The sequence below is a fragment of the Pseudoalteromonas galatheae genome, assembly GCF_005886105.2.
GTDB lineage: Bacteria > Pseudomonadota > Gammaproteobacteria > Enterobacterales > Alteromonadaceae > Pseudoalteromonas > Pseudoalteromonas galatheae.
On record NZ_PNCO02000001.1, the window covers coordinates 1 to 230,686 of the forward strand.

Consider the following 230,686-nt stretch of genomic DNA (forward strand, 5'->3'; position numbering starts at 1 on the left):
GAAGTAGACAGAAGAATTTAATAAGCTTTTTCCAGATTTAAGAATTAAACAAGGTGACCAACCTCAGCGATATCGCGAAATCGGTTCACCTTGCGCAAATGGAATGCTCGTGCGAGGCACGATGTCATTAGACATTTGCACCCAGATTTCCTGATGATCATAGCGTTTTGGAACCACCTGACCCCATGCCGAACTCAGAAGTGAAACAAAACAGCGTCGATGATAGTGTGGGCTTCCCATGTGAAAGTAGAACATCGTCAGGGCCTTATTAGAGAAACCCGTGCAGCAATGCGACGGGTTTTTTGCTGTTCGGGGCATAGAGATTTGAGATATAAAACCTCGCGAGGTGAACTCGCTCCTACCACCACATCAGCACTGAGCAGCGTGGTCGGAGGTGGTTTACCCGCCGAGCTGTTGGGCTTCTCAAGCAAAAAGAATAAAACATCCTAGTTCGTAGCGAGCTAGGGCCTTATTAAAGGTCGATTAACAGCATTCATCCATGGATCTAATATCGACATTAGTACATCCATGTACGTCAAACCCGTTGCAGCAACGTTTGCTATGTGGGATTTGAAAAGAACATATCACAAGCAATCAACACATCGCGAGGTAAACTTGCTCCCACTACATCAGCACTGAGCAGTATGGTCGGAGGTGGTGTATCCATCGATTAGGATAAGCGAAGCGCTATTCGACAGCTCTGTTATCCAAAAACTTAGCCATTCGATATATCGAATGGCTAAGTTTGTTGTAACTTTGAGAGGGTAAAGTGGTTAAATAACGCGAGAGAAGCGGGTGTTTTTTACTTGGTTTTGTAGGTAGGCATCAAAACACATACAAATAATGCGAATAAATAAATTACCGCTACTGGTGACTTTTATGGTGTGTTCATTCAGTTCTACCAGTCCATCAGCAGCTAGCGGCTCTAGTGCGTTAAGTGCCTGAGCAAAATACTCGTCAAAATTTATATCATAGCGTTGCTCGAACACCTTTTTATCTAATTCAAAGTGACAAATAAGCTGTTTGATCACAGCCGCGCGTATTTCATCATCACCATTTAAGGTTATCCCTTTAGTGATCGCACATCTTTTATCACTTAAAGCCTGATAATAAAGTTTTAACTCTTTTTCATTTTGTAAGATCATATGACCTATTTGGGAAATGGATGACACACCAAGGCCCAATAGGTCGCACTCGCCATGAGTGGTATAGCCCTGAAAATTACGGTGTAGATGCCCTTCATTTTGCGCCATAGCCAGTTCATCGTCTTTTTTGGCGAAGTGATCCATGCCGATGAATTGATACCCAGCGGAGGTCATCTGTTCCAGTGTTTGCTTAAAGATCTCAAGTTTTTCTCCCGCACTTGGCATATCGGCTTCTTTTAGCTTTCGCTGTGCTGCAAATCTATCCGGAAGATGGGCATAGTTAAATACAGAGACTCTATCGGGAGAAAGCGCGATAAGTTGCTCAATCGTTTGCTTGTAGCTCTCTACCGTTTGGAATGGTAGCCCATAGATCATATCCATATTAATAGATTTAAAACCGAGCGTTCTCGCTTCAGTTAAGATGGCCAGCACTTCGTCTAGATGCTGTGGGCGGTTTACCGCGGCTTGCACTTCATCATTAAAATCTTGTACGCCAAAAGACACACGATTAAATCCAAGCTCATATAGATGGCGCATCATATTTGGCGCAAGTGATCTTGGGTCTATTTCAATACCACGTTGTGCACTTTGAGAGAAGTTAAATGCACTATTCAGCATTTCGATTAGACGTGTCATTTGCTCTGTAGTTAAGAAAGTTGGTGTCCCACCGCCTAAATGAAGTTGTTCAACACAATACTCAGAAAATAGCGGTGCTTTTGCTGCGATTTCTTGTGCTAAGTAATCGAGGTAAACGTCAGCTTTGGATTGATGACGAGTAATGATTTTATTACAGCCACAGTAGTAGCATAGTTGATGACAAAAAGGGATATGAATATACAGCGAGAGTGAGCGAGATTTAGAGCCTGTAATAGCAGCTTGTAATTCGTTTTGGCTGTAACCAGACTCAAGCGACAGGGCCGTTGGATATGAGGTATATCTAGGACCAGATATATTGTACTTGTTGATAAGGGAATCATTCCAAATAGGTAAATTAATCACGATACGCACTCTCGAGTTTTATTAGAGTATCAGTGTACTTTTTACCGTCTGGGTTAGATTTGCCTCAGATCAAAACACGCCGCGATTGCGACGTGTTTTAGTGTTTGATTAAAGCTTAAATTGGTTGACCGTTGAGTTCAGTGCCTTGGCTAAGTCGTTCAAGTCGCGGGCTTCATCTGCCAGTACATTGGCGTGGTTGGCAGTGCTATTAACGAGTTCATTTATTTGGTTAAGACTATTGTTAATATCTTCTGCAACAACGGTTTGCTGCTCTGTTGATGTCGCAATTTGATGACTCTGGTCTTGTACTGTTGTGACCGACTCTGTGATTTCTTTCAAGGCATCCAGCACGGCCTGAGTTTCCTCCACGGTCCCCTCTGCACGGTCTTGACCTTGCTGCATCATCACTGAAGCTTGTTGGGCAATTTGCTGTAAACGAGAGATCATATTGCGGATGTCATCGGTAGACTCTTGCGTGCGGCTTGCAAGCGATCTGACTTCATCAGCAACCACCGCAAAGCCTCGACCTTGCTCGCCCGCTCTGGCGGCTTCTATGGCAGCATTGAGTGCCAGTAAGTTCGTTTGTTCAGCAATACCGTTAATCACATCGATAACGGCACCTATGTTACTGGTTTCTTGTTCAAGTCCGGCAACCACTTTTGCAGCCTCACCAATATGAAGTGCAAGTTCAGTCATGACTTCTTGAGCTTGTGATGAACGTCCCGCACCTTCATTGGTAATACGTTGCACGACATCAGCGGCTTGGTTGGTCTCTTGTGCATTACGTGAGATTTCAGTCACTGTAGCTGCCATCTCGGTCACTGCCGCGCTTACGCTATCTACCTGTTCCTTTTCGCGCTGAATCTCACAGTTAGTATTGTTTGATACTTCACGCAATTGGGCGGAAGCATTACTTAATTGCTCAGCTTGTGCTGCGGTATCGAGCATCATTGCTCTAAGTTTATCGATGAAGGTATTCATATGCAGCGCGAGTTGACCAACTTCATCTTTACTGGTGATATCGATACGTTTAGTCAGGTCGCCTTCACCTGATGCGATGTCTCGCATGGTTTCGGTAAGCGCTACAATCGGCTTAGTGATCATTTGCGTGGCGAGTAAGATCATTGCCACGATAATGGCTAAGATAATAATCAAGGCTGTGATTGTGCTCATTACGGCGTCATTCACCGGCGCTTCGATCAGCGACACCGGAATGAGTAGGCCAACGTGCCAATTTAATAGGGGGTTGTCTAATTTTACATTGTCATAAACAACATAATACGCTTCCCCTTTGAACGTGACCGTACTATTGCCAACGGGGTTACGTTTGATAGCGGCATTCAGATCGTCAAAGCCTGATGTATTGGCAAACTGAGATTCAAGGCCATCTAAACCTTCTTTGCCTTTCTCGCCTTCATCAGTGGTAGAGAGTGAATGACCAGTACGCTTGGATAAATGCACAACATTTAAATCACCATCGAGCAAAAAGCCAAAACCTTTATCTTGAAATTTGATACGTTCAACCATATCGTTCAATTTATTGATCTGTAAGTCGACGCCACCCATAGCGACGAGTTTACCGCTGTTATTGTAGATAGGTTGACGGATCACTGCAGACACCGCACCGGTATTGATATCGGTTGCAATTGGACCGACATACAATTTACCTACATCAAGCGTATCTTGCCACCATGGGCGTTTATAAGCATAGTAAGGTCTGCCATCTGAATATGCTGAGGTACGATCATTTTCTTTAAAATATTCACCGGTGTTTGCTGAGGCAATAAAGGCTGAGAGAATATTGTCATCACCCTTGGCGATTCTAACTAAGTCTTCATTGACCTCTTGATAGTCTTTATCTTTAGTCAGATCGGCGCCACGAGTATTGTAATTTTCAAACCAATGAATGTTGTGAGGCGTAGAAACAAAGGTTTCAACTACTTTGCCGTATTGGCCAAAAAATGCTTCCATCGCTAATTTTTCGGCTTGAATATAGCTTTGCGTTTCTCGCTCAATACCATCTCGAGAGAGCGTTGCAATATGGCTGACGAAAAAGCTTGATGCGATAATTAATAATACGGAAATGGTGCCGCCAATTAGCAGCAATATTTTCTTTCTAAGGGATAAATTCTCAAGCATGACAGTTCTTATTTTTAGCTTATGCAAGCGGTAATCAAACCATAGATAAAAAGAGAACGCCACCGTTTGCGTTAACTTCTTTTACATAGATAATACAAGGTAACTTCCTGGTTAAGGCAATATCCATATGAAAGTATTAAATCATAGTTTAGTCGTACTGGGCGCGGGTTGGCTCGGTGCAGCGTTGTGTCGCGAAGCCGAGTTTCGAGGGTGGCAAGTCGAAGGCACCAGAACCCAAGCAAACAAGATGCATAGCTGGTCAAGGCAGCTGGTCTTAACTGAAAATGGGACTTTAGCGCACTCTATTTCTTTACACGACGCGTATTGGGTATGTGCGATCCCACCAAGAGCTAGGCATGTTGATAGTAACTATTTAGAAACGCTAGAGCAGGTATTGTTACTTGCAAAGAAGATGTCAGCAGCAGGCTTCTTATTGTGTTCGACCACTGGGGTTTATAGCACCGAAAATGGTGAGTATGATGAACAAGGTAAGTTAGCGGATAAAGCCAACAGGCGTGTTGATATACTTAGAACTGCTGAAGAGATGGTGCTTAACGCAGGCGGCAAGGTTGTACGCTTAGCAGGTCTTCAAGGTCCGGATAGGGAGCCTGGGCGATTTGTAGTAGGAAAGACTTTGTCTAGCTCAGCGAATGGTAGAGTGAATATGGTTCACCGGGGCGATGTTGTTACTGCAATCAATACCGTGATCGCGCAGTGGCAGGATGCTGCAGACATTTATAATGTTTGCTATCCAGCACACCCCACGAGACAGGCGTTTTATCAATATCACTGTGAAAAGTTAGGGAATGAGATGCCAAGTTTCGCTTCGTCAAAAGAGGAATCGCGTATTATTAAAGCCGAGCGTATTACCGAACTCGGCTTTGCCTACCATCATCCCATTGTTAATGAATCTGAGTTAGGCTGAAGGTAAGAGTTGTGCTGGTAGCAAGTGCGCCAGTGCAGCTTGACCCAGTAACGCATTAGCACTTTCAATATCCGGTGCAAAATACCTATCTTTGTCATAAAAGCTCACAACTGCACGTAATATTTGCTGAGCTGTAGCCACTTTATCGGACGGCTTAAGTGGCGCTCTAAAATCTAACCCTTGCGCTGCAGCAAGATATTCAACAGCGAGTACACCTTGGGTGTTGTCAGCCATTTCCTGTAAGCGCCTTGCCGCAAAGGTTGCCATAGAAACATGGTCTTCTTGGTTTGCCGAGGTTGGGAGGCTGTCAACACTGCCTGGATGTGCGAGTGTTTTGTTTTCAGAGGCCAGTGCTGCAGCGGTGACTTGCGCAATCATAAAGCCCGAGTTTACACCGCCATTGTTAACCAAGAAGGGAGGCAGTTTTGATAAGCTCGAATCAATAAGCAGCGCGATACGACGTTCAGCCAATGCACCAATTTCAGCAATGGCAAGCGCTAGGTTATCAGCCGCCATCGCGATAGGCTCAGCATGGAAGTTGCCGCCAGAAATAATATCCCCAGCATCAGCAAATACCAGCGGGTTATCTGTTACCCCATTGGATTCTACGAGGATCACCTCAGCGGCTTGGCGGATCTGGGTTAAACAGGCGCCAAGCACCTGTGGTTGACAACGCAAGCAATAAGGATCTTGTACTTTTTCACAATCAACATGAGCATCACTTATTTCTGAGCGAGTCTGTAAGATATCTCTAAACGCCATTGCGGTGTCGATTTGACCTTGCTGACCACGGACTTCGTGAATACGCGCATCAAATGGCGAACGGCTGCCCATAGCCGCTTCAATGCTCATCGAACCTACGACACAGCTTTGCGCATAAAGATCTTCAGCTCTGAATAGGCCTTGCAGTGCAAAAGCAGTAGATGCTTGTGTACCGTTAAGTAGTGCGAGGCCTTCTTTTGCAGCTAAAGTAAGTGGTTCAAGTCCAGCTATTTTTAGCCCATCGATGGCATCGATAAGCTCGCCACGATAGCGAACCTGGCCTTCGCCAAGGATTGGTAAACACATGTGCGATAGTGGGGCGAGATCGCCAGATGCTCCAACGGAGCCCTTCTTGGGCACACAAGGATAGACTTCTGCATTAACCAAGGCCGCTAAGAACTCAATTACATCCAAGCGGATCCCAGAGAAACCACGAGATAGCGAGTTGATTTTTAGCACCATCATTAGTCGAACGGTGTTATCGTCCATTAACTCGCCAATACCGGCTGCGTGCGACAGTACAATAGAGCGTTGGAGCAACTCTAATTCGTCTTTTGCAATTTTGGTGTTGGCCAGTAAGCCAAAACCCGTATTAATGCCGTAAACGGTGCGTCCTTCTTGGATAACTTGCTGAACGGTGTCTGCACTGTTAGCAATAGCGGTTTTCGCTGACTCGTCTAAGCTGAGATGAACAGGCTGTTGATTGACTTGTCGTAACGTGCTTAGAGTCAGTTGGCCTGGGATTAAATTCAGTGAGTACATACTTACTTTCCTTCCAGCATAGGTAAATCTAGTTTTTGTTCTTTCGCACAGTCTTTGGCTATGTCATAGCCGGCATCGGCATGACGCATTACACCGGTACCTGGGTCATTCCATAGTACGCGAGATAAGCGAGCATCTGCTTCGTCTGTACCATCTGCGACAATAACGACCCCCGAATGTTGACTGAAGCCCATACCGACGCCACCGCCGTGATGCAGCGAGACCCAAGTTGCACCGCCAGCCGTATTTAACAAGGCATTAAGTAACGGCCAGTCCGATACTGCATCTGAGCCATCCATCATTGATTCCGTTTCACGGTTTGGACTGGCTACAGAGCCTGAATCTAAGTGATCCCGACCAATCACAATCGGTGCTTTGAGCTCTCCATTTTTGACCATTTCGTTGAATGCTCTTGCTAAACGGGCTCTGTCCTTCAGTCCAACCCAGCAAATACGAGCTGGCAGGCCTTGGAATTGAATGCGCTCGCGCGCCATGTCTAACCAATTGTGAAGGTGTGGGTCGTCTGGGATAAGCTCTTTAACTTTCGCATCTGTTTTATAAATATCTTCAGGATCGCCAGACAGTGCAACCCAACGGAATGGACCTATACCTTGGCAAAATAGTGGACGAATATAGGCAGGAACAAAACCCGGGAAATCAAAGGCGTTATCAACCCCTTCTTCTAAGGCCATTTGGCGAATGTTATTCCCGTAGTCAGTTGTTGCAGCCCCGCGCGATTGCAGCGTTAGCATGGCTTGTACTTGCACCGCCATAGATTGTTTTGCGGCTTTTACAACCGCTTGTGGATCGCTTTCGCGAAGCGCGGCTGCTTGAGCCATAGTCCACGTTTGCGGTAAGTAGCCGTTTAATGGGTCGTGTGCAGAAGTTTGGTCGGTCACTACGTCAGGCGTGATATTGCGCTCAACCAATTCAGCATAAACATCCGCTGCATTGCCCAGCAGGCCAACCGATACAGGTTGTCCTGCAGCCTTCGCTTCATCAATGATAGCTAACGCATCATCAAGTGTGGTTGCCTTTCGGTCGACATAGCGTGTGTTAAGACGAAAATCGATTCGTGACTCATCACACTCAACAACGAGGGCGCTAAAGCCTGCCATAGTTGCTGCGAGTGGTTGTGCGCCGCCCATGCCGCCAAGGCCACCCGTTAAGATCCACTTGCCTTTTGCCTCACCATTAAAGTGTTGCTTTGCCATAGCTACAAAGGTCTCGTATGTGCCTTGTACTATGCCTTGTGAGCCAATATAGATCCATGAACCAGCGGTCATCTGGCCGTACATCATCAGGCCTTTTTTATCGAGTTCGTTGAAGTGATCCCAGTTAGCCCAATGTGGTACTAAATTTGAGTTAGCAATTAAGACGCGAGGAGCGTTGCTATGAGTTTTGAATACGCCAACAGGTTTACCTGATTGCACCAGTAAGGTTTCGTCTTCTTCTAAGCGGTCTAACGTTTCGACGATTTTATCGAAGCATGCCCAGTCGCGAGCGGCGCGGCCAATACCGCCATAAACTACTAGTGCATTTGGGTGCTCAGCAACTTCAGGGTCAAGGTTATTCATCAACATTCGCTTTGCCGCTTCAGTCAGCCAGTTCTTTGCGGTAATGTCTGCACCTCGTGGCGCGCGGATCTCGCGGTTAGGGTCTAATCTTGGGTTATCACTCATTCTGCTCTCTCCTGTTGTATATACAACCTAAGTGAAACGTCTACTAGTTGTTGCGATTGCTTAGTTTCGCTAGGTTGTTAGTCTATTTGTATTACATGGCAATCTAGGCCGCCATGTCGTTTTGATTTACCTGTCGCGATGTTTGGCGACACTTTATGTGTTACGACCTTTGCTTAAAGGTGAGATGACCACCTAAGCGATATTTACTGCCTGGCGAAATTAATCTCGCGAAACTAACAATGCCTTTTGCAGACCAAGTTCGGCGGATCATTTGTAAGCATGGTTCTTCATTATAAAGCCCAAGCCACTGGCAAACCTCTGGTGATGGCATCACTGCTTCAACGGTGTGTCTAGCCTCTGTGAGTGGTGCGACTTGAGATAAATATTCATGAGGGGTAGTCAGTTCAAAGTTTTGGTCTAAATACTCTGGTGCCAACTGCGGATTGACGAAGCGTTCTTCGACTTGCAGTGGTTGTTCATTTTCATTATGTACAATTACGCTTCTATAGACTGGTGCGTCCGCTTCTACACCCAGTGCAATGGCGATAGGCGCTACTGCCGCAATAAGCTCAAGCGTTAGTACGGTGCAAGAGTATTTGCCATTGCGTGCGTTGACCTCGTCGGCAATGTTGCGGATCTCAAGCAACGAAGACTGAGATTTAAAACTGGCAACAAAAGTACCTAGACCTTGGCTACGAGTTAAAATTCCGGCTTCGGTTAGCTCGCTCAATGCTCGTCTTGCGGTCATTCGGCTAACATTAAACTGGTCAGCTAACTCATTCTCCGACGGAACGCGCTCGTTCTCAAGCCAGCGCGCGGCGCGAATATTATCGATAATATGTTGTTTTATCAGCGCAAATTTAGGGAGCTCAGGCACAGTTGTTGTCTCGAGTTCATATTTATGTAAATAAAGATGGCACACTTCTCTTGTATATACAAGTATCCCTGATAGACTCAATGAATAAACCTCGCAGTGAGCGAGTTTCTTTTAATGTGTTGGCATATGGATTTGATTTAGATTAGGACAAGTATGATGTTAGAAGCCGATTTGCTTATTATCGATGTCAATATTGCAACTATGGATCCCAATTTGGATACTCCTTATGGTGCGATAGAAAACGCAGCGATTGCCATTAAAGATGGCAAAATTAATTGGTTAGGCCCTCGTAGTGAACTACCTGAGGTTGACGCCATTGCAACCCCTATTCATAAAGCCAATGGCCAATGGTTGACCCCAGGGTTAATCGACTGTCACACGCATATTTTATTTGCAGGTTCTCGGGCCAACGAATTTGAGCAACGATTACTGGGGGCGTCATATCAACAGATTGCCGCGCAAGGTGGTGGTATCGCAAGTACCGTTAAGGAGACACGATTAGCAGACAGAGAAACGCTGTATGTTAACGCTAAGAACCGCTTGAATAGTTTACTCAAAGAAGGGGTTACCACGGTTGAAAGTAAATCGGGTTACGGCCTTGATGTTGAAAATGAGCTAAAACTGCTAGAAATTAATCAGCTCCTTAATGAGCATCACCCGATTGATGTGCATAGCACGTTCTTGGGCGCGCATGCATTACCCCCAGAATACAAAGACAATAGCCAAGCCTACATTGATTTAGTCTGTGATGAGATGCTGCCACAAGTTGCTTCACGCCAATTAGCAACGGCTGTTGATGTATTTTGTGAGAACGTCGGATTTACCTATCAGCAAACCGAGCAAGTATTTATTCGAGCACAACAGTTGGGGTTACAGGTTAAATGTCATGCTGAGCAGCTATCTAATCAACATGGCAGCGAGCTGGTGGCAAAGTTTAAAGGGCTTTCAGCGGATCATATAGAATATCTCGATGAAGCTGGTGTGGAAGCAATGGCGAACGGGGATGTTACTGCGGTACTTTTACCCGGCGCCTTTTATTTCCTACGAGAAACGCAATTGCCACCAATTGACTTGCTCAGAAAGCACAAAGTAGCAATGGCACTTGCTAGCGATTTCAATCCAGGTACTGCGCCTTTGTGCTCACTGCGATTAATGCTGAATATGGCATGTACATTATTTCGAATGACACCGGAAGAAGCGCTTAGCGGTGTTACAGTTAATGCTGCGAAAGCCTTGGGGTTGAGCGACCGTGGAGTATTGAAAGTTGGAACGCGGGCGGACTTAGCGTTATGGGACATTACCCATCCTGCACAGTTAAGTTATCAATTTGGTGTAGCGGACCTGTCAAATTTGTGGATCTTGGGTAAACTTAATCAGTAATGATCCTTTTATAAGCAACAAATTATGCTTTCATTTTCAACAGCTAGTGGCGGAGCCACGGAATTATTGCTGTCTGAAGGAATTGCGATACTAATTACACCGATGATGGCAGGTATGACCGGAGCCATTTTAATGGGGGTGTTAGCATTAATGCTACAGCGCCCCTCTGGTATGCTCAAGTTGGCCCACTTTAGCAGTGCAACACTTGCAATACTGCTCGCCTTTACGGGCAATATCACTACATTACATTTACTTACTTTGACGCTACTTCTGTATTTGTTCCATGGTCTGCAGGAGCATAAAAGTGGTTTGTTATTAATAAGTGCGGCGGCAATAATCACTTTGGTAATGTGGACTGTATCTGAATATCTGTGGGCGCTTCCTGCACAACATGGTGCAATTGTTATCGTATTTATGTATGTTCTTTTTCTTGCCTATCAAGCGTATAGCAGCGCAAGTGAATTTGAATTGAAAGAACACGATGATTCTCACACCGAGCATGAAAGTTTGGGGTTACCTGGACGGCAAAGCTTTAAACGTGCTTTTAATGAATATCGCCAAACGGAAGGGAGCCCTTGTATGCTCGTGCTTGTTCGTCTCATGGGCTTCGAGCAGGTGAATTTTCATTTAGGGCGTGAGTTTGGTGACTTGCTGTTGGCTCAGTCGGCTAATCGTATTGCGCAATGTTTGCAATCAGGTGATGTTATGGCCATCACTCATGGCAATGAAACTGCGAAAATGGCGCATCTAGGTGGTCTTAACTTTGCGTTTGTATGTTCGCTAAAGCATGGTAAGCACTTTCATGAGCAGCTGATAGAGGAAATATCAAACAGCACTTTAAAGCCATTCAATGTTGGTAGCTGCACGTTAGAGATCATGATGCGTGCGAGTTACGTGAATTGCGATGAAGAGATGGGGCAGCTTGAGAATCTGATTTCTTGTGTATTTTTAGCGCTGGATACACAATCAGAAGCACAACAGTATGGTCAGCAACAAGTTGTTCCCTACCAACAACGTATGCAAATTCATCGCTTGGAGCAACAGGTGAGGTTGTCGGAGTTAGCTAAAATCAACTTTAGATCTGAATTTGAGCTCTATTTCCATCCTGTCGTTCGTCATGAAGATAACAGCATTGAGTTTGTGGAATTACTGTTGCGCTGGCAGCATCCAAAGCAAGGGATTTTAAGTGCCAATGAGTTTATTGATGATATTCGTTTAGTTGGACTTGCCATTCCCGTTGCTGAATATGTACTAGAGCGTGCTTGCGAAATCGCATTGGCACTGAAAATGGAAGGGATCAGCGTTCCCATCAGCATTAATGTTTTTGGTGCTGAGCTCTTGAGCGAAAGCTTTATCGAGTTTATTGACTACACCATGCTCAACCATCAGTTAAGCCCTGGCGCTATCATTATCGAATGTCCAGCTTGTATGCTTGCAGAACTAGATGAGCAAGAAATTGCGATGATCAGTCGTTTGAAGAATTTGGGTGTAAAAATGTGCGTCGATAGTTTTGGTGATGCGCCGCTGGTGCTAGCTAAATTACCCGCACTGCGTTTTGAGTACGTGAAACTGTCGCGCAATATGACGCAAGAACCTGAGTATATGGGGCATACCAAATCCTTGGTAAAAGGCATTGTAGAGATGCATCAAGAAAAGCACTGTCGCGTGATTGGCGAAGGTATTGAATCTCTCGGGCAACTCGAGTTTGTAAAAAGCATTGGTACGGTGGCAGCGCAAGGGTTTTACTTTTCTCGGCCACAGAACAGCAATATTTTGATCAGCTGGCTGAAACAAAGGCTGCCTCAATAACTAGGAGCGACTTACCTTTACATAGGTTTTGGCTGCGACAGTGTTTAGCGCCTCTGTTGACGGGTACTTAAATAAGCGTTCGCAAGGTTCGTTAGTATTTGGCCGCAATGTTCAATACCCGCCTGCTCACCAAGTGGGTGTCTAGCCGGGGCTGCTTCACATAAGTGCAAATATTTAGCATTTCGAGCCTGAGCCATACGGTAAACAAAATATTCGGCGTCGCTACTTGTGAAGCCTTGATAGGTCAGGGCACTTGCAGGCATACCGACGATGGCATCAACGTCTAACTCTACGCCTAATGGAATGTCGCTTGGCATTGTTGCCAACGCTTTGTCGAGTGATGCAGATAAACTCTGAGTTTGTCTGGTTTTTATCGTTTGATAACTTGAAAACCCGAATCCAGCGCTTTGCAATTGAGTAAGGATTGTCTGGTTATTTTTGTGCTCATGCAAGCCAATGACATGATAATGAGACAAGCTACCAGCTTGATGCGCGTAACTGAAGCCATTGCCGCTATGTCTTCCCTCACAAGCTCTAAAGTCAGCGTGAGGATCAAAGTTGATGGCACCTGCGGCACGTTTACTGGCCTCAAAATGTGCCTGCAAAATACCAAAAGCATTATTGTGACCGCCACCGATGATGATTGGCTCTAAGCCTGCAGCAAAGATAGGTACTAGGGTTGCAATCACTTGGTTGTCTAGGTCGGCACAGAGGGTGCGTAACTGCGCTAGTTGTTCGCTATTGGTGTTATCGAGCGATAGTGCGCGCGTTTGAATAGCATGGGTATCCACTTCGCCTAGCAGTAAAATCTTATCTCCCGACAAAAACTGGTTATCGGGCTGGTTTAAAAAACGTTTTAAGAAGGCTTGCCAACCAAGCTCGGCACCACCTTGCCCGCAATTGGCGCGCGGACCTATATCCTCGGGGATCCCCAACAAGACATAGCGGATCCCAAACTGGGCCGCGTCTCTAAGCGAAGCTGCGTAGTCATGATCACATTGTAAAAAGCTTATGCTTTGCCAAATTCTGGTTTCACCGGCTCTGGCGCTAACAAAAGTGGCAATATCGCTTTCATCATATATACGGACTGCTGTACTCATGACTGTTACTTCTAGTGCTTAATTATCTTCGTTATCATCTTCTAAAATTAACTCTTCCGCAGAGATGATAATGCCCGTGGAGTCGGCGTAAACAAAATCATCTTCGTAAAAAGAGACACCTGCGAAATTAACGGGAATGCCAACTTCACCGCTGCCACTGCTATCTGCTGCCACTGGGATAGAAGCGATTGCTTGAATGCCAATATCGCTTTCTTCTAGTTCATCAACATGGCGTACCGCGCCGTAAACGATGATGCCTTGCCAGTTGTTCTCGACCGCCAGCTCAGCTAAATCAATATCAACCAGTGCACGACGAGTTGAACCACCACCATCAACGAGCAGCACACGACCGGTACCGTCTTGTTGTAGTACATCTTGGATCTGCTCATTGTTTTCAAAACATTTGACGGTAGTGATACGACCACTAAATGACGTCTGGCCGCCAAAATTGATGAACATAGGCTCTAGCACATCAACCACATCAGCAAAGTGGTCGCAAAGATCAGAAGTGCTGTATTCCATATTGAATCCTCGAATATTGATTGTCGATAACCAGTATACTCTCATACTTGTGCTTAGCAATGCTTTGATTCAACTTACATATTTGTGTCTTAAAAGTGTCACCCATTTGTTATTTTGCTCTTCTATGCTGATATTGTGAGCAATTAGGCGTGACTCGAATGATGAAAGCAAAACTAGCCGAGCTGGACGCTGCATTATACTTTGTAGTGTTTTGCCCTAAACCAAGAAACTGGTTTAGATTGATAGCATTAGGTCTATCCAAAAGTGGCAACGGTGGACTTTATGTGTTGGTCGCAATTGCGTGCGCTTTGTTTTTGGAGCAGCTAGGTCAGCAATTTGCACTCACCGTGATTTTGGCCTTTGCAATTGAAAGGCCGCTTTACTTCTATCTCAAAAATCGTTTTGCACGATTACGGCCATGTGACTGTTACGCAGTGAAAGCCTTGTTGACGCCGAGTGATAAATTTAGTCTGCCTTCGGGGCATAGTGCTGGTGCTTGGCTATATGCAACTTGCCTGATGGAGCAAATTCCACTGGCTGCATTTCCGTTGATGGTTTGGGCTTCAGGGGTGTCATTGTCACGCGTAATTGTAGGGGTACATTATCCACTTGATGTGGTGCTTGGTGCGGCAATGGGTGTTGCTTGTGCAAGTTTAGCGATAGTGATATTAGGAAGCGTATGAAAATACTATATGGTGTTCAAGGAACGGGAAATGGCCATACTACTCGAGCTCGGGTAATGGCAAATTGCTTTCGCAACATGGGAATTTCTGTTGACTACTTTTTTTCAGGACGCCCTTCGGAAAATTATTTTGATATGCATGACTTTGGTGATTATCGTAGTTGCCGAGGGTTGTCATTTGTTACTGAGCGTGGCCAATTAAATCGTTTAAAAACTTTCCAATCGCTCAAGTTTGGTGAGTTTATCCGCGATGTAAAAAAGTTAGATGTATCAGGTTATGATCTGATCTTTAACGACTTTGAACCTGTCAGTGCATGGGCTGGAAAGCTGGCAAAGGTTCCGGTGATAGCTATGAGTCATCAAGCGTCATATTTATATGATGCAGTTCCACAATTTGCCGTACAGCCTTGGCATAGAGCTTTGATCCGTTATTTTGCACCAGCAGATATTCATCTGGGTGTGCATTGGCAACCATTTGATAAGCATATTATTCCGCCTTTTATTCCTTATGAGGCAGAGCAAGAGCAGTGTGCATCTATAATTAATAAAGTCCTGGTTTATCTGCCGTTTGAAGCTTTGGATAGCATTATTGAATTGTTAAAGGATTTCCCTGATAAGGAATTTTACTGCTATCACCCAGATGCCGACAACGCTTCGTTGCAACATATTCATCTGAGAAAACCAAGTCGCTCTGGGTTTATTCAAGACCTTAGAAATACCAGTGGCGTAATTGCAAATGCCGGATTTGAGCTTTCTAGTGAAGCATTAAAACTTGGTAAGAAACTGCTACTTAAGCCATTAGATGGTCAATTCGAACAGCAAAATAATGCACAGACGCTAGCCGAGCTTGGTCATGCCCAAGTAATGAATTACCTCAATGCTGGTGCGTTGGAAGAATGGCTGCGAGCGGACGCGAAAGCATCGTTTTATTTTCCATCCGATCCCAGCTTGCTAGTGGACTGGTTATTAGGACGTCAATGGCACAATGTTGATTTATTGCACAGTCAACTTTGGTGTGGTGTTAATAACTTGTATGTAAAAGCGGCGTAAATATATTATTTTGTAATATGAACCCAGAATAATTACCTATTATGAGGCAAGGGCGGAAGGCTTCAGCTATACTTTAGCCAGTCTATTAACATTGTAGGTAAGCCGATGGCGGTATTAGAAAATCTGACTATCAGACGTCGTTTGCAAGTGAATGCATTAGTGGTAGGGATTGCCTTGGTTGTTATGTTAATTATGATTATGTATGAAGCTCGTACTATGCTGAAATTGAATGAAACCATTCAATATGCAGAAGAGCTCGACATTCATGAATTAGCAATGCGCAAACACGAGAAAAACTTCCTTTTTTACAAGCAGGTAGATTCACTCGATGAGTTTGAAAACGAGTATCGTGAGCTACAAACAAAGCTCGCTTTGTTGCAAGGTACTTTTTCTGATTTTGATGTCGATTTAGGTCGGATCAACGAATTTGAACGTTTAGCAAAAAGTTATTACGATGACTTTCAAAAAGTGGTGCAGTTACAAAAAACAATCGGCTTGCATCCAAAAGATGCGCTTTACGGTGAGCTTCGTGGCGCGGTACATGAGGTAGAAACACTGTTAAAAGAGCAGCAGAACTATCAACTCCTTTCAACTATGCTACAGCTTCGTCGAGCTGAAAAAGACTTTATGCTACGTTTTGATATCAAATACTTGAAACGGTTTGACGAGCTAGTTGCACAGTTTTCTCAGGAAATTCGTAGTGCTGGGTTTAACGCTCAATATCAATCTAAGTTGCTTAGCTTATTGAACACCTATCAATCCAAATTTGCGAGTTTAGTTAAAGCTCAGGAGACACTCGGCTTAGATTTGACGAGCGGTGCGCTAGGCAAGATGAAGGTAAGTGTTGAAAAAAGTGATGCGGTGGTCTCTGAAGTAGTGGAACAGGCAAAAGCAGAGATTAAAGAGAACGTAGATCAAACTCAGATGCTCGCCATTGGTGTATTTATTGTTGCAAGTATTATCGTGATGACGCTTGTGCTATCGACCAGTCGCTCAATTATTCAACCTGTAGAGCGTGTTTATCAAACTATTGAACGCATTCGCCGTGAAAATAATTTAAGTCTGCAAATTGAGCAAAGAGGCAATGACGAAATCACTATTATGACCCGTGATTTTAATAGCTTGATTTCTGACTTTAGAGATCTTATTGCGGATGTGAATGGGGCGTTGGCAACGATTAATGAAGCCACGGATCATTTAACAGAGACAACTGCTCAAACGAGCGCTGGTATGGCTGAGCAGTTGCACGAAGCGGATATGGTCGCAACGGCTGCGACTGAGATGCAAGCGACGATCCAAGACATTTCTCACAATACGGGTGAAGCGGCGCATAAAGCCGAGACAACGAATGAAAATGCGCAACAAGGTCGCCGTGAGGTCACTGCAACAATTGAGCACATCATGCAGTTATCGGAATCGTTGGGTGGTGCCTCAAACGTTGTTGCTCAGCTAGAGCGGGATGGTGAAACCATAGGCTCGGTATTGGATGTGATCCGTGGTATTGCAGAGCAAACAAATTTACTTGCGCTAAACGCTGCTATTGAAGCTGCGCGGGCAGGTGAGCAAGGTCGCGGTTTTGCTGTTGTAGCGGATGAAGTTAGGTCACTTGCGCAGCGTACTCAAGACTCCACACAAGAAATCGAAAGCATCATTTCTACACTGCAACAGCGTACACGAGAAGTAGTGAATATCATGGATCAATGCCGTGAGCAGGGTAATGAAAGTGTGTCGCAAGCTGAAAAAGCAGGGGAATTGCTCAGCATGATCACCCAAGATGTACAAACTATTATGGAAATGAGTACACATATTGCGACGGCAATTGATGAGCAGAACCAAGTTGCTTCTGAAGTGAACAAGAATGTAGTAAAAATCAGAGATATTGCACAGAGCGCTTCTGAGCATGCACACTCTAACGCACAAAGTAGTGAAGAAGTCGCAGAGCAAGCGCGCGTATTACACGAAGCCGTGGCTAAGTATCAGGTATAAACACCAATTCAATCTGAGGTTCTTTATATAAAAGCCCCACTTATTTATAGTGGGACTTTTATTTAGACGCAAGAATGGCATCGCTTAAATGAATGCCAACATAGCAGTGGTAAGTTACAATTCGGATTGGCCGCACCAGTTCAACAAAGAGAAACAGGCGATACTCGCTCATCTACCCAAGGCAAATGTAGCTGCTTTACACCATATAGGCAGTACAGCGGTTCCAGGGCTATGTGCTAAACCAATAATTGATATGCTACTGGAAGTAAATGACTTAGATAAATTAGACATAGAGTCAGAAAAGCTGCGTGATTTAGGTTATGAGATAATGGGAGAGTTTGGTATTGCTAGGCGTCGTTATTTTCGTAAAGGCATAGTGTCTAGAACTCATCATCTGCATGCATTTTTAGCCGGTTCTGATGGAGTTAAACGTCATCTTGCCTTTCGTGACTATTTAATTACTTTTCCAGATATAGCGAGGCAATACGCTAAGGTTAAGCAAGAAGCTGTAAACGCCTGTAACCAAGATATGGAGAAGTACATTGCATTTAAGAATGGCTTTATTCAGTACCACGAGCAGCATGCATTGTTATGGAGGTTTGGTTAAGGCACAAACTTGATAGGTACGCTGTCCTTTTGGATTTGATACTTTTCTACCGCGTTTACGTATTCCTGCCACAGCGCATCGTGCTGTGTAGCTATGGAATATAAGTATTGCCAGCTGTAGAGCCCTGAGTCGTGACCATCATCAAAAACAAAGCGTGCAGCATAGTGTCCAACGGGGTCAATTGTCTTGATAGCGACATTCTGTTTGTTTAACACGAGTTGCTTTTGCGCTGGACTATGGCCCTGTACTTCGGCTGATGGTGAGTGAGTTCGCAAGAACTCGGCACTTAGTGTAAAGCGGCGGCCGTCCTCAAAATAAACATCGAGCACTTTACTGAGCGTATGATAATGAAGTTTGGTGACTTGATACATAATTGGTATAACTCAAAAAGCGGAGCTTTGCTCCGCTTTTTATTTTCATTTAGAGAATGAAGCGGCTTAAATCTTCATCCTGAACAAGCATGTCTAAATGCTGTTCAACGTAGGCGGCATCAATCGTCAAGGTATCACCGGCCTTTTCACTAGCATCGAATGAAATCTCTTCCATCAGCTTTTCCATCACAGTGTGAAGGCGACGCGCACCGATGTTTTCAGTTTTCTCGTTGACCTGATATGCAGCTTCAGCCAGTTTGGTGATAGCGTCATCGGTAAAGTCGATAGTAACGTCTTCTGTTTTAAGTAGCGCTTGTTGCTGCTCTGTAAGAGATGCGTTTGGCTCAGTTAGAATACGTTTGAAATCACCCGCAGTTAGTGCTTCTAGTTCAACGCGAATAGGTAAACGACCTTGCAGTTCAGGGATTAAATCCGACGGCTTGGCCATTTGGAACGCACCTGACGCGATAAATAGAATGTGGTCGGTTTTTACCATACCGTGTTTAGTGTTAACGGTTGAACCTTCGATAAGTGGTAGTAAGTCGCGTTGTACACCTTCACGGCTAACATCTGGGCCAGAAGATTCTCCGCGCTTACAAATTTTATCGATTTCATCAATAAACACGATACCGTTTTGCTCAACTGACTCAATAGCTTGCTCTTTAAGCTCTTCTGGATTAACAAGCTTTGCAGCTTCTTCTTCAATCAATAGCTTAAGTGCTTCTTTAATTTTCAGCTTACGGTTCTTTTTCTTGTCACCCGACATGTTTTGGAACATGCTCTGTAGCTGGCTGGTCATTTCTTCCATACCAGGAGGAGACATGATCTCAACATGAGGCGCCGTTTCTGCGATGTCGATCTCAATTTCTTTGTCGTCTAACTGACCTTCACGTAGTTTCTTACGAAATACTTGACGTGTTGACGAATTTTCATTTGGCTGAGACTCACCCCAAGCGTCTTTTGCTGGTGGCAAAAGTGCATCTAAAATGCGCTCTTCGGCGGCTTCTTCAGCGCGGAACTTGAACTTTTTGGTTTGTTGTTCACGGGTCAGTTTAAAAGACACTTCGACTAGGTCACGGATGATGGTTTCGACTTCTTTACCAACATAACCCACTTCGGTGAACTTAGTCGCTTCTACTTTGATAAATGGTGCGTTAGCAAGTTTTGCTAGACGGCGGGCAATTTCAGTTTTACCCACACCCGTTGGACCGATCATCAAAATATTCTTTGGTGTAACTTCTGCACGCAGCTCTTCATCAAGCTGCATACGACGCCAACGGTTGCGAAGTGCAATCGCGACGGCTTTTTTGGCTTTGTCCTGACCGATAATGTGTTGATCAAGCTCGTGCACAATCTCTCTTGGAGTCATAGCTGTCATGACGAGTCCTATTACAATTCTTCGATAGTTTGGAAATTATTGGTAAATACGCAGATATCGCCAGCGATCTTCAGGCTCTTTTCCACGATTTCTTTCGCACTTAAGTCGGTATTTTCAAGTAGTGCGGTTGCAGCTGCCTGTGCGAAGTTACCACCACTGCCGATAGCAATAAGGTCATGCTCTGGCTGCACCACATCGCCGTTACCTGTGATGATAAGTGAGGCGGTTTCATCGGCTACCGCAAGTAGGGCTTCAAGCCTTCTTAATGCTCTGTCGGTACGCCAGTCTTTTGCCATTTCTACGGCTGCTTTAGTGAGATGGCCTTGGTGCATCTCAAGCTTTGCTTCAAAGCGTTCAAATAATGTAAATGCATCAGCTGTACCGCCAGCAAAACCTGCCAGTACTTTACCATTGTATAGACGACGTACTTTACGTGCGTTGCCTTTCATAACTGTGTTACCAAGCGAAACTTGGCCATCACCGCCGATAACCACTTTGTCATCGCGACGAACACTAACGATGGTAGTCATAGTAATCCTTATTTGGGCCTGTGCCCGTGTAGCTCTAGATTAGTAGGAAATATGGGTAGACTTATAAAAATCAAGTCCAGCCCCAAATCCCGCAGCCAAATATCCCAACACGCTGCAACTTGTTTTTATCGCTCTCGGCTAAACGTTTGGTATCGTAGGGACCAAGACGGACACGATACCAGACACCGTTACTCCCTTCGGTACGGCGGATCTCCGCGATTAATCCAGCAAACGCAACTTTGGCTTTCATAGCTTCGGCTTGGCTATGGGTTCTAAATGAACCACACTGCATTTGATAGGGACCTTTGCTCTCGATCTCTTTAACTTCGACCTTGATTTCATGATTTTTAATTTCTTCAATAAACTCAGGTGGGCGAGGCTTTGGTTTAATAACCTTTTGCTCGGCAACTGGGTGCGGATTTTTGGCTTGCTCTACTTCTTTAGGATCGGCATTGGTTTTTATAAACCAAAGACCGTAGGCAAACCCACCGATCAGTAGAAATGCAAAAATAGCAGCAATAACAGGAAATTTCGCCGACTTTTCTGCCTTGTCTTTCCCCTTGCCTTTAGGTTTCTTATTGATGTAATCGTGCTGTGCCATAGGTTATTTGATTTTAATAGCTATCCATTGGATCAACATCTATGCTCCAGCGTACTCGATTGGCAGACTCATGCGTAGCGATATAGCGCGCGAGTTGCGAAAGGTAGTCCCGCAGCACAGTGCGTTGTTGTGCGTGTATATGTAATTGATATCTGAACTTTCCAGCTATTCGTTCAAGTGGTGCTGGAATTGGACCCAGCAATTGTATACCAGGATAGGGGGTAGCTGGAACCAAATCCGACAAAAAGCGCAATACTGTATTTATATTTGTTGCTTCGGCGCGGATGATAGCTAAGTGTGCGAAGGGGGGAAGCATAGCTTCTTCACGCTCTTGTAAGGCATATCGCGCGAAGTCGCCATAACCATTATTGATTAAATCTTGCAATAATGGATGTTCTGGAAAATGCGTTTGCAATAACACGGTTCCCGCTTCACCGGCGCGTCCGGCTCTTCCAGCAACTTGCGTAATAAGCTGCGCCATTTGCTCGGTTGCTCTAAAGTCGCAAGAGTAAAGTCCTGAGTCCACATCTAAGATAATAACAAGACTGACATCGGCAAAGTGGTGGCCCTTGGCAAGCATTTGAGTGCCGACCAGAATTCGCGCGCCACCTTGATTAATTTCTTCAAGGGCGCTTTCAAGGCTGCCCTTACGGCGCGTAGAATCTCGGTCAATGCGAGTAACGGGAATATCATCGAAGCGTTCGCTTAAAAAGCCTTCGAGTTGTTCTGTACCAAGCCCTGTGGGCATGATTTGGGTGCTGCCGCAATCTGGACACTGTCGCGGTACAAAGTCCTGCTCACCACAATGATGGCATACCAAGCGGTTCATGTTTTTATGGTATGTGGCGCTGGTTGAGCAATGTTTACAGGTATTAAGCCATCCGCATTCGTGACACATCAATGTGGGTGCAAACCCCCGACGATTTAGAAACACCATAACCTGCTTACCGCGAGCGAGTGTTTTTTCCATCCAATGTAAACTCATTGGTGAAAACCCGCCTTGTTCTGGCTGACCTTTCATGTCTACAAGGTGAAATTGGTTATCGTGCTGGGTCTGCGCTCGTTTACTCAATGTGACGAGTTGATATTTGTTGGTAATGGCTTTGTGTAATGTTTCTAATGCCGGTGTTGCTGTTCCCAAAAGCAAGGGGCAGTGTGCCTGATGCGCTCGAAATGCAGCGAGATCTCTGGCGTGATAGCGCAGGCCTTCTTGCTGTTTGAACGAGTTGTCGTGCTCTTCGTCAACGATGATCATGCCGAGATTTTGAAATGGCAAAAAAATGGCCGAGCGAGTACCGATGACCAAAGCGCTCAGACCCTTTTCGGCGCGACGCCAAGTATGTAGGCGTTCGTTATCGGTTAGGTTTGAATGCCATAAATCAATGGGCAGGTTATTAAAGCGTTTTTTGAAGCGGTTGACCGTTTGTGGTGTGAGCCCAATTTCAGGCACCAAGATCAGTGCTTGTTTACCCGCTTTTATTATGTTTTCAAGGCTCTGTAAGTAGACTTCGGTTTTACCACTTCCTGTTACACCTTCGATTAAAAAGGTACGGTAACCGACTTGTGCATTAACGGCGCTACAAATAGTCGCTTGCTGGTCGTTTAGGCGTGGCTTTTCGCCTAGCTGTAATTCGTTTTGCGACCAATCACTATCATGCTCAATAGATTGTGAGATAAGCGCTTTTTCTTCCAATGCTTTAATTGTTTGGCTAGCAAATCCGAGCGCTTTGAGTTCACTTAACTTTATTGCACCACCTTCATATAATTGAGAAAGCAGTGCTTGTTGCTTTTTGGCTCGCAGTGTTGGTAGTTTCTGCCCTTTTTCCGTTAATCTGACGATAGGGATCTGAGTTTTGTCTGGGCTTCCACCATCTCTGAGTACTGCCGGTAGTGCTGTGAATAAGGTATCGCCAATTGGATGACAGTAATACTGGGAGACAAAGTGTAAAAAGCTAAGTTGTGCTTGATTAAAGACAGGGTGCTCGTCCAACACCTCAATAATTTGCTTGAGTTTTTCTTTTGGTACATCAGTGTCGTCTTTTTTTACAAGCGCAATTGCAGTGCAGCGACGGTTGGCGAAATTGACGGTGACTCTCATTCCTGCTTCAACTTGCATGGTTGGTGCTAGCAAATAGTCGAATGTTCGGTGCAGTGGCAGCTTTAAAGCTACTTCAAGAATGAGCATGTATTACAATTCCATAAAGTGAGCGCAGTGACGAAGTATATACCTAAGGTGGTACGAATTGAAAACGTACTCAGAGGCGGTGATAAAAAACTCTGAAATATTGCTTGTAGATTGTTCAGTTAGGCACTAAAATACGCGTCCACATTTTTGTATAACTACGTATGGTGCCAGACTTCGGGTTTGGAGAGCGATACGGCCTTAACTAGAGGTTGCTATGAAAGAAGGTATTCACCCTAATTACGAGACGATCACTGCATCGTGCTCTTGCGGTAACAAGTTCGAAACTCGTTCAACGCTATGTAAAGATATTCACCTAGACGTATGTTCTGCATGTCACCCGTTCTACACTGGTAAGCAGAAGATCCTTGACACAGGTGGCCGAGTAGATCGCTTTAACAAGCGTTTCGGTGCACTTAGCAGCAAGAAGTAATCTTGTTGGTCTAGTCGAAAGAAGCACCTTAGGGTGCTTTTTTTGTGCCTGTTTGAAAATACTTTCCCGATTTATACATCCTATTCTGCGTCAACAGACAGATTGTCAGTCTTCCCGTCTCATTGTGCCTTTTATTCTTCTAAAATAAAAAACTTGCCAGTTTGGCAGCAAAACTTTACTGATCTCTTGAGTAGAGTAAAAACTCTATTTAGTAGATAAATACTGAACATTTACGAACTTAAGTTGTGAAAATAATCAAAGCTCATATAGTAAATAGTATCAGGTATGAGCACCCCATATAAAATAAAGTCACTATATTGCGATTAAAAGTAGGTATCTTGACGTTAAAATTAATTAAGTTGTTATTTTCTTATAGTTTTTATAATTGGTGTACATTTGTGCTAATTTTCTACATTTCGAGTTCGTTTTAGGGTTTTATTTTTTAAGTTTTAGCCATTTTATTTGTGAAATATTTCTTAAAATTGAGCTTATCTTCTCGGAAAAGTATAGAAAATACCGTGCTAGTGGATAGACCTGATTTTACTTGAATAATGAGCAAAACTCGGTATTGTGTGAATACGGTCGATTAACTATATGTCCTATTGACATACCACGACAGCAAAGCACATAGGCTTGTTGAGTGGTTGAATGTCGTCGCTCATATAGTTAATCGCACTGTGTGTTGCTCTAACCTGCCTGATAGGTTGCCAACATTCAGAATGCGAACGTTTACCACACTCTCACATTAACTTCGTAGGAAAATATCGCGCCATGACAGATTTTCGTCAACAAGCTCTAGATTATCACGAGAAGCCCGTTCCAGGTAAAATCAGTGTTGAACTTACTAAACCTGCCGAGACCGTAAAAGACTTAGCACTTGCATACAGCCCTGGTGTTGCAGAGCCAGTACGTGAAATCGCGGCTGATCCGGCGAATGCATACCGTTACACGGGTAAAGGAAATATGGTTGCGGTGATCAGTAATGGTACGGCGATTCTTGGCTTGGGTAACTTAGGTCCTTTGGCGTCAAAGCCTGTCATGGAAGGTAAGGCGCTATTATTTAAGCGTTTTGCGGGCCTTGATTCAATCGATATTGAAGTTAAGCACAATACCACCGAAGACTTCATCAATACGGTGGCAAATATCGCAGACACGTTTGGCGGTATTAACCTTGAAGATATTAAAGCGCCAGAGTGCTTTGAGATTGAGCGCGCGCTAATCGAGCGTTGTGACGTTCCTGTATTCCATGATGATCAGCACGGGACTGCAATTGTAACCGCTGCGGGTATGCTGAATGCGTTGGAAATCCAAGGTAAAGATATTCACGATGCGATTATTGTGTGTCTTGGCGCGGGTGCAGCCGCTATTGCTTGTATGGAATTATTGATCAAGTGCGGCGCTCAACGTGAGCACATCTATATGCTGGACAGAAAAGGCGTGATCCATACTCGCCGTGATGACCTAAATGAATACAAAGAGTTGTTTGCAAACAACACGGATAAGCGTACCTTACAAGACGTGATTGCAGATGCGGACGTATTTGTTGGTGTTTCTGGCCCAGATTTACTTTCTGCTGAAGATCTAAAGTTAATGGCTGACAAGCCTGTGGTATTTGCTTGTTCTAACCCAGATCCAGAGATCAGCCCTGAAGTTGCACACGGTGCACGTAATGATTTGATCATGGCGACTGGTCGCTCGGACTATCCAAACCAAGTAAATAACGTGCTGTGTTTCCCGTTTATCTTCCGTGGTGCGCTTGATGTACGTGCAACTGCTATCAATGACGAGATGAAGATTGCAGCGGTTGAAGCAATTAGAACGATTGCTAAAGAGCCTGTGCCTGCTGAAGTGTTAAAAGCGGCTGACGTGGATAGCCTTGAGTTTGGTTCTGAGTATATTATTCCAAAACCAATGGACCCGCGTTTGTTACCTCGTATTGCAAAAGCGGTAGCGGCAGCTGCAATTGAATCAGGCGTAGCACAAATCGACATGCCAGCTGGATATATGGAATAATACCAATGGTATTATCCAAATGAAAAAAGCCTCGGTCGAGGCTTTTTTTGTGTCTGTATCCCAGCGCGAGAGAGTTTTTATCACTCTTCGTTTATTTCTGGGATCTCCAAGCCACGTTCTTCCATTATTTGTCTTACCTCTAACGGAATACGCTCTGGATTATCTTTTCTCAAGTCTTCATCGCTCGGCAGTGGCTGACCTGTGAAGGCATGTAGAAACGCCTCACATAAAAGCTCACTGTTCGTGGCATGACGTAAGTTATTCACTTGGCGACGTGTACGCTCATCAGTTAGCACTTTGAGTACATTCAGAGGTATGCTCACCGTGATCTTTTTTACTTGCTCTGCTTTCTTACCGTGTTCTGCATATGGGTGAATATACTCACCGTTCCATTTTGCCATAATTGTGTACTTGCCTCAGTTACATCAATGCCAATATGACTGGGTTCTGGTCTACATTATTCACCAACCGCATGAATATAGGAATAACCTTACAAACGAAAGATAAATCCCAAACTCAAATAGATGAATAAACTAATCCGCCATAGCGAGATAGAAGAATCTCTGCCATAGTTTTCAATAACTCAGTCGTATTAGCAACGCCTAGAGTGGCGAAATTTTATCGGTTTAAAAAAGATAGTCAAATACTAGTTATTTAGCCATTTAGCGGTATAAATGTTTTGACTTCTAGTTTCTGTTGCTCTAACCTTTTAGACGTCTAAACATCCAACTATCTAGGTGACCTTATGAGTCAAGTTAACAAATCGACGGTTGCAGTGCGTCACGGTATAGAAGCTGATAAAGCACATGGGGCAGTAGTGCCACCGCTTTACCTTTCTACCACCTATTCTTTTGCCGATTTTGATACCAAACGCGACTACGATTATGGCCGCAGTGGTAACTTTAATCGTGATGTGCTGGCACAGGCACTTACCGAACTTGAAGGCGGTGCTCGTGGCATTATTACCGCGACTGGCATGGCTGCCGTTCACCTAGTAACGCAACTGCTTAACCATGACGATACGCTGGTTATTCCACATGACTGTTATGGTGGTAGCTATCGCTTGTTTACATCGCTTGCAAAGCGTGGATTGCTCAAATTAGCCGTCTTGGATCTTACGCAATCAGAAAGTCTTGCACAGCTGCAGCAGATCAAACCTAAATTAGTTTGGATTGAAACACCAAGTAACCCAATATTAAGGCTCACGGATATAGAAGCTGTCGTAAACGCAGCGCGTTCCGTAGGGGCTTTGGTTGCCGCTGACAACACCTTCTTGTCTCCTGCACTACAAAACCCTATTGCTTTTGGCGTGGATGTTGTCGTGCATTCAACCACTAAATATATCAATGGTCATTCTGATGTCGTGGGGGGCGCGGTGATCGCGCGTACACAGGAGTTGGGTGATGAGTTAGCTTGGTGGGCGAATAATATCGGTATTACCGGCGCGCCTTTTGATAGTTACCTTACCCTACGTGGACTGCGCACTTTAAACGTGCGTTTACGCCAGCATCAAGAAAATGCTCAGCTTATTGCGGAGTATTTAGAAAAGTCGCCGTATGTTAGCCAAGTTTATTACCCTGGCCTTGAGTCGCATCCTCAACACGAACTTGCGAAAAAACAACAGCTCGGCTTTGGTGGCATGGTGAGCTTTGATATCAAAGGCGATCTGCAAACATCAGCGAAGTTTTTAACGTCTCTAACGCACTTTTCATTGGCAGAATCTTTAGGTGGGGTTGAGAGTCTTATTTGCCATCCAGCGACGATGACACACGCAGGTATGGATCCGCAAGCACGTTTAGAAGCGGGAGTGGGAGACACGTTAATTCGTATTTCTGTGGGCATTGAAGATGCACAGGATCTCATTGCAGATCTGGAATCAGGATTTGCATGTATTGATGAAAGTCAGGCGAGTGATGATGCTAAGTCATTCAAATTAACGCCTGCGCATACAGTAGCGTTGTGGTGAGTAAATGGCAAAAGTAGTACATAAGTTTGGTGGTTCGAGTTTAAGCTCGCCAGAGCGTTATCAGGCGGTTGCCAAGATAGTGTTAGAGCAATGTCAGCTAGGTGACAGTGTTGTGGTTTCTGCTGCAGGAAAAACAACGAATACCCTAGTGAAATTATGGCAAAGCTTTGAGCAGCAAGATGTTCGTGCATTCAACGATGTTTTATTACAAGTTGAAAATCATCAACGTGAATTAATTGATGCCTTGTTTGTAGGTGAACAACACAGTGTGTTACTCAAACAGCTTGTCAATGAGCTGCAAGCAATCGCTTTAGGGCGAGAAGAACAACAGCTTCACTACGCCAGCTTGCTTGCACATGGAGAGCTATGGTCGGCTCGTATATTAGCAAACTACCTAAGCTCTCAAGGTGTTGAAGCCAAAGCTATCGACGCTCGTACGTTATTTGTACAACAAGAGGGAGTGTTACTCCACGCCCACAACAAAGAAGCGTGCTATCGCGCTATTGATGACCAAGCTATCTATATCGTTACCGGCTTTATTGCCGTAAATGCACAAGGTGAAACGGTGACTTTAGGCCGAAATGGCAGTGACTATAGCGCGACTTTGTTGGCAAGTTACCTTGATGCCGCTCAAGTATCAATTTGGACGGATACAACTGGTGTGTTCAGCACAGATCCACGTAAAGTCGCTAATGCCATAAAATACACTAAAGTATGTCGTGGCCAAGCTGAATTACTCGCTCGATTAGGCAATCCGGTACTGCATGCAAAAACGCTGTCTCCACTCAAAGATACCGATATAAAACTACAAGTTCGCAGCAGCTTTGATGCTGATGCGCTTGGCACTGAGATAGTAAAGGCAGGCTATAGCAAAGAGAAGCGCTTTATTACCACTTTTGGACAACTTGACCTGTTACGCGTTGAGCAGCTAAAAAGTGGTGAAGTAAAACAGCTAAGCCAGCTTATCCAGCATAGCATTCATCATTTTGTTAAAGGTGGAGAGGCACACTTACTGGTGCCATCTGAGTTTAGCCATGTTGTGATCAAAGCGCTGGATTCGCGGGCCAATATTATTGAATCACAAGTACAAGGCTTTGCTATTGTTGCCCCAAGTCAGGATGTCGCTGGCTTACATCAGCAGGCACTGGAGCTATTGGATGAACATGCAATTGTCACCCGCTTTGTACTGCAAGAGCGTCATTACAGCTTAGTGTTAACCGATCAAGCAATTGATAGCGATCTACTTGCTATATTGCACGAGCGTTTGGTGAATAAAGGCCGGGAGCTTGCAGTGATTGTGGCGGGTGTTGGCAATGTGGGTGAAGTGTTTATCGAACAATGCAAAAACCAAGTCGCTAAGCTGAGTGAGCACTTTGATCTTAAGTTGGTTGGCCTACTGCGTTCTAAGCAAATGTTGTTCTGTCCAAGCGGGTTGAATTTAGCATCGTGGCAACAGCAGTGGCAAAATGAGGCTATTGAATACAATGAAGCAGAGCTATTCACTCGTATTAAAGAGCTAGATTACGAGCATAAAGTGGTGGTCGATATTACTGCGAGCGAGCGCTTCAGCGAGTTGTATCCACAGCTTGTTGAACATGACTGCCATTTGATCAGCGCCAATAAATATGCCGGCACGGCACAACAAGGTTGGTACTCAAAGCTGCGTCAGCAGTTACAAGAGCGTAACCTGTTATGGCGTTACAACACCAGTGTTGGCGCAGGTCTTCCCATTAACTTTGCATTGGCTGATCTGCAAAATAGTGGTGATGAAGTAGTGAGAATTGAAGGCGTCTTTTCCGGCACTTTATCATGGCTTTGTAGTCGCTATGATGGTTCTGAAGCATTTTCTGAGCTAGTGCTTGGAGCGCAAGAACTTGGTTTTACCGAGCCCGATCCGCGAGAAGACTTATCTGGCCGTGATATGCAGCGTAAGCTTTTGATCTTAGCACGAGAGTTAGGTATTGAACTCGAGCTTGACGATATTGAACTAGAGGCGTTAATGCCTGCGTCCTTGAGTGTGGGTTCATGGCAAACGTTTTTAGAAAATCGCCAGCAACTCGATGACTTTTATGCGACACACTATGCAAAGGCCACTGCGAATGACGCTGCGCTTCGATATACAGGTGCGCTTGAAATTGCAAGCAATGGCAAAGTGTCTGCAAAAGTAGGCATTGCACAGGTACCAAACGGCTCGGCAATCGCGAACTTAACACCGGGTGATAATATTTTTGTGATCCACACTAAATGGTATGAACAAAATCCACTGGTGATCCAAGGCCCAGGAGCAGGTAAAGAAGTGACAGCGGCGGGAATACATTCCGATTTATTCTGGCTAACGCAAAATCTAAAATAGCTCTATTAAGAAAATAAATATAATACAACTGGTATAAGAAAAAAATGCCGATACATCTGTATCGGCATTTCTATTTTAGAATAACTCTTCGTGAGTCGGTAGCGGCGCGGTATCGTCAAACGGTGTGCTGCTATCCGTATCTAATACGTATTTGGTCGGGGCTGTACCTTGCTCGAAATACTCAAACCGAGATGTGTAGTCGTTCTTACGAGACAAAAGTCCTGTCTTTAAGTCAATCCGAGTTGAAATAAGCCCTGGAGGCGGCTCTATCGGGGCCAAAGGCTGATCTTTAAGTGCCTCACGCATAAAGTCTATCCAAGCAGGTTGTGCTGAAATTGCCCCGGCTTCTGCGCCAACAAGTTGATTATCACCAAGGTTAGCGTTGTAGGCCGCACGACCCAAGGATTTACTCGCATCGTCAAAGCCAACCCAAACTGTGGTGAGGACGTTGCGGTTAAAGCCCGTAAACCAAGTATCTACAGAGTCGTTGGTGGTACCCGTTTTTCCAGCAAGGTCACGACGTTTTAACCATTGACCACGCCAGCCTGTGCCGCTCCAGCCCGTGTCGTGTTTCCAGCTACCGCCACCCCAGATAGCACTGTGAAGTGCATCGGCAATCAGAAATGCGTTTTGCTCCGAAATCACTTGCGGTGCACAGCGCTCAGGTTGTTCTTCCAGCTGCTGCTCGTCGCAGACTAATAACGGCTCTGCCGAACCCAGCTCGGTACCAAATGAGTCGGTAATTCTATCGATAAAGTACGGCTCAATGAGGTGACCGCCATTGGCAAAAGTGGCCATGCCGCGTGCCATTTCAAGAGGAGTTAATGCGGCACTACCGAGTGCTAATGATTCACTACGGTTAATATCTGCGTCTTGGAAACCAAATTTAAGCAAATGATCAGCGGCCTTATTTATGCCAACGCCTTTGATCAAACGAACCGATACCACGTTTTTCGATTGTGCGAGCGCTCGGCGAATACGGATTGGGCCGTTATACACTTCAGGGCTATTCTTCGGACGCCAAGCCACGCCAACGCTTCTGTCCCAATGATTAATCGGGGCATCATTAAGAATGGTGGCTAGGGTATAGCCATTTTCTAATGCGGATGAATAAATAAAGGGTTTGATGTTTGAACCCACCTGACGCTTAGCTTGGGTAGCACGATTGTATTGACTAAGCTCAAAACTGTAGCCACCCACAATCGCCTTTACACGCCCATCCTGCGGGTCAAGTGAGACGAGGGCACTGGATGCCTGCGGCAACTGACTTAACATCCAACCGTCGTCTTGTTTACGGACAAACACTTGCATACCTGGCGCGAGGATATCTGCGGTTGTTTTTGGTGGTAAGCTTTGACGCGTCTCACTGATGTATTGTCTGGCCCAACTTAAGCCTGACCATTCCAATGTAATTTGTTCACCGGTTTTTAAAAGTAGGTCAGCGGTTTTTTCTGTAATGCTTAGCACGACAGCGGCTTTTAACGGTCCAATTTCATTGACCTTTTTAAGGCGAGTAATAATGCCTTCATGGCTTAGCGGCGATTCCGTTTCAGCATGCCAATAGGTTTCTTCTGCGCCTCTAAAGCCGTGACGCATATCGTAGGCATGTAAATTATCAACTAATGCATGCTGAGCAGCCTGTTGCATGTCAGATTCCACACTAGTGTAAACTTTCATGCCTGAGTTATAAGCTTTATCAGTACCGTAGCGTTCGACCATATAGGCACGAACCATTTCGGAAATATAAGGTGCATACAGCTCGATTTCGGCACCATGGAATTTAGCTGTGATGGGAGCTTGAGTTGCCTCATCATATTCTGCGCGGGTAATATACTTTTCTGCAAGCATTCGTCCGAGCACAACATTACGGCGCAGCTGTGCGCGCTCAGGATTACGAATTGGGTTCAGCGCAGAGGGCGCTTTTGGCAGACCTGCAATCATTGCCATTTCTGCTAAAGTTAATTCTGACAGTGAGCGACCGTAGTAGACTTGTGCTGCGGCACCGATACCAAAGGCGCGATTACCCAGTTCAATTTTGTTTAAGTAAAGTTCAAAGATTTCATCTTTCGTTAATAGCTGCTCTATGTGCAGTGCAATAAAGATTTCTTTTACTTTACGAATATAGGCTTTCTCTCTTGTTAAGAAAAAGTTTCTGGCAAGTTGCATGGTGAGCGTACTCGCTCCCTGCTTTTTTTGCCCTGTAGTGATGAGCACTAAAGCGGAGCGGACGATACCTATCGGGTCTACACCGAAATGATCATAAAAACGGTTATCTTCTGTTGCTAAGAATGCCTTTCGCATGGGAAGTGGAACATCCTGCAAACGTACAGGGATCCTGCGCTTTTCACCAAACTGGTTGATGAGTTTCCCGTCTCGTGTAAAGACTTGCATGGGTGTTTGTAGCTGAACATCTTTCAAAACCTCTACACTTGGTATGTCAGATTTGACATAATAATAAAGACTGATAAGTGTCAACACGCCTAAGAGGGTACAAACAAAAACGAATTGTAAAAATCTTTTCAATAATTTCACGGAATTATCCCTAGTTAGACTCCCAATTACAGGTAGACACTGCTAGTATATCTTGATTAAAAAACGATTAATATTTTTGTGTGCTAAATTTTTATGGTACACAGTCTTAAAAGGAAACGGGCGCTTCACATGCTGAGCCAACTACTAAAAAAACAAGCACCTCTGATGATAGGGATCGATATCGGTTCTCATTGTGTCAAAGCGGTGCTGCTGTCGAAGACAAGTTCCAGCTACCGTGTAGAAGCCGTTGCGATTGAGCCTATTCCGAAAGGAGCTGTAAATGAAAGGGCCATTCAAGACATTGAAGCGATCGGCAACGCGATAACTAAAATGAAGCGGCGCATTCCAAAGCTCACGCAATATGCAGCAGTTGCCGTATCCGGTCAGACCGTGATTACAAAAGTGATCTTTATGGATGTGTCATTAACTGATGCTGAACTCGAGTCTCAGATAGCTATTGAAGCAGATAGCCTGATCCCTTACCCATTAGATGAAGTTAGCCTAGATTTTGAAAAAATTGGAGTAAATGAAGCTGATCCATCAAAAATGAATGTACTGCTCTCAGCGGCTCGCACCGAGAGTGTGCAGGCTCGAGTAGGTGCATTGGAAGAAGCTGGCTTCAAAGCGAAAGTTGTCGATGTAGAGAACTATGCACTGAGTAGAGCCATGGACGTTATTTATCCTGAGCTACCCAACGATGCCTTCGATAAAATCGTAGCAATGATAGATATTGGTGCAGTGCTTACGCTGATAAGCGTTATTCAATCTGGGAAAGCGATTTACACCCGTGATCAAGTCTTTGGTGGTGAGCAATATACCAATAGTATCGTTGCTTATTACAACAAAACTTACGACGAAGCGGAACTGGCTAAAACGACGGGTGATTTGCCGCCAAACTATACCTTTGAAGTCTTGGCTCCTTTCCAAACTTCTATGCTGCAGCAAATTCGCCGAGCGGTGCAAATGTTTATGACGACCAGTGGTAAAGATCATATTGACTACATTGTGTTGACGGGTGGAACAGCTTTAGTTGATGGCTTAGATAAACTGCTCATTGATGAGCTTGGGATCCATACAATAGTGGCCGATCCGTTTGCTGACATGGAGATTGCACCAAAGGTGGATAGGCATGTGCTGCAAAAACATAAAGCGCAGTTCGCCTTAGCTACAGGCTTGGCATTAAGGAGCTTCTCATCATGCCACATATAAATTTGCTTCCTTGGCGCGAGCAGCAAAGGCAAGCGTCGCAACAAATCTTTTTGACTATCATTGCGGTTATCATCGCGGCCTGCCTATTGATAATGTATATACTTGGTAGTTTTTATGACGGCTTAAAAACCGGACAAGAAATTAAAAATCGCTATCTCGAAAGTGAGATCTCTCAACTAGATTCCCGGATAATCGCGATTAACGACCTTAATAAGCAAAAAGAAAATTTACAACGTCGGATCCGGCTCATAGAAGAATTACAACTAAATCGTAGCCTCGGTACACAAATTATCGATGAAATAGCGCGAGTGGTTCCGGCTGGAGTTTACCTCACTAGTCTTGAACGAAAAGACAATATGATCAAAGTCATTGGCCGAAGTGAATCAAACAACCGCTTATCGCAGATGTTACGACAAGTTGAATCTTCTTACTTATTAGAGCGACCAGTGATCCAAGGCATAGTTGCCGGTGAGCAAAGCTCAAAATTACTGAGTGATTTTACGATGCATTTTTATGTTAAGTCTCATGAAGACATCCACTTAGCCGATAAAGCGAAATAGGGCGGAGGCATAGTGCATGAATTTTGACTTAAACAGTTTAAAAGAAATAGATTGGAATGAGCTGGAACTTGACAACATCGGCCAATGGCCATTTCCAGTAAAAGTTTTATGTTCCGTTCTCGTTGTTTTGTTGATGATGATACTGGGTTATAACCTGATGGTTTCAAGTTCCATTGAGCGCTACGATCAAGCGGTTAAAAAAGAGCAGGAATTAAGAACGAGTTACCGAATCAAGTATTCAAGAGCAAACAATCTTGAGCTATACAAACAGCAAATGATTAATATGGAAGCGCAATTCACTGAGCTATTGAGACGATTACCAAGCTCCAATGAAACGCCTGGTCTACTTGATGATTTGACGTACGTTGGTACTTCAAGTGGATTAACCTTCCTAAAAATTGGCTGGATGCCAGAGGTGCGAAAAGAGTTTTATACCGAATTGCCGATTAAATTAGAGGTAATTGGCAAATATCATGAATTTGGTCAGTTTGTAAGTAAAGTATCTGAGTTACCTCGAATAGTCAGCCTACATGATTTTAGAATCGAAAATGCAGGAAACGGTGAGCTGGTATTTAGTGTTGTGGCAAAAACTTATCGCTATGAGCAAGGAGGTCAGAAATGATCCGACTAATGCTCTGCGTGACCACATTGATGTTCATCTCAGGTTGTAATGATAGCACGGCAGAACAAAAAGAATTTATTGATCAGGTAAAGGCGAGCTCAACGCCTAAAATCGAGCCTATCCCTGAGATGCAAAATTATGAGCCGTTTAAATATAGCGCTTCGGAGTTACGTAGTCCTTTCGTTGCGCCGCAGCCTGAAGTGATTGAAAATAAATTAGTTCAAATTAAAAACTGCTTACACCCAGATCCAGACAGAGATCGTTACCCATTAGAGAAGTTTCCGTTGGATAACCTACGTATGAAAGGCATTATTGCCAAGTCGGACGGCCGTTGGGCACTAATCGAAGCGGCGACGCAGGGACTATATCGTGTAAAACGTGGCGAATATATGGGCTTGTATCACGGCAAAGTTCTGAGTGTACAAGCTGATCATTTAGAATTATTAGAATTGATCCCAGATGGAACGGGATGTTGGAAAGAAAGGCTAACAAAATTGGAAATGTTAGAAGCGGAACAAGGTGGCACGAGTGAATACTAATAATAACGTTCTAAAATCAACCATTAAAAGCACTCGAACAATTTGGCGTTCCGTGCTCGGTGTTGCTTTAGTTGGCCTCTCGTCAATTGCGCATGCCATTCCTATGTTGTATGACATTCGCTATAACCCAGTGCCGACAGGGGAGACTCAGTTGCAGCTGGTGTTTGATGAAAAACTCAATACAGAGCCGAAAGTTCGTGTGGTTGGCGAAAGTGCCAGTATTGAATTGTTTTTCCAGCAGGCCGAATTTGAAGAAAGCTTAAAAGCATTGAGCATTAACAAAGCGGGTATTCAAGGCATTACCAGTGAACTCAGAGATGGTGGCTTTGCCGTTTCCATAAATATGGATGAGCTCAAGCTATATAAAACTGAGGTTAAGAATAACCTTGTGATAGTGGATGTGTCTAACAAGCCGATTGTCTCTGAACAAGATCAAAGTCAAAAAGTCACAGCATTTATCAATCAAATCCAAGCCATTGATTTTCGTCGCGGAGAGAGGGGCGAGGCTAAGGTCCTTGCATTCCTAGAGCACAACCAAGCGGCTATCGATGTTCAAGAACGCGGTGGCAAAATCATTGCAGATTTCCACCATATTGATATTGCAGAAGACCTGCTATACGAACTTGATGTGTTAGACTTTGGTACTGTGGTATCTCGTATTGAGACCTTTAAAGAAGAAAATAAAAGCCGCATCGTGATTGAGCCAAATGCGGCGTTCAAGTTTACCTATCAGCAGCTTGATAACATCTTTACGCTGGCTATCGAAAAGGATGAAGGCAATAAAACCTTTGGCGATAAAAAGGAGTATAAAGGCCAGCCAATCACGTTGAACTTTCAAGATATTCCAATTCGTTCCGTATTACAGATCATCGCCGATACAAACAACTTTAACCTAGTAACGAGTGACACGGTGTCTGGCAATATTACTCTGCGTTTAGACGGTGTACCTTGGGATCAGGCTCTTGATGTTGTTTTACGTGTGAAAGGCCTAGATAAGCGTATGGACGGTTCTATTTTGATGGTTGCACCATCAGAAGAACTGGCAGCGCGAGAAGCCAAAGAGTTACAAGCGCGCCAGCAAGTGGAAGAGCTGGAGCCATTATATAGCGAGTATATTCAACTTAATTACGCAAAAGCGGAAGAGTTTGCTGACTTACTCAAAACCGATATTAATTCTATTATTAGCCATCGCGGTAGTGTTTCCGTTGATAAACGTACCAATACATTACTAATTAAAGACACCTCGCGCAGTATTGAAAGTGTGCGCCGGATGGTTGAAACCTTAGATGTGCCAGTAAAACAGGTGCGTATTGAGTCGCGCATGGTTACTGTGGATGATACCGTGCAAGAAGACTTAGGTGTCCGCTGGGGCTTTAACGACCAGCAAGGTAGTGATGCTATATCTGGTACGCTGGAAGGCGCAGATGCTTTGTCCAATGGCAATATCCCGTCTTTGGAAAACCGCTTAAACGTTAATCTAGGCGTGAAAGGGGTTCCTGCTGGTAGTATTGGTATGCACATTGCCAAATTGGCGGATGGTACGTTGATCGATCTTGAGCTGTCAGCACTGGAGCAAGAGAACAAGGGTGAGATAATCGCGACGCCAAGCATTACTACGGCTAACCAGAAAAAAGCGCGTATAGAGCAAGGTACAGAGATTCCATACGTAGAAGCTTCGTCGAGTGGTGCCACGACAGTAAGCTTCAAAAAAGCGGTGTTAAGTTTGGAGGTGACGCCGCAAATCACGCCTGATAATAAAATAATTCTCGACTTAGTGATTACACAAGACACTAAAGGTGATACCGTGCAAACGCCGAATGGCCCGGCGACGGCGATCAACACCCAACAGATCCAAACACAAGTACTGGTCGAAAATGGTCAAACTATCGTACTGGGTGGTATCTATCAGCAAGAAGTGAAAACAGCAGTAAGTAAGATCCCAATTTTGGGCGATATCCCATATTTAGGTCTATTGTTTAAGAACTCTCGTGATATTAACGAAAAGCGAGAATTGCTGATATTTGTGACCCCCAAGATCATTCAAGACAGTTTATAGGCCCGTTGACAGTAAAAGTATTACGCTTTTTGCGTGGTTTGACTTGAAATTGTTCACGGATTACTGAGATAATCCCCTCCTTAATTTTGGGGCCAGGTCGTTAGGCGGGGTTTTATTTCAAATTTTAGAGTTCGTTTGTACTAAAAAGATATGGCTGAGAAACGTAATATATTTCTAGTAGGCCCGATGGGGGCTGGTAAAAGCACGATTGGTCGTCACATTGCAGATCAATTACACCTTGAATTTTTCGATTCGGATCAAGAAATTGAACGCCGTACTGGTGCTGATATTTCTTGGGTATTCGATATCGAAGGTGAGGAGGGGTTCCGCAAGCGTGAAGAAAGTGTCATCTCTGACCTAACAGAAATGCAAGGCATTGTGTTAGCGACGGGTGGTGGCTCTGTGATCAGCAAAGAAGTGCGCAACAAGTTGTCTGCGCGTGGTATTGTTGTTTACCTAGAAACGCCAATCGAAAAACAGGTAGCTCGTACTCAGCGTGATAAGCGTCGTCCATTACTACAAACCAGTGAAGACTCACGTGACGTACTGGAGCGCTTAGCCGATGAGCGTGAACCACTATATAGAGAAGTGGCAGATCACGTTGTTCGAACGGATGAGCAAAGCGCTAAAGTAGTTGCAAACCAAATTATTGAAAAATTAGATTTCTAATAACAACACCGTAGGAGGGAAGCCATGCTTGAATTAAAGGTTGATTTAAACGAGCGGAGCTATCCCATCTTTATCGGTGAACATCTCTTATCAGATGAAGGACGACTTAAGCAGTACGTTGGGCAGGGTCGTCCCGTTATCATCACCAACACCACCATCGCACCTTTATATTTAGACAATCTATTGGCGATATTTGACGCTCAAGAGCCGCTATATTTTGTTATCCCTGATGGTGAACAATACAAATCACTTGAATGGTTTGAAAAGATCTCAGCCTTTTTACTTGAACACAATTGTGGCCGAGATACGTGTTTGATTGCCCTCGGTGGCGGCGTGGTTGGTGACTTAACTGGTTTTGTTGCTGCATGCTATCAACGCGGCGTTCCGTTTATTCAAATCCCTACAACTTTGCTGTCACAAGTAGACTCGTCAGTTGGTGGTAAAACAGCGGTAAATCACCCACTAGGTAAAAACATGATTGGTGCTTTCTATCAGCCAAAAGCGGTTTTTATCGATACCAATACCTTAAGCACCTTACCTGCAAGAGAGTTTGCTGCAGGTATGGCCGAAGTCATAAAATATGCTTTGATCTATGATGCATCTTTTCTTGATACATTAACCGATCGTCATTCTCAGCTCAGCGCACTAGATGCTGAAAGCCTTCAACAAGTTATTTATAAGTGCTGTGCAATAAAAGCTGAGATAGTCGCCAAAGATGAAACTGAAGCTGGGTTACGCGCATTACTAAACCTAGGCCACACTTTTGGCCATGCGATTGAAGCGCAAATGGGTTACGGTAATTGGTTGCATGGTGAGGCCGTTGCTGCAGGTATGATGATAGCTGCAAATCTGGCTTGTCAGCGTGGTGCGCTTAGTACTGCGGATGTTGAAAAAATCCGTCGCGTCATTGCGCTTTATCAATTACCAACAGAAGCACCAAGCGATATGACTGCAGCGCAATTTTTACAACATATGCGCAAAGACAAAAAGAACAAACAAGGCAAAATTCGCTTTATCCTGCCAACGCAACTAGGTCAATGCGCGCTGGTAGATGATGTGAGCGATGAAACCGTGGTAACTCTGATAGGTCGTTAAATGCAGTCGCAAATTTTACCAAGCAGAGCTGCATTGGTAGATAGAATTGCTATGCAATTCGACTATGGCCAAAACCTGATAACCTTAGTTGGCTCTTCTGGTCTTGGTAAAAGCTACTTAGCGGAATCGTTTCTAACCGATAAATACCCAGACTTTAACAAAGCATTTGTAAAGTTAACTGCAAATACCTCTGAGTTTGATGTGGTTCGCCAGCTGCTTGAGCATAGCTTTCGTAGTCCTCTCATTGATCAGAAGTTATCTCTAAGTGAAAACTTCATGTTGCTCCATGATGAGCAGGCTTGTGGACCATGCTTGTGGGTTTTAGACAATGTCCGACATTTGACGTCAGAACTTGTAGAGCAATTGCAAAAGCTCGCGAAATCTTCTCGCGAAACCATTTACATACTTGCTACGGCACAGCAGCCCTTGTTGCTCCCTGAAGGTTTAGATATTCATATCGAGCCTTTATCTACACTCGAAAGTAAGCGCTTGATGGGCATGTTTTACAAAGACTTACCGCCTGATGAAGATCCTATTTTTAATACTTTTGTTGCCGAAGCGCAAGGTAATCCGAGTGTTTTACTTTCTTGGCAGCCGCAGCAAGAAAGCTTGAACCTACGTGCACAAAGTATTAGCGCTTCTCATCGCTCACAATGGCAGTGGTATGTTATTGCACTTTGCTTAATGCTAACCGCGTTGATGGTCGCTTTAGTGTATAAGCAGGAATTAAAGCGATACTGGACACCGACTCAAGATAATGAAGAAACTGTCGCTACTGCTATTGATGCGCAAGCTGTATTTGAAGCGCCAAATGCTACAGTTGAAAAAGTTGAAATTGAAAACGACGTGCAACCAAAGCTGCCAGCCGAAGCGCCAACGCAAGTCGAAACCGCACCTGTTGATAGTATTTTATCTGCACTAACCGAAGCGAAAGAAGATACTACAAACAACAATAACGTGCTATCAGAGCAAGCGAATGCAGCTGAAAAAGTCGATGTTGATGGTGCTCCTGCCACTTTAACACCAAGACCGGTGCCTCAACACATAGAACCTGACCCATTGACTGGTAACTCTTGGTATCTCAGTCGTTCAGATGATGAATGGGTGATCCAATTACTAGCGGTGACAGAAAGAGAAATTGCTGCAGGGTTTATGGCGGAGCATAACGAGGTAGTGACACAGCAGTTTACTGTCTTAAGAAATGGTCGGACTTGGTTTGTAGTTACTACTGATGCTTATGAGAATTTAGCGTCTGCCAAGCAAGCGAAGGCGGTATTGCCAGAAGCGCTACAAAAAGGTCAGCCATTTTTTAAGAGAGTGAGTAAAATTAAACAAGAAATTACTCAGTCTCTCGGTAATTAGCCACATTTAGTGTAAAATCGCGCAACCACTCACGACATAGAACGAGCATGCAACAAAAGACTAGAGCCTTCTTAAAATGGGCAGGCGGAAAATACAGCTTAGTAGAAGATATTTCTAAGCGCCTACAAGCAGCAAGTAATGATGCCGACACGCTAGTAGAACCTTTTGTTGGAGCGGGATCTGTATTCCTGAATACTCAGTTTAAGCACTATGTCCTAAATGACATTAACGCTGATCTTATCAACCTGTATAAAGAGTTGAAGCGTATTCCGGATGAATTTATTAGTGACGCTAAAAGGCTATTCGTCGAGCTGAATAACCATCCAGATGCTTACTACGCCTACCGACAACAGTTTAACGAAAGCATTGATGTGTATGAGCGTGCGATTCTATTTCTATATATGAATCGTCATGGCTACAATGGCTTATGTCGTTATAACTTAAAAGGTATTTTTAACGTCCCTTTTGGTAAATACAAAAAGCCTTACTTTCCAGAACGTGAGTTATATGTGTTTGCTGAAAAAGCCCAGTATGCCACTTTTACTTGCCAAAGTTACAGCCAAGTATTTGAAACCATTCCAAAGAGCGCTGTGGTATATTGCGATCCTCCGTATGTGCCTTTGAGTAAAACTGCGTCATTTACTAGCTATGCGAAAGGTGGATTTAATTTAGACGATCAAGCACAGCTGGCGAACCTTGCGGAAACTGCGGCTTTTGAAAAGCAAACGCCAGTGTTAATCTCCAATCACGATACGGTGTGGACGCGAAAGATTTATAATCAAGCGAAGCTAGATGTGATCAAGGTAAAACGTACAATTAGCCCTAAAGGTAATGGACGGAATAAAGTTGACGAGCTAATGGCGTTATATCACCGTCCGTAATTTGCTGCGGCATAAAGGGCTAAGCCAACACTACACCATTTACAAACCAAATTAAGCCAATGACAAAGACGGCTACAAAAACGATCCCGGCAAAAGCAAACGGCCAAAAATGCTTTTTGTTAAAGTCATATGCTTGTTTTTGACCACTCTGTACACCAAACATTGCTGCACAGACACTTTGAACTAACGCAAGTTTACTATTGGAAGTAGCCATAGTATTTACCTTTTACCAGTTGATTGGCTCAACTGATATTAGTAGGGAGATGAAACTTTACTACTGCTTTGATTATCTTTAGAGCCAAGTAACAGCTCAAGCAAATCCAAATAATGGAATTGACCACTCGAACTACCGCCAGTCAACCATGCAGCCCAACTGGTGTGCGCTTCTTGCTGACACTCCACTGTATTCATTCGACTACTTAAATTGCTAGTGCTGCAAGTGCATGCGGAGTAGTTTGCGGCAAGACTTTCATCATTGTCGAAAGAAAATACCCCTGCCGACACGGCTAATACCGCACCAAGCAGAGCAATCCGTGCTTTATATCTAGAAACCATAACCCTATCCCCAGAAGTTAGATATCTTATAATGATACACAATGTTCGTTTATTGCACAATCATAAAGAACCTTAAATCGCAGACATTTTGGGCAATTTACGGTACAGTAACGCGGTCTTACGTTTAGGGGAAAAGTATGTCTGATTTTTTAATTGCACCATCCATTCTATCCGCAGATTTTGCGAGGTTAGGCGAAGATGTTGAAAAGGTACTGACAGCAGGTGCCGACGTGGTTCATTTCGATGTAATGGATAATCACTATGTGCCAAATTTAACCTTTGGCCCAATGATTTGTGACGCATTAAGAAATTACGGAATTACCGCTCCTATCGACGTACACTTGATGATAAAGCCAGTAGATAGCCTAATTCCCGAGTTTGCTAAAGCAGGGGCGAGCATTATTACATTTCATCCAGAGGCCAGCGAGCATATAGACAGAAGCCTTGCTTTGATTAAAGAGTCAGGTTGTAAAGCGGGTTTAGTATTTAATCCGGGCACGCCGCTACATTATCTCGATCATGTGATGGATAAAATTGATCAAATTCTATTGATGTCGGTGAATCCGGGCTTTGGTGGACAAAGCTTTATTCCACATACGCTTGAGAAATTAAAAGAAGCAAGGGCACGTATTGACGCTTCTGGTCGCGAGATCCGTCTTGAAGTTGATGGTGGTGTTAAAGTGGATAACATTGCTGAAGTTGCAGCGGCAGGTGCAGATATGTTTGTTGCGGGCTCCGCTATCTTTAATCAACCCGATTACAAAGCGGTAATAGACGCCATGCGTCAAGAATTAGCAAAGGTAAAATAATGCGTTTTGAGGGTATTTTATTTGACCTCGATGGCACGTTAGTTGATAGCGTCGAGGATATGTATATGGCGCTCAATTTAACCTTGTCCGAGCTTGCTCATCCAATTGTTAGTCATGCTCTAGTGCGTGAATGGGTGGGTAACGGCATCGATATGTTAGTAAAAAGAGGCCTAAGCGGTAGCCATGAAGTTAGCGAAGCGCTATCGGACAGTTTAGCGCTCACTGCCATTGAACGTTTTAAAGTGCATTATGATGAATTAGTTGGTCAGTATGCGGGTTTGTATCCGCATGTTGAGACAGGGCTATCTGCATTTGCCACAGTGCCAAAAGCCATCGTGACCAATAAAAATCGTGCATTTACGCTAAAGTTACTGGATAAATTAAATCTCACAGCGCATTTTGATTGTATCGTCTGTGGTGATGATACTGACAAGAAACCATCACCAGCACCGCTATTGTTAGCTGCCGAGCGTCTAGGTATACCTGCGGATAAGCTAATTATGGTTGGCGATTCTAAAAGCGATATTTTGGCCGCTCAGGGCGCTAAGATACCTGTGATTGCTTTAAATTATGGGTATAATCAGGGATTCGATTTGAAAGAGTTCAATCCACAGTACCTTTGTGATGGATTCTTAGATATTATCCCCATTATCAATCAACGTTAATTCAATGAAGAAATAAAGGAACGACATGAGTAAACCTGTAGTATTAAGTGGTATTCAGCCAACCGGTGGTATGACAATAGGCAATTACGTAGGTGCCATTAACCAGTGGCTTAAACTACAAAACGATCATGATTGTTACTTTATGTTGGTTGACTTGCACGCCATTACGGTTCGCCAAGAACCACAGCAACTACGCGATCGTGTATTAGACGGCGTAGCGCTATATACCGCTTGCGGCATTGACCCAGATAAATCGTCACTATTTGTACAATCACAGGTTCCTGAGCATGCACAGCTAGGTTGGGTACTGAACTGTTATGCACAAATGGGTGAATTAAACCGCATGACGCAGTTTAAAGATAAGTCAGCAAAGCACGCCAATAACGTCAACGTTGGCTTATTCGCCTATCCGGTATTGCAAGCTGCGGATATTTTATTGTATCAAGCGGATCAGGTACCAGTTGGTGAAGACCAAAAACAGCACCTTGAGTTGACCCGAGACATCGCAACGCGCTTTAATAACCTGTATGGCGATGTCTTTAAGATCCCAGAACCTTATATTCCAGAGTTTGGCGCTCGTGTTATGAGTCTGCAAGATCCGAGCAAGAAGATGTCAAAATCAGACGAAAACCCAAATGGTTTTGTGATGCTGTTGGATGAACCTAAGAAGATAGAGAAAAAGCTGAAAAAAGCGGTAACGGATTCAGATGAGCAAGCACGGATTTACTTTGATCGTGTTGAAAAGCCTGGTGTGTCCAACTTACTGACGCTACTCAGTGTTGCAACTAAACGCTCAATTGAAGAGTTAGTGCCAGAGTACGAAGACAAAATGTACGGTCATTTGAAAAAAGACACTGCCGATGCGGTAGTGAATATGCTTGAGCCTATTCAAGCGCGCTTTAAAGAAATCCGTGAAGATCAAACTCTGCTGAACGAAATCATGAAAAAAGGCGCGGAAAAAGCAAGTATTCGTGCCGAGAAAACGCTTAAAGCTGTGTATGACGCCGTCGGTTTTATTCCACGCGGTTGATAAAAACACAAAGAAAAGACACCATTTATGGTGTCTTTTTGTATTAAAAGGGGCGATAGCCCCTTGGCTTAAAGCAGATACTAGATATAAGAAAACCTTCCTGTTGAGTTCGTGATAAAATAGATTTATAACGAAGATCTTTACCCCAGTGGCGAATAGGCTGCTTGGTTCTTTTAGTGGTACCTACATGCTGTTGATGATTGATAACTATGATTCCTTTACCTACAACCTAGTGCAGTATTTTCAGCACTTAGATGTGGATGTGCTGGTAAAGCGAAATGATGAAATCAGCGCCTCACAAATCAAGCAGCTTAATCCTAAATATGTTGTGTTATCTCCAGGTCCTTGTAGCCCTGATGAAGCTGGGATCTCGCTTGAAGTCGTAAAACGTCTACAGGGACAAATCCCTATTCTCGGCATTTGCCTAGGTCATCAAACTATCGCACAAGCTTTAGGTGGCAAAGTCATTCGAGCAAAACAAGTGATGCATGGTAAGACGTCTCAAGTGCACCATAACAACATAGGCGTATTTCAAGGCCTACCATCACCATACGAAGTATGCCGTTACCACTCTTTGGTTGTTGAGCAAAGTAGCTTACCAAATGCTCTAGCCGTAACGGCTTGGACACAGACACAAGAGGGGGAGCGTGATGAAATTATGGGGCTCTTGGCATCCGATAGAGCACTTGAAGGTGTGCAATTTCACCCAGAAGCTATCCTCACGGAACACGGCTTAGCATTACTTGATAACTTTATAAAACGCTTCTAAAGTTTAAACAAAACCAACAGGATTTCGCCTAAGTGTTATACATCCATATTTACTGCGCTTTTGCTGGTTAGACTGGTTTTTGATACATAACTTTTTGATTCTATTGTGCGCAATATCAAATCATAATATTGCTTTTACTGGTATAATGTTGGTCAGTAAGACGATTCTGTTGAGTGCTTAACTCAGTATTTTTCTTTTAGATAAGTAGCATGCATGACGCAAGAAAATAAGCAAATTAGAATGGCACAAGCGCTATCCGAGCGTGCCCATGACCTTCTTATCAGCCTCAACTTTGCGCAAAAGCAAATAGGCTATATCCACACGTTTGATATTAGCTACGGTGAGAATATCGCCCAGCGCACTATGCTAGAGGTGGAAATTGCTGCGGCTGCCAAACGACAAGAAAGTAGTACAAGTCATCACAAATATATTGCTAAAGCGAGTAAGCATCTACATTCCGTTATCGAAGAAGCTATCACAAAGCAGCTGCATGACCTTGATAATATCTATCATGAAGTGATTGGTATTCAAGACTCCGTTCCTGCGATCTTAGATATTCTTGCCGTGCGCTCAGCTTCGGTTGGGCGCTTAGAGCCTTTGGTCAATGACTTAAGTTGGTTGGGTCGTGAGCTGGTTTCGCTAGTCAACTTGCCACAATATCGCAAAAAAAACAGCAAAGGTACGTCTATTAAGGTCGACACGCCGGCATTAGCTTTAAGGTATTTAGGCCTTGAGAACTTGCAAATGGTCATCCCGACAATGGCGGTGAGACATTGGATGCCGCATGCTACAGAACCATTTGGTTTAATGAAGCGTAAATTACGCGAGCTGAGCATGAGCACGGCTATTGCGGCAAAAGAACTGGCGCCATTTTTTGGGGTAAAAGAGCAACATGCATTTACTTTGGGCATGTTACTGGAGCTTGGGAAAGTGGCCTTGATCCGTCTTTATTTACGGACCTTCGAAAAGGTATGGCAAGCCAAGGTACAAATAGCACGAGACAAAAAGCAAAAAGACCTACACACCGCATTAATGGAGTTATCTCCTGATCCGTTATTTTTACGTAACTTGTTGATTGAACACTCGGCAGAGATTTCACGTAAGTTAATTGAAAAAATGGAGTTACGTTATTTGCCCTTTAATGCCGTCATGGAAGAGTATGCGCAAACTTATCTACCTAATGCGCATAAAAACATTACCGACCCACTACCTTTGACGCAAGTGATGCAAAAAGCCTATGGCTACGGACAACTACTTGTTTTAAAAGATAGTCAGTTGATTGAAGACGATGAAGCGGAAATTTTGCTCAATCATTTGGAACTTACCGAGGAAATGCGTCAACAGCTGGCAAAATGTGCGTTCCATAACCTACAGTTGACGATTTTGTAAAAAAAATTGAAATTTTTTTTGCGACTATTCATTCAAAACCTAATCTTAAATGATCTGTGCAAGGCTGCACGGGGCTTGCTTTGCCCTAAATATCTGCCCTAGATAGTTATTCACTTGAGTTGAGAATATATGTTAAACCCTTGAATACTAAGGGCTGAGAACGTGGTATAAGTGAGACAAATAGCGCTTTTTCTGGAATAATGAGCGTATGAATTTTGTGCCATCAAGGGGCGGGTCAAAATACATAGCACCGAATTGGTGTGAATAAATATCCTATCAAGTGGCGGCTACACGCCGACCTCCAAAGGGAAATGACTCCTTGTTTGCACTTTCACTCACCAAATATGAGGAAATAAAATGACTATCAATCGTGAATTGTTTGACGACGTAATGGTACCTAACTACGCACCTTCAGCGGTAATTCCAGTGAAAGGTGAAGGTTCTCGAGTACGGGATCAGGAAGGTCGTGAGTACATCGACTTTGCTGGTGGTATCGCAGTTAACTGTCTAGGTCATTGTCACCCAGCTTTGGTGGGCGCGCTTAAAGAGCAAGGCGAAAAAATTTGGCACCTTTCTAATGTGATGACGAATGAGCCTGCACTACGTTTAGCGAAAAAGCTAACCGATGCGACGTTCGCAGAAAAAGTCTATTTTGCAAACTCAGGTGCAGAAGCGAACGAAGCGGCGCTTAAACTAGCACGCCGTTGGGCGCTTGATAAATTTGGTGCTGAAAAGTCACAAATTATCTCTTTCAACAAAGGTTTCCACGGCCGTACTTTCTTTACTGTGACCGTAGGTGGTCAAGCTGCATACTCTGATGGCTTTGGTCCAAAGCCGGGCGACATCGTTCACACAGACTATAACGATTTAGCTGCATTTGAAGCGCTTATCTCAGACAGCACTTGTGCCGTGATGATGGAGCCGCTACAAGGCGAAGGTGGTATCGTTTCACCAACTGCTGAGTTTGTAAAAGGTGTTCGCGAGCTGTGTGACAAGCACAACGCGCTACTTATTTTTGATGAAGTGCAAACAGGTGTTGGCCGCACTGGTGACCTGTATGCATACCAAGGTTTAAACGTAACGCCAGATATTTTAACAACGGCTAAAGCACTTGGCGGTGGTTTCCCTATCGGTGCGATGATCACAACAACTGAGATTGCAGCACACCTAAAAGTAGGTACTCACGGTTCTACCTACGGTGGTAACCCGCTGGCGTGTGCGGTTGCAGAAGCGGCATTTGACACAGTAAATACAACAGTAGTACTTGATGGCGTAAAAGCAAAAGAGCAGCTATTCCGTGAACTACTAAACGGCATCAACGAAAAGTACAACGTATTCAAAGAAGTACGTGGTAAAGGTCTATTGCTTGGTGGTGTGGTCACTGAAAAGTACGAAGGCAAAGCAAAAGAATTCTTAGTTGAAGGTATCAAGCAGGGCGTGATGTCACTCGTTGCAGGTGCAAACGTAGTGCGTTTCACTCCGTCTCTTGTTATTCCAGAAGCTGACATCCGCGAAGGGATGGCACGCTTCGAAAAAGCCGTTGCTGCGGTAGTTGCTAACAACGCTTAATACTGGTTGCAAGGTCACCTTTTGGTGGCCTTGTTGTTATCCACATTTTTGAGGAGTAAGCGGGCTCATGATGATCCTTCGCCCAATCCAAGAAAGCGATTATCCAGCGCTTTTAAACATTGCTCACGAATCAGGCCACGGTTTTACCTCTTTGCCTGTAAACGAAGAGCTATTACAGAAGAAGATTGCACGCTCTGTTGCTTCATTTGGTAAGCAAGCAGACAAGCCTTTTGATGAAGGTTATTTATTTGTATTAGAAGATACAGAAACAGGCGAGGTGGTTGGTACCAGCGGTATCGAAGCTGCGGTTGGTTTAGATGATGCGTTTTATCATTATCACCTAAGCAAAGTGATCCACTCTTCACGCACACTCGATGTTTATAAAGCAGTGGATATTTTAACGCTATGTAACGACTACACTGGCGCGACTGAATTATGCACCCTGTTTTTGAAAGATGGCTATCGCAAAGGCGCAAATGGCAAACTGTTGTCTCGCTCTCGCTTTATGTTCATTAATCAACATCGTGACCGTTTTGCTGAGACTGTTATCGCGGAAATGCGTGGTGTTTCTAACGAGCAAGGCGAAAGTCCGTTCTGGCAATGGCTTGAAGAGCACTTCTTCTCGATGGACTTCCCGACAGCGGATTATCTAACGGGGATCGGCCAAAAGGTCTTTATTGCTGAGTTAATGCCTAAGTATCCAATCTACGTAAATCTGCTTAGTAAAGAAGCACAAGCGGTGATTGGTGAGGTTCATGATAATACACGTCCTGCTATTGAGCTATTAAAGAGCGAAGGTTTCACATTTAATGGTTATGTTGATATCTTCGACGCGGGTCCAACTGTGGAAGCAAAAGTGGGGAATATCCGCACAGTTCGCAATAGTGAAACTCGTACTGTAAAAATAGGCGAAAGCAACGGTGGATTCCCTGTTATGGTCGCAAATGGTAAACTTGTTGATTATCGCGCAGCGGTAATCGAGTTAGCCCTGACTGATAGCAATGAAGTAACGCTTGCTCCACATGTTGCCGCGGCGCTAAAAGTTGAAGAAGGCGATCAAGTAAGCCTAGCAAAGATTTAAGATTGGGAACAGATTATGACAACACATGCAGCACAACTAATAAATGGTGAGTGGATTGCAGGACAAGGCGCAAGCTTTAGCTCTGTAAACCCAGCAAACAACGACGTTATTTGGAGCGCAAACGCAGCGACTGCTGAGCAAGTTGATGGCGCAGTAAAAGCGGCTCGTGAAGCTTTCTATTCATGGAGCGACATGAGTTTTGAAGCGCGTTTAGAAATTGTTAAGCGTTTCGCTGAAGTACTAAAAGAAAACAGCGAAGAGCTGGCCATCGCAATAGCTAAAGAAACGGGTAAGCCACTTTGGGAAACTCGTACAGAAGCGGGTGCTATGGTAGGTAAAATCGCGATTTCTGAGAAAGCCTATCAAGAGCGCACGGGCGTTGTTGAAAACCCAATGCCAGTTGGCCGTGCTGTGATCCGTCACAAGGCACACGGTGTAGTTGCTGTATTTGGTCCATATAACTTCCCTGGCCACTTACCAAATGGTCATATCGTACCTGCGCTACTTGCTGGTAACACGATTATCTTTAAGCCGTCTGAGCTTACACCTTATGTTGCTGAGCTAACGCTTAAATACTGGCAACAAGCAGGCCTTCCTGCTGGTGTTATTAACCTAGTTCAAGGCGAAGTTGAAACAGGTAAAGCACTTGCGTCACACGCGGGTATCGACGGCTTATTCTTTACTGGTTCTTCTCGTACGGGTCACTTGCTACATGAGCAATATGCAGGTCAACCAGGTAAGATCTTAGCGCTTGAAATGGGTGGCAATAACCCACTTATCGTAAAAGACGTAGCGGATACCAAAGCGGCAGTACACGACATTATTCAATCTGCGTTTATTTCAAGCGGTCAGCGTTGTACTTGTGCTCGTAAGCTATTTCTTCCTGTAGGTGAACAAGGTGATGCAATCCTTGAACAACTGATCAAAGCAACGAAAGCGATTAAAGTGGGTAACTTTGACGATGCAGATCAACCGTTCATGGGGTCAATGATTTCAAATGCAGCAGCTGCAGGCATGGTTAAAGCACAGCAACAGCTTGTTGAGTTAGGTGGTGAGTCGCTTATAGAGCTGACGCACACAGAAGGCACAGGCTTTGTGACGCCAGGTATCATCGAATGTACTAACATTGCAGATTTCCCTGATGAAGAACACTTTGGCCCGTTATTAAAAGTATTCCGCTACACAGACTTTGACGCTGCAATCGAAAAAGCGAATGAAACAAGCTTTGGCTTATCAGCAGGTCTGCTTGGCGACAACGAAGCGGATTACGATCGTTTCTTACGTCGTATTCGCGCAGGTATCGTAAACTGGAACCGCCCAATCACGGGTGCTTCAAGTGCTGCTCCGTTTGGTGGTATTGGTGCGTCAGGTAACCACCGTGCAAGCGCATACTACGCGGCAGATTACTGTGCATACCCAGTAGCATCCGTGGAACTAGAAAAGGTAACTTTACCTTCTAGCTTGAGCCCAGGTTTATCTTTGGATTAAAATATCAATATTGAGGTTTACTCAATAAAAATTGAAAAGAAAAGCAGCTTCGGCTGCTTTTTTGTGTCTAGTTGACTACAAAGGTAGCAATCGAAAAAACTTTCTGCTTAAATCAATAGGAGATGTCTTTGATAGGTTCGGGTGAGCAAAGTATGGTTTTAGATAAACAAGGGTACGATGATTTAGTCATGTATTTGACGCAAAACTTAGCCTTGTTTGAGAAGTCTGGGACGGTAGAACCAGGGGCTCCAACAGTCATGGAATTAATCGAAGATGTGATCGCCGAAAACGTTATTCGTATATGCGAGCAACACTCTGAGTTGTCTACAGAGCAGCGCAGTATGATTGTGCGTGAGGTGGACGGCATTGTGTACGACTTACAAGAAGTGCTATCAAGCGTCGTGGATAGACGTGTCACCGTAGAACAAAAAGAGTTTATAGAAGAGTTCGCAGGTTTGGTTAAAAACCTGTTTGATTCTGCTGTATAGCTTGGCACAATCACTATCGACAGTGTAAACAAACACACTTAGAGGCAATTCTAGGTTTAAGATACACCGCCATTTGGCGGTGTTATGCTTTATAGAGGATAACTATGTTAGCTAGCGTAAAATGGGTTGAAGGAGATACCTTTATTGGTCGCTCTGCGTCGGGACATAATGTGGTATTTGATGCCGGTTCAGATAGTGCAGCGCCAAGTCCAATGGAGATGGTATTAATGTCAGCAGGGTGTTGTTCGTCAGTCGATGTCGTCAGCATTCTACAAAAGGCACGTCAGGATGTGACCGACGTGGAAGTAAAATTAACCGCAGAGCGCGCAGAAAGTGCACCTCGGGTTTTTACCAAGATCAATTTACACTTTGTGGTGAAAGGGCGTAATGTCTCTGAAAAACACCTAGAAAGAGCCGTAAGTTTATCCGCCGAAAAGTACTGTTCGGTGGCATTAATGCTTGAAAAAGCAGTAGAAATTACGCATAGCCATGAAGTAGTTGAAATTGACGAAAAATAACGCTTTTTCATAGCGCTATTTTCGTATAAAATCCGCGAACTTTTGTTTCTGCAGCGCAGATTTTTTGTATTAAGGTGGGTCTATCGTGAACAAGCCCTTTGATAAAATTAAACTCCATGGCTTTAACAACTTAACTAAGAGTTTAAGCTTTAGCATTTACGATATTTGCTACGCCAAGACCGAGCAGCAACGTAAAGAATATCTAGAATACATCGATGAACAGTACAGTGCTGATCGTTTGACAGATATTCTAAAAGACGTAACGGATATTATCGGTGCGAATGTACTGAATATCGCACGTCAAGATTATGAACCACAAGGAGCAAGTGTGACGATCTTAGTATCAGAAGAGCCTGTTGAACAACAGACTTTTGATAGCAACGAAGCACCAGGGCCACTACCTGATTCCGTGGTCGCGCATTTGGATAAGAGTCACATTTGTGTTCATACTTACCCAGAAGCACACCCTGATGATGGTATCTGTACTTTTAGAGCGGATATCGAAGTTTCAACGTGTGGTATTATTTCGCCACTTAAAGCGCTTAACTTCTTAATTCACTCTTTAGAGTCAGATGTGGTGACGATTGACTATCGTGTTCGTGGATTTACTCGTGACGTTAATGGTGTAAAACACTATATCGACCACGCAATTCACTCTATCCAGAATTACATGACGGAAGATACTAAAGACGCATACCACATGGTAGACGTAAACGTGTATCAAGAGAACCTATTCCATACTAAGATGATGCTTAAGGAAACAGACCTAAATGCGTATCTATTTGGAATTAGCACTGAAGACTTGGATGCAGAAGAAGAGGAAGAAATTCGTCTTAAGCTGAATCGTGAAATTCAGGAAGTGTTCTACGGTCGCAATTTACCAGAAACTGAATAATCAGCGGTAAATTAAGGTATTAAAAAAGGCGCGCAAGCGCCTTTCTTAATGTTTGAAGTTCCTTGTTAAGTCATCATATAAGCGCATAGAGCACGACAGTACCGCTTATAGAGTGACGGTTACAAAGTACTAAGATTCACTTTCTAATTCCTCGTCTGGCGTATCAGGGCGCTGACGCTCGACAAAGATAGTGGCCAGTAGAGTGGTGACTACACAGGAAAGTAAAATCGACTTTAGGATTTCGTAGTTATGATATATCAAACCCCAGCTCCAGAATTGTTTGGCGGAGCTTTCATCTATACCTAAAAATTCTAAATTACTTATGACATTTTCACCAAGAGCTGCCAAATCTACTATTATAAAGCCATAGAATATGGCATACAGCAGAGGGTCTGCATGTGTCATATAAATTGCTCGCCAATTATCTGGGTTAGTCAAACGAATATACCGCAAAGACCACCTTAACCTATGTTTAAGCAATACTAAAGTAGTTACATCTAATATCAAGTGTGTTCCGAATATTAGATTATTTACGTAAAAGGCTTGGAGCCCATTGGAATTTAGCGAAAGGAAATACATGACAGCTAAGTATTCAATAGCCATCATCAAAAATAATAGCACTGTTATGTGCTTTATATTCTCCAACCCTTTTCCTAAAAAAGATAATATCAAGATACTAATTAAAATAGAGCCATTGGCATAAATTTCTAAATTTATGTAAGTTGCTGAAAATAAAACAGCTGATACTATTCCAAATATTAAAAAGCACCAAGATAACTTCATTCTTTTTCCTTGACATAAACGAGCAGAGTTGAGTAACTCTCACTTTCTTTTTTGGGATCGGTTGCCTTATTACCGCCACTACCAGCATATACTTGCCTATTCTGTTTCTTACTTAAAAGTGAAAAATGTCGTGAGCTTCTGCTTTGATTGTCTTTTCTTTTAGGGTCTTTATCTTTATTTGGACCGCTGCCACCAGAAACCATTTTTGTCTCTTTGAGGTGGAGCTGATAAATATCTGAAAGTTTACTAGTGGTCTTTTTTAGCAAAAAGCGCATAATGACGTCCTTTCTAAGTTAAGTTTTGCGGTGTTTAGTTTCCACTCTACTTTACCCCTTAACAACAAGGTTGAAAACATCGTGTTGCAAATAGACCTTATTCGTAACTTTATTGTCTGCCATTGTGGTGAGGGGCTATTGAAGTGCGCATCTTTCATTAGCCTTTATCCTCGTTGCTTGGTTTGTTATTTCGCGGTGTTGGAGACTTGCGCCATAATTTGGCGTCGTCAATTTTGTCTCTCAAGGCAAGAATTTGTTCTCTGAGTGGGTTGAGGTTGATGCCGCAGGTGTCGCACCATATTTCAAAATATTCATAGGGAAATTTGCTTACACCTTTTTCGTAGTTTTCATAAGTGCCACGTTCCACGCCAACCAAGTTAGCCATTTCTTGCGTGGTTTTGCCGGCGACTTTGCGCATGCGGCGCAGGTCGTCTCCTGTAAAGCGCTTATCAAATTTCCCCACCAACTCAATCCTTTTGCTTGTCGCACTCGCGTTATAAACAGCATCAGTCCCTATGTTGTCTGATGTACGCTATTTGTTTGTCTCTATTGTTTGCTTAACCAAGTTGCATTTTTGTATCTAAACCGTAAACGCGAGTCTATCGTAGAAAATTTCTTTTTCAAGAGTAGTCCGCCTAAAAATGAACATTTTGTTGCATTTAATAAGTCTTCGCTCAATTTTTTAGGCGAAGCCTGAGGTGAGTAATTTGGTATTTAACAGAGGTGTTGTGATGACGAGTGTAGCCTTCTTAAATAATTTACACATAAATTAAAAAAAACTTTTTTCGCGCAGATTTTTGCACGAAGCTTTTGTTACTTTAGTGTGAAATAAAGTAACATGTTGGAGAGCAATATGGATTATCTACGCCAATATCATGACTTAACGATTTATTACGATGCCCTCAAGAAGGCGGCAAGGCAGGGTGACGAGGTGCCAGATACCACAACTAAATGGTTAGCTCTCGTGGAAACAACCTTGTTTGAACTGCAAGAGCTTGCCCATATGGAAAAGGCTTACATGCAAAAATCAAAGACGATGAATAATCTGGTTGAGTTGGTGTATTCCAGTGCCCCAAGCATGGAATAAAAAGTAATTGCTTTTGAGTTTTTGCGGTGAGGGGGAACGTTTTACGCTAGTTTTACGTTCCCCTTTTTTCTTTGTGTGCTCGTTTATCGCCTAGTGTGCAGATGATAAACGAGTCGTACTACAGCTCGTAGGTAAAACTTAAGCCATAAACGCGAGGCTCGCCGTACTGTACATAGGTATTATTTTGCCAGCCATCTAATGGGTTATTACCAAATCTAAAGCCACGTACCACAATGTCTTCGTCTGCTAGGTTTCTACCCCAAGCCGTTAATGACCAGTTGTCGCCATAGTAGCTAAGGCTTGCGTTTATCAGGTTATGATTGCGTGCTTGTTCGTTGTGACTATCCGATAGGTAATAATTATCTTTGCCTTCAACGCCTACTTCAACCACTAGGTTATCCATTAACTCGTAATTGATGGCAAATGAGTATTGATAATTTGGTGCTTGCGCTTGGTCGCGACCATCCAAGTTTTGACCGCTTGCAGCCACAAAGTCTTCAATTTCTGTTTCTAAGTAACCTGCGCTATAGCTAAAGCCAAGGCGGTCAGTGTATTGTAGGTTACCTTCAACTTCTAGGCCGTAGTTACTGCCTTTACTGGCGTTGTCGATGTAGCCTGCAAACTGCTGGTTAGAAACTTGCCATTGCTTTAGTTGGATGTCGTCACGTTGCATATAAAAAGCGGTAACCCGCACGAGGTGACGTTTGTCTTCAGATTCACCCTTTACACCAAACTCTGCATTCCAAACGTATTCAGGGTCAAAGTAATGGTGTTCGGCTGGAATGTTTAAACCTTCATCTTTGGCTTTTGCCAGAGCCTCACCATTTACACCGCCCACTTTGTAACCACGAGTAAGGTTTGTGTAGATCATAGTGCGAGGCACTGCTTGATATTCAAGTGCAATTTTTCCACCCCACATTACATCATCGGTTTCAATGCTAAAGCCGTTACTATCTAAATAGTCAGCGTCATACTGCTCTGCGCGAAGGCCACCGATAAGACGGGTTTTGTCAGATAGATGGTGTACGTATTGACCAAAAATTGCGTTGCTTTCTACGGTGTAAGCAGACGTAAATGGGTTATCAAGCCAAGTATAGTGACGGGTTAAATCAACATCGTTACGTTTTGCAAAAACACCCACAACCCAATCATTTTGTTTGTCTTTGAGTAAAAACTCTATGTTGCCTTTTTCGTGGTTACGCTCATAGGCGTCGGTTGAGCTATATCCTTCTGGGTGCAAACCTGCTGCACACAGCGCAGGTTTAGCTGCGTCATTACATACCCAATCTTCGTCGTAGCTATATAGAGTGTCAGCATCTAGCCCAGATACTTTAAATTCCACATTGAATAAGTCTGCGCGCGTATAAATTCCGCGTAGTGAAAACGCATCTGAGCTGAGGTTGTCTTGGCCCGGGGTATCAGCGACGCTGTTACGTGAATTATCCAAGGTAAAACCGTCGTAACCATTTTCAGTGTCAATATGGTGATAAGCGAACTCTAGCGCAAGGTTGTCGCTCACTTGAGAGTTAAGTTTCACTCTTGCTACTTGCTCGTCTTGTTGCTGAGTGGGTTTATTTAGATAAAGATTATCTACATAGCCGTCTGACTCTCGTTGATAAAGGCTGACACGGGCTGCTGTGTTGTCACTTAACCCTGTGCCCGCAGCCAGTCCAGCTTCATAGCTACCGTAATTGCCCGCACCTAATTTCACTTTTAATGATGGCGCTATGGTAGCGGCTTGGGTGTTTACTTCAACGATTCCTGCTAAAGCATCTGAGCCGAACTTAGTACCCTGAGGGCCGCGATACACGACTACAGATTCAGTATCAAATAGCAACGCACTGGCGCCTAATCCTGAGTAATTAATACCGTCAATTAATAATCCAACGCTGGGATAAATGGGATCAACAAATTGTGAACGTAAACCAACGCCACGGATCTGCATAAAGCGACCACGAGCCGCACCAGCTGTAAAGTTAACATTGGCAGTGGCCCCCAATATTTCATCTAAATATTGCGCGCCGCGTTTATTAATCGTGAGCTCGTCAACCACTGACGCGCTTGCGCTTAATGTCTGGATCGTTTCATTTTGGAAGTCACCTGTGACGACTATGGTTTCCAAGTTATCGTCGGCAAGCGCCTGATGAGATAAAAATGGCAGCAATGCCAAGGTGATCGTAGAGAGTTTTAACTTCATGCTTAATCTTTGTCCCATTTTTAATTGGGCACAGTTTAGCAAAAGCCAGACCAGTTAACAGTGAAATTGTGTTATATGTTAGCCCGTTAATACTAAACAAACAGGTCAGAAATGAGTTTTAAAGTTGATTTTAAAGTCCGAGACTACGAGTGTGACTTACAAGGTATCGTGAATAACAGTGTATATTTTAATTATTTAGAGCATGCAAGACATGAGTTTTTATTAGCGAATAACGTTGACTTTGCTGCACTTGCAGAGCAAAAAATAAACTTAGTCGTTATTCGTAGTGAAATGAATTATCGAGGCTCACTACGACCAGGCGATGAATTTTACGTAGAAGTTGCGCTTGAGCGCGAGAGCAAAGTTAAATTTGCCTTTAAACAAAAAGTAATCAGAGCGTATGACAATAAACTGATGTTAGATGCTATTGTCACCGGCACGTCACTCAACGAGCGTGGTAGGCCGTTTTTACCTGAGGCTATTACTCATTTATTTGAAGAGCAGCAATTTGTGAAATAGTTGGTGTTAAAACATTCAGGTAAGACAATTTTACAGAATTTTACTGCAATTTTTGCGTCTTGAAACGTTATAATAAAGTCAGGGCATAAAATAGATGGTTTACCATGAAATTCATCAGCATAATCGGCGCAATAATGGCGCTCAGTGGATGTATATCGACAGGGAAGGTAGACACGGAAGCGCTTAAGTATTCCGCTTGGCAGTTACAGAGTATCAACGGCCAAAATATTGCGCAGTTACAATCAGACGTCAGACTTGGTGAAAAGCCTATTGATATTCGCTTTATTGATGCGCTGCAAGTCAATGGTTTTGCGGGTTGTAATCGCTTTTTTGGTGAAGGCGAAATTGTCGAAGGGCAGCTAAAAGTTAAAAACTTAGGCATGACGCGTAAGTACTGTGGTGAAGAAATCGCTCAGGTTGAGTCGCAGCTTATTAACCAATTACAAATTGGTGTCTTGCTTGAAGTGAATGCTAATAAGTTGACCTTGAAAGGAAAACCTCAGTTTAGTTTTATTAAACAATAAGCTGAAAATAAGAATTCCAGTGTCAGTGCTTGCGAGCTTTCGTGTTAGCAAGTAGACTGGCGCTAATTCGTTACTTGTCGGAGTGCCTTGAGTTTTTGCAACAAATTTGTTGCAGATAGTCGGGCTGAGATCGCATTTTGCGGGATCCGTGGACCTGATCAGGTTAATGCCTGCGTAGGGAACAAGACAGCAAACGTGCTGCGTTTGTCTGTAGCAATAGTGGTTTATTGCTATCCACCTTACCCGAGGACTATCCTCGTCTCTCTCCTTTTGGAGATCTGACAAGACACCTTTGTATGAAAATAAGAGGGACGTCATGTCAAACAATAGTAGCAAGCTAAGTCGTCGTGAAGCGCGAGCAGCCGCGGCAGAATTTATCCATAATCTTAAAGGCCAACCTTTTCCAAACTCACATAAAGTTTATGTGGAGGGCGAACAAACAGGCGTACGCGTTGGTATGCGTGAAATCACGCTAAGTGATTCGTTTGTTGGTGGCACCGAAGAAAATCCGGTATTTGAATCAAACGACCCTATTCGTGTTTATGATACTTCAGGTCCATACACAGACCCTGAAGTACCGGTTGACGTTCGTGCTGGTCTTCCTAAATTTAGAGCGCAGTGGATAGTTGAGCGCGATGATACCGAAATGCTAGAGTCGGTGACGTCACAGTTTTCCCAGCAGCGTATGGCGGATGAAGGACTTGATCATATTCGCTTTGAACATTTACCTAAAATTCGCCGTGCCAAGGCGGGTAAAAATGTCACACAAATGCACTACGCCCGCCAAGGCATAGTGACACCTGAAATGGAATATGTGGCGATCCGTGAAAATATGGGACGCGCTAAGTTGCGTGAAGAATTGCTGGCGCAGCAACACAAAGGCCAATCGTTTGGAGCCAGTATTCCTGAGTTTATTACGCCTGAATTTGTCCGTGATGAAATTGCTCGTGGTCGTGCTGTACTGCCAAACAATATCAATCACCCTGAGACTGAGCCGATGATCATTGGACGTAACTTCTTAGTAAAAGTTAACGCCAATATTGGTAACTCATCAGTGACCTCCTCTATCGAAGAAGAAGTAGAAAAAATGGTATGGTCGACCCGTTGGGGTGCAGATACCGTAATGGATCTGTCGACAGGGCGCTACATTCATGAAACTCGCGAGTGGGTGGTACGTAACTCTCCCGTGCCAATCGGTACGGTTCCAATCTATCAGGCACTAGAAAAAGTCAATGGCGTTGCCGAAGACCTTACGTGGGAGATCTTCCGCGATACCTTGATTGAGCAAGCTGAGCAAGGCGTGGATTACTTTACTATCCACGCGGGAGTACTACTGCGTTACGTGCCGATGACGGCAAAACGCGTGACCGGTATTGTGTCTCGCGGTGGTTCAATTATGGCGAAGTGGTGTTTAGCGCATCACAAAGAAAACTTCCTCTATACGCACTTTGAAGAAATCTGTGAAATCTTAAAACAGTATGATGTTTGTTTCTCATTGGGTGATGGTTTGCGTCCGGGTTCTATTGCCGATGCCAATGATGAAGCGCAATTTAGCGAACTGCGTACCCTTGGTGAGTTAACCAAGCTTGCGTGGAAACACGATGTTCAGGTCTTTATTGAAGGCCCAGGACATGTGCCGATGCATATGATCAAAGAGAATATGGAAGAGCAGCTAAAGCACTGCGATGAAGCACCGTTTTACACGCTTGGCCCACTCACTACCGATATCGCTCCGGGCTATGATCACTTTACTTCAGGGATTGGTGCGGCGCAAATTGCTTGGTATGGCTGTGCGATGCTGTGCTATGTGACACCAAAAGAACACTTAGGCTTACCGAATAAAGAAGATGTAAAAGAAGGCCTGATCACCTACAAAATAGCGGCGCATGCAGCGGATCTGGCGAAAGGCCACCCGGGCGCTCAAGTTCGTGACAATGCGCTGTCTAAAGCGCGCTTTGAGTTTCGCTGGCACGACCAATTTAATCTCGGTCTAGATCCAGAGCGTGCTCGAGAATATCACGATGAGACCTTGCCGCAAGAGTCGGGCAAAGTCGCTCACTTCTGCTCTATGTGTGGTCCAAAATTCTGCTCAATGAAGATCACTCAGGATGTGCGTGACTATGCAAAAGAATTAGAAGCGCGAGGTATTGATCCTAATAATGTAGGTGAAGAGATCAGCATTAAAATGGTGGATGTTGAAGCCGAGATGAAAGCAAAATCAGAAGAGTTTAAGCAGTCGGGCTCTGAGCTTTACCACAAAGCGATATAACCTAACCCATCATAGCCACCTTGATGCCTGTCGGGTGGCTAACTTTAGGAGTGTAGCTATGTCTACTCAAGCACGTGTTGCTATCTTGGGTTTTGGCTTAACAGGGCGTATCGCTGCATTGATGCTCGCTGAGCGTTATCAAATCAGCGTATTTGAACAAGCAAAGCAAGGTACTGAGAGCTCAGCAGGTAGTGTGGCGGCGGCCATGTTAGCGCCGTTGGCTGAGTCTGTGATATGCGATGAGGCGTTGGCACTGCAGGGGCTGGAGTCCATGAAACTCTGGCCACAATTACTGGCTAAACTGGAAAGCTCAGTATTTTTCCAGCAGCAAGGCTCCCTTATTGTGGCGCATGGCCAAGACCGTGGTGATTTAGTGAGTTTTCAGCAGCGCTTAAAGCCGTTACAAGATCATAGCGCGGAAGTGGTGAATGGTGCTCGGATCGCGCAATTGGAACCAGAACTTGGTGGTGTGTTCCATCAAGGTTTGTATTTACCTTGCGAAGGCCAGCTTGATAATCAGGCGTTTTATCAAAGTAGTACGGCAACATTGATGAAGCAAGGGGTAGAGATTAACTACGCTGTCCATTGTGATGAAGCGAAAAAGGCGCAGCTTAGTCAAGCGTATGATTGGGTGATTGACTGTCGCGGTCTTGGCGCGAAAGCCACGTGTAATGGGCTTCGTGGCGTGCGCGGCGAAGTGGCGAGAATTTATGCCCCAGAAGTGACCTTGACCCGACCTGTGCGCTTGATGCACCCAAGATACCCCATTTACATTGCGCCAAAACCAGATCATCAGTTTGTTATTGGTGCGACGGAAATTGAGTCGCAAGATAATGATGAGATAACGGTACGTTCTACACTCGAATTACTCTCTGCTGCTTATTCGGTTCATCGTGGGTTTGCCGAAGCGCGAGTATTGTCTTTATTAGCAGGACTTAGACCTGCGTTTAAAGATAATCACCCCAAAATTGAACAGCAAGGTAATGTGATCAGTATCAATGGCCTATATAGACACGGTTATTTGCTAGCACCGCTTATCGTGAAACAAGCACTATCTAAGGAGTTATTATGAAAGTCGAATTTAATGGCGAAACGATTAATATCAACCGCGAGCAAAATATTCAGGAATTTATTGAAGCCAGAGGTGCCAAACCGCCTTTTGCCGTCGCGCTTAATGGTACTTTTGTTTCCCGTACGGAGCTGCCAAGCGTGACATTGAGCGACGGTGATAAGATTGAGCTTTTATCACCAATTCAAGGGGGATAAACATGCAGTCTATGACTGATACTAAGCTCACTATTTATGGTGAACAATTTACTAGCCGCATGCTAATTGGCTCGGCACTTTATCCTTCTCCAGAGGTAATGCAGGGGGCTATCGCCACCTCGGGTGCTGAAATTGTTACTGTGTCGCTGAGACGCCAGCAAACTAAGCAGGCGGGTGATGACTTTTGGTCGCTTATCAAAGAGATGGAACTACGAGTCTTACCAAACACAGCTGGTTGTCATAGCGTAAAAGAAGCGGTGACTTTGGCGCAGATGTGCCGGGAAGTGTTTGCCACTGATTGGATTAAACTTGAACTTATTGGCGATGAATATAACTTGCAGCCAGACCCAATTGCATTGCTCGAAGCCACCGAAATCTTGATAAAAGAAGGGTTTAAAGTATTGCCTTACTGCACTGATGATTTGGTGCTATGTCAGCGTTTGGATGCGCTTGGATGTGAAGTTTTAATGCCATGGGGCGCGCCAATTGGTACGGGAAAAGGGCTGTTAAATCCATATAACCTACAAACCATTCGCACACGTTTGCCCCATCAAACCTTGATTGTGGACGCGGGACTCGGCTTGCCGTCTCATGCTTGCCAAGCACTTGAGCTAGGTTATGATGCCGTACTATTAAATTCGGCAGTGGCAGGGGCGGGTTGTCCTATCACCATGGCAAAAGCGTTTGAAGCCAGCACGGTTGCAGGGCGCCTGTCTTATTTGGCAAAAGCAATGCCACAAAAAGAGGTGGCATCACCTTCTACGCCAACCTTAGGCATGCCTTTTTGGCACGCAAACTAACTTGAATTGCGGATAACTATATAAGGAGTTCTCTTTGTCACATATCGTTTGGAGTATTGCGGGTTCTGATTCTGGCGGCGGCGCTGGTATTCAAGCGGATATCAAAGCAACGCAGAGCTTTAATGTTCATTGTTGTACCGTAGTAACTGCGTTGACGGCGCAAAATAGTTTAGGGGTGGAAGCGCTAAACCCGGTATCGACCACGGTTATCGACTCTCAGCTGACGGCGCTTTCGCAAGATATGCCTGCAACGGTGATAAAGATTGGCATGCTCGCCAATGTTCAGCAGATCCAACTGATTGCTGAGCACCTCGTGCATTATAAAGCAACATGGGAAAAGCCGCCGCTCGTGGTTTATGACCCTGTGGCTATCGCGACCAGCGGGGATTCATTAACCGAAGACGACACGGTGGATGCGTTAAAAACCCATTTATTACCGCTGGTGGATATCATTACACCCAATACACACGAAACTCAGCTGCTGACAGGCGTGTATTTGATAGGTCCTGATGCGGTAAAAGAGGCTGCTGCCAAATTGCGTGAATTCGGTGCAAAGTCGGTGATCATTAAAGGTGGTCATTGGAATTACCCAAAAGGCTACTGCATTGATTATGGCTTAGCGGGAGATACTGAGTATTGGCTTGGCAATGAGAAAATTCAAACACCGCATAGCCACGGTACTGGGTGTAGTTTATCGTCAGTGATCGCGGCATGTATGGCCAAGGAGTACCCATTTAAAGATGCCTTTATTCTTGCAAAAGCGTATATCAACGCTGGGTTAAAAGCGGCGATACGTTATGGCGAAGGTGTGGGCCCTGTTGCGCACACGAGTTTCCCTGTTGATCTTAATGATTATCCGCAAGTGATAGAAGCGGGCTCTTGGCTTGCTGATGAACTAGAGTTTGCATTACCTGAGGAGTTTAATTTTGCCGCGGGCTTTGCCAGCATTGACGACCCTATTGGGCTTTATGCAGTAGTAAACAGCGCTGATTGGGTGGAAAAATGTCTTGCTTTAGGTGTCGATACGGTGCAGCTGAGAATCAAAGATCCAGAGCAAGCTAATCTTGAAGCTGAAATACAAACTGCCATTGCACTTGGACAAAAATACGATGCGAAGGTGTTTATTAACGATTACTGGCAGTTAGCGATTAAACACGGCGCCTATGGAATTCATTTAGGCCAAGAGGATATTGATAAGGCTAATCTTGTTGCCATTCAAGAGGCAGGGCTGCGCTTGGGTATTTCGACCCATGGTTTTTATGAAATGCTCAGGGCACATAACTATCGCCCAAGTTATTTGGCTTTTGGTGCTATCTACCCAACCACGACCAAAGACATGACCGGCCAAATCCAGGGGTTGGAAAAGCTGATGCACTTTGTACCTTTGATGCAGAGTAGCTATCCAACCGTCGCTATTGGAGGCATTGACCTTAGTCGCGTGCCAGAAGTAGCTGCAACTGGCGTTTCTAGTATCGCGGTTGTAAGAGCTATCACAGAAGCCCAAGACCCACAGCAGGCTGTACTTGAATTAAAGCAAGCTATGGCGAGACATGACTGAACTCAATGACAAAGAGCGGCTAAGGTATAGTCGCCATTTGCTGTTAAAAGAGGTTGGTGAGCAAGGCCAACTCGCATTGAAACAGGCGCATGTGGCTGTGATTGGCTGCGGTGGGCTGGGAAGCCCGGCGTTGTTTTACTTAGCGGCGAGTGGCATTGGTAAGCTTACTTTTGTTGATGACGACGACGTGGAATTGTCTAACTTACAAAGGCAAATTCTGTATAAGGTGAACCACCTTGGTCAGCAAAAAGCCAAAGCGGCAGGAAAGGTGCTGGCAAGTCTCAATAACGAGATCACGTTAGCACCAATTAATGCGAGATTGACTGATAAAAACGTCGCTGAGTTGCTCCATGATGCAGATATTGTCCTGGACTGCAGCGATAACTTTACCACCCGTTATTTACTCAATAGGTATTGTTATCGAGCGAGCAAGGTGTTGATAGCAGGAGCCGCGATTGCCACACAAGGCCAACTCATGTGCTTTGATTTTAGGGTTGAGTCACCTTGTTATGCTTGCGTTTTCCCTGAAGGTTCGCAAACACCTGTGGAGAATTGTGACAACTTTGGCGTCATTAGTCCATTACTGGGAGTGATCGGCGCGCAGCAAGCTTTATTGACCATAAATGTGCTACTTGGACATCATCAAGGAAGTGTATTTTGTACGCTAGATGCTATGAGTTTGCAGCAAAAGCTGTATGGGCTCAGTAAAAACCCAGAGTGTGAATGTTGTGGCTTGAAGTAGTTTCAAGCCACTAATACCAACTAGTCTTAATACTTGCTCAATTTGAAGGAGTAAATCTGACGCTAACGGCGTTAAAAATTTCTTATTTAGAACAAACTAAATAGCAAAATTTTTGCCTTGTTATCGACAAGATTTTCTCGCCTCAAAATAGGTCACTTAATTAAGCAAATTGGTATAAAAGTAATTTACTCTGCTATTTTTGCGAAAGGCGTACCCATGCGTGTGACGGTCTCTGGGTTTTGGCCATCTAAGAACTCAGCCTTATTTGCCCCCCACGCTAAGATCACGGTAGAGCCAAGTTTAAAGCGACCCATCTCTTCGCCTTTTTTCAGCGTTATCGCGTTGTCACCTTCTGCTGGATATGTCCAAGTAAAGACATCTCTTCCGGCTGGTGGTGTCACTGTACCGGCCCAAATCGTCTCAATGCTCGCGACGATAGTTGCACCAACCAGTACCATGGAAAGCGGACCAATCTCAGTGTCAAAAATAGCAACAACTCGCTCGTTACGAGCAAATAAATTAGGCACATTTTGCGCGGTAAGTGGATTTACTGAGAACAAATCGCCCGGTACATAAATCATCTTACGAAGTGTGCCATCAACCGGCATGTGGATACGGTGATAATCCTTCGGTGCTAGATAAATCGTTGCAAACTTACCACCAACATAAGGCGCAACATCTTCTTCTTTACCGCCTAGCAGCGTCTGTAAGCTGTAGTTGTGACCCTTAGCTTGGATAATTTGACCATCGACGACATCACCAAGTTGGCTGATTGCACCATCAACTGGGTGGGCAAGGATATCGCTCTCTTCTGCCAAAGGGCGGATCCCCGGTTTCAGTGGACGGGTAAAAAACTCGTTAAAGGTTTTATAGTGAGCTGGATCTTCGTGCAATGCCTCGCTCATGTCGATTTTATATTGTTTGATAAACAGCTTAATTAGCTTTGTGGTTAAGGCGCCAGCTTCTGCTGCGGCAAGCTTACCAACCAAACGAGAAACCGCATGTTTAGGTAATGCATATTGCATGGCAATTTTTAGTTTATCCAAATTCACTTTTAACAGTTCCTAATTATTAGTCTTGTCACTTTCGCTTTTTTGTATTGCGAAGTGGCTATCGGGCTCAAGTCATTGAGCCAATTTAGCAAATATTATCAGACTCTCGGCGCGCGCGCACCTGCGCGGCCATCAGCCATAGATTCTAAAATACGATGGTAACTTTCAAAACGTAATTCACTGATTTTACCTTCATCTACGGCTTCACGAAGTAAGCATCCCGGATCGTTCAGGTGTTTACAGTCTCTAAAGCGGCAGCCGCCAATAAACTCCCTAAATTCTTTAAAGCACCAAGTGACGCGTTCTACGTCTAAGTGCCATAGGCCGAACTCACGGATCCCGGGGCTGTCGATCAGGTTTCCACCGGACGGCAAGTGGTGTAAGCGCGATACTGTGGTTGTATGTTGCCCTAAGCCACTATTTTCGGAGACTTCTTTGGTGAGAATATCTGCATTGGGCAGTACCGTATTAACCAACGTTGATTTGCCAACCCCTGATTGACCAACAAAAATGTTATTTTTGTCCTCAAGCATGTGTTTTAACTCGTCAATGCCTTCGCCTGACTTTGTACTGACTAACAGTACGCGATAGCCAAGCTCACGATATATATCTAAGACTTCATCAATATATTCGAGGCTTTCTTGGTCAAGCAAATCAATCTTATTGAGTAATAAAATCGGCTCTATCCCCATATCCTCACAAGCGACTAAATAGCGATCGATGATTTGAGGGGTAAATTCGGGCACAACGGCCGACACCATCAATATTTGGTCAATATTCGCAGCGACAACTTTCACACCGTCATAAAAATCTGGACGAGTGAGTTGCGTGCGCCTTTCATGCACAGCCTCAATTACGCCGGCTAAGTCACCATCACTGACCTTGGCACGACGAAAAATGACTTCATCACCGCAAACTAAGCTTGTTACGGTACGACGGATATTGCAACGCAAAACTTCTTGGTCTGTGGTTTCTATATCCGCATGTTGGCCGAAGCGGCTGATCACCACTGCGGCTTCTGTTGGCCCCAAGTTGTCGTTTTGCCATGAAACATCAGATACTTCTGTCTCCTTCGCTTTATCGATTCGCTTCTGATGATTGGCTCTAATCCGACGGGATTGGCCCTTACTGAGTTTCTTTTTCTTTGCCATGTTTATAATCTGTTTAAGCTTTGGCGTGCAGAGCGTTCAAATTTAGGCTATAAATCAATAAAACGCCGCGCATGGTAAAAAAAGCTTTAGGTCGAGTGTTTAAACTAATATGATATATCTAATTGCATTGGATCTAAAGGAAAGTACCGCTAAGGTAAAGTATGACTTTTCATGAATCAAACTTGATCTGGCTCGATCTAGAGATGACGGGGCTAGAACCGAAAACAGATAAAATCTTAGAAATCGCGACGGTGATCACAGACGGTGATCTCAATGTTTTAGCTGAAGGTCCAGTAGTGGCAATTCATCAAAGTGATGAGCTGTTGGACAATATGGATGAGTGGTGCACCAATCAACATGGTCGCTCAGGTCTGACTGCTCGCTGTAAAGCGAGTAAATTCACGGAAGCAGATGCAGTTAAGCAAACACTAGATTTCCTTAAAGAGTGGGTGCCGCCAGGAGCTTCTCCAATGTGTGGTAATTCTATTGGTCAAGACCGTCGATTCCTCAACAAATACATGCCAGAGCTAGAAGCTTATTTCCACTATCGCAATTTGGACGTCAGTACGATAAAAGAACTTGCGAGACGCTGGAAGCCTGAACTATTGGGAGAGATAAAGAAAAAAAGCTCTCACTTAGCACTGGATGATATCAAAGACTCCATCATGGAGCTGAAAGTTTACCAAGAAAAATTCTTCAAAGTTTAAAAAAATACTTGCAAAGCAAATTTTATCTTGTAGAATCCTGCCCCGCTTGAGACGACAAGCCCTGCGGGGTTTTTAGCCCAAGCGCGGCGCTAGCTCAGCTGCTAAAACGTTAGACGCGACCTCAAAGTTGCGCCCAGCGGAAAATTAAGAGCTACATCGGAATGCGGCACTAGCTCAGCTGCAGTAGGTAATCAACGCGACCTTGCGTAATTACCAACAACATAACGAGCTAATAATGGAATGCGGCACTAGCTCAGCTGCAGTAGGTAATCAACGCGACCTTGCGTAATTACCGACAACATAACGAGCTAATAATGGAATGCGGCACTAGCTCAGCTGCAGTAGGTAATCAACGCGACCTTGCGTAATTACCGACAATATAATGAGCTAACTATGGAATGCGGCACTAGCTCAGCTGGTAGAGCGCGACCTTGCCAAGGTCGAGGTCACGAGTTCGAACCTCGTGTGCCGCTCCAACTCTCCTAAATATTCTTACTTTTCAATCACTCTAAAAAAACCTTGCAGATATAGTCTTATTCCACCAATTTTTCACAACAAACTGATTGCTTAATTTTAATGCTACGCGTAAAATACGCGCTCTTTCGGCCCTACTATTATCGTTCCTTGCCTTACCCCGACTGGCCGAAACGGGACAAGGCTATACTAACCGTAAGGAATATCCATGCGTCATTACGAAATCGTATTCATGGTTCACCCAGATCAAAGTGAGCAAGTACCTGGTATGATCGAGCGTTATACTGGTGCTATCACTGAAGCTGGCGGTACTATTCACCGTCTAGAAGACTGGGGTCGTCGTCAACTGGCTTACCCAATCGAAAAGCTTCACAAAGCACACTATGTTCTATTGAACGTTGAAGCACCAACTGAAGTAATCAACGAGCTTGAAACTTCTTTCCGCTACAACGATGCAGTGCTTCGTAACCTAGTTATGCGTACTAAAAATGCAGTAACTGAAGCATCTCCTCTTGCAAAAGAAGAGAAAAAAGAAGCAGCTTCTGCTTAATCGTTGTTGATTTCGGATTTGACTAACCTTTCGAGGTAATGGTGAGTACTCAGGTTGACCTGTATACCAATCAATATCTGCTCTCGGGCGTGATATGTAAAACACCTAAATTTAGTCAAAGCCCAGCTGGGATCCCACACTGTATATTTGTACTTGAGCACAAATCAATGCAGCTAGAGGCTGACCTTACTCGAAATGCCTACGTGCGTATTCAAGTGGTTGCCAGTGGAGAACAGTTCCGAAACCAAACTGAGCATTTATACGTTGGGCAAGCATTACAAGTTCGCGGTTTTATAAATCGCCACGAGAGCCGAAATGGCTTGAGTCAGCTGGTATTGCACGCACAACATATTGAAAGAATTAATTGAGGAAATTACTCATGGCACGTTATTTCAGACGTCGTAAGTTCTGCCGTTTTAAAGCGGAAGGCGTACAACAAATTGATTACAAAGATCTGGCTACTCTTAGAAACTACGTAACAGAAAGTGGCAAAATCGTACCTAGCCGTATCACAGGTACTAGCGCTAAATACCAGCGTCAGCTAGCAACTGCTATTAAGCGTGCTCGCTACCTAGCCCTTCTTCCATACACTGACTTACACAAGTAAGCAGCTGATTACTAGTTTTTAAAAGGTGTAGAGACATGCAAGTTATTCTACTAGACAAAATTGCAAACCTAGGTAGCCTAGGTGATCAGGTTAATGTTAAATCTGGCTTCGCACGTAACTTCTTATTCCCTAAGGGTAAAGCAGTTCCTGCAACTAAATCTAACATTGAAACTTTCGAAGCACGTCGCGCTGAGCTTGAAGCGAAAATCGCTGAAGAGCTAGTTGCTGCACAGGCACGCGCTGAAAAACTAGAAGCACTAGCTGAAGTAACTCTAGTTTCTAAAGCGGGTGACGAAGGTAAGCTATTCGGTTCTATCGGTACTCGCGATATTGCTGATGCTATCTCTGCAGTAGGTGTTGAGGTATCTAAGTCAGAAGTTCGTCTACCTCTTGGTACTATCCGTGAGACTGGCGAGTTCGATGTAGCTATCCAAGTACACTCTGACGTTACAGCTACGATCAAAGTAATCGTAATTGCTGAAGCTTAATTTTTAATTGAGCTTAAAAAAGCCGTGTATTTTTATACACGGCTTTTTATTCACTTAATTTACCTATATTAGCTCGAATTTCGGAAAGTAAAAACCAGTTAACAGATATGCTAAGTGCATTGAATTCACGAATATTGGTTTTGTTGTTGTCCAAATCTTAGGCTGGATTAAGTAACCCTTCAAAGAAAATCATAATAATAATCTTATTCATACCAATTTAAGGTGTGACATGGATGATCCTCTCGCTCAAAGTTTGCCTTAAATCAAAAGGTAGTACTGATGTAATGTGATGTAATAAGTTTCCTTTTTAGAAACTTTCGCTCCATGTTATGTTTACATATTATAGGTTAACCCTTTTCTTTGTCTTTTGTCTGTCATAAAGTGGAATAAAATGACAGCGCTATCAATATAGTGGTGGAATAATTAAATGTCTGTAAATAAAGGTTTTACGCTAACAGAGTTATTAATTGCCGTTGCAATCGTGGCGATCACTGCCAGCGTAGCATATCCGTCTTATGTAGAATATGTACAAGATGCCCGCCGTTCACAAGCACAGCAGAACATGTTGGAAATGGCAGGAGTTATTGAGCGTATCTATAGCCGCAATAGTGGTTATCCAGACGCAAATTTGCTTCCTAACTTACCGCAGTCAGATTTTTATACATTTAAATATACGCCAACAGATAAACCGAATGGCGCTGTGGGGCAATATCGCAATTTGGGATACCAATTAACTGCCACGCCAATAACAGGAAAAGCACAAGCGATGGACAGGTGTGGTGTACTAAGTATTAATCATCTTGGTGAACAGGGACCGAAAAACAATGATTGCTGGCAATAAAAACATAGGATTTACCTTGCTTGAGCTACTTATTGCGATGGCAATTCTCGCAATTTTAGCTTCTGTAGCTGCGCCCAGTTTTATAAAGCAAATTCAGCAAGACCGATTGGCAACGCATGCTAATCAACTGCAGGCGGTATATCGCTTGGCCCGAAGTGAAGCGGTACGACGTGAGCAGCAAGTATCACTGGTTGTGGAGGGCAGCGACTGGGTTGTTAAAACCAATGAGAATGGCCAATTGACCGAGGTGGGACGGTTTTCTATTAAACATAGCTCGATAGAAGTGGCACTTGCCGATCAAATGGTGCGTGAAAGTGGTGAAGTGCTAGCGACAAACAATATATTGATCACCGACAACATTGCCGATACCCAGGATTACCGTTTATGTGTGTTGGTCAGTGGTCAAAGCTGGTTAGCTGAGGCGGAACAAAATTGCAGTTAAGTAAGGGGTTTTCCCTCATTGAAGTTGTGGTGTCGATGTTGGTGGCTGGATTAATGTTACTAGGTCTTGCAGCTACGCAGCTTAAGTCATTACAGTTCGCCTCCAATAGCTTTCAATATACGATGGCGTTAATTCATGGCCAAAATGCAATTGATAGGATATGGCCTTTGTTATGTGAGTTGCAGCATAACAACAATGATATGACGCTTGATAACCCGCTGATTCAGCAACTGCATCCTGCTGATAGCCGCTTTACATTAGTGCTGCCCGCGACATATAGCAATAATATGCAGCTTACAGTGAGTTGGGAAGATAAGCGGGTAGAAAATCCTGCTGAAAACCAAGTTTCTTTGACTACCAGTTATCCAGATGTTGTGGATACTTGCTCTTCACCACCTGGAGGGGGCTCATGAAACAGATAAAGGGCTATACCTTACTGGAACTCATGGTTGCCATGGTTGTGGGGTTAGTATTGGTGATAGGGATTGCAACGTCATATACGTCGATAAAAGAAACTGTGACGACAAGCCAGCAGCTTGCAACATCGCAAGAGATTGTTCGATATACCAATCGAGTAATGATGCGCAGCATTAAGCAGACACAAGCAATCCCTGCTGTGACGGCCACCGATATTACGATCCGCCAACTGGCTGGGGTACCCGCTTGTGATGGCAGTGTACCCACTGTTGACTACACTGAGCGTTATTTTTTACAAGGTGAGTATTTAGTGTGCGATCGCGGCACTGGTGATATCAATCTTTTGAAAGGGGTAACTGGACTTGTGTTTGCAACCGATGCCAGTGGTCAGTTAATTACAGTGACAATACAAGGTAGTAGTTTTCCGACACAATACGGTGCAGGCATACAGATGAATTTTTACGCTGGATTAGGTAGCTAATACAATGAAACAACAACAAGGTTTTACACTGGTTAAAGTGATGCTGCTCGGCGGCATGGCTAGCGTTGTGGTATTCGCTTCCCTCAAGGAAGGTGTGGTACAAGAAAGATTAAGTGGTAACTTCCAAAAGGACATTAATGCAAGGTTAGTGGCTGAACAAGGGATCAGAGAATATCGTCAAAAGCTGGATGCAGAGGTTGCCAAAAATAACCCGCAAGATGTGGCGACACTTATTGGTAGTATCAGTAAAACGGGTAACGGAGCTGTCGCTGATTCGCAATATCAGATTTCGGTTAATGCCGATGGCAACGAATTTGAAATCGAAAGCTTAGGTCAACGCCATGGTGAGCATGCAAATCATCGACTGGTTGCGCGCTTCGAGCTGCGGCCAGCAGCAAAAGAGTCCATATTCCAAAATGCGGTTACTGGTTGTAAAGGTGTGAATCTTTCTGGTAGTGGCTCTGTCGACAGCTATGATTCATCGAAAGGCACTTACGAAGAAACAAAAAGCCATGATGGTGATGTACACACTGTGGTGGGCGATGCAGACGTGGTGCTATCAGGCCACTCTCCGATTAAAGGTGATGTAGAAGCATCTGGTGTGATTTACTTAAAAGGTTCTTCACCGGTTTTGGGTGACGTTAGGTCAAATACCGGGGTAGATATTTCGCCGTCATCGAGTGGTATTCGAGTGGAAGGTAATGTCTATAGCCGAGGATTTTTCACACATAGAGGCGGCAAGATCCAAGGTTATGTGCGTACCATGGGGGATGCCAAAATGGAGTGGGGTGCTGAGATCCTCAACCAAAATGGTGATGCGTTTGATATTCAATATACTGGTAATGGTCAATTTAAAGATACTGGCTTACAAGTTCAAGATGGAGTGCATTACTCCGATGCTAAATTTAGAGTCGCAGATTTAGTGGTTGAGCCGGTAAAAGTGTACGATCCAGATTCTCCCGACTACGACCCAGCAAGGCCAAATAAAGAATGTGATCCTTTGGCGTTGCCTTTTAATATGGATAGCATCATTGATCCAAATAACGACTTTTCCTCCTTAAATGTAGGTGCGCAACAAATCTTACACTTTAAACCTAAACAGGCAGTTTACGAGCGTAATGGCTCAAGCGTGTATGTTGCAAAAGAGCACACCATTTATTTATTCCAAGGGGTGGAGCAAAACCTCGGCACAGCGACAGAAAAAACGCAGCTCGCGTTTCCATTTAAAGGGTTGAAGCTAGGATCTGACGGAAAGATTAAGATCTCTGGTGGCGATGTGATTTGGTTGATTGATGGGGATCTGAAATTAACCGGCGACACTCATATTTGGATAGAAAAAGAAAGCTCTTTGACGGTGTTCACCACTGGCAAAGTTTCTATTGGCGCAAGTGCTAAGGTTATTGCTGAGCAAGAAGGCTTAACCAAGAAGAGCAAACTGCCGGTATTTAGTGTGTATTCTTCATTTGATGGCCCGAATGGTTTTGTATTCAGCGGCGCGTCTTCTTTATATGCTGCCATTTATTCACCGTTAACTTCTATTCTGTTGAATGGCAGTGGGCAATTATATGGTACAGTTCGAGGGGCTTCTATCACCGGTACCGGTGGTACAGGGATCCACTTTGATCAAGCATTAAAAAATTCGGGTATTGGTGTGCAGCCGCCAGGGCAAAAGCCAACATTGGTTTTTAAGGGTTGGCACTATAAACCCTACCAAGTTGCCGATGAGAGTGAAGCTAATACCAATTGAATTAATTCTCTAATCAATTTGAAGGGTGAAATAGCATATTAGCTTCGTTAAAAATTTCTCATTTAGAACAACTAAATAGCAAAATTTTTGCCTTGCTACTAAAGCTATTTCCCGCTTCAAGATAGATCATTTACTTAATACAACTGGTATAAAAGCGCTGAGTAACTTTCCTAAGTGGAGCTTAGGCTCCACTTTTTGCTGCTAAATAAAAGAGTAAAATTTTTTCCAACCCCTTTAAACCATTTCTGGTTTCACCTGCGTCTAAATAAGTACTTTATAAAAAAGTAGAAATTGGCAATTGAGCGTTGGTGACTTTGTTTGTTCCATTCGATATGCGAAGATGAAGGAATCAACCCAAAGGAACAGACGCATGATAATTAATGCCAAAGAGGCATTTACACAAGAACAAACCGATGCGCTAGTGGCTAGATGCCAGCAAGGGGATCAAGGTGCATTTCGGGAACTATTTGAGCAACACCATCGTCGCGTATATGCGTTGTGTCTTAGGTTGCTCGCTGAGCCCGCTCATGCAGAAGATGCATGCCAGGAAGTTTTTGTGCAACTGTGGCAAAAGATAGACCAATTTAGAGGGCAATCACAATTTACGACTTGGCTTCATAGTGTGACCAGTAATATTGCTATCAGCTATCTTAGAAAGCAAAAGAACTGGTTACAAAAGGTCGTAAGCTTTGAACAATCCGGGCTGGATGAGCAAGGTGCTGAGCAGCTAGGAGAGCTAAATGGCTTAGATAAACTCATTGTCAGATTGCCTGAACGCGCTAGGTTGGTCTTCGTATTACATGCTGTTGAAGGGTATCGCCACGAGGAAATTGCCAATATGTTAAACATGGCCGTAGGGTCGAGTAAATCGCAATATCACCGAGCACGTAACTTATTACAGGAGTGGTACAACAATGACTAAACCATCTTTTGATGAATTTATGCATACCGCACTGAATGACGAACAGTCGCAGCCAAAGCCACAACGTGACTTATGGCAAGGCGTTGAGCGTGCAATCAATCAAGCACAACCGATGCAGCCGCCAAAACAAAGTAATTGGCAAAAGTTATCAGGTATTGCGGCGTGTACTATTGCGGGTTTACTCGCTTGGCAAGTGATTATGAATCAGCCCAAGCAAGACTCATTGGCTAATATTAGCGCTTTTTTTGAGCAGCAAAAGCAGTCTTTACTGGTTCAATATGAAACGCAGCCAGCGCTGACTTCTGATTGGCAGGCACAATTGCAAGAGCTCGAGCAAGCGGAACAAGCGATCAAGCTGTCTTTAAAGCAAGATCCTGAGAACGCAGCGCTGTTAAAAATGTTAGCTCAGGTTTATCAGCAGCAACTCGACTTAATCAATAAGGTTCACCAACCTCGTTGGCAACAAATTTAGGAGAATTAGGATGAAAGCATTAATTATTGGCCTAACGGCACTACCTGCGATGGTGTTCGCAGGAGAGTCTATCGATAAAGAACTGTCGGTTCCTGCAAATGGTAAAGTTGTCATCGAGAATCAGCGCGGTGACGTAACGATAAAGACATGGGATAAAAACGTTTTTAAAGTGACAGGCGAGTTAGACGATAAAGCTGAGGGTTATAAATTAGAGACCTCTGGCGAGGTAACCGAGTTTATCGTGAAGATGCCAAGACGCTATAAAAGTTGGGGCGGTGGTGATGGCTCTACACTTACCATTTATATGCCTCGTACTAGTGAGTTAAATTTTGAAGGGGTGGTGGTTGATGTTGAAGCGGCTGATTTAACGGCGGGCGCCCGTATCAAAACGGTCAACGGCAATATTAAAGCGAGTAAAATCAGCGGTAAAATTGCGTTAGAAACCGTAAATGGTGATATTGATAGTCGTGACTTGGATGGCAATATTCAGTTTGAAACCGTCAATGGGGACATTGAGGATATCGCTTCGAACGGTAAGCTAAGATTTAACGCCGTTAATGGCGAAATTAAAACGCAAACCACCGCGACCGAGCTGCGCTTAGAAAACGTCAATGGCGAAGTCGAGTTAAAGATGGCAGAGTTAAAAGATCTACGCTTATCTACCGTTAACGGCGAAATAGCAGTATATGCAGCAAAGTTACTGGATAACGCCAATATAAATATGGACAGCGTTAGCGGCGATATTGAACTTTATTTCCCTACGGATGTATCAGCAAGGTTTGAAATCAACGCACATTCTGGCGGCCATATCACCAATGAGCTAAGTTCAGAGCAAGTTAAAAAAGCCAAATATGGCCCAGCTCGTTCACTTGAGTTTGTGCTTAACGGTGGTAATGCTGATGTAGAAATCGATACTGTTAGCGGCAATATTGAGCTAAAGCGTAACTAGTGAAGCAATAGAGCAATAAGGACAACAAAAGGCCAGAGTTTCCCCAAACTCTGGCCTTTTGTTATTTGCACTTATGAGTAGACCAGATACAATAGAGGGCCTTCAATTTCTCTATGTTGTGATATGGCTAAACCAGATATACAAGTCGATACCTTAAAAGTTCCACCGCACTCAATTGAAGCTGAGCAATCTGTGCTCGGTGGCTTGATGTTAGATAATGAAGCCTTTGACCGTGTTGCGGAATTGGTGGTGTCTCATGACTTTTATACCAGAACCCATAAGCTGATTTTTGAAGCAATGGAAAAGCTGGTAGAGCTTAGTCAACCTATCGATTTAATCACAATTTCTGAGAATCTTGAAAAGAATAATCAGTTAGAAACCATAGGTGGTTTCTCATATCTTGCTGAGATTGCTAAAAACACGCCAAGTGCTGCAAACATTGATGCATACGCGAGTATCGTCCGTGAGCGCGCGGTTGTTCGCGAAATGATTGGTGTGGCGAATGAAATAGCTGAGGCAGGCTTTAATCCTGAGGGACGAGATAGCCATGAACTGTTAGACTTAGCTGAGAGCAAGGTATTTAAGATTGCTGAGCAGCGCACTAAAAGTACTGAAGGCCCGCAAAGCATTCATAGCATTCTAGAGAAAACAGTTGATAAAATTGAAGAACTTTACCAATCTCCACAAGATGGTGTTACCGGGGTAAGTACAGGCTATGGCGACTTAGACAAGATGACGGCAGGACTACAGCCTTCTGATTTGATCATTGTCGCAGCGCGTCCGTCGATGGGTAAAACCACTTTTGCGATGAACTTGGCTGAGCATGCCGCGATGACGCAAGATAAGCCGGTTCTGATCTACTCGCTAGAGATGCCTTCAGAACAGATCATGATGAGGATGCTCGCTTCACTTGGTCGTATCAACCAAACTAAAGTACGTACCGGTCAATTAGACGATGATGATTGGGCACGCCTGTCATCTACCATGGGCTTACTGATGGAAAAAGGCAAGATGTACATTGATGATGCGTCCGGCCTTACGCCAACAGATGTGCGTTCACGCGCTAGAAGAATTGCACGCGATCACGGTGGGATCAGCATGATCATGGTGGACTACTTGCAGCTCATGCGCGTACCGAGCCTTTCAGACAACCGTACGCTTGAGATTGCTGAAATTTCTCGCTCATTAAAGGCGCTCGCAAAAGAGCTGCAATGCCCAGTTATCGCGCTTTCTCAGCTTAACCGTACGCTAGAACAACGTGCAGATAAACGCCCAGTTAACTCCGACTTACGTGAATCAGGCTCTATCGAGCAGGATGCCGACTTAATCATGTTCATTTATCGTGATGAAGTTTATAACGACGATAGCCCCGACAAAGGCACGGCTGAAATCATCATAGGTAAGCAGCGTAACGGTCCTATCGGTAAGGTTAGGTTAACCTTCCAAGGTCAATACTCTCGATTCGATAACTATGCGGGTCCAGCAATGGACGACGAATATTAACTGTCAATTGAGTAATGAAATGCGACTAGCGAGTGCTGAAATAGATTTAACCGCGCTGAGAGAAAACCTACAGCTAACGCAAAAACTGGCGCCAAAAAGTAAGATTATGGCTGTACTTAAGGCCAATGCTTACGGCCATGGTTTGGTTAAAATAGCGCAGCATTTGCAAGATGCAGATGCATTCGCTGTGGCGAGAGTTGATGAAGCGCTCGCGCTGAGAACAGGTGGCATCACTAAACCAATTGTCCTGTTGGAAGGTTTTTTTCATCCTTCTGATTTACCTATTCTACTTGCCAATAATTTGCAAACCATAGTGCATGACATTTCTCAGCTTGAAGCCATTGAGCGTGCTGATTTAGATGCGCCGCTCACAGTGTGGCTAAAAGTAGATACCGGTATGCACCGTCTCGGCGTTGAGCCTGAAGAGTTTGAAGCGTTTTATGCCCGCCTCAAGCGCTCAAAAAATGTTGCTGATAAAATCCACTTAATGACACACTTTGCTTGTGCTGATGATATCAAAGACAATAAAACCGAAGTACAACAAGTGCTATTTAAGTCTTTAGTTGGCCAAAGTCACGCACCATTGTGTTTGGCAAACTCTGCGGGGATCATAGGCTGGCCTGAATCTCATGGCGACTGGATCCGTCCCGGTCTAATGCTTTATGGTGTTTCGCCTATGCTCGCTCGCGTTGGACAGCAACATGGTTTAAGACCAGTCATGCGCTTGACCACTAAAGTTATTGCCATCAAGCGGGTGAGGGCGCATCAAGCGGTGGGATATGGCGGACGTTGGCAATGTGAACAGGATACCTATCTTGCCGTCATTGGTGTTGGCTATGGAGATGGTTATCCCAGACACGCTAAAATTGGCACACCAGTGGTTATTGGTAACCAGCGTTACGGCATAGTTGGCACTGTGTCGATGGATATGATCAGTGTGAATATTGGTGATAATCCCCATGGCATTCAAGTTGGTGACGAAGTAGAAATGTGGGGACCAAACCTACCAGTAGAAGAAATAGCGCAATGTGCAGGTACTATTCCATATGAGCTGTTGTGTAACGTCACTCCAAGAGTAAGCTACGAATACATTGAAGGCTAAACGCTGAGCGCCTAGCCTTTTTTGTCACCTTGAAGCGTTGCGATAACACGTCTTACACCACCGTGATCACGATGCTCACCGAGATAAATACCTTGCCAAGTACCTAAACGTAGGCGGCCCTCAGAAATGGGAATGGTTACTTCACATCCTAAGGTGCTGGATTTGATATGTGCTGGCATATCATCATCACCCTCATAGTCATGGCGGTAGTAGCTTTGCCTCTGTGGTACAAAATGATTAAAGTGGCTTTCCATATCCATACGTACCGTTGGGTCGGCATTTTCGTTTATTGTTAGGCTGGCGGAGGTGTGTTGTATAAACAGGTGCAGCAGCCCTATACGATAGTCATGTAAGTCAGGAAGCTGCGAGATAATCTCATCGTCTATTAAGTGAAAGCCTCGTTTTCGAGGCTTCAAGGTAATTTGTTTTTGAGTCCAACTCATAAAGTAACGTGTGTTTTTAACTGTTAGGCGAGTTTATCGAAGCTGACTTCAATGTTGGCATTACCGTCGGGTGAGGTGAATGGCATAATAAGCTTAGGCCCATCACATTTATGAGTGATAGTATGGCCAGGACCTGAAACGACAACTGGTGTCGCCATATCAAACTCGTAGCCTTTTTCGCCGAGTAGGTTTTTAGCGCCGCCAGTGACCATGTTGGTGATTTCACCAACCATATCAGTGACATCTTCATTAATTGAATCAGGGCGTTCACCAAGCATACGCTCCATTATGGTTAACGCTAGGCCCTCTTCAAAGGTGATCGAAAATGACCCTTTTGTCTGTGGACCAACCATACCAATCAGACCCGATACATCACCTTGTGCGACTTCGTCTTTCTTCATTTTTGGCTTACCCGGCGTCAATTCAGTTTGCGCCATAGTAGCCAATACATTGATTAGAGATGATAAAAAGGGGTTGATGAACTCTACATTCATATGGACTTTCCCTTATGTATTTTTAATAAATTAGTGTCGCTCTTAGTGATAAGTGTAGTGGGCTTTTTTGCTCACTGCACTTAATCTTTACATTTTTCGCAACGGCCATGAGCCTCAATGGTTTGCTCTGTAACCACAAATCCAGTTTCTGCAGCGAGGCTGTTTAGTTCATGCGAAATCGTGTTTGAGTGTAACTCTTGAACGTTACCGCAGCTATCACAGATCAGTAACTGCACTGGATGTGTGTGATCGAAGTGGTGGCAAAGCATAAACGCATTAGTACTTTCAATTTTGTGGATAAAGCCCAACTCAGAAAGAAAGTCTAAGGCACGATATACGGTAGCTGGTTTTGCAGCCGCTTCCGTCAACTTAAGCTCTTCAAGTAAGTCGTACGCACCAACACCACCTTGTTTCGAGGCGAGTAGTCTGAATACTTTTTCTCTAATAGGGGTAAAACGCGCGCCACGGTTGTCACATACTTGCTTGGCTTTGCTAACTAGTAACTCTATATTCATGATTAAAAATCCTTACACTGCCTTGCAATACTAACATATTATTTTTATTAGTCTTGTGTTTACCCTGATTTATTATCTCAAGTGGATATTCGGGAGCGATGTTGCTTTGAAAGTTTGTTTTTCTTGCTAAGAAGAGCGCTTAACTGGTTCGATCTTAGTATGGTAAAAGGTTTCAAATTGTGCTGCAGAAAGCGGCTTGCTGATCAAGTATCCTTGACCAAAATCACACTCCAGTTGCTGCAATAAACGCAATTGCTCCAGTGTCTCCACGCCTTCGGCGACTACTTTCATCGATAAATTATGCGCCATGGCAATAATAGTTTTAACTAACGCTTTAGACTCGTGAGTGGTGAGCATATCGCTGATAAAACTGCGGTCTATTTTGAGTAAATCGAAGGGGTAATGACGGAGATAGTTCAGTGACGAATAGCCCGTACCAAAATCATCCAAAGATAATTTAAACCCTAACTGATGTAATTGGGTTAGGGTCTGTTTTACCTGTGCCTGTCCTGAGATCAGTACGCCTTCTGTGATTTCCAACTCGATAAAGCGATTGGCAATCGGGATGTCTTTTACTAATAGCTCAATCTGTTTCAAAAGGCTTGGGTCTTTAAACTGCCTTGGTGATAAATTGATTGCGATACGGATGTCGGAGTCTAAGTGTTGCTGCCACTGGCGTGCTTGTTTAATAGCCGTTGAGAGCACAAACAATCCGATATCGATGATCAATCCGCTTTGTTCCGCAACGGGAATAAACTCCGCAGGAGAGATATTACCCAGTGTTTTACTGTGCCAGCGGAGTAAAGCTTCCGCGCCAAATACATCACTGTCTTCAATATAAAATTGAGGCTGGTAAAACACTTCTAACTCGTTTTCATTCATTGCTACACGCAGTGCTTCCTCAATTTCAATGCGTCGAGACAACTGTTGACTCATCTTTTGATTAAATAGACAGTAATTGTTGCGACCATTACTTTTGGCATTGTACATTGCGGTATCAGCGCAGCTGAGTAGTGCTTGAGGGGAGTTTGCATCTAAAGGATAGATAGCAACGCCTATACTGACGGAAATATTAAAATCTTTATCGCCGACAATAATGGGATGGTGAAAAAGCTTGATCAGCATATTGGCAACAGAGGTAATGTCTTCAGTATGTTTAAATCCGCCCATTAAAACAATAAACTCGTCGCCACTGAGGCGTGACACGGTGTCTTGCTCACGTAGCGATTGCTTGAGCCTTTCTCCTGAAGCAAGGAGAATTTGATCGCCCATTTCGTGTCCGAGTGAATCATTAATTCTTTTAAAATCATCTAAATCAATAAAAAATACTACCGCAAGTTCATCGTTGCGTTCGGCATCAAGCAGTTGTTGCGATAGCCGCTCCATCGCTAAAAAACGATTTGGTAAATCAGTCAATGTATCGTAAAAAGCGTGATGTAAGATGACTTCCTCTTGGCGCTTTTTCTCTGTGATATCACGCACTGCGATAACCAGCTGCTCGGTCCCTGGGATCGGAGAGAGCCTAGCTTCGAACAGCTTCGCTTGCTCTGCAATGGTCAGCGGATATTCTATTTGGGTTAGTTGATGGCACTGATTGGCAGATTTGATGGCTTGGCTAAATTGTTTTGCTGCATGAGAAGGCAACACCTCCGTCATTTTTTTGTTTATAAAATGCTCAGGCGATATATATAAGTCGTCTGATTTTCCGGTATGGCACTCTAAGATGATGCCGCTCGTATTGATTATAAAGAAAATATCCGGCAATGCTTCAAAGACACTAGTAATAAGTGCGTGGTGACACTGTAATTCTTGAGTGATTTGTAATTGTTGCTGCCAGTTTTTCTCTAACGTTTGTGCCATCACGTTGAACTGTTTGGCAAGTACTGCAAACTCCCCATATCCTATGATTTTAGCTCTACAGCTTAAAGAGTTAGTGGATAATGCATCACCTACTTGGATCAGCCTTTTGATTGGTTTATGAATGAAGTGATGGGTAAAGCTTAGTAGCGCAATAGTGATGAGTATTAAAAATGCCGCCAAAATACTCGCCTTAGTTATCAATTGTTGCCGTAACGAAAGAAAAACGGTGCTTACGTCATAAATAGCAATCAGCCTAACTAAATTCGCGGACTCAACAACGGGTACTTTAGGTGAAATGGGAATGGCTGCGAGAAAGTGCTGCTGATTAGGGTCAAATGCCACAGTGAGATCAAGTGTGCGTAGTGTTGCTGTGGCTTGCGCTTGGCTGATAACTTGATTAAATACTTGTAGTCCAATCACTGAGTGTTGAGTTTCGTTGACGAGCGTTTCTCCTTGAATAAGGAAGAGCGCTTTATATTTACTGTCAGAATAATAATCCTCGAGGGTCAGGCTAATCTTATTGTCGTTGTCCTCCACAAACTCAGTAAAAAGATGTTTACCTAAATGGGTTAAATTTTGTCTCAGTTTTGTCTCATAGTTTTCGAGCAGCATGTCTCGCTGGCTAACATATGAAATGTAGATAATAAGAGAAGAGAGCAACAAGCCACAGAGTAACGTGCCCCAAGTCAGTGTTTGTTTTAAATTGATAGAAATAACTCGATTACTCATAAATAACCAATTCAATAGCCTTGGTTTCGGTTAGGTCTTTCATTGCGATTACATCGACACTAGATTTCGCTCTTGCGCACGTTTAGTTTTCCGCAAAATCACTAATCATTAGTGTAGTCCAGCTATAAAAAACTGTATCAAATTTGAGCGAATATTATTGTGGTAGATCAAGCGCTATAGTGACGGAGTGCTGAGTTTTCGCATTAGGTCCAATCTCGTTTTCTTTCGCTTTGACCGCAAATGAATTGCTGTAAGCGGATTGGCTTTTTATATTGGTTAAAAAGAAAACAGAAGAGAAAAAAAATGAATAAGGTCGTGAAGTGCACACTGGTTAGTATGCTATGTGCTTCGGTAAGCTCAGCGGCTCTCGCATATGACAGGATCACCGGAAAAGCTTTTGCTAGCCGCTCTGAGGTTATTGCAACCCAAGGTATGGCTGCAACTTCTCAACCACTGGCAACCCAAGTCGCAATAGAGGTATTGAAGCAAGGCGGAAACGCCATAGATGCTGCAATTGCAGCCAATGCCATGCTTGGCCTAGTGGAGCCTACAGGTTGCGGTATCGGTGGTGACTTATTTGCTATTGTGTGGGACGCGAAGCAACAAAAGTTATTTGGTCTCAATGCTTCAGGGCGTTCACCAAAAAGCCTTTCGCTTGCAAAGTTACAGCAGCAAGGCGATACAATTCCAAGCTATGGGCCGCTTCCTGTTTCTGTGCCCGGTGCGGTCGATGGTTGGTTTGAACTGCACAACAAATTTGGCAAACTGCCAATGAAACAGTTACTTCAACCCAGTATCGACTACGCTAGAAGCGGCTTTCCAGTTTCTGAGTTGATTGCTTATTACATGCAGCGCTCGGTGTCGGCTCGTGAGCAATATTCCGGATTTAAAGAAGTATTTATGCCTGAGGGGGAAATGCCTAAAAAGGGAGAGATATTTAAGAATCCGGCACTCGCTAATACCTATGAGTTACTTGCAGAAAAAGGCCGCGATGCCTTTTATAAAGGCGAAATTGCTAAAGAAATCGACCGTTACATGAAGGCCAATGGTGGATACTTAAGTTACCAAGACTTAGCTGAGCACCACAGTGAGTGGGTTGACCCTGTAAGTGCTGATTATCGCGGCTACACCTTATGGGAGCTACCTCCCAATGGTCAGGGCATTGCCGCCCAGCAAATTCTCAATATTTTAGAGGGCTATGATATCAAGGCAATGGGGTTCGACAGCCCAGAGTATATTCATACCTTTGTTGAAGCAAAAAAACTTGCCTTCGCGGATAGGGCAAAATACTACGCCGATCCAGACTTTAATGAGATACCAGTCGCGACGCTTATTTCGCAAGCATATGCTGACGAAAGGCGTGCATTGATTGATCCAAATAAAGCAGCTAAACGCGATCATGCAGGTCCTATAGAAGGGGATACCATTTATCTCACGACTGCTGATAAGGAAGGGAATATGGTGTCGCTGATCCAGAGTAATTTCCGTGGTATGGGATCGGGTATGACTCCAGCTAAGCTTGGCTTTGTCTTGCAAAATAGAGGCGAGCTATTTGCGTTAGATAAAAACCACTACAACGGTTATGCGCCCGGTAAAAGACCATTTCATACCATTATTCCTGCCTTTGTCACAAAAGATGGTAAACCATGGATGAGCTATGGCGTGATGGGAGGCGCGACTCAACCGCAAATGCATGCGCAGATCCTGATTAACATGATTGACTTTGGTATGAATCTACAAGAAGCGGGCGATGCGCCTCGAATTTTGCATAGTGGTTCATCGCAACCAACCGGTGAAATCATGACTGATGGAGGGTATGTCAGTCTCGAGTCTGGCTTTTCGATGGAAACCCGTAGAGAGCTGATAAAAAAAGGTCATAAGTTACAACAAGCAGTTGGTCCTTATGGCGGTTATCAGGCGATTATGCGAGATGGCAAAACTGGAGTTTACTACGGAGCATCCGAAACAAGAAAAGATGGCCAAGCTGCGGGTTATTAAAAGCCTCACTGGGTGATGAAATTAATGCGAATTATAATTTCCAAAACACTTCATCCTTTGCAATATGATGTATAAGCCACGATGGAAAAGGTTGAATCTTGAACTCTGGGTTTTGGTACGTATACGCCCATCTACTCGAAGAGAATGAAATTCCTAATATTACGAACGGTATTATCAGTGCAAAAATTCAAGGCTTGCTCTGATAATGCCTCAACACGCAATTCCTAAAAACGACTCAGTGTAATCTTGTGTAATGGATAAATTTACTTTTTTGTTAATGAACGGTTTATTTATCAGTTTCTTGTGCTAGCCTTTTTCAGTACAGATCATGAGTCGTTGATGTGAAGCCACATAAATTGTGTTTGTTTTACTAGCTTCAGTATGATCTTTTTTAACTCTATTTGAGACTTTGAAGTCGTCACCTCTACGTACAAAGATGGTAAAAAAGTTGCCATATTCATGCGTTAAAGTGACAGTGAGTGATTACAGCAATGTTGTATATGCTGCAAGCAAATAGCAAAAGGTGCTGTTGATTAACGTGGCTCGCGGTTTTAGCGGTTAGTTAACCTTTATAGATATACCCACAAACGTTCACCTACTTAAATAGGTACTGTGTTTGTTGTGGTTAAGTAATTGATTGGTTTTTTACAACGTTACTGATGGTTAACTGCCGCAAGCCAAATAGATACTGCTCGCGCTGTTGCCAAAGGAATCCCAACCAAGTTATGGGGATGGCATGAATACAAATATTGTTACTATACTCGCGGGTTTAGCGCGTACTCGATCTCAAGATATTGCCTATCAGTATTTTTACGATGAGGCATTACCAAGTAAAACCATTTCCTACCAAGAACTACATGAACGTGCAGCATCCATTGCTGAGACATTGAGTGAATATTTTGAATCGGGTGACAGAGCTTTGTTACTGTACAACTCTGGATTTGAATTTATTGAAGCCTTTTTTGCTTGTTTATACGCAGGGATCATTGCGGTACCGGTTTATCCACCCAAGAAGAATCAAAACGTTGATCGTCTGCGCGCTATCATTGAAGACGCAGGTGCCAAAGGTGCGCTTACCAGTGAAAAGATTAATGAAATCGCCAAGCCATTGCTTGATTCTGAGCCAAGCCTAGCGCAGTTAGCACTATTTACTACCGATAACATTGCACTTAAATCGACCACTCAACAGTGGCCTCGAGCGGACATTCATGGTGGGCAACTGGCATTTTTACAATATACCTCAGGCTCGACGGGCACACCTAAGGGCGTAATGGTAACCCACGACAATATTCTTGATAATCAGGCGCTCATGAAAGAAGCGTTTGGTCATGATAGCAACTCTTCGATTGTAAGCTGGTTGCCTCATTTCCATGATATGGGACTGATTTTTGGCATTATGCACCCAATTTACATCGGTGCGACAGCTGCGCTGATGAATCCGGCTTATTTTCTGCAAAAACCACTGCGTTGGTTAAAGCTGCTTTCCCAAACCAAAGCTTTAACGTCAAGCGCGCCAAACTTTGCCTATGACCTGTGTGTGGACACCGTCAAAGATGAAGACCTTAAAGACTTAGATTTGTCCCATTGGCGTTCGGCATTAAATGGCGCAGAACCTGTGCGTGCCAGCACGTTAGAGCGCTTTTATCAAAAGTTTAAAGTATGTGGTTTACAAAGAGAGAGTATTGCACCTTGTTACGGCATGGCAGAAACCACCTTATTTGCAACCGGAGGGCGGCTTCTAGAAAAACCAAGGATATTACGTATAGATGCGACCAAGCTACAGCAGGGTAAAGCCGAACTAGTCGCAGATGAAGACGTAGTAGATGTATTTTATGCATTCGATGTGGCTGATGACCAGCAGCCTTATTACGCCGTATCTTCTGGCGTGAGTTGGGGCGAGCATCGCATTGCGATAGTTAATCCAGAGTCTTTTGAAGCCTGCAATGATGGTGAAACCGGAGAAATTTGGGTAACTGGCCCAAGTGTAGCAAAGGGGTATTGGAATAACCCAGCGGCAACCGAGGCTACGTTTCATGCCAGAATTAAAGGTGCTGACCAGCGAGATTACCTTCGTACTGGTGATTTAGGCTTTATCCAGCGTGGGGAATTATTCGTTACAGGACGCGCCAAAGACGTACTTATCTTCCGCGGTAAAAACTACTACCCGCAAGATATAGAACTAACGGTTACACAAGCAAGCGATAGCTTAGAACAAAATGGCGGTGCGGCGTTTTCGGTAGCTTCCAATGGCGATGAAGAACGTTTGGTGATAGTACAACAGGTAAAGCGTACTGCACTAAGAAAGTTAAATGCAGAGCAGATATTGCAGCAGATCACTGCTGCGATCGTTGAGCACCACGGCATTACGCCTTATGACATCGTATTGATAAAACCCGGTCGCATTCATAAAACCTCGAGCGGTAAAATTCAGCGCCAAGAGAATAAGCGCAGTTATTTAGCCAATAATTTTGAAGTAATTGCGCGTGCCCGTGAAGAAGCTACGCCACAACAAGCTGAGGCGCCATCATCTTCGTCGTCACTACAGCAAATTCAGCGGTTATTACAAGAGTTAGTCGCACAAGAAATAGATAAGCCCGCGCGTAGTTTGGATATCGACGCGCCATTCTTGGCGTTAGGTGTGGATTCGATGAAAGCGGTGCGGATCTCTGGGGAGTTAATGGAAGTACACGAGCTAGACCTTGAGCCTACGGTACTTTACGAATATCCCTCAATTCGCGAACTAGCCCAGTATTTGAGTCAGTTTAGTACGCTTACTCAAGCCCTAGGAGAGGCAGAGCTTAACGAGTCGAAAGGTGCCACTGAGCAAGCGAATAAGACGCAAGCTTCTCGCCGAGCTGAAGATATTGCGGATACAGATATTGCCGTGATTGGCATGGCCTGTCGTTATCCTTCAGCAAATGGATTAGATGCATTATGGCAGCTGTTAAGCCAGCAGGGCGATGGGATCACCACGCCAGATCCTAAGCGCCAGCAGCTTTGCCCGAATCTTGAAGCCGACCGACTCGGTGGCTATTTAGAGAATGTCGATGAGTTTGATGCTGCATTATTCGGGATCTCGCCACTCGAAGCTAAGCATATCGACCCACAACATAGATTACTGCTCCAAACGACTTATCACGCCATACAACATGCCGGTTACCAACCCGCCACGCTCGCAGGCAGCGATATTGGCGTGTATGTTGGTATATCGCAAAATGACTACTTTTTATTGTCGCAACAACAGCAAAAAAGTACCGCGTATTTAGGCACAGGCACAGCACTGAGTATTGCTGCAAACCGCATTTCTTATAGTTTTAATTTTACCGGCCCAAGTGTGGCAATTGATACTGCGTGCTCGTCATCGCTGGTGGCGCTTCATCATGCAATTCAAGCACTAAGAAATGGAGAAACGCATGCGGCGTTGGTGGCGGGCGTTAACCTTATTCTGAGCGATGATGTGACTAAGGCCTGTGAAAACGCTCAGATGTTAGCAGCAGACGGCCATTGTAAAACCTTTTCACAGGCAGCGGATGGCTATGTGCGAAGTGAAGGAGTTGGGGTGGTGATGCTAAAGCCGCTACAACAAGCCATGGCAGACAACGACCCGATTGTTGGTGTACTCAAAGGCAGTGCAATTAATCAAGACGGCCGCAGCAATGGCATTACCGCGCCAAATAGTGCCGCGCAACAGGCTGTGATCAATGCCGCCCTTGATAATGCTAAGATGCAGGCGGGAGATATCCACTATGTGGAAACCCATGGCACGGGTACGGAGCTTGGCGATCCTATCGAGATCACAGCATTAAACCGCACGTATGGAGAACACCATAGTCGTCATGATCCGGTTATTCTCGGTGCGGTAAAAGCGAATATTGGTCACCTAGAGTCCGGTGCGGGTATTGCTGGGCTTATCAAAACGCTACTGTGTTTACAGCATGGGCAAATTCCTGCACAGCGCTATAGTGAGGCGCTCAATCCGCATATTCCATGGCAAAAGCTCCCATTTATGGTGCCGCAAAACATGCAGACATGGCCCGTACAACAGGGGGGAATCAGAGCCGCTGGATTAAGCTCTTTTGGTTTTGGTGGTACTAATGCCCATGTGGTCTGCGCACAAGCGCCTGTGCCTAAACCCGACATGCAAGCTGAAGTAACACCGCCTTCGTTTTATCTATTGCCTCTGGCTGCTAAATCAAAAGCGGCATTGCAGAAACTTGCTGGTCACTATAGTGAACGATTGTCGAGTTTGACTCCTCAAGCATTTGATGACTTCTGCGCACAAAGTGCTGAGCAAGTACCGCTTAAAGGTATGCATAAAACGTTTAGTGGTGTGAGTAGAGAAACACTTATTTCGCAACTTAATGTTCCGATTATTGCCGAACAGTCTTCGGCAAATGCTGCTCCAGAAGTTGCGTTTTTGTTCACCGGACAAGGTTCGCAATACCCCTTGATGGCTCACTCTTTATATCAACACCACGCAGTGTTTCGCAGTCACTTAGATGAAATTGACAGCCTGATTGGCGAGCGCTTTGGAGCACGCCTGTTGGATGTGTTATTCGATGAAAAGCATAGTGAACTACTGGCACAAACCCGTTGGACGCAAGTGAGCTTGTTTGCCGTCGAATACAGTTTGGCAAACTTATTGATGCATTATGGAGTAAAGCCATCTCAGCTGCTCAGTCATAGCGTTGGTGAGTATGCAGCGGCTTGTATTGCGGGTGTGTTCTCGCTTCGTGATGGCGTTGAGTTGATTGCAGCGCGTGGTCAACTAATGCATGAATTACCGATAAAAGGCAGCATGATCGCCGCAAGATGTGATGAAAGAGCCGCACGTAATTGCTTGAGCGAGACTCAGGGGCAAGTGGTTATCTCAGCCTTCCATGGTGAGGCTGGGGTCGTATTCTCCGGTGCTGATGAAGCAATCATAGCCCTCAGTGATGTGCTTGCAGCACAGCAAATTAAAGTAAAAGCGCTGCATACGGCAAACGCTTTCCATTCTCCACTGATGAACCCCATGCTACACGCCTTTAGGAAAGTCGCTGAACAGGTTAGATTCCAACAGCCTCGGCTGCCTTTTGTTTCATCCATGACGGGGCAAGTGGAGTCTACACTTATCGCTACGGCCGAGTATTGGGTTGAGCAAATTATGGCACCGGTTCGCTTTGTTGACTGTGTAACTGCGATTGAGTCACTAGAGCATGGCTTAGCGATTGAGCTTGGTCCCAAACCTATTTTGAGTGGCTTACTACAAGAAAACAGTAATAACAAAGCGCTCAATTATGCCCATGTATTGCACCCCAAAGGCGATGACTGCATGAGGTTCGCCGAGTGTTTAGGCACATACCTTGATTTAGGCGGGGCGCTCGAATGGCAACAGGTGTATGGCAATCGCCCGAGCGCTAGAGTGAGTTTGCCGCAATATCCATTTGATTGCAGCTCATACTGGGTTTTTGGTACTGAACAATCACAGCCCGAAGCTCTGACTGTGGTGGATACAAGTGACCGTGATGCTCAGATCCGCAGCTTTGTGCTCAATACCTTAGCGGGACTCTTGTCGATGCCCGCTGATGCTATCCAAACCAACCTCCCGTTGCTAGAAATGGGGGTTGATTCGTTGATGATCATGCAGGCCGTTAGAGTGTACGAGCGGGAATTCGGTTTAGAGTTTAGTGTTCGCCAATTTTATCAAGAGCTCAGCGATGTCGATAAGTTAGTGGCCTATATTCAACGCCATAGTGACTATCTCAAAGTGCCGCAAGGTTCACAACAAGCTGGCAGTTTGCCATCACCTGTATCGATAACGAATGATACGCCAAAAGGTAGTGCAGTAGAGGCTGACAACCACACGCTTGTCGCTATCTATCAGGCGCAATTGCAGGCGGCAAGCACAGTGACCAACGCTGAAGCGAGAGCTGCGTTAGAAGCTGTGGTGGGACAGCAGTTACGCCATATTCAGGGCGCGAAAGTTGAAAACAGTGCAGTCACCTCGACAGCAACTGTGGTATCAAAACCCCAGCTGAGCAGCGCTCAATCAGTATTACCAGGCGCACAGCAAAAACAAGTGCAGCATGCCAATAGCAGCCCAGCCATACGTCAACACCTTGCTGCATTGAGTGACTCTTACATTGCGAAAACGCACAGTTCAAAAGCGCTAGTGAGCGAATATCGCGCACGCCTTGCGGACTGCCGTGCGTCGGCGGGCTTTAGACTGTCGAGCAAAGAGCTACTTTATCCGGTATTTTCTAAGCGCTGTGAGGGCGCATATATCTGGGATATTGATGATAATCGCTATATTGATATCACCATGGACTTTGGTACTAACTTATTTGGTCATAATCCTGACTTTATCAAAGCTGCACTGGCGCAGCAGCTTGAAGCCGGGATGCAGTTGGGACTGGCAAGTCCCGATGCGCCAGAGGTCGCCGCACTTATCTGTGAGCTGACTGGGCTTGAGCGAGCATCGTTTTGTAACTCTGGTACAGAGGCGGTCATGACAGCGCTACGCCTAGCAAGAACAGTGACCAAACGCGATAAAATTGTTCAGTTCTCAGGTGCGTACCATGGGCACTATGATGGTACTTTAGCAACTGAATCGCCAGAGCAAGGCGTAGAGGCAATGTGTGCTGGAGTGCGCTACGGCGCAATCGCCGATAACCTTGTCTTACCTTATGGTGATGATGAAGCGCTTGAGATCATTACCCGAGAGGCGCAACATATTGCCGCGGTGATTGTTGAGCCGGTACAAAGCCGTCATCCTGAAAATCAGCCTTGGGCGTTTTTACGTAAACTACGTACGCTCACTGAAGCACATGGTATTGCCCTCATTTTTGACGAAATGATCACTGGCTTTAGAGCACATCCCGGTGGTGTTCAAGGTTTGCTTGGCATTAAGGCCGATATGGCAACCTATGGCAAAATCGTCGGTGGTGGTATGCCTATTGGTGTGGTCGCGGGGGCCGCTACCTACCTTGATGCCATTGACGGAGGAAATTGGCAATACGGAGATGATTCCTACCCTTTGACCGATACTACCTTCTTTGCCGGGACTTTCTGCAAACATCCAATGACCATGGCGAGCGCCAAAGCGGTGTTGCAAGCGATTAAGTCGCAAGGTCCAGCGTTACAACAAGGGATCAACGACAAAACCGCGGCATTTAAAGCACATCTCAATGCGTTTTTTGAAACCCATGACGTACCCATTCGAATAGAAGCGTTTGCCTCATTATTCCGTTTTCGCTTTTCGCAAAATCTTGATGTGTTCTTTTATGAAATGCTAGAGCGCGGTGTGTTTATCTGGGAAGGACGAAACTGCTTTTTCAGCGCCGCCCATACAGATGAAGACATTGCAGCGGTGATAAACGCAGTTGAAGCTAGTGTACTTAGCTTAAAACGTGCGGGCTACTTTGGTGAAGCGAGCCAAAGTGATGACGATGCTGCATTTCCACTTAGCCTTAGCCAGCAACAACTATTAGCGATGGCGTTGACCTCAAGCGAAGGGGCGAGTGCATATCAATTACAAGCGACGGTAAAACTCTCTGGTAAGCTCGAGTTAGCGCGGCTGCAACAAGCCGTTACCACGGTCTGCCGCGACTTCCCAGTCTTGCGTTTTGGTGTCGATAGTGAGCGTTTAATGCAATATTGCCGAGTGGAAAAAGCCGAGCTGCATGTTGAGCCATGGAGTGAGGACGACCAAGGAACATTGCAAACGCGGCTATCCGCACTGCGTTATCAACCGTTTGACTTTGCAAAAGACCCACTTTGTAGAGTGACGCTGTTGAGTGATGGCAAAGCGCAACACTATTTAAGTGTGGTGGCCCATCATGTGATCTGCGATGGCCTTTCACTACAAATGGTGCTGGAAGCAATCGCTGAGCGCTACAATCAAGATGTAAAACAAAATGAGACGTCAAGCCGAGCGGTCTCCTTTAATCACTACGTTGATAGCTTACAGGCATATTCGCATTCACCAGCAGCTGCAAAAAACCAAGCTTTTTGGCATCAATGCTTAGCCAGTTCAACACCACTTGAGCTACCAAAATCAACGATGGTGAGTGCGGCTTCATACCAAGTCAATCAGCTCACATTACCCATTTCGTCGAGTGCAATCCGAAACACAGAGACCCTTGCCCAGTCTTTACGCTGTGGGCAATTTGCAACCATGCTTGCACTTTATTGCTTGTGGCTACATAAGTTAAGTAGTCAGACGGTGATAAGTGTCGGTGTGCCGGTATCAGATAGGCAACGACTGGCATCGCAGTTTGAGCCTGAGTTGCTCGACCAAGTCTTACTGGGCTATTGCACCAATATCTTACCCATTGTGGTGGATATGGCAGGTCTTAGTACTATCGGTGAGCTGGTACAGCGGGTGCAAAATACCTTACTTGATGCTTTTGATCACCAAACCCACCCGTATGCAAGCCTTGCCGATGAACAGCTAATTCTACCTAGTACTTTGTTTAATCTAGATAAAGTTACTACTTTGCCGAGCTTTAACGGGTTAGAAGTTGAGGTACAGCCAAGTGTCGCTAAATTTGGCCAATTTGAACTGACGACAAATATGACCTGTATTGCGGGACAGTGGTCACTGTTAGTGGAATATCACACTGCGCAATTTGATACTGAATTAATGACCCAGTACGTGGCTAAGTTTGTCCATTTGCTATCGCAGGTTCAAGGCAACACACCGATAGGGGCTCAAAATGAGTTGATACAAAGTAGTGATGATGTGTATCGATTGGTTGAGTTACCGCTACAGCAAGAAAAATCGGTCAAGGCCGCGACGAGTTTTGTTGAAACGTGGCAGCACAATGTGTCGCGCTGCAGCGGGCATGTGGCGCTGGTAGCCGACGACATGAGCCTCAGTTATGAGACGCTAGATGCGCGTGTTAACCAGCTCGCTCACTACTTGATGAAGCAGCAGGTAACGCCCAATAGCATCGTGGCGGTGGCATTACCACGCCGAGCTGAGTTGCTGATTGCACTCATGGCGGTGATGAAAGTGGGGGCGGCATTTTTACCACTTGATCTTACCTTTCCTGACGAGCGCATCGCGCATATTTTGCATGATGCCAAAGTGAGAGTTGTGCTGTGTGATGCCACCGGTGCGGAGTTTGCGTTATTCAATCATGGTGGTTTAAAGCGAGTCTGCATGGATAGCGATGCGGAAGAAATTGCCAAAAGTTCGACTCGCAGCCCAAGCTTGCTAATTCAAGCTCAGCAGCGAGCGTACGTGATTTATACCTCAGGTTCTACGGGCCAACCCAAAGGCGTTGAAGTCAATCACGGGGCATTTGCTAATTTGCTTGCATCTATGTGTCGCGAGCCGGGGCTGGTGGCAGATGACCGCTTATTGGCTATCACCACGGTGGCGTTTGATATTGCCTTGCTAGAATTGTTTGGACCATTACTGGTTGGTGCGTCTGTGGTGCTGGCAAGTGATGAAAGTATAAGCGATCCTGCTGTGCTTGGCGCGCTTATCGAGCAGCAACAGGTAACTGTGATGCAGGCAACGCCAACGTTATGGCAATTACTGCTAAATGCGGCGCCAGCATGTACCTCTGGCATCAAAGTGTGGAGTGGCGGTGAGCCTTTATCTCAGGCACTGGCCGCGCAGTTACTTAGTCACAGCAAAGCGGTTTATAACTTATACGGGCCAACCGAAACCACGATTTGGTCGGCGGTGGCACATATCGACAATGCCGCAGAGGTAACCATTGGTAAAGCGATACAAAATACCAGCTTATTTGTGCTCCCAACCGAGTGTCATGGTGAAGGGTTGCCTTTACCCGATGGCGTATGGGGCGAGTTATACATTGGTGGCAGTGGCGTTGCTATGGGCTATTTACATCAAGCGGAGCTGACCCAGCAGCGCTTTATCAATCATCAATTTAGCACCTCAATTAGCCGCCGTTTATACAAAACGGGAGACAAAGCGAGGCGTTTAGCTGATGGTCGCTTTGAAGTAAAAGGGCGCTTAGATAACCAAATTAAGCTTCATGGTCACCGTATAGAGCTTGGTGATATTAGCCATCATTTGGGGCGGATACTCAATAGCAGTGAAGTCGATGTTTGTGTGCAAACACTAGCAACAGGCTCTTGTCTATGTGGGTATATTGTTGATGATGGTGAGTTATCTACCGAGTGGTCTTCGCCTCGGCTGCGCCAAGTGCTTGGTGAGTGGTTACCAAGTTACATGGTGCCTGAGCATTTTGTTTGGTTAAGTCAGTGGCCGATGACGCCAAATGGTAAGCGCGACCGAAAAGTACTGCCAAAGCCAGTGGCAGAAAAAGCCTCAGAAATATGCACCTTGGCTCCCCGCACTGAAACAGAAAAACAGCTGCACCAGCACTATATCTCGCTACTCCCTGTTGAGCAGTTGGGCGTCACAGCACGTTTTGTGGATAGCGGTGGCAATTCGGTGATTGGTATGCAGTTGGTATCAAGACTCAACCAAGCTTTCAATATTAAATTGACCATTGGCGACATCTTTGAGCATGCCTGTATTGCAGAGCTTGCCGAATGTATAGAAGCGCTGAAACAAGCCCATGATGCCATGGCGCTGGAAGCGCAAACTCCAAATGTAGAAAAAGTCAGTGATATTGTGAGCGATCGTGATTTGAGCGCTGCACTGAGTGATAAATCCATGACGGAGATGGACTTGTAATGATGGATAACTTTGCAATAAAACAGTGGTTAGATGAGCTTGATCGTCAACAGATTTATGTTTATTTACAGCAGGATAAATTAAAACTTAGAACACCGCTTGGGCAGGTGCCTGAGGGTATTCTGGATAAGATAAAGACGCACAAAACTACGCTTATCACCTACCTTCAGGGGCAACAAAAGCAATCTACCGCGCTATCTGCTGCGCAGCAAAGAATGTGGTTTATTGATAAGTATGAAGGAGGCACCGTGGCATACAATATGGCTGGGCTCGTTAAATTATCGCAGCCATTTTTAGTCACGAACATTGAACAAGCCTTGAACCGCGTGGTAGCTAAGCACGATATTTTAAGAGCAAGGTTTACCACGGTTGAAGGGAAGGTAATGCAGCAAATTGAACCTGCTGAGGCGATGAAAATTGCTGTGATTACCGTGGATGAAGAAGCGCTACCCAATCAGCTACCAGAGTCGATTAAACAGGCTGTACGGTATCAGTTTGATCTTGCCAACGAGTCGCTGCTGCAAGTGACGGCTTTAGTGAGTAACTCTCATACTGATTGCCGCTGGTTACTCGTTAACATGCATCATATTATTAGTGATGGCTGGAGCGTGACTGTATTTATCAACGCACTGCTGTATGAGCTAACAGAGATGTGTGTTGAGCTTCCCGATTTACAGTATGTTGACTATGTGCACTGGGAGCAGCAATTAAGACAATCCCCAGACTATCAACAGCAATTGGCCTATTGGACTGAGCAGTTAGAGGCATTTACACCGTTTGAATTACCCACCAGCTATCCAAGAAAAAAAGAAAAGCAGTACCAAGGTGGCACAGTTCGTTGTTCGTTTAACGCAGAACAAATACAACGATTAGATAAAGCTTGCCACAACGATGGCGTAACACACTTTACTGCCTTGCTGGGCGTGTTCTACATCTTGCTTTATCGTTACAGTGAGCAAGCTGATATTACCTTAGGGGTGCCGGTTGCAAATCGCCAGCAAAGCGAGTTTGAAACTATGCTTGGCTGCTTTATTAATACCTTGCCATTGCGAATGCAGATAAACGGTGAACACTCCATGAGTGAGGCGATTAAGGCACTACAAGGTCAAGTGTTGCAAGGGCTTAGTAATCAAAACGCTGCCGTGGAAGACATCATTGAAGCGCTAGAGCTACCCAAATCCGCAGCGCATTCCGCCTTGTTCCAAGTGTTATTTAACTACAATGGTGTGGCCAGTAATAAGGTGTCGGTAAATAACCAATTAGAAGCCGAGTTAATTGCCCTAGATAATGGCACTGCGAAATTTGATTTAACCCTATCTATTGATGATACAGATGATGCCCTTGTGTGTGACTTTGTTTATGCAACAGGGCTTTATAAGCATGTGCTTATTCAGCAATTTGCCGATGATTATTTGGCACTCGTCCAGTGCTATTGTGCTAAAGAGGCGCTGCCGATTGACGACTTGGTGCTCAAATCAACGAACGTACCGACAAAGGCGGCGGATATCAATCACAACATCAGCCAGCCGGCGCTGGTGCTACAAGCAATCAGAAATATAGCGCAAACTCAAGGTGATGCGATTGCAGTGGTTGTGCCAAGTACCAATGGCGAAGCATCACGCACCCTGACGTATCAGCAGTTGTATGCCCAAAGTTTGCAAATTGCCAACAACTTAGATGTTCCAGCGTCAATCATTGCGCTGATAACTACGGGTGATATGAGTGACATTGTCACTATGCTTGGCGTAATGCAAAGTGGCCGCGCGTATCTACCTATTGATGGCAATATGCCCACTGCAAGAGCGCTACAAATGCTAGGGCAAGCTGAGTGTAATACGGTGGTAGTAAATGTCGAAACGCCTCTTTGCCAAGCGCTACATGAAGCTGACATCCAGGTTATTAAATATAGTGAGCTGAACCAAAACAAAGGAGCGCCGCAGCAAACTTATTCACCAAGTTTTGATGATAGCGCGTATGTGTTGTTTACTTCTGGCTCCACTGGTGTGCCCAAAGGGGTTGAGATCAGCCATGGCGCGCTGAGCCACTATTGCAGCAGTATTGCGGCGAGATTGAGTTACAACCAAGATACGCGAGCGGGCGTGCTCACAGGACTTGCCACAGACTTATGCTTAACGGCTGTGTATCCGGTGCTTACTCATGGCGGCACTGTGGTGCTGACTCTTGCAAACCAAGCCCCAGAACCGGCCCTAATCGCAGCCAAGTTAGTGGCTGAGCAAGTTAATTTGATTAAATTAACCCCTTCTTTTGCCTCGGTGCTTTTGCCTCAGTTTTCGGAGCAAAAGCCCGCCATTTCGCAGTGGGTGTTAGGTGGAGAAGCATTAGGTGAGCAGCTTGTTGATAGCATTCGCGCGCTGACGCCCGAGGCGCGTATTTTCAACCATTATGGTCCGACGGAGGCTTGTGTTGGAGTGATTTGTCATGAAGTGACAGACAGCAAGCTAACCGGCCACAGTTACCCAATCGGCACGCCTTTGGCACATGTTACCACTTGTGTACTCAACAAACAGGGGAAGCTAACACCCGCAGGCATGCCCGGTGAGCTCTATATTGGCGGGCCGAGCCTCGCCAAAGGGTATATAAATGCGCCTTCAGAGACCGCAACTCAGTTTACAAGTAGCTTGCAACATAGTACCCAATGCACCCGTTTTTATCGCAGTGGTGATGGCGTTAGGCTGAATGCGAGCGGCGAGCTTGAATTTCTCGGTCGAATTGACAAACAAGCGAAAATTCGCGGTTACCGCGTTGACCTTAATGAAATAGAAGCTGCACTAGTAGCGCTTGATGAGGTATCGCAGGCAGCAGTCGTGGTGCGCAAGCTCGGCAAACAAGATGCCTTGGTTGCTTTTGTGGTAAGTGTTGATAGCAGCCAGTGCGCCGCAACTAATCTGCGCGAGGCTATCCGTCAAGGCTTGAAGCGTCGCTTGCCTGAGCCGATGATCCCAAGCTGGATAGAGCTTTGCCAACACTTACCCACCCTGAGTAATGGCAAGTCAGACCGCCAACAATTACAGTCTTTGGCATTAACTTCTCAAAGCCAAAGTAGTGAGGTGACAAGTGCGTTGCAGCGACAGTTAATTGCGCTCTATCAAACCTTAACAGGCGCACCAGAAGTGAGGCTGCACGATAGCTTTTTCAGCATTGGTGGTCACTCTTTATTGGCAATGCAATTGCTCAATGAGCTAAGAACTCAGCTCTCAGTGGAGGTGAGCTTAAAGCAAGTATTTGCCAATCCGAGCGTATTTGAACTAAGTGAGATGTTGGCTAACTCTCAGTCGCAGTCGTCTTTACCAAGTCTACAGCCTGCGCCATCACAGCCCAATTATCCTTTGTCATTTGCACAGCGGCGCTTATGGTTTGTTGATCAACTGCAAGGACACAGCAACCAATATAATCTCCAGGGCATATTCCAATTAAAAGGTAAGCTGAATGCTGAGGCCTTAGAGCAAGCCTTTATTACTGTGATTAAGCAACATCCGGTCTTGGCGCTTAATTACCATCAAAATGCGCAAGGAGAGCCATATCAAAGCGTTAATCTTGATGCTCGATTTTCCTTGGTTAAGCACGACTGGACTGATAAATCCGCTGAGCAACAAGCGCATGCGTTAGAGCAGGCTATCGCAGAAGATTACGCAACCAGCTTCGATTTAAGCCGTGATTTGATGCTACGCGCCAGTCTTTATCAGCAGCAAGCCACGCAGGCTACCCTTGTGATCACCTTACATCATATCGCAGCCGATGGTTGGTCTATTGCTTGTTTGAGTGACGCGTTAGGACAGGCATACAAAGCCGCGCTCAGTGGCGACACCTCAACATTGCAAGAGGTGCATTATGTTGATTATGTAATGTGGCAGCAGCAGCTGGAGCAGAGTTCGCTATGGCAACAAGAGCTCGATTATTGGCGTATGCAATTACAAGGTCTGCCCAAGGTGCATGAACTACCGCTTGATTACCGCAGAGAAGCAACAACTTCTGCGCGCGGCGCGTTAGTGATTGAGCCCATACCAGCAGCGCTGGTCAGTGCGCTTCGAGCGTATCAAACTCGCTCAGGGCAAACCTTATTTGTGTTACTGCAAACGCTATTTTCCTTGTGGTTAAGCCGCTTTTCTCAACAGCGCGACGTGGTTGTCGGGACGCCGGTATCAGGGCGTCATCTTAAAGCATTTGAAAGTATGATTGGTAACTTTATCAATACCTTAGTGCTTAGGAGCAAGTGGAGCGAAGACACCACCTTTATCCAAGCACTACAGCAAACTCAAGGCTTACTAAACGACGCGTTGCAACACCAACATATTCCCTTCGATGTGTTAGTGGATGAGCTAGACATTGAACGCTCAAGCACTCAACATCCGCTGCATCAAATCGTGTTTCGGGTAAATAATCAGATAAATGAAAACCTTACGCTAGAACAATTGGAAGTGACGCCTTGCCAAAGTAAAGTACGCGGTGCCAAACTAGATTTGGAAGTTGCAGTGATAGACGAGGGGGATGTACTCACCGTTGAATGGCTTTATGACAGTAACTTGTGGCAAGAAGCGAGTGTAGTTAGTTTCCATCAGCAGTTTTGTTATGTGTTATCGCAATGCCTTGCAGAGCCAAATGTCCCGTTGTCAGCATTGTCATTGTGGCCCGCTGAGCAGCAGTTAGCGCTATTAAAACAGCAGCAAAGTGTTGCAGTAGAAGTGACAGAGCAACAGCCATGGGTGGCTCAGTTTAGTCAGGCAGCTCTTCAGGCTCCACTACAGACTGCGGTGCGCATGGGAGAGTTCACTTGTAGTTATCTCACCTTAGAAAAATGCGCGAATCAACTTGCTAATAGTTTATTAGAAATGGCATTTGCCGAGCAAAGTCGCATTGCTATTTTACTGCCGTCTTCGAGTTACATGGCGGCTGCGGTACTGGCAATATTAAAAGCGCGCCATACTTATGTGCCAATTCATCATGACACGCCAACCGATACCTTAGCCTATATCATGAATGATGCAGACATCGTATTGACGCTGGCGCTAAGTGAAGATGCCGAGCGTTTGATTGAAGCAGGGAGTGACTTTTTGTTGCTTGATGATTTGTTCGAAGCCGAAGGGAACTTTGCGTTTTACGATACCAGTTTGCTGGTAGATGAAGACGCTGCTGCATTTAAAGAGGCCGAGCTTGCTTATGTTATTTATACCTCAGGTTCAACCGGGCAGCCAAAAGGGGTGCCTATTAGTCATGGCAACCTCAATAATTATCTGCGCTTTGCGTATCAGCGCTACCTACCACAATCCGGCGATATAACCAAAGCAGTACTTAGTACACCGCTGGCGTTTGATGCGACGGTAACCGCCTTAGTGCCTATTTTAATGCGAGGCGGAGAGCTTGAGCTGCTCCCCACGGGCGCTGAATTGTTGCCTGCATTACATGAACAGATTTTTGCCGCGACGGAAGCTAAATTATTCAAGTTAACACCGGCTCACTTACGCGCGGTATTGGCATTAAGTGACGCACAAACTTATAGCAATATTGCTCACCGATTTGTGGTTGGCGGTGAAGGGCTGAGCGCAGCTTTGGTCAATAAGCTGATGGATAAGCTCCCTAATGCTCAGTGGATAAACGAATATGGCCCAACTGAGGCAACAGTCGGCTGTAGTATCTATGCTGTAAGCCGTGAGTCGCGCCACTTGTTAGGGAGCCATGAGGAAGTGCCTATTGGCCATGCTATCGATAATATGACCCTTGCGGTAGTCGATGAGTTTGGTCAGCTGGCTTTACCTAATATGCCCGGAGAGCTTTGGCTTGCGGGAGAAGGGGTGTGTGAAGGTTATATTAATCTCGCGAGTGTGACGCAAGCACGCTTTGTTGAGCAAGCGGTGCCTGCGTCTGGTATTTCAAGCATGCGTTGGTATCGCAGTGGCGACAAGGCAAAGTGGCAGGCGAATGCGCGCGCAGAGGCTGACTACCTTTGTTATTTGGGGCGGTTAGATGAGCAAGTCAAACTGCGCGGCTACCGTATTTCTCTTGTGGCAATCGCCCATCAAATCGACGCGTTGACGCAAGTAAAAAGCTGCGCTGTGAGTGTTGATGAAGCGCAAGAAAGCCTAGTGGCTCATGTGGTCTTACATGACGAGGCTAAGCTCACACTTGTGCAGTTGCGCCAAGCTTTATCGCAGTCGCTGCCCAGTTACATGTTACCTGCCGCGCTGGATGTCGTTGCTGATATTCCGCTGACTGCAAACGCAAAAGTAGACAAGCAAGCATTACAGTTAGCCTATCAGGCACAGGCGAAAAGCCAAGAGGCCGCTGAGATAATTGATGGGTCTAAGCTCACAGGTACACAGCGTTATTTACTTGAGTTATATCGTGAGCTACTGCCGAGTCAAGTACTGAGTATTAACGACAGCTTCTTTGACTTAGGCGGGCATTCACTGCTTGCCATAAAAGTGATCAGCCGAGTGCGCAGTGAGCAGCAGCGAGATATCACCTTGCCACAACTCTTTGATGCGCCAAGTATTGCAGCGTTTGCTGAAGTGATAACCGCAAGTTCGATGATTGCGCACAGCAATACCATTGAGCCGGTATCAAGAGCCCAAGCGTTACCCCTTTCTTTTGCTCAGCAGCGTTTATGGTTAATCGACCAGTTACATGAGCAAAGTCTGCAATACCATATGCCAGCGAGCTATTGGTGTGAAGGTGCCTTAGATATTGACGCTTTAACGCAAGCGTTAAGCGCGATTGTTGCACGTCATGAAGTGCTCCGTACGGTCATCGTTCCTGCAAGTGGTGAGCACGGTGCTGTGCAGCAGGTTCGTGATCAAGTAGCCTGTCCTGTGGAATTAGTGGATTTGTCTGGGCTGAATAACGCAGAGCAACAGCTGCGTTGGCAAGCATTACAGCAGCAATCGCTCAGCAAGCCTTTTGATTTATGCCAAGACACTATGCTGCGCGTTATCTGTGTACAGTTTAGTCACAACCAATTTGGACTTTTGTTTAACATGCACCACATTGCCAGCGATGGTTGGTCAATGGCGCTGCTGGCGAAAGAATTTGTGGCGTTTTATCGGCACTTTAGTGAAACGCCAGCGTATCCCGTGCCAGAGCAATACGCTAAACCACTAGCGGTGCAGTATGCAGACTTTGCCTACTGGCAGCAAAAACAGCAAGATAGCTATCAGGCTGATCTTGCCTATTGGCAAACTCAGTTGCAGCAGTGTCCTGTTGTTCATGAATTACCGCTGGACTTTGAGCGACCACAAGTTCAGTCCCTTGATGGTGAGTGTATTCGCCATACCCTTACGACGTCGCAAGTTGAGGCGATAAAAGCGCATTGCCAAGCACAAGGGGTAACCTTGTATATGTGGCTGCAAAGTGCCTTTTCGCTGTTGATGCTTCGTCTTAGTCAAACGCAGGATATTGTCATTGGCTCGCCCATTGCCGGACGTGAGGTAAAAGAGTTAGAGGGATTACTGGGTTGCTTTGTGAATACCTTAGCTATTCGCACTCGCAAAGTGGGGTCGCCTTCATTTAACGATTGGCTAAGTGAGCAAAAGCAGGTGATTTTAGCGGCGTTTGCTCATCAGAGTTTACCCTTTGAACAACTTGTTGATGCCATTAATCCTCCGCGCAGCTTAGCGCATTCACCCGTGTTACAAATACTCTTTGCACTACAAAATAACGAACAAAGTGACTTCGAGCTACCTCATCTTAAAATCGAGCAACAGCTTGATCTTAAGCCTGCAATGAAGTTCGATTTAGAAGTCAATGCACAAGAGTCGGGCAGTGAGATTGCGGTGCAGTGGAATTATGCCAAAGCTTTGTTTAAACACACCAGCGTGCAGGCGATGGTTGATGCTTTTGTAACCTTAATTGATGCTGCGCTCACAAGCCCTGAGCAAAGCGTAAATACCTTGCCATTAGTCGATAGCAAAACACTCAGCGAGCTAACGTCTGCCACGCAAGCGCAGCCCCAATCGCCTTGGTTTATCAGCGATAAAATACGAGACTTTGCTCAGCACCGCGCGCACTATAATGCAGTACGAGATATGGCTGGCAAGCGGTTAAGTTTTGGCGAATTGGAGTCACAAAGTAATCAACTAGCGCGTTATTTGATTGAGCAAGGCGTAACGGCAAGGTCGCAGGTTGCAATAAGCTTAGCGCCAAGCTGTGAGCAAGTTGTGGCACTGTTGGCAATCTTAAAAGTTGGGGCTGTGTATGTGCCGCTTGACCCCAATGCACCGAGTCAGCGTCAGCACTATATATTGCGTGACAGTAAAGCGACTTGCCTTATCACCACCTCAGCGCTACTTCCAAACAGCACAGATCTCAGCTGCCGTGTGATGCTAATAGACACCGAGCAGGATTGGCAGAACATGCCTGTAGAGGCGCTTGCGCCATTAAGCGATATTGATGCGCCAGCTTATATAATTTATACCTCAGGCACCACAGGGCAACCCAAAGGCGTGATGATAAGCCATCGAAACTTGCACCTTTATCTTGAGCACGTGAGCCGCATTTATGTCAAAAGCGATTTACATGAGAGTGTTGTTAGCACACCTTTAGCATTTGATGCGACAGTAACGAGCTTATGGGGCGCGCTGGTTAATGGTCTTGGCGTTGTATTGTTAAGCGATGGCGGGCAGTTAATCACAGAGCTAAGTGAATGTTTAGCGCGCGATGAGGCGCTGCTGTTCAAGGTAACTCCAGCCCACTTGCAAGGCGTGCTGGCGCGATTACAACCGAGCAATGCTGCGCACCAAATTGTGGTGGGGGGAGAAGCCTTATCTAGCAGCGTGGTTGCTCAAGTTGGGGCACTGCTGCCACAGGCTCATTTTTATAACGAATATGGCCCAACAGAAGCAACGGTCGGTTGTTGTGTGTATCGCTGTAACGGCCAAGATGCAGTTTCGCTTGCACAGCAATCGCAGTGCTTTGTGCCAATCGGTAGCGCCATTCGGGGCACTCATTTGGTGGTATTGGATCAGCATCAACAGCCGGTGCCGATGGGAATGCCCGGTGAGCTATACATTGCAGGCGATAATGTGGCTCAGGCGTATTTTGGGTTGCCTGAGCTCAGCGCCAGTAAATTTGTGTCATTGTCTTTGAACAATGACTCACAGCGTTATTATCAGACGGGGGATCAAGTGCGCTGGCTGCTAGATGAAGAGGGCTGCCCTTGCGTGCTGCAGTTTATTGGTCGTCGAGACAACCAAGTTAAGCTGCGTGGTTATCGCATCGAGCTTGAAGAAATCGCGGCCCAGCTTGAGCAACTAGATGCAGTGCAACAAGCACATGTGTTACTTAACGAAAGTAAAGATAACTTACTGGCCTGTGTGGTGCTAACTACGCCATCGCACAGTGATGCCATCTGTGAGCTTGAACAAGCGCTACACACTCAGGTTTTAACCTCGTTAGCAGAGGTCCTGCCAAGTTATATGTTGCCTTACAAACTGTATGCTCTAGCCGCTATGCCGCTTACCAATAACGGCAAAGTAGACGCAGGAGCACTTGCACAACTGGTGCAGTCGCAACAGACGCAAGCGCTTACAGCACCTTTAGCTCCCATGACTGAACTACAAACGCTACTGGCAGAAGTTTTTGCTCAAGTGCTCAATACCCAAGTTCGAGATATTAACAGTAACTTTTTTGAATTAGGGGGGCACTCTTTATCAGCAAGCCAAGCGGTTGCCTTAATTGAACAGGCGCTTGAGGTGCCCATCACCTTGAAAATATTGTTCGAGCGGCCAAGCGTAAGCGCACTTGCAACTTGGTGTGAGATCCATCGTGCAGCCAAAGCGGCGGACGAAAACGGTCAGTCTGAGGAGATGTTTTTGTGATGAATGAACAGCAAAGACAGATAGAGGCATTGATCGCAGAAGCATTAGCAGCTGGCGTGACCTTGTATGAAAAAAACGGTGGCTTAGCATTTAAGCAAACCGCTGGGTTTCCTCCACAGTTAAAACAGCAGGTGGTTGAATATAAATCAGAGATCATTGCCTATTTCCAACAGCAAAGTCGTGATATGGCGAACTCATCGCCGAAAATAGTCTTGCAGCCAAACGCGGGGAAAATCTTACCGCTGAGCTTTGCACAAGAGGGACTTTGGTTTATAGAGCAGTTGCAAGGCAGCAAGCAGTATTATATGCCCGCCGAGTTTTTGTTACGCGGCGAGCTTAGTATTCCCGCAATGCGCAGCGCTGTGCAAGATGTGGTGCTACGCCACGACATACTGCGCGCTAGGTTTGTAAAAAATGAACAAGATGGCCAACCCCAGCTGCAAATAACGGATGATATTAGTGCGCCGTTCGAGTGGCTTGATGCCAGTGTAGCAGCTGAGGAAACAAGGCAAGCCTACATTGCTTCGCGCATCGCAGCACATCAAAACAAGCCTTTTGACTTGGCTCATGATTGTTTGCTTCGCGTGCTGGTGGTGAGTGATGGCGATGAACATCACCTTGCATTTAATATGCATCATATTGTCTCTGATGGGGCTTCAATGGCGCTACTTGCACAAGAGATAGAAGCTGGCTATCGCAAACACATAGGCGCACCTTATACGCCGCTTGTAACTATGCAGGTGCAATATAGTGATTTTAGCCAGTGGCAGCGAGCACAGCTAACGCCAGAGCGCATCGAAGCACCACTGGCGCAACTAAAACAGCAATTTAGCGAATTAGCGCCGTTGCAATCATTGCCTTGTGATTTTGTTCGTCCTGCGATTCAGTCATTAACAGGGAAAGTATATCGCCAAGCGCTTGATACGTCGTTATTCGCGGCGATTTCGACACAAGCGAAGTCGCTCCAACTGACCCCCTTTATGTGGCTGCTCAATACCTTTATGTTGTTTATCGCAAGGCTTACGCAATCGCAGCAGGTGGTTGTAGGAACGCCAGAGCTTGGCCGTCATCACCCTGAATTAACGCCGTTAATTGGCTTGTTCGTTAATACCCTCGTGATGCAAGCAAAGCTCGAAAGTGATATGCCATTTAGCCAATGGTTGCAGCAACAAAAAGCCCTCAACCTAGCGGCGTTTGAATATCGCGATATTCCTTTTGATAAAGTGGTTGAAGCGATTGGCGCTCCAAGAGATTTAAGTCACCACCCGCTAGTACAAATATTATTTACACTGGAAACCCGTAATGAGCGCGCTTTTACACTTCCGGGGTTATCGGTTCAAGAAGTGCAAAAACAACAGGCGGACAGCACTCCAGTAAAGTGCGACTTAGAACTCAATGCGGTGATTGATGAGCAGGCACTTTATTTACATTGGAAGTTTGATAGCAACCTTTACACAGAAGAGACCATCAAACATTGGGCGGATTGCTTTCACACGCTGCTTCAAGCTTGTGTTACAGCTCCTCATACCGCCGTTGGTGAACTTGCGTTACTGAGTCAAAAACAGCAACAAGTTTTAATAACTGGCGCTCAATGCCAAGCGGCAACTTGGCCTAAGCAAGACACCATCACCAGTTTATTCACGCGCTACGCCGAGCACTTTTCCACACGTACTGCCGTGCAAGATAGCACGACTATGCTGAATTATCGTGACCTTAACGATCGAGCCAATGCGCTGGCGGTAATGCTGTTACAGAAAGGCGTCACGCCACGAACCATGCTGGTGGTGAGTGTATCACGCAGCATAGAGATGATAGTGACCTTGCTGGCAGTGCTTAGAGTGGGTGCTGCCTACGTACCAGTAGATCCCGCCTACCCGCAAGAGCGCATTGAGTATATTTTGGGAGACGTGCAAAGCCCATGGCTACTTTGTGACAACGCTACGCAGGCACAGTTTAGTCAGCTTTCATACCAGCTAATTAATGTGTCACAGGCAGAACATCAGGTCAGCCGCGAAGCTCTCAAGCTGCTTGATGCTATTCAGATTGAGCCGCAAGACTTGGCTTATATGATCTATACCTCTGGCACCACAGGACGACCAAAAGGCGTACAAATTGAGCACCGTCATGTGGTGCGCTTACTTCATGTTGAGCCCAACTTATTCGATTTTAATGAGCAAGATGTTTGGACCTTGTTTCATTCCTTTTGCTTTGATTTCTCAGTGTGGGAAATGTATGGCGCGTTACTCTTTGGTGGTCGTCTTGTGGTTGTGGATAAAGCGACTGCGCAAGACACTCAAGCTTTTGCTCAGTTGTTGGTTGATGCCCAGGTTACGGTCTTAAATCAAACACCAAGTGCGTTTTATGCGCTACAAGCCACGCTACTCAATGACAGTCAGTTGGCGAGCCTATGTGCAGTAAGGTACGTGATTTTTGGTGGTGAAGCGCTGCAGCCAAGTAAGCTACAACCTTGGGCACAGCACTTATCAAATTGTCAGTTAATCAATATGTATGGCATTACCGAAACCACGGTACATGTTACGTTTAAGGCGCTGGAACATACGGATCTGACGCTTGGCACCAGTAATATAGGTCGTGCTATTCCGACCACCAGCTGCTATGTGCTTGATGACAAGCAAAGGCTCTTACCGCAAGGTGCCGTGGGCGAGTTGTACGTAGGTGGCGAGGGGGTTTGTCGGGGTTATTGGCAACGTGACGAGCTAAACGCCACTCGCTTTATTCAAAACCCGTTTAGTGAAGCACCTGAGCAGCGATTATATCGCTCGGGAGATCTTGTGCGGCTAATGGCCAGCGGTGAGCTGAGCTATGTTGGCCGAATTGACGACCAAGTAAAAGTTCGAGGTTATCGCATTGAATTAGGCGAAATTGAAAACCAGTTGCGCCATCACCCCGAAGTGGCTGAGGTCACTGTGCTGTTAAATCGGCAAGACCCAGAAAATGTCTGGATCTGCGCCTTTGTGGTGTTACACAAACAGGTCGAGTTCGACGACATCACTTTAGTCATGCAGCAGTTTTTAAAACAAAATTTACCCGACCATATGTTGCCTGCCAAAGTGCAAGCGGTGGCAGCCATGCCACTGACCAGCAATGGCAAAGTAGATAAAAAAGCACTATTGCAGCAACTTGATACAAGCGTTAACGAAAACACTTATGAAGCACCGATTGGCGAGCTTGAAACCCAACTTGCAAGCTATTTTTCCGAGATACTGCAGCGCGAGTCAGTTGGTCGCTATGACGACTTTTTTAGACTCGGCGGACACTCGCTACTTGCTGCAAAACTGGCAAATCATATTCGCAAGACGCTGCACATTGAGTTACCGCTGCAAGCGATTTTTACGCACCCTACAGTACAAGGTTTAGCGGCTGCACTTGAAAAGCAAGACGTGCAGCTAAGTACTATTGCTGTGGTGGATAAAACCAATGGTGTAGCGTTGTCTTTTGCTCAGCAGCGTTTATGGACATTAGATCAAATGCAGCAGGGCAGCCAGCAATATCAAATTCAAGCGTTATTGGCGTTTTCAGGGGAGCTTGATCTGAGCGCATTCGAGCAAAGTTGGCAAAAAGTGCTGTCACGGCATCAGGTGTTGCATTCGGCTATCACCAACACTAATGATGGGCCTAAACAGCACCTTGTGGCTTTGCCTGAGCATTTTGTTACGCTCATTGATGTCTCCACACAATCACCGCTTTGGCAAACTGTGGTTTGGCAGCGCGCGGTACGAGACGACCAAGCGCAGGGTTTTGATCTTAGTAAAGATCTAATGATCCGTGCAACTCTGGTTCGATTCTCATCAGGCTATCATCGTCTTATCGTCAATATGCACCATATTGCTAGTGATGCTCAGTCTATTGAAGTATTAATGCGAGAGCTCACACAGTTTTATGCCCATTACACCCAAGGCTGTGAACTTGCCCATGACTTGATTGCGCCACCTGAGGTGCAATACGCGGATTATGCCCATTGGCATCGAGCACAGTGCCAAGGCGCGCAGCAAAGTGCAGACATGGCATTTTGGTCTGCGCACCTTGACGATGCGCCGCCACTGCATCAATTACCGCTCGATACGCCTCGTGGGCAGGTCGTGAACAATAGCGCGCAAGCATTTACTGAGCAGCTAAGCGCTGAAACATGGCAACGGCTGCAACAGTATTGTCAGCGTTTGGGAATAACCCCGTTTATTTGGTTGCATAGCGCATATGCGGTGGTGCTCGCTAAGTTTAGCCAAGTGGATGATATTGTGATTGGTGCGCCATTTTCAGGGCGGCATCACCCACAAGTGGAACAGTTGATTGGCTTTTTCGTCAATGCCTTACCTATTCGCGTGAAGCTCGATTGGCAGCAGAGTTTCAGCCAACTACTCGATATACAAAAAGAGCAAATTGAACAATTACATCAACACCAATCACTTCCCTTTGAGCAGCTCATTGACCACCTTGGTGTTAGCAGAGAGCTAAGTCACCAAAGTGTTTTCCAGTTGAGTTTTGCGTTTAATCCCGAGCCACAGCACACACCAGAGTTTGTAGGCCTTAGCACGGAAGTTTTAACGTCGGAAAACATGCGTGCCAAGTTTGATCTTGAGCTCAGTGCAACAGTAAGTGGGCAAGGGTTGAGACTGCACTGGCTATACAACAGTGGACTATTTGAAAGAGAAACTGTGGCTAGCATTGCAGAGTGTTTTAATGCCGTGATAGTGCAATTACTCGCGCAACCTGAGTGCCCGCTTGCGGATATAAAACTTTGCAAGGAGCAGCCGCTAGAGAATCATGCGATTTCAGGCAAATCAGCGCCGGAACATTTCGAGCAGTCAGTGCTTGAGCAAATTGAGCGAAATATGGCAGAGCCTGCACAAGCTGAGCGGCTCGCAGTAATTGACACAAACTCAAATCAAACCTTGAGTTATGGTGAGCTTAATGAAAGAGCCAAGGCATTGGCGGCGCTGTTATTAAGCGAAGGGCTGCAACCAGAGCAGCCTGTACTTGTTGCGATGACGGGGAGCGCAGATCTCATTGTGGCGATGTTGGCTGTGTTAAAAGCGGGCGGATGCTATGTACCTGTGGACCCTCATTACCCTCAAGCGCGAGTCAATTACATTGCCAAAGACAGCGGTGCCGCGCTGGTTTTAACCAAGTGTGAGTTTGCCGCTCGCTTTGAGTCAGCAGAGTTAGATGATAACCACATTGACGCTGAGTATCGCTCGCCACATGTTATGTGTGTTGATGATGCTAACGTGCGAGCGCGCCTTGCGGCAATATCACTACCTCAGCAGTTTCCAAAAGTTAAAGCGGAGCAGTTGGCTTATGTGATCTATACCTCTGGCACGACAGGTAACCCCAAAGGCGTGATGATAGCCCACCAAGGGTTGGCGAATTTATGTGGTTGGCATCAGCGAGCCTTTGCGGTGGATAATCATAGTGTTGCAAGTCAAACTGCCAACCCCGCCTTTGACGCGGCAACATGGGAAATTTGGCCTTATTTATGTGCCGGAGCGAGCCTCGTGTGTGTGACAAAAGCGGTGCTACAGTCACCGGCCGAATTAACAGCCTGCTTCAATTCACACCAAGTCACGCATAGTTTTATTGCAACGCCAATCGCTCAAGCGCTGCTCACTGAGTCTTTGTTTAATCCACAAAGCTTGCGTTATTTATTGGTTGGCGGCGATAAACTTGGTGCACTGCAAGCAAAAGAGTACGGATTTACCCTAGTCAATAACTATGGACCCACCGAAGCCTCGGTGGTCGCGACTTCAGGTGTGGTTGAGTTTGACGGAAAGGTGCCAGATATCGGCTTGCCTGTCGACAATAGTCAGCTATTTATTTTAGACCCACAATTGCACGCTGTGCCACCGGGGATGATTGGGGAGTTATATATAACCGGAGCGGGACTTGCTAGAGGGTATTTACATCAACCACAGCTTAGTGCTGAGCGTTTTATTGAGCTACAAGTCTCTCCCTCGCACATGGTGCGAGCCTATAAAACGGGAGATTTGGTTCGCCTGCTTAGCAACGGCCGTATCGCCTATATGGGTCGTAACGATGGACAAGTAAAACTGCGAGGTTATCGTATTGAACTGGCCGAAATTGAACAGCAAATTGGGCTGCTATCGAGCGTACAAGAATGTGCGGTTCAGATAACCACAAGCGCGTCAGGGCAGCCACAGTTGCAGGCATTTGTGGTAACAACAACTGAGCCTCAAGTGCTTCAAGCCCAGCTAAAGGAAAGACTACCAAGTTATATGGTGCCAGAGCATTTTGTCATGCTCGCAAGGCTACCTTTGACACCGCATGGCAAGGTTGACCATCGTACCTTGGCAACGCTTGGTAAAACTCAACAGATTATCACGGTAACCGAGCAGAGCGCGGTCACACCACAGGCTAACAGCGTCGTTGCTCAGTTATTGGCGATTTATCGGCAGGTATTAAATACGCCGTCCATGACAGCTGAAGACGACTATTTTGCGTTGGGCGGCGACTCTATTTTGAGTATTCAAATCGCCAGTAAAGCCAAAGCACTCAAGTTACCAGTTAGTGCTACCGACGTGTTTACCTACCCCAGTGTTTCGGCACTTGCAGCAAGACTTGCCCAGCAAGATATTCTGGTGCCGACGGACAGAGAAAGACTGCCATTGGTTGGTCAACTCGATAAATTACCAATTCAGTATTGGTTTTTTGCTCAGCAATTTACCAAACCCAGTCATTGGGATCAGAGTGTGCTGGTGAGTGTAGATAAATCCGTTACACCAGCTCAGCTTATGGAGGTTGTAAAATATCTGCTTACCCAGCACGACGCGCTACGCTTGGTGGTTGCAGATGAAAACACCCTATTTGTACGTGATAGCATTGATATTCAAAAGGTATTTACGGCGCATACACTTGAGCGTGAGGTATGGCAAGCTGAGCTGAGTGAGTTCAGTGAACAAGTGCAGCAAGGTTTTGCGTTTACTAGCACGCCACTGTTTAAAGCAGTGCTATTTGTTACACCTAACAGTGAGGCCAATAATCGCTTGCTGTTTAGCGCGCATCACTTGCTAGTGGATGGCGTCTCTTGGCGGGTGTTACTTGAAGATGTGAGCCAGCTACTACAGCAGCAAATAAACAATGTGCCGTTGGAGCTTCCTGCCGCAAGCGCGAATTTGGCTGAACTTGCCGATTTTTATCGTGAACTTGCATCTAATGAGCGCGATTTGCGCAAATGGCAGAAGGTGGCTGCGCTGGCTGAAAGCTCACACTTATTGAGCCTAAAAGATACAAGCGCGACTCCAACCATAGCCAAAGCTCGCCACACGTTATCAGCATCGCACACCCGTGCATTATTGGGATCTGCCAACACCAGTTATGGTACGACGGCGCAAGCACTGCTGCTCAGTGCACTTGCCTGGTGTGCGCAAAAGCGTGGTGCAGGCAGTGAAGTGATCATGCTAGAAGGGCATGGTCGCGAGTTACTGACGGAGGCACTGGACAGCAGCCGAACCATTGGCTGGTTAACGGCGCTCTATCCAATGCCGTTATTTAGTAATGGTAGCCGCTTGCATGATGTGATTTGTAGTATCAAGGCAAAGCTTGAAAGGAGCGCTAAAGTTGCCAGTAGTTATGGTGCTGCGCGGTATTTACACCCAGAGCCAAACGTTCGCTCATCGCTTGAGATTGATACCCGAGACTTACTGTTTTTCAACTATTTAGGCCAGCTAGATACAATTATTGAGCAGCAAGGTTTGCTGGGAGATGCTAGTGAGTCGACAGGCACTTTGGTTGCAGAGTCAAATCTCAGTTACTTTGGAGCGCAGCTAACAGCGGCTGTTGTCGATGGTCAATTGGCGTTAACGCTGGAGTTTGACAGCCAGCGCTTAGCATCTGAAGCAGCAGAGCGACTAAGTAAAGAGATACTCGAAAGTCTAATTCAGGTCATCGAGCATTGCCAATCCCAGCCTCAACGTCATTACACAGTCAGTGACTTTGCACTTCTCAGCGGCATTTCTGAACGGCAGTTACAGCGCATACTTGGGCAATTTGACGAGGAAGTTGAGGATATTTACCCTCTAACTGGTTTGCAACAAGGCATGTGGTTCCACAGTCAAACGGCACGTGAGACGCACACTCAAAGCACGCTACCTTACGTCGAGCAAACCAGCTTATTGCTACAAGGTTGTGTGGATATTGAGGCGTTGAGTTACGCTTGGCAGCAATTGATTAAGCAGCACAGCATATTACGCTCGGCATTTATAGACGTTGCTGGCGAGCCGCTGCAAGTGGTCTGTAAACATGCCGAACTACCGCTGAATCTGGTGCACAGTGATGCTATTGCAGAAGAACAATCGTACATGGTGAATTCACAGGCCGCGGTGGAGCTTGCCGAGCCGCTTAGGCTTTCACAAGCGCCTTGTATGCGATTGAGGTTAATTGCTTTTGAGGATGGCAATGTTGGGGTGGTTTGGACTTATCATCATCTCATCATGGATGGCTGGTCATTACCGATATTATTTGCTGAATTAGTGGCATTTTATCAAGCTCGTTGCCAAGGTGAGTTACGCCCCATTGTGGTAGATAATTTCCGCGATCATATCGAATATTTGCATACACATGTTGAGTGTGATGAAGCGTTTTGGCGGGATTATTTGGGTGGTGTTAGCGCTCCCACATTACTCAGCGAAAAGATACTACATACTGAAAATAAAGCGGCAGGTGTTAAAGAGCTCAGTGTGACTTTACCGCAATCGCTGCAAGATGCCGTGACTCGCTTTACGAGCGAGCAAGGACTTACCGTCAATCAGTTTATCCAAGGGCTCTGGGCTTATTGGGTGGCAAGTTGCTGCAATGAACCGTATGCCTTATTTGGTCAAACCATCGCGGGCAGACCTACAGCGCTTAGTAGAATGGCGCAGCGCGTTGGCTTGTATATCAATACGCAAGCGGTCCATGTAACGATAGATCAAAATGCGCGTGTGAAAGATTACCTGCAAGCAGTGAAGTCGCAGCTTACGGCATTAACGCAGCACCCGCATACACCACTGACACAAGCTCATCAGTGGTCGGGTATTGACAACGACAGTCCATTATTTGATTGCTTGTATGTTTTTGAAAATTATCCGCAAGATCCGTTACAAAATAGCGCTGAGCTGCCATTCACGGCAATCACTTTAAGCGAAGTTGACGAAACACACTACCCATTGACCTTTGTGGTCGGCGTAGGGGCGAGTTTATCGCTCACGCTGAGCTATCAGCAGCAATGCTTTGATGAAGTGTTTATCGAGCAAAGCCTTGCGGCGATGCAGCAGCTGATGTTAGCTACGACACAACAGCCTGAGCAAACACTCGGAAAATTGTCTTGGCAGCCTCAACACGCGCAGTACAGCAAGGCATTGCCTCTGCCTACTTTTTCACTGACGCAAGCGGCGAAATATCAAACGCCAAATTTACCTATTCAGCAATTATTTGCGCAAGTTGCTGCTGAATTTCCTGAGCATATTGCTATTCGTGAATATAGTACCGCCTCTGGGGAGGCTCGCTGTTATCAATATTCACAGCTGGATAAAGACGCCAATCAGCTCGCCCATTACCTTGCATCACGATTAGAGCTAAGTACAGCCCCCGTTATTATTGGCCTGTGTCTAGAGGCGGATTACCAGCTTATTGTGGCTATGCTTGCGGTGCTCAAATTAGGTGCGGCTTATCTACCAATTGCACCAACACTACCCGAATCTCGACGTCGTTTGCTGTTGCAAAATGCCAATGCAGCCATGCTGATTACTAAAACAGAATATTGGCAGGGTAGCTCGGAGCTGGTGGTGCCTCAAGTCGATTTAGATAGTATTCAGGGCGCTTTGGCCGAGCAGCCTAGTCGTTGCTTTACTGCGCCATGCCAGATTGACGACCTCTGTTATGTAATTTATACCTCGGGCACCACGGGCATGCCAAAAGGGGTAATGGTGGAGCATGCCAGTGTCGTTAATTATGTGCAGGCATTAGCCTCGCAATATGCAATGACGCCCAGCGACAATTACCTGCAATTTGCTAGCATGAGCTTTGATGTGTTTGCGGAAGAAGTTTTTTGTACTTTACTTCGTGGTGCAACCTTGGTGATGGCACCGACAGACGACATGTTGGATCCCAACAAGCTGGCGCAATTAAGCCAAGATGCTGAGTTAACACTGATGAGTTTGCCAACGGCGTATTGGCATCAACTTGCAGCAACTTCAGTCACCCTGCCAGATTCGCTGCGGATCATCACCATAGGTGGCGAGCAAATGCAGATTGCCGCGCTCACCGATTGGCAGCAGCGCTACGGCGACCGTATTCGAATAATTAATGCCTATGGCCCAACCGAAGCAACCATTTCGGCAACGCTTAATGATGTCACGCACTTCAGCGGTGCACGCGTGCCAATCGGTCAGCCTATCGCTGGTTTGTCTTTATATTTACTCGATGAACAGCTTCGAGCGGTGGCCACCGGTGTGGAAGGGGACTTATACATTGCGGGTATTGGCCTTGCCAGAGGCTATCTCAACGACGAGGAAAAGACGCAGCAAGCCTTTATTATTGAGCCAAATAGCGGCCAGCGACTTTATAAAACTGGCGATCGCGCTTGCTGCTTAGCCTCAAATGAATTGCTGTATCTAGGCCGTGGTGATGACCAAGTTAAAGTGCGCGGTTACCGCATCGAATTGGGTGAGATTGAACGGCAACTTCAGCTGCTAGACGAGGTTGCTGCTTGTGCTGTGGTGGTGCGTGAAGATAGCAGTAACAACGCGCAATTGGTGGCATTTGTGCAGCCAGCGCAGCATACGGAAGTGAGTGATGCAGCTCTGCGAGCGCAGTTACGCGCAGTACTACCCGCTTACATGGTCCCTGAGTTGTTCCAATCAATTAGCCAGCTTCCGCTGACAACGAACGGCAAAGTCGATCGCAAACAGCTCATTGCGCTGGCCGGATCATACACTTCGCCTCAATCCTTGCGGCAAGAGGCTAAGCAGGAAAGGCTCACACCACTACAAACTCAATTAGCGCAGCAGTTTTCCTGTCGTTTGCAAGTGGATGGCGTGTGCCTTGACGATAACTTCTTTAATTTAGGTGGTCATTCGCTATTAGCGATGCGTTTAGTGGGTGATATTAATCAGCACCTACAACTCAATTTGCCGCTGTCGGCACTGTTTGAGCATCCAACCGTGCGTGGGCTCAGTCAGTATGTTCAAGCATTGAGAGATGGTCTTAGCGAACGCGATGGCAAACCCCAATCGCTTGAAACCTTAGTGTGTTTGCAAGAGGGGGAGCTTGGTTTTACACCTGTGGTGTTGATTGCGGGTGCGGGAGGTTGGCTTATGGCATTTCATGCGTTAGTGAATGGGCTTGATAGCCGTATACCCGTTTATGGCTTGCAGCCAGAGGCGCTCGCCGAGGAACCGGAGACGCTAACTTCTATTGGCCGCACCGCAGAGTATTACTTGAGTGTATTAGCAGGCGCTGAACTTGGTGAGCAAGTGCATTTGGTCGGACATTCTTTTGGCAGCTTTATTGCCTATCGACTTGCCACTTTACTTGAGCAACAAGGTCGCATTGGCTGTTTGGTAACTGTGATTGATACGCCTGTACCGAGCAATCCAGCGCTTAACTTAGATGAAGCGCAAATCGCACAAATGATGCTGGATAATCTGGTGGCGTTTTTCCGCCTTAGTGTCTCTGATGCTGAAATCAGTGCTTATAAGCAAGGTGATGCTTCAGCACGCATTGCCTATCTCAATCGCTGGATACATCAAGCTGGATTTAATTTTAGTGATGCGCATCTACGCCACTTTCAACAAGTTTTTAGTGCCCAACTTCGAGCAAATATTGAGATGCCGTCTATGCTTAGCGACACCCCAATCTGCGTTGTAAAAACGCAGCAAACGCAAGAATTTGAAGGCCGTCCTGTGAATAAAGACATGGGATGGAAACCATTTAGTCACTCTCTCTCTTGTTATGAAGTCAAAGGAGATCATTTGTCCTGCCTGCAAGCCGAGCAAGTGGGGCAGTTGGTTAACATAATTGAGCGCAACTATGTGTTGCACTAGCAAAAGTACTTACTTTTAAGGATGGGAAAACAATGGATCACGCACTTTCTTTGGAATTGGATCCGACAACGATTGCAGCAGACTCTCGGATACATGACTTATCTGAGGTTAAACAAAGCGGCATGGCATGGGTGAAAAACCACGTTCAAGAGGTGAATAACTGGGTTGAGCGAGATGGTTTTGCGTTGCTTCGTGGCTTAAATATTGTGAGCACGAATCAGTTTAGCGCCATACTTGAGACCTTGTTTGGTGAGCGTTTAAGCCAGTATGTTTATCGCTCTTCACCACGAACGGCACTGAACAACAATATTTACACCACCACAGAATATCATGCCGATCAAGTGATCCTGCAGCATAACGAAAATGCTTACTCCAATGTTTGGCCGATGCGAATGGGCTTTTTTTGTGTGATCCCAGCAACTACGGGTGGGTGCACACCACTTGCCGACAGCCGTGAAGTATATCGTCGTATTCCCAGTGAATTAAGAGACAAGTTTGAGCGTTTAGGTGTGCAGTACGTGCGTAACTACGGTGATATTGACCTACCTTGGCAAGAGGTTTTTCAGACCGAGAGTAAAGCCGAGGTTGAGCAATATTGCCGACAAAATGAAATCGAATTTACTTGGCTTGATGATAAAAGGCTACAAACCAAGCAATGGCGTCCGGCGGTCATGCGCCATCCGAAAAGTGGTGAAAAGGTATGGTTTAATCAAGCTCACTTGTTCCACTGCTCGAGCCTAGATAATCAACTCAGTGCACAAATGCGTGACAGTATCGGCAGTGAATTTTTACCTAGAAACGCCTTTTTTGGTGATGGTAGCGAAATAAGTGACCAAGACATCAAGCTCATCAATCAGGTTTATCAAGACCTCAGTTTTGCTTACCCGTGGCAAAGAAACGATATTTTGCTGCTGGATAATATGCTGTTTACTCATGGCAGAGAGGCCTATACAGGCACTCGTAAAGTACTAGTTGGCATGGCAAATATCGCGTCAGCATAACTAGTTGGTACTCATTCCGATGAAAGTCGGGCAACAACATTTGTTAGTGGTTACGTGGTTGGCAATGTAAGGAATTTGAACAATGAAATGGCTAATACAACTACGGCTAAGAATGATGATGCTATTTTGCATCACCTTAGCACTGGCTTCTTGTTTGCAGAAAAAGAGCGTGGCAGATAATCACACCATTATGCCTAATCAATTAGAGATGATAGCGGCGGTGGTGAATGAATACTGCGATGCCAACCTATTCTTTGGCACGGTTTATATCACCTCGATTGATAAGGTGGTGTACCAGTCCAACTGCGGACCACAGAACATGCAATATGATGTTGATAACAGCGTTAAGTCCAAGTATCGCATCGGTTCCAATACCAAAGCGTTTTCGGCTGCTATTTTAATGAAGATGCTAGATGGTAAGGACTTACGGCAGGAAACCATTGGTGATCACTTGCCTTGGTACCCTGATAACCAATGTGCGGATGTTTCGCTGCATCATTTGCTTACCATGTCATCAGGGATCAATAACTACAGCGACAACGAAGCCGTATACGATAACTACGGTTGGCGGCCTTATTTATACAACTCGAGTCTAGATCTTAACGGTCCGGAAGATTTTAGTAATCGCTTTTGTACTTGTGGTGCTGAAGCGGGGCAAAATGGCACACCGTCATTTACGCCCGGCAGAAAGTACGAATACAGCAACTGTAACTATTATCTTATCGGTAATATCATCGAGCAGTTAGCGGCTGGCAAACAAGGCAATATTGGTCGTGAGTATTGGTTTGCCAATATCGTTCAAGAGCAAATTCTAAATCCGCTTAGCATGACGGACAGCGGCTCTTACAGTGCGATTGGTGTCTATTCAAATATGACCACAGGTTATATTTATAATCAAAACCAATACTTACCCCTTGCCAATGGTCGTCCACCAGCTATAGGAGGCCCTGCACCTTACGAAGATATTTTAGTGAATCCATATAGCAACCCTTTGGTACTGTATTCCGCTGGAGATTTATATTCCACAGTGGAGGACATGCATAAATGGGATCAAGGCTTGTATGGCACTCAAATCTTAAATGATACCCAGAAACTAGCGGCCTTTGCTCCCTACTCTAACACTGGTAGCAGCGACGAGTGTGAATACTATGGCTATGGTTGGTTTGTGACTTATGTTGACCCAAACCAGTACGGCAAAGTGGCAAATTGCCCCGAAAACCCAGCCGATGCAAATCTCAGAATGTATGAAAAATTCTTACAGTACTCTGGTAGTTACCCCTATTCATGGGTGACCAGCTTTACTCGTTTACTGGAACGAGATCAAAGCATCATGGTGTTTAGCAACTATGTGAAAGAGGGGATTGAGTCAGATTGTATCGCCAAGGAGATCCGCAACATTATCTTCTATAGTGACAAACACCGTACCGAGCAATGCCAGCAAGATTTGAACCAGGCATAACGCGGTAGGGAAAAATACCGAGCTTTCGCGCTCGGTTAAACAAATTAATAGAACGCCTGCAGTAGGTGGCAACGTTTCGCTCAGTTGTATTTGTGACACTGTGCAAATCCTTGGTTGTTCTTAGGTTTACTTCTTCATCATGGATGAAGGCGGTAAAACTCAGAGTTGAATAAGTGCAGCTTGTTTGATTTTGGGTACTAGGGCAAGTGCCAATATGGTGCTTGATGAGTTCGACAACTGTTTAAATAAATCATAGAGGATGAATTATGGCAGTGACAAAAACAGCGAAGGATGACAAGGCGAGCGATGCTCCAGAACAACAGGAATCACAACTTGTTGCTGATGAAGACAGAGCAGCCGTTGCTCAGCTGATTGTCGACAAATACACAAAATGGTCGTTTGGCTCTGGGTTTATTCCCGTTCCTGCGGTTGATTTAGTGGCGTTGACAGGGATCCAAATGAAGATGATAGGCGAAGTAGCAAAAGTCTATGGTCAATCATATGGTGACAACAAGCTGCGTGGCACAGTAAGCGCATTGATCGGCGGCTCTTTTCCACAAACCTTAGGGGGCGCGGGACTAAGCAGCTTTTTGAAGGCGGTTCCTGTCCTTGGCACGTTAAGCGCAATCGCATTTATGCCAGTTGTGTCTGCGGCATCAACACACGCAGTAGGCGCAACTTTTGTTCGACACTTTGAAAATGGCGGCACGCTGATAGACCTGAATCTAGCAAGTATGAAAGGGGATATCGCAGACATCGCAGCTAAGTATCGTGCAAATAAAGGGAATGCGGACGCAACAGCTACAGCGGAAAAAGCCACAGTATAACCGATACTGGCTGACATAAACCGGCAGGCAACTGCTGGTTTATTCTTCGCACCGAATTTATCAACAACTTGGAGAAAATTATGCTTATCGCTTTATATTTAGTGTTATGCATTTTAACTGGTTATTGGGGACGAAACACCTTTGCAGGGCCCGTGGGCTTCTTTTTAATTTCGTTAATGTTTACGCCTATTGTTGGCTTGATCATTTTACTCGTTGGGCAAAAGCGCAAGCCCACAGAGGTGAATGACGAGGAATGAGAGCTTGCTGGTAAAACTGAACGATTTATAAATATAACTTAATGTTTTAATGCAGTATTTATTTAAATCCAACAGGCAGTTTTGATTTTTAGGGACTATGCTAAGTAGCATGCGCGGGCAGTAGCCCAATAACAATAAAAGATAATAACAATGGTATTGTACGAATTAATTCGCCGACATATTCAGATAAAGAAAAGGACCTTTATTGCACTGGGGTGCATTTCTGGTTTGGCCAATGCGTTGGTGCTTGCGCTGATCAACAACGTAGCAGCCAATATCTCTGATATTAATAAAGAAAATCATATTCTTTACTACTTGGTGCTATTTACACTGACGATTGCAATATATGGTTTCACTCAGCAAAGACTGATGACTAAAGCCGCGCAAATGGTGGAGCGTGCTATAGACAAATTGAGAGTCGATCTGTTTGAAAGCATTCGTCATACCGAGCTGTCAACGCTAGAGAAAATCGGCAAAGAGCGGATCTTTAATACCATCAGCAAAGAGCTACAGACCATATCTCAATCGGCGCAGCTGTTTGTGATCATTGGTCAATCCATCAGTTTGGTGTTTTTCACATCTCTCTATATTGCCTGGCACTCTTTTGTGGCGTTTATGGTTATCTCGACACTGATTTTGGTCGGCGCCAGTATTCATCGTTTACGTGCCAATGAAATCCAGCGCAACATGCGCATTTCTTTTGAAAGCGAAAACCAGCTTATTCAACGCTTGTCTGATTTGCTCGATGGCTTTAAAGAAGTAAAGCTCAGTGAGCCAAGAGCGGAAGATTTAGAACATGAATATCGTCGCGATTCGAATCGTGCAAGGCGTGCAAAAACCAAAACCCAAACCTTGTTTGCGACCGACTTTATTCTGTCGCAAATCACCTTTTTCGCAGCGACAGGCGCGATGGTGTTTATCGTCCCTATGCTCTCTGACGTGTATACCGATGTGGTCATTAAAGTTACCACCGCATCGCTATTTTTAATCGGCCCTATTACCAGTATTGTTGGTGGGATCCCCGTTTTCACCACCGCAACAGAGGCGGCGCAAAACGTCTTAGCATTGGAGCGCGATTTAAAAAATGTCCAAGATGAGCAAGAGGTTAAACGACCTGAACCAGCTGAAAGCCTAACCGCATTCAATGCCATCACCTTAGCGGGGGCGTTTTATCAACATCAGAAAAAATCGAGCGATCGTCCGTTTGCTGTGGGGCCGGTGGATATCACCTTTGAGCAAGGAAAAACCACTTTTATTACCGGTGGTAATGGTAGCGGTAAAACAACGTTTATCCGGATGTTGACTGGCCTTTATGAATTACAGAGCGGACAAATCCTTTTGAATGGTAAAGCGGTTACTGAAGACAATCGCCTTGCTTATCGAAGCTTATTCACAGCCGTTTTTGCGGATTTTCATTTGTTCCAGCAGCTCTATGGTATTCGTGATTTGAGTACTGAAGAAATCGATGAATGGTTGGACTTTTTAGAGATGCGCGCCAAAGTGGCTATTCAAAATGGGGCGTTTAGCACCATAGATTTATCATCAGGCCAGCGTAAGCGCTTAGCACTTTTGAGTACCATTTTAGAAAATCGTCCCATTTACATCTTTGATGAGTGGGCGGCAGATCAAGATCCTATCTTTAGGCGAAAATTCTATGAACAAGTGCTACCTCGTTTAAAAGCGCGTGGTAATACCATTATTGCCATCACTCATGACGATGCCTATTTCCATTTGGCCGATGTGCACTTAAAAATGGAGGAAGGTCAGTTGTTAGCACACCACGACAGTGAAAGTAATGGAGTACCATCATGAACATTAATATTTCAGGGGATTTTGCATTACTCGTCGCCGGCGGCTTAATACTGGCACTGATCCTATCTAATTTGCTCATGCGGGTGTTAAAGCGTTACAAGCCCAAGTGGCATAAGCGTATTTTGTCTTGGCGTTTTCGTGCTGGTGTGACGTTGCTTATTTTATTATTTATCGCCGTTGCATTGGTCAAAGTCATTTTTATCAAGGTTGATTCGGGACAAGTTGGGGTACTGTGGAAGCGCCTTGGCGGTGGTACGTTCGTAGAGCACCCATTTTATGAGGGCACGGTACTAGTTTACCCTTGGGACACATTGACGATTTATTCGAGTCGATTCCAAACCGCGACCACAGAGATCCACGCCATTACTTCCGAGGGGCTTAGGATCAAAATGGAAATAACAGTGAGGTACCGTCCTGTTGTGGAGCATATTCCTTACTTACATAAGTTAGTCGGGACTGACTATCTTGATGAAATTGTGCTCCCTGAAGTTGCATCAGCGGTTCGCATGATCGTTTCTGATTATACTGCTGAAGAGGTCTATGCTCATCAGCGCTTAAAGATCCAAGATCAGCTATTAAGCACTGTGTTGAGAGAAGTTCAGCTACAAGAAAAGTCGATACTCAAACAAGAAAAAAGCGAAATGCAAGGGCATAATTTGGTGAATTTAGACGATATGCTTATTCGTCAGGTTGATATTCCTGAAGGCGTGCATAGTGCGATTGTTGCGAAGGTGAATCAAATGCACTTATACCAAGAATATAAAATGCGTTTAGATGTTGCTGAAAAAGAGGCTGAGCGAAAGAAAGTGGAGGCTCAGGGGATAGCCGATTTTCAAGAAACGGTGAGTGGCGGGATCTCTGAAACCTACCTAAGATGGCGCGGCATAGAAGCAACCATAGAGTTGGCGAAATCTAATAACGCAAAAGTGGTGGTAATAGGCAGTGGTAAAGATGGCCTACCGCTGATTTTAAATACAGAGGGAGGCGCACCGACTCTACCTGCCTCGGGCAATCTAAATACTACGGATCCACAAAGTCAAGAGCCGCAAACGCCGAATGCCAGCAAAAAACCTCAATAGCGGCAACTAGGTTTACACAGCTTGCTTACCACTCATCAGTTGTGAGCAAGCTGCTGCGCTACTCTGGCAGTGCGTGGTTTTACTCTGTGCGCTATTTTCGATCAAACTCAATAAACCCTTCATTGAGCATATTCTTATGGCGGTGATGTAGGCATCGGTAATAGCCACTCATCGAATTATTAGTGACTTTAGATAAAGTTAGCTTGGCCGCTCCAAGACAAAGCCCTGCCAGTGCTTCTACCTCGATATCAATAAAGTTATCATCGTGTTGCAGATGCCCAGTGTTAAATTCAGAGTGTTTAATCGGTGTGATTGAGCGCAGTAAGTAGCTTTCCAATTCAGCATGACCATCCTCACGAATATAAAGGTTGACCAAGTAATTATTCGTCACTGAAAGGTTTTCATTTTTAGTATAACCAATCCAGTCCCCTGCAAACCCAGATTGTCCGGTGAGAGGTTGTCGTTTACGTACATTGTTGACATAGGTATCGAGTACGGCAAGGTCTTCCACTCGGTGGAGCTTATAGCTCTGAACTTTGGGGGCGTCGCTGTAACCTGTGGGATCTAATTCAGTAACGTGTAGCTCATCCCATATGGGGTCTAAAAAGGTGCTGAGACTTCTTGAATTATTCTGTTCGCCTGCCATGGTGATATGACAAAAGTACTTGTCACACTTTATGTCCTTATCAGTAAACTTATAGTAAACACCATTACTTAGCGCCGATGAAATTGATGCATGAATAAAACCGTGGGACCCCTGTTTACTTATTCTCAGCGCAGTGATCTCTTTGTTTATATCATTACTTAAACCAACCCAAATACCGACTGGTAACTGATGGTCTTGGGCTTCTTCAATAGTCTTGTCGTCAGCCAAAGAGACGCAAGCGGTTAAGGCTAAAATAAAGTAAATGAGTCGACAAAGCATATTTGTTGTTTTTATAGGAACTTTATTCAGTAAGAATATAGAAATTAGCCGCTCAGTGCTATCAATTTAAGATGGGGAGGATGATACGCAACGCTGCATATCACCCTGCTGTTATTAGAACAATTCGGAAGAAAGCTCACGAGATTGCGAGTTTTGATTTATATGCCAAGTTTCGACAAGACGAGTCGTACCGCCCGAGTTTTTACAAATTAGTTCTGTTACCAGCACTTTATAAAAACCACTGTATTTAGCCTCGCCCGCAACATTCAAGACATCACTATAAAACCCACCTTGATGTCTTTTATTGAAAAATTCGGGGTTACCACTGACATAGTTGGTTTTACGGCACTGGCCTTGATGCGAGTTGTTATTAATATTAATCAAGCCAGTATATTGAACATCTGCAAAATATCCTGGGCCATTGCTCGGTGTTTGCCAGTCAGCCACCGTGATTTCACTTTGCCATACAACGGCGGGAGCCTTGGGTATCTTGTGATATACAATTGCTTCTTCACCTGAGGGTAAGGTGCAGCTGAGTTTAACCGACTTTTCTGTCAGCTTATGTTCTGCAGGCAGTGGACCAGAAATAAAAGGCGCGTTGAATGTGAGAGGAGCAATCAAATCGCCAGTTTGTGTATTAACCACTTCAAATTGATGGCACTCATCCACCGCTAAGCCGCCTGTGAGCGCATTAAAGTACTCAGTTGTGCCTGCACGAGCTGAGATAAACTCAACAGGTGCGCCCTGATACTGGGAATGATCTCCCGCACCATCCTGATCATAAAATACCTGAGTAGCCAAAGCGGAAGTGGAACTACAAGCCAATACCATCGCAAGTAGTCGAGTGTTGAATATAACCATAGTTTTTCCTTTACAGTTTTGTTTGTTTTTCATTCAGTTCCAATATAAGGTAAGTGTAATTTAATGCAACTTTTTGATTTTTCTGGTTTTAGCAACTATCTAATTACTGCAACTACTATCAGGATTGGTATGTGAAGTGAATATAAATGCTTAGAGTTTTGCCAACGTTAGATGAATGGAGTTCAAGTGGGTCGAGGTTCTAGTTATTAGAGAGGAAGTGGACAGCATGTTGATATGGGAAAATCATTTCTATTCGCCAACATTAGGTAAAAAGCTTTATGCGCTTATGACTTTTCCAGTTGTAAGTTATGGGGCGTGGAAGAATCTACTATTTTCTAGCCTCATTTTGGTGTTCTTGAAATGCCGGATATTGTTGCTGGCTAATCATAATTTACCGTTTTAAATTGCAGAGTAAGCGTTCGCTTTTTTGCAAAAACTATTTTTGATTTGCAGAATGTAGAGCTGCCAACGCCTATTTTTTGAACTTTTCACATGGCACTATCAACAATTCAGTAGGAAAATACCTTTGCCAATAGCCCGGTTTAAAAATAAACAGGGCTATTGATAGTATTAATTTTCTTTATTCTGCTCTACCTTCTCTAATGCATTAAGTAAGGTTTCGAATTCGTTTTGCATCTTGTCGATATTTACATCTAAGACGCTGTACCAAGTATAACCTAAATCATCAGTTGCCTTTATTTGCCCCCGCTCACACATAACATATAATGTTTTGTCATAGCTGATTTTTGGCAGAGTTTGAGTGCAACTTTTGCTTGCTTTACCTTTTGCTATCCATTGTTTAGGATTATCGCTACTTGCATACATGACTCTCAGTTCGGACTTAGCGTTTTTATGTTCCTTGTAGTAAGCAATGTTTATCAATGAATGGTCTTTTCTCACCACCGGCAAGCTCAGTTCTACATTATCATTACCGAACAGGTTGTTAGCATTTTTCTTCACTACTACCCATTCAGATTCAGGTGTTAGCTTATAGACAGTATCACCTACACCGTCCCATTGACTTACCTCGATTGCGAGCAATTCGCTACCAGGAAGTTGTATCAACTCCTTTAATTCGAGTGCTTTTTCCATACTCCATGTATTAGTTGCTTGTTGATATACATGTAATTTATTGTCGTTTAGGATGTTTAATTGGTTATTACTATTAAAGAATGGAAATATACCACCATTTTGTACCAACCAATCATTGCTATTCTTTCTTTTGTATTGACCAATTTGATTCCACTTATCTTTAATATCAAAGAATTGGTAAACAGTATATTGCTTTGCTGATGCGGTTAACGCAAATGATTGGTTCCCATTATTTGCCATCCATACAATTGCCTGATCAGTTTCAACAGGTTTGATCTGGCGCCAATTTTTTAAGTTACTATCTGAGTAATAAAGCTCGCCTTTTTCACCTGCCAAAGCGATCCCTTGGTTCAATTCAATGGCGCTAAGCAATTGAATATTGGTTGGTAGATTTACAGCATCCCATGTACCCTTGTGATTTAGAATTCTGGCCTGTCCAAACCTTGAAGTGATGATAGCTTTACCAAATTTATTTAAGGCAAAATGACTACTAGGGAAGGCATTTTCGCGGACAAGTTGTGCAAGGGAGGAGCGCAAGGAGTCAAACTCGTCATTTTGCCATTGTAATTCTTTGTTCGCGTGTAATTGTTGGGAGGCTACTGGGTAATGATGTTTGATAAAATCACTCATATTGATAGCTTGATCTAATCGAGTAACGAATGCTTTATTGCTAGAAGTTGAATCCCAGAAGGACTTTTCTTTTATGCTTTTTAACGGTTGAAAAGCGATAGAGCCAAGGTTGGTGGTAGTATTTTGTTTTATCTCGAATTTACCTGCTAAATAATTTACAGGCATTGAAATCCAAGACATGATTTCACCATTACTAAAGAAGCTATAAAGTGAAGCAACAACATACTCTCCTTCAGGCAATGATCCAACGAATACTTGACTTTCTATGAGCCCTCGGGAGTGAGGTGTTAAAGTGTAAACGTCCGGATCCCACTCTACTTTACTTTCATCAAACGCTTTGTTTTTTTGTACGGCTTTTGCTTTTGCCTCTTCGATAGCGGCCTGTTTTAATGCATCACGATTGTCTAGCCTAAGCACTATGAGCTCGGACCAACCTTTGTGTAAAGGAGCTAGTCTATCTACATTGTTAATTACTTCAACAGACACCATGCCATGTTGCTGAGGTAGAGGGGCGTTACTATTCAGGTTTGCCGTTTTAAGTTCATAAGTGGCGCATCCAGATAGGCATAGTAGAGTTATTGAGAGTAAGATTAGGCGAAACATATAGATCCTTACATTTACTTTATTATTTTCATAAACAACTAATTATGTACCTAATTCAATACTAAGTGTCTATATAAATAATTTTAAATGAAGGATTAACTGGAAGTTTAGCAAATGGTGGCCCCACCTGGACTCGAACCAGGGACCTAACGATTATGAGTCGTGCGCTCTAACCAACTGAGCTATAGGGCCATTTTGTGTTTTTGCGCGTTATATTCGTCCATGAAGCTTGGTTCCGGTCTCGGATTCAACGCTCAAGGTCGCTGCGCTAATATCCCTTCGCTTCCTCGACGTAAACTTTCTTTGAAAGTTTACCCAACTGAGCTATAGGGCCATCTGCTGTAGTAATTTAAAGGTAAATCACTGAAAGCGCAGGCAGTATAAAAATTTTTAACAGGCTTGTCACTATTAAAACGTGAAAAAGTCGGGACTAATGGATTGATCGCTCAATATTAAGCCAATGTTGTAGCGGTTAGGGTGTTGAGCTGTTCGGATCATTAAAATGGCGAGGTAGGTATTGGTCTGGTTTTACAGTGTAAAAAAAATAGAGTCACTTAGAATTCGGGTTGGATTTTTGCTGTAAATACAAGATGAGCAAGCAGTAACGTTCGTTGGTAGTAGGGCAGAGATAAAAGAAGCCGGTAATTAGCCGGCCTCTTTTAGGAGAACGAATTAGGTTATTGGTGCATGCCTAGTTTTTTCTCTAGGTAGTGGATATTCGTGCCACCGTTTTGGAAGTTCTCGTCTGACAAGATCTTCTTGTGAAGCGGGGTATTGGTTTTAATCCCGTCAATTACTAGCTCATTTAGTGCGTTTTTAGCACGAGCGATTGCAACATCACGGTTCTCACCATAAGTGATTAACTTACCGATCATTGAGTCGTAATGTGGCGGTACTGTGTAATCAGCGTAAATATGGCTGTCCCAACGGATCCCAAGGCCACCTGCTGGGTGGAAGCGTGTGATTTTACCCGGTGAAGGGATAAAGCTCTCTGGGTCTTCTGCGTTAATACGGCACTCGATCGCGTGACCACGGATCACCACGTCTTCTTGTGTGATAGAAAGCGGTTGACCAGCAGCAATCTTAAGTTGCTCTTTGATTAAGTCTACGCCAGTGACCATTTCTGTTACTGGGTGCTCAACCTGAATACGGGTGTTCATTTCAATGAAGTAGAACTCGCCGTTTTCGTATAAGAATTCAAACGTACCAGCACCGCGATAACCAATCTCGATACATGCACGAGTACAGCGATCACCAATGTATTTACGCATTTCAGCTGTGATCCCTGGTGCAGGTGCTTCTTCCACTACTTTTTGGTGACGACGCTGCATTGAACAGTCACGCTCACCTAAATGGATTGCATTGCCTTGACCGTCAGCAAGTACTTGCACTTCGATATGGCGTGGATTTTCTAGAAATTTCTCCATATAAACCATGCCATTACCAAAGAACTGCTTGGCTTCTTGTTGCGTCAACGCAATCGAGTCAACAAGCTCTTTCTCGCTACGAACGACGCGCATACCACGACCACCACCGCCACCTGCGGCTTTGATGATAACAGGGTAACCAATACGCTTGGCAATCTGCATGTTGCGATCGTTATCTTCTGTTAACGGGCCATCAGAACCAGGAACACAAGGAACACCAGCTTTTCTCATTGCTTCAATAGCAGAAACTTTATCACCCATTAGACGAATAGTGTCGCCTTTTGGACCGATAAAGATAAAGCCACTTTGCTCAACTTGGTCAGCAAAGTCGGCATTTTCAGAAAGGAAACCGTAACCTGGGTGAATAGCAACCGCGTCTGTGACTTCTGCCGCCGCGATAATACGAGGAATATCAAGGTAGCTTTCGCTTGCCGCAGGTTTTCCGATACAAATGGTTTCATCCGCAAGAAGAACATGTTTTAGGTCACGGTCAGCTGTTGAGTGTACAGCAACCGTCTTAATACCTAGCTCCTTGCAGGCACGCAATACACGAAGTGCAATTTCACCTCGGTTTGCAATGACTACTTTATCTAACATAACGTTGACCTTCTGCGTAATTATTCGATGATGAATAGCGGTTGGTCGAATTCTACTGGCTCACCGTTTTCAACTAGGATTGCTTTAACTACACCAGCTTTATCTGATTCGATCTGGTTCATCATCTTCATGGCTTCAACGATACAAAGTGTGTCGCCAACATTTACTTTTGAACCTACTTCAACGTATGCCGCTGCTGTTGGAGAAGAAGCTGTGTAGAAAGTACCAACCATAGGAGACTTAACTTGGTGACCTGCTGGTGCGCTGCTTTCTGCTGGTGCTGCTTCTACTGCTGCAGGAGCCGCCGCTGGTGCTGCAGGAGCCGCCGCTGGTGCTGCAGGAGCCGCCGCTGGTGCTGCCATGTATTGTTGAGGTTGTGCATAAACTGGTGCGCTGCTGTGGCGATTGATACGTACTGACTCTTCACCCTCAGTGATTTCTAGCTCTGCAATACCTGATTCTTCTACTAGCTCGATAAGTTTTTTGATCTTGCGAATATCCATACAATGACCCGCCTGTTAGTTAATTTGAGTTATTTTGTTTTCGCAATTGCGCTAACGCTGCATCAAATGCAGCGCGATAGCCCAACGCGCCTAATCCACATATCACGCCTTCCGCCACATCAGAAAAATAAGATTTGTGACGAAATGGCTCTCTGGCGTACACATTGGTGATGTGTACTTCATAAAAAGGGATGTCCACACTGAGTAAAGCGTCTCGAAGGGCAATGCTTGTATGAGTAAATGCGGCGGGATTAATGATAATCGCATCACATTGTTCATATTGAGCGTGAATAGCCTCGATTAGCTGCGCTTCACTATTACTTTGAATGTGTGACAAGCTGACTTGCTGTGCTTCTGCATATTCAGTTAATGCGTCAACAATTTCGTTGAGAGTCTGCGTGCCGTACTTGTGCGGCTCACGGCGACCTAGCATATTTAAATTAGGGCCGTTTACTAATAAAATCTTTAATTTTGCAGACATATTACGCGAACTTCCTTTAACTAAAGCATTAGCCAAAAATTTAGACTGTATGGCTTGTTAACTTAAGCCGAATTCCAGCAAATAGCAAATATTTCTCCATTTCGTGGAGTATTATAGAGAGTTCGAGGTAAATAGCAGCAAAATACTGGTCTAATGAGAAGGGTAGAGGGGCAAACAAGTTTGCCCCTAAAATGGTTACTTTGCGTCCTGCTTGGCCTTTTCTAGGTGGGCAGCAAAGTCTTTTGCGTCTAAGAAGCCTGTGATGCGGTGTGTTGGCATCTCATTACCTTGGCTATCAAAGATTAAAATAGTCGGTAAACCAAACACCGTAAATGCCTCCATGATCTCTTGAGTGTTGTCATTGGCTTTGGTCAAGTCGAGCTTTAATAGCTCGTAATCTTTGAACTGTGCTTGTACTTCAGGTTTTGGGAAAGTGTATTTCTCAAACTCTTTACAGGCCACACACCAATCAGCATATAAATCAACGATAGGCACTTTGCCTTTGGCATTGGCCTCAGCAACGGCGACTTTGAGTGCAGCTAAGTCAGGTAGTAACCTAAACTTCTGCTCTCCCGTAACGACCTCGGCTTGAGTCGATGTAGTACTTACAATAGCTGCAGGTGCTGGAAACAGGCTTGTTTTTAATGCATATAAGCCAACAATAAACAGGGTGATCGCAAAACCCCACAATGTGGTTTTACCTTTGCCTGCCTGTAATTGGCTTTGCCAATAATGCAAGTAGAGTGCTGTCGCTACGGCGAGGCCACCGGCCAGTGAGATAATCACTGTCGCATCGAGTATACGCTCTAGAAGGATAAGCGGTACGAAGAGCATCACAAAACCAAATAGCGTTTTGACCTGATCCATCCAGCCTCCTGCTTTTGGCAATAATTTTCCACCTGAGGTACCTAGCAGTAATAGCGGTAAGCCCATGCCCAAGCTAAGTGCGTATAGTGTTACCGCGCCCACCACATAGTCACCACTTTGCGCGACAAATAATAGCGCACCAGAAAGTGGAGCTGTGGTGCAGGGCGATGCAATAAGTCCAGATAGCACACCCATTATGAATACACCCCAGTAATTGCCGCCTTTTTGCTTGTTACTGAGCTGAGTGAGTTTATCCATCATGCCGCTAGGTAAACGAATTTCGTAAACCCCAAACATAGATAGCGCGAGTGCGACGAACAATATACTAAAGCTGATAAGTACCGCAGGATGCTGCAAGTAGCCTTGAATTTGGCCGCCGAAATACGCAACGACTAACCCAAGCGCTGCGTAAGTGACCGCCATACCTTGCACATAAACAAAAGATAGACTGAAGGCTTTTTTAGTCGAAAGGCCTTGTTGACCGGCGATGAGGCTCGACAAAATAGGGAACATCGGGAATACACAAGGGGTAAACGCAAGGCCAATACCCAGGCCAAAGAACGTCAAAATATTCGCAAGTAAGCTGCGTTGCATTAGCTGCTCAGTGAAAGACAAATTATCGTTATCCACAGAGGTGCTTTCGCTTTTAGCTTCTGCTTTTGTTTCAGGAGCTTTGGTTGACGTGGCCTTTGGCTTTTCTCCCGCAATCGTGCTTAACGGCACTTCTACAATTTCTGGCGGATAGCAAAGTCCAGCTTCGGCGCAGCCTTGATAGCGTATTTTTACGATTGCACCTTGCTCGATATTACTGAGCTTAGAGATAACAGATAAGTTATTGAAGTAGACTTCAGTGCGACCAAAAAACTCATCTTCAATCATCTTTCCTGGTTCAAGCTCCGGCACTTGGATGTCGGCTTGTTTAGCGATAATTTGAAGATTCTTCTTATATAAGTAATAGCCGTCGGCGATGTCCCAACCTACAAACAAGGTGTTGCCTTGCTGGTCAAAATCGAACTTGAATGCTTCTGTTACTGGTAAAAAAGTCTGTTGTTTAGGAGCCAGTAAGCTGTCTAACACCGCATTGTTTGCTTGTGCGGGAAACCACATCAGCAATGAGAAAAGAACTACTAAGAGTCGCATTACAATAATACCTCGTCCATCCATTTGAAATAAGCTAAGTTGCCACTGGTGACGTCCACAACTTGAATTTCTGGGACATCATAACTGTGTAGTTCACGAATAGTGGTCATCACTTGCTCTAGTTTTTCGGATTTTGTCTTGATTAACAGCTTGGTCTCTTGTGCATGTTCAACCTGACCTTCCCAAACATAAATAGATTCCACTGCTGGGATTAGGTTCACACAAGCTGCAAGTTTTTGCTCTACAAGTTGCGTCGCAATTTTACGCGCTTCTGCAACTGAATCGCATGTAGATAAGACGAGTTTATATCTTACGCCCATTGTCATTTCCATTTTAGGGTTAGTAATGGCATCTTAGCGGATAGCTCCTCTTTTCTAAAGCGTCTTACTTGTATCGCTTGAATTAAGACCTTAGCACCCATATTTATCTTTCGTAGATTTGGAGAAAGTATGTTTAGATTCTTATTTATTTTATTTATCGCTATTCCGATTATTGAAATTGCTTTGCTGATCCAAGTCAGCGAGGTGATAGGCGGTTTTGCTACCATTGCGCTTGTAATTGGTACCGCCATTTTAGGGGCAAGACTGGTTAAACAGCAGGGTCTTGGCGCTTATGTCAACGTACAGCAACAGATGTCTCGTGGGCAATTGCCTGCACAAGATTTATTTACCGGTTTGTGTGTGATCATTGCAGGTGTGCTATTGATGACGCCTGGGATCATGACCGATGTATTAGGCTTTTTACTGTTAACCCCAGCCGTTAGAAAAAAGCTGGCGCAGTCGCTTTTAGCTCATGCCACCGTAAGAGTGCAAACAGGCATGCACTCAGGTCAGTCACCGTTTGCTAACCAATCACGCGACGAACGTCCGGATCAGCAGGAAGAAATTAGAGATCCATTTAAAAATCAATCGGGTAGAAATTCTTCAACAACGATTGAAGGTGAATACGAAAGAAAAGACTAAATTTTTTTGGTTTTTTCTCTTGGGTTTTAATTTGCCCATCCCCATAAATGAAAGCAATTAAAATTGCGTGTGTTAACCACAACCTGTGGATGTAACACCGCCTTAAAAAAGCATTATTTCTGTCATTGTTCAGAAACTGTTAGGAGAACTATATAAATGAACATTCGTCCTTTACATGATCGCGTCATTGTTAAGCGTCTTGAAGAAGAAACAAAGTCAGCTGGCGGCATTGTGTTAACTGGTTCTGCAGCTGAAAAGTCTTCACGTGGTGAAGTGGTTGCAGTAGGCAACGGCCGCGTGTTGGACAATGGTGAAACTAAAGCACTACAAGTAAAAGCTGGCGACACAGTGTTGTTCGGCTCTTACATCGAAAAAACTGAGAAGATCGAAGGTCAAGAGTACCTGATCATGCGCGAAGATAACATCTTAGGCATCGTAGAATAATTAATACTTTTTAGTTTAATCGACAACAGAATTTAAGAGGAATTTATAACATGGCAGCTAAAGAAGTTCGTTTTGCAGGTGACGCTCGTACAAAAATGCTAAAAGGCGTAAACGTACTAGCAGACGCAGTAAAAGTAACACTAGGTCCTAAAGGCCGTAACGTTGTTTTAGAAAAGTCATTCGGTGCACCAACTATCACTAAAGACGGCGTATCTGTTGCGAAAGAGATCGAGCTTGAAGATAAGTTCGAGAACATGGGCGCACAGATGGTTAAAGAAGTTGCGTCTAAAGCAAATGACGCGGCGGGTGACGGTACAACTACTGCAACGGTACTTGCGCAAGCTATCGTGAATGAAGGTCTTAAGTCAGTTGCTGCGGGTATGAACCCAATGGACCTTAAGCGTGGTATCGACAAAGCAGTTATCGCTGCAGTTGAAGAGTTAAAAACGCTTTCAGTACCTTGTTCAGACGCAAAAGCGATTGCACAGGTTGGTACTATTTCAGCTAACTCTGATAAAGAGATCGGTGACATCATTGCTGAAGCAATGGAAAAAGTAGGTCGTGAGTCTGGTGTTATCACTGTGGAAGAAGGTCAGTCACTACAGAACGAACTAGATGTAGTTGAAGGTATGCAGTTTGACCGTGGCTACCTATCACCATATTTCATCAACAACGCTGAAAAAGGCCAAGTTGAGCTAGATAATCCACACATCCTTCTAGTAGACAAGAAGATCTCAAACATTCGTGAACTTCTACCTACATTAGAAGCAGTTGCTAAAACAAGCAAGCCGCTACTAATTATTGCAGAAGACCTTGAAGGTGAAGCGCTAGCAACTCTGGTTGTAAACAACATGCGTGGTATCGTGAAGGTTGCAGCGGTTAAAGCGCCTGGCTTTGGTGACCGCCGTAAAGCGATGCTACAAGACATCGCAATCTTGACTGGTGGTACAGTTATCTCTGAGGAGATTGGCCTTGAGCTTGAAAAAGCAACAGTTGAAGACCTAGGTACAGCTAAGCGCGTGGTTATCACTAAAGATGACACAACAATCATCGACGGTGCAGGCGAGCAAGAAGCAATCGATGGTCGCGTATCACAGATCAAAGCACAAATCGAAGAAGCAACTTCTGACTACGACAAAGAGAAGCTACAAGAGCGCATGGCAAAACTTGCAGGCGGTGTTGCAGTAATCAAAGTTGGCGCAGCAACTGAAGTTGAAATGAAAGAGAAGAAAGACCGCGTTGAAGATGCACTACACGCAACTCGCGCAGCGGTTGAAGAAGGTGTAGTACCAGGTGGTGGTGTTGCACTAGTTCGTGTAGCGAGCAAGATTGAGTCGCTAACTGGTGACAACGAAGACCAAAACCACGGTATTAAAGTGGCACTTCGTGCGATGGAAGCACCACTTCGTCAAATCGTTTCAAACGCAGGTGACGAAGCATCAGTTGTGGTTAACGCAGTTAAAGCTGGCGAAGGTAACTACGGTTACAACGCTGCAACTGGCGAATACAGCGACATGATTGAAATGGGTATCCTAGACCCAACTAAAGTAACGCGTTCTGCACTACAGTTCGCAGCATCAGTAGCAGGTCTTATGATCACTACAGAAGCGATGGTTGCTGAAATTCCGAAAGAAGAACCTGCTGCTCCAGATATGGGTGGCATGGGCGGAATGGGTGGAATGGGCGGCATGATGTAATAAACATCACCTCCTAAGCACTACACGCTTTAGAAAACCCTAACAGATTGATGTTAGGGTTTTTTTGTGTCTGAAATTTGCTAAAGCGCCATCAATTTAGGGGGATAAAGTGGGGTATCGATTTAACGCCCATGTGTTATTTTTTAGAGTGGAAAAAGTGCGCTGCAAAGTTTTGTATTACTTTCTTTTACTGCCCCATGTTAAAGGAAGTAGGCAGCTGGATTAGAAAAGTTGAGGTTCACTATAAATACATTGATGGTAAATATTGTTACTTTTCATGGTTTTATAAATTAAAGTTAAGATAAGTAACTGATTTATATAAAGAAAACCATAAGGTGGTAATTGAAAAGAGTATTTGATAATCAATGTAAAATATTTACTTTCTTCTATTGAGTGGGAGCATCATGCAGGGTAAATAGCTGTGGCTTGATGGGGAGATCAAAGAGCGTAGAGATAGAGCTACTCGATTGCTTGTAGTCGTAAAGACATTACTTTGATTACATCCGGTTGAGAACGATTTACCTTAACCTCGGTCTTACTAACTATAGCTAACTTGAAAGCTGGCAGAGTGGCAACTTGAGCGCTAGCAGTTGTGATTCCTTAAGCGTGCTTTAACTTTGTTTTTAATAGCTCCAAAAATCTACACTGTTTTGAGAAGCATTGATCTAGAGTGGAATAGTATTAGTGAACTTAGTTTCTTCATTCGGCTAGCTAACTAACTTTTGTGTATAGTTTTAGGTAGGTTATGTAAATGTAGTCAAATGTCACACTGCGTAAAAGGGTGTGATCTTGCTTTACTTCATATCTTTGAGGAGTAAGGTAAACACAGAGCTTGAAGGAGATCCAAATATGAAAACACTAATTGCAATACTTGCTTTATTAATGACCCCTCTATTTGTGAATGCTGGTGAAGTTGCTGTAACTTGGAAGGACTTTAAAGAGTATCGCGATGTTAGACCGGGAAATGAGACGCGTGGCTCGTTCCATAAGCGAGTGGAAAAACAACTTACCAAACATTTAGAAAAGCTAGCAGAGAAGCTACCTGCAGGGCATAAATTAGCTATTCACTTTGATGAGATTGATTTAGCTGGTGATGTACATTATGGCATGACAGACATTCGTGTGATTAAGCCAATTCATTTCCCTCGTTTTGAAATTAGCTATAAGCTCACGGATAAATCAGGTAACAGCATCGCAGAAGAGAGCGGCGTCAAACTAAAAGATATGTCATTTATGGACAGAGTCAAAGTGGGCTTAGATGAACCTTTTTATTATGAAAAGCGTCTTTTAACTGACTGGTTTGAGGATGACTTAATGAAGAAAACAGGCTGAACAGTTGATGTTTGCACTGAAAAGTCTGCACGCAGCGACCCAGCTGCGTGCTTAACTAAGGAGTTGGCTACTTAAAAGTAGCTAGCAACTGTAGTAATGATTGTAACTTTTTAACAACCAATGCGAGTTTTTGCTCGTCAATTTCTTCAGTTTTCGATAGACCTTCAACGTCGGCTGCAACATCCAATACATAAGGTTTAAAGCGTTTTGCTTCAAACGTAAACCCGGCATCTTCCGTAAATAGCGCCTTAAACTTACCGTGACCTTGCTGCTGCAATTCATCGAGTTTTTTATCCGCATCCAGCGCTTGCCGGTATACGATCTTGAGGTTTTCATTAAGCTTTTCGATAACGGCTTGCATGATTTTCCTACCAATTACAATCTTGTGAAAATTTGTCACAATGATACTAGGTTTTGCCTTAAAATGCTGCTGTATGTAAGGCAAAGACTTAGCGTGTAAATAGTAAAAGCTGGGCTAGAGGTTCAACTTTTGTTCGAGTAATGTTTTGAAGTAATGACATTACTCTTTCGTCAGTAGAGACTAAAACAGCGTTTTTAGCCCCATACCTATAATTGTTCTTTTATCATTATCACTTACTTGGTTTGTGTCGTCGGAGCGCCCATAAGCGAAATAGCTATACCATGTTGTATGCTGCTGCAAGCTATAGTCCAGCCCTAAGGTGATACTGTGCATTGGCACGCCTGATATTCCATAAAATCCTTTATTGCCGCTAGTATAACTAGAGCTTATATACTGTCCTTTAAATAGAGCTGAGTTGAGCTTGTAGCTTGCGCTAATTAAATGGCCCGAATTTTTTCGATTACCAAGATTGTTGTTTAACTGTGCTTGGTATAAGTAGCCAAGTTGCCACGCATCGTAATTATATGATGTTGATACCCTGATTAATTCTTGCTCTGTCACACCATTTTCATAAGCGATAGCAAAATAAAGGTTATCATTTTGGTATTGTAAACTACTTGAGGTGGCATGGGTTTCATACTGATCGTTACCATTAGCTATGTAAGCTATGTTTAGCCGCCAATTGTCAAAAGTGGGCGATTGATAGTGCAAAAGCTCAGTGACATTATCTCCGGGTAGCAATAATTTCATATCGACCACATCGTTGAATATATCTACTTTGCCTTGTGATAGCTTAAATGGGGTGTTGCTATAGCCCAACTTTATATTTCCATGTTCAGTGTTGAGCAACACAATATGTTCTCTTAAGCTGGTTCTTTCTCCATTCAAGTTAACACCATATTCAATTTTGTAATTAATGATAACTTTATGTTCTAGTTGTCGCTCACCCTTGATGCCAAACCTTGATGCTTTGCTACTAATTTTGTGCTCTAAAGCTGAGCTAGGTGTGCTTTGTTCCAATGCAATGTTAATCAGCCCATATAAGTGGTTAGCGGCTTCCGCAGATGTTGAGACTGACCAAAGGCTACTAAATAAAACAGTGGCTGTTGTGAGAGGAAGGTTCGTCATATTCACTATTTTCCTATCTGGAAATGTTGTTTCTTTATTAAATAAATTAAGTCAGTTGCTCCTTTATTAAATAAAAATCACTAAAGGTAAGTAAAGTGTAACTTTTTGCAGTTGTTTAAAATCGACTACACACGAATAATCACCGCAGAAGCTTATTTACGGCAATTTTATTCTCAAAGCGGATTGCTGGTAGATGAATAATTTTTAACATTAGTCGAGAAATATCATGAAAAACTCAGAGAGAATATTTGCAGCTGCAAATGAGGTAATACCTAATGGCGTGAGCTCACCAATGAGAACTTTCTCATTAGTTGGCGGTAGTCCAATCATTTTGGAGTCAGCTAAGGGGAGCAAGATAATTGATGTTGATGGTAGAGAATATACCGACTTTTTAAGTGGCTTTGGTGCTATTTATCTCGGTCATTCACGTACAGAGATATCAAATGCAGTATCTGAACAACTTGATAAGGGGCTGGTAGTTGGTTTATCTACCGAAATCGAACAGCAGTTAGCTAAAAAGATCGTTGATAGTACTAGTGCTATCGATAAGCTGCGCTTTGTAGTAAGTGGTAGTGAGGCTGTCATGACTGCACTACGAATTGCAAGAGCTTACACCAATCGAAAGCTATTTCTTAAGTTTGTTGGTTCTTACCATGGTCACGCGGATGCGTTGCTAGCTCAACCTGAAGGAAATGAGGGAGTTGCAACTAAAGGAACTACTAATGGGGTCGCTGAGCATAACGTTCTATTGTGCGAGTACAACAACTCCGAGCAACTCAGAGAGATCTTTGAGACACACGGAGATCAGATTGCAGCTGTGATCGTTGAGCCTTTCGCTACAAATATGGGCTTTGTTAAACCGCAACAAGGCTTTCACCAAAATATCCGTCAACTTTGTAACGATTATGGTTCACTTTTTATCTTTGATGAGGTGGTTACAGGGTTCCGTTTCCGCTTTGGTGGCGTTTCTGAGTTACTTGATGTGGATCCTGATCTCACTACTTTTGGAAAGATCATTGGTGGTGGTGCTCCTGTTGGTGCTTACGGTGGCAAAGAGAAGTTTATGAAGCTGGTTGAGATCGGCAACAAAGTTTTTCAGTCAGGTACGTTTGCAGGAAACCCTATTACTATGAGTGCAGGTAATGCTGCACTAGATATTATGGCTCAACCAGGCTTTTACGAAAAAATGGATGCTAAAGGTAAATTGCTTGAGTCAGAAATAAAAACGCACTTCGCGAAATTCGATATTCCTTTTCACTTTACCCGCTTTGGCGCGCTCTCCGGCATCGCATTTCGCCGTTCTGAAGCTGATATGAAAAGTTACTCAGATGTTAAACAGCAAGAATATGACGTATTCAAGAACACGCATTTAGTCATGCGCGAAAAGGGGTATCTAATGGCTCCTAGTCTAGAAGAGCCGATTTTTCTTACCGATGCTCATAGCGAAGAAGATATTAAAGGCTTTGCCAAAGCGCTTGCTGAAACTATCGCTGAACAACTACAGAAACATTTTTAATTTACTGGAATTAACTTAAGTTTAAAGGAGCTATAAATGAGTAATTTAGCAACGAAGATTTTACCGAACGTCGAGAATATCAAGAAAGAGACTAACAATATCAAGCATTGGTATCGCAAAGCTACAGTTCGCACCACAGACCGTATTATTGTGCCTAGCTTTGATAGCGATGAATATATTTTCCCCCCTTCAAGGCAGCCACTAGTTAGCCACCCATTAGTCATTAGTAAAGGTGAAGAGACTATAGGCTATATTCTTGCACAATCAGCTTATCAGTACATGTATGACATTGGTTTACTAGAGACCCGTTTCGTAATTGATTGTTCTTTAAATATTGTAAATAACGTAATTGAAGGCTTTAGTGATGTAACCAAGCGAGAAGCACTTGCTGTAGTAATTGATGAGGGTTATCACGCTTATGTTGCACTTGACTTTATTATGCAGATGAAAGAGCAAAATAAGATAGAGCCGCTTGAAGTTCCGCACTCTAACGGCAACCTTGATGCAGTTAGAAATGCCTATAAAGTTTTACGCCCCGAAATTCATAATCATTTTCAACTCATTTCTGTGACATTAGCCGAGCATACGCTAACCAAAGATTTATTGGCTATTGGTGACGAAAAAAATACTACAGAAACGTTTAACCAGGTTATGAGTGATCACGTTGCGGATGAAGGTCGCCACGCTAGCTTCTTCATGACAGCTACAACGAACTACTGGCCTAAGCTTCCAGAAGAAGTGAAAGTTGAAATCGGACAGTTCCTCCCTGCATATATTGACGAATATCTCAAGGGTGATGAAACGCGCGACTTTGATCGCAAAGTGCTACTAGCGGCAGGCTTTTCAGAGCAAGAAACGCAAACAATTTTGGATGACACTCATGAAGAGTATATGGCCAGAATGAATAGCTATATCCAAAAGACAACGCTACAGCTTGTTGAAGCTGTTGAGAAAATGCGGATGTTTGATCACGAGCCAACTAAGCAAGCATTTATTGCTCATGGTCATCAGGTTGACTGAGCCTGTGTAATTGCAAAGTAAAAATAAAGGGCCTTAGCCGGCTCTTTATAAGGATATTTAATTGAAGTCGTGTAAATAAAATACCTCATGCCATTTTATTCATAAAAGCCAAATAGACCGAGCATTGAGGTATTAACATCTCTTTAGGGGAGAGGTAACTACCATGATAGTAAAAGCCTTTTTTAATAATGCGCTAAAACATCAGGATAGGGTGGCTGTGGTTGCAGGTGAAGAACAGCTTTCTTATGCTCAACTGTACCAGCAATCGAAGGTTGTAGCTGACAATTTGATTCGCTTAGGTATCAAGCGTGGCGATGTTATCGCAATATGCTCAGATAGAGGCGTAAATACGATAGTAAGTATGTTGGCAACTATGCTAGCGGGAGCTGCTTATACAGTTGTTGAACAAACTCAAAGTACTGCCGAATTACTAAAACATTTATCAGATATTCAGCCGGATTATACGATTATCGCACATGCTGAAGCTTCTTCACTGAGCGAAACCATTGAAGCTTACACAGTTGAGCAGCTGTTGAATGCGACAGGTAAACATGTTGACCTGCCTGAGCTATCATCGAATGATATTGCCTATGTACTATTTACTTCGGGTTCAACAGGTAAGCCCAAAGGAGTGAAAGTCAGTCACGGTAATATTCATCACTATAGTCAAAGTATTTCGGCGCTAACAGAAGTAAAAGCACCACTGAACTTTGGACATTTGAGCACATTAGCTGCTGATCTGGGAAATACTTCTTTGTTCTTGTCACTTTATCACGGTGGCTGCTTACATTTGATAGATCAATATACGCGTAAAGATCCGCGAAAATTAATAACCTACCTTCGTGAGCAAGATATTGATTTTATTAAAATCACGCCTTCGCATTGGTCTGCTGTTATTCAGAGCTTCACGAATCAAACTGAGATATTACCAAGTCTTGAGTACATTATTTTTGGTGGTGAGCCTCTGCAAAAGCGCACTGCACGGGATGTATTGGAGAATCAAATAGCAAAACGGGTGTTCAATCACTATGGACCAACCGAAGCAACAGTTGGGGTTTCTGCAATCGAGTTAACTAGTATAGAGCATATTAATAGCTTCTCTGATGATGTCATCCCTATTGGTTCTCCATTTGGTGATACCTGCTTTTTTGTCAAATGTGATGATGGAAAATTCAAGTCCAGTAATGTGAGAGGTGAGTTATTAATTGCTGGTCCATCGGTAGCACAGGGTTACCGCAATAGAGTGGAAGAAACAAGTGCACGATTTATAAATATTGAGACACAAACTGGCACTGTACGTTGTTATAAAACAGGGGATTACGTCTCATTAGATGAAAGCGGAATGGCCAGTTTTATTGGCCGAATTGACCGCCAAGTAAAAATCAATGGCTATCGAGTTGAGCTTGAGAGTATCGAGAATACATTAAAAGAGCAGCTGTCAGTTTCTGCCGCATCTGTTGCTTATTTACAACATGAAAACAAAAACTGGTTGCTAGCAGCTATAACCACACCTGCGAAGCCATGTGACGATATAAAAGCAATGCTCAGTGAAGCTATGCCTGCACATACCATACCTCAGCGATTTTATGTATTAGATAAGATGCCGCGTAATGAAAATGGTAAAACAGATAACAAAGCCATTCAGGCGTTATTAAAAGCCAAGTTAGTTGAAGACTTAACATCTAATATTGACAGCCACGGTGCAGAAAAAAATCAGTATAGCGGCGAAAATCTTAAATTATTTCAATCTATTAGTCCCATTTTTTACAAGCATATTGCGCCACAACGCTGTGGTGTTCATGAAAATTTCTTTGAGCTTGGAGGAAATTCACTTGACTCTGTGCAGTTAGTTGCCGATTTGCAGTATAAGGGCTTTGCCATAACAGCTTTCGATTTCAACAACATGCCGACTATTGATGGCATTATTAGTAGTGTTATTAGCAATAGAGAGCGTCAAGAAAAGAGTAAAAACGCAACTAAGAAGACCTCTAGCGATGTTTTCGCGGCAGCACAAGACTTTTTCTTTAAAGAAAATTTAGCTAATCCGGATCTTTATAATCAGTCAGTAATTTTTAAGGTTGAAGCTGACTTAGAACCTGAGCTTCTGAAAACCGCAATAACTAAAATATGTGAACAGCATGAGTTATTGAAAACCGCTTTTAGTCAAAACGAAAACGGTGGCTACAGCGCAAAAACATTACCTCTGGCGATCGACAGCGTATTTTCCCACTCGATGATAAGTCTCGATGATGAAGAAGCAATTACTGAGCAGGCTAAACTAATCCAAAGTGCTATTCATTTAGAGTCTGGAGCAGTTTTTAAGGCGCATTTATTCTCTACAGGTGAAGGTATAAGTTACTTGTTGCTGGTAGCCCACCATATCTGTGTTGATGTTATTTCATGGCGCATTATTACCAATGAAGTAACGCAAATATATTGTGACTTGAAAGACGGAGTTGCAATCGCTGATAGCGCTGTGCAAAGCGGATTTTGGGATTGGGTTGACCACATACAAGGTGAAGTGGTTACACGAGAAAATATCGAAACTAAGTTAGCATCAAGCGCACATTCAACGCCACTGATTGATAAAGTAATACATACGGAAAGTGAAGCAAAGACAGACTGGCTAGTCTTTTCTAAACAGCACTCTGACGAATTAGAATCTATAGCCGCTGCTCAGCATGTACCCTTACATTTATTATTTTTAGGGGCATTGTTTCAAACGTGTGGCCGCTTACAAGATACCGAGCAAGTTTGCATCGACATTGAAAGTCATGGTCGAGTGTCATTTGATCCACAATTAGATATATCGAGAACAGTTGGTTGGCATACTTCGACCTTCCCATTAAATGTTTCAGTAAACAAGCAGCTATTTGAGCAAACCTTAAGGAATACTAAAGCAAGTTTTGATGCAGTTGCTGATTTGGGTGTTCATCGAAGTTGGCAAATTCACCATCATCAACATGCAGATGCTCTGTACCAGTCACCAATTTGTTTTAACTTCTTGGGAGACACTGATTTTCCACATGATGACCGACTAAAGCTGACACCATGTACTATCGATATTGGCACATGTCGAGGGGCAAGCAATCTACGCTTTCATGAGATCAAGGTATCAATCCAGAAAATGTTGGGTCAATACGTTGTCGATATTTCATATCCAGGTAACGCTAATCAACAGCAGCAACGACAAATATCATCATTTTTAGACAATTATCGTGCTTTATTAACAGGATTGCTTGTTGATAGCAGTACCGTCAAACCATCAATAACTACGTCGGGAACAAGTACTGGTGCTATTCACTATTGCCCTGAAAAGTTAAGTGAATCATTGGTAACTGAGCAACCCCGAGATTATAAAGAAGTCATTTTAACCGGAGCAACCGGATTCATCGGCATTCACTGTCTTGAGCAGCTGATGCGATTGAGTGATGCTGAAGTGGTCTGTTTGGTTCGTGCAACAGCCACTGAAAGCGCTTACCAACGTTTGTATGACAACTGGTGTTGGTACTTTGAGGCAGAACAATGGGAAAGGTATCAGGACAGAGTAAAAGTAATCGAAAGTGACCTTGTGATGCCAAATTTTGGTTTGGATGAAAATAGCTACAAGGCGTTACAAAGTAGTGTGGATGCAGTATATCACCTCGCTGCTGATACTCGTCTAGTAGGCTCGTTACAGCAGTTTCAGCAAGCTAACATCGTACCATTAAAGCAGATTATTGACTTTACTCGGCACGGTAAGTTGAAAGATCTTCATTATATGTCAACCCTAGCTGTTTGTGGAGTTTGTAAAGAGCAAACGCGATTTAGAGAAAGTTCGCTTAACATTGGTCAAGAATTTCAAAATGGCTATGAAAAAACAAAATATGAAGCCGAGGAAATTGTTAATAGTCATATAATTGATGGCTACCCTGCTTTCATTTATCGCACCGGTAATGTTTCAGGGAATTCTTTAACTGGAAAGTTTCAACGGAACTCATCAGCTAACAGACTTATTCAGTTCTTAAATGCAACCGCAAAGCTTGGTGTATTGCCTACTCATATTGATGAACAGGTAAACCTCAGCCCTGTTGATGTTGTAGCTTCATGTGTGATCAAGTTGTCTTTGCAGCAGCGCCAAAAGTCGGGAGTATTCCATGTTGACACACCACATTACTTCCCTATTAAGTCGTTGTATCAAGCGTTAGTTAAGCAAGGATTTAAATTTAATCGCTCTACTTGTAAAAGTTTCGGTGAGCTCTTTGAGGCGTTTGATGGTACCGCAGATTCAGATTTAGCATTAGGTAAGTTATGGAGCTCTCGCAGTCCCAGAAATGTGGTTTATGACCATAGTGAGACGCTTAGAAAGCTTTCCCTGATTGATTGTCAATTTGAGCCGCCAACGTTGGCTTGGATTGAACAGTTTGTTGCTCATCTTATTGAACGCAAAGCGATATGTAAGTCGGACCCTAATCAATTGCATTATGGTCAGTTTACTCGCAAACGTATTTTTCAATATCCGGATTATCCATCTGATTTATTAAAAGAAATCGCGTGAATTGTTTAACTAAACCATTATTAAAAGGAATATAAAATGCAAAAATTAAACCCCAACTTCCAACTAACACAAGAACATATAGAGCACTATCAAAGAACAGGATTTGTTGTTTTAAAGCAATTCTTTTCTGAAGAAATGATTGAATTTTTACGTGCTAGAGTGAACGACGAATTTGAAACTCCGACAGATCATTATCAAAAAGGGTTTGATAAGTTGAGATATGATCTATGTAACGGTGATGAGACGATTTTTGAGCTTATTGGCGATGAAAGCTTTAGGGATATCATGTTGTCGCTGTGCCAGGAGGACTTATTTTATACCCAAGGTGTTGGCTTTAGTTTGAAGCAAAGCAAACCAGGTGCGGTCAATAAAGGTTTTACTTGGCACATTGAGTCACAGAGTTTCGGGTTCAACCGAGCAGAGGATAACGGTACGACTTTATGGGCTCCTTTGCATAAAATAGACAGCAAAAAACAGCGTGGTGGTATGTGCTACGTTCCAAGAGACATTATTTCTGGTGAATTTATGTATGACTTTATTGATCCCGCTGTATTCCGCTGTATGGATGAGCATATTAAGTCAGGTGGTATTGATTTTGATGATTATGTATCGCTGCGTGATGACCCTTTAAATTCTGGTGGTATCGCTCGATTATTAGAGTATTTCTCGGTTGAAGATGATTATGAGTTAGGCGATGTCATTCTTTTTGACAAGTATGTATTACATCGCAGTGCACCGCTTGAGGAAGGCCCACTAGAGGCTCGAGATGCCTTTAGTTTACGTTTCATCGCAGCAGACTCTCGTTACGATCAAAAACGTGCTGAGATGATTGAAATACCACGAGACTATTATGGTTATGAGGGGCCGACTAAGTTTCATCTAGAAGTTTGTGATGTTGATAATGAACTAATAACTGAGAGTGCTTATTTTGATGCTGATAGAGATAAACGCTTTCTTAAAGCCAGTGAAGGTTTTTACAGTGCTTTAAAAGTAAAACAATCGAAGGCAGCGTAACTTATGGACCAGGTTAACTATTATGAAAATAAATTAGCGTTTGAAATTGACTCGTGGGATCTTCACGAGGCAATGAAATCAACTAAACAGGTTGTGGTATTGGATGTTAGAGGTGAAGTTGCCTATTCAAAAAAGCACATTAAAGGTGCTATCCATTACCCTCATAGCCAAATTATTGAGGACAACCGAGGTGATTTTGATAGCGCGACATTATACGTAACTTATTGTGATGGATTAGGTTGCAATGCAGCCACTAATGGTGCGCTGAAGTTAGCTAAATTAGGTTTCAAAGTGGTCGAGCTAAGCGGCGGTTTAACCTGGTGGGATGAACATGATTACCCAACCGTGAACGCCGAATCTTAATCTGTGAGTTAACAATAAAAGCATGATAAATGTAGCAAAATCAGGAATAAATTTATGCCTTACGTAAATATTAAAATAACACCTACAGAGTCGGGTGTAACCAAGCAGCAAAAATCAGATTTAATTGAAGGTGTTGCTGGCGTCTTAAGGGATGTGTTAGGTAAGCCAGAAAGTTATACAACAGTGGTGATTGATGAAGTCGCAATTGAGAATTGGGGGTCTGGTGGAAAACAAGTAACTAAGCTGGTCTCGTAGTTGTGATTAGGCAAAGTTTCAACTGTTAAATATTACGGTTTACGTCGCTAAGCTTTGTTCTAAAATTGAATGAAAAATGGGTATGTGCCCATTTTTCATTTTTATAATGGTAAATTAGAAAATGAAAAATAAAGTTCTTAATCCGCTGATTGATATATTTAAAGATATGTCATTATCTGCAATTAACGCTGGTTTTGTAACTGTGTTAGTTGGCTTTACCAGTTCAGTTGTAATCGTATTTCAAGCTGCCCAAGCTTTGGGTGCCTCTGAGCAACAAATAAGTTCATGGATATTAGCTCTGGGGCTAGGTATGGGGCTATCGGGTATCGCACTGTCGATACGTTATAAAACACCGATCACCACTGCATGGTCAACATCAGGTGCTGCTATGTTGGTGACTGGAGCCTCTGGAGTCAGTTTAAATGAAGCCATCGGCGCTTTTATTATTACTGGACTCTTGATCGCAATTAGTGGTTTTAGTGGGCTATTTGAGCGGTTGATGAAAAAGATTCCACTATCTCTCGCAGCTGCAATGCTCTCAGGTGTATTGTTAGACTTTGGTATTAATGCATTTGCTGCAATGCAATCAGAACTGATACTTGTGCTTGTGATGTTTCTTGTGTTTATTATCAGTCAGAAATTTAGTGCTCGGTATTCCGTCATTTTAGCGTTAGTTGTTGGGTGTAGTATTGCTTATCAACAAGGCTTAATTAGCCCTCAGCCCATGGACTTTTCAGTTACCAAACCCGAGTTTGTGACACCAGTATTTAGTTGGCAGGGGTTTATTGGTATTACGGTGCCGTTATTTATTGTGACTATGGCCTCACAGAATTTACCTGGGCTGACCGTGTTAAGAGCTTCAGATTATAAAGATACGCCAGTATCGCCACTTATTGCATGGACTGGTGTGTCTACAACACTATTAGCCCCTTTTGGAGCTTATGCAATTAACCTTGCCACGATAACATCTGCTATTTGTGTCGGTAAGGAAGCTCACCCAAATCCTAAAAAGCGGTATGTAGCGGCAATAGTCGCAGGGGTATTTTACATTCTGACTGGGATTTTTGGGGCGACGATTGTGCAGGCTTTTAGTGTATTTCCTGAGGCATTGATTCTAGCGATCGCGGGCTTGGCATTGTTGGGGACTATCGGTAATGCATTAAACTCTGCGGTGGCGGACGAAAATAATCGTCAGGCAGCATTAGTGACTTTTCTTGTAACAGCTTCTGGTATTTCCTTTATGGGAGTGGGATCTGCATTTTGGGGTATAGTTGCTGGAGTATTTGTGATGGTAATTGCTAAATCTAATTTTTTAACAGGACCTAAAGTTACCACAATAAATAAACCGAAAGCTGAGGTTGTTGACGAGAGTAGGTAGTAATGGAATTCTTTGAAAGTCTAGAGCCTTCGATCATATTACTTCTGTTTTTCATTGCGCTATTTGCTGGGTATATAGACGCGATCGCGGGTGGTGGGGGAGTTATCCAAGTACCGGCGCTGTTATTGTGTGGTGTTAGTCCAGTGGCGGCGCTTGCGACCAATAAAGTGGTATCAATGGTAGGTACCTCTTTCGTTGTGCTTAAGTATGCGCTCAACCGCCTAATTAGATGGCGTTATGTTCTGCTTGCCGGAATTCCTTGTTTTCTTGGTTCGATAATAGGGAGTAAAATTGCGATCGTCACACCTGAGTGGCTGTTAGAAGTGCTCATTATTGCTAGCATCTTAATTGCACTGATATTTAGTCGAATTGTTAAAGCTGAAGAACCTGGCTCTACAGAGAGTAGAAACCAACCGGCTTTTTTGGCTTGGCTGACAACAATTGGTGTTTACGATGGTGTGGCGGGCCCTGGTACCGGCTCTTTCATGGCTTTGGCAGTAAATAGAAGCTTAAAATATAATTTACTTACCGCGACTGCAATTGCAAAGCCGATTAATTTAATGACAAATATTGCAGCGACACTTGTATTTGTCTTTGCTGATAAGGTGCTTTGGGAGGCTGCTGTACCTATGTTGATAGCAAACGCTTTAGGTGGGTGGATTGGTGGGCACATGGCTATGTCAAAAGGATCTATGTTTATTAAAAGATTGTTAAGTGTGGTTTTGGCAACGATGTTAACTGCCAATATTGGGAAGCTTTTACTGAATTTTTAAATAGAAATAAGACTTAAGCAGTCCACGATGTTTACTAGTGAGCAACACTTTGAATAAAGTACTTGCTATCAAACATGGTGGGCTTTTTTGTTATCTCACCATAGTTTTGGGTAACTATTCTTTTCTAGCACCAAAGCTGTCTACTAGGCAAGGTGATAAGGTGAGACAAACTTAAAAAATAATAAGTGAGGCCATTCCTTATTTTAATCTGAGGTTTATTCACTTTGGTTAACTGCTTACAAAGACTTCTGAACCAGCAAGCATACTAAGTGAAAATAAATTTTAGACCGATATTTTTTTGCGTGAATTGTTTGGTAAGAGAAGTCTATCGATATAGTTTTGTAAGGGGGGGATTCCACTTTGTTCATAGGTTAACCAAAGGGTAGCGTCGTTCTAAAGTCACCTTTTCAAGCCACTTCTCTTAGCTTCGCTGCTAAACTGTTTTTTCGCCTCGATGCTACCTATGTTCACTTCCCATTTAATGATACGTCTAAATTGGAGTTTTCCAATTTCGCTCAATAAATACGTTTATGGTTAAACGGATAATTTTTAAATTTGATTCTGCCCATACTTCTAGAAGCCAGTTTGTGTTGTTTTACAATGCTCAGGACTGCTTTGGACAAAGTACTTACGCAACTACGCTTGTCTGCTGTTACCAACATTTTTGCAAAATGCTCCTTAATCACATTACTTTCTCGGTTGACTTCAGCATACGTTTTTAGGCACTTTAATTTCTTAACATTAGCAGCTTCCATATCCCCATGCTTCGACTTCCATACCGGAGTCAACGTCTTTTAGCGCAGCGAAGATCTGTGATTCGGTGAAATATGGTCTTTTATAGTTAGTCTACAGCTTTAATAATTACAGAAAACTCCAATTACGCATGTCTCACTTTATGGAAAGGTAACAAAATAGCGCATTTACTTAAAATAATTGTCATAAATACATAGGGTTGTGCGATGCTATGGGAGATCAAATTGCAATGGACTATCCTGAGGTTGCATAACTCTATTAACGAGCTATACCAAATCGGCTGGAATTACAGAAAAACTAGGCCCGGATCGTTCACATCAGGCCTAGTAGCTAGTCATTAATTACCGGGGTGATTACTGCTGTTCACGTTTAGCTTTTCTTAATGCCCAAACATAATCAAGTCCCAAGTATGGAATGGTTTCGCCATTACCATCAAGGAAAAGCTCAGTTTGAGGTGGCCCAACGTAGCCTAGTTTCTTACCATGAATATTGGTTTGCTCCAACAAAAAGCTAATTGGCTTAGATGGGCCTTGTTCACCTTTAACCGCCAAGGCGTGACAGGTGATGCAAGAGCTAGTTTCCAGATCCATAAAACTCTCTAATTGTGAGTTTGCCAGTGTGGTTGGAACACCGCGGTTATTAGTCCACTGAGTTTGAGTTCCGCGAAGGCGATAATTTTCCCATTTAGTACCTGAGAGGCCATAGCCCCGTGGATATTCATTACAGGATGGTGACGTTTCGGAGCAAGCTGCATGATCAACTGAGGGAGTCAACCAACCAGAAAATGCTTCAGGGTAGATTTGTGGCCACCGACGTTCATTATCAATATGCTCGAAAGTTGCCCAAAACCAAGTTGGAGAATCTTTTGAAACAATATGAAATCCCGACATACCATAAAGGTGAGTTACACCATCTCTGGTGACTTCTTTCCAGTGATAGCGAGGTTTATCAATTTCATCGATTCTTACCCAGTGTGCTTTAGCCGTTACCGACCCTAAAGGAAACTTGAGATCTGTTATGCCGCTTCGCGCTAGACGTTCTTGCTCATCAAGGCTATAAAGTTTGTGCTGACGTATGTAACGATAAGCGATACGGTTAAAGCGAATGCTTTCATCAGCAAAAACAGTATAGTCACCAGTTGGGAGTGTATCGAAGCCACCGGCTAGACAGCCTTTTTTCCATGAAAGTGGACGTGCAGCACCGTCTAAGAAAGTTTCTTCTCTTGATTGCCACACTTCCCATACCGTTGAGCCTGGCTCTCCAAGTTGCGAGTTTTTATCTGCTTTACACTTATCTGTATTCGCAGGCCAGTTCAAGGCCACAAATAGTTGCCAAGCATAGTGATCAGGTTGGTTAAGTGCCGTATTGGTATCTTGAGGGATCAACCAAGGTTTTTGTGAATTCCAAGGTTGATTGTGAGGGGATTGCAATTCATTGGCATTAGCTACTAATGCCAACATGCTCACCAATAGGTAAGCTAATATCATTGATGATTTTTTCATAGTGAGAAGTTCCATTTTTATATTATTTTTTAATTATATATTTGACTGTATTTTTTCAAAGTTAGGTTTTACGATTCCTTTCATTATTGCTAAAGCGACAGCATGTTGACGATTATTGGCTCGTAGTTTCTCAATAATGTTCATTAGATGGAATGTGACAGTCCTTTGAGATAGTCCTATTATTTTAGAAATTTCCCATGCTGTTTTTCCTTCGCATGCCCAGAATAAGCAGTCACTTTCTCTCTGAGAAAGTTGTTTTACAGGGTGGTTGTTTTCTTTTATTTTTAGGAGAGTAGATATGAGGTGAGTGGCGAATGTGTGGGCATATAATAAAATTGAATCTAAGAAGTCAAAATTGTGCTCTTTTTTAGAAATCATATTGAAATATACTAAATCGCTATCGTGGGTTTTTAAAGGGATATTTATTCCCGAATTCAAACCATTTTTAGATAGTATTTCAATAAGTTCCATTATGTTGTTTGTTCTTGTTTTTTTGTGTTTTTTTTTGCTCCATGATTGAGGGATATTTCGGTTCATCTGAGAAGATAGAAAATTATTCGTTTTTTCTCTGTCTGAGAGTATTTTTTTGATCAATTCCTTTTCTAAATTTGATTCACTTTTTAAAGTGGATGAGTAAAGTGATTTGTTCTCAATTGTGGTGAGGATAAAATATTCCATTCCACTCATTTCACAAAACTCTTGGCATAACCCTTTTAAACAATGTTCTGATTCAGACTTTTTTATTCGTTCTATTAGTTGATAAAAATCTTTTATGTTCATTGTAAATTACTTCCATATAAAAATGTCGGCTTAAGCAGCTAGACTTGTTATTTTAAGTATGACTTCTTCATAGAACTCAGCAGTCTTTGAGCCTTGTGAGTAATACTTTTTGTTGAAGCAAACTGCAGGTACTCCGTGACTTGATATTTCTTGAGCTCGGCTATACTTGGCGATTAATTCTGGTGGAGAAAATGCTGCATCGATTGCGGCTCTCGCTTCTTCGCTATCGAGCTTTAGCTGCTCAGCAAGAGTCACCAATTGCTCTGAATTAAATAGGTCTAGGCCTTCATTAAAATAACCTTTAATCAAAAGCTTATTCATTTCTATATGGAGGTTGTTAAGGCTTGCAAAGTGCATTAATTTATGTGCTTTTGAAGTGTTGTAGTAATGCGTTCTTTTACTGAAGTCGATCGGGACACCAGCAGCTTTGGCGGTTGCTAAAAGCCCTTTTCTATACTCATCATGCTGCTGTTCACTCCAGCCATTTACAGCCATTAATCTGGTGCTTATTAGCTCACCCTTAGCACTGAAATTAGGTTTAACTTCATATGGTAAAAACTCTATTCTTGGAATCACTTTACCTGATAATTTAGTTAACGCGGTTGTTAAGTTTGCATAGTTAATTGGACACCAGGAACAGTCGATATCATGGACATATTCTATTATTAAATTCATTTCTTCACCCGACAGTTAGAAAGGGTGTGTTACACCCTTTAATAGTAAATTTTAAGCTTGTTTCTCTGCTTCTTGAGAAAGTTTAAAGTTTTCTAAGTGACTAACTTTATCAATTAGCTGAGTAGTTTTTGGTCCAGTAATAATATCAACTGGGAAATATTGGCCCCAAGTATGATATACAGACAGTAAAATATCTGCGGCTGAATAATTTTCGCCACCAAGGAATGTATTGTCACCAAGCTTTTGTTCAACTACGGACCATAAGTGATTGATAGTTTGGGCTGCACTTTCTAATGCTGCTAACTTAGCATCGCTATCAGTCATTGATTGGGCGATGAAAAAAAGCTTGCTGTAAGCTGGATGCATAGTGGCATTTGCAAATAATAAGTTTTCAATAGCTTGCTTTCTTTGTGGTCCTGATTCTGGTAATAGCTTATTAGAGTGATTCTCTAATAGATGTAATATTATTGCTGCACCCTCAGTATATGTCTCGTTACCCTGAACTAACACAGGTACAGTACCAACAGGGTTTAATTTTTTGAAATCTGCAACAGAGTCTTTGTTTACCAGTTCAAAATCTGCATTTATTTCACGAAGTATTATCTGTGTAGCTAAAGAGCATGCGCCAGTCATATAATAAAGTGTGTACATTTTATTTCCTTTTAAATTTAAGGGGTTCAGAGTGTAAAAACTCTGAATCTAGTTTTAGCCAATTCTTTTTCTTGGCTGCGTATTAAGATTAATGAAGTATTAGGAGGGGATAAATATGCTAATTTCAAACATGCTGTTGACAGAAAAGAAACAATGTAAATACTTCTTTTATTGTTTATTTCTTTTTTCTGTTTTGTTAACATTTATCGAATTGTATTGAAGTGTTGGAAGGGGTTGCAATGGATAGGTTGGGGGCAATGGAGATTTTTGTCAGGCTAGCTGAATTAGGGAGCTTTACAGCAGTTGCAGATGAAGCCAACACATCAAAATCTAAAGTGAGTAAAGAGCTGAGTAAACTTGAAGAGTATATAGGGGTACGGCTCTTCCATCGTTCAACTAGACACATACGGTTAACCTCATTGGGCGAAGCCTACTTAAAGCGATGCAAGAGTATTTTGAAGGAAGTGGAAGAAGCACAATCCGATATTCAGTTGTTACAAGATAGACCTGCAGGGAAGCTCAAGGTGAGTGTACCGATGGCACTTGGCCTGACTGATTTAGCGCCGTTATTTAGCGAATTTATGAAATTATATCCTCATATTGAGTTAAATATATATTTAAGTGATGAGTCGGTAGACCTAATTGAGCAAGGATTTGACATAGGGTTACGTGCAGCAAGTACAGCATTTGATTCAAATTATATAGGTAAGCGTTTAACTCAGTTTCGCTACCATGTTGTCGCATCTAGAGAATATCTAGATTCCCACTCACCGATTACTGTTCCCAAAGATCTTGAAAAGCACAACTGTTTTATCTACAGCTACTTTAGAAAAAAAAGCGTTTGGCCGTTGGGATCTGGAGTGGCAGTGTCTGGTTCGCTCAAAGTTAATAGCACTATCTTTATGATGGAGCTTATCAAGGACGGATTAGGTGTAGGTTTTATTCCAGAGAGTGTTTGTAAACCTCTACTAGAATCCGGTGAAGTAGTGTCTATACTTTCCGAGTATAATAAGGCTAGTTTAACATTATACGCCATGTATCCTGCTCGACATCATGTCCCGACATCACTGCGTTATTTTTTAGATTTCTTTCAAGAGCACTTTAAAAGAATCAATGCAGACAATTAGACAATGATGTCTAAATAACTCAAGGAGCTTTGGCACGATAAAAAATTAGCAATTCTCTGTGGTTCTATGTCATGCCTACGGAGCGAATCAACCACATTTATACTCAATGCCCCAGGAAAAGAAGTATTATTTGTGAATTCGGAGATATTGCTCAATATCTCTTGGACACGGTTGGCAACAGCTTCTCCAGAGTCAATAATCTTGATATGAGCTGGCAGTATGGTGCTAATTTCCTCAAGTATCAAAGGATAGTGGGTACAGGCTAAGACGACTACGTCACAATCATTAATGCTTATGGTGTGAGCGATTGCTGATAGCTCTTTTGCAACCCCATTTAAATATGATGCCTTACCCATTATTTTTTCTTCTGCTGCAATCACTAACCGTTGGGAAGGAAATAGCTGTACATTACAATTTGCCGCATAGTTATCAATTAGTGTATTGACGTACTTCGAATTGATAGTGAGCTCGGTACCAAGCACGACAAATGATTTATTTAGACTAATAGTCGAGGCCGGCTTAATTGCAGGCACAACACCGATAATTGGCAATTTGAATTCTTGGCGTAGTTGCGTTAAAGCAATAGTACTAATGGTATTGCAAGCAATAACAATAGCTTCTGGGGGGCGTTTACCGATGGCAGCTCTGAGGATCTGTATCACACGTGGCACTAGTTCGCTTTCGGATTTACTGCCGTAAGGGAAGTAGTCACGATCAAATACATAATCTATATTAAGTGAAGGATTTTGCTTCATTAGTTCAGTAACAATGGATAACCCACCAACACCTGAATCAAATACCAAAATAGAAGGCCGCATATAAATTATTTCTCGTTAAACTATTTCTTTTTCAGATTGCTTTATGACTGTATCAGCTAGGGCATATTCACTATTTTGTAATTTCTCTTGTTCAAGCCTTAGACCTTTCACTATGGCTTGTTTAGCAAATATAAAAGCGCTGGGGTGATTGATACATTCGGTTGCAACAAGTTTCTCGTGAGAAAAGTACCATAGTGATAGCTTATTGCTTTCAACTCTCTCAATCGTATGAGTGTAATTACTAGCTAATCCAGCAATTTGTAACTTAGTGTCGAATTGATCTGACCAAAACCAAGGGAGTTCAGATTTAGGTTCTGGCTGGTTGCAAGCATGAGCTGCTATCCTTTTAGCAGTTGATATCGCGTTTTGTACTGACTCTATACGCATATACTGGCCGATATCAGTGGAAAATTGACTAGCACAATCTCCCGCAGCATAAATACAGGGATCGTTGGTTAAGCCATTATTATCGGTAGCAATACCATTATCTACTTTCAGTTCTGCCTGCTCTGCAATGTGAGTATTTGGTTGTACTCCAATTCCAATTAGGACAAGATCACAATCTACTTTCAGTCCTGCAGCGGTAACCACACCTTCGACTTTTTTGCCTCCGGTAAACTCAGTAGCTTTACTATGAGTAAGTATCTTAACTCCATTTTCTTTTTGTATTTCACTTAAATACTTGCCTACGCTTTTGGAACAAACACGATTGAGAACTCGCTCTTCGTGTTCTAATAAGGTTACATTCAAACCAAGTTTGGTCAGGCTGCTTGCTGCTTCTAACCCGATAAATCCTCCTCCAACCACGACAGCAGATTGAGGTCGATGTTGAGCTATAAACTGCTTTAATAAATTAGCATCGGTTAACGTATTAAGATAAAAAATATTCTGCTTGTCGCTGCCTGGAATAGCAAGCTGGCGAGGAGTTGCGCCGCTACAAATTGCTAACTTTTCATAATCTAGCTGTTGTTCATTACTCAGCTCAATTTGCTTTTTATGTCTATCAAGCTTTCTTACATGCGCATTATCAATGATTTCGATACCTTTTTTTTGATAAGCAGTAAGGGGCTTTATTCTGATAGCGTCGCTGGATTTTTCCCCTGTAAGATAACTCTTAGATAGAAAAGGCTTTTGATATAGACTAGTAGCCTCCACTGCAAGCATTGTGATATCCCCTTGCCAGCCCTCTTTCCTCAAACTCAAAGCTAGTTGCGAGGCTGCTTGTCCGGCACCAATAATAAGAAAGCGATTTGCTTTATTCATCAATAATCTCTGGGAAAATTTTTTTTCATGTTGCCATTCTATTTAGGAAATGAAAACTGCAAAAAGTTACACCTATCTCCTTTGCTATTTAAGCGCTAATGTTGTGCTGTATTTTTATTAACTAAAAGTTAGAGGGTGAAAATGCCTAACGTTATTGTTACAGATGTAGAGGGTCAACATTCATCAATTTCTGTGAGAGAGGGTGAGATCTTGATGGAAGTCTTAAACGAGAATGACTTTGAAGAAATTGAGGGAGTGTGCGGAGGCATACGTTCGTGTGCAACTTGCCATGTTTATGTAGATAAGAAATGGTTAGATAAACTTGTAGATAAGCACCAAGAAGAGTCAGAGTTATTGTCTGGATTGGAAGCACAGCAAGCTAATTCGAGACTTTCATGCCAAATTATTATGACTAGCGAATTGGATGGCTTAGAAGTTACAGTAGCTCCAATGGAGGACTAAATGTTTCGTTATACAGGCCAGTTATTCACCTCTTTTTATTCTAAATATTTTTAAAAATAATACTAAAGGTCTGACTTCGTTAGTCGATAACTAATCTGATCCATCAAAAAGTTAGGTAATCACTTATGAATATTTCCGGAAGTAACCTACCTGCGATGTCTGGAGCTGGTCAAAGCGGTGAAGTATACAGCGCCGTTTTGGCAAAAAAGCAACAGAAAGCAGATGGACAAGCCGCGCTTGCTTTAATTGAATCTGCGGGCAGCAGTGCAGCAGCACAAACGCCAGCTAAATCAGTGACAGCAACGCTAGGCAACAACATCAATACATACGCGTAAGCTTATGTCTGATGGCACGTTGTCTTCGGCATGTCCGATAGATATGTGCAACGCAATCGGTGCTAGGGTCATTAGCACCGATTTTTTGCGCTCTTAACCGAGTAAACCTAGGTCAATCGGCGTTTTACTTGGCTGACCGCCAATCTCTCGCACTAATTTGGGCACCAAGAATCCCGGTAGTACTTCCAAAAGTTCAGCCATTATCGCCTTGGCTTCACGTTCTTCTACATCAAAATGACTAGCGCCTTCTACCTTATCGAGTAAATGCAAATAATAAGGCAGTATATCTGCGTCGAATAAGGCTTCACTCAGTTGGGCCTGAGCCGCAACATCGTTATTAATTCCTTTAAGTAACACAGCTTGGTTTAGCAAGGTCACATTGGCTAGTTTAAGCCTTTGCATTGCAGCTTTAAAAGTATCATCGATTTCATTTGCATGATTAATGTGGTTTACCAAAATCACCTTTAAATGACTCTGTGCTAAACGTTGGCACAATTCCTCGGTTACTCTCGCTGGGATCACTACCGGTAAGCGGCTGTGAATACGTAAACGTTTGATTTGTGGTATAGCCTCTAATTGTTCTAGCACCCAAGCTATCATGTTATCTTTGGCCATCAGCGGATCACCGCCGCTTAAGATCACCTCATTGATTTCAGGATGAGCGCGTAAATACTCAAATACTGGCTCTAAGCTCCGTTTGTTGACCTGATTATCCTGATAGGGGAAGTGGCGTCGAAAACAGTAGCGGCAGTTGACCGCACAACCAGTTTTGAGCATGAGTAATACTCTAGATCGGTACTTATGTAACAAACCAGGTACAGGTGCGTCTTGTTCTTCTAGTGGATCTTTACTAAATCCCGCTTCAGTTAAATATTCCTGATGTACAGGTAACACTTGTAATAGCAAGGGATCATGACGATCTCCGTGGCGCATTTTAGCGATAAATGGGCGAGGTACTCGCATAGGAAACAAGCGCTTAGCTGCAAAGTCTCGTGCATCAAATTGGTCATGCAACCCCAAGATGTTGAGTAGCTCTTGTGGGTCAGTGACAACATTTGCTAATTCTTTTTGCCAGTTAGTCTGCAAATTTACTTCATTTATTTGTATCATTAGCAGGTTAATTACTCGAATATACGTAGATTAGAGGATACGATGGCGAATTATAGCACCAACGAGTTCAAGGGCGGCCTAAAAATTATGATGGACGGCGAGCCTTGTTCTATCTTAGAAAATGAAATGGTCAAGCCTGGTAAAGGACAAGCGTTTAACCGCGTTAAAATCCGTAAACTTATCTCAGGTAAAGTACTAGAGAAAACATTTAAGTCTGGTGACTCAGTGGAAGGCGCAGACGTAATGGATACTGATCTAGCGTATTTATACACTGACGGTGAGTTCTGGCATTTCATGAACAACGAAACATTTGAGCAGATCGCAGCTGATGAAAAAGCAGTAGGCGATAGCGTAAAATGGTTGGTTGAAAATGACGTTTGTACTATCACACTGTGGAATGGTAATCCAATCGCAGTAACACCACCTAACTTTGTTGAGCTTGAGATCACAGAAACCGATCCAGGCCTGAAAGGCGACACCGCGGGTACTGGTGGTAAGCCTGCAACGCTAAGCACAGGTGCTGTTGTTCGTGTTCCTTTGTTCGTTCAAATTGGTGAAGTGATCAAAGTTGATACGCGTAGTGGCGAATACGTAAGCCGCGTAAAATAATAGCGTAAAGCAATTTACGATGTTTAATAAATCCCAGCATGTTGCTGGGATTTTTTTGGAGTAAACAATGACGGTGAACAATTGGCAGCCAAGTGCAACAATAGAGACGCTTAGGCAAAGGGCTGCGATTTTAGCGAAGATACGGCACTTTTTTGCTGCTCGTGATGTGATGGAAGTCGATACGCCAAGTCTTTCTCAAACCTCGGTGACTGATCCTCACTTAGATACTTTCCATACTCGATTTGTTGGCCCAAACCACAGCCAAGGCTTGCCTTTATTTTTACAAACGTCACCCGAGTATGCGATGAAAAGACTACTTGCCGCCGGCAGTGGTGCGATTTTTCAATTATGTAAAGCTTTTCGTAACGAAGAGTCAGGGCGTCATCACAATCCAGAATTTACGATGTTAGAGTGGTATCGTCCGGGCTTTGACGAGTTTGACTTAATGGCGGAAATCGATGAGCTGATGCGGATGTTATTGGATTGTCCAGCTAGTGACTCGATGACTTACCAGCAAGCCTTTGAGACATACCTTGGGTTTGACCCTTTGAGCGTGTCGCTAGCGGAATTAAAAGCGCATGCCAACAAATACGGTTATGGTGATATTGCAGCCATCGAGAGTAATCCAGATACTTTACTGCAGTTGCTATTTTGCATGGAAATTGAGCCTAAAATAGGTCAGCAAAAGCCCTGTTTTGTTTATCATTTTCCTGCATCGCAAGCTGCACTGGCAAAGCTTAACCCGAAAGACAATCGTGTTGCTGGGCGTTTTGAGCTCTATTATCGCAATATGGAGTTGGCTAACGGATTTAATGAACTGACGGATGCGGTAGAGCAAAGGGCGCGTTTTGAGCAAGATAACCAACTCAGAGCTGAGATGGGATTGCATCCGGTGCCAGCTGATGAGCGTTTACTGGCTGCACTCGACGCAGGCGTCCCCGACTGTGCTGGTGTTGCACTTGGTATCGATAGACTAGTCATGCTGGCGTTAAATAAAGCTAGCATCAGCGAAGTACTCACATTTGATGTTTCGCGGGCTTAACGCCGCGAAACAAAGCGAGTAAGTTCTTTTTGAGTAGTTTCTGTGAGCTTTTGAGCACTTTGGCATTCAGCTAACGCGCCATCAATTTGTGATTTAGATTGCTGACCCAGTTCGACAATTTGTTGCACTGCTTGGTGAGTATGTTTTTGTGTTTCTTCCAGTTGGTGCACCGCACTAACAATCTCTTCTAATTGTGCTTGATTGCGCTCAAAGTCATCACTCATCGAAATAAAACCTTTAGAGGTATCGCTAATAGCTTTCTCAGCTGAACTTGAGTGAGAAATCAACTGTTCTGATTCTTGATTGGTTTCACCGACCAGCACGTTCATTTGGTTGATAAAATCGCTGATCTGGCGAGTAGCAGCATTGACCTTGACCGACAGCGCACGAACTTCATCGGCAACCACTGCAAAGCCACGCCCCGCTTCACCTGCTCGAGCTGCTTCGATTGCTGCATTGAGCGCCAGCAAATTGGTTTGGTCGGAAAACTCTTCAACCATTTTTAGAATGTTGCGAATGTTCTCGCTATTTTCTTTCAGGCCTGAAACCGTCGATGAGAAATTACCAAGTAGTGTGGTAATTTGTTTTACTTCAGCAACGAGCTTAGTTAACGACTGAGATGAGCCGCGAACAAAGTGCAAGCTTTCGGTATTGGCCTGATAAACCTGATCGGTATTGTGCACAATACTTTGTAAACTGTGGCTGACCTGATCGGAAGCGGCAATAATCGTGTCACCTTGGCTCAGCTGTTGTTGTCCATATTTGGCTGTACTTTGCATTGAGCTGGTGATATCGCGGTTGCTTTGTGTTGCTGCAGCGGCGCTTTCGTATGTTTTTTCCAACAGAGCACTAAGGTGGGTAGTAAACGCGTTATACTGCTCGCTTAAGTCTCTAAACTCGTCATAAGTGAACTGTGGTAGTTTTGCATCTAAGTTACCGTCTTGGCGGTTAACACGTTCCAATGAGTCTTTCATTGCCTGCACTGGCCGCACAATTAAAAAGCGCATATAAAAGACGGTAAACGCAAAAGCGGCAAGGATCACAATAGTGATCAACCAAAATGCTCCCATATTCGCGCCAGACTGAGATAGCTCTGAATACAGCCAAAATAAACTAATTGCTTGAAAGAGAAATAAAAAACCTAAGTTACCAACAATCTTTCGAGTTAAGGTAAAGAAAAATGTCTCTTCTAAAAAATTATAAATGCGCATATATAAACTCATATTGGGCTCATCATTGTGCCACTTTATTTGTCTCAGTATAGATGAGCTAAATGGAATAACAATGCTAAAGCGATCAAGCAGTTACTCAGTTGGGGTGGCGTAAGCACCAATGCCCTGTAAATACATTTTGGTTTGGCATGGAAAGTTGGTGAAAATACCATCCACCCCGAAATCTAGCATCATATCTATGTCTTGTTGTTTATCGACCGTATAAGCAAATACCTTTAGTCCGCGAGATTTTGCGTCTAGTACATATTCATGATTAATAAAGTTTTTGTCCATATGGATGCTGTAGGCATGGAGCGATTCGGCAAATTGAGCATAATGAACTGGAATAGAAGCCGTTAACGCGCCAATTCTCACCCAAGGTAACTTTTGCTTCAGCCACAATAGTTGGTGATGGTCAAAAGAAGAGATGAGTAACTGCTCTCTTGTGATCATCCCCTGTTGAATATGGTCTTCTATATAGGTCACAAACTTATCTAAGCCAAAAGTGTGTTTTAGCTCTAAATTGATATCTGTCTGCTTACCTATGGTGGCAAACACCTGTTGTAGCGTTGGAATTGACTGCCCTTTACCGGCATCAAGTGTGGCCAAGTAGGCTTGAGTTTGCTCATTGACTCTGCCCACGCCATTGGTCGTTCTGTCCAGCCAAGTGTCATGGATAATGGCGTAATCATCCGCGCAACTTTGCACATCCAACTCAATACCATCAACGCCAATATGCAGAGCTGCTTCTATTGCAGCAAGTGTATTTTCTGGATAGCTGCCACTGGCTCCACGATGCGCTAAGACTTGAATCATGCTTTTTTCCTTGTAATAGACCAAGTTTCAAAACAGGCTGCACTAACTACCAACAACCCGCCTAGTAATGTTGTAAGTGTCAACGTCTCGTGTAACAGAATATAAGCTAATAGTGTTCCATACAATGGCTGTAAACAAGAAATTAATCCTGCAGTGGTGGCAGATAAATAACGTAGACTGGAGGCAAACAAGGCGTGTGGAATTGCCGTAAATATTGCTCCTGCAAGTAAGATTAACCAGAGGTTTTCTGTGGAAACTTGCTGAATTGGCACTTCCACAAATGCTAACAGCATGAGGCATGCAACAAGCGTTTGGTAAAGCATTGTGTGTGGGCCGCTATAGTGAGAAAAGAAGCGCTTTTGGAGCAAGTTTCGCAGCGCAAAGAACGCGCCCGAGAATACGCCCGTAATAATCCCCAAGGTAACTTGGTTGCCAAGGTTCGCTTCTGGTACTAACAGATAGATACCAAATAACACTGCACTCGCACTGATAAAGTCCTTTATTTGCACGCGGCTGCGAGTGAAGAGCGGCTCTAAAAAAACGGTGATCACTGGGTAGGTGAAAAAGGCAATGATCCCAACCGCAATACCCGCCATTTGCATGCCTGCAAAGTAAGTCACCCAATGGAGGCCCACGATGACACCAAGAACTAAAGCCGTTAGATAATCTTTTTTGTGTATTAATTTTATCGGTTGCCGTTGTATTTTGAGTAAAAGTAGCAGCACAACAAAGGCTACGGCGGTACGGTAAACGGTGATATCCAGTGCTGAGAGTGAAATTAATTTTGAAAATAATGCTGTTCCACCAAATAATAAAACGGCACTATGGAGCGAGAGCAAAGCGGATTGTTGTGGGCGCATATCGAATATTAGATCTGTTTTTTAGCAGTCTATCATTTAATCGCTTTGAGATGACAAGATTGTTGACACTTGTCACTCAACATTCTGCGCTTAAACGTAAATAATAATAAAAAGAGTGAATCAGAGAAGCTTGTGTCCATAACCACAGAATTTACCCTAGTTGAGAAACGGCGCTCATTTTGGAATGCCGGACCCCTTATATTTTCAACCTTTTATTTTTTCCCATTGATATTTAATTGGACGCAATTGAGCGCAGTTAATATTGCGTTGCAAGTTGTTGTGTACCTTAGTTTTGTCCTGCTCTATTGGCAGAGTATTACAAAAACGGGCAATGCGTTGGTGATGAATTTAGTGCTGATGGCAGGGCTTTGTGTTGCAGGTAGTTGGGTGACGACCGGGACGAGTTCATTATTTGGCTTTATTGCTTTTTTTTGCGGTTTTAATTTGCTCCCTCGCTATAAAGTCATTGCGATGTTTATCATTGTCGTTCTGGTGTTACTGACTGCCAAATATGTTGCCACACAGCAAACGGTTTACTTTTTGATGCCTGCCTTATGTGTGGCATGCGGACTCTTTATTTTTGGTTGGATGTCTCACCGAGAACGGGTTCACCGTGAGTTACAGCGTCAAAGCGAAGAGGAAATTAAACGTTTGGGGGCCGTCGCTGAGCGAGAGCGTATTGCGCGCGACCTACATGATTTACTCGGCCATTCGCTTAGCTCAATAGCGTTGAAAGCAGAGTTGGCGAGCAAATTTGCCGCTGCAAATGCACTAGAGCAAGCGCAATCAGAAGCGCAGCAGGTTGCAGACTTAGCGAGAGAAGCACTAAGCGAAGTGCGCCAAGCGGTCACCGGCTACCATCAGCTAGCGCTTGATGCTCAGCTGCACATTTTGGCATCGAGGCTAAAAGATAAGGGCATTGCAGTAACGCTTGAATTGCAGGCGGTCACTTTAGATAAAGTAAGCGAAGCCTGCTTGTGCTTTTTTGCTAAAGAAGTATGCACTAATATTATTCGCCACAGCGACGCCGATAAGGTTAGTTTCACACTAAGGCAAACTGATAGTAATGTCTTTGTGGAAATTAAAGATAATGGCTCTATAAAGTCCATAAAAGAAGGGAATGGCTTAGTGGGTATTCGTACCCGATTGAAAGAATGCGGTGGTCAGTTATTGTATAGCACGGAACAAGGCGGATATTTTAAGGCGGTAATAGGGGATAACGTATGATCAGAGTGTTTATTGTTGAAGATCAAGCATTAGTTAGGGGAGCAATAGCAGCATTACTAAATCTAGATAGAGACATTGAAGTGGTAGGTGAAGCTGAGAATGGTGAAATTGCAAAAGCAGAGTTAGCTAAGTTAACGCCTGATATCGTGCTAACGGATATTGAAATGCCACAAGTTACTGGTCTTGAGCTTGCTCAGCACTTACAACAAAAAATGCCAGACACAAAAGTGGTTATCATGACGACCTTTTCTAAGGCGGGCTATATTCGTCGTGCGATCGCCTTAGGAGTAAATGGCTTTGTATTAAAAGAAGCCCCAAGTGAGTACTTGCTATCAACGCTGAAAAAGGTAATGAAAGGACAAAAGGTCATTGACCCTGAGCTTGCTTTATATGCGCTTGAAGACGCAGACCCACTTACTGATAAAGAGCGTAAGGCGCTACGTTTGGCGAGCGAAGGGTTGAAAACAGCCGAAATTGCAGGGCGGCTATTTTTGAGTGAGGGTACGGTAAGGAACTATTTATCCGACGCCATCGCGAAATTACATGCGACAAATCGAGTAGATGCAGCTAGGATTGCTAAGCAAAAAGGATGGCTGTAACCAACTGTAATAGCTTATATTTACTTAGTACTTCAAAATGATCGGACGCAGTAATATACTGCGCTATTCCAAAAGTAATGATAATGTATTATTTTGAGTGTGATGATGGATCCAAAAGTGCTTATTCAAGTTACCGCAATAACGACTGTGATTTGCTCAGTCTTTATGGCAGTGAATTGGTGTATTAATAAAGCTCTTCCCGGTACGCGAGATTGGCTTATTTTCATTGTGCTCACTGCAATTGGCTGTGGTTTATTAGCTGCATATTCACTTCCCATTACGGTCTCTATTTTTATTCCAAACCTTACCATTGCATTTGGGCTTTTTTATCTGGCTCGTGGTGTTGACGCGTTTTTTAGTGTGAAAAGCAGTTATATGCCCTGGTATATACTAGCCACACTAGGCATTCCAAGTTTTACTTACTTTTTGTACGTAGATTTTAATTTTATAGCTCGCGTTGCGATTAACTATTTAGTTTGGGCGATGGCGATGATTTACTGTCTACGGGCATTAAATAAAGGCCAAAAATTATTATCGAAGGAATTTAATGTGGCACATTGGGCGTTTGGCCTATCGTGCTTGAGCTTACTGGCGGTATTTACTTTTAGAGTGGTCATGCTTGGTGGCTATTCAGTGACAGATAGTCTTGTTTCAGCAAATTGGGTTAACCAGTTCTTTGCTGTTACTGTTAGTACGATGCCACTGCTGCTGTGTTTCTCTTTATGCTTACTATGTAGTGGTCGACGTGAAAAAGAACTATACCTATTAAAAACTGCTGCTGAGCACTCAGCACAAGTCAAGGGACAATTTTTAACGTTATTAAGTCACGAATTAAGAACACCACTAAATGCCATTGTGGGTCATGCTGAATCGCTGAAAAAAGTACCGCGAGAGCCAAATCGTCATGCTGAATTATGCGATGTTATCGTCCATGCTGCGATGTCGATGTCAGATTTAGCTAATCAGGTATTGCTGCAAGCAAAAGGGGAGTATGCTGCGCAAAATCGCGTACCTGTTTCGCTTTATAGTCTCTCGCAAGAGTTAATCCGCCTCTTACAGCCGCTGGCGTTGGCTAAAGGATTGAACTTAAGGGTGGAGGTTAAAGGTCTGTATCCGCAAGATGTACATGTTATTGAGCAAGATACACTGTCTTTAGTACTCAGAAATCTGCTTTCGAACGCGATTAAGTATACAGATAAAGGTGTCATTACACTGATCCTAGAAGGAACAAGTCGTGATGAGGATAAGCAAACAATTCGCTTTGCTATCAAAGATACAGGTAAAGGGCTGACTGAAGGACAAATGGAAAAGATCTTCGAACCTTTTGTGACGTTAAACAATGAGCAATCCATCTCGCAAAGTGCTGGGTTTGGGTTGGCATTATGCAAGCAGCTATTGCAAGGGCTAGATTCTGAACTTAACGTCGACAGCAAGCTTGGTACCGGCACTGTGTTTAGCTTTGAGCTAGATTGTCAGTGTAGTGATTCACCGTTACAGAGCACAGAGTTTAATACAGAGAAGCTGGCGCTCAATGTGCTTGTTGTTGAAGATAACGCCATGAATATTGATGTGATCAGTACCTATTTAAACGATATGGTGAGTGAGTTCTCTATTGCTAAGTGCTTAGCAGAAGCCGAAGTTGCGCTATTAGAACATAATTTCGATATTGTTCTGCTGGATATGCGCTTACCTGATGGTAATGGCCTTGAGTGGTTTAAAGAGGGATTCAACGAAATTGGTTTTACCTCAAGCGTAAAGGTTGTAGCGTTAACGGGTGATGGCGATCCTGAATTGAAAAGACGATGCCTCCGGGCTGGCATGCAGGACTGCTTAACTAAGCCGGTCTTGCCGAGCCGTTTATATGCATCACTTGAATGTGCGACTGTAAAAACAACATCGCGTTTAGAATGTAAAACGTTAATTGATCAGTCAAGATTTATGGACCTTGCGAACCGGGAAAGCTCAGGTGTGTTGGCAACGAAGTTAATGTATTTAGCAGACAGGTTTGAATATGAGATTGCGCAAATTAAAGGACTCACAGAGTTAAATGTAACAGATTTAGCCATTGATAAACTAGCCTACATTGAAAACGAAGCGCTGGAGCTTGGCATGGTGAATTTTGCAGAGCTTGTTCAAGCAGCAACAGTACAGCTGAGTTACTCTGAAGAGCAAGTCGATTGGGACGCACTTGCGCTGCTTGCTAGACGCTCGGTTGAGCGTTTATTAGAGCTTCACGCTCAAATTTCAACATTGGAGTCAGTATCAAATCCAGTGGTTAATCTATCTGCATAAAAAGATTCATCGATCTTGGCCTAGGTCATTAGGCTATTTTGGGTTAAAATAACAGCATAGCTTATTTAACAAGACAGTAATGCCAAAACAGGATCCCTATCTCGATAGAGAACAGCAAAAATACGACAATCCAGTACCTAGTCGCGAATTTATCTTAGAACACATTAAAAGCGCGGCCAAACCACCTTCTTTCTCTCAATTGTGTAACGATTTAAAAGTGCAAGACGAAGAACGTCAAATTGCGCTTAAACGCCGCTTGCGCGCAATGGAGCGAGACGGTCAACTGCACTTCAATAAATTTAAGTGTTACACCATTCCAAGTGAAGATGGTCTAGTCAAAGGCCGCGTTGTTGGACACCGTGACGGCTTTGGCTTTTTAGAAGTCGAAGGCGAACCCAAAGATTGGTTTATCACTAAATATCAAATGGAGCGCGTGCTACATGGCGATTGGGTGTTAGCAAAGGCTGGCAGCCGAGGCTCAGGTGGTAAGGTGGAAGCGCGCATTGTGCGGGTACTTGAAAAAGAGCGTGCGCCAGTCGTCGGTCGTTATTTTGTTGAGTTTGGCATGGCAGTCGTGGTGCCAGAAGATCCTCGCATTACTCAAGATATCATCATCGTACCTGGCCAAGAAAATGGTGCTCGCCATAATCAAATGGTGCAGGTAGAGATCACTCAAAGCCCTAGCAAACAAATGAATGCAATGGGTAAAGTACTTGAGGTGCTCGGCGATCATATGGCACCGGGTATGGAAATTGAGGTGGCACTTCGCAATCATGACATTCCTCATGAGTGGCCAAGTGAAGTAGAAGCACAAGTTGCAAATCTTGGTGAGTTTGTTGAAGAGTCTGCCAAACAAGGCCGCGTTGACCTGCGTGATTTACCGTTAGTGACCATAGATGGTGAAGACGCCCGTGACTTTGATGACGCCGTGTATTGTGAGCGTAAAAAGTCAGGTGGTTGGCGTTTATGGGTTGCTATTGCAGATGTGTCTCATTATGTAGGCAAAGGCACTGCGCTTGACAAAGAAGCGATTGAACGTGGTAACTCGGTGTACTTCCCTGAACAAGTTGTGCCAATGCTGCCTAAAGTGCTATCGAACGGTTTATGCTCATTGAATCCTAAGGTAGATCGCTTGTGTATGGTTGCGGAAATGACCGTGTCCGAAGCGGGTCGTTTGTCTGGCTACCGTTTTTACGAAGCCGTGATGAACTCTCACGCTCGTCTTACTTACACCAAAGTCCATGCGATTTTACAAGGTGACGAAAAGCTCAGAGCCGATTATCAGCCTCTTGTGCCTCATCTTAGTGAGCTCCATAACATGTATATGGCGCTGAAGGCTGCAAGGCAGGAGCGTGGCGCGATTGAGTTTGAAACTTTAGAAACGCGCTTTGTATTTAATGCCCATCGGAAGATTGACTCTATTGTGCCTGTGGTTCGTAACGACGCTCACAAGCTGATTGAAGAGTGTATGATCTTGGCGAACGTGTCAGCAGCAAAATTATTGGAAAAACACGAAGCCCATAGCTTGTACCGTGTTCATGATGAGCCAGATCCTGAAAGGTTGAGCCAATTTAGACAATTCTTGCAAGACTTGGGTATCGAAAGCCAACTGCCCAATGACCCTTCGCCTGAGGAGTTGACGCAAGCGATCGAGTCACTGGGTGACCGCCCTGAAAAAGAATTGATCCAAACCATGCTACTGCGCTCAATGAAGCAAGCGGTATATCAGCCAGAAAATATTGGCCACTTTGGTTTGGCCTTAAAAGCGTATGCACACTTTACCTCACCAATTCGCCGCTATCCGGATCTGGTGGTACACCGTGCTATCAAAGGTATTTTGCAACAACAGCAACAGCCAGTGAATGGCGCTTACATCTACAATGAAGATGAAGTAAAACAACTGGGTGAGCAGTGCTCAATGACAGAGCGCCGCGCTGATGACGCCACTCGTGAAGTTGCTGATTGGCTTAAATGTGAATTTATGCAAGATCATGTTGGCGATGAATTTACCGGTGTGATCTCATCGGTCACCAACTTTGGATTATTTGTGAGGTTGGACGACCTGCAGATTGACGGGATGATCCATGTTAGCAATTTAGGGCATGAGTACTTCCACTTTGATGGTGCAAAGCAATGTTTGATTGTCGAGCATAGTCGTACGGTGTTTAGACTCGGCGATAAACTTACCGTTGTGGTTGCTTCAGTTAGCTTGGACGATCGCCGCATCAACTTAGCTTTGGCTGAAGAAGGTCTTTCAGATCGCTATTCAAGGCGTCGAAAATCGCCGAAAAGCACAGCAAGTAGTGTTCGTGAGCAGCTAAAAACGGGTAAAATCCCAGGAGCTAAGCGCCGTGACGGTGAAACGTCTGGTCGCGATAAAGATAATAAAGGCGATGACAAAGCCAAAAAGCGCAAAAGAACGACCCCTAAAGGGGAGCTCAAACAGGCGAAAAAGGCAGGCACGCTGAAGTCGAAGAAGAAATCGGCGAGTAAAAAAGCCAAAGCGGCAAAGGGCAAAGCAAAACGCCCAGGTAAAAATGAAAGAAATCGCAGCAAAAAAGCGCAATAGATTATAAAGCGGGAGCTTTAACGTGAGTAACGAATTAATTTTTGGCTTTCATTCAATCGAAGCCATTTTGAATAACGCGCCGGAGCGCTTTTTAGAAATTTATGCACTAAAGGGACGTGAAGATAAGCGTTTGAATCAAGTCGTAAACGATGCCCGAAAGTTTGGTATTTCAGTGCAGTTTATGCAGCGTAAAGCGCTTGATAACAAAGCGAATGGTGAGCAACATCAGGGCATTATTGCCAATGTTAAAGCGGCGCGCGCATACAATGAAAAAGATCTTGATGAGATCATTCAAAGAGAAACCACACCATTTTTCTTGGTACTTGATGGGGTAACGGATCCTCATAACTTAGGTGCATGTCTGCGCAGTGCTGATGCAGCAGGTGTACATGGTGTGATCGTACCAAAGGATAAGTCTGCAAAGCTGAATGGCACTGCAAGAAAAGTAGCGTGTGGCGCTGCAGAAACGGTTCCGCTTATCCAAGTAACCAACCTTGCTCGCACATTGCGTGATATTAAAGAAGCCGGCGTGTGGGTTGTGGGTACGGCAGGTGAAACCGATACAGCTGTTTTTGATGCAAACCTGACTGGGCCTATGGCCATTGTAATGGGCGCTGAAGGTGATGGCATGCGCCGTTTAACTCGAGAGCATTGCGATGAACTGGTTAAGATCCCGATGGTAGGTAGCGTGTCTAGCTTAAATGTATCGGTTGCGACCGGTGTATGTCTATTTGAAGTGTTAAGACAGCGCTCAGCACTTTAATCACTTAATAAGCGCCGGCTTTCACGGCGCATCTTCAAAAGCTTTAAGAGATCGCAAGGTAAACTTGCTCCTACTCAGCTCTACTTTTGGCAGGAGCCAATTTAATCGGCGAGCTTTCTTTGGTAGGAGTCGATTTACTCGGCGAGCTTTTAATAATCCGCAAGGTAAACTTGCTCCTACTCAGCTCTACGTTTGGTAGGAGCCGATTTATTCGGCGAGCTTTTAAGTCCGTAAGGTAAACTTGCTCTTACTCAGGTCTACCTTTGGTAGGAGCTGATTTTCGCGGCGCATCTTCAGCAGCTTTAAGAGCTCGCAAGGTAAACTTGCTCCTACTCAGGTTTACCTTTGGTAGGAGTCGATTGTCTCGGCGAGCTTTTAAGTCCGCAAGGTAAACTTGCTCCTACTCAGGTCTACTTTTGGTAGGAGTCGATTGTCTCGGCGAGCTTTCTTTGGTAGGAGCCGATTTTCACGGCGAGCTTTTTAAACCCCGAAAGGTCGCCTTACCCCCACACAATTGTACAGGGCATTACCCCATTAAAATCGCTTGCAACTCTCTAAGAGACTCTACGGTATAGGTTGGCTTGATATGCTCGGGGCAGACTTTGCCATCATGCTTTAACCAACAGCTATCAATCCCAAAGCGGTTTGCGCCTAAAATGTCACTCGCTGGCGTGTCGCCAACCATTAATACTTTGGATTTATCGGGATTCCCCAACAGCGCTAACGTATGCGCAAAAATACTCGGATCTGGCTTGGCTTTACCCACCAACTCAGAGATCACCACTTCAGAAAAACGATCCACAAGGCCGGTATGTTCCAATCTTTTTTGCTGAAGCGCGGCAAATCCGTTGGTAATAATAGCCAAAGTACATTGGCCTTTCAGGCTGTCGAGTAATGCTTTTGCACCCGGTAGCGGTTGGCAAATTTCTGCCATCGCTGCCAAGAATCCCGCATTGAGCGATTCAGGCGCAACATTAAGTTTTTCAGCCCAGCGGCTAAAACGCGTTACCTGAAGTGTTTTTGCGTCAATTTCACCATTTTGATACTGCACCCAAAGTGGCGCATTCAAGCTGTTATATTCTTCGTAGTCCTCGTCAGTGAACACAACGTCATATTGAGTAAACAGCGTTTGTAATCCAAGTTTGGCATTAAAGCTAAATAAGGTTTCATCCGCATCAAATAAAATATGTGTATAGTTCGGCATTATAAATACATCTCTGGGTGATTAAAGGGTGCCATCGCGAGTAATAAGGCTTGCGTGTAGCTACTTTCTCTGGTGGCAAGATGGTTGGTTAATAAACCGATCGCACCGCCTTGCTGCTTGATATTGGTGGTGTTGAACAGGTCGTCCATTACATGTCCTAGCTCTTCACCTTGTTCAAGACGTGTGTACACCGACGCCGGAAGAGGCAAATTACAACTACGGCCGACACTTGTACGACGGTTATCCGCAATGACGACATAAGCAAAAGTAGCTGCACCGTATTCAAATTTGGCAGCGCCTCCTTCCATGGCACAATAAAAATCGGCTTGATGATGTTGCTGTAAGTAAGTAACACGATTCTCTGCGCCTTCGCGGGTGGCTTGTTCACCTAAAGGCTGATCCGCAACGAGACTCGGCGCTGAGATACCCTGACAGTCAATTTTTGCATTGGGAAAGTATTGCGCAAAGATGGTTTTTGCAGCATTGATTTTTACTGGGTTTTTAGACCCCACTAAAATGGTAAGCACGTCCATATAACAACTACTCGTGATGCCCTAAAAGGCGTCAGTGTAAAGTGTGATATGGAGCGATGCAAGGAAGCTATTATTCCTTATCAAAACATAAGGCGTGTTAAATTGGTAAATCGACTGGCGCCATATTCTCAAGGGCGCGTTTCTTTACTAATAATTCTTTGATAAGTGGAGTCAGCACCAACTCCATTGCCAATCCCATTTTTCCACCCGGCACAACTAACGTGTTTACACGAGACATAAAGCTGCCTTCGATCATTTGTAAGTAGTAAGGGAAATTAACATCTTCGATGCCACGAAAGCGAATAACCACAAAGCTTTCGTCTAATGATGGTATGTCTTTAGCACTGAATGGGTTAGAAGTATCTACGGTGGGCACGCGTTGAAAGTTAATGTGCGTGCGAGAAAACTGCGGGGTGATGTGATTAATGTAGTCATCCATTGAGCGCACAATTGACGTCATGACCGCTTCTTTGGAGTGGCCGCGCTCATTGGTATCGCGAATGAGCTTTTGGATCCATTCAAGGTTGATGATAGGCACCATGCCAATCAATAAATCAACATTGCTGGCCACATCATATTCGGGGGTCACGACACCGCCGTGCAGCCCCTCATAAAACAGCATATCGGTGTTTTGTTCTAGCTCTTGATAAGGAGTAAAAGTGCCCGGTAGCTGATTAAATGGTACGGCATCGTCAAACGTATGAAGGTAGCGACGGACTTTGCCATTGCCGGTTTCGCCATAGCTTTTGAACAGACTTTCTAATGCGCCGAAGTCATTGGCTTCTTCACCAAAGTAGCTAATGTGCTTACCTTCTTGCAGCGCTTCGCGACGCAATTTATCCATTTCAGGGCGAGTGTAGCGATGAAAGCTATCGCCTTCGACATAGGCGGCTTTGGTATTAAGACTGCGGAATATGTGTTTTATCGCGCTTGTCGTTGTTGTAGTGCCGGCGCCTGAACTACCAGTAATGGCGATAATAGGGTGTTTGTCTGACATAAATCTGCCTTAGCTTTCATCATCCGTTAATTCGATGTTACGCGAAGCAAAGTTTTTGGCAAGCTTTGCTTGAGGGCGAGTGTTGGGTATCATAGCGGGGTGATATAACTACAATGAAAAATCAAAGGAACGTCCATGCCCATTTCAATGCGTGTGAAGCTCGCAGTTTGTCTATTCGCTTTCGCGTCCTGTTTACCGGCTTATTCAGCCATGCCCAAAAGCCAAATTTGGCTAGCTGAATTAGGTGAACATTTTAGTGCTAAACCAATTACCGAAAACACCGCGTATTTTAATCAGCCGCTAGTGACTGATTCTGGGGTTTACTACACCGCGGAAGTTAGCGCTGATGGCAATAGTCAAACGGATCTGTTTTTCTACGATTTTCAAAGCCAAAACACAACCAACCTCACGCAATCCCCTGTCTCCGAATATTCGCCCACATTACACCCGAATGGGGAAGGGTTAACGACGATTGTGGTTGAGGGATCCGGTAAGCAAAAACTGTGGTTTTATCCGTTTGATCAGGCTACAAAACCAAGTCGTGTTTTTGAGCACATTGAACCTGTTGGATATCATGCTTGGGGGAGCAACCAAGATCTGATTATGTTTATTTTAGGTGCGACTGAAAGTGCTCCGCATACCTTACAATACACAGATATTAACGGTCATTTACCACAAATACTTGCCGAAGATATTGGACGAACTTTGTCTTACAACCGTGCGCGTGACGTATTTGCTTTTACTTATCAAGTCAATGGCTTGATGTGGTTCGCAACCTACCACAGAGAGAGCGATCATATTCAGCGATTTTTTGCTCTTCCCAGTCAAGTGCAAGATTATACCTGGTTGGATGATAATAAAGTGGCGTATGCACTAGATAATAAAATTTATTACCGAGATTTAAATGCGCCTAAAAAAGTCCACTTATTAAGAAACTTAAGAAGTTACTGTCAGACTTCAATTTCTCGCTTGAGCTTTTTTGATAACAAGCTGGCATTTGTATGCCACAGCGAAGACTGATAGCGATACATTAAATTGCATGTTAAACGCAATACATAGATAACAACCGTAGGAATAGATATGACGATTCTCGTAACAGGTGGCGCAGGCTATATTGGCTCTCACACTGTATTAGAGCTGCTACAGCAAGGCAAAAAGGTAGTGGTCGTAGATAATCTAAGCAATTCTCAGCAGACTTCATTAAATAGAGTCGCTGAGATAGTAGGAAAGGAAGCTGCATTCCATCAAGGTGATATTCTTGATAAGGCATTTCTTGATAGTGTATTTGCGCAATATGATATTGATGAAGTGATCCACTTTGCAGGTTTAAAAGCCGTAGGAGAGTCGGTTCAAAAGCCAATCGAGTATTATCAAAACAACGTCCAAGGTACGTTGACGCTGCTTGATGCAATGCGTGATGCTAATGTCTTTAAGCTTGTTTTTAGTTCGTCAGCGACGGTCTATGGAGATCCTGCCAGTCTTCCTATTCGTGAAGATTTCCCTGTTGGTGGCACAACCAATCCTTATGGTACGTCAAAGTTGATGGTTGAAATGGTATTACAGGATGTCGCTAAATCAGACCCGCGTTGGGCCTTTGCTATTTTGCGTTACTTTAATCCGGTTGGTGCACACGAGTCGGGGCTAATTGGTGAAGACCCAAATGGTATTCCCAATAACTTATTGCCCTATATCTCACAGGTTGCTGTTGGTAAACTGGCGAGTCTAGGCGTCTTTGGTAACGACTATGACACCAAAGACGGCACAGGCGTGAGAGATTACATTCACGTGGTTGACCTTGCTATTGGCCATTTAAAAGCACTTGAGAAAATCGCAGTAGCAGCAGGCACACATATCTATAACTTAGGTACCGGCAATGGTTACTCTGTACTAGAGATGGTTACCGCGTTTGAAAAGGCAGCGGGCAAAGCTATACCATACGATATTAAGCCGCGTCGCGATGGCGACATTGCCGCCTGTTACGCTGCGCCTGAAAAAGCCAAATCCGAATTAGGCTGGCATGCAGAGCGTGGACTGGATGCCATGATGCAAGATACATGGCGCTGGCAAAGCAATAATCCAAACGGTTATAAATAACCAGAGCCTCTGTTGCTTCTCTTCGCCTTTGCCATTTAGGGTAAAGGCGAGGCTTCATTGAACATCATTACTACATCAATCTTAGTTTCATAAAATTGTCATGCCGTTGTCACCTAAACTCGGTTAAATATTCTGGTATAGACCAGATTGAAGGCAAGTTATGAACAACGATTATTTACTCCTGACGCCAGGCCCACTTAGTACCTCTCACACCGTGAAAGAAGCCATGTTGAAAGACTGGTGTACTTGGGATGATGAATATAACCAAGGTGTGGTGCAAGTTATTCGCGAGCAGCTTTGTGAAATAGCGGTTGCAGATCCGCAGTATCGCAGTGACTACAGCGCAACCTTAATGCAGGGCAGTGGTACAGCAAGTGTAGAGGCGGCTATTGGGACTTTTATTCCTAAGTCTGGCACTTTACTGGTTATCAATAATGGTGCTTATGGTGCGCGTATTATTGAGATAGCCAATTATCTAAATATTAATGTAATAGCGCTCAACTTTGTTGAAACCGAATTGCCACAACTAGAGCAGATCTCACAAGCGCTTGAGCAACACCCTGAGATCACCCACGTAGCAATGGTACACTGCGAAACTACAACGGGGATGCTGAACCCGGCTAAGCGCGTAGCTGAGCTTGCGAAACATCACAATAAAGTAATGATCCTTGATGCCATGAGCAGTTTTGGCGGCATTGAGATGGATATGCACGAGTGGCAAATTGATATCCTCATTAGCTCAGCAAATAAGTGTATTCAAGGTGTTCCAGGTTTTGGCTTTGTGATCGCAAAAACGGCGCTGCTGGTTGCCTCTGAAGGACAAGCACGTTCACTCTCGCTGGATCTTCACGCCCAGTGGAAAACCATGGAAAATCATCATGGTAAATGGCGTTTTACCTCGCCAACACATGTTGTCAGGGCTTTTGCCAAAGCACTAGAAGAATTGGCGCAAGAGGGAGGCGTTTCTGCGCGATTTAAGCGTTACAGCGAAAATCAAAAACAACTCGTTAGCGGCATGAAAGCTCTTGGTTTTGAAGCCTTGTTACCAAAAGCCATGCACTCACCTATTATCACTTCTTTTTATTCACCAAGTGACGAAAGCTATGAGTTTAAGCGCTTTTATGAAGCATTGAAGCAAAAAGGATATGTGATTTACCCCGGCAAAGTATCAAACGCAGATTGCTTTAGGATCGGTAATATTGGCGAAGTGTATGCCGCAGATATTAGCGGACTACTCGAAGCTATCGCACAAGCAAAATACTGGTAAACCGTCAGAGTAGGAGCCGCTTTACGCGGCGATGGGTATTGCTGAAGCAAAGTATTGATAAACCGTTAGAGTGGGAGGCGCTTTACGCGGCGATTGCTATTACTGAAGCAATATACTGGTAAACCGTTAGGGTAGGAGACGCTTTACGCGGCGATTGCTATTACTGAAGTAAAATACTGGTAAACCGTTAGGGTGGGAGGCGCTTTACCCGGCGATTGCTATTACTGAAGCAAAATACTGGTAAGCCGTTAGGGTAGGAGACGCTTTACGCGGCGATGGGTTAAGGGGGTTACACCCCTTTAGCTAAATAAATGAGTAGCGAACCTTCAATTGTGTTAAGGATAGCCTAATCTGGGCTGCCACTTTCCCATAAAATGATTCTGCACTCATTAAAGCTGGAGGCTAACTAAGAAAAATCACGTTTTACCAAATCACAGATCATCACTGTGCTAACAAAAGCTGGAAAGTTTCCTGTTTGCGTAGTAAATACTGCATAAGCAATGGTACGTATTCCAACGCTGGGTTGTAGAATCTGTAACTCTTATATTAACGTTACATAGTGTTCGTTAAATTCATCAATAGATACAAAATACTCTTCTTCTGTATCATCCCGCTTCACTTTAACTTGTAAGCTGTTAACTTGTACTATTGTTACAGCAAAGCCGCCTTGTGCATGGCTATAGACGCTCCCAATTTCCATTTTTAATCCCTCGCTGTTAATCCAATATTGTTTTTTAAAGACCAGGTTTATCTAAAATGATTCTGTTTTCTGATATTCGCTCAATGACAATTGAACCATTATCGTAAATATATGCTCTGTAATCATTAAGCTTTACATGAGTTGGGTTTTTGTCTTCATCCTGCCAAATGTCGATTCCAAGCGAAAAAAAACGCATTCTATCTGGGTGGTTTTGTGGCAATGATGTAAACGTATTTTCTACATCTTCTAATATATCTTTGACCAGCTTATGAGCTGAGTTTCTGTCATGTGCGGGTGGAGCGGCATTCACTCTACTTAAAATTTCTTTCACCCGTTCGTGCTTTGGAGTTTTCATTGTTTTCCAATACTAACTTTTCTTAGCTGAGTTAATGTAAATAGGGTAAAGCTTATTCTTATATAACTCAAAAGCTTTACTATTCTTAATACCCTCTCGCTGTTTTGTGCTACTAAATTTATTTAACACCATAGATGGATCTGGAAGTGGATCATTAGTTGTATACATTGCTTGACTCTGCATGTTCAGAGTTGTTCCAGTCAAATAATCTCTTAAAGCTCTTTCTATTTTTTGGTGGGAGATTGGCTTATCTGCTTGAGTATTGAGCGACGATGTTATTTCATAAATTTTAACGAAGTTAAGGCCAGTATCATAAGCAAGGTCTTGCGGTGAGTCTGCCATTGTCGGAAGTGGTATTATGAGTGAGTCGACCAATGCGTCAGCAATTTCTTTCAATCTTGCTATATTCCTCTCCGCTTTTTCGTTTTCTTTTGATAGCTTTACTTCATTTCCCCCAATAGAAAAAGACTCGATTTGGTCTACTAGCTTTATCAAAAGAGTGACCACCAAACCAAGAGTGACAAATGCAATGAACTCAGAGCCGCTAAATAAGCCTTCACGCAAAAAATAATAGCCTAGTAGTATAAAGATTATAAAAGTAAACACAGAGAGTAGGTTTTTCATAATTGTGCCGGTCACTTGGAGCTCTCCATAATCATTGCTTGAGCGTGGATCGTTTTACTGTCTTCAATGAAATGATATGGAGCCCCATAAAGCTTCCACCCATCTACTTGTGACCTGTTTACGCGATTTTCTAACGTTCTAGACTCTAGAGCTTCATTTCCCTCCAAAGAAAGTAGGTTGTTAGCTGTGACAATCTTGTATTTCATTTTTTGCAAATTCCTAATTGTGGTATTGTTTTATATAAATCGTTTAGCGCATCAGTTAATTTTTGTGGATCAGGTATTATGTATGTGTCGGTCATGCCATCACTTACGTGGCCTATTGCCATTTGTATAACGTCATACGGCACGCCTGCGTCAGACAGTAAGCTGGCTGTGCTTTTTCTCCCTGAGTGGCTTGAGCCTTGTTTGAAGCCGCAGCTCTTAAACAGGTTTCTAACGTAATTCTCCATACTGCTACAGACTAGCGTTTCTTTTTGCCCGTCTTTGGTTTGATACCTTTTTACGTTAAACGACAGAGTTACCCAGCGCTTCCCGCTTCTAGCTAAAAATAAAGGGCTGTCGCCATTTAAACCACCATAACTACCATCACTTGATAACATGGCTTTATCCGCTATGCGCTTGTCGCGCCACGACCAAATTGCCTTACGTTGCTGTTTTAATACTAAAGCGCAATCACGACTTTGACCTGTTTTGGTGTACTTAGCTTTCATTCTGAAAATTGATTTAAGCTCCCCTGAATGAGTAAATACATCTTTAACTTTAAGATGGCAAGTCTCACCAATGCGCGTTAGCGAGCCGAACAAAAACCAAATTAATGCAACGTTTCTCTCAGCTGTCTCACCTCGATTCGCATTAGCCAAGATGTGTTTTAGCTGCGCTTTACTCTCTATTTTACCCGCACCTTTTTTGCTTGCTTCTAATCGCTTCACAGCATCAGAAACTGGCCTTTTTCGCATTGGCTTATGACCTTTTGTAAATGGCATATAACACCCGAACAGCGCCAAATTCCAATATAGATGATATTTTAGTCTATAAAATTCAAATGCGCCGTGTTTTGGGGTGATATTGGAATAGTCATTTGGAGTGCAAAGGCTTAATCAGCCTTTGCAATTTGATAGACTAAATTTAATTGAAGAATGCCTCTAGCAGCTCTCGGATCAACCAAGAAGCTATTCCTTGCTTGAAACCTTTTTGAAAGTCATTTTTCGTTGTTTTGTTATCACTAGTTTTTTTGTTGCTAATTTTGGACATCTTACGACTCCTATATTTATTTTTATATGATCCTAGAGCCAGCATCTACTTCAATACTTAAGCTGTGTACTAACACTAACACTAACACTAACAAAACCCATGTTGGACATAATGTTGAATTAGAATGAATATGGAATTGCACGCAGCAGAAAACCGCAATTCTTTAGTAAGACAGCAGTAAAAATATAAACATGAGATTGGTTTTTCTAGGAGTGAATGAAACGACTTATTTATTTTAGTTTTTGTCGATTCATAATTTTATTATAACATAATGAGAATCATTTGCAATAATGCTTAATTTCTTGCATACAAGAGTATTCCACCACTAACTCGCATTTAGACGTAGAATATAGAATTAATGAAGGTGTTTTTGACGCGGCAGTAGCTCTGGGAAGGTTGTCGTGCTAAAGCACGACCTACGGGGACGGGAGTTACACGCCTTCAACAATCATCTCTATGGCGTCATGGAGCCAATATTCAATATTGTAATCCACCAACGCTTGCTCGGCGTCATAGCGGGCGCGCAGTACCTTTAAACAAGGTGCGCCGCTGTTCTTTTCTAATTTGTCGGCAACGTCATCGGGTAGTACGGTGATGCTTATTACACACTGTTCAAAGCTGACGTCAACTTGGTAGTGAGTCGACATCACTTCTGTGATTGAGCCATCCAGCGGTTGGTTGTGTAAGTCGGCAAAACGTTCGGCTGCACAATAGATCTGTTCCATCATTATTGCGCGACCATCTAACGCACGTACTCGAGTTAGTTCATACACCGGCTGGCCGTCAAAATGAGAGTGGCTAAACTCAGGCTCTGTGGAAGGGGCATTAATTGCGACTACTTGAGTTGTTGGTGTAAAGCCTTGTTCAATGGCAAGGTGGTTAAAGTTCACTTTTTTAGCTGGATGCCATTTGAGTTTTTCGGGGGTGACAAACCAGCCGCGACGCTTTTGGCTAAAGATAAGTCCTTCGGCTTCTAGTCGTGCTAGGGCTTCACGGACAGTGATCCGTGTTGAGCTAAATGTTTCTTGCAGCGCACGCTCTGAAGGCAACTTGGCACCGGGCGTCATGCTGCCAGCGGCTAGCAGCGCTTGGATATGGTTTCGAATACGTTGATAAAGCAGCATAATTGAGTCGATAAAACCTTTTGTGACAAGCTTACTATCGTTTTATGACAGGATAAATATTTATAATCAGAGACTTGTAAACTCAGATTGGCCTAACTCGCCAAATAGGCTTCTATTTGGCTAAACCAATAACTGCTAGGTAAAACGGTTAAACTCGGATCTTTCCCTAAATCATCAAAACGACGCAGCGCGATAATAGCGTCCAATTCAGGTAGCTTGGAGAATGCCGCAAGTTCTTCGCTGCTCATTTTTCCGCCTTGTCTTGTTAGCGTTAGTTGGCTGGCAGGAGAGAGCGTTTGGTAATACTTCTCATCAATACTGACCAGATAGCGTTTCGCATCTACGTGTTTGCGTACTAGCATTGTCACTTCTCGGTCAAAGCCAAGCTGAGTTAAGTGATCTGCCCCTAAATCGCCATGATTGCTATATCCTTGTGGGGTAAAGTCCGGGTTATTCTGAGATTGAGCAACAAAATGGCCAATATCATGTAAAAATGCAGCGATTTGGGTCGCTTGATCATAACCATTTTCTTTCGCGAGGGTGGCGCATTGTTCGGCATGGTAAATTTGGCTACATGCCTCGTCATAGGTGGCGTGACCATATTGCTCGAATAGCTGTTTTATTTGTGCAATGGCATTCACTTTATATACTCCTGCTTCACGTTCGGATCTAATTTTGCTGCGCTGCCACTAAGCTTGCTTAGCCAAACATCGAGTTTATGCGGCGGCGTGTTGTTATCCTCAGCGCTTTCTTTACGGCGAATGGCATTTCTCACCATTAAGGCCCCCGCGGTGCGAAATGGCTCGACGGGAAACTGTTTAAGCGTTTGGTTGACTAAAGCGCAGTGACGCCAGTCGTTATGTTGATTAAGCAGTAGACTCGCTAAGATTTGTCCACCTAAATAGGATTGCACCACGCCGTTGCCTGAGTAACCGCTGCCATAAAACACATTAGCTTGACCATTTAAATGACCAAAGAAAGGCATGCCAGAGACACTTCGGTCTGAGGGGCCGGTCCAAGTTCTTTCAATCTCGAGCTGGTGATGTGCAAAGAAATGGCTAAATGAACGTTCAAGAATCGCTTGATAGCGGCTAGCACGGTGAAAGGTGTCTCTCACTTGGTTATTGAAACTAAAATAATTTCCGCCTTTGCCAAGCATTAATCGACCGCTTGAGGTGGTGCGGTAGTAATTCACAAAAATGCGTGCATCAATCACCGGAGCACCGTGGTTCAGCCTCATTGCCGCAAGCTTTTCAGGTGCTGGGGAGGTGATCGCCATATCGCTCGAAACTAACACCACGCTGCGAGAAAACTGCGGCAATAAGCTTGGCAGCCAAGCGTTAACGGCAAATACTAGCTGATTGGCTCTGATCTCGCCTTTATCTGTGGTAATGGTTAGCGTGTCTTGGCCTTGGTGCTTTAGGTAGCGGGTGTGTTCAAATACTTTGACCCCAAGGGTTTTTGCCACCTTCATCAGTCCACGCACAAGCTTGGCGGGTTGAACACTACCGGCATGGGGGGAGTAAATTCCAGCAAGGTTGGCATTAGAGCCGGTTGCTTGCAACTGCGCTTCATCCAGTGTTTGCCACGCATTAAGCTGGTGTTGCTCGAGTAGGGTGGTAATGGGGTCAAAGGCATTACGCTGGCTGTGATTTGAAGCCGTATAGTAAGTACCATCAACGCGGCAATCACATTCAATCCCGTGTTTACTGGTAAAGGCTTTAATGTTATGAACGGCCTGCTCCGACTGGCGCACTAAAAAGCAGGCTTGTTCTAAGCCAAACTCTTTAATTAAGCTGGCAAACTTAGTCGACCATGTCAGCATAGCTCCGCCATTACGACCCGAAGCACCTTGTCCACAGAGGTCCTTTTCAATGATGGCGATATTCAGCTCAGGTTTTTGCTTTTTCAGCGTTATGGCTGTCCAAAGGCCAGTAAAGCCGCCACCTATGATACAAACTTGGGTATCTAACGCGCCATGAGACGGCGCGCTAGCTGCGGCTTCAATATCGGCTTGAGTGATTGCTTCATCAAACCAAAAAGGCTGAAAGCGCATTACGGGCGCTCTCCACGGGCAATACGAGCAGAAATATCCACCAAGACCATTTCGATGTCGGCTAGTGAGTCAATCACATAATGCGCACCGGCCTCGCCAAGCTGCTGATAAGCACTAAGGGAACGTGCTTTTTGCTCTTCGTGACCGAGCGCAGTCCATTCTTCTTCGCTAAGCCCCACGGCATTACCCGTTAACGCAAGTCCTACGGTCCACATGCCGGCATTTAATCCCTCGCTAATTCCCGGCGCGGAATCATCGACTTTTACGCATCCTGATACACGATTAATCCCAAGTCTTTGCACGTTTTCTAATGCCATCCAGGGGCCTGGGCGAGAGCCAGCTGCACATTCATCACTGGCAACCACACAATCTGGCTGATAACCATAATCGGCAGCGGCAGGCACTAGTACGTCCATCACAGGCTTGGGATACCCAGAACAACTGCCAATCTTAACGCCTTGTTGTTGTAATCGTTTGATCACCGCAAGCACGCCCGGAATGGGGGCTGCTCGGTCGGCGACTTTTGCCTGTTGGAGCGGCATAAAGGTTTGATAAATATGGTCAACATCTGCCGTACTCGGTGGCTGACCAAATTGCGTTATCCAGCGGGTGCGGACGCTGTCCATTTGTAGCAAGGTATTAATGTGATCCCACTTGCCCATTCCCATCGGACCGCGTGCTTCAGCCAAGGAAATATCAAATTGATATGCTTGCTTAAATGCTTCAACAAAAATACTGGTAGGGGCAATCGAACCATAGTCGACCACAGTACCAGCCCAATCCAAAATTAATGCTTCAATGTGTTTCATGTTGCTAAGACTCCTAGCTAGGAAATATGTGATGAAAGTGCCGTGGCGCGTAGTTGCGTTGACGCCTTACGTGGTCGCTTTAATTTCACGGCAAAATAAATAATTGAACTCACTACGAGGGCGCTTGCGATAAACGCCACCCAATAGCAAGCCATGGTAAAAAAGTGCAGCCAACTGAGCTCAGGTGTGGCAAAAGTTTTATAGAGCAAAATGCCCACTGAGCCGATGTAGCCCGCCGAATCCGCCAGATAAATCAAAAACCCTGCGTTCGCAGTCGAGCCAACCGCTGAGATCATGCGGTCAAACAAAAAGCAGTTATAGGGGATATAACTGATATAAAGACCAGCCCCGAGTAGTACCATCCAAGTTTTAGGATCGAGACTTTGGGTTTGGTATAAATACGTACTACCAGCCAGCAGTGAAGCCCCGAGTAAGACAAAGCCATGGTTGGCAAAAAATGCAATACGGTTATTTTTAATTAACACCAATGCGGCAAGCGCAATGAGCACGATAAAGGCGATGCGGATCCCGGCATAAGCAAAAATCGCGGGTTCTTGCCCATACCCTAAGGCCTGCCAGATCTCGGCTGAGAAGTTATCTCTAAAGTCACGAAAGCCGGTAAAGAGTAAAAAGCTAAGCACCAGCACGGTTATTCCAAACCAATACTGTTTAAAAAACGCCAGCCGTGCTTTGCCATCCATTGGTGCGCGCTTTTGTCGTAATTGTTCATCTTCTTGTGTAGGTTCTGGAATGCTATTGAGACAAGCAACGCTAAGTACAAGCAGTGGCAGAAAAATCGCTCCGGTTGCCGCTGGCATCCATAGTTCAGGCACATTGAGTTCACTCACCAGCCATTTGCCCACAGTTCTGACCAGTCCAGAGGCTAGAATAAAAGTCACGCTGAGTACCGCACCTAAGATTTCGGTGGTTTTACGACCTTCTAAAAAGCTAAAAACCAAACCCCAGATCATGCCAAGGGAGAGGCCATTGGCAAACAGCCAAACCAGATTCCAGCCCGTAGGAGTGATGGCAAATAGCACCAGTGCGAGCTCGGCGGCTAAAATCATGGCCAAAATCGCACGGCCGCGATAATGATGCTGCATTTCAGCAATCACTTTAACGCCGATAAATTTCGCGCATAGGTAGCCAAACACTTGCGAAAGGATCAGGGCAATTTTAAAGCTAACAACCCAGCTCGGGTCATCAAAGGCTTCATAGGTATTGACCGAAAATGGCTTACGAAAGGCGTACATACAAAAGTAAGTCATAAACGCACTGGTCGCGGCAAATAGCACAAAGCCGATACCTTGGGCGTCTTTTAGCCAGCGCGGGCGGGTGTTAAATAGCGAGATCTGCAACATCATAGGATCCTCGGTAATTCGAGGGCAATCCTTTGTGGATTGCCCGTCAACCGGTGTATACCAATCGGCTTAATCAAGTAAATTGGTACTAAAATTGGTAGTTAATGCCGACCATGCCGCGGATACCATAGTATTCCACCTGTAATGGACGACCTTGCTCACCTTGGTAGTACTGCAATGCTTCATTGGTGAGGTTACTTAGCTCTAGGTAAACTAACGTTTGTTCGTTAAGCTGGTATGACGTTGTAAAGTCCACGCTGGTATTGGCGCCATAGTAGCTATCCGATTGGCTATCGCCGCCGTGCTCTTCGATATAAGCACCTTTATGATTCAGCGCTATTCGAGCTGCAAAACGGGTGTCGTCGTAATACAGCGTAAAGTTGTAAAGCTCATTGGCCTGACGTGGAATCGCCACTTTTTCTGTGCGCTCTGGAATTTGCATTTCAGAATCCATAAAGGTTGCATTGGTCATTACCCCAAAGTTGCTCAAACTGTCAGAAATAAAACCAAGGTCGCGGTTAAATGCCAGCTCAATGCCCGCAAGCCAAGCGCTATTGCCGTTTTCAGGACGGATGATGGTCACGCCTTGCTTGTTGTTGTAATTGCCAACGCTGGTGGCTTGGAAGATTGGGTCTTGGATATCTTTGTAGAATACCCCCGCAGAGACCAAACCAACGCGGTCAAAATAATGTTCCACCATCAAGTCGAGATTATTTGAGTACGTAGGGTCGAGCGCTGGATTTCCTGAGTTAAGCTGATTGTCTTGCTCAAGGTAAGTTGCCCCTGGTGTTAATGAGCCAAAGTCAGGACGGGCAAAGGTGCGAGTTAGTGCAAGGCGATAATTGGTATCGTCATTGGCGCGATAGGTAACATGTAGTGCGGGTAATATTGACCAATAATCATTGCTGTTGGTGGTATCAACAACTTTGTCTTCGTCGGCTAAATAAGTGTAACCAGACACTTCGGTATCGGTGCGGGTAACGCGTAAGCCGCCTAATACTTCCCAGTTGTCGTTAGCTTGGTAAGTTGCCATACCGTAGAGCGAAGTGTGGGTTTCTTCAACATCAAAGTTTCTGCCCAGTGCTCCACCGTTGCTGATGAGTGCTGATTCACCCGCATCTAGCTTGAACTTATTGCGATTTTGCGTCCAAAACTGAGCAAGAGCATCGGTGGAAGCCACCTGCGACAACTGCGTGCGATAATCAAACTTGGCTTCGCTTAAGTAATCGCTGCGACCGGGTTGACCGCTTAAGGCAAAGTCTGCAAGCGTTGGCGCTGCGCCATATTGTTCGCTGTCCCACGCGTAAAATTCATCGGCAAAGTCAGCTTTACGGACTTTATCGCGGTATTTTGCCCCAAATTTAACGGCTAGCTGGTTATTGTATTGCCAGTCAAAGTCGGCATTGGCTACCAGTCTGTCTTTTTCGTTGACGTAGACCTTGTATAGTTCAACCCAAGACAAGCCCATTTTGCTTGGATCGAGTGTAAAGCCCGAGGGGAAGTGATTACTTATGGCGTTCCAAGGATCGCTGCCGCCGTCTACTTGGTTGTAGGCATAATTTTTACCGGTATCGCGGTCTTCAAGTCCAACATATCCCACATTTTTTTGATCAAAACGGGCGACAAAGTAGCTGTTGTCTTCACTGTTGGGTTTGTCGCCATAGCGGAACTCATTTTCGTAGGTCGCTAGTTGCCAAGAGAGCGTTTTATCAAAGCCAAAGTCATGTTCACCTGCAATTTCAAAGCCTTGCATTTCGGTGATGAGTTCGTTGCGAATATGCTGTAGCTCAGCACGGTCTTTATCAAAACGCAGCCTGTGCTTATAGTGAGTTTCATCGTCAATCAGTGTGCCATATAGCGCGCTGGCGCTTAGCGTGCCGCTTTCAAGTTGATATTCCAGCGAGCCATTTAAGCCATAAGTTTCACGGGTTCCTGTATAATCACGCAGCTCTAAACGGTAAATGCCTAAGCCATCGTTACCCCGGCGCGGCTCATAGTTATCGGTTGCCCAATCACGCTGCCACGCTGTGGCGTTAATAATAAAACCCAGCTTGTCGTCGAGTAGACGATCGCCGTACACCACATTGGCAGAATAATTTGTACCATCGGCCAGTTCGTTTTGGCCCACAGCAAAGTTGGTTTTGAGGATAAAATCATCAGCGCCTTTTTTGGTCACGAAATTAACATTACCGCCAATCGCATCGCCTTCCATGTCGGGAGTGATAGCTTTAGACACTTCCACAAATTCAATCAATTCGCTTGGAAAAAAGTCGAACGCAGTGGCGCGGCTGGTGGTTTCTTCTTCTGCGGTTGGAAGACGGTTACCGTTGATGCTGGCCGAGCTCCATTGTGACGGTAAACCACGTACTGCAACAAAACGGCCTTCACCTTGGTCACGCTCTATCGACACACCTGGAATACGTTGCACCGCTTCTGCGGCATTTCTATCTGGTAACTTACCAATGCCATCGGCAGAAATGATACTTTTGATATTACTGGCATTTTTTTGGTTATTTGCTGCGGCCATTTCGCCACGGAAGATTTGCCCAACCGTGACCACTTCTTCCATCGTTTGTTGTTGGTTTAATAAGATTGGAGACAAGGTAGTGACTTTGCCATCAATCACCTCAACCTGAAGTTCAGTTTCCTGATAACCCATATATTTCACAACTAGGGTGTAGCGACCTGCTTCTAGTTTTGGCAGTTCAAAGCGACCACGATAATCAGATACAGTGGAAACATCTTGGCCCTTTACCGAGATAACAGCGCCAGACAGATTACTTTGTGGGTCTTTTACAACACCAACAAGTTTACCAGTCGCAGCGTATAAGCTGGGACTGGTGGCGAGTAACACGACAGCAGCGATTTGGGTTAGTTTTTTCATTGCTCTTTTCTCAAAAGTTTGGGTTAAATTTCTGGTCTAGTCCAGTTTGTTGCAGATAGAGTAATGACGGTTTTTTACATTCCGATGACACAAAGGTGAAAAATTAACTCGCGCCTACTGCTCTTTGTTGTTTGATTCGCTTTAAATGAGATAGGAGGGTGTGGTTACATGTTTGGCTTAACTGAATAAGATTTGTCATACTGGCTTTATCAGCAACAGGTTTTCAGTAAAGGAATGGCAACGTGATTTATGCTTTGATCGCGGCAATTGGACTTTCTCTTTTTATCTATAGCATCACAGCTCGACAATTAGATAGGGCTGAGCTCACTGCACCTATGTGGTTTGTGCTAACGGGCGGGGCGATAGGCTTTGTGCTTGGTAATATAGAAGGAGGGCAACAAGCTTTAGCGGTAGATATTAATGGCCTACAGACACTGCTGCCCGTAATTGAGCTGACGCTTGCGATTTATTTATTTTCCGATGCTGCAAAAACGCGATTGCGAGTGTTATCTCACAGCTTTCAGTTACCGGTTAAATTATTACTAGGGCTGCCATTAACCATGGTATTTGGCGCTTGGGTGGCTCATGAGCTGTTTCAGTTATCTTGGTTGGCTTGCTTTTTAATTGCGGTGATCATTACCCCAACCGATGCCACTTTATGCAAAACCTTCATTCAGGATAAGTCTGTGCCCTCCAGATTACGTGAGGCAATTAATGTAGAAAGTGGCCTGAATGATGGCCTCTGTATTCCGGTATTTCTGTTTTTACTGGGAGTATTAGCTGAGCGAATGCAAGCGACGACTGAATCATTTGCTTGGATTTTTATGCGTGAAGTGGGGATTGCACTCGTTGTCGCGGGGTTACTGACTGGGGTGATCATTTGGTTACTTAAACGTGCCTATCAACATCATTACTTTGCGTCTAAAACTAGCCCTTTTCTCTTTGTTGGCATCGCTTTTTTAGTTTTCTCGGTAACCCAAGCTTTGCATGGCAGCGGCTTTATTGCTGCATTTGTCAGCGGTTTACTGTTTGATAAATATTATCGTGATGAGTTTAAAGATCAGCTTATAGAAGAAGGCGAACACCTCGCCGAATTTGCGGCTTTTATAATCTGGATTGTGTTTGGTTTGTCGGCCAGCATGGTGCTTTTGGCAGTCACTGAATGGCAGGTTTGGGTGTACGCAGTGTTAGCAACCGCCTTGTTTAGATTGATCCCAGTATTCCTCTGTTTGTTAGGTGGTGACCTGACAACCAAAGAGCGCTTTACTTTAGCTTGGTTTGGCCCCAAGGGGTTAGCTTCGGTGGTGCTAACCTTAATGCTCCTCAGCGAAGAATTGCCAAATGGTTTGCAAATTACTCAAGTGGCGATGGCAACGGTGCTGCTCAGCATTTTTGTATTTGGATTATCTAGTCGACCCATTTCTAAATTATTTACCAGTACTTCAGGTAGAGAGTGATTACTCTAAATCATGATAGCTGTACAGGGTAGCTTCGCACTTAAATTGTATTGTTATAATGTAACTTGTTGTGAAATAAAATAATTTTTTTCACTTCGCTGAAATAAAAAAGTCATGTAACGCGCCTAGACTGTGCCCGCCTTACAGACAAATATTACGTTTCAGGAACAGTACAATGAATAAAAAGTTACTTACAGTTGCTATCTCTGCAATTCTACTTACCGCGTGCGATGACGATACAAAAACCGTTGAGGTGATCAAAGAAGTTGAAGTCATTAAAGAAGTACCAGTGCAAGAAGTGACACAAGTAAAAAATGTGATCCTTATGATCGGTGACGGTATGGGACCACAGCAAGTTGGCTTACTTGAAGAGTATGCTCAGCGCGCGCCAAACTCAACTTATAAAAACAAAGGCAATCAAACAGCGCTTTCTAAACTTGCTGCGGGTGGTCATTTAGGTTTATCGCTTAATGCGCCACATGGTGCAACGGGTAGTCTTGTGACTGATTCTGCTTGTTCGGCAACACAGTTAGCAACGGGTATTGCGGCAGGCTCTGAAATGATAGGTCTTGATGCCGACGGTAATAAAGTCGCCACTATCTTAGAAAAAGCCAAAGCCGCAGGTAAAGCAACGGGTCTTGTTTCAGATACGCGTATCACTCATGCAACACCTGCGGCTTTCGCTGCACATATGCCACATCGCTCATATGAGGCAGAAATTGCTGAGCAACTAGTTCGTTCAGGTAATGTCGATGTGATGTTATCTGGTGGTGCGCGTGTGTTTGTACCAAAGAGTACACCTGATAATGCAGAGGTTAAAGCTCAGCTTGACGCGCTTGGCATGCCAAGCAACGTATACAAAAAATCAAAGCGTGGAGATGAAACTAACCTAGTTGTTGAAGCAAAAGAGCAACACGGTTATGGCCTTGCTTTTGATAAAGCACAGCTAAATAGTTTTGAAGGTGAGAAAGTACTTGGCCTATTTGCAAATTCAGGTATGAATGACGCAATTGCTTATAAAGCTTGTCAACAAAACGACAGCTGTTCGCAGCCTTCATTAAAAGAAATGACAATTAAGGCTTTAGATATTTTATCTAAAGATGAAGATGGCTTTTTCTTAATGATTGAAGGTGGTCAAATTGACTGGGCGGGTCACGCAAACGATGCGGGTTGGATGTTAAACGAGCTGCTTAAATTTGATGAAGCTGTTGAAGCTGTGCATGAATGGGTAAAAGACCGTAACGATACGCTAGTCGTTGTGACTGCGGACCATGAAACGGGTAGTTTTGGCTTTAGTTATTCAAAGCATGAGCGTCCTGAAGCACAAACGCTGTCTGGCGATGGTATGTATGTAAATGGTGTTGCTAAAGAATATCATCCTAAGTTTAACTTTGGTCCACTTGCGCAACTAGACAAGCTTTACGCGCAAACAGGCACCTTCTTCGATATCCTTGCAGAAGCTGCGCCTGATGAAGCCTATGAGAATGTATCGGGCCCAACTTGGAAAGCGACCATTGAAGATATGACGGCTTACACGGTGACGCTAGATAATGCAGAGAAGGTTGGTCAAAGTGTCTATGACGATAATGATGCAACGATGATCCCTGCGTTTGAGGACTTCGGTGACTTTTATGTATACGCCAAAGAAGATTACACCGGAAAAATCGCTCGCGCGATTGCTTCAGAGCAAAGCGTAGTGTGGGGTACTGGTACGCATACGGCTGCGCCAGTGCCTGTTTATGCTTATGGCCCACAAGGGGTAACTAAGCAGTTCTCAACCATGCAGCACCATGTGGATGTTGCAAACAAAATGATGACTGCGCTTGGTTTAACTGAATAAACCAAGCACCTAGATTTTAAGTAACTTCAGATCTAAGCCACAGCAATGTGGCTTTTTTCTGTCATTAAGGTTAGAAACTCGCGTTGTGGTAGCGGTTTTGAATAGTAATAACCCTGACCAAAATCACATCCAGCCTGTTTTAATAGCTGATGCTGAGTCGCGGTCTCAACGCCTTCAGCGATGACTTTTAAGCCAAGGCGGTGGGCCATCAAAATAATGGTTTCACACAGGGTTAAATCGTCGGCATTGGTTGCGATGCCATCGACGAAGCGCTTATCAATTTTCACAAAGTGACAATCTAATTGTTTCAGATACGCAAGTGACGAGTAACCCGTGCCAAAGTCATCTAACGCAAATTGAAAACCTTGCTGCTTTAACCGTTCAACTCGTTGTTTAGTGCGGCTATCATTGTGCATCATCATTCCCTCCGTAACTTCTAAAACCACGTGCTCAGCGGGGATCGCAAGCGTCGTGAGTTTGTCACTCCAGCTTGCTAAGGTGCAATTTTTAGCGGCAAATTGGACCGGTGACACATTGATGCTAATTTGTGTTGCATGGCCTAAGTGCTGTAGTTGCGTCAACGTGTCAACAGACTGCGCAAAGGCTAAATCTCCAATATGATGAATGAGCTGGGTTTCTTCGGCTAACGGAATAAACTCAGCGGGACTCACCATGCCTTGCTCTGGGTGTCGCCAGCGGATCAAGGCCTCAGCTTTGGCGACGCGATTGTCGTCAAGTGACACGATTGGCTGGTAGTGCATTTCAAATTGATTGTTATGCAGTGCAGTGCGAATACCTTTGAGCATTTGCATTCTAGATTCCGCGACTTTGCGTAAGGTATCGTCAAAAATCACATAGCCATTGCGACCTTGTTGCTTTGCTCGATACATTGCTTGATCGGCGGCCTTTAATAGGGCTTCTGCACCATTACCATCTGTTGGTGCGGTGGCAATCCCCATACTTGCTGTGATATGGCACTGCTCATCTTTGATCTCAAATGGTTGTTTGAGTGCAGATTGGATCTGGGAGGCCAATGCTTTGCATGTTGTTTTGTGTTCATCATCTTCCAACACAAAGACAAACTCATCACCTCCAATGCGAGATAAAAACGCATGCGGAGCCATACTCTTCAAACGTTGCGCGACTAACTTTAAGAGTAAATCACCGTAATAATGGCCTAAAGTGTCGTTAATATCCTTGAAGTTGTCGAGATCGAGTAACAACACGGCGGTTTGTTGTTGTCCGCTGGCAACCTGCTTTTTTAAGTGCTTTTTAAGTCCCACGCGGTTGTGAAGATCGGTTAATTCATCAAAATGTGCTTGTCTCCAGATCAGCGCATCTTTACGCTTAACTTCGGTAATATCGGTGAAAATCGCGACGCGGCGATAGATCTCACGGTTGCTATCATAAACGCTATCAATAGTTAGCCATTCGGTGTAAAGCTCGCCATTTTTCTTACGGTTGACAATCTCACCTTGCCAACGGCCGTGTTCGTTAAGCTGCTGCCACATTAATTCGTAAAAGCTACGGTCGTGTTGACCCGATCCTAACATGGCAGTGGACTTACCCAGCACCTCTGAGCGTGAGTAACCAGTTACACGCGTAAAGGCGAGGTTGACGTCCAAGATAAAGCCATTAGCATCCGTGATGATCATGCACTCGCTACTATTGTTGTACACCAATGCTGCAAGGTTTAGTGCCTCTTCTTGATGCTTACGTTGACTAATATCTCGGAAAATCAGCAACGCCTGAGGATGGGATTCAATGGCGCACAGGCGACATTCAACTACTTGATTGCTGGTTGGAGAAAACTCAAGTTGCACATAGGTTTTATCGTTTAGCAGTGCCAGTTCTGCTCGGATCCGCTTATAAATATGTTCTGGTAGCAACTCTCTCAGCGTTTGCGCCTTATCGGTATAATCACCATAGCGAGATAAGATCTGAGCCTGCTGATCTAAGCGCACATAGCTATCGGGGAGTGCATTAATCAAGGCTTTTACAACGGCAAGTCTATGATTTGCATTGTCTTCAGCGGCAAGGCGTGTTTGCGCCATATGAGCAAAGCGCTCGGCGATATGCTCAAATTCGCTAGGGACTTTGGCTGCATTAAAACGAGAATCTTGTTTACCTGACTCAAGTGCTGCAATAGCATCCTTTAGTGCGCTTAGCGGTTTTAAAAGTTGTTGCTTTAGTTGCCAATGGGTTTGCCAAAACAAAATGCACACAAGCACAAAGAAGATCCCTAAAAAGAGTGCAAAACGCTTATCTATACTGCTCAACTGGGACTCAAAGTCGAAACTAAAGTAGATTTGTAACGCTCGGTTGCTGTTATTGAGTGATTGCTTTACATACACCAAGCGATTGCCTTCAGGGGTGTTGAGTAGTGTCGCCTGTGTGCTTAAATTGCTTGGCCAAGAACTGCTAACAGCACGACCAAGTTCTGCATTTGCTGCTGGATATTGCGCAATGATTTGCGCTTTAGCATCGGCAATCATTACCCGAGTACCTACAGGAAGGGGCAGCTTTGCAAGGGTCTGGCTCCAATGCGTTAAGCCTTTTACCGCAACAAGCATAAATAAAAATTGTTGCTGATCATCGTAAATTGGTAGCGCGAAGTTGACCGTTGCACGCTGCATGCTGCGGTCAATTTGATACTCACCAATACTGAACTGGGCAGTGCGTATTGCGGTTTTAAAGTAACCACGATCGGCGATATTGATCTCGCGTTGATCTGCTTGATGGGTCGTACAAAGTACGTTCCCTTGTGCGTCAACTATGCCAAGGTTAGCTAGGTTGGGGCTGAGCAGCATCGCGTGATAAAGCAGCGGCGGGCACTTACCGTGCTCTACCGTAAGATGATCAATACGGGTCGACAGTTGCTGTAAGACTTGTTCTGTATCCGCGAGCTCTACCTGCTGGATCGCCGCAACTTGTTTGGCATAATGCAGCGCCTGTTGTGACTGTTGTGTTAATGCCTGCTGACGTTGCTCACATAATAGAAATAAAATAATGATCAGACATGGCAAGCACAGTAGAACTAGTAAGCGATAAAATCGAAACTGTATTGAAGATTTCAGAATAATCCCACCTATGGAGCTGATCAGAGAGCGCGAATGATACCGAATCGAGTAGGGACAACCAAGCAAATTTGCATAAATAATTCAGCTGCAAAAGCATCCTTAAGCAAGGGTTAACAAATGGAATTTTTAATTTCTAATTTGAAAGTGTGACGTGATTATCCGGCCAAAAAATATGGCATTTTTTCATCTCTCCACTTTTTTCCACAAAATTCATGATCTTCCACAAATCCCGCGATTTTTCTGGCTTTCAAAGGCGTTAAAGGTACCGACTGAGCTTGACAAAAGTGCTTGTCAAGCCCTAGACTGTTCTTCTGTGGTAAAAAGTGGGTTTTAGTGGATCAAACTGGATCAACCAACTTAGAAATAGGATCACGCATGTTTCGAGGTGCAAGTTCGCTAGCTTTGGATGACAAAGGGCGTTTTGCGGTACCGACTAAGTACCGTCAACCGCTGCTGTCCGAAGATCAGGGAACTGTTATTTGTACTATTGCGATCAACGAACCGTGCTTGTGGCTCTACCCACTCTCCGAATGGCTAGAAATTGAGACCAAACTAAGTCGCATCTCTAATACCAATCCCAGAGTGAGACGCTGGCAGCGGATGTTGCTAGGTCATGCTACAGAATACCAACTAGACAAAAATGGCCGAATTTTACTGGCGCCTTCATTGCGATCCCATGCGCAATTAGGCAAAAAGATCATGCTAGTTGGGTTACTCAATAAATTTGAAATTTGGGACGAAGAACGCTGGTATCAGCAAATGCAGGCAGATACCGAAATTGAACACTCAGGAAACTTTGAGGAAAGCCCTGAATTGGAAAACTTTTCCTTGTAGGGGTAAACAAATTAATGAGCGAAGAGTTTAAGCATATTTCGGTATTAATGACCGAAACCCTAGATGCCCTAGCAATTAACCCTGAAGGTATATATATCGACGGGACATTTGGTCGTGGTGGGCACTCAGGTGAAATCCTCAAAAGATTGTCGACTGGGCGTTTACAAGCCATAGATCAAGATCCTCAAGCAATTAAGGCGGCTGAAAAGTTTGCCGATGATGCGCGTTTCTCTATAGCGCGAAGCCGCTTCTCGCAAATTAAATCTGTCGCGGAACAAGCCGGTATCTTAGGACAGGTTGATGGCATCTTGTTGGACATTGGTGTGTCTTCCCCTCAGCTTGATGATGCAGACCGTGGCTTTAGCTTTATGAAAGACGGGCCGCTGGATATGCGAATGGATCCAGATTCAGGTCGCAGCGCTGCACAGTGGCTAGCTGAAGCTGAACTTGAAGAAATGGTATTCGTGATCAAAAAGTATGGCGAAGAAAAGTTTGCCACTCGTATTGCTCGTAAAGTCATTGAAGTGCGCGAGCACACCGCGATTACTACGACGGCGCAATTAGCACAACTGATTGATGAAGCTGTGCCTGTCAAAGATAAACACAAGCATCCTGCAACACGTACTTTCCAAGCTATTCGTATTTATATTAACAGTGAGTTAGAAGAAATTCAGACTGCCTTGCAAGCGTCACTTGAGGTGTTAAAACCTGGTGGTCGGTTAGTGGTGATCTCGTTTCATTCTCTAGAAGATCGCATTGTAAAGCAGTTTATTAAGAAGCAGAGTAAGGGAGAGGCGATACCCAGAGGTCTGCCTTTAACGGATGAACAACTTAAACAAAATCTCACCTTAAAGGCAGTGGGTAAAGCCATTAAGCCTAGCGATGCAGAGATTGCACAAAATCCACGCTCGCGAAGCTCAGTATTAAGAGTGGCGGAGAAGCTCTAGTGAATGCAAGTAAGCAACGTCAACCGAATCTATTTGTAGAAATAGGCTATTACATCATTGCTAATAAGTTGACGGCATTCTTGCTACTTACGATTTTGATTTCTGCACTCGCCGTAGTGCAAATTACCCATTTAACTCGCCAGCAATTGATACAGCAGGATGAGTTATTGCAACAGCGCGATGAGCTAGACCTACAATGGCGATATCTCGTTGTGGAAGAAGAGTTTTACTCCCAGCATGCAAGGATTGAAGAGATAGCTAAGATGCAGTTAGAGATGAAACGCCCAACCAGTAAAGATGAACAGGTGATTGTGCTGCCATGAATAAACAAAAGCAAAAAACTCAATCTATTATCACCTGGCGCTTTGCTCTAGTTTGCGGCGTGATGCTCACCGTTTTTATGACGCTTGTTGCACGCGCTGCATTTTTGCAAGTAATTGAGCCTGATAAGGCCATTGAAGAAAATGATAAGCGCACCGTACGGGTTGAGAAACTCAATGTCCAACGAGGCATGATCTTCGACCGCAATGGCAAAGAGCTGGCAGTGAGTGTGCCGGTTGTGAGCGTTTATGCAGATCCCCTTGCCATTGATAAGGCACTTGCCAAAAAAGTGTTACGCAAAGCCCGTAAAGAAGGTGAAGATTATAAAGCGTTAGAGCAAAACGATGCTGAACTGAAAATACGGAAACAAGCTTGGTACGATGATGAGCTCAGGTGGAAAGAGCTTGCAGATGTGCTCAGACTTAAACCAGAAAATGTCGATGAACGGCTTAGGGGAGACCCAAGCCGTCGTTTTGTCTATTTGAAGCGTCAAGTGACGGCGGTTGTTGCCAACTATATTCGTCAAATGCGCCTGCCGGGCGTGCACTTGCTTGACGAGTCCAAACGGTTTTACCCAAGCGGCGAAGTAACGGCGCACATGATTGGTGTAACCGATATTGATGGCAAAGGTATTGAAGGCGTCGAGCGTATGTTCGACTCTGCATTAACCGGTACGGCTGGTAAACGCACCATTCGAAAAGATGCGCAAGGTCGTGAAGTACAAGTACTTTCAGAAGAACAGCGTGTCGAGCCAGAAGATGTTTACCTGAGTATTGATTTACGGATCCAAGCCATTGCCTACCGCGCGTTAAAGTCGGCGGTACTGAGCTATAAAGCTACCTCTGGTTCGGCGATAGTTGTTGATGTACACACTGGCGAGATTTTAGCTTTGGTGAATAGCCCAAGCTTTAATCCTAACGACCTAAGTACTGCTGCACCTTATAAACGTCGTAATCGTGCTATGACTGACCTATTTGAACCCGGTTCAACCTTAAAGCCTTTAGCGGTATTGGCTGGTTTAAATTATGGTGCAGTTAAGGCAACAGATACGATAGATACTTATCCGGGCTGGATGAACTTAAGCGGTGGCTTGGTGAAAGACACTCGCAACAATGGTGAGCTGAGCTTAAGAGAGATCCTTAAAATCTCCAGTAACATGGGGGTTGCGAAGATCTCGCAAATGTTACCAAAGGAATACTTTATCAATTTATACCAAGAAGTGGGCTTTGGTGAGCCAACGGGCTCAAACATGATTGGTGAAAGCGCAGGTTTATTTTATCCAAACCGCCGTTGGTCTAACTTTGAAATCGCAACACTATCCTATGGTTATGCGGTATCAGTAAGTACCGCACAAATGGCGAGACTTTACGCCATGTTTGGAGCCGGTGGTATCTTGCGACCACTCACTATTGTGAAGCAAGATGAAATTCCTGAAGGTAAGCGTATTTTTAGCGAGCAAGATACACATGCCGTGGTAGAGATGATGGAGTCAGTATTTGAACGTGGTGGTACAGCCCACAACGTAAAAGTTGATGGATACCGTGCCGCTGGTAAAACAGGTACTTCAGAAAAAGCCGTGGCGGGTGGTTATGGTGATGAGTACGTTGGTTACTTTGCGGGCGTTGCACCGGTAAGTGACCCAAGGCTTGCGGTTGTGGTGATGGTTAATGAACCGGCGGGAGATGTTTACTATGGCGGTCAAACCGCAGGGCCTGCTTTTGCTGAAATTATGTCTAATGCACTGAGAATTCTAAACGTAGCACCTGATAAAGAGCGCGTAGCTTATATTTCGGGAGCAGATAACGATGCGTGATCTGGCTCAGGTACTCAGTGATTATGGTGTCAATATTGCCGCTGTTGAGGTTGAGCACCTACGCATAGATAGTCGAGCGATTGAGCCTGGTGATTGTTTTGTTGCACTGCAAGGTCATGCCCAAGATGGTGCTAAATATGCCGCTAGTGCCGTTGCGCAAGGCGCTAAATGTGTGCTTGCAGAAACGGGAAGCGAGCTTAATATTGCCCCGGAGCAAGCGATTTTTATCGACAATCTTGCTGATAAGTTGGCGGCAATTGCAGCGCAGTTTTATGCATACCCGAGTAAAAAGCTCAAACTCACAGGCGTTACTGGCACCAATGGTAAATCTACCACGACAGCAATGATTGCCAATTTAGCTAGCCTAACCGGTAGTGCAGGGGTTGTGATAGGTACGCTTGGTTATGGTCAACCAGACAGTCTTATTCCGCTGGCAAACACCACGCCGTCAAACGTAGATTTACAACGTATTTTGGCGTTTTTACAGCAACAATATGATCAAGTCGCGATGGAGGTCTCTTCCCATGGCTTGGTGCAAGGTCGAGTTGACGAATGCGACTTTGATGTGGCTGTTTTCACCAACTTGACGCGCGATCACTTAGATTATCACGGTGATATGCAAAGCTATGCAGAAGCCAAGAAACTACTATTTACTCGCTGTGCGCCAACTCACAAAGTCATCAATATTGACGATGAAGTGGGGGCTAGTTGGGCTGCTGAATTCAATGACGACACCGTGGTTGTTTACGGTCGCTGGAGTGAAGCGCATAGCTACCAACAATACGTATTCTTTGATGCCGTGTCGGCACACCCAAACGGTTTAACAGCGACATTAAAAACCAGCTGGGGTGAATGTGAAGTCAATGTGCCACTGTATGGTGAGTTTAATCTTTATAATTTAGCTGCTGCGATTGCGACTTTACTATTGCAAGGTGCAAGTCTTGATGCATTAAGCGAAGCTTGCAGCCAGCTCGCGCCAGTTGCAGGCCGCATGCAGCCATTTAGTGCCCCTGAAAAGCCTACGTGTATTGTTGATTATGCCCATACCCCAGACGCTTTGGCACTTGCACTACAAGCCTTGCGAGCACATGTACCGGGTAATCTTATCTGTGTGTTTGGTTGCGGTGGTGATAGAGATAAAGGTAAGCGTCCTGAAATGGCGCGAGCTGCGGAGAAATATGCAGATAAACTGGTGATCACCAGCGATAATCCACGAAGTGAAGATCCTAATTTAATCATTGATGACGTTAAGGCAGGACTCATCCACCCTGAGTATGCTGTCTGCCAGCCTGATAGAGGGCTAGCCATTCAACACGCGATAGACCTAGCTGATGAAAACAGTGTGGTGCTAATAGCGGGGAAAGGGCACGAGGATTATCAAATTATAGGTACTGAGCGCATTGATTTTTGTGATAGGCAATGCGTTGCAGCGATTTTACGAGGGGAAAAGGCATGATCAAGATGGATTTTTCTTGGCTTGCAGCAGTCTTAAAAACCCCTTACGACGGGGAGAATTTGGCAGTCGCCAATATTAATACTGATACCAGAACAATACAGTCTGGTGAGGTGTTCTTAGCACTTAAAGGGCCTAACTTTGACGGCCACCGCTTTTTGGATGTGGCCAAAGCGCAAGGTGCTATTGCAGCTATTGTTTCTGAGCACGATGAAGATATCGATTTACCACAGTTTGTTGTTGCAGATACGCGTATTGCTTTAGGCCAAATTGGTCGAGCAGTAATTGAAACCGTTGCCCCTAAAACCATTGCAATTACTGGCAGTGTCGGTAAAACCACAGTGAAAGAAATGTGTGCAGCGATTTTGGCGCAAAAAGGCAAAGTCCTTGCTACTAAAGGTAATTTTAATAACGACATCGGGGTACCGTTGACGCTATTGCGCTTAAGTGAAGATGATGAATACGCGGTGATAGAGCTCGGCGCTAACCACTTGGGTGAAATTGCTTATACCACAGCATTAGTGAGCCCAGACGTGGCGACAGTGTGTAATGTCGCACCAGCACACATAGAAGGGTTTGGTTCAATTGATGGCGTAGGAAAAGCGAAAGGTGAGATTTTCTCGGGCCTAAAAGCTGACGGTGTCGCAGTCATCAATGCGGATAGTGATTATGCTCAGATGTGGCAGGAAAGCTTAGCTGTTTCTAAAGTGAAACGTTATAGCTTAAATGCTCAGCTTGATATTTGGGTGGAAGCAATTGAGTTGGATGAGTTAGCTCGCCCCACCTTCACGCTATGCCAGGGTGAAGAGCGTACCACCATTAGTTTACCGCTTAGTGGCCAGCACAACGTTGGCAATGCGCTGATTGCGGCAGCATTGACAACTGAACTGGGCGCAAGCTTAAGTGAGGTGGCAACGGGTCTTGAACAAATGGCTGAAGTAAAGGGCCGTGTCAACATGATCCAAGTCTCGGACACGCTGCGTGTCGTCGATGACACCTACAATGCAAACGTGAAATCTGTCAACGCGGCGATTGATTTATTGGCGTCTATGTCTGGCTATAAAGTATTGGCGTTGGGTGATATGGCAGAGCTGGGTGAAGATGCCCGCGAATATCACCGTGAAGTCGGCGAGTATGCTAAGCAGCAAGGCATTGATGAATTGTTTTCATTGGGGGTGCTGAGTAGTAGCGCTAGCAATGTATTTGAAAAGCCAAATCGTCATTTCTCGACTCGCGAGAATTTAATGAAGGCGTTACGAGTTGTATTGGCTGAGCAATCAGGACAATGCACCGTTATTGTTAAAGGATCACGTAGTGCGCGGATGGAACTGCTCGTTGAAGAATTAGTAAACGCTGGCCAGTCGGATAGCGAGACAGGAGAAGTATCATGTTAGTTTGGCTAGCCGAGTATCTTACCCAATATTATTCTGGGTTTAACGTATTTTCTTACCTTACCCTGAGGGCGATTTTAGGCATTTTAACGGCGTTAATGATTTCATTGTATTTTGGTCCTAAACTCATCGCTGCATTACAGCGTATGCAGATTGGTCAGACCGTACGTGATGATGGCCCTGAATCGCATTTATCCAAGTCGGGTACGCCAACCATGGGTGGGCTGTTAATTCTGGCTGCGATCTTTACCAGTACGCTACTGTGGGGCGATCTTAGCAACAAATATGTATGGGTGACGTTATTTGTCATTGGCAGCTTAGGTATTGTTGGGTTCGTGGATGATTACCGTAAGGTGATCAGAAAAGACAGTAAAGGCCTAATTGCACGTTGGAAGTACTTCTGGCAGTCGGTCATTGCGATATCTACGGCGGCATTTTTGTACTTTACGTCCACCAGCGCTGCGGAAACCACGCTAGTCGTGCCATTTTTGAAAGATGTGTTACCACAACTTGGTTTGTTCTATTTGGTCATGAGCTACTTTGTGATTGTGGGTACGTCAAACGCAGTTAATCTAACAGATGGCTTGGATGGTCTTGCCATTGTTCCGACCATTTTGGTTGCCTCAGCACTCGCTATTATTGCTTACGTTACCGGTAATGCGAATTTCTCAAGCTACCTTCATATTCCTCATTTACCACTCACAAGTGAATTGGTTGTGGTATGTACTGCGATTGTTGGCGCAGGTCTTGGTTTCTTATGGTTCAACACCTATCCGGCACAAGTTTTTATGGGCGATGTGGGTTCATTGGCGTTGGGTGGTGCACTCGGGATCATCGCTATTTTAGTACGCCAAGAGTTAGTGCTTATCATTATGGGCGGTGTATTTGTGATGGAGGCATTATCCGTCATTTTACAGGTAGGGTCTTACAAACTCAGAGGTCAGCGGATCTTTAGAATGGCCCCTATTCACCATCATTACGAATTAAAAGGATGGCCTGAGCCGCGCGTGATAGTCCGTTTTTGGATTATCTCGATTATCTTGGTTTTGGCCGGCCTTGCGACGTTGAAGATTAGATAATGACGTATATTGAGCAATTACAGAAAAAGCATGTCACAGTACTGGGACTTGGAGTCACAGGACAGGGGATTGTGCGTTTTCTGCTGTCGCACGGTATTAATCCAAAAGTGGTTGATAGTCGTCCAGTGCCTCCGGGCTCGGACTGGCTAAGTCACAACGCACCTGAATGTGAAGCGGTATTTGGCAATCTTGCTGATGCCGCTTTGGCGCAAACGGATCTGATTATCATCAGCCCAGGGATCCCGTTATTTGAACAGAGCGTTGCCGCAGCCATTGCTGAAGGCGTTGAAGTCATCGGCGATATTGAGCTATTTGCACGCCTTAATACCCGTCCAGTGATTGCCGTTACGGGCTCTAACGGTAAGTCCACCGTTGTTACGCTCGCGACAGAAGTATTGAAAGCCGCTGGCTTAAAAGTGGGGCTTGGCGGCAATATTGGCACCTCTGTGCTGTCGTTGTTAGAGCAGCCGCATGATGTTTATGTGCTAGAGCTGTCTAGTTTTCAGCTTGAAACCACTCATAGCTTGGCTTGTTTGTCGGCAATGATCCTCAATATTACTGAAGATCACATGGATCGCTATCCTGATTTTCAAGCTTATATCGAAGCGAAGCAACGTATTTACCAGCATGTCGAGCATATTGTCTTTAATGCTGAAGATCATTATACCTTTGCGCAGCATGGGCAAGGCAGCAGTGTATCCCTCACTGAGGGGGATTATCACTTAATGACCTTTGACGGTGAGCCGCATTTCGCACACAAACAAACACCACTGTTACCAGTTAAAACGTTGGCAATGGTAGGGCGACATAATCAATTTAACGCCTTGGCGGTATTGGCGTTATTAGCGCCGATGCAATTACCTATGCAGGCATTTGCCAGCGCGTTTGCGAGTTTCACGGGGTTACCTCATCGTTGTCAGTTGGTTGCCGATGTTGCTGGGGTTCGTTACTTCAACGATTCGAAGGCAACGAATGTTGGCTCGACGGTCGCCGCTATTGATTCTTTAGCTTCAGGTCGCAAAAATATTATTTTGATCGTGGGTGGTGATGCTAAAGGGGCAGATCTTTCACCGCTCAAGACGCCACTCACTACGCATTGCAAAGCGCTATTTTGTTTCGGGCAAGACGGCGCACAGTTTATGCCACTGCTGCGCAATAGCCATCAGGTCAACAATCTGGAAGAAGCCGTGTTGGCGGCAAAAACGATAGCGACCAATGGCGATATTGTTTTATTAGCACCAGCCTGTGCCAGCATAGATATGTATCCAAACTATATGGCGCGTGGGGATGAGTTCGTCCGTTTAGTGGGGGAGCATGCTTGATTAATGTCGCTGATATCAAAGAGGCGCTAACGCCTCGCCAGTCCGAGAGCTTATTTGACGTACCTTTGATGTACTGCATGCTCATGCTTATTGGAGTGGGATTTGTGATGGTGACAAGCGCTTCGATGCCGGTTGCCGAGCGACTATTTGATAATCCTTTTCACTTTACCATTCGCCACGTTGTCTTTTTAGTGGGCTCGTTTATCCTCTTTTGGTTTGCGACGAGTGTGCCAATGACTTGGTGGAAACGCAGTAATCCATATTTGCTGCTTTTTGGTTTGCTACTGTTAGTGGCGGTACTCATTATTGGTCGCGAAGTAAATGGTGCAAGGCGCTGGATCCCGCTTGGTCCTTTTGGTTTGCAAGTAGCGGAGGCATCTAAGCTATTTTTCTTCAGCTATATTGCCGGCTACTTGGTACGTAAACGCGATGAAGTACAAGAAAACATCAAAGGCTTTGCCAAGCCAATGATTGTGTTTGCGGTGTATGCGTTCTTAATTTTGATGCAGCCAGATTTAGGTACTGTGGTGGTTATGTTTGTGACGACCGTTGGCCTATTGTTTTTAGCCGGTGCAAGGCTTTGGCAGTTTTTTACTTTAATGCTTACCGGTGTCTCGTTGGTGGTACTGCTTATCATCATTGAGCCATATCGTATGAAGCGTGTCGTGGGCTTTTTAAACCCTTGGGAAGATCCATTTGGTGCCGGTTATCAATTGGTACAATCCCTAATGGCATACGGCCAAGGTGGCTGGTTTGGCCAAGGCCTGGGTAATAGCATACAAAAGCTACAGTATTTGCCGGAAGCACATAATGACTTTATTTTTGCTGTAATAGCGGAAGAGCTAGGCTTTATTGGGGTATTTAGCATAATTATTGTACTCGGCGTATTGGTTACTCGAGCGCTTTTTATCGGGCAAAAGGCCCTTAAAGCAGGCAAAGAATACGAAGGGTATTTTGCCTTGGGCATTGGTATTTGGTTTGCCTTTCAGGCAGTCGTTAATATTGGTGCGAGCGCTGGCATTTTACCCACTAAAGGCTTAACGCTGCCATTTGTTTCTTATGGCGGCTCTAGTCTTTGGGTGATGACAATTGCGGCAGGCATTTTACAGCGCATAGACTTTGAGACAAAAATGTCGACAAGACAGGCAACATCCCGTGGAGGTAGACGATGACTAAACGTCTTCTAGTGGTCGCGGGCGGTACAGGTGGACATATTTTTCCAGGTATTGCAGTGGCACAATTTTTACAAGCGCAGGCTTGGCAAGTGAGCTGGGTTGGCACTGCGGACCGAATGGAAGCCGATGTGGTGCCGCGTTACGGTTTTGAAATTGATTTTATTGCCATGAAAGGTGTCCGAGGTAATGGGGTCAAACGATTACTAACCGCACCATTTATGGTTTTAAAAGCGGTACTTGCAGCTAAGCGTATTTTACAACAACGTAAACCTGATGTGGTGTTAGCTATGGGTGGTTATGTAACAGGTCCTGTAGGTGTTGCTGCGAAGCTGCTTGGGATCCCTTTGGTGATCCATGAGCAAAACGCGGTTGCGGGTATGAGCAATAAGTTGCTGGCGAAAATTGCAAGTCGCGTATTGGCGGGTTTTCCCGGCGCATTCAGTGAAAAGCTCGCTCAGGTTGTGGGGAATCCGGTACGTGCAAGCGTTGCCGAGATTAGCGATAAACCCGTTTCAGTGCCGTTAAATCTATTAATTGTCGGTGGTTCATTGGGAGCAAAGGCACTGAATGAAACCGTGCCAGAAGGACTCAAGTTACTAAAGCAACAGGTGGCCAGTATCGCATTAAATATTCGTCATCAAAGCGGTAAACATAACCAAGACGATACACAACAACGATATGAAAGTGCGGGCATTAATGCTGAGGTCAGCGAGTTCATTCATGATATGGACGCCGCATACGCTTGGGCTGATCTGGTTATTTGCCGCGCAGGTGCGTTGACCGTAAGTGAGATAGCCGCAGCTGGGAAAACGGCGATTTTTGTGCCTTTTCCACATGCCGTTGACGATCACCAGACGGCTAACGCGCAATTTTTAGTGTCTGCTGGGGCTGCTTTTATATTGCAGCAAACTGCACTGACGCCAGAAACGCTAGCAACTACACTGCAGCCACTTGTTATTGAGCCGCAAAAAATTGCGACGATGGCAGCAAAAGCGAGACAATGCGGCAAGTCGGAGGCAACAGCGAAAGTTGCCCAAATTTGTACAGAATTATCGAACTAGGATATTAAATGGAAGCTTCAAGCAGAAGAGCAATGCGACGTATCAACACCATCCACTTTATCGGAATTGGTGGTGCTGGTATGGGTGGGATTGCAGAAGTGCTGGCCTTTGAAGGTTACCGAATTACAGGCTCAGATATCGCCAAAAGTACGATGACAGAGCGATTAACAAATATGGGCGCCGAGATCTTTATCGGCCACCAAGCTGAAAATGTAAAAATGGCTGATGTGGTTGTGGTATCGAGTGCAATCAACGACCAAAACCCAGAGATCCAAGCGGCGAAGGCAAACCGTACGCCAATCGTTCGCCGCGCCGAAATGCTCGCTGAGTTGATGCGCTTTCGTCACGGGATTGCGGTAGCAGGAACACATGGTAAGACCACAACGACGAGCCTGATTGCGAGTATTTTTGCGCGGGCTGAGCTGGATCCAACCTTTATTATCGGTGGCTTGCTTAATAGTGCTGGCAGTAATGCCAAAGTGGGCAGCAGTGAATACCTTATCGCAGAAGCGGACGAGAGTGATGCATCGTTTTTGCATTTGCAGCCGATGGTGTCAGTGGTCACGAATATCGAAGAAGACCACATGGATACTTACGAGGGTGACTTCGAAAAAATGAAAGACACCTACATCGAGTTTATCCATAACTTACCATTTTATGGTCTGGCAGTGGTGTGTATCGATTCGCCGGTCGTAAGAGAATTATTGCCACGCTTTGCAAGGCCGACCATCACGTATGGTGAGGCTAACGATGCGGATTATCAGTTACTGGACTTCAAGCAAACACAAAGTGAATCACACTTTAAAGTCAGAACCAAAGACGGTGAGTTACTTGAAGTGAAGCTAAATATGCCAGGTAAGCACAACGCATTGAATGCGCTGGCATCTATTGCGGTTGCAAAAGATCACAATATTGAAAACGAAGCGATTTATCAGGCATTAGCCAATTTTGAAGGCGTAGGACGTCGATTCCAGCATTACGGCTCATTCAATAATGAAGTGGGTGAGGTGATGCTGGTTGATGATTATGGTCACCACCCGTCTGAGGTTGCGATGACGATAAAAGCCGCTAAGTCTGGTTGGCCTGATAAGCGTTTGGTTATGATTTATCAGCCACATCGCTATAGCCGAACACGCGATTTATATGAAGATTTCGTAAAAGTGCTTTGCGATGTTGATAAACTACTGCTGTTAGATGTATATAGTGCCGGCGAAGCGCCCATCGTTGGTGCGGATAGTAAAAGTTTGTGTCGTAGTCTCCGTCAACGTGGCGTTGAGCCGATCCATATCAGTGACCATGGTGAATTGGCTAAAGTGTTGGCAAGCACTATGGCTGATGGTGACTTAGTGTTGACGCAAGGGGCTGGCAATATAGGTCAAATCGTTAAGCAGTTAGCCACAACCGGGCTATCGATAGCGCAGTTAAAACAGAGTGAATTATGAGTAGTCAGTTTGGAAAAGTAGCCGTATTACTTGGCGGTAGTTCAGCAGAGCGAGAGGTGTCGCTAAAGTCTGGTAATGCAGTGTTAAATGCTTTCGTTAACCAAGGTGTTGATGCGATTGCTTTTGATCCAGCAGAACGTAATTTATGGCAACTTAAAGACCTAGGTGTGGATCGTGTATTCATCGCACTGCATGGCCGTGGCGGTGAAGATGGCACTATTCAAGGTGCGCTTGAGTTTATGGGGATACCATACACAGGAAGCGGTGTACTTGGTAGTGCGCTTGCAATGGATAAAGTCCGCTGTAAGCATCTTTTTCAGTCTGCTAAGTTAAGTACGGCACCTTATGCTGTGGTAAGCAAAGAGACGGGTTTTGACGCTAAGGCGCTAATCGCTGAGTTTGGTAAAGTCATGGTAAAACCAAGCCACGAAGGCTCAAGTATAGGTATGGCTCAGGCAGACAGCGAAGAGACCCTGACTGCGGCATTAAATAATGCCTTTAAATTTGACGATCAAGTTCTCGTTGAACAATGGATCACTGGACGTGAATTTACCGTGTCTATGCTTGGTAAAGAGGCATTGCCTGTTATTGAAATGCGTACGCCTCGTGGTTTTTATGACTATGAAGCGAAATACCAAGTTAATAGTACAGAGTATTATTGTCCGGCAGATATTAGCGCTGCACATACTGAGCAATTACAAGTGATGGCAAAGCACGCTTTTGAATTGGTTGGTGCCACTGGTTGGGGACGTGTAGACGCCATGCAAGATGAACAGGGCCATTTCTATCTACTCGAGGTAAATACCGTACCTGGTATGACCGAAAAGTCATTGGTGCCGATGGCAGCAAAAGCGGTGGGTGTAAGTTTTGAGCAATTAGTTGTTCGCATTTTGGAGCAAACGCTTTAATATGCGAGCATTTTTGGCAGGGTTGAAGCTGATCGGTTCAAGAGTGAACTGGCCCCTTTTCTGGGGACTTAGCTTCTTCTTTGTGGTGATTTTTACATTGGTGAGAGGAACATACTGGGTAAGTGATTGGTTAGTTGCACATCATGATGCGCAAATAAAAACACTCAAAGTACTCGGTAAACCACATTACACCAATGAAGATGACATTGTGGCGGCAATTAAAACCGCAGATTTAAATAGTTTTTTTGAACTTGATGTAAAAGCAGTCCACAAGGCGGTAAAGTCTTTGCCTTGGATTGCGACAGTGTCAGTCAGAAAACAATGGCCGGATACGCTGCAAGTCTATGTGGTGGAACATAAGCCGGTTGCGCATTGGAACAGCGATTCATTACTCAATGATGATGGTGAAGTATTCCAAGCAAGCAGTAACAAGTTGCCGCAGGGGCTGCCTGAATTATATGGCCCTGAAGGGAGTGCTGAAGAAGCATGGCAAACATTTAAGCAGTTTAAAGCCTTGTTGGCGGTAAATCAGTTTACGTTGGAAAGTTTAGCGCTTTCAGAACGATTTGCTTGGCAGCTATGGCTGGACAATGGGATCCGATTAAATTTAGGGCGTGAAGACAAAGCCAAACGAGTACAACGTTTTATTGACGTGTATCCACGTATGGAGCGGCCTGAAGGTAAAGTAATCGATGTCATTGATTTACGCTACGACACGGGACTGGCAGTGAGTTGGAAAGAACCTACTGAGCAGCAAGAACAACAAAATAACAAGAGTGAAGCATGACAAAGTCGGCAGAAAGAAACTTAGTGATTGGATTAGATGTTGGCACATCAAAGGTCGTCGCCACAGTTGGGGAGATCACTGTGGACAATCAACTTAGTATTGTCGGTGTCGGACGCCAAGAGTCTCACGGCATGGATAAGGGCGGGGTAAACGATTTAGACCTCGTTTCTGAGTCTATTAAACGCGCTGTAGATGAAGCCGAGCTAATGGCTGATTGCAGAATAAGCTCGGTTTATTTGGGGATTTCAGGCAAACATATTCAGTGTCAAAACGAAAGTGGCGTGGTGGCAATAAACAATGCTGAAGTCACTGACGATGATATTGCCAATGTTATTCACATTGCACGTTCTGTACCTATGTCTGCCGAACGCAAAATGCTGCACTCATTGCCGCAAGAATATAGCATCGACATGCAAGAGGGGATCAAAAACCCTCTGGGTATGAGTGGCGTAAGGATGGAAGCGAAAGCACATATCATTACGTGTTCAAATGACATGGCAAAGAATATTGAAAAGTGTGTTGAACGCTGTGGTTTACAGGTAGACCAATTAACGTTTAACGCTTTGGCGTCATGTTACTCAGTGTTGACTGATGATGAAAAAGAGCTTGGTGTTGCGGTATTAGATATCGGTGGTGGCACCATGGATATTGCGATTTATGTAAATGGTGCGCTGCGCCATACTGCTGTGATCCCGGTCGCGGGTAATCAGGTTACTGGCGATATAGCAAAAATATTTAGAACACCTATTTCGCATGCCGAGTCTCTGAAAGTACAATATGCCTTCGCGTCGAGCCAAATGGCATCAAGCGAAGAAACCATCGAAGTACCAAGTGTTGGTGGACGCCCTGCTCGGGTAATGTCTCGCCATACTTTGTCTGAGGTGGTAGAGCCAAGATTTAGAGAATTGTTTGAGCTTGCACAAGAAGAATTACGTCGCTCAGGTTTTGAAGATCAAATTGCGGCAGGTCTTGTTATCACTGGCGGTAGCGCCAAGATGCAAGGTGCACAAGAAGTCGCAGAAGATATATTCCAAATGCCAGTAAGAATAGGTAAACCAATTGGCATTAAGGGATTAACAGATTATGTTGATGACCCTGCATATGCAACGGCGGTAGGTTTGTTACAATACGGCCGTTCACTACAATCGATGAATGCACAGAAATCGAAAGTAGATGCAGAGGGGAGTTGGTGGAACCGTGTTACAAAATGGTTCCAAGGCGAGTTTTAATACTCAAGTCGGAGAGTGAAGATGTTTGATATTATGGAACAGCACAGCGAAGAAGCTGTCATTAAAGTCATCGGTGTCGGTGGCGGCGGCGGTAACGCCGTAGAACACATGGTAAACCAAGAAATTGAAGGTGTACGTTTTATCGTAGCGAATACTGACGCACAAGCGTTACGCCGTTCGTCTGCGGATATTACCGTACAGCTAGGTACTCAGATTACCTCAGGTCTTGGAGCTGGCGCAAACCCAGAAGTGGGCCGCAGCGCAGCAGAAGAAGATCTAGAAACCATCAAGAGCAGCCTTGAAGGCGCAGACATGGTATTTATCGCAGCCGGTATGGGCGGTGGTACAGGTACCGGTGCCGCACCTGTTGTTGCTCGTGCAGCAAAAGAACTAGGTATTTTGACTGTGGCTGTAGTAACGCGTCCTTTCGATCTCGAGGGTAAAAAGCGCATGGCTGCGGCTGAGCAAGGTATTGCTGAGTTGTCAGAAATTGTAGATTCACTTATTACAATTCCAAACAACAAATTGCTTAAAGTTCTTGGTAAAGGGACTACACTGCTAGATGCCTTCGCTAAAGCAAATGACGTGCTCTATGGCGCGGTACAAGGTATTGCAGAGTTGATCACACGTTCAGGTCTAATCAACGTTGACTTTGCGGATGTGAGAACCGTGATGTCAGCAATGGGGACTGCAATGATGGGGACGGCTTCGGCAACAGGTCCTGATCGTGCACAAGAAGCTGCGGAAGCCGCGATCTCTAGCCCGCTTTTAGAAGATGTGGACCTAACTGGCGCGAAAGGTATTTTGGTAAATATTACCGCTGGCATGGACATTACAATCGAAGAGTTTGAGGTCGTTGGTAACCATGTGAAAGCGTTAGCATCTGAAAACGCGACTGTGGTAGTGGGTGCTGTTATTGACCCTGAAATGAGCGAAGAGCTAAGAGTGACCGTGGTTGCTACCGGCTTAGGTGGTGACCGTCGTCCGCAATTTGGTATTGTAGACAATGGCTTTAGACAAGCCTCAGGCTCAGATGCAGTAGGTGGCACACAAACTAGCTCACAAACGAGCATGTATGTGCCAAGCTTTACGCAACCACAAACATCAGCGGCAGAACCTGAGCAACCAGCTGAAGCGCCTGCACCACAAGTACAAGAGCAGAAGCCACAACAAGCTTCTAGTTCAACAAGTGCAAAAGGTAACGACAGTAAAGAGAAAGGTGACTACTTCGATATTCCGGCTTTTTTACGTAAGCAGTCAGACTAAAGTTGGTATAAAAAACAAACAAAGATTGGCAGTTTGGTGGAACTATGTTATACTCCGCCGCCTATCTAGAATTTAAGTGGGCGAATATATGATTAAACAACGTACGATTGCACAAGTCGTTAAAGCCACAGGTGTAGGTTTACACAAAGGTGAAAAGGTCACGATCACTCTCCGACCAGCTGGTGTGAATACAGGTGTTGTATTTCGCCGCGTTGATCTAGACCCTGTTGTTGATTTTGAAACAACACCGGAAGCTGTGGGCGACACGCAACTGTGTACGTGTTTAACAAATAAAGATGGCGTTCGCTTGTCTACTACCGAGCACTTGATTGCTGCGGTCGCTGCGCTTGGGATTGATAATCTCATCGTAGAGCTAGACAGCGCCGAAGTGCCTATTATGGATGGCAGTGCATTGCCATTCATCTACTTAATTCAAAAAGGCGGTATTGAAGAGCAAAACGCTGCCAAGCGCTTTATTCGCATCAAAGAAAAAGTGCGTGTTGAAGATGGCGACAAGTGGGCTGAAATTGAACCTTACGATGGTTTCCACATCGACTTTGAAATCGACTTCAATCACCCAGCGATCAATGCTAGCCGCCAACGTATTGGATTAGACATTACCGCGCAAAGCTTTACTGAAGAGATCAGTCGTGCTCGTACTTTCGGTTTTATGCGTGATATCGAATACATGCATGCAAACAACCTAGCCTTAGGTGGTAGCATGGACAATGCGGTTGTTTTAGATCAGTTTAAAGTATTAAATCCAGATGGCCTGCGCTATGCGGATGAGTTTGTTAAACACAAGATCTTAGACTGTGTGGGTGATATGTTTATGGCAGGTCACAACATTTTAGGTAAGATTTCATGCTATAAATCAGGCCACGGCCTAAACAATATGTTGCTTCGTGAAATCATGGCAACTGAGTCAGCATGGGAGTGGGCGACATTCGAAGAGCCAGTCAGTATGCCAGCGCCAGGAATGGAAGCGGGTATCAATACCGCAACGGCATAAGCTTCTTAGGCTAATATAGTTTGATAAAAAGTGACGCTAAGGCGTCATTTTTTTTGCGTTGTGTTTGCGTGTTTAGCGAGTCTTTCTAGTTTTGCTTTAAGCGATGGTGGCGCGGATTGCGCTAGCGCTAGCAAATGCTCGCCAGTGGCTTGGCTCATACTTCGATTGGCTTGATAGGTCGAAGATTGGGATTCCACCTTATTTGAGAGACGCTGTTGAGCTTCTGGATTGGTGGTAATTTTCACTAACGCACAGTCATGTAATCCCACTTTTCTAAATGCACTGAGAATATCCATTTTTAAAAAGTTTAGCCGAGTAGCAAGCGTTGCTGAAGCCGCTTCTATCGTCAGTGTCCCCTCTTTGTAGTGAGCAACACGGCACTTCTTACTCAAAATAGGGCCTAGAGTGTCTTCCAAACAGCTCTGTAACTGTGCCGCTTGGGCGCTTTTTTGACCATATTGATTGAGTTTATCTGACCACCCCCCCATCACTTCATCAAGCGGTTTTGGATTGTAGCGATTTTTAGCCAATGACTTACTTCCCATAGGTTGAAAAATAAAAAATAACCGCCATATCGGGATAATACGGAGTTAAATTACTCCGCACTGGTGGTTTCTCAGTCTACTAAGTATATCAGAGAGAAATTTTTGAGAAATCCAAAAGTACCAACATTTGTTGTCGAAAGCGCTTAGTTTTGTACTCGAATAAATGAGTCGAGTTAGGTGCCAACTAAACTTTATCACTTGCAACGCTACACTTACGCTCAACAGTAAAGATTTCTTGCAATTGAACTTGGTATTATTTACCCAATAAGGTTTGCAGAAACAAAGAGTCTGGTATGATAGGGCATAATTTTAACTCGGCAAGATACAAAATGCTCACTCCTAAATTGGCATAATGAAAACCGTAGTTTAGGAACGCTTTTGTCGCCAACAGGACAAGCGCGCCCCAGTCTTAATAACATAGGTTTAGAGACATGGGTCAGCCAATACACAGAGTGAAACGGTTTAAACATGTTAGCAAATATTTTTACCAAAATTTTTGGTAGTCGTAATGATCGCACCATCAAAAACCTAAGAAAAACAGTCGCTTTAATCAATGCGTTAGAAGAACAATACGACAAATTAAGCGATGAAGAACTAAAGGCAAAAACCGCTGAATTCAAACAGCGTATTGAACAAGGTTCGAGTCTAGATGATTTATTACCAGAGGCGTTCGCTACGGTGCGTGAAGCATCTAAGCGCGTATTTGGAATGCGTCATTTCGATGTGCAAATGATTGGTGGTATGGTACTACACCAAGGCCGCATTTCAGAAATGAGAACGGGTGAAGGTAAAACACTAACAGCAACATTGCCTGCGTATTTAAATGCAGTTTCAGGTAAGGGTGTTCACGTTATTACCGTCAACGACTACCTAGCTAAGCGTGATGCTGAGACAAACCGTCCACTATTCGAATTCCTAGGCCTTACTGTTGGATGTAACGTACCAGGCATGATGCCACAGCAAAAAAAGCAAGCCTATGCTGCGGATATCACTTATGGTACTAACAACGAGTTCGGCTTTGACTACCTACGCGATAACATGGCGTTTAGTGTTGAAGAGCGTGTACAGCGTCCACTTAACTATGCGGTGGTGGATGAGGTGGATTCAATCCTAATTGATGAAGCACGTACACCACTTATCATTTCTGGTCCTGCCGAAGATAGTTCTGAGCTTTATGCTGAAATCAATAAAATTGTTCCTGATCTTGTGCAACAAGAAAAAGAGGACGAGGAAGGCATTGAAGGTGACGGCGATTTCACCATCGATGAAAAAGGTAAACAAGTTCACCTTACTGAGCGTGGCCAAGTTAAAGTTGAAGAATTACTGACGGAACGTGGGTTGATTGAAGAGGGTGACTCTCTTTACTCAGCTGGTAATATTTCACTGCTTAGCCATGTTTACGCAGCACTGCGCGCTCACAAACTATATCAAAAAGACGTTGATTACGTTGTAAAAGATAACGAAGTTATTATTGTTGATGAGCACACGGGCCGTACGATGGAAGGGCGTCGTTGGTCTGAAGGCCTTCACCAAGCCGTTGAAGCTAAAGAAGGGGTTCGTATTCAAAACGAAAACCAAACCTTGGCTTCGATCACCTTCCAGAATTACTTCCGTCTATACAACAAACTTGCTGGTATGACAGGTACGGCGGATACTGAAGCATTCGAGTTCCAATCAATTTATGGTCTAGATACGGTAGTTATCCCAACCAATAAACCTATGGTTCGTGATGACCGAGCGGATCTTGTATATTTGACGCAAGAAGAGAAATTTGAAGCCATTCTTGAAGACATTCGTTCTTGCCAAGAACGTGGTCAGCCTGTGTTGGTGGGTACAGTATCTATCGAAAGTTCTGAGTATCTTTCTCACTTCCTTCGCAAAGAAAAAATTGAGCATAACGTACTGAATGCTAAATTCCACGCACAAGAAGCGGATATTATCGCGGACGCGGGTCTACCGGGCAAAGTAACGATTGCCACGAATATGGCTGGTCGTGGTACGGATATCGTACTGGGTGGCAGCTGGCAGTCGGATGTTGAAAAGTTAGAAAATCCATCAGAAGAGCAAGTAGCAGAAATCAAAGAAGCTTGGAAAGCGCGTCACGATGCAGTACTGGCTTCTGGTGGTTTACACATTATTGGTACTGAACGTCACGAATCTCGTCGTATTGATAACCAGTTGCGTGGTCGTGCTGGTCGTCAAGGTGATGCAGGTTCAAGCCGCTTCTACCTATCGATGGATGATGCATTGATGCGTATCTTTGCTGGTGAGCGTATGACTAACATGATGCGCAAACTCGGTATGCAACGTGGTGAAGCTATTGAGCACCCATGGGTTAACCGTGCCATTGAAAACGCCCAGCGCAAAGTAGAAGCGCGTAACTTTGATATTCGTAAACAATTACTTGAATACGATGATGTTGCGAACGATCAACGTAAAGTGGTTTACGAGCAACGTAACGAACTACTTGAAGAAGGCGATATTTCAGAGACTATTACGGCTATTCGTGAAGATGTGTTGAATGCGACTGTTGATCAGTATATTCCACCGCAAAGTCTTGCTGAAATGTGGGACATTCCAGCACTTGAAGAACGCTTGAAAAATGACTTCCATGTTGAGCTTCCGATTGCAAAATGGCTTGAAGAAGACAGCAAACTATATGAAGAAGTGCTACGCGATCGTATCGTAGAAGAGGTTGATAAGGCGTACAAGCAAAAAGAAGAGATGGTAGGCTCAGATGTACTACGTCATTTCGAAAAAGCGGTTATGCTACAAAGCCTAGATCAGCATTGGAAAGATCACTTAGCGGCAATGGACCATCTTCGTCAAGGTATTCATTTACGTGGTTATGCGCAGAAGAATCCGAAGCAAGAGTATAAGCGTGAGTCATTTGAGTTATTCTCACAAATGCTTGAGAACTTGAAGATTGACGTGGTTGGTGTACTTAGTAAGGTTCAGGTTCGTGCTGAAGAAGATGTTGAAAAAGTTGAAGAGCAGCACCGCAAGAGTGAGCAAGCACCGCGTGAATATCAACATGAAGAGGTTGAGCGCGTAGGTGGTGATGCACCAGAAGGTGTGTCTGTTGCTCATCGAAATGAGCCTAAAGTAGGCCGTAACGATCCTTGTCCTTGTCAATCAGGCAAGAAGTATAAGCAGTGTTGCGGAAAACTAAAATAACAGGCCCTAAATCTAAATTGGTATAAAAAGCGACGCTAAGTCGCTTTTTTTATGGAGTGAATTATGCAAAAAAAACGTGTTGAAGTTGCCGTTGGAGTGATCGAAAAAGATCAACAAATCTTTGTATGTTTAAGAGGTGAAGAGCAACATCAAGGTGGACTTTGGGAATTTCCTGGCGGGAAAATGGAAGCGGGCGAAGATGTGTTTTCGGCATTGAAACGTGAGCTACAAGAAGAGGTTGGCATCGAGATCTATAACTCATCAGAGCTAATGCGTATTGAGCATGACTATGCTGATAAGGCGGTGTGTTTATATATTCATCATGTTGAGGATTTTTCCGGTGAAGCCCATGGTGCAGAAGGGCAACCTTCTAAATGGGTTGCAGTTGAGCATTTGCATGAGCTAGCGTTTCCTGAGGCCAATAAAGCAATCGTAGAGTTACTACAAGCACGCTAAAGTAAGTGACAAACTTTGTTACTAAATTCAAAGATCAGAACGTAGTCATTCATCAGGCTCAGCGGTAGACTATTGAATGGCTACTTATACGCGAAATTCTATCAGGGGAATATAATGAAAAAACTCTCACTGACCGCTGCAAGTGTTGCACTTGCATTGGGATTGATTGGTTGTAGTGAACAACCGCAAACACAACAACAACAGCCAGCGGAGCAAGCCGAAGCACAAAAGGTGGTTTTGAACTCTGGTATTGAACTCGAAAATATTGATAAATCAGTGCGCCCACAAGATGACTTCTATTTTCACGTGAATGGTCACTGGTTAGAAAAAACAAAAATCCCTGCAGATAAGTCAAATTATGGTTCTTTCTCGCAGCTCTATGATGAGTCACAAAAAGCACTGCGTAAAGTGCTAGAAGATGCTGCAAATAATGCATCTGCAAAAGCAGGCAGCGATGAGCAGAAATTAGGTGCGTTTTATCAAAGCTATATGGATGAAGGAGCGAGAAATGAACTAGGCTTAAACCCCATTAAGCCGTACTTGGATGACGTTCAAGCGCTGAAGACTAAATCAGAGCTACCAACTATCTTTGCTAAAATGCGTTTAACGGGGGCAAGTACACCGTTTGGTTGGTACGTTAATAATGATGCTAAAAACTCGAGTGAAAACGCGCTTTATATGTTTCAGTCAGGGCTTGGTCTACCTGATCGCGACTACTACCTGAAAGATGACGAAAAGTTTGGTAAAATTCGCGAACAGTATCAGCGCTATATCGAACAATTGTTAGCTAAGGCTGGTCATAAAAATCCAGGTCAAGCTGCGTTTAATATTATTGAGTTAGAAAAGCAGATTGCTGAGGCACAGTGGACACGTGTTGAAAGCCGCGATGCGACTAAAACTTATAACAAGCTTAGCCAAGAAGAGTTTAATGCGTTAATGCCTGACTTTGATACGTCTGCGTTTTTAACCGCACTTGGTATTAAAACGGATTCACTTATTGTAAGCCAACCGAGTTTCTTTGAATCGCTATCAAAAATCATTGCTGATTCAAAGCTAGAAGTCTGGCAAGACTATTTAACTTTTCACTTTACCAATGACTATGCAGAGTTATTAAGCAAAGATATTGTTGATCTTAAATTTGGCTTCTTTGGCAAAACATTGAAGGGTGTAGAAGAGCAAGCACCAACATGGAAAAAAGCGGTAGATGCAAGTAACTCTGTTCTTGGGGAGATGTTAGGCAAAATCTACGTGAAGTCGTATTTCCCACCAGAAGCAAAGGCGCGCATGGAAGAATTGGTTGCCAACCTTATTAAAGGGTTTGATCAAGCAATTGACGGCTTAGAGTGGATGAGCGCTGAAACGAAAGTAGCCGCCAAAGAAAAGCTCAATAAGTTCACGCCTAAAATAGGCTACCCTGACAAATGGAAAGATTATTCAGCACTTGAGATAAGTCCTGATGATCTAGTGGGTAACTATGTGCGTTATAGCCAATTTGCTAATCAGGAAATGATCGATAAATTAGGCAAACCTGTGGATCGTGGTGAGTGGTTTATGACACCGCAAACGGTGAACGCGTACTATAACCCAGTGAATAACGAGATTGTATTCCCTGCTGCGATTTTACAGCCACCATTCTTTAACCTAGAAGCGGATGATGCAGTAAACTACGGTGCAATCGGTGCGGTTATCGGTCACGAGTTGGGTCACGGCTTTGACGATCAAGGTGCCAAGTATGACGGAGATGGTAACCTGCGTAATTGGTGGAGTGAGTCTGATTTAGCGCAATTTGAAGCGCGTAGCCAAAAGTTGGTTGAGCAATTTAATGGTTTTAAACCATTTGAAGATGCTAGCGTTAATGGTGAACTGACACTGGGTGAAAATATCGGTGATTTAGGTGGCTTAACCGTTGCATATAAAGCGTACCAAATTTCACTAGGCGATCAGAAAGCGCCGATTATAGATGGTTACACTGGAGAGCAGCGCTTCTTTATGGGTTGGTCACAAATTTGGCGTCGCAAATATCGCGATGAAGAGCTGCGTAATCGTCTGATGACAGATCCGCATTCACCAAGTCATTATCGAGTGATCGGTGTGCTACCAAATATGCCTGAATTTTATAAAGCATTTGATGTGAAAGAGGGCGATAAGATGTATCTTAAGCCAGAAGACAGAGTGAAAATCTGGTAATTTCACATTTTGATTCAGTGGCGGCGTTATTGCATTCATGCAGTAAATCCGCCGCTTTTTTACGACTCTCAATTACGATCCTCTGAAGCTTTCACAAGTTATCAAACTCAATCCAGCACTTTCTGCAAGCACTCGCTATTTCCAAGGTTAAGTTCATCGCTATTTGATGGTATTTACAGCTAAATCAGAGTAGTTTCATTTTGTCTAACACAGGGATATGAAAAAATAATGATAGCGCTGTCATTTTAACTTTTATATGATGTTTAGGAACAATGAGTGATTAAATGATGTTCATTTTGAATTGAACATGAAGACTGGGAGCAAAAGATGAGAATAAAAACGACTTTGCTTGGAGCGATAATTGCTGGGTGCTCGTTCTATACACAAGCATCTTTAACGCAGCAGCAATTAGCGCAGTTTGCAAGTGACACGCATTTTGAATTTGCGGTAGAAAATAACTTCAGTAATGGTGCAGAGGGCTTTAGCGGTGCTATAACACTGACTAACAACTCAAAAGTTGATCTACCAAAAGGGCAAAGCGATTGGCAAATCTACTTGCACTCAGTACGTCATATTTCAACGGAAACAGCTGAAGGTCTGCGCTTTGAGCATATTAATGGCGACCTCCATCGTATAACCCCTACTAATTCGTTCGCTGGTTTAAAAGCGGGTGAAAAACTCAAATTAGCTTTTGATGCTTCAGCTTGGGTTGCTGCATACAGCGATTTTATGCCGCGTGCTTTTATTGTCTCAGGTAAAAATAAGCCGGTCATTTTTGCAAATACTGATACCGAAGACATGACGCAGTTTGTTGCGCCATTTGAGCGTGAGAACCAGCTGAAAAGATACAATACACCTACTGATTACACGCAGATAGCTAACGCAGCGCTGCGTTTTGAACGTAATCAAAGCAATGTTTCGGTCTCAAAAGAAGATGCGCTAAGACGTATCATTCCAAAGCCTGAGCATATCGACTTTAACCGTGGTGAAATTGCCCTTAACAACAACTGGCAGATCCGCTTTGCGGGACGCTTAAAGTCAGAAGTCGCTGTTTTTCAGGAAGACTTATCAGAATATGGGTTGGATTTAAAAGCTGAAGCAAATCATGTGCCTGAAGGGAATATCCCAACGATCCGCCTTAAAGTTGCGAAAAGTCTAGGGCGCGATTATGACTACAACCAAGCCGGGTCATATACATTAGATATTGATGATGATGTGATTGAAATCACGGGTATTGATAACGCAGGTGTGTTTTACGGTATTCAAAGTTTGCTTGCGCTATTTCCTGCCGATAGTAAAAATGAAATTACCTTGTCTCACGTAGAGATCAAAGACTCTCCGCGTTTTAGCTGGCGTGGTATGCATTACGACAATGCCCGTAACTATCATGGTAAAGATGCGTTATTTAAGTTAATTGAACAGATGGCGCGCTATAAGTTAAATAAGTTCCACTGGCACTTTTCAGATGATGAAGGTTGGCGCTTGGAGATCCCTGGGCTTCCTGAGTTGACGGAAGTTGGCGCTTTCCGTTGTTTTGACTTACAAGAGCGTGAGTGCTTACTGACTCAGTTGGGCACAGGCCCTTTCAAAACGGGAAGTGGAAATGGTTACCTTTCTCGCGAGGACTTTGTCGAGTTACTTAAATTTGCTACTGCGCGTCATATTGAGATCATTCCAGAAATCGAAAGCCCCGGGCATGCTCGTGCTGCGATTAAGTCGATGGAAGCGCGTTATCACAAATTGATGGAAGCGGGTAAAGCGCAAGAGGCCAAAGCCTATCTTCTGAACGATATTGATGACACTTCAAAGTATCTAACCGTACAACTCTACACAGATAACTCTATTAATGTTTGCTTGGACTCAAGCTATGCCTTTATAGAAAAGGTGGTATATGAGCTGCAGGAAATGTATCGCGATGCTGGTACTATGCTAACGACAGTCCATTTTGGTGGCGATGAGGTTGGAAAGGGCTCATGGACTGAGTCACCTGCATGTAATGAGTTATTTGCGGTAGCCGACAATGGGGTCGCTGGACCCAATGATTTAAAACCATACTTTACTCAAAAAGTAGCAAAACTGCTTGCTAAGCGTGGGATTACCCCTGCCGCTTGGGAAGATGGTTTAATGTATAACACTACGACGACCTTTAAACGTGATGAATTCCCAAATCCGCAGTTTTTGGTAAATACTTGGGATAACATTTGGGAGTGGGGAGTTGCAGACAGAGCTCACCGTTTTGCAAACAACAATTACCAAGTTATTTTGTCTCACGGTACTCATTTGTACTTTGATCACCCTTACGAAGCGCACCCTGAAGAGCGCGGCTATTATTGGGCAACTCGTTATACAGATACGAAAAAAGCATTTTCATATATGCCAGATAATATTTATGCGAATGCGGACTTCACGCGAAACCGTGAGCCTATCGTGAATCTAGAAGCCTTAGTTGGTCGAGAGTTACCGGCGCTTAAGAGACCGCAAAATATTCTTGGTATGCAAGGGCAAATATGGAGTGAGACCATTCGCTCGGAAGACCAAGTGTTACGATTGATTTTCCCTCGTTTGCTTTCGCTTGCAGAGCGCGCTTGGCATAAAGCGGATTGGGAAGGGCGTCGTATTAACCAAAAAGAGCTAAACAAAGACTTCTCAACCTTCGCTGCAGCCCTGTCTTTAAAAGAGATTGCAAAGTTACAGAATGATGGCATTAAGCCAAACCTTCCGGTTCCAGGTGCTAAGGTGGTGTTGGGGAAACTTGAAGCGAATAGTGCGTTTCCTTATCTGGCAATAGAAGTGAGCGTAGACAATGGTGAATCTTGGCAGCCTTATACTGATCAGATGAGTGTCTCAGATGAAAGTAAGGTATTGTTGAGAACGCGAGCCGGAGAAAAAAATACGAGCCGTGTCACAGGGTTGAAATAAACCCTCGTATTCAGTTTATCGCAAAAAAGGGCAATGGCCCTTTTTTGGTGATAATTTTGCTCAAATTCTAACTGGTAATGAAATAGATTTTAACGTAAAGTTAAATGTCAGCGCTGTCATTTTTCTGGATCTATGCCAAATTGAGCACATAAAGCGCAAAAATAATAATCCAAATTAACTTTGTACATTGCTGATTTTGCTTCAAAACTGCAATGTACCCCTAGCAACAAGAAGAGTTTTATGGAAGCGACAGTGGATAAAGAACAACTCGCCAAACAAAGCGTCTGGCTACCTATGACACTCGCAGGGTCAATGTTTTTCATATTGGGCTGCATTACTTGGTTAAATGGGGCTATTACGCCATTCTTACAACAGATGTTGGAGCTATCACCGCTCCAAGCTTCATTTATCATTTCTTCTTTCTATATTGCAGTGACGATCGCTGGTATCCCATCAGCGATGCTGATCAAAAAAGTCGGTTACAAAAATGGTATGGCTATCGGTTGCGCGATTATGGCTTTATCTGCATTGATGTATATTCCTGCTGCAAAAATGCAAATGATCGAAATCTTCCTATTTGCTCAGTTAATGATAGGTGTTGGTCAAACTGTGTTGCAAACTGCTGTAAATCCATATGTGGTAAAAATGGGCTCTGAAGAATCAGCGGCTGTACGCGTATGTATTATGGGTTTACTCAATAAGTCTGCGGGTGTAATCGTACCTATCGTATTTGCAGCTGTTGTGGTCAGCGGTGTAGTAAATGAAGGTGAAGCACTGTCACAAGTTCAAAAGGACGCGATGGCAAACAGCTTGATTGCCCCATATATGAGTATCGCAGGTTTAATCTTCTTATTTGCTTTATTTGCAAAAGTATCACCACTTCCAGATCTCGTATTTGAAGAAGAAGCTTCAACAGGTAAGGGTGAAGTAAAAGAAGCGCTTAGTCATCCTCACTTAGCGCTAGGCGTTATTGGTATTGCGTTATATGTTGCAGTTGAAGTTATTGCCGCCGATACGATTGGTTCATATGCATTACAGTTAGGGATTGCTGATTACTCTGTGATGACGTCATATACCATGGGCTGTATGTTAATCGGTTATGCGATCGGGATCGCGACTATTCCACGCTTTATGTCACAGCAAACTGCGCTCGTGATGTCAGCTATTGTAGGTATAATCACCGTTTTTGCTGTTGTTTTAGGCAGTAATGAGTCATACTTCCTATCGAATATACTATTGGTACCTTTTGGTGGACCTCACTTACCAGATCCGCTATTGTGTATTGCGTTGTTGGGTTTTGCTAATGCCATGGTATGGCCTGCAATTTGGCCTTTAGCACTTGATGGCTTAGGGCGCTTAACAGGCACTGCATCAGGCCTACTTATTATGGGTATTGCCGGTGGCGCACTTGGACCATTGCTTATCGGTTTAGGCAACGTTGCTGGACTAGGTGCTCAAGGTGCGTACAGTTTAATGCTACCTAGCTACTTATTCATTCTCTTCTATGCATTGAAGGGTCATAAAATGAGAAGCTGGAAGTAATACAGAATTTCTATGTATGTAGAAATAATCCCGTGTGTGATGCCACCTGAATAAGGTGGCATTTTTTATGCCTAAATCACTCCGTTATCTGCAAAACCGGCTTAATGCTGAGATCTTATTCGCGATATAAAATCGCCGCTACGCAGATGTCTGGTGCTTGTTGCTTGTTGTTTGGTGTTGGTCGTGTAGGAGCTACTTTATGTAGCGAGGGTTTAATTCTTATTCACGATATAAAATCGCCGCTACGCAGATGTCTGGTGCTTGTTGCTTGTTGTTTGGTGTTGGTCGTGTAGGAGCTGCTTTATGCAGCGAGGGTTTCATTCTTAAGTCGCGATATAAAATCTCAGCAATGCTGATCTTTGGTGCTTATTGTTTGATGTTGGTCGTGTGGGAGCTACTTTATGTAGCGTGGGTTTCATTCTTAAGTCGCGATATAAAATCTCAGCAATGCTGATCTTTGGTGCTTATTATTTGATGTTGGTCGTGTAGGAGCTACTTTATGTAGCGAGGTTTTCATTCTTAAGTCACGATATAAAATCGTTGCTATGCAGATCTCTATCGTGCAGGAGCTCTGTATACGCAAAAAGATAAAATGAAAATAAATACATAGAAAGAATGGGGCGACTGATGGGACTTGAACCCACGACAACCGGAATCACAATCCAGGGCTCTACCAACTGAGCTACAGCCGCCACTAAAGACTTGAACACCTCGTGTGGTGTGGCGCGCATAATACATAAGTTTTTATCAAATGCAAAGGGAAATATAGAAAAAACTTAATAAAAGATTTTTTTGGAGATTATTTCTACATACAGCAAATATTCATATATCCTATGTATGATCCAGCCGATCTAATGATAAATAACTGCTTAATATAAAAAGGGGGATGAGTATGGAAGCTATTTGGAAGTGGGTTAATGAGAACTCAGATTTAATCTTACACTATGTGCTTCAAGGCGTTATAGCACTAATAATTTTCTTCGTTGGCTTAAAACTTGCCAAGCTCAGTGCTAATCTTACCGAAAAAGCATTTGGTAAGCGCAAGGTAGATAAAGCAGTAGGCTCATTTGTTGCCAATATTGCTTATGCGATTGTGTTTGCTGCGACATTGCTTATGGCATTGTCTCAAGTCGGTATCGAAACCACCTCATTCATCGCTATTCTAGGTGCAGCAGGTTTGGCAGTTGGTCTTGCACTACAAGGTTCACTGTCTAATTTTGCCTCTGGCGTATTGATCATCATGCTGCGTCCATTCAAGTCAGGTGACTATATTGAAGCAGGCGGTAAAGCGGGTAGCGTACAAAAAATAGAAATCTTCTCTACAGAGCTTCGCACCCCTGATAACAAAGTGATTGTGATGCCAAATTCTTCTATAATGTCAGGCGCAATTGTTAACTACTCACGTGAAAAAACACGTCGTATTGACCTTGTTATTGGTGTTGGCTATGACGCAGATCTAAGAGAAGCCAAAGCAGTATTAAAGTCTGTATTAGACAATGAGCCAAGAATTCTTAAAGAACCTGCGTATAATGTTGCCGTACTAGAGCTTGCTGATTCAAGTGTTAACTTTGTTGTTCGTCCTTGGGTTAAAACAGAAGAGTACTGGCCGACGTATTTCACACTTGTGGAAAATATTAAGATTGCGCTAGACGAAGCCGATATCACCATTCCATTCCCGCAAATGGATGTTCACCTACATAAAGATCAGTAAAAGGTTAGTTAGAAATGAAATTAAAGGTTTTAACCTGTTGTATTCTTATGGCTGCGAGCGCTAATGCAGCGGCAGAAGGCAAAGCTAAGAAGCCAAAGAAAGTTTGGGATGTAACCAGTGAAGTGGGTGCGATTATCACCAGTGGTAACACAGAAACAACAACCTTAAAAGGTGGGATAAAAGCTAAGCACAACCTAACTAATTGGAACAACGAGTATAAGTTAGATGGTTTCTACAAAGAAGACACGCGTGAAAACGATGCCGGCGTAGATGTTACATCTCGTACCAACGAAAAATACTCAGCGTCAGTTCAGGGTAACTACAAGCTAAATGAAGATAACAGTCATTTGTTCGTGTTTGGTTCTTATGTTTCAGATTACTTTGGTGCCTACCGTAGTGAAGCGGTTATTTCAGTGGGTTATGGTCAACGTTTATTCGAAAATGATGATATGTACCTTAACGCTGAAATTGGTCCCGGTGTAAAGCGTTTTGAGCACCAAGACGATAGCACTGAACTTGACGATGACGGTGAGCTACTTGCTGGTACGTCTGAAAGCGAATTCATCGGTGTTGGTAAATTAGATTACCAATGGCAGATCTCAGAAAACGCACGGTTTACACAATTGATTGCGGTTGAATATGGTGATACTAACACTAAAACAACGTCTGAAACGGCGTTGCTGACCAAAATCAACGGTTCTCTACAGATGAAAGTGGCGTACAACATTATCCACAACTCTGACGTAGCAGACGATAAAGAAAATACAGACACAGAAACTTCACTTACTTTGGTTTACAGTTTTTAAGTTGTAAACCTGTTCATTTAAATAATGATGTTTAAACTTGCTAGGTCTTCCGTTTAAACATCATTATTAGCTTGAAGAGTTTAATCTTCCCGTTTAGCTAAACAAATTAACTAATTTGAACTAGCGATAAGTTGTGGGCTAACTCATTGAAAATAACGAGCTCACTTATGTCAGTTATTCTATTCAGATGATACTTTCTGACTCAAGGTTGATAAGGGAGGGCATAGCTGAGAACAACAACTACTAGAAAATAAGTAGCTATCCCAAATTCAGTCCAACCGCTTCCCAAGTTGATACTGTTACACAATATAACAGAATGCATACTTCTCCCCGATTTGGATTTTTGAATAACTAGTGTAGAATACGCGTCTATTTATGAATTTCACTTACACAGGATGAAGTAAGGCATGTTGGTAAACCGTCTTCTTTTATTACTAATAATGCTATTTGCCTGCTCCGCAGCCGCTTTTACTCCAACAAAGCAGCAAATAGAACAGTTTAAAAAACTACCGAAAAGTCAACAACAGTTGCTTGCTAAGCAGTACGGTATTGATATTAGTACACTAAACTCTTCTAGTGGTGGCACAACAGAAAATCAAAAGCCAGAAGCAGTCAACATGCCACAGCCACAGCCTGAGAAAGACTACCTATCAAATGAAGAAAAACGCTTCAAACCTGAGCAAGAGGATTTAAAGCCTTTTGGTAGTGAGTTGTTTAGTGGCAATACACTTTCAGAGACTGACGTAAGTAATGTTTCTGTTCCACAGGACTATATCTTGGGTGCTGGCGATCAGCTTAAGGTTAGTTTTTTCGGCCAACAAAGCTTTGAAGAAATAGTCGAAGTTGATGGTGAGGGCCATGTCAAACTTTCAGAATTGGGACCTGTTAGTGTTACTGGAATGCAATATAGTGAATTTAAAAAGTTATTGCAGGATAAGGTATCAAGAGAGCTTATTGGTACCTCAGTATACGTATCCCTTACAGCGCTGAAAAAAATTCGGGTTTTAGTGGTTGGAGAAGTTAAAAAGCCTGGAAGTTATACTTTATCGTCTTTGTCAAATATCACTCATAGTATATATACCAGCGGTGGATTAACTGATATTGGCTCTTTTCGTAATATTCAGTTGAAGCGTAAGGGGAAAGTCATAAAAACACTGGATCTTTATGACTTATTACTAAGTGGTGATAATGCAGATGATGCACCGCTTAGAGCTGGAGATACCGTATTTGTACCAAGTCTGAAAAGTCAAGTGCGACTTGAGGGGGCGGTTAGACGAGAAGCTATATTCGAAGTCAAAGAGGGGGAGTCTCTAGCTGATCTGATGATAATGTCTGGTGGTATGAGTGCAACAGCGTTTAAAAATTCGGTGACGATTAGCCGCTATACTAACGGTACACGAACTGTGATTGGTGTTGAGCGGAGTGAGTTTGCAAGTACGATGCTCAAAGATGGTGATGCTGTTAAGGTTGATAAAACGGGAACTCACTTCGATAATGAAGTGACGCTGATTGGTGCCGTTGTAAGGCCAGGTAAATATGCTTGGAAACCAGGGTTGACTATCAGTGAATTATTTAATAACTCACTGCATTCAGTTCTTCCCCAAGCTGATACGGGCTATGGATTGGTCCTACGAGGGGGACGTTTTGAAAAAGTATCTCTTGTACAGTTTAACTTACTTGAGCAACTAAGACCCAATACTAATAAGAAACACCTTGTAGAGCTACAAAGTGGCGATAAAGTGTTTGTTTTTAGCCGTTTTCAGTATCTCAACGAGGAGAAAGATGCGCTAAAAGCATTAGATTTAACTGCTGATGAGCTAGAGCAGCAAGAAAAAACAAAGCTATGGCACTTATATGAAAATGAGTTGTTTAAGGCATTTGTGGACACCGAAGCCATTGCAACGTTAAATCAGGGACAAAAAAGCCAGGTCGCCACAGAAGATTTTGAAGAAAAAAGTGAGCCTGAAAGCGAAAACTGGTCTTTCATGTTACCAGAAGAGACGAATGCAGAGTTGGACACTAAAACTGAACTGCCAAGTCCGTTTTCTAGAATATCTTTATTAGAGCCTGTTATTAGGCAACTACAACATCAAGCAACACCACAGCACCCTTTGGAAATCGTAACAATTCAGGGGCGCGTAAAATACCCTGGTAATTATCCAATAGCCAGTAATTATACTGTGAAAGATGCCATAGAGGCGGCAGGTGGATTACTCGAATCTGCCTATTTAGGTTTAGCCGAGTTGACAACGTTCAAAAATGATGAATCGATGAATGTAGAGCATAGATCTTTCGATTTGGCTATGGAGTTGAAGCAGCCGTCTATTACCATCAAAAGTAAAGATGCCATAAATATACTGTCAGTTCCAAAATGGATGGATGAAAACCAAGTTACAGTTAAGGGGGAAGTGAAGTTCCCAGGTACATATACAATCAAGCGTGGCGAAACACTGAATGATGTGCTTGCACGTGCAGGGGGATTGACGGAGTTCGCTTCAATAGATAGTGCTGTGTTTACAAGAGAAGAGATAAAAAATCAAGAACAGGAACAACTTAAACGCTTAACTGAAAATCTAAGGCGAGAGATTGCATCTAAGAGTCTTCAGCCTAGCTCTGAAAATATTACTTACTCCGAAGTTAAACAGTTACTCAAAGACTTAAGTACGACTAAAGCGCAAGGTCGACTGGTAATCAATCTGCCTAGTATTATGAATGGCAGACAATCCTTAGTGTTACAAGATGGGGATACTCTTTATATTCCTCAAGAAAGAGACTCTATTAGTGTTATCGGGGAGGTGAATTATCCAGCTTCTCATTTATTTGAACAAGGTTTGAGTCTTTCTGAGTATCTAGAGCGTAGCGGTGGTATTAAAGAATTGGCTGATGAAGAGAGAATATATATCATCAAAGCCAATGGTTCCGTTATTATTCCAAAGAATAACTGGTTCGCAGTAAATCGGGAAGACACACTCTCTGCGGGGGATACCATTGTAGTTCCACTTAACTCTAATTACATGGACAACCTAACGCTTTGGAGTACTACTACCCAAATTATTTATCAACTTGGTGTTGCAGCCGCAGCTATCAACAATATTTAATTTAGGGAACTTTCTGATGTCTAAACAAAATAACGAAGATGTTTCAATTGGAGATATTTTCACCTTAGTAAAGCAACGATTATTAGTTATTATTGTTGTCACAGGTTTGTTTATCGGATTAGGTGTGGCTTTTGCACTCTCTAAAGCGAATATCTACCAGTCTCAAGTTCTTCTAAGCCCAGCAAGTAATCCGTCAAATAGTAGTGGGGGCTTATCTGGACAGCTTGGAGGTCTTGCGGCGCTTGCAGGTGTGCAACTTGGAGGCGGCTCTGCAGACAAGTCATTGCTGCATTTAGAGCGTTTCAAGAGTCGTGTTTTTTTAACTGAGTTTATTAAAAAACATAAGCTAAAGGAAAAAATCTATGCAGCGAAGTCGTATGAATGGCAGAAAGGAGAGTTGCTCTATGATGCGGATAAGCTTGCGAAATTTGATGTGAATGCAGAAGAACCTATTTCGATAAATATGGTTTTTGAGCAATTTATTGAAAACAATTTTGAGCTGGAAATTGATACTAAGACTGGACTAGTCGCGCTATCAGTGCTTCATCAATCTCCTTTTGTAGCTAAAGAGATCACCGATTTATTGGTGAAAGATATTAACCAAGTGATCCGTCAAGAAGAAATCTCTGAAGCTAATAAAAGTATCGATTATTTAGAAGCTGCGCTAGAAGCGACTAAAGTGCTTGAAACAAAAAAAATGTTTTATCAGTTGATCGAGCAGCAACACCGAACCAAAATGCTGGCCAGTGTTAAAGAAGAATATGCCTTTAAAGTTATCGACCCCGCTATTATTCCTGAGCGTAAGTATGGCCCTAACAGAGCGCTGATCGTGGTGATTTTTGCGTTGTTAGGAGGAGTGTTAGCCACAGGATACGTAATAGTCTCGGGCCTGAGGGCAACGAATAATTAATCATAGCACTTTGCTCCTTGATAGGTATGCCCAGCGCTATTGCTGGGCATGTAAGGTTAATCGTGATATTTAATAATCTTGTTATAAACAAACTTGTTTGGCTCTTTGTTTTTTTATTCCCAGTTTTGCCTCATACTCTAGGGGCCCCCACCGCACAAAAAGTACTACACGTTTTTGCTTTTGTATTCGTCGCTTTGTCGTTAGTGATTAGACGCACTTACTTTAAGCCAGGCTTCGTCACTGCTGTTGTGGCTATTTGCACTGTGATGATGAGCTATTACATGGCTGTATCATTGGCTTTTACTAA

180 protein-coding genes, 3 tRNA genes, 1 rRNA gene and 1 riboswitch (1 of these 185 cut by a window edge) are annotated in these 230,686 nt (G+C 44.1%); of the genes, 120 read left to right on the top strand and 64 right to left on the bottom strand.

Going from position 1 to position 230,686, the window contains the following annotated elements:
• Window positions 1-149: 149 nt before the first annotated feature.
• Window positions 150-263 (top strand): 5S ribosomal RNA (rrf, locus tag CWC29_RS00005).
• A 510-nt stretch (window positions 264-773) separates the two neighbouring features.
• Here rrf and hemN read toward each other — a convergent pair.
• Window positions 774-2,144 carry an oxygen-independent coproporphyrinogen III oxidase gene (gene hemN / locus CWC29_RS00010; RefSeq protein WP_128728902.1) on the bottom strand — a complete coding sequence of 457 codons (1,371 nt, stop codon included), beginning with the start codon at window positions 2,142-2,144 and terminating at the stop codon, window positions 774-776.
• Between the two features lie 108 nt (window positions 2,145-2,252).
• Entirely contained in the window at window positions 2,253-4,283 is a 2,031-nt protein-coding gene (locus CWC29_RS00015) for a methyl-accepting chemotaxis protein (protein ID WP_138522698.1), read from the bottom strand.
• A 127-nt stretch (window positions 4,284-4,410) separates the two neighbouring features.
• On the opposite strand from CWC29_RS00015, the gene CWC29_RS00020 reads away from it, so the two are divergent.
• Window positions 4,411-5,208 (top strand): Rossmann-fold NAD(P)-binding domain-containing protein, encoded by a 798-nt coding sequence (locus CWC29_RS00020; protein WP_138522700.1) that lies wholly within the window; start codon window positions 4,411-4,413, stop codon window positions 5,206-5,208.
• Here CWC29_RS00020 and hutH read toward each other — a convergent pair.
• From hutH to hutC, 3 genes are all read right to left on the bottom strand, one after another.
• Window positions 5,200-6,732 carry a histidine ammonia-lyase gene (gene hutH / locus CWC29_RS00025; protein WP_138522702.1) on the bottom strand — a complete coding sequence of 511 codons (1,533 nt, stop codon included), beginning with the start codon at window positions 6,730-6,732 and terminating at the stop codon, window positions 5,200-5,202. The two genes, CWC29_RS00020 and hutH, sit on opposite strands and share 9 nt — an antisense overlap.
• Window positions 6,733-6,734: 2 nt before the next feature.
• Window positions 6,735-8,414 (bottom strand): urocanate hydratase, encoded by a 1,680-nt coding sequence (gene hutU, locus CWC29_RS00030; protein WP_128728898.1) that lies wholly within the window; start codon window positions 8,412-8,414, stop codon window positions 6,735-6,737.
• Window positions 8,415-8,574: 160 nt separating this feature from the next.
• Window positions 8,575-9,336 carry a histidine utilization repressor gene (gene hutC / locus CWC29_RS00035; protein ID WP_128728927.1) on the bottom strand — a complete coding sequence of 254 codons (762 nt, stop codon included), beginning with the start codon at window positions 9,334-9,336 and terminating at the stop codon, window positions 8,575-8,577.
• A 111-nt stretch (window positions 9,337-9,447) separates the two neighbouring features.
• On the opposite strand from hutC, the gene hutI reads away from it, so the two are divergent.
• Both hutI and CWC29_RS00045 read left to right on the top strand, forming a co-directional pair.
• Window positions 9,448-10,671, top strand: a complete 1,224-nt coding sequence (gene hutI, locus CWC29_RS00040) for an imidazolonepropionase (protein WP_128728926.1) — start codon at window positions 9,448-9,450, stop codon at window positions 10,669-10,671.
• Window positions 10,672-10,695: 24 nt separating this feature from the next.
• A complete protein-coding gene (locus CWC29_RS00045) occupies window positions 10,696-12,480 on the top strand; it encodes an EAL domain-containing protein (RefSeq protein ID WP_128728897.1) in 1,785 nt (594 codons plus the stop codon).
• A gap of 44 nt (window positions 12,481-12,524) precedes the next feature.
• Here CWC29_RS00045 and CWC29_RS00050 read toward each other — a convergent pair whose 3' ends face one another.
• Entirely contained in the window at window positions 12,525-13,580 is a 1,056-nt protein-coding gene (locus tag CWC29_RS00050; RefSeq protein WP_128728896.1) for an arginase family protein, read from the bottom strand.
• A gap of 18 nt (window positions 13,581-13,598) precedes the next feature.
• Window positions 13,599-14,102: a ribonuclease E activity regulator RraA gene (gene rraA / locus CWC29_RS00055; protein WP_010607046.1), complete on the bottom strand. Its 504-nt coding sequence runs from the start codon at window positions 14,100-14,102 to the stop codon at window positions 13,599-13,601.
• A gap of 158 nt (window positions 14,103-14,260) precedes the next feature.
• Here rraA and CWC29_RS00060 point away from each other — a divergent pair, with 158 nt between their 5' ends.
• From CWC29_RS00060 to CWC29_RS00075, 4 genes are all read left to right on the top strand, one after another.
• Window positions 14,261-14,785: a phosphatase PAP2 family protein gene (locus CWC29_RS00060; protein ID WP_128728895.1), complete on the top strand. Its 525-nt coding sequence runs from the start codon at window positions 14,261-14,263 to the stop codon at window positions 14,783-14,785.
• Window positions 14,782-15,834, top strand: a complete 1,053-nt coding sequence (locus CWC29_RS00065) for an MJ1255/VC2487 family glycosyltransferase (RefSeq protein ID WP_138522704.1) — start codon at window positions 14,782-14,784, stop codon at window positions 15,832-15,834. The genes CWC29_RS00060 and CWC29_RS00065 overlap by 4 nt, the downstream gene beginning before the upstream one ends.
• 105 nt (window positions 15,835-15,939) lie before the next feature.
• Window positions 15,940-17,820: a methyl-accepting chemotaxis protein gene (locus CWC29_RS00070; RefSeq protein ID WP_128728893.1), complete on the top strand. Its 1,881-nt coding sequence runs from the start codon at window positions 15,940-15,942 to the stop codon at window positions 17,818-17,820.
• Window positions 17,821-17,908: 88 nt separating this feature from the next.
• Window positions 17,909-18,427 (top strand): GrpB family protein, encoded by a 519-nt coding sequence (locus CWC29_RS00075; protein ID WP_138522706.1) that lies wholly within the window; start codon window positions 17,909-17,911, stop codon window positions 18,425-18,427.
• Here CWC29_RS00075 and CWC29_RS00080 read toward each other — a convergent pair.
• The 5 genes from CWC29_RS00080 to priA form a co-directional block, all read right to left on the bottom strand.
• A complete protein-coding gene (locus CWC29_RS00080; protein WP_138522708.1) occupies window positions 18,424-18,798 on the bottom strand; it encodes a gamma-butyrobetaine hydroxylase-like domain-containing protein in 375 nt (124 codons plus the stop codon). The genes CWC29_RS00075 and CWC29_RS00080 overlap by 4 nt on opposite strands.
• A gap of 49 nt (window positions 18,799-18,847) precedes the next feature.
• A complete protein-coding gene (gene hslU / locus CWC29_RS00085; protein WP_010607051.1) occupies window positions 18,848-20,176 on the bottom strand; it encodes an HslU--HslV peptidase ATPase subunit in 1,329 nt (442 codons plus the stop codon).
• Window positions 20,177-20,187: 11 nt separating this feature from the next.
• On the bottom strand, window positions 20,188-20,706 hold the full coding sequence (gene hslV, locus CWC29_RS00090; protein WP_010368932.1) for an ATP-dependent protease subunit HslV: 519 nt from the start codon (window positions 20,704-20,706) through the stop codon (window positions 20,188-20,190).
• Between the two features lie 70 nt (window positions 20,707-20,776).
• Window positions 20,777-21,307 (bottom strand): SPOR domain-containing protein, encoded by a 531-nt coding sequence (locus CWC29_RS00095; protein ID WP_138522710.1) that lies wholly within the window; start codon window positions 21,305-21,307, stop codon window positions 20,777-20,779.
• A gap of 13 nt (window positions 21,308-21,320) precedes the next feature.
• Window positions 21,321-23,492: a primosomal protein N' gene (gene priA / locus CWC29_RS00100; protein WP_138522712.1), complete on the bottom strand. Its 2,172-nt coding sequence runs from the start codon at window positions 23,490-23,492 to the stop codon at window positions 21,321-21,323.
• A gap of 214 nt (window positions 23,493-23,706) precedes the next feature.
• On the opposite strand from priA, the gene rpmE reads away from it, so the two are divergent.
• Window positions 23,707-23,922, top strand: coding sequence for a 50S ribosomal protein L31 (gene rpmE / locus CWC29_RS00105; protein WP_010607053.1), 216 nt, complete (start codon window positions 23,707-23,709; stop codon window positions 23,920-23,922).
• A gap of 771 nt (window positions 23,923-24,693) precedes the next feature.
• Window positions 24,694-25,935 (top strand): malic enzyme-like NAD(P)-binding protein, encoded by a 1,242-nt coding sequence (locus tag CWC29_RS00110; RefSeq protein ID WP_128728888.1) that lies wholly within the window; start codon window positions 24,694-24,696, stop codon window positions 25,933-25,935.
• Between the two features lie 80 nt (window positions 25,936-26,015).
• Here the strand turns inward: CWC29_RS00110 and metJ are convergent, their stop codons facing one another.
• Window positions 26,016-26,336: a met regulon transcriptional regulator MetJ gene (metJ, locus tag CWC29_RS00115; RefSeq protein ID WP_010368921.1), complete on the bottom strand. Its 321-nt coding sequence runs from the start codon at window positions 26,334-26,336 to the stop codon at window positions 26,016-26,018.
• Window positions 26,337-26,680: 344 nt separating this feature from the next.
• Between metJ and metB the strand changes: the two genes are divergently transcribed.
• Together metB and metL are read left to right on the top strand one after the other, a co-directional pair.
• Window positions 26,681-27,901 (top strand): cystathionine gamma-synthase, encoded by a 1,221-nt coding sequence (gene metB, locus CWC29_RS00120; RefSeq protein ID WP_138522714.1) that lies wholly within the window; start codon window positions 26,681-26,683, stop codon window positions 27,899-27,901.
• Window positions 27,902-27,905: 4 nt separating this feature from the next.
• The gene (gene metL, locus CWC29_RS00125) at window positions 27,906-30,254 is read left to right on the top strand and encodes a bifunctional aspartate kinase/homoserine dehydrogenase II (protein ID WP_138522716.1); all 2,349 of its coding nucleotides are present in this window, start codon (window positions 27,906-27,908) and stop codon (window positions 30,252-30,254) included.
• 75 nt (window positions 30,255-30,329) lie between these two features.
• Here metL and CWC29_RS00130 read toward each other — a convergent pair whose 3' ends face one another.
• Complete coding sequence (locus CWC29_RS00130) at window positions 30,330-32,786, bottom strand: penicillin-binding protein 1A (protein ID WP_138522718.1); 2,457 nt, start codon at window positions 32,784-32,786, stop codon at window positions 30,330-30,332.
• A gap of 129 nt (window positions 32,787-32,915) precedes the next feature.
• Between CWC29_RS00130 and CWC29_RS00135 the strand changes: the two genes are divergently transcribed.
• The 9 genes from CWC29_RS00135 (at window position 32,916) to CWC29_RS00175 (ending at window position 41,779) form a co-directional block, all read left to right on the top strand.
• On the top strand, window positions 32,916-33,995 hold the full coding sequence (locus CWC29_RS00135; RefSeq protein ID WP_128728884.1) for a pilus assembly protein PilM: 1,080 nt from the start codon (window positions 32,916-32,918) through the stop codon (window positions 33,993-33,995).
• On the top strand, window positions 33,983-34,555 hold the full coding sequence (locus tag CWC29_RS00140) for a PilN domain-containing protein (RefSeq protein ID WP_128728883.1): 573 nt from the start codon (window positions 33,983-33,985) through the stop codon (window positions 34,553-34,555). The genes CWC29_RS00135 and CWC29_RS00140 overlap by 13 nt, the downstream gene beginning before the upstream one ends.
• A 16-nt stretch (window positions 34,556-34,571) precedes the next feature.
• Window positions 34,572-35,177, top strand: a complete 606-nt coding sequence (locus CWC29_RS00145) for a type IV pilus inner membrane component PilO (RefSeq protein WP_128728882.1) — start codon at window positions 34,572-34,574, stop codon at window positions 35,175-35,177.
• Window positions 35,174-35,716, top strand: a complete 543-nt coding sequence (locus CWC29_RS00150) for a pilus assembly protein PilP (protein WP_138522720.1) — start codon at window positions 35,174-35,176, stop codon at window positions 35,714-35,716. Before CWC29_RS00145 ends, CWC29_RS00150 begins: the two co-directional genes overlap by 4 nt.
• Complete coding sequence (locus CWC29_RS00155; protein ID WP_138522722.1) at window positions 35,706-37,772, top strand: type IV pilus secretin PilQ; 2,067 nt, start codon at window positions 35,706-35,708, stop codon at window positions 37,770-37,772. The genes CWC29_RS00150 and CWC29_RS00155 overlap by 11 nt, the downstream gene beginning before the upstream one ends.
• A 150-nt stretch (window positions 37,773-37,922) precedes the next feature.
• Window positions 37,923-38,441, top strand: a complete 519-nt coding sequence (gene aroK / locus CWC29_RS00160; protein WP_010607062.1) for a shikimate kinase AroK — start codon at window positions 37,923-37,925, stop codon at window positions 38,439-38,441.
• 24 nt (window positions 38,442-38,465) lie between these two features.
• Window positions 38,466-39,536: a 3-dehydroquinate synthase gene (aroB, locus tag CWC29_RS00165; RefSeq protein WP_138522724.1), complete on the top strand. Its 1,071-nt coding sequence runs from the start codon at window positions 38,466-38,468 to the stop codon at window positions 39,534-39,536.
• Window positions 39,537-40,898: an SPOR domain-containing protein gene (locus CWC29_RS00170; RefSeq protein WP_128728878.1), complete on the top strand. Its 1,362-nt coding sequence runs from the start codon at window positions 39,537-39,539 to the stop codon at window positions 40,896-40,898.
• A 47-nt stretch (window positions 40,899-40,945) separates the two neighbouring features.
• Window positions 40,946-41,779, top strand: a complete 834-nt coding sequence (locus CWC29_RS00175; RefSeq protein WP_128728877.1) for a Dam family site-specific DNA-(adenine-N6)-methyltransferase — start codon at window positions 40,946-40,948, stop codon at window positions 41,777-41,779.
• Window positions 41,780-41,798: 19 nt separating this feature from the next.
• Here CWC29_RS00175 and CWC29_RS00180 read toward each other — a convergent pair whose 3' ends face one another.
• Entirely contained in the window at window positions 41,799-41,993 is a 195-nt protein-coding gene (locus CWC29_RS00180) for a DUF2970 domain-containing protein (RefSeq protein WP_128728876.1), read from the bottom strand.
• 38 nt (window positions 41,994-42,031) lie between these two features.
• Window positions 42,032-42,334 (bottom strand): hypothetical protein, encoded by a 303-nt coding sequence (locus tag CWC29_RS00185; RefSeq protein WP_138522726.1) that lies wholly within the window; start codon window positions 42,332-42,334, stop codon window positions 42,032-42,034.
• 137 nt (window positions 42,335-42,471) lie between these two features.
• Here CWC29_RS00185 and rpe point away from each other — a divergent pair, with 137 nt between their 5' ends.
• From rpe to speD, 11 genes are all read left to right on the top strand, one after another.
• Window positions 42,472-43,143: a ribulose-phosphate 3-epimerase gene (gene rpe, locus CWC29_RS00190; RefSeq protein WP_138522728.1), complete on the top strand. Its 672-nt coding sequence runs from the start codon at window positions 42,472-42,474 to the stop codon at window positions 43,141-43,143.
• Entirely contained in the window at window positions 43,143-43,808 is a 666-nt protein-coding gene (locus tag CWC29_RS00195; RefSeq protein WP_138522730.1) for an HAD-IA family hydrolase, read from the top strand. The genes rpe and CWC29_RS00195 overlap by 1 nt, the downstream gene beginning before the upstream one ends.
• Window positions 43,809-43,833: 25 nt before the next feature.
• Window positions 43,834-44,838, top strand: a complete 1,005-nt coding sequence (gene trpS / locus CWC29_RS00200; protein ID WP_039494036.1) for a tryptophan--tRNA ligase — start codon at window positions 43,834-43,836, stop codon at window positions 44,836-44,838.
• A gap of 187 nt (window positions 44,839-45,025) precedes the next feature.
• Complete coding sequence (locus CWC29_RS00205) at window positions 45,026-45,607, top strand: anthranilate synthase component II (protein WP_128728872.1); 582 nt, start codon at window positions 45,026-45,028, stop codon at window positions 45,605-45,607.
• A 213-nt stretch (window positions 45,608-45,820) separates the two neighbouring features.
• A complete protein-coding gene (locus tag CWC29_RS00210; protein WP_128728871.1) occupies window positions 45,821-46,996 on the top strand; it encodes an HDOD domain-containing protein in 1,176 nt (391 codons plus the stop codon).
• Between the two features lie 357 nt (window positions 46,997-47,353).
• Entirely contained in the window at window positions 47,354-48,565 is a 1,212-nt protein-coding gene (locus CWC29_RS00215; RefSeq protein WP_138522732.1) for an aspartate aminotransferase family protein, read from the top strand.
• Window positions 48,566-48,632: 67 nt separating this feature from the next.
• Window positions 48,633-49,646 carry an arginine N-succinyltransferase gene (gene astA / locus CWC29_RS00220; RefSeq protein ID WP_138522734.1) on the top strand — a complete coding sequence of 338 codons (1,014 nt, stop codon included), beginning with the start codon at window positions 48,633-48,635 and terminating at the stop codon, window positions 49,644-49,646.
• Between the two features lie 15 nt (window positions 49,647-49,661).
• A complete protein-coding gene (gene astD, locus CWC29_RS00225) occupies window positions 49,662-51,134 on the top strand; it encodes a succinylglutamate-semialdehyde dehydrogenase (protein ID WP_138522736.1) in 1,473 nt (490 codons plus the stop codon).
• A 152-nt stretch (window positions 51,135-51,286) separates the two neighbouring features.
• On the top strand, window positions 51,287-51,622 hold the full coding sequence (locus CWC29_RS00230; RefSeq protein WP_171040194.1) for a DUF3802 family protein: 336 nt from the start codon (window positions 51,287-51,289) through the stop codon (window positions 51,620-51,622).
• A 104-nt stretch (window positions 51,623-51,726) separates the two neighbouring features.
• The gene (locus tag CWC29_RS00235) at window positions 51,727-52,140 is read left to right on the top strand and encodes an OsmC family protein (protein ID WP_010607074.1); all 414 of its coding nucleotides are present in this window, start codon (window positions 51,727-51,729) and stop codon (window positions 52,138-52,140) included.
• A gap of 85 nt (window positions 52,141-52,225) precedes the next feature.
• A complete protein-coding gene (gene speD, locus CWC29_RS00240) occupies window positions 52,226-53,035 on the top strand; it encodes an adenosylmethionine decarboxylase (protein WP_128728867.1) in 810 nt (269 codons plus the stop codon).
• Between the two features lie 129 nt (window positions 53,036-53,164).
• Here the strand turns inward: speD and CWC29_RS00245 are convergent, their stop codons facing one another.
• The 3 genes from CWC29_RS00245 to CWC29_RS00255 all read right to left on the bottom strand — a co-directional run bounded on the left by CWC29_RS00245 (window position 53,165) and on the right by CWC29_RS00255 (window position 54,556).
• Window positions 53,165-53,818 (bottom strand): hypothetical protein, encoded by a 654-nt coding sequence (locus CWC29_RS00245; protein WP_138522738.1) that lies wholly within the window; start codon window positions 53,816-53,818, stop codon window positions 53,165-53,167.
• Window positions 53,815-54,093: a hypothetical protein gene (locus tag CWC29_RS00250; RefSeq protein WP_138522740.1), complete on the bottom strand. Its 279-nt coding sequence runs from the start codon at window positions 54,091-54,093 to the stop codon at window positions 53,815-53,817. Before CWC29_RS00250 ends, CWC29_RS00245 begins: the two co-directional genes overlap by 4 nt.
• 157 nt (window positions 54,094-54,250) lie before the next feature.
• The gene (locus CWC29_RS00255; protein WP_167815401.1) at window positions 54,251-54,556 is read right to left on the bottom strand and encodes a helix-turn-helix domain-containing protein; all 306 of its coding nucleotides are present in this window, start codon (window positions 54,554-54,556) and stop codon (window positions 54,251-54,253) included.
• A gap of 390 nt (window positions 54,557-54,946) precedes the next feature.
• On the opposite strand from CWC29_RS00255, the gene CWC29_RS00260 reads away from it, so the two are divergent.
• Complete coding sequence (locus CWC29_RS00260) at window positions 54,947-55,180, top strand: hypothetical protein (RefSeq protein WP_010607079.1); 234 nt, start codon at window positions 54,947-54,949, stop codon at window positions 55,178-55,180.
• A gap of 118 nt (window positions 55,181-55,298) precedes the next feature.
• Here the strand turns inward: CWC29_RS00260 and CWC29_RS00265 are convergent, their stop codons facing one another.
• On the bottom strand, window positions 55,299-57,377 hold the full coding sequence (locus CWC29_RS00265) for a TonB-dependent receptor (RefSeq protein ID WP_138522742.1): 2,079 nt from the start codon (window positions 57,375-57,377) through the stop codon (window positions 55,299-55,301).
• A gap of 111 nt (window positions 57,378-57,488) precedes the next feature.
• Between CWC29_RS00265 and CWC29_RS00270 the strand changes: the two genes are divergently transcribed.
• The 8 genes from CWC29_RS00270 (at window position 57,489) to CWC29_RS00305 (ending at window position 65,055) form a co-directional block, all read left to right on the top strand.
• Window positions 57,489-57,896 (top strand): acyl-CoA thioesterase, encoded by a 408-nt coding sequence (locus CWC29_RS00270; protein ID WP_128728862.1) that lies wholly within the window; start codon window positions 57,489-57,491, stop codon window positions 57,894-57,896.
• Window positions 57,897-58,000: 104 nt separating this feature from the next.
• Window positions 58,001-58,420, top strand: coding sequence for an META domain-containing protein (locus CWC29_RS00275; RefSeq protein WP_128728861.1), 420 nt, complete (start codon window positions 58,001-58,003; stop codon window positions 58,418-58,420).
• A gap of 68 nt (window positions 58,421-58,488) precedes the next feature.
• Window positions 58,489-58,618: riboswitch (TPP riboswitch) on the top strand.
• 118 nt (window positions 58,619-58,736) lie between these two features.
• The gene (gene thiC / locus CWC29_RS00280) at window positions 58,737-60,689 is read left to right on the top strand and encodes a phosphomethylpyrimidine synthase ThiC (protein WP_128728860.1); all 1,953 of its coding nucleotides are present in this window, start codon (window positions 58,737-58,739) and stop codon (window positions 60,687-60,689) included.
• A 58-nt stretch (window positions 60,690-60,747) separates the two neighbouring features.
• The gene (locus CWC29_RS00285; protein WP_138522744.1) at window positions 60,748-61,761 is read left to right on the top strand and encodes an FAD-dependent oxidoreductase; all 1,014 of its coding nucleotides are present in this window, start codon (window positions 60,748-60,750) and stop codon (window positions 61,759-61,761) included.
• Entirely contained in the window at window positions 61,758-61,955 is a 198-nt protein-coding gene (gene thiS, locus CWC29_RS00290; protein ID WP_010368823.1) for a sulfur carrier protein ThiS, read from the top strand. Before CWC29_RS00285 ends, thiS begins: the two co-directional genes overlap by 4 nt.
• 2 nt (window positions 61,956-61,957) lie before the next feature.
• Window positions 61,958-62,755: a thiazole synthase gene (locus CWC29_RS00295; RefSeq protein WP_138522745.1), complete on the top strand. Its 798-nt coding sequence runs from the start codon at window positions 61,958-61,960 to the stop codon at window positions 62,753-62,755.
• 34 nt (window positions 62,756-62,789) lie between these two features.
• The gene (gene thiE / locus CWC29_RS00300; protein WP_138522747.1) at window positions 62,790-64,313 is read left to right on the top strand and encodes a thiamine phosphate synthase; all 1,524 of its coding nucleotides are present in this window, start codon (window positions 62,790-62,792) and stop codon (window positions 64,311-64,313) included.
• On the top strand, window positions 64,306-65,055 hold the full coding sequence (locus tag CWC29_RS00305) for a HesA/MoeB/ThiF family protein (protein ID WP_138522749.1): 750 nt from the start codon (window positions 64,306-64,308) through the stop codon (window positions 65,053-65,055). Before thiE ends, CWC29_RS00305 begins: the two co-directional genes overlap by 8 nt.
• 185 nt (window positions 65,056-65,240) lie before the next feature.
• Here the strand turns inward: CWC29_RS00305 and asd are convergent, their stop codons facing one another.
• Window positions 65,241-66,107, bottom strand: a complete 867-nt coding sequence (gene asd / locus CWC29_RS00310) for an archaetidylserine decarboxylase (RefSeq protein ID WP_039494070.1) — start codon at window positions 66,105-66,107, stop codon at window positions 65,241-65,243.
• Window positions 66,108-66,205: 98 nt separating this feature from the next.
• Window positions 66,206-67,258 (bottom strand): small ribosomal subunit biogenesis GTPase RsgA, encoded by a 1,053-nt coding sequence (rsgA, locus tag CWC29_RS00315; protein ID WP_010607089.1) that lies wholly within the window; start codon window positions 67,256-67,258, stop codon window positions 66,206-66,208.
• Window positions 67,259-67,419: 161 nt separating this feature from the next.
• Here rsgA and orn point away from each other — a divergent pair, with 161 nt between their 5' ends.
• The 16 genes from orn to alr all read left to right on the top strand — a co-directional run bounded on the left by orn (window position 67,420) and on the right by alr (window position 78,960).
• Window positions 67,420-67,965: an oligoribonuclease gene (gene orn / locus CWC29_RS00320; RefSeq protein ID WP_010607090.1), complete on the top strand. Its 546-nt coding sequence runs from the start codon at window positions 67,420-67,422 to the stop codon at window positions 67,963-67,965.
• 400 nt (window positions 67,966-68,365) lie between these two features.
• A tRNA-Gly gene (locus CWC29_RS00325) sits at window positions 68,366-68,441 on the top strand.
• A gap of 206 nt (window positions 68,442-68,647) precedes the next feature.
• A complete protein-coding gene (rpsF, locus tag CWC29_RS00330; RefSeq protein ID WP_010368810.1) occupies window positions 68,648-68,989 on the top strand; it encodes a 30S ribosomal protein S6 in 342 nt (113 codons plus the stop codon).
• 38 nt (window positions 68,990-69,027) lie between these two features.
• Window positions 69,028-69,357: a primosomal replication protein N gene (gene priB, locus CWC29_RS00335; protein ID WP_088531731.1), complete on the top strand. Its 330-nt coding sequence runs from the start codon at window positions 69,028-69,030 to the stop codon at window positions 69,355-69,357.
• A gap of 11 nt (window positions 69,358-69,368) precedes the next feature.
• Window positions 69,369-69,596, top strand: a complete 228-nt coding sequence (rpsR, locus tag CWC29_RS00340) for a 30S ribosomal protein S18 (protein WP_002962753.1) — start codon at window positions 69,369-69,371, stop codon at window positions 69,594-69,596.
• Between the two features lie 35 nt (window positions 69,597-69,631).
• Window positions 69,632-70,084: a 50S ribosomal protein L9 gene (gene rplI / locus CWC29_RS00345; protein WP_010368808.1), complete on the top strand. Its 453-nt coding sequence runs from the start codon at window positions 69,632-69,634 to the stop codon at window positions 70,082-70,084.
• Between the two features lie 427 nt (window positions 70,085-70,511).
• The gene (locus CWC29_RS00350; protein WP_138525014.1) at window positions 70,512-70,925 is read left to right on the top strand and encodes a type IV pilin protein; all 414 of its coding nucleotides are present in this window, start codon (window positions 70,512-70,514) and stop codon (window positions 70,923-70,925) included.
• Window positions 70,909-71,367: a GspH/FimT family pseudopilin gene (locus CWC29_RS00355; RefSeq protein ID WP_138525012.1), complete on the top strand. Its 459-nt coding sequence runs from the start codon at window positions 70,909-70,911 to the stop codon at window positions 71,365-71,367. Before CWC29_RS00350 ends, CWC29_RS00355 begins: the two co-directional genes overlap by 17 nt.
• Complete coding sequence (locus CWC29_RS00360; protein WP_138525010.1) at window positions 71,358-71,780, top strand: type IV pilus modification PilV family protein; 423 nt, start codon at window positions 71,358-71,360, stop codon at window positions 71,778-71,780. Before CWC29_RS00355 ends, CWC29_RS00360 begins: the two co-directional genes overlap by 10 nt.
• Entirely contained in the window at window positions 71,777-72,265 is a 489-nt protein-coding gene (locus CWC29_RS00365; RefSeq protein ID WP_138525008.1) for a PilW family protein, read from the top strand. The genes CWC29_RS00360 and CWC29_RS00365 overlap by 4 nt, the downstream gene beginning before the upstream one ends.
• Before the next feature lie 4 nt (window positions 72,266-72,269).
• The gene (locus CWC29_RS00370) at window positions 72,270-74,012 is read left to right on the top strand and encodes a DUF7305 domain-containing protein (protein WP_138525006.1); all 1,743 of its coding nucleotides are present in this window, start codon (window positions 72,270-72,272) and stop codon (window positions 74,010-74,012) included.
• A gap of 370 nt (window positions 74,013-74,382) precedes the next feature.
• Window positions 74,383-74,934, top strand: coding sequence for an RNA polymerase sigma factor (locus CWC29_RS00375; RefSeq protein ID WP_128728850.1), 552 nt, complete (start codon window positions 74,383-74,385; stop codon window positions 74,932-74,934).
• Window positions 74,927-75,406, top strand: a complete 480-nt coding sequence (locus CWC29_RS00380) for a hypothetical protein (RefSeq protein WP_128728849.1) — start codon at window positions 74,927-74,929, stop codon at window positions 75,404-75,406. The genes CWC29_RS00375 and CWC29_RS00380 overlap by 8 nt, the downstream gene beginning before the upstream one ends.
• A 10-nt stretch (window positions 75,407-75,416) precedes the next feature.
• Entirely contained in the window at window positions 75,417-76,355 is a 939-nt protein-coding gene (locus tag CWC29_RS00385; RefSeq protein ID WP_128728848.1) for a DUF4097 family beta strand repeat-containing protein, read from the top strand.
• 123 nt (window positions 76,356-76,478) lie between these two features.
• Entirely contained in the window at window positions 76,479-77,858 is a 1,380-nt protein-coding gene (gene dnaB / locus CWC29_RS00390; protein ID WP_017217222.1) for a replicative DNA helicase, read from the top strand.
• 19 nt (window positions 77,859-77,877) lie between these two features.
• Entirely contained in the window at window positions 77,878-78,960 is a 1,083-nt protein-coding gene (alr, locus tag CWC29_RS00395; RefSeq protein ID WP_128728847.1) for an alanine racemase, read from the top strand.
• A gap of 11 nt (window positions 78,961-78,971) precedes the next feature.
• Here alr and CWC29_RS00400 read toward each other — a convergent pair whose 3' ends face one another.
• From CWC29_RS00400 to CWC29_RS00415, 4 genes are all read right to left on the bottom strand, one after another.
• Window positions 78,972-79,403: a secondary thiamine-phosphate synthase enzyme YjbQ gene (locus CWC29_RS00400; protein ID WP_128728846.1), complete on the bottom strand. Its 432-nt coding sequence runs from the start codon at window positions 79,401-79,403 to the stop codon at window positions 78,972-78,974.
• A gap of 23 nt (window positions 79,404-79,426) precedes the next feature.
• Window positions 79,427-79,897 (bottom strand): chemotaxis protein CheX, encoded by a 471-nt coding sequence (locus CWC29_RS00405; protein WP_128728845.1) that lies wholly within the window; start codon window positions 79,895-79,897, stop codon window positions 79,427-79,429.
• Window positions 79,898-79,977: 80 nt separating this feature from the next.
• Window positions 79,978-80,412 (bottom strand): zinc uptake transcriptional repressor Zur, encoded by a 435-nt coding sequence (zur, locus tag CWC29_RS00410; protein WP_010368795.1) that lies wholly within the window; start codon window positions 80,410-80,412, stop codon window positions 79,978-79,980.
• A 126-nt stretch (window positions 80,413-80,538) separates the two neighbouring features.
• A complete protein-coding gene (locus tag CWC29_RS00415) occupies window positions 80,539-83,001 on the bottom strand; it encodes an EAL domain-containing protein (protein WP_235956497.1) in 2,463 nt (820 codons plus the stop codon).
• A gap of 303 nt (window positions 83,002-83,304) precedes the next feature.
• Here CWC29_RS00415 and ggt point away from each other — a divergent pair, with 303 nt between their 5' ends.
• The 10 genes from ggt to CWC29_RS00465 all read left to right on the top strand — a co-directional run bounded on the left by ggt (window position 83,305) and on the right by CWC29_RS00465 (window position 123,980).
• Window positions 83,305-84,999, top strand: a complete 1,695-nt coding sequence (ggt, locus tag CWC29_RS00420; protein ID WP_128728844.1) for a gamma-glutamyltransferase — start codon at window positions 83,305-83,307, stop codon at window positions 84,997-84,999.
• A 736-nt stretch (window positions 85,000-85,735) separates the two neighbouring features.
• The gene (locus tag CWC29_RS00425; protein WP_138523901.1) at window positions 85,736-95,662 is read left to right on the top strand and encodes a non-ribosomal peptide synthetase/type I polyketide synthase; all 9,927 of its coding nucleotides are present in this window, start codon (window positions 85,736-85,738) and stop codon (window positions 95,660-95,662) included.
• A complete protein-coding gene (locus tag CWC29_RS00430; protein ID WP_138523903.1) occupies window positions 95,662-105,489 on the top strand; it encodes a non-ribosomal peptide synthetase in 9,828 nt (3,275 codons plus the stop codon). Before CWC29_RS00425 ends, CWC29_RS00430 begins: the two co-directional genes overlap by 1 nt.
• A complete protein-coding gene (locus tag CWC29_RS00435; RefSeq protein WP_138523905.1) occupies window positions 105,489-117,545 on the top strand; it encodes a non-ribosomal peptide synthetase in 12,057 nt (4,018 codons plus the stop codon). The genes CWC29_RS00430 and CWC29_RS00435 overlap by 1 nt, the downstream gene beginning before the upstream one ends.
• A gap of 32 nt (window positions 117,546-117,577) precedes the next feature.
• Window positions 117,578-118,546: a TauD/TfdA family dioxygenase gene (locus tag CWC29_RS00440; RefSeq protein ID WP_138523907.1), complete on the top strand. Its 969-nt coding sequence runs from the start codon at window positions 117,578-117,580 to the stop codon at window positions 118,544-118,546.
• A gap of 82 nt (window positions 118,547-118,628) precedes the next feature.
• On the top strand, window positions 118,629-120,005 hold the full coding sequence (locus CWC29_RS00445; RefSeq protein WP_138523909.1) for a serine hydrolase domain-containing protein: 1,377 nt from the start codon (window positions 118,629-118,631) through the stop codon (window positions 120,003-120,005).
• Between the two features lie 266 nt (window positions 120,006-120,271).
• Complete coding sequence (locus tag CWC29_RS00450) at window positions 120,272-120,832, top strand: YcjF family protein (RefSeq protein WP_010607109.1); 561 nt, start codon at window positions 120,272-120,274, stop codon at window positions 120,830-120,832.
• Between the two features lie 80 nt (window positions 120,833-120,912).
• Window positions 120,913-121,089 carry a hypothetical protein gene (locus CWC29_RS00455; protein ID WP_017217212.1) on the top strand — a complete coding sequence of 59 codons (177 nt, stop codon included), beginning with the start codon at window positions 120,913-120,915 and terminating at the stop codon, window positions 121,087-121,089.
• 150 nt (window positions 121,090-121,239) lie between these two features.
• Entirely contained in the window at window positions 121,240-122,901 is a 1,662-nt protein-coding gene (locus CWC29_RS00460; protein ID WP_128728838.1) for a cyclic peptide export ABC transporter, read from the top strand.
• Window positions 122,898-123,980, top strand: coding sequence for a prohibitin family protein (locus CWC29_RS00465; RefSeq protein WP_128728837.1), 1,083 nt, complete (start codon window positions 122,898-122,900; stop codon window positions 123,978-123,980). The genes CWC29_RS00460 and CWC29_RS00465 overlap by 4 nt, the downstream gene beginning before the upstream one ends.
• A gap of 91 nt (window positions 123,981-124,071) precedes the next feature.
• On the opposite strand, the gene CWC29_RS00470 is transcribed toward CWC29_RS00465, so the two are convergent.
• The 9 genes from CWC29_RS00470 to cutA form a co-directional block, all read right to left on the bottom strand.
• The gene (locus CWC29_RS00470; protein WP_128728836.1) at window positions 124,072-124,905 is read right to left on the bottom strand and encodes a hypothetical protein; all 834 of its coding nucleotides are present in this window, start codon (window positions 124,903-124,905) and stop codon (window positions 124,072-124,074) included.
• A gap of 114 nt (window positions 124,906-125,019) precedes the next feature.
• The gene (locus CWC29_RS00475; RefSeq protein ID WP_128728835.1) at window positions 125,020-125,766 is read right to left on the bottom strand and encodes a hypothetical protein; all 747 of its coding nucleotides are present in this window, start codon (window positions 125,764-125,766) and stop codon (window positions 125,020-125,022) included.
• Window positions 125,767-126,336: 570 nt separating this feature from the next.
• Window positions 126,337-128,091: a hypothetical protein gene (locus CWC29_RS00480; RefSeq protein ID WP_138523911.1), complete on the bottom strand. Its 1,755-nt coding sequence runs from the start codon at window positions 128,089-128,091 to the stop codon at window positions 126,337-126,339.
• A 115-nt stretch (window positions 128,092-128,206) separates the two neighbouring features.
• A tRNA-Ile gene (locus CWC29_RS00485) sits at window positions 128,207-128,283 on the bottom strand.
• A 485-nt stretch (window positions 128,284-128,768) separates the two neighbouring features.
• Window positions 128,769-130,115 carry an acetyl-CoA carboxylase biotin carboxylase subunit gene (accC, locus tag CWC29_RS00490; RefSeq protein ID WP_128728833.1) on the bottom strand — a complete coding sequence of 449 codons (1,347 nt, stop codon included), beginning with the start codon at window positions 130,113-130,115 and terminating at the stop codon, window positions 128,769-128,771.
• 20 nt (window positions 130,116-130,135) lie between these two features.
• On the bottom strand, window positions 130,136-130,618 hold the full coding sequence (gene accB / locus CWC29_RS00495; RefSeq protein ID WP_167815402.1) for an acetyl-CoA carboxylase biotin carboxyl carrier protein: 483 nt from the start codon (window positions 130,616-130,618) through the stop codon (window positions 130,136-130,138).
• A 19-nt stretch (window positions 130,619-130,637) separates the two neighbouring features.
• Window positions 130,638-131,099, bottom strand: a complete 462-nt coding sequence (gene aroQ, locus CWC29_RS00500; protein WP_010368763.1) for a type II 3-dehydroquinate dehydratase — start codon at window positions 131,097-131,099, stop codon at window positions 130,638-130,640.
• Between the two features lie 195 nt (window positions 131,100-131,294).
• Window positions 131,295-133,106, bottom strand: coding sequence for a protein-disulfide reductase DsbD (locus CWC29_RS00505; RefSeq protein ID WP_138522954.1), 1,812 nt, complete (start codon window positions 133,104-133,106; stop codon window positions 131,295-131,297).
• Window positions 133,106-133,426, bottom strand: coding sequence for a divalent-cation tolerance protein CutA (gene cutA / locus CWC29_RS00510; RefSeq protein WP_128728831.1), 321 nt, complete (start codon window positions 133,424-133,426; stop codon window positions 133,106-133,108). The genes CWC29_RS00505 and cutA overlap by 1 nt, the downstream gene beginning before the upstream one ends.
• A 129-nt stretch (window positions 133,427-133,555) precedes the next feature.
• Here cutA and CWC29_RS00515 point away from each other — a divergent pair, with 129 nt between their 5' ends.
• The 4 genes from CWC29_RS00515 (at window position 133,556) to CWC29_RS00530 (ending at window position 137,541) form a co-directional block, all read left to right on the top strand.
• Window positions 133,556-134,068 (top strand): FxsA family protein, encoded by a 513-nt coding sequence (locus CWC29_RS00515; protein WP_138522956.1) that lies wholly within the window; start codon window positions 133,556-133,558, stop codon window positions 134,066-134,068.
• A 156-nt stretch (window positions 134,069-134,224) separates the two neighbouring features.
• Window positions 134,225-134,512: a co-chaperone GroES gene (locus CWC29_RS00520; RefSeq protein ID WP_010368755.1), complete on the top strand. Its 288-nt coding sequence runs from the start codon at window positions 134,225-134,227 to the stop codon at window positions 134,510-134,512.
• Between the two features lie 50 nt (window positions 134,513-134,562).
• Window positions 134,563-136,209 (top strand): chaperonin GroEL, encoded by a 1,647-nt coding sequence (groL, locus tag CWC29_RS00525; protein WP_128728829.1) that lies wholly within the window; start codon window positions 134,563-134,565, stop codon window positions 136,207-136,209.
• Window positions 136,210-137,058: 849 nt separating this feature from the next.
• Window positions 137,059-137,541, top strand: a complete 483-nt coding sequence (locus CWC29_RS00530) for a DUF3016 domain-containing protein (protein ID WP_138522958.1) — start codon at window positions 137,059-137,061, stop codon at window positions 137,539-137,541.
• Between the two features lie 67 nt (window positions 137,542-137,608).
• Here the strand turns inward: CWC29_RS00530 and CWC29_RS00535 are convergent, their stop codons facing one another.
• Window positions 137,609-137,902, bottom strand: coding sequence for a prephenate dehydrogenase (locus CWC29_RS00535; RefSeq protein ID WP_128728827.1), 294 nt, complete (start codon window positions 137,900-137,902; stop codon window positions 137,609-137,611).
• Between the two features lie 180 nt (window positions 137,903-138,082).
• Window positions 138,083-139,030, bottom strand: coding sequence for a porin (locus tag CWC29_RS00540; RefSeq protein ID WP_128728826.1), 948 nt, complete (start codon window positions 139,028-139,030; stop codon window positions 138,083-138,085).
• Between the two features lie 226 nt (window positions 139,031-139,256).
• Between CWC29_RS00540 and CWC29_RS00545 the strand changes: the two genes are divergently transcribed.
• From CWC29_RS00545 to CWC29_RS00580, 8 genes are all read left to right on the top strand, one after another.
• Complete coding sequence (locus tag CWC29_RS00545) at window positions 139,257-140,546, top strand: aspartate aminotransferase family protein (protein WP_138522960.1); 1,290 nt, start codon at window positions 139,257-139,259, stop codon at window positions 140,544-140,546.
• Window positions 140,547-140,582: 36 nt separating this feature from the next.
• Entirely contained in the window at window positions 140,583-141,566 is a 984-nt protein-coding gene (locus CWC29_RS00550; protein WP_128728824.1) for a diiron oxygenase, read from the top strand.
• A gap of 163 nt (window positions 141,567-141,729) precedes the next feature.
• On the top strand, window positions 141,730-146,103 hold the full coding sequence (locus tag CWC29_RS00555) for an AMP-binding protein (protein ID WP_138522962.1): 4,374 nt from the start codon (window positions 141,730-141,732) through the stop codon (window positions 146,101-146,103).
• A 36-nt stretch (window positions 146,104-146,139) separates the two neighbouring features.
• Window positions 146,140-147,117 (top strand): phytanoyl-CoA dioxygenase family protein, encoded by a 978-nt coding sequence (locus tag CWC29_RS00560; protein WP_128728822.1) that lies wholly within the window; start codon window positions 146,140-146,142, stop codon window positions 147,115-147,117.
• Window positions 147,118-147,120: 3 nt separating this feature from the next.
• Window positions 147,121-147,480 (top strand): rhodanese-like domain-containing protein, encoded by a 360-nt coding sequence (locus tag CWC29_RS00565; protein ID WP_128728821.1) that lies wholly within the window; start codon window positions 147,121-147,123, stop codon window positions 147,478-147,480.
• A 54-nt stretch (window positions 147,481-147,534) separates the two neighbouring features.
• Window positions 147,535-147,735: a tautomerase family protein gene (locus CWC29_RS00570; protein WP_128728820.1), complete on the top strand. Its 201-nt coding sequence runs from the start codon at window positions 147,535-147,537 to the stop codon at window positions 147,733-147,735.
• A 121-nt stretch (window positions 147,736-147,856) separates the two neighbouring features.
• Window positions 147,857-149,113, top strand: coding sequence for a benzoate/H(+) symporter BenE family transporter (locus tag CWC29_RS00575; protein WP_138522964.1), 1,257 nt, complete (start codon window positions 147,857-147,859; stop codon window positions 149,111-149,113).
• 2 nt (window positions 149,114-149,115) lie between these two features.
• A complete protein-coding gene (locus CWC29_RS00580) occupies window positions 149,116-149,886 on the top strand; it encodes a TSUP family transporter (protein WP_138522966.1) in 771 nt (256 codons plus the stop codon).
• Window positions 149,887-150,992: 1,106 nt separating this feature from the next.
• Here CWC29_RS00580 and CWC29_RS00585 read toward each other — a convergent pair.
• Genes CWC29_RS00585 through CWC29_RS00600 form a run of 4 tightly spaced genes read right to left on the bottom strand, consistent with a single transcriptional unit; the run spans window position 150,993 to window position 154,247 of the window.
• Window positions 150,993-152,141, bottom strand: coding sequence for a hypothetical protein (locus CWC29_RS00585; RefSeq protein WP_138522968.1), 1,149 nt, complete (start codon window positions 152,139-152,141; stop codon window positions 150,993-150,995).
• A gap of 33 nt (window positions 152,142-152,174) precedes the next feature.
• Window positions 152,175-152,921, bottom strand: coding sequence for a LuxR C-terminal-related transcriptional regulator (locus CWC29_RS00590; protein WP_128728816.1), 747 nt, complete (start codon window positions 152,919-152,921; stop codon window positions 152,175-152,177).
• Between the two features lie 30 nt (window positions 152,922-152,951).
• Window positions 152,952-153,596 (bottom strand): DsbA family protein, encoded by a 645-nt coding sequence (locus CWC29_RS00595; RefSeq protein ID WP_128728815.1) that lies wholly within the window; start codon window positions 153,594-153,596, stop codon window positions 152,952-152,954.
• A 51-nt stretch (window positions 153,597-153,647) separates the two neighbouring features.
• Window positions 153,648-154,247: a glutathione S-transferase family protein gene (locus tag CWC29_RS00600; protein WP_138522970.1), complete on the bottom strand. Its 600-nt coding sequence runs from the start codon at window positions 154,245-154,247 to the stop codon at window positions 153,648-153,650.
• A 239-nt stretch (window positions 154,248-154,486) separates the two neighbouring features.
• On the opposite strand from CWC29_RS00600, the gene CWC29_RS00605 reads away from it, so the two are divergent.
• A complete protein-coding gene (locus CWC29_RS00605; RefSeq protein ID WP_128728813.1) occupies window positions 154,487-155,374 on the top strand; it encodes a LysR family transcriptional regulator in 888 nt (295 codons plus the stop codon).
• Here the strand turns inward: CWC29_RS00605 and murI are convergent.
• Together murI and CWC29_RS00615 are read right to left on the bottom strand one after the other, a co-directional pair.
• Window positions 155,371-156,192 carry a glutamate racemase gene (gene murI, locus CWC29_RS00610; RefSeq protein ID WP_138522972.1) on the bottom strand — a complete coding sequence of 274 codons (822 nt, stop codon included), beginning with the start codon at window positions 156,190-156,192 and terminating at the stop codon, window positions 155,371-155,373. The genes CWC29_RS00605 and murI overlap by 4 nt on opposite strands.
• 15 nt (window positions 156,193-156,207) lie before the next feature.
• Complete coding sequence (locus CWC29_RS00615) at window positions 156,208-157,455, bottom strand: NAD(P)/FAD-dependent oxidoreductase (RefSeq protein WP_138522973.1); 1,248 nt, start codon at window positions 157,453-157,455, stop codon at window positions 156,208-156,210.
• 141 nt (window positions 157,456-157,596) lie between these two features.
• On the opposite strand from CWC29_RS00615, the gene CWC29_RS00620 reads away from it, so the two are divergent.
• Together CWC29_RS00620 and CWC29_RS00625 are read left to right on the top strand one after the other, a co-directional pair.
• Window positions 157,597-157,917, top strand: coding sequence for a 2Fe-2S iron-sulfur cluster-binding protein (locus CWC29_RS00620; RefSeq protein ID WP_128728810.1), 321 nt, complete (start codon window positions 157,597-157,599; stop codon window positions 157,915-157,917).
• Window positions 157,918-158,042: 125 nt separating this feature from the next.
• The gene (locus tag CWC29_RS00625; protein ID WP_010368721.1) at window positions 158,043-158,252 is read left to right on the top strand and encodes a hypothetical protein; all 210 of its coding nucleotides are present in this window, start codon (window positions 158,043-158,045) and stop codon (window positions 158,250-158,252) included.
• Window positions 158,253-158,345: 93 nt separating this feature from the next.
• Here CWC29_RS00625 and epmB read toward each other — a convergent pair whose 3' ends face one another.
• Complete coding sequence (gene epmB, locus CWC29_RS00630; RefSeq protein ID WP_138522975.1) at window positions 158,346-159,362, bottom strand: EF-P beta-lysylation protein EpmB; 1,017 nt, start codon at window positions 159,360-159,362, stop codon at window positions 158,346-158,348.
• 42 nt (window positions 159,363-159,404) lie between these two features.
• On the opposite strand from epmB, the gene efp reads away from it, so the two are divergent.
• Both efp and epmA read left to right on the top strand, forming a co-directional pair.
• Window positions 159,405-159,971 (top strand): elongation factor P, encoded by a 567-nt coding sequence (efp, locus tag CWC29_RS00635; RefSeq protein WP_010605834.1) that lies wholly within the window; start codon window positions 159,405-159,407, stop codon window positions 159,969-159,971.
• 67 nt (window positions 159,972-160,038) lie between these two features.
• Window positions 160,039-161,013 carry an elongation factor P--(R)-beta-lysine ligase gene (gene epmA / locus CWC29_RS00640; protein WP_138522977.1) on the top strand — a complete coding sequence of 325 codons (975 nt, stop codon included), beginning with the start codon at window positions 160,039-160,041 and terminating at the stop codon, window positions 161,011-161,013.
• On the opposite strand, the gene CWC29_RS00645 is transcribed toward epmA, so the two are convergent.
• From CWC29_RS00645 to CWC29_RS00655, 3 genes are all read right to left on the bottom strand, one after another.
• Window positions 161,010-162,224, bottom strand: coding sequence for a methyl-accepting chemotaxis protein (locus CWC29_RS00645; protein ID WP_128728807.1), 1,215 nt, complete (start codon window positions 162,222-162,224; stop codon window positions 161,010-161,012). The genes epmA and CWC29_RS00645 overlap by 4 nt on opposite strands.
• 93 nt (window positions 162,225-162,317) lie before the next feature.
• A complete protein-coding gene (locus CWC29_RS00650; RefSeq protein WP_128728806.1) occupies window positions 162,318-163,040 on the bottom strand; it encodes a glycerophosphodiester phosphodiesterase in 723 nt (240 codons plus the stop codon).
• Window positions 163,037-163,900 (bottom strand): DMT family transporter, encoded by an 864-nt coding sequence (locus CWC29_RS00655; RefSeq protein WP_138522979.1) that lies wholly within the window; start codon window positions 163,898-163,900, stop codon window positions 163,037-163,039. Before CWC29_RS00655 ends, CWC29_RS00650 begins: the two co-directional genes overlap by 4 nt.
• A gap of 246 nt (window positions 163,901-164,146) precedes the next feature.
• On the opposite strand from CWC29_RS00655, the gene CWC29_RS00660 reads away from it, so the two are divergent.
• The 5 genes from CWC29_RS00660 to rlmB all read left to right on the top strand — a co-directional run bounded on the left by CWC29_RS00660 (window position 164,147) and on the right by rlmB (window position 171,350).
• Window positions 164,147-165,127 carry a sensor histidine kinase gene (locus CWC29_RS00660; RefSeq protein WP_235956498.1) on the top strand — a complete coding sequence of 327 codons (981 nt, stop codon included), beginning with the start codon at window positions 164,147-164,149 and terminating at the stop codon, window positions 165,125-165,127.
• Window positions 165,124-165,726: a response regulator transcription factor gene (locus tag CWC29_RS00665; RefSeq protein ID WP_128728803.1), complete on the top strand. Its 603-nt coding sequence runs from the start codon at window positions 165,124-165,126 to the stop codon at window positions 165,724-165,726. Before CWC29_RS00660 ends, CWC29_RS00665 begins: the two co-directional genes overlap by 4 nt.
• A 102-nt stretch (window positions 165,727-165,828) precedes the next feature.
• Window positions 165,829-168,018, top strand: coding sequence for an ATP-binding protein (locus tag CWC29_RS00670; RefSeq protein WP_235956499.1), 2,190 nt, complete (start codon window positions 165,829-165,831; stop codon window positions 168,016-168,018).
• A 79-nt stretch (window positions 168,019-168,097) separates the two neighbouring features.
• Window positions 168,098-170,587 (top strand): ribonuclease R, encoded by a 2,490-nt coding sequence (gene rnr / locus CWC29_RS00675; RefSeq protein ID WP_138522982.1) that lies wholly within the window; start codon window positions 168,098-168,100, stop codon window positions 170,585-170,587.
• 22 nt (window positions 170,588-170,609) lie between these two features.
• Entirely contained in the window at window positions 170,610-171,350 is a 741-nt protein-coding gene (gene rlmB / locus CWC29_RS00680; RefSeq protein WP_095729921.1) for a 23S rRNA (guanosine(2251)-2'-O)-methyltransferase RlmB, read from the top strand.
• Window positions 171,351-171,876: 526 nt separating this feature from the next.
• Here the strand turns inward: rlmB and yjjG are convergent.
• The 3 genes from yjjG to CWC29_RS00695 form a co-directional block, all read right to left on the bottom strand.
• A complete protein-coding gene (gene yjjG, locus CWC29_RS00685; RefSeq protein ID WP_128728801.1) occupies window positions 171,877-172,554 on the bottom strand; it encodes a pyrimidine 5'-nucleotidase in 678 nt (225 codons plus the stop codon).
• The gene (gene yjjX / locus CWC29_RS00690; RefSeq protein WP_010368694.1) at window positions 172,554-173,087 is read right to left on the bottom strand and encodes an inosine/xanthosine triphosphatase; all 534 of its coding nucleotides are present in this window, start codon (window positions 173,085-173,087) and stop codon (window positions 172,554-172,556) included. Before yjjX ends, yjjG begins: the two co-directional genes overlap by 1 nt.
• A gap of 97 nt (window positions 173,088-173,184) precedes the next feature.
• Entirely contained in the window at window positions 173,185-174,084 is a 900-nt protein-coding gene (locus tag CWC29_RS00695; RefSeq protein WP_010368692.1) for a phosphoribulokinase, read from the bottom strand.
• A gap of 135 nt (window positions 174,085-174,219) precedes the next feature.
• Between CWC29_RS00695 and CWC29_RS00700 the strand changes: the two genes are divergently transcribed.
• The 3 genes from CWC29_RS00700 to phnW all read left to right on the top strand — a co-directional run bounded on the left by CWC29_RS00700 (window position 174,220) and on the right by phnW (window position 177,445).
• Window positions 174,220-175,104 (top strand): TolB-like translocation protein, encoded by an 885-nt coding sequence (locus CWC29_RS00700; RefSeq protein ID WP_045987948.1) that lies wholly within the window; start codon window positions 174,220-174,222, stop codon window positions 175,102-175,104.
• A 60-nt stretch (window positions 175,105-175,164) separates the two neighbouring features.
• Entirely contained in the window at window positions 175,165-176,178 is a 1,014-nt protein-coding gene (galE, locus tag CWC29_RS00705) for a UDP-glucose 4-epimerase GalE (RefSeq protein ID WP_138523614.1), read from the top strand.
• A 160-nt stretch (window positions 176,179-176,338) separates the two neighbouring features.
• The gene (gene phnW, locus CWC29_RS00710) at window positions 176,339-177,445 is read left to right on the top strand and encodes a 2-aminoethylphosphonate--pyruvate transaminase (protein WP_138523612.1); all 1,107 of its coding nucleotides are present in this window, start codon (window positions 176,339-176,341) and stop codon (window positions 177,443-177,445) included.
• A gap of 541 nt (window positions 177,446-177,986) precedes the next feature.
• On the opposite strand, the gene CWC29_RS00715 is transcribed toward phnW, so the two are convergent.
• The 11 genes from CWC29_RS00715 to CWC29_RS00760 form a co-directional block, all read right to left on the bottom strand.
• Window positions 177,987-178,145, bottom strand: a complete 159-nt coding sequence (locus tag CWC29_RS00715; RefSeq protein ID WP_167815403.1) for a hypothetical protein — start codon at window positions 178,143-178,145, stop codon at window positions 177,987-177,989.
• A 34-nt stretch (window positions 178,146-178,179) separates the two neighbouring features.
• Window positions 178,180-178,500 carry a hypothetical protein gene (locus CWC29_RS00720; protein WP_138523610.1) on the bottom strand — a complete coding sequence of 107 codons (321 nt, stop codon included), beginning with the start codon at window positions 178,498-178,500 and terminating at the stop codon, window positions 178,180-178,182.
• Window positions 178,501-178,512: 12 nt separating this feature from the next.
• Window positions 178,513-179,139 carry a hypothetical protein gene (locus CWC29_RS00725; RefSeq protein ID WP_138523608.1) on the bottom strand — a complete coding sequence of 209 codons (627 nt, stop codon included), beginning with the start codon at window positions 179,137-179,139 and terminating at the stop codon, window positions 178,513-178,515.
• Between the two features lie 187 nt (window positions 179,140-179,326).
• The gene (locus CWC29_RS00730; protein ID WP_138523606.1) at window positions 179,327-180,109 is read right to left on the bottom strand and encodes a tyrosine-type recombinase/integrase; all 783 of its coding nucleotides are present in this window, start codon (window positions 180,107-180,109) and stop codon (window positions 179,327-179,329) included.
• A 142-nt stretch (window positions 180,110-180,251) separates the two neighbouring features.
• A complete protein-coding gene (locus tag CWC29_RS23910; RefSeq protein ID WP_017217180.1) occupies window positions 180,252-180,377 on the bottom strand; it encodes a hypothetical protein in 126 nt (41 codons plus the stop codon).
• A 431-nt stretch (window positions 180,378-180,808) separates the two neighbouring features.
• A complete protein-coding gene (locus CWC29_RS00735; protein WP_138523604.1) occupies window positions 180,809-181,501 on the bottom strand; it encodes a UTRA domain-containing protein in 693 nt (230 codons plus the stop codon).
• Between the two features lie 92 nt (window positions 181,502-181,593).
• A complete protein-coding gene (locus CWC29_RS00740) occupies window positions 181,594-182,142 on the bottom strand; it encodes an HD domain-containing protein (RefSeq protein ID WP_138523602.1) in 549 nt (182 codons plus the stop codon).
• Window positions 182,139-183,557 carry an FAD-dependent oxidoreductase gene (locus tag CWC29_RS00745; RefSeq protein WP_138523600.1) on the bottom strand — a complete coding sequence of 473 codons (1,419 nt, stop codon included), beginning with the start codon at window positions 183,555-183,557 and terminating at the stop codon, window positions 182,139-182,141. Before CWC29_RS00745 ends, CWC29_RS00740 begins: the two co-directional genes overlap by 4 nt.
• Complete coding sequence (gene phnX, locus CWC29_RS00750; RefSeq protein ID WP_138523598.1) at window positions 183,557-184,366, bottom strand: phosphonoacetaldehyde hydrolase; 810 nt, start codon at window positions 184,364-184,366, stop codon at window positions 183,557-183,559. Before phnX ends, CWC29_RS00745 begins: the two co-directional genes overlap by 1 nt.
• Before the next feature lie 17 nt (window positions 184,367-184,383).
• A complete protein-coding gene (locus CWC29_RS00755; protein WP_235956500.1) occupies window positions 184,384-185,730 on the bottom strand; it encodes a DUF5690 family protein in 1,347 nt (448 codons plus the stop codon).
• Between the two features lie 85 nt (window positions 185,731-185,815).
• Window positions 185,816-188,611, bottom strand: a complete 2,796-nt coding sequence (locus CWC29_RS00760; RefSeq protein WP_138523596.1) for a TonB-dependent receptor — start codon at window positions 188,609-188,611, stop codon at window positions 185,816-185,818.
• A gap of 242 nt (window positions 188,612-188,853) precedes the next feature.
• Between CWC29_RS00760 and CWC29_RS00765 the strand changes: the two genes are divergently transcribed.
• Together CWC29_RS00765 and CWC29_RS00770 are read left to right on the top strand one after the other, a co-directional pair.
• The gene (locus CWC29_RS00765; protein WP_128728789.1) at window positions 188,854-190,068 is read left to right on the top strand and encodes a cation:proton antiporter; all 1,215 of its coding nucleotides are present in this window, start codon (window positions 188,854-188,856) and stop codon (window positions 190,066-190,068) included.
• Between the two features lie 175 nt (window positions 190,069-190,243).
• Window positions 190,244-191,908, top strand: a complete 1,665-nt coding sequence (locus tag CWC29_RS00770) for an alkaline phosphatase (RefSeq protein WP_138523594.1) — start codon at window positions 190,244-190,246, stop codon at window positions 191,906-191,908.
• A gap of 32 nt (window positions 191,909-191,940) precedes the next feature.
• On the opposite strand, the gene CWC29_RS00775 is transcribed toward CWC29_RS00770, so the two are convergent.
• A complete protein-coding gene (locus CWC29_RS00775) occupies window positions 191,941-194,934 on the bottom strand; it encodes a bifunctional diguanylate cyclase/phosphodiesterase (protein ID WP_138523592.1) in 2,994 nt (997 codons plus the stop codon).
• 429 nt (window positions 194,935-195,363) lie between these two features.
• On the opposite strand from CWC29_RS00775, the gene mraZ reads away from it, so the two are divergent.
• The 16 genes from mraZ (at window position 195,364) to lpxC (ending at window position 213,028) form a co-directional block, all read left to right on the top strand.
• The gene (gene mraZ / locus CWC29_RS00780) at window positions 195,364-195,822 is read left to right on the top strand and encodes a division/cell wall cluster transcriptional repressor MraZ (protein WP_010368661.1); all 459 of its coding nucleotides are present in this window, start codon (window positions 195,364-195,366) and stop codon (window positions 195,820-195,822) included.
• Between the two features lie 14 nt (window positions 195,823-195,836).
• Window positions 195,837-196,769: a 16S rRNA (cytosine(1402)-N(4))-methyltransferase RsmH gene (rsmH, locus tag CWC29_RS00785; RefSeq protein WP_010368659.1), complete on the top strand. Its 933-nt coding sequence runs from the start codon at window positions 195,837-195,839 to the stop codon at window positions 196,767-196,769.
• Entirely contained in the window at window positions 196,769-197,092 is a 324-nt protein-coding gene (gene ftsL / locus CWC29_RS00790) for a cell division protein FtsL (RefSeq protein WP_010368658.1), read from the top strand. Before rsmH ends, ftsL begins: the two co-directional genes overlap by 1 nt.
• A complete protein-coding gene (locus CWC29_RS00795) occupies window positions 197,089-198,903 on the top strand; it encodes a peptidoglycan glycosyltransferase FtsI (protein ID WP_017217169.1) in 1,815 nt (604 codons plus the stop codon). The genes ftsL and CWC29_RS00795 overlap by 4 nt, the downstream gene beginning before the upstream one ends.
• Entirely contained in the window at window positions 198,896-200,359 is a 1,464-nt protein-coding gene (locus CWC29_RS00800; protein ID WP_017217168.1) for a UDP-N-acetylmuramoyl-L-alanyl-D-glutamate--2,6-diaminopimelate ligase, read from the top strand. The genes CWC29_RS00795 and CWC29_RS00800 overlap by 8 nt, the downstream gene beginning before the upstream one ends.
• Window positions 200,356-201,750 (top strand): UDP-N-acetylmuramoyl-tripeptide--D-alanyl-D-alanine ligase, encoded by a 1,395-nt coding sequence (locus CWC29_RS00805; protein WP_010605804.1) that lies wholly within the window; start codon window positions 200,356-200,358, stop codon window positions 201,748-201,750. The genes CWC29_RS00800 and CWC29_RS00805 overlap by 4 nt, the downstream gene beginning before the upstream one ends.
• Entirely contained in the window at window positions 201,744-202,826 is a 1,083-nt protein-coding gene (gene mraY / locus CWC29_RS00810) for a phospho-N-acetylmuramoyl-pentapeptide-transferase (RefSeq protein ID WP_010368649.1), read from the top strand. Before CWC29_RS00805 ends, mraY begins: the two co-directional genes overlap by 7 nt.
• A complete protein-coding gene (murD, locus tag CWC29_RS00815) occupies window positions 202,826-204,148 on the top strand; it encodes a UDP-N-acetylmuramoyl-L-alanine--D-glutamate ligase (protein WP_130126930.1) in 1,323 nt (440 codons plus the stop codon). The genes mraY and murD overlap by 1 nt, the downstream gene beginning before the upstream one ends.
• The gene (gene ftsW, locus CWC29_RS00820) at window positions 204,145-205,320 is read left to right on the top strand and encodes a cell division protein FtsW (RefSeq protein WP_138523590.1); all 1,176 of its coding nucleotides are present in this window, start codon (window positions 204,145-204,147) and stop codon (window positions 205,318-205,320) included. The genes murD and ftsW overlap by 4 nt, the downstream gene beginning before the upstream one ends.
• On the top strand, window positions 205,317-206,384 hold the full coding sequence (gene murG / locus CWC29_RS00825; protein ID WP_010368645.1) for an undecaprenyldiphospho-muramoylpentapeptide beta-N-acetylglucosaminyltransferase: 1,068 nt from the start codon (window positions 205,317-205,319) through the stop codon (window positions 206,382-206,384). Before ftsW ends, murG begins: the two co-directional genes overlap by 4 nt.
• 8 nt (window positions 206,385-206,392) lie before the next feature.
• A complete protein-coding gene (gene murC / locus CWC29_RS00830; RefSeq protein WP_138523588.1) occupies window positions 206,393-207,826 on the top strand; it encodes a UDP-N-acetylmuramate--L-alanine ligase in 1,434 nt (477 codons plus the stop codon).
• Window positions 207,823-208,734: a D-alanine--D-alanine ligase gene (locus CWC29_RS00835; RefSeq protein WP_128728777.1), complete on the top strand. Its 912-nt coding sequence runs from the start codon at window positions 207,823-207,825 to the stop codon at window positions 208,732-208,734. The genes murC and CWC29_RS00835 overlap by 4 nt, the downstream gene beginning before the upstream one ends.
• A 1-nt stretch (window position 208,735) precedes the next feature.
• Complete coding sequence (locus tag CWC29_RS00840; RefSeq protein WP_069020760.1) at window positions 208,736-209,521, top strand: cell division protein FtsQ/DivIB; 786 nt, start codon at window positions 208,736-208,738, stop codon at window positions 209,519-209,521.
• Window positions 209,518-210,750 (top strand): cell division protein FtsA, encoded by a 1,233-nt coding sequence (gene ftsA / locus CWC29_RS00845; RefSeq protein WP_128728776.1) that lies wholly within the window; start codon window positions 209,518-209,520, stop codon window positions 210,748-210,750. Before CWC29_RS00840 ends, ftsA begins: the two co-directional genes overlap by 4 nt.
• A gap of 21 nt (window positions 210,751-210,771) precedes the next feature.
• Window positions 210,772-212,016 carry a cell division protein FtsZ gene (ftsZ, locus tag CWC29_RS00850; protein WP_017217160.1) on the top strand — a complete coding sequence of 415 codons (1,245 nt, stop codon included), beginning with the start codon at window positions 210,772-210,774 and terminating at the stop codon, window positions 212,014-212,016.
• Window positions 212,017-212,104: 88 nt separating this feature from the next.
• A complete protein-coding gene (lpxC, locus tag CWC29_RS00855) occupies window positions 212,105-213,028 on the top strand; it encodes a UDP-3-O-acyl-N-acetylglucosamine deacetylase (protein ID WP_010368639.1) in 924 nt (307 codons plus the stop codon).
• A 44-nt stretch (window positions 213,029-213,072) separates the two neighbouring features.
• On the opposite strand, the gene CWC29_RS00860 is transcribed toward lpxC, so the two are convergent.
• Complete coding sequence (locus CWC29_RS00860) at window positions 213,073-213,558, bottom strand: DUF721 domain-containing protein (RefSeq protein ID WP_235956501.1); 486 nt, start codon at window positions 213,556-213,558, stop codon at window positions 213,073-213,075.
• A 483-nt stretch (window positions 213,559-214,041) separates the two neighbouring features.
• On the opposite strand from CWC29_RS00860, the gene secA reads away from it, so the two are divergent.
• The 5 genes from secA (at window position 214,042) to nagP (ending at window position 223,854) form a co-directional block, all read left to right on the top strand.
• On the top strand, window positions 214,042-216,750 hold the full coding sequence (secA, locus tag CWC29_RS00865; RefSeq protein WP_128728774.1) for a preprotein translocase subunit SecA: 2,709 nt from the start codon (window positions 214,042-214,044) through the stop codon (window positions 216,748-216,750).
• Between the two features lie 63 nt (window positions 216,751-216,813).
• Window positions 216,814-217,206: an 8-oxo-dGTP diphosphatase MutT gene (gene mutT / locus CWC29_RS00870; protein ID WP_128728773.1), complete on the top strand. Its 393-nt coding sequence runs from the start codon at window positions 216,814-216,816 to the stop codon at window positions 217,204-217,206.
• Between the two features lie 114 nt (window positions 217,207-217,320).
• Complete coding sequence (locus tag CWC29_RS00875; RefSeq protein ID WP_138523586.1) at window positions 217,321-219,393, top strand: M13 family metallopeptidase; 2,073 nt, start codon at window positions 217,321-217,323, stop codon at window positions 219,391-219,393.
• A gap of 327 nt (window positions 219,394-219,720) precedes the next feature.
• Entirely contained in the window at window positions 219,721-222,312 is a 2,592-nt protein-coding gene (locus CWC29_RS00880; protein ID WP_138523584.1) for a family 20 glycosylhydrolase, read from the top strand.
• A gap of 240 nt (window positions 222,313-222,552) precedes the next feature.
• Window positions 222,553-223,854 (top strand): N-acetylglucosamine MFS transporter NagP, encoded by a 1,302-nt coding sequence (gene nagP, locus CWC29_RS00885; protein WP_138523582.1) that lies wholly within the window; start codon window positions 222,553-222,555, stop codon window positions 223,852-223,854.
• A gap of 616 nt (window positions 223,855-224,470) precedes the next feature.
• Here nagP and CWC29_RS00890 read toward each other — a convergent pair.
• Window positions 224,471-224,546 (bottom strand) — tRNA-His (locus tag CWC29_RS00890).
• A 200-nt stretch (window positions 224,547-224,746) separates the two neighbouring features.
• Here CWC29_RS00890 and CWC29_RS00895 point away from each other — a divergent pair.
• The 5 genes from CWC29_RS00895 to CWC29_RS00915 all read left to right on the top strand — a co-directional run.
• A complete protein-coding gene (locus tag CWC29_RS00895) occupies window positions 224,747-225,565 on the top strand; it encodes a mechanosensitive ion channel family protein (protein WP_128728770.1) in 819 nt (272 codons plus the stop codon).
• Window positions 225,566-225,579: 14 nt separating this feature from the next.
• Window positions 225,580-226,371: a DUF481 domain-containing protein gene (locus CWC29_RS00900; protein ID WP_138522219.1), complete on the top strand. Its 792-nt coding sequence runs from the start codon at window positions 225,580-225,582 to the stop codon at window positions 226,369-226,371.
• 407 nt (window positions 226,372-226,778) lie between these two features.
• Complete coding sequence (locus tag CWC29_RS00905; protein ID WP_138522221.1) at window positions 226,779-229,469, top strand: SLBB domain-containing protein; 2,691 nt, start codon at window positions 226,779-226,781, stop codon at window positions 229,467-229,469.
• A gap of 16 nt (window positions 229,470-229,485) precedes the next feature.
• Window positions 229,486-230,379, top strand: a complete 894-nt coding sequence (locus CWC29_RS00910) for a Wzz/FepE/Etk N-terminal domain-containing protein (protein WP_128728767.1) — start codon at window positions 229,486-229,488, stop codon at window positions 230,377-230,379.
• 281 nt (window positions 230,380-230,660) lie between these two features.
• Window positions 230,661-230,686 carry the 5' end (the start) of an O-antigen ligase family protein gene (locus tag CWC29_RS00915; RefSeq protein ID WP_167815404.1) on the top strand. It continues 1,033 nt past the right edge of the window, so 26 of the gene's 1,059 nt are visible here — the first part of the coding sequence; it begins with the start codon at window positions 230,661-230,663; its stop codon lies off the right edge, out of view.

What these genes read in the sequence shown, in the direction of transcription:
- rsgA (WP_010607089.1), bottom strand. Translation starts at nt 67,258, where the DNA reads ATGGCAAAGAAAAAGAAACTCAGTAAGGGCCAATCCCGTCGGATTAGA.
- CWC29_RS00720 (WP_138523610.1), bottom strand. Translation starts at nt 178,500, where the DNA reads ATGAAAACTCCAAAGCACGAACGGGTGAAAGAAATTTTAAGTAGAGTG.
- CWC29_RS00595 (WP_128728815.1), bottom strand. Translation starts at nt 153,596, where the DNA reads ATGAATTTAATAATAGAATATGTCCATGATATCGACTGTTCCTGGTGT.
- yjjX (WP_010368694.1), bottom strand. Translation starts at nt 173,087, where the DNA reads ATGGACGTGCTTACCATTTTAGTGGGGTCTAAAAACCCAGTAAAAATC.
- CWC29_RS00245 (WP_138522738.1), bottom strand. Translation starts at nt 53,818, where the DNA reads ATGAAGTTATCTTGGTGCTTTTTAATATTTGGAATAGTATCAGCTGTT.
- ggt (WP_128728844.1), top strand. Translation starts at nt 83,305, where the DNA reads ATGAATAAGGTCGTGAAGTGCACACTGGTTAGTATGCTATGTGCTTCG.
- CWC29_RS00385 (WP_128728848.1), top strand. Translation starts at nt 75,417, where the DNA reads ATGAAAGCATTAATTATTGGCCTAACGGCACTACCTGCGATGGTGTTC.
- rplI (WP_010368808.1), top strand. Translation starts at nt 69,632, where the DNA reads ATGCAAGTTATTCTACTAGACAAAATTGCAAACCTAGGTAGCCTAGGT.
- CWC29_RS00465 (WP_128728837.1), top strand. Translation starts at nt 122,898, where the DNA reads ATGAACATTAATATTTCAGGGGATTTTGCATTACTCGTCGCCGGCGGC.
- murG (WP_010368645.1), top strand. Translation starts at nt 205,317, where the DNA reads ATGACTAAACGTCTTCTAGTGGTCGCGGGCGGTACAGGTGGACATATT.
- CWC29_RS00285 (WP_138522744.1), top strand. Translation starts at nt 60,748, where the DNA reads ATGTCTACTCAAGCACGTGTTGCTATCTTGGGTTTTGGCTTAACAGGG.
- CWC29_RS00305 (WP_138522749.1), top strand. Translation starts at nt 64,306, where the DNA reads ATGACTGAACTCAATGACAAAGAGCGGCTAAGGTATAGTCGCCATTTG.
- CWC29_RS00755 (WP_235956500.1), bottom strand. Translation starts at nt 185,730, where the DNA reads ATGATGTTGCAGATCTCGCTATTTAACACCCGCCCGCGCTGGCTAAAA.
- CWC29_RS00400 (WP_128728846.1), bottom strand. Translation starts at nt 79,403, where the DNA reads ATGAGTTGGACTCAAAAACAAATTACCTTGAAGCCTCGAAAACGAGGC.
- CWC29_RS00355 (WP_138525012.1), top strand. Translation starts at nt 70,909, where the DNA reads ATGATTGCTGGCAATAAAAACATAGGATTTACCTTGCTTGAGCTACTT.
- groL (WP_128728829.1), top strand. Translation starts at nt 134,563, where the DNA reads ATGGCAGCTAAAGAAGTTCGTTTTGCAGGTGACGCTCGTACAAAAATG.
- priA (WP_138522712.1), bottom strand. Translation starts at nt 23,492, where the DNA reads ATGCTCATTCTTGAAGTAGCTTTAAAGCTGCCACTGCACCGAACATTC.
- CWC29_RS00555 (WP_138522962.1), top strand. Translation starts at nt 141,730, where the DNA reads ATGATAGTAAAAGCCTTTTTTAATAATGCGCTAAAACATCAGGATAGG.
- CWC29_RS00545 (WP_138522960.1), top strand. Translation starts at nt 139,257, where the DNA reads ATGAAAAACTCAGAGAGAATATTTGCAGCTGCAAATGAGGTAATACCT.
- CWC29_RS00715 (WP_167815403.1), bottom strand. Translation starts at nt 178,145, where the DNA reads ATGGAAATTGGGAGCGTCTATAGCCATGCACAAGGCGGCTTTGCTGTA.
- epmB (WP_138522975.1), bottom strand. Translation starts at nt 159,362, where the DNA reads ATGATACAAATAAATGAAGTAAATTTGCAGACTAACTGGCAAAAAGAA.
- CWC29_RS00015 (WP_138522698.1), bottom strand. Translation starts at nt 4,283, where the DNA reads ATGCTTGAGAATTTATCCCTTAGAAAGAAAATATTGCTGCTAATTGGC.
- CWC29_RS00150 (WP_138522720.1), top strand. Translation starts at nt 35,174, where the DNA reads ATGATCCGACTAATGCTCTGCGTGACCACATTGATGTTCATCTCAGGT.
- CWC29_RS00470 (WP_128728836.1), bottom strand. Translation starts at nt 124,905, where the DNA reads ATGCTTTGTCGACTCATTTACTTTATTTTAGCCTTAACCGCTTGCGTC.
- aroB (WP_138522724.1), top strand. Translation starts at nt 38,466, where the DNA reads ATGCTTGAATTAAAGGTTGATTTAAACGAGCGGAGCTATCCCATCTTT.
- CWC29_RS00275 (WP_128728861.1), top strand. Translation starts at nt 58,001, where the DNA reads ATGAAATTCATCAGCATAATCGGCGCAATAATGGCGCTCAGTGGATGT.
- CWC29_RS00250 (WP_138522740.1), bottom strand. Translation starts at nt 54,093, where the DNA reads ATGCGCTTTTTGCTAAAAAAGACCACTAGTAAACTTTCAGATATTTAT.
- CWC29_RS00455 (WP_017217212.1), top strand. Translation starts at nt 120,913, where the DNA reads ATGCTTATCGCTTTATATTTAGTGTTATGCATTTTAACTGGTTATTGG.
- accB (WP_167815402.1), bottom strand. Translation starts at nt 130,618, where the DNA reads ATGGATATTCGCAAGATCAAAAAACTTATCGAGCTAGTAGAAGAATCA.
- CWC29_RS00350 (WP_138525014.1), top strand. Translation starts at nt 70,512, where the DNA reads ATGTCTGTAAATAAAGGTTTTACGCTAACAGAGTTATTAATTGCCGTT.
- orn (WP_010607090.1), top strand. Translation starts at nt 67,420, where the DNA reads ATGACTTTTCATGAATCAAACTTGATCTGGCTCGATCTAGAGATGACG.
- CWC29_RS00575 (WP_138522964.1), top strand. Translation starts at nt 147,857, where the DNA reads ATGAAAAATAAAGTTCTTAATCCGCTGATTGATATATTTAAAGATATG.
- CWC29_RS00065 (WP_138522704.1), top strand. Translation starts at nt 14,782, where the DNA reads ATGAAAATACTATATGGTGTTCAAGGAACGGGAAATGGCCATACTACT.
- CWC29_RS00135 (WP_128728884.1), top strand. Translation starts at nt 32,916, where the DNA reads ATGCTGAGCCAACTACTAAAAAAACAAGCACCTCTGATGATAGGGATC.
- phnX (WP_138523598.1), bottom strand. Translation starts at nt 184,366, where the DNA reads ATGAAACACATTGAAGCATTAATTTTGGATTGGGCTGGTACTGTGGTC.
- CWC29_RS00460 (WP_128728838.1), top strand. Translation starts at nt 121,240, where the DNA reads ATGGTATTGTACGAATTAATTCGCCGACATATTCAGATAAAGAAAAGG.
- murI (WP_138522972.1), bottom strand. Translation starts at nt 156,192, where the DNA reads ATGCGGCCTTCTATTTTGGTATTTGATTCAGGTGTTGGTGGGTTATCC.
- galE (WP_138523614.1), top strand. Translation starts at nt 175,165, where the DNA reads ATGACGATTCTCGTAACAGGTGGCGCAGGCTATATTGGCTCTCACACT.
- CWC29_RS00770 (WP_138523594.1), top strand. Translation starts at nt 190,244, where the DNA reads ATGAATAAAAAGTTACTTACAGTTGCTATCTCTGCAATTCTACTTACC.
- CWC29_RS00580 (WP_138522966.1), top strand. Translation starts at nt 149,116, where the DNA reads ATGGAATTCTTTGAAAGTCTAGAGCCTTCGATCATATTACTTCTGTTT.
- rnr (WP_138522982.1), top strand. Translation starts at nt 168,098, where the DNA reads ATGCCAAAACAGGATCCCTATCTCGATAGAGAACAGCAAAAATACGAC.
- CWC29_RS00605 (WP_128728813.1), top strand. Translation starts at nt 154,487, where the DNA reads ATGGATAGGTTGGGGGCAATGGAGATTTTTGTCAGGCTAGCTGAATTA.
- thiC (WP_128728860.1), top strand. Translation starts at nt 58,737, where the DNA reads ATGTCAAACAATAGTAGCAAGCTAAGTCGTCGTGAAGCGCGAGCAGCC.
- epmA (WP_138522977.1), top strand. Translation starts at nt 160,039, where the DNA reads ATGACGGTGAACAATTGGCAGCCAAGTGCAACAATAGAGACGCTTAGG.
- CWC29_RS00530 (WP_138522958.1), top strand. Translation starts at nt 137,059, where the DNA reads ATGAAAACACTAATTGCAATACTTGCTTTATTAATGACCCCTCTATTT.
- CWC29_RS00565 (WP_128728821.1), top strand. Translation starts at nt 147,121, where the DNA reads ATGGACCAGGTTAACTATTATGAAAATAAATTAGCGTTTGAAATTGAC.
- CWC29_RS00140 (WP_128728883.1), top strand. Translation starts at nt 33,983, where the DNA reads ATGCCACATATAAATTTGCTTCCTTGGCGCGAGCAGCAAAGGCAAGCG.
- CWC29_RS00905 (WP_138522221.1), top strand. Translation starts at nt 226,779, where the DNA reads ATGTTGGTAAACCGTCTTCTTTTATTACTAATAATGCTATTTGCCTGC.
- CWC29_RS00175 (WP_128728877.1), top strand. Translation starts at nt 40,946, where the DNA reads ATGCAACAAAAGACTAGAGCCTTCTTAAAATGGGCAGGCGGAAAATAC.
- accC (WP_128728833.1), bottom strand. Translation starts at nt 130,115, where the DNA reads ATGTTAGATAAAGTAGTCATTGCAAACCGAGGTGAAATTGCACTTCGT.
- CWC29_RS00590 (WP_128728816.1), bottom strand. Translation starts at nt 152,921, where the DNA reads ATGAACATAAAAGATTTTTATCAACTAATAGAACGAATAAAAAAGTCT.
- CWC29_RS00615 (WP_138522973.1), bottom strand. Translation starts at nt 157,455, where the DNA reads ATGAATAAAGCAAATCGCTTTCTTATTATTGGTGCCGGACAAGCAGCC.
- phnW (WP_138523612.1), top strand. Translation starts at nt 176,339, where the DNA reads ATGAACAACGATTATTTACTCCTGACGCCAGGCCCACTTAGTACCTCT.
- priB (WP_088531731.1), top strand. Translation starts at nt 69,028, where the DNA reads ATGGTGAGTACTCAGGTTGACCTGTATACCAATCAATATCTGCTCTCG.
- CWC29_RS00440 (WP_138523907.1), top strand. Translation starts at nt 117,578, where the DNA reads ATGGATCACGCACTTTCTTTGGAATTGGATCCGACAACGATTGCAGCA.
- CWC29_RS00515 (WP_138522956.1), top strand. Translation starts at nt 133,556, where the DNA reads ATGTTTAGATTCTTATTTATTTTATTTATCGCTATTCCGATTATTGAA.
- CWC29_RS00050 (WP_128728896.1), bottom strand. Translation starts at nt 13,580, where the DNA reads ATGAGTACAGCAGTCCGTATATATGATGAAAGCGATATTGCCACTTTT.
- rpmE (WP_010607053.1), top strand. Translation starts at nt 23,707, where the DNA reads ATGAAAGAAGGTATTCACCCTAATTACGAGACGATCACTGCATCGTGC.
- CWC29_RS00835 (WP_128728777.1), top strand. Translation starts at nt 207,823, where the DNA reads ATGAGTAGTCAGTTTGGAAAAGTAGCCGTATTACTTGGCGGTAGTTCA.
- hutH (WP_138522702.1), bottom strand. Translation starts at nt 6,732, where the DNA reads ATGTACTCACTGAATTTAATCCCAGGCCAACTGACTCTAAGCACGTTA.
- CWC29_RS00625 (WP_010368721.1), top strand. Translation starts at nt 158,043, where the DNA reads ATGAATATTTCCGGAAGTAACCTACCTGCGATGTCTGGAGCTGGTCAA.
- murD (WP_130126930.1), top strand. Translation starts at nt 202,826, where the DNA reads ATGACGTATATTGAGCAATTACAGAAAAAGCATGTCACAGTACTGGGA.
- CWC29_RS00795 (WP_017217169.1), top strand. Translation starts at nt 197,089, where the DNA reads ATGAATAAACAAAAGCAAAAAACTCAATCTATTATCACCTGGCGCTTT.
- CWC29_RS00570 (WP_128728820.1), top strand. Translation starts at nt 147,535, where the DNA reads ATGCCTTACGTAAATATTAAAATAACACCTACAGAGTCGGGTGTAACC.
- metB (WP_138522714.1), top strand. Translation starts at nt 26,681, where the DNA reads ATGAGTCAAGTTAACAAATCGACGGTTGCAGTGCGTCACGGTATAGAA.
- CWC29_RS00020 (WP_138522700.1), top strand. Translation starts at nt 4,411, where the DNA reads ATGAAAGTATTAAATCATAGTTTAGTCGTACTGGGCGCGGGTTGGCTC.
- CWC29_RS00700 (WP_045987948.1), top strand. Translation starts at nt 174,220, where the DNA reads ATGCCCATTTCAATGCGTGTGAAGCTCGCAGTTTGTCTATTCGCTTTC.
- CWC29_RS00095 (WP_138522710.1), bottom strand. Translation starts at nt 21,307, where the DNA reads ATGGCACAGCACGATTACATCAATAAGAAACCTAAAGGCAAGGGGAAA.
- CWC29_RS00110 (WP_128728888.1), top strand. Translation starts at nt 24,694, where the DNA reads ATGACAGATTTTCGTCAACAAGCTCTAGATTATCACGAGAAGCCCGTT.
- CWC29_RS00620 (WP_128728810.1), top strand. Translation starts at nt 157,597, where the DNA reads ATGCCTAACGTTATTGTTACAGATGTAGAGGGTCAACATTCATCAATT.
- CWC29_RS00230 (WP_171040194.1), top strand. Translation starts at nt 51,287, where the DNA reads ATGGTTTTAGATAAACAAGGGTACGATGATTTAGTCATGTATTTGACG.
- CWC29_RS00505 (WP_138522954.1), bottom strand. Translation starts at nt 133,106, where the DNA reads ATGCGACTCTTAGTAGTTCTTTTCTCATTGCTGATGTGGTTTCCCGCA.
- efp (WP_010605834.1), top strand. Translation starts at nt 159,405, where the DNA reads ATGGCGAATTATAGCACCAACGAGTTCAAGGGCGGCCTAAAAATTATG.
- metJ (WP_010368921.1), bottom strand. Translation starts at nt 26,336, where the DNA reads ATGGCAAAATGGAACGGTGAGTATATTCACCCATATGCAGAACACGGT.
- CWC29_RS00695 (WP_010368692.1), bottom strand. Translation starts at nt 174,084, where the DNA reads ATGTCAGACAAACACCCTATTATCGCCATTACTGGTAGTTCAGGCGCC.
- CWC29_RS00560 (WP_128728822.1), top strand. Translation starts at nt 146,140, where the DNA reads ATGCAAAAATTAAACCCCAACTTCCAACTAACACAAGAACATATAGAG.
- CWC29_RS00205 (WP_128728872.1), top strand. Translation starts at nt 45,026, where the DNA reads ATGCTGTTGATGATTGATAACTATGATTCCTTTACCTACAACCTAGTG.
- CWC29_RS00380 (WP_128728849.1), top strand. Translation starts at nt 74,927, where the DNA reads ATGACTAAACCATCTTTTGATGAATTTATGCATACCGCACTGAATGAC.
- CWC29_RS00445 (WP_138523909.1), top strand. Translation starts at nt 118,629, where the DNA reads ATGAAATGGCTAATACAACTACGGCTAAGAATGATGATGCTATTTTGC.
- alr (WP_128728847.1), top strand. Translation starts at nt 77,878, where the DNA reads ATGCGACTAGCGAGTGCTGAAATAGATTTAACCGCGCTGAGAGAAAAC.
- CWC29_RS00585 (WP_138522968.1), bottom strand. Translation starts at nt 152,141, where the DNA reads ATGAAAAAATCATCAATGATATTAGCTTACCTATTGGTGAGCATGTTG.
- murC (WP_138523588.1), top strand. Translation starts at nt 206,393, where the DNA reads ATGGAAGCTTCAAGCAGAAGAGCAATGCGACGTATCAACACCATCCAC.
- ftsZ (WP_017217160.1), top strand. Translation starts at nt 210,772, where the DNA reads ATGTTTGATATTATGGAACAGCACAGCGAAGAAGCTGTCATTAAAGTC.
- CWC29_RS00650 (WP_128728806.1), bottom strand. Translation starts at nt 163,040, where the DNA reads ATGATTCAAGTCTTAGCGCATCGTGGAGCCAGTGGCAGCTATCCAGAA.
- thiS (WP_010368823.1), top strand. Translation starts at nt 61,758, where the DNA reads ATGAAAGTCGAATTTAATGGCGAAACGATTAATATCAACCGCGAGCAA.
- CWC29_RS00045 (WP_128728897.1), top strand. Translation starts at nt 10,696, where the DNA reads ATGCTTTCATTTTCAACAGCTAGTGGCGGAGCCACGGAATTATTGCTG.
- nagP (WP_138523582.1), top strand. Translation starts at nt 222,553, where the DNA reads ATGGAAGCGACAGTGGATAAAGAACAACTCGCCAAACAAAGCGTCTGG.
- hutU (WP_128728898.1), bottom strand. Translation starts at nt 8,414, where the DNA reads ATGAGTGATAACCCAAGATTAGACCCTAACCGCGAGATCCGCGCGCCA.
- CWC29_RS00170 (WP_128728878.1), top strand. Translation starts at nt 39,537, where the DNA reads ATGCAGTCGCAAATTTTACCAAGCAGAGCTGCATTGGTAGATAGAATT.
- rsmH (WP_010368659.1), top strand. Translation starts at nt 195,837, where the DNA reads ATGAGCGAAGAGTTTAAGCATATTTCGGTATTAATGACCGAAACCCTA.
- CWC29_RS00070 (WP_128728893.1), top strand. Translation starts at nt 15,940, where the DNA reads ATGGCGGTATTAGAAAATCTGACTATCAGACGTCGTTTGCAAGTGAAT.
- CWC29_RS00900 (WP_138522219.1), top strand. Translation starts at nt 225,580, where the DNA reads ATGAAATTAAAGGTTTTAACCTGTTGTATTCTTATGGCTGCGAGCGCT.
- CWC29_RS00895 (WP_128728770.1), top strand. Translation starts at nt 224,747, where the DNA reads ATGGAAGCTATTTGGAAGTGGGTTAATGAGAACTCAGATTTAATCTTA.
- CWC29_RS00550 (WP_128728824.1), top strand. Translation starts at nt 140,583, where the DNA reads ATGAGTAATTTAGCAACGAAGATTTTACCGAACGTCGAGAATATCAAG.
- CWC29_RS00480 (WP_138523911.1), bottom strand. Translation starts at nt 128,091, where the DNA reads ATGTTTCGCCTAATCTTACTCTCAATAACTCTACTATGCCTATCTGGA.
- trpS (WP_039494036.1), top strand. Translation starts at nt 43,834, where the DNA reads ATGAGTAAACCTGTAGTATTAAGTGGTATTCAGCCAACCGGTGGTATG.
- CWC29_RS00745 (WP_138523600.1), bottom strand. Translation starts at nt 183,557, where the DNA reads ATGCGCTTTCAGCCTTTTTGGTTTGATGAAGCAATCACTCAAGCCGAT.
- CWC29_RS00840 (WP_069020760.1), top strand. Translation starts at nt 208,736, where the DNA reads ATGCGAGCATTTTTGGCAGGGTTGAAGCTGATCGGTTCAAGAGTGAAC.
- CWC29_RS00655 (WP_138522979.1), bottom strand. Translation starts at nt 163,900, where the DNA reads ATGCGCCCACAACAATCCGCTTTGCTCTCGCTCCATAGTGCCGTTTTA.
- secA (WP_128728774.1), top strand. Translation starts at nt 214,042, where the DNA reads ATGTTAGCAAATATTTTTACCAAAATTTTTGGTAGTCGTAATGATCGC.
- hslU (WP_010607051.1), bottom strand. Translation starts at nt 20,176, where the DNA reads ATGACAGCTATGACTCCAAGAGAGATTGTGCACGAGCTTGATCAACAC.
- CWC29_RS23910 (WP_017217180.1), bottom strand. Translation starts at nt 180,377, where the DNA reads ATGTCCAAAATTAGCAACAAAAAAACTAGTGATAACAAAACAACGAAA.
- CWC29_RS00520 (WP_010368755.1), top strand. Translation starts at nt 134,225, where the DNA reads ATGAACATTCGTCCTTTACATGATCGCGTCATTGTTAAGCGTCTTGAA.
- CWC29_RS00805 (WP_010605804.1), top strand. Translation starts at nt 200,356, where the DNA reads ATGATCAAGATGGATTTTTCTTGGCTTGCAGCAGTCTTAAAAACCCCT.
- CWC29_RS00540 (WP_128728826.1), bottom strand. Translation starts at nt 139,030, where the DNA reads ATGACGAACCTTCCTCTCACAACAGCCACTGTTTTATTTAGTAGCCTT.
- CWC29_RS00080 (WP_138522708.1), bottom strand. Translation starts at nt 18,798, where the DNA reads ATGTATCAAGTCACCAAACTTCATTATCATACGCTCAGTAAAGTGCTC.
- metL (WP_138522716.1), top strand. Translation starts at nt 27,906, where the DNA reads ATGGCAAAAGTAGTACATAAGTTTGGTGGTTCGAGTTTAAGCTCGCCA.
- CWC29_RS00800 (WP_017217168.1), top strand. Translation starts at nt 198,896, where the DNA reads ATGCGTGATCTGGCTCAGGTACTCAGTGATTATGGTGTCAATATTGCC.
- rraA (WP_010607046.1), bottom strand. Translation starts at nt 14,102, where the DNA reads ATGGAATACAGCACTTCTGATCTTTGCGACCACTTTGCTGATGTGGTT.
- CWC29_RS00880 (WP_138523584.1), top strand. Translation starts at nt 219,721, where the DNA reads ATGAGAATAAAAACGACTTTGCTTGGAGCGATAATTGCTGGGTGCTCG.
- CWC29_RS00665 (WP_128728803.1), top strand. Translation starts at nt 165,124, where the DNA reads ATGATCAGAGTGTTTATTGTTGAAGATCAAGCATTAGTTAGGGGAGCA.
- rpsF (WP_010368810.1), top strand. Translation starts at nt 68,648, where the DNA reads ATGCGTCATTACGAAATCGTATTCATGGTTCACCCAGATCAAAGTGAG.
- hslV (WP_010368932.1), bottom strand. Translation starts at nt 20,706, where the DNA reads ATGACTACCATCGTTAGTGTTCGTCGCGATGACAAAGTGGTTATCGGC.
- CWC29_RS00265 (WP_138522742.1), bottom strand. Translation starts at nt 57,377, where the DNA reads ATGAAGTTAAAACTCTCTACGATCACCTTGGCATTGCTGCCATTTTTA.
- CWC29_RS00415 (WP_235956497.1), bottom strand. Translation starts at nt 83,001, where the DNA reads ATGAGTAATCGAGTTATTTCTATCAATTTAAAACAAACACTGACTTGG.
- hutI (WP_128728926.1), top strand. Translation starts at nt 9,448, where the DNA reads ATGTTAGAAGCCGATTTGCTTATTATCGATGTCAATATTGCAACTATG.
- CWC29_RS00475 (WP_128728835.1), bottom strand. Translation starts at nt 125,766, where the DNA reads ATGGTTATATTCAACACTCGACTACTTGCGATGGTATTGGCTTGTAGT.
- CWC29_RS00195 (WP_138522730.1), top strand. Translation starts at nt 43,143, where the DNA reads ATGCGTTTTGAGGGTATTTTATTTGACCTCGATGGCACGTTAGTTGAT.
- cutA (WP_128728831.1), bottom strand. Translation starts at nt 133,426, where the DNA reads ATGGGCGTAAGATATAAACTCGTCTTATCTACATGCGATTCAGTTGCA.
- CWC29_RS00375 (WP_128728850.1), top strand. Translation starts at nt 74,383, where the DNA reads ATGATAATTAATGCCAAAGAGGCATTTACACAAGAACAAACCGATGCG.
- dnaB (WP_017217222.1), top strand. Translation starts at nt 76,479, where the DNA reads ATGGCTAAACCAGATATACAAGTCGATACCTTAAAAGTTCCACCGCAC.
- aroQ (WP_010368763.1), bottom strand. Translation starts at nt 131,099, where the DNA reads ATGTCTGCAAAATTAAAGATTTTATTAGTAAACGGCCCTAATTTAAAT.
- CWC29_RS00535 (WP_128728827.1), bottom strand. Translation starts at nt 137,902, where the DNA reads ATGCAAGCCGTTATCGAAAAGCTTAATGAAAACCTCAAGATCGTATAC.
- CWC29_RS00260 (WP_010607079.1), top strand. Translation starts at nt 54,947, where the DNA reads ATGGATTATCTACGCCAATATCATGACTTAACGATTTATTACGATGCC.
- CWC29_RS00405 (WP_128728845.1), bottom strand. Translation starts at nt 79,897, where the DNA reads ATGAATGTAGAGTTCATCAACCCCTTTTTATCATCTCTAATCAATGTA.
- rpsR (WP_002962753.1), top strand. Translation starts at nt 69,369, where the DNA reads ATGGCACGTTATTTCAGACGTCGTAAGTTCTGCCGTTTTAAAGCGGAA.
- astA (WP_138522734.1), top strand. Translation starts at nt 48,633, where the DNA reads ATGATGATCCTTCGCCCAATCCAAGAAAGCGATTATCCAGCGCTTTTA.
- mutT (WP_128728773.1), top strand. Translation starts at nt 216,814, where the DNA reads ATGCAAAAAAAACGTGTTGAAGTTGCCGTTGGAGTGATCGAAAAAGAT.
- rpe (WP_138522728.1), top strand. Translation starts at nt 42,472, where the DNA reads ATGTCTGATTTTTTAATTGCACCATCCATTCTATCCGCAGATTTTGCG.
- aroK (WP_010607062.1), top strand. Translation starts at nt 37,923, where the DNA reads ATGGCTGAGAAACGTAATATATTTCTAGTAGGCCCGATGGGGGCTGGT.
- CWC29_RS00645 (WP_128728807.1), bottom strand. Translation starts at nt 162,224, where the DNA reads ATGCGCATTTATAATTTTTTAGAAGAGACATTTTTCTTTACCTTAACT.
- CWC29_RS00600 (WP_138522970.1), bottom strand. Translation starts at nt 154,247, where the DNA reads ATGTACACACTTTATTATATGACTGGCGCATGCTCTTTAGCTACACAG.
- CWC29_RS00760 (WP_138523596.1), bottom strand. Translation starts at nt 188,611, where the DNA reads ATGAAAAAACTAACCCAAATCGCTGCTGTCGTGTTACTCGCCACCAGT.
- CWC29_RS00060 (WP_128728895.1), top strand. Translation starts at nt 14,261, where the DNA reads ATGATGAAAGCAAAACTAGCCGAGCTGGACGCTGCATTATACTTTGTA.
- yjjG (WP_128728801.1), bottom strand. Translation starts at nt 172,554, where the DNA reads ATGCCGAACTATACACATATTTTATTTGATGCGGATGAAACCTTATTT.
- CWC29_RS00270 (WP_128728862.1), top strand. Translation starts at nt 57,489, where the DNA reads ATGAGTTTTAAAGTTGATTTTAAAGTCCGAGACTACGAGTGTGACTTA.
- CWC29_RS00910 (WP_128728767.1), top strand. Translation starts at nt 229,486, where the DNA reads ATGTCTAAACAAAATAACGAAGATGTTTCAATTGGAGATATTTTCACC.
- astD (WP_138522736.1), top strand. Translation starts at nt 49,662, where the DNA reads ATGACAACACATGCAGCACAACTAATAAATGGTGAGTGGATTGCAGGA.
- CWC29_RS00235 (WP_010607074.1), top strand. Translation starts at nt 51,727, where the DNA reads ATGTTAGCTAGCGTAAAATGGGTTGAAGGAGATACCTTTATTGGTCGC.
- ftsA (WP_128728776.1), top strand. Translation starts at nt 209,518, where the DNA reads ATGACAAAGTCGGCAGAAAGAAACTTAGTGATTGGATTAGATGTTGGC.
- CWC29_RS00430 (WP_138523903.1), top strand. Translation starts at nt 95,662, where the DNA reads ATGATGGATAACTTTGCAATAAAACAGTGGTTAGATGAGCTTGATCGT.
- mraZ (WP_010368661.1), top strand. Translation starts at nt 195,364, where the DNA reads ATGTTTCGAGGTGCAAGTTCGCTAGCTTTGGATGACAAAGGGCGTTTT.
- CWC29_RS00145 (WP_128728882.1), top strand. Translation starts at nt 34,572, where the DNA reads ATGAATTTTGACTTAAACAGTTTAAAAGAAATAGATTGGAATGAGCTG.
- CWC29_RS00185 (WP_138522726.1), bottom strand. Translation starts at nt 42,334, where the DNA reads ATGGTTTCTAGATATAAAGCACGGATTGCTCTGCTTGGTGCGGTATTA.
- CWC29_RS00670 (WP_235956499.1), top strand. Translation starts at nt 165,829, where the DNA reads ATGATGGATCCAAAAGTGCTTATTCAAGTTACCGCAATAACGACTGTG.
- CWC29_RS00730 (WP_138523606.1), bottom strand. Translation starts at nt 180,109, where the DNA reads ATGCCATTTACAAAAGGTCATAAGCCAATGCGAAAAAGGCCAGTTTCT.
- zur (WP_010368795.1), bottom strand. Translation starts at nt 80,412, where the DNA reads ATGAATATAGAGTTACTAGTTAGCAAAGCCAAGCAAGTATGTGACAAC.
- CWC29_RS00365 (WP_138525008.1), top strand. Translation starts at nt 71,777, where the DNA reads ATGAAACAGATAAAGGGCTATACCTTACTGGAACTCATGGTTGCCATG.
- CWC29_RS00215 (WP_138522732.1), top strand. Translation starts at nt 47,354, where the DNA reads ATGACTATCAATCGTGAATTGTTTGACGACGTAATGGTACCTAACTAC.
- lpxC (WP_010368639.1), top strand. Translation starts at nt 212,105, where the DNA reads ATGATTAAACAACGTACGATTGCACAAGTCGTTAAAGCCACAGGTGTA.
- CWC29_RS00875 (WP_138523586.1), top strand. Translation starts at nt 217,321, where the DNA reads ATGAAAAAACTCTCACTGACCGCTGCAAGTGTTGCACTTGCATTGGGA.
- CWC29_RS00450 (WP_010607109.1), top strand. Translation starts at nt 120,272, where the DNA reads ATGGCAGTGACAAAAACAGCGAAGGATGACAAGGCGAGCGATGCTCCA.
- mraY (WP_010368649.1), top strand. Translation starts at nt 201,744, where the DNA reads ATGTTAGTTTGGCTAGCCGAGTATCTTACCCAATATTATTCTGGGTTT.
- CWC29_RS00370 (WP_138525006.1), top strand. Translation starts at nt 72,270, where the DNA reads ATGAAACAACAACAAGGTTTTACACTGGTTAAAGTGATGCTGCTCGGC.
- CWC29_RS00425 (WP_138523901.1), top strand. Translation starts at nt 85,736, where the DNA reads ATGAATACAAATATTGTTACTATACTCGCGGGTTTAGCGCGTACTCGA.
- CWC29_RS00735 (WP_138523604.1), bottom strand. Translation starts at nt 181,501, where the DNA reads ATGCTGCTTTATCAACGTATTCGAAACCATATCCAAGCGCTGCTAGCC.
- CWC29_RS00295 (WP_138522745.1), top strand. Translation starts at nt 61,958, where the DNA reads ATGCAGTCTATGACTGATACTAAGCTCACTATTTATGGTGAACAATTT.
- CWC29_RS00435 (WP_138523905.1), top strand. Translation starts at nt 105,489, where the DNA reads ATGAATGAACAGCAAAGACAGATAGAGGCATTGATCGCAGAAGCATTA.
- CWC29_RS00210 (WP_128728871.1), top strand. Translation starts at nt 45,821, where the DNA reads ATGACGCAAGAAAATAAGCAAATTAGAATGGCACAAGCGCTATCCGAG.
- CWC29_RS00180 (WP_128728876.1), bottom strand. Translation starts at nt 41,993, where the DNA reads ATGGCTACTTCCAATAGTAAACTTGCGTTAGTTCAAAGTGTCTGTGCA.
- CWC29_RS00075 (WP_138522706.1), top strand. Translation starts at nt 17,909, where the DNA reads ATGAATGCCAACATAGCAGTGGTAAGTTACAATTCGGATTGGCCGCAC.